Genomic DNA, 176,215 nt, shown 5'->3' with positions numbered 1-176,215 from the left:
CGGCGCCCCGTCGGTGAAATTGGGTATAGGCAGCCGCGCCCGGCACGTCAATCGAAAAATCAGGGAAAGCGCGAGGAAGGCGGCCACGAGGCCGCGGAAGGCGTCCAGCAACCGTTCGGAGACAGGGGTGCCCTGGCCGGAGCGATCAGAAACCCTTCTTCACCTGCGCCAGGGCGCGGGTCAGTCCGTCGGCCACGATGGCCCGCTCGTCGGGAGAGGCGTCGCGAGCCACAACAACGTGCTCGCGGCGCGACGTCAGTGTCAGCGTGCGCAGGCCGAACTCCTCGTCATCGACCCGGCTGAGCTTGGTCCAGAGCGGATTGAAGCGCCACTCGCGGCGGACGCCGCGCGGATCGCTACGGGCGAGGAAGACTTCGATCGGCGAAATCACCACCTCCTCGAAGGAGCGCCCGCGACGGAAACTGACCTTAAGCGCGATGTAGAGGGCCAGCATATCGAGGCCGAAGAAGCCGGCGATCGGCCAGAAGCCGGCCCGCCAGCAGGCGATCGATGTGACGAGCGAGACGAGGCAGCAGAGCCCCATCACGATCCGGAAACCGTCCTGACTCAGGGATTGGTGAGGTCGGATCACGGCCGAATAGACTGGCCGGTCCATTGTCGCGGGATCAAGTCCGTCCGGATGTGCAGGAATGTTGCCGCTCGCCATGGGCCGAATATAACGCGCCGATGTCAGCGAAAAAGCCGTCGTCCCGCTCTTCTGCCACCGCTGCGGTAAAAAGTCAGGTGGCGGAGTCCGTCAAAACAGAAGCTAAGCCGGCGAAACCGAAAGCCGAGCTGGAGCCAGTATTGACGGCGCAGGTCGAAACCTCACCGGCCCCCGTCGATGATGCGACGCTGGTCGAGATCTTCTCGCGCCTGCGTGCCGCCGACCCGGAGCCGCGCTCGGAACTCGAATACATCAATCCCTACACCCTGCTCGTCGCAGTGGTTCTCTCCGCGCAGGCCACCGACAAGAGCGTAAATCTCGCGACCGCGCCGCTCTTCGCGATCGCCGACACGCCGCAGAAGATGCTGGAACTCGGCGAGGAGCGGGTGCGCCACTTCATTCGCACCATCGGCCTGTTCAACACCAAGGCGAAGAACGTCATCGCGCTCTCACGGATCCTGGTGGAGCGGCACGGGGGAGAGGTGCCGCGCGAGGCCGACGCTCTGGAGGTGCTGCCGGGCGTCGGAACGAAGACCGCGAGCGTCGTGCTCAACGTGGCCTTCGGCGTGCCGCGGATCGCGGTCGATACCCACATCTTCCGCGTCTCGAACCGCATTCCTTTGTTTTCCGCATCCACGACCGACAAGGTGCAGGCCGGACTCGAGGCGCGAGTGCCGGAACCGTTCCGCCTCAACGCGCATCACTGGCTGATCCTGCACGGACGCTACACCTGCAAAGCCCGTCGGCCGGACTGTCCGCGCTGCGCCATCGCGGATCTCTGTCGCTATCCCTCGAAGACGACGCCGCTCACCCCCATCTCTCTCAACGATTAGCCGCAGACCCGCGCCCATGGGGACGAAGCGGTGCATCGCCAACGCGTTGTGCTGCAAACCTCGTTCCGGTAGATTGATGCTATGGCGGCCGGGATTGGCACCTGAGGGCAGGTCCCGGCCGTCCGCCCGCCAGACGGGTCGCCGCGCCGCGGATTTCGCTTCACGTGCCAGTTCCGAAGGAGCCCCGGCCCCATGGACTTCCTCAAACCACGGTACACGCCTATGAACCGCCGCCGTCGCATCTACGAGGGCAAGGCGAAGGTCCTCTACGAGGGACCGGAGCCGGGGACGCTCATCCAGCACTTCAAGGACGACGCGACCGCCTTCAATGCCAAGAAGCACGAGGTGATCGACGGCAAGGGCGTGCTGAACAACCGGATTTCCGAGTTCGTTTTCCAGCACCTCAACGACATCGGCGTGCCGACCCACTTCATTCGCCGCCTCAACATGCGTGAGCAGTTGATCCGCGAGGTCGAGATCATCCCGCTCGAAGTGGTCGTGCGCAACGTGGCGGCGGGCTCGCTTGCCCAGCGCCTCGGACTCGAGGAAGGCACCCAGCTCCCGCGCTCGATCATCGAGTTCTACTACAAGAACGACCAGCTCAACGACCCGATGGTGTCGGAGGAGCACATCACCGCGTTCGGCTGGGCAACGCCCCAGGAGATCGACGACATCATGGCGCTCGCCATCCGCGTCAACGACTTCCTGTCCGGCCTCTTCCTCGGCGTCGGCATCCGTCTCGTCGACTTCAAGATGGAGACCGGCCGCCTGTGGGAGGGCGACCTGATGCGCATCGTCGTCGCCGACGAGATTTCCCCCGATTCCTGCCGGCTGTGGGACATCAAGTCGTCGGACAAGCTCGACAAGGACCGCTTCCGCAAGGATCTCGGCGGGCTGATCGAGGCCTATACGGAAGTCGCCAAGCGTCTCGGCATCATGTCCGAGAACGAGAAGGTCCAGACCGGCGGCCCGCGCCTCGTGCAGTAGCGCCGGTGCCTTTTCGGCCGAAGTGAAGCCGGTTCGGCGTTCGAAAGCGCCGAACCTGAGAGACCTTCAGCGCGGCTCGGCCGGCTCCAGGCCGGTCCAGCCGCGGCGCAGGCGCAGATGGGTCGAGAGATCCGGATCGAAGCCCGGATGATAATGGGGGTCCTGCGCGAGCAGCGGCCCCCATCGCTTTTTGAACGCCTCGACCTCGCGTCGGTGGCGGGCGGCGGCCTCGGGCGAGGGCCGGCGGCTCGCCGATTCCCGGTGGTGAAGCACGGCACCGCCGACGTAGAGCGTACGCAGGCCCGAAGCGTTGAGGCGCAGGCAAAGATCGACGTCGTTGAAATCGATCGCGAAGGCCGATGCGTCGAAGCCGCCCGCGCGGGAAAACTTCTCCGCCTCGATGACGAGACAGGCGGCGGTCACGGCGGAGACGCTTCGGGTCGCGCGCAGGGCGCTGAAGTAGCCCGCCGCGTCGCCGGCGAAGTGACGGTGGCCGTGGGTGGCGAGACCGCCGGTCCCGAGCACGATACCGCCGTGCTGGATGCGGCCCTCGCCGTCGATCAGGCGAGCGCCGACGGCACCGACATCCGGGCGCAACGCCTCGCGGACCATGCGCTCCAGCCAATCCGGCGCCTCGGCCTCGACGTCGTTGTTGATGAAGGCCAGGAGGCTTCCACGCGCCTGCGCAGCCACGCGATTGTTGATGGCGGCGAAATTGAAGGAACCAGGACAGGCAACGACCCGCGCCGCGCCCTCCGCCTCAACGGAGCGGAAATAGGCGAGCGTCGCGGGCTCATGGCTGCCGTTGTCGCAGATCAGGATTTCCTTGCCGGGCCAATCGGTACGGTGACGCAGGCTCTCGATGCAGGGCCGGAGCAGGTCGAGCCGGTCGCGGGTCGGGACGATCAGGCTGACGAGGGGGCGCGGCTCCGGCAGGGATCTGCCGACGCGGACCACACCGTCCTCCTCGATAGCAGCCCACGTGGTCCCCTCCCCTGCCCGATCGAGGTCTCGCTCGACGGCCTTCAGCCGGGCTTGACGGCACGCCTGCAATCCCGCTCCCCCCCCTTCGAAACGTCCGACGGAGAGGATGCGCGGGAGGTGGCGCACGGCACCCGGGCCGAACCGGTCCGCGATTCCCAAGGCGAGGTCGAGAGCGGCAGCGCCGACGATGGGCGCTGCGTCAGCCGCGCTGGCGCGGCGGAGGGCGATCACGGGGCCGAGGTAATCGACGGATCGCAGATAATCCCGGTCGAAGGCCGGGCGCAGCAGCGGGAGCCAGGGGCCGCCGGGCCCTCGGCCGTACAGGGCGTCGCCGTACAAGGCGTGGAGTTCCGGATCGGCGAAGGCGGCGGAGATGGCTGCAGACGCGCCGGCCACGACCTGCTGGCCTGCGGCGGATAGCAGAACGATCGGGTGTCCCTCCGGTGCGATACGGATCGCGCCTCCTGCATCGGCCTCGATGCACTCGATCCCAGCCGCGGTAAGGGCGGCGAGCGGTTCACCGGATGGCGCGAGATCGGTGGGCCAATGCAGGTGATGGTGGGCACCAACCAGCGCGATAAAGCGCTGCGCCGCCCGCAGCCGCCGGCTCGAGAGACGGGTCAGCAGGATCGAGAGGGCCTGCCTCGGAGAGCGGAGGGCGCGTGCCATAAGCGTGAGGGGTCCCGGCACGGACTCGGCAGCGAAGCGCAGCGCATCGGGCAGCGCATCGGGCGCCCCCTGGGTGCTCATTCCAGTTCCTCGCCGAAGGTCGTGAGCGACAGGCCCGGATGGTAGAACGGATCGTGCCGGATCACGTCGCGCCAGCGCTCGGTAAAGGCGGCGGCCTCGCGCTTAAAACGCGCGCGGGCCGCGCCAACCGGCCGGCCGCGGCTCACCGATTCGAGGTGTGATAGAACGGCATGCGGTGTCCACACCGTCTTCCAGCCCCGGCCGCTGAGGCGCAGGCAGAAGTCGATGTCGTTGAAGTCGATCGGGAAGGTCTCCTCATCGAAGCCGCCGACGGCGCGATACTTCTCCCGTGCCACGGCGAGGCAGGCCGCCGTGACGCCCGAGACCTCGTGCGCCACGCGCAGGCGATCGAGGTGGCCGGGCGTGTCGGCGGGACGGCGGCGCAAGATGTGGCCGGCCTCGCCGCCGAGCCCGACCACCACGCCGGCGTGCTGGAGCCGGCCATCCTCGTAGAGGAGCTTCGCGCCGACGGCGCCGACCTCGGGGCGGGCGGCCTGAGCCACGAGGATGTCGAGCCAGTCGGGCCGCAGGACGGCCACGTCGTTGTTGAGCAGGACGAGGATCTCACCGCACGCCGCACGCGCGCCGGCATTGACCATCGCGGAGAAATTGAAGGGGTGCGGATGGGGCACGATCCGTACTCGCGGATCGCCGCGGAGCCGGTCGTACAGTGCGAGGACCGCAGGGTCCGTCGAGCCATTGTCCACGATGAGCAGCTCGATCGCGGGATAATCGGTCTTTTCGAAGATCCCCTCGGTGACCCGCGCGATGAGGTCGAGCCGGTCGCGCGAGGGAATGATCACGCTGACCAGCGGTGCCGGCTCGGGACGCGGCCAGTGCAGGTCGAGGCGGTTCTGCTGGAGCACCGCGTGCGCCGACGAATCCGTGGAGCGCAGGTGCCGGTCGAGGCGCGATGCGCGGGCGGACAGGTCGGCGGCGAACGGCTCACGGCGGCACAGGACCCGCGGGATGTGGGCGACGCGGGTTGCCGTCCCAACTGCAAGGTCGAGGGAGAGCGCGGCGTCTTCTGGTGAGCCCACCGGCTCAACCGGCACGGTGGCGAGGAAGGCATTCGAGACGAGAGCGGGCGCGCCGACATAGCCGGTGACGAGGGCGAGGTCAGGGCTCCAGTCCGGCTTAAGGCGTGGCCCGACCGCTCGGCCGCCAGTCTCTTCGTCAGCATAGACCATCTCAGCCGCCTCGGTCTCGAAGCCGCTCGCGAGGAGGCTCAGCGCCTCTGGGGCCAGGACGTCCCCGGGACGCAGCAGGCCGAGCAGGTCGGCCTCTCCGCAAAGGTCCCGGAGCGTGGCGGCCGGATTCCATTTGCCTGATGACACGCGCGGATCGGTCCCCGCAGGCTTCGCCGGCGGATTGCGGTCCATCCAGGCGATGAGAAGCGACCAGTTCTGATGGCTCTGCGCACGCAAGCTCGCCACGCTGCGTGCCACCGCATCGGCCCGTGCGAAGGAAGCATGCAGGACAATGCGGATGTTGGCACCCGATCCCGGTTCGCTCGGAGGCGACCGAAACAGGCGCGGGGCCCTCCAGGCCGGATAGCGGGCGAGAGGCGACACCGCGCACGCCCCGCGCAGGCTGTCCCGCCAGCGTCGCTCGTCGCGCGCGAGGCTCGCGCGCAACGCTGCGGCAGCCCGCAACGGACGCTTCAGCAGTGCTTCCGCGAAGACGCTCGCGCTGCTGCGCAGCCCGATCCGCTCCAGCACGAAGCCCGGCTCCGCGGCAATCTCGACGCCCTCGCAATCCCCTGGCAGGTAGCCGAGCCAGCGCGCGGCACCGAGTGCGAGCCCTGGCAGCACGAAGCTGTCGCAGCGGCCTCCCGCGCGCAGCAGGCGCAGCAAGGGTCGCTGCGGCCGGGCGCGTGCGGGCAGCGTGTAGGTCAGGACGATCCAACGGCCCTGCCGCATGGCGCGGACGGTGTCCGGCAGGACGAGGCGGCGATCGAACAGGGGATCATCGGTGGGTGCGAGCGAGAACGGCACCTCCCGGCCTCGCCACACGTCCCGCCATTTGCCCCGCCGGGAGCTCCGCCAAGCGCCCCGTGATAGATCAGGGTTGGCGATTCCGTCCTCCGGCACGTTTCGAGCCGTACGGTGAAGGCGACGCCATCATTGCTCGGCCGCGGCCTCACCCTGCGCTTCCGTCGCCGCGGGTGCGCGCTTCGGCCGGCGCGCGACCGGCTTCGCTCGAGCCGGCGCGCCGGTCAGCGTCACCTCGATATCGTAACTCATCGCCTTATCGGCGGGCACGCTCAGATCGTTCTCGATCACCGTCGCCTCGCCCTGTGCGGCGCCGGACGGCACCGTCACGGCGACACGGTGGGTCCGCGCCATGACGGGCTGCTCGTTGTACTTCACGGCGATGGTGACCGGGGCCTCGAAGCGCCCGGCGGCACCGGCCGGTCCGAGGAGCGCACGCAACTCGACGCCGACCCGCACAGCCACCGATCCATCCGGCCGCGCCTTGCACTCGCGGCTGAGCCGGCCGAACACGATCTGGTGCCGCAGACGGGTCTTGTCCCCCGCGGCTCCGGCAAAGGCCTGGATCGCGGCGCCTCCGTCCGGCACGAAGACCGGCGGGCAGTAGACATCGTCGGGATCCTGTGCGCGCGGCGCGGCGATGGACGGTGCGCTCCCCTCGCCCCCGCTGAACATGTTCTTGAAGAAGCCGCCGGGTTCGGCACGCACCGAGCCCGGAACGGCCATCACCAATCCGGCAAAAATGATCAAGGCTCTGCGCATCGTCTGACCGTCCCCTGCCCTTCCCTGGCGATCCCCTCGAACGCTCCGGAGCCGAACGATCCTATTTGAGCGAGTCGAAACCGGGGCCGAACCCCTTCATCGAGACTGGTATCCCGACCCCTTCCTCCGGCGTCTGGAAGACGATGAAGGTCGATTGCGACCCGTTGCGCAGCGATTTGATGAGGCCCTCGTCCATCACCACCTCGGCGACGCAGCCGGTCGTCAGGCAACGCACGAAGCTCGCACGGCCGATATCGGTCTGATCAATCTTGAGGCCGAGGCCTGACGGCAGGAGCACACCGAGCGGAGCCACCACGCGCAGCAGGTAGCCGCGGTTGTCCGCGGTCTTCAGCACGATGACGACGAGGTTGAGGTTCGGCCGGTCTTCCGCCGCCACGTACTGAACCAGGGCGCATTGCTCGGCCTTGGCCCCAGCCGGCGTCTCGCAGCGCAGCTGCCAGTCATCGAAGGTCTTGCGCACGGTCCCCTGGGCCTGCGCGGCACCGCCTCCGGCCAGGATCGTGGCAGCGGTCGCGGCCGCCAGCGCCAGATGACGGCTGCCCTCCGGCCGAACCGCGCGAACCAGGCCCGCAAACAAACTCATACGAACTCCGATCGATCGCTTCGTGGGACGGCGTCCGGCTCGGGCGGGCGCTCCTCGCGCTGGCGCAGTCGAGCCCTTCTGGAAGCGCCGCGCGGGCTCGGGCGTTGGGACCATGCAGGGTCCCCGGTGTCAAGCAATCGCGGCGAGGGTGTGTCGGGATTGAGGCAAAGCGGCTACCCCTCGCCGTCGCCCTGCCCTACAGTAAGGCCAAGCTCCCCTTCATCCGAGGAACCCGCCATGCGCCGCCTCGCCTGCTCCTTCGCCCTCGCCACACTCGCCATTGCGCTGGGTTCCGGAGGTGCCTCCGCTCTGTCGCTGCCCTTCGAGGAAGCGGATTACCTGCCGCCCGAAGCCACGACGACCTATATCGAGCGCTCGCTCAACCATCAGGCGCCGCTCACCATCGAGCACCCGCCGGTGGAGCGGAATCCGCGCGGGCGTCTCCGCGGCGATGCGGCGGCCATCGCGGGCTTCTGCCGGGATGGCGGTACCGTGCTGCGCCGCGACGCGTCGGGCCGCCCGACCTACCTGCGTCAGCGCGAGGTCTGCGACAACGTCGCGCCCCGCACGATGTGGCCGGGCCACGTCAATCCGCGTCCGGCTTGGCCGGCGGAGCCGACTGCGGCTCGCCGCCGGGCCGTCGTGACGAAGTACTGAGCCGACGTTTTCAACCGTAGCGGTGCAGCTCGGAGCCGTGCCGCTTCAGCCAGCGCTCCGCTTCCTCGACGTGGGGGCAGAGTTCGTTGGCGAGCGCCCAGAAGCGAGGGGAATGGTTCATTTCCCGCAGATGCGCCATCTCGTGGGCGACAAGGTAATCGAGCACCACCGGCGGCGCGAGGATCAGCCGCCAGGAGAAGTTCAGCTCGCCACGGGCCGTGCAGGAGCCCCAGCGACTGCGCGTGTCGCGCAGCGTCACCCGCGCCGGGCGCTGGCCGAGGCGGGCCGCATAGACCGCCACCGAGTGGGACAGGTCGCGTCGCGCCTCCCGCATCAGGAACTCGCGGACGCGGCGCGGCATGTGAGCCGGATCGCCCGGAACGGCGAGGGTCGCGCTCGCGGGATCGGACTCGGCGGCGCCCCGTCCCTCGCGCGGCACGATCCGATGCGGCACACCGCGCAACGGGATGACCGAGCCCGCCGCGAACGGCACCCGCTCCGGCAGCTTGGCGAGGCGGGTGGCGATCCAACCACCATGGCTCTGGGCGAATTTCTGCGCGGTGGCGAGTGACGAGCGGGTCGGCAGCGTGAGGACCACGGCGCCGGTGGCGCTGGAGACCCGCAGGGTCAGCCGGCGCGCGGCCGGGCGCCGCAGAATCGCGATGCGGAAGATCTGGCCCTCATGGGCGATCTCGATGTGATCCGGATCCGGCCGTCGCAGCAGGGCGCGCGTCATGGCGGCGAACCTAGCCGCAGGCGGGCGGCTCAGCCATCCCAGCAATCCCTCTCTCACCGGAAATTCGCCTGCCAAAAATGCACTCGCCCTGCGATCAGGCGTGTCCCTCCATCTCTCGCACGAAGCGGGCGATGCGCGGAGCGATGACGGAGCGGAAGCGGGAGCCGTTGAACACGCCGTAATGCCCCACCTTCTCCTGCAGGTGATACGCCTTGCGGGCATCGGGCAGGTTCGGCGTGAGGTCGAGAGCGGCCTTGGTCTGACCGACGCCGGAGATATCGTCGTTCTCGCCCTCGACGGCGAGGATGGCGCAGCGCCGGATCGCCGAGAGATCCACCAGCCGGCCGGCATGGCGCATCCGTCCGCGCGGCAGGGCGTGATCGACGAACACGGTCTGCACGGTCTGAAGGTAGAACTCCGCCGTCAGGTCCATCACCGCGAGATACTCGTCGTAGAAGTCGCGGTGTTTCTCCGCCGAGTCGCCGTCCCCGGTCACGAGGTGGTGGAACATGTCGGTATGGGCGGTGACGTGGCGGTCGAGGTTCATCGCCATGAAGCCCGAGAGCTGCAGGAAGCCCGGATAGACCCGGCGCATCGCCCCCGGATACAGGGGCGGGACCACCGTGATGCAGTTCTTCTCGAACCAGCCCATGCCGCGCTCCTGCGCGAGACAGTTCACGGCGGTCGGCGAGCGGCGGGTGTCGATCGGTCCGCCCATCAGGGTCATCGAGACCGGTATGTGGGCCGAATTCGCCGCCTCCATCAGCGCGACCGCGGCGAAGACCGGCACGGCGGGCTGGCAGACCGCCATGACGTGCAGGTCCGGCCCGAGATCGCGGAACATCGCCTGCAGGTAGTCGATATACGTGTCGAGGTCGAAGCGCCCGTCCAGCAGCGGCACCATCCGCGCGTCGGACCAGTCCGTGATGAAGACCCGATGATTGGGCAGCATCGCCTCGACGGTGCCGCGCAGGAGCGTCGCGTAATGACCCGACATCGGCGCCACGATCAGGAGCTTGGGCTGGGGCTCAGAAAGCCCGGCCGGGAGCGCTCGGTCGAACGCGATCACGCGAGCGAAGGGCCGTTCCCAGACGACGCGCTCCGAGACCGGAACGATCCGGCCGTCGATCACGGTCGTCGGCAGGTCGAAGGCCGGCTTGCCGTAGCGGCGGGTCAGGCGCTCGAACATCTCGAGCGCGGCGGCCGTCGAGCGGGCATAGGGGCCGTAGGCCAGGGGGTTGCCCGGATTTCCGAGACTGTGCCGCGCCGCATCCGCCACGAGGCGGGCCGGCGTCAGCATCGCGCGCGCCGTCTCGTACCAGACATACGCCAGATCCATTTCGGCACTCCCCGTTCCGGTCAGCAGCTCGACCGTCGCCGAGCCTATCGTATGTTGCGGCCGGAGAAATCCGGCAAAACCACGCGTCCGGCCGCGGCATCTGTGGACTGCCCGGTGGACGCGCCCCAGGGCAGCCCTATCGTAGCCGCACCATGATGGAAGCGGCCCACGAAACCCTCACACCGACGGGCCGCCACCTGCGGCTCGACACCTTCGTGCGCCTGCGCTGGCTCGCGCTCACCGGACAGAGCGCGGCAGTCGTCGGTGCCCAGTTCGGTCTCGGCCTCAACCTGCCCTTCGGCTGGTGCTTCCTCGTCATCGCCGCCTCGTGCTGGCTCAATCTGGCGCTGCGGATCCGTTTCCCCGCGAGTTACCGCCTGAGCGATGATTCGGCAGCGCTCCTGCTCGCCTTCGACATCGTCCAGCTCGCAGGCCTCCTGTTCCTGACCGGCGGGCTGCAGAACCCGTTCTCGCTCCTGTTCCTCGCGCCGGTGCTGATCTCGGCCACCGCCCTGCCGCCGGAGCGGACCCTGGCGCTCGGGCTGCTGGCGGTGGGGCTCGCGACCCTGCTCGCCCTCGTCCACCGCCCGCTGCCCTGGTTCGCCGACGGGCGGATCGAGCTGCCCTTCCTCTACGTGTCGGGGGTCTGGACCGCGATCCTGCTCGGCACCGCCTTCACCGGCGTCTACGCATGGCGCGTGGCGGAGGAGACGCGTCAACTCGCGCGGGCACTCGCGGCGACCGAACTGGTGCTCGCCCGCGAGCAGCACCTCTCGCAGCTCGACGGGCTCGCCGCAGCGGCGGCCCATGAACTCGGCACCCCTCTCGGCACCATCATGCTCGTCGCCAAGGAACTCGACCGGCAGCTCGGCCCCACCGCCTCGCCGGCCATCGCCGAGGATCTGAGCCTGCTGCGCGACCAGGTGGACCGCTGCCGGGGGATCCTCTCAAAGCTCACCTCCATGGGCGAGGAGACTGAGGAGGGCGAAACCTTCCTCCAGACCGTGACCTTCGGCCATCTCATCGAGGAACTGGTCGCTCCCCAGCGCGCCCTCGGCATTGCCGTCGATGTCTCGAAACAGGGCGAGGGAACGGAGCCGGTCTGCCGCCGAAACCCCGGCGTGATGTTCGGGCTCGCCAACATCCTCGACAACGCCGTCGACTTCGCCGAGTCGCGGGTTCTGATCGAGGCCCGCTGGACCGCCGAACGCGTCACGCTGACGATCCGCGACGACGGGCCGGGCTTCCCCAGCGAAGTGCTGCTGCGGGCCGGCGAACCCTACGTCACCACCCGGGGCCGCGACCGCTCGCGCAATCCCGACGAAGCGGGTGGAGGGCTCGGGCTCGGCCTGTTCATCGCCAAGACGCTGATTGAACGCTCCGGCGCTCAGCTTCTTCTTTCGAACATCACGGAACCGGGCACCCATGGCGCCCTGGTGCGTGTGACCTGGGCACGTCACGTTTTCGAGAGGGAGGCGATTGTGCCCCATCGCGTTGCGCACAATTCTCTGCGACCCCTAACAGAACGCGATGCCGCACCCATATAATGCACATAGATGACACGAACCGACGAGGAGCGCCGCATGCTGACGCAGAGCGGGACGACGGTGCCAGGCTCGGACACCGCTTTTCTTTCCGATTCCGATCCTCTCTCCGCCTTTAGCGATCGCAGCCTGCTGATTGTCGACGACGACAAGCCGTTCTCGACCAGGCTTGCCCGGGCGATGGAATCGCGCGGCTACGAAGTGCATGTGGCCGAGAGCGTCAGCGAAGGCGTCGCTGCCGTAGAGACCAAGGCGCCCGCCTTCGCCGTGATCGACATGCGGCTCGGAGACGGCAATGGGCTCGACGTGATCGCCCGCCTCAAGGAGCGTCGCCCCGAGGCCCGCGGGGTGATCCTCACCGGTTACGGCAACATCGCGACCGCCGTAACCGCAGTGAAGCTCGGTGCTTTCGACTATCTCGCCAAACCCGCCGATGCCGACGAAATCCACGGTACGCTGATGGCGCAACCGGGCGAGCGCGCCGACCCGCCGGAGAACCCGATGTCGGCCGACCGGGTGCGTTGGGAGCATATCCAGCGGGTCTATGAGCTGTGCGGGCGCAACGTCTCCGAGACGGCGCGGCGCCTGAACATGCACCGTCGCACGCTCCAGCGCATCCTCGCCAAGCGCGCGCCGCGCTGACAGAGAGCCTGACACGTTGAAGGATCGGAAGGCCGGCGGAGCACCGCCGGCCGTTTCTTTTTTCCACCTGATCGCACCACTCTTCTCTCGAACATGCGGAGGACCGCCGGTGGGAACGGTTGCGCCGGACACCGGCCTCAGGCTAGTTCGCCGCTCAATGGGTTGAACAGGCTTACGCGGGTATGCGGAACCTCATAACGATACTCGGCCTGATGGTGCTGGTCGGCACGGAAGTGTTCGCCGCCGCCATCGCCGCCGGCTGGGCGCTCGCCGGACTGCTCGATCTGGGCGACCGCGTCGGTCACGTCCTCATGGGCCTGTTCAGCCTCGTCGCCGCCTGGATCATGGTCCAGCTCTGGCGCCGTGCCACCGAGGCAGAGCCGATCGGATCGGCCAAGCGTCGGTAGTGGGATTTCCCGCGGTGACGCAGTCGCGAAATCGCGATAAAATTTCGTCCTCCGGCGAGCAGCGTGTCACCTGCGCTCGGATCGAATGTCTGAATCCGGGTTTTCCGCACGCGGTCGAACGCCGTCGCTTTCGTTCCCGGCCTCATCGCTCCCTCGCGGCGCGGCCCGCCCATCTTCCAAACGAGTGCCTGCCATGAAAGCCCGCATCGTCGTCACCTTGAAGACCGGCGTTCTCGACCCTCAGGGGAAGGCGATCGAGGCGGCCCTGAAGTCGTTCGGCATTCAAGAAGTTTCCGGGGTGCGCCAGGGCAAGGTGTTCGACCTGGAGGTCGACTCCGACAATCGCGAGCAGGCCGAGGCGACGCTGAAGGCCGCCTGCGAGAAGCTGCTCGCGAATACCGTCGTCGAGAACTACACCGTCGAGATCGCCTGATGCGCGCAGCCGTCGTCGTCTTTCCGGGCTCGAATCGCGATGGCGACGTGGCTCGGGCGCTCCGTCGCTCCGGTGCGGAAGTCGTCAGCGTCTGGCACGCCGACACGGAACTGCCCGCGGGCACCGACCTCGCGGTGGTGCCGGGCGGCTTCTCCTATGGCGATTACTTGCGCTGCGGCGCCATCGCCGGCCGCGCGGCGGCCATGGACGCGGTGCGCGCGCACGCTGCCCGCGGCGGCCTCGTGCTCGGTATCTGCAACGGTTTTCAGATCCTGTGCGAGTCGGGTCTCCTGCCGGGCGTGCTGATGCGCAACGTCAACCGCCGCTTCATCTGCCACCGGCAGTTCCTGCGCGTCGAGCGCACCGATACGCGCTTCACCTCGGCCTACACCGAGGGTCAGGTCATCGACGTCTGCGTGGCGCATGGCGAGGGTAACTACTTCGCCGATCCCGAGACGATCCAGCGGCTCGAGGGCGAGGGCCGCGTCGCCTTCCGCTACTGCGACGCCACCGGCACGCTGACGGAGGATGCGAACCGCAACGGCTCGCTCAACTCCATCGCCGGCATCTATTCCGAGCAGCGCAACGTGCTCGGCATGATGCCCCATCCGGAGAACTTCGTGGACGGCCTCGTCGGCGGCACCGACGGCAAGGGCCTGTTCGACAGCTTGGCGGCCTGAGGGTTTTCACTCGACCGTCTCCGTCATCGCAAGGCGGAGCCGAAGCGATCCAGCGGCGCGTGGGCTGCCGGATCGAGCTCCGCCGAACCGCGAGAGCTCGACACGGAGGGGTCTTCAGTGCCCCTCGAACTCCATCAGCGTGCGGACCGTGACGCCGAGGTCACGCAGGCGCTGAGCGCCGCCGATCTCCGGCAGGTCGATGACGAAACAGGCGGCGACCACCTCCGCGCCGAGCTGGCGCAGCAGGTTCACCGCCGCCGTCGCGGTGCCGCCGGTGGCGATGAGGTCGTCGACGAGGATTACCCGGTCGCCCGGCTTGATCGCATCGACGTGAATCTCGATCTCGTCGGTGCCGTATTCGAGGGCGTAAGCCGTCGAGACGGTCTTGTGGGGCAGCTTGCCCTTCTTGCGGATTGGCACGAAGCCCGAGGAGAGCTGATGCGCCACCGCCCCGCCGAGGATGAAGCCCCGCGCCTCGATGCCCGCGACCTGATCGATCCGCCCGCCCGCATAGGGGTGCACCAGCGAATCGACCGCGCGGCGGAACGAGCGCGGATCGCTGAGTAGGGTGGTGATATCGCGAAAAATGATGCCGGGCTTCGGATAATCGGGGATCGAGCGGACCGAGTCCTTCAGGGCGGAGTGGCGACGGGCTTCCATGCGGGGCGCTCGATTGACGACGATGCGTGGGGTTAGATCAGAACGAACGGCGGCCGGCCAGGGCGCCTGCAGCCCTAGGCAGCGGCCTTGCGCAACAGGCCGATCAGTTCGCGGTGCAGCACCTCGTTGCCGCAAGCCACCGAGCGGGCGGCGAGCGGCTCGGCGCCGCCATCGGCGCTGGTGACGAAGCCGCCGGCCTCGCGCACGAGGATGATCCCCGCCGCGATGTCCCAGGTCTGGAGATCGCGCTCCCAGTAGAGGTCGGTTCGGCCACAGGCGACGTAGGCGAGGTCGAGCGCCGCCGAGCCGAGCCGGCGGGTGCCGCCGGAGACCGCCATTACTGCAGCGACCTCCTTGAGCAGCCGTCCGTGGCTGCCGCGGCCGAGATAGGGCGTGCCGTAGGCGACCAGCGCGTCGGCGAAGTCCTGGCGGCCGGAGACGCGCAGGCGCCGATTGTTGAGGAAGGCACCCTTGCCGCGCTCGGCGATGAACAGCTCATCCTTGACCGGATCGTAGATCACGCCGGCGACAATCTGGCCGTCGCGCTCCAGCCCGACCGAGATCGCGAAATGCGGGATGCCGTGCAGGAAGTTCGTCGTGCCGTCGAGGGGATCGACGTGCCAAGTATGGCTCCTGTCGGTACCCTCGATGTTGCCGCTCTCCTCCATGATCAGGCCGTAGCCGGGTCGCGCCTTCATCAGCGCGTCGCGCAGCACCTCCTCCGCCTTCTTGTCGGCGGCCGAGACGAAGTTGCCGGGGCCCTTGCGGGAGACCTGAAGGTTCTCGATCTCGCCGAAGTCGCGCTTGAGCCCGCGGGCGGCCTTGCGCACGGCATCGACCATGACGGTCATAAGGGGAGAGTTGATCATGCGGTCGGCTCGAAGCCCGCGAGGGGCACCTTGCTGGAAGAAGAATCTGTCAGCGCTTCTATACGCCTCGCGCCGCAGCGCCAGGGGTGATCGGCGCAGGGCCGGTATCCGGCGGGGGTTGCCGAGCGGGATGCGCGGCCCTCACGCGAGGCTTGCGAGGAACCGGGCCGCCACTCCCCGCGGATCGGGCCCGCGCATCCCGCCGCCCATGACGGCGACGCCCGCCGCCCCGGCCGCACGACAGTCGCGGGCGTTGTCCGGATCTATCCCGCCGAGCGCGAAGACCGGCAGGCGCTGGACCGCCGCGGCACGCAGGGCGTCGAGGCCGAGCGCGGGGCCGTAGCCGGGCTTGCTCGCAGTCAAAAAAATCGGGCTGAGCGTGGCGTAGTCGGCACCCGCCGCCTCGGCTGCCGCGATCTCGGCAACCGAATGGGCCGAGAACCCGATCAGCGCCGCGGCGCCGAGGATTTTGCGCGCCGTGCGGATGCCGTCGATCCCGGCGGAGCCCGGCAGGTGCACACCCTGTGCGCCCGTTTCGGCGGCGAGATCCCCATCGCCGCCGACGACCAGATGGCCGCCGACCGGTTCGAGGATCGCGATCAGGTCGCGGGCGAGATCCCGCCGCGCCGCCCGCTCGAGATCGCGGTCACGCAGCCAGACGAAGCGGGCGCCGCCCGCGACCGCCGCCCGGACGGTTTCAGAGAGCGGCCGATCCGCGCCGTGGCGGTCGGTGACGACGAGGAGGGGCGGAAGCCTCACCCGCCCTCACGACCCGACGAGGCCGAGCTGCGGGCTCGACGGCTCGGCCCGGCCGCGGCGCGGGATGCGCCCGGCCAGATGCGCGAGCCGGCCCGCCTCGACGGCGTGGCGCATGGCGCCGGCCATCCGCACCGGATCGTCGGCTTTGGCCACCGCGGTGTTGATGAGGCAGGCCGCCGCCCCCAGCTCCATGGCGATCACCGCGTCCGAAGCGGTGCCGATGCCGGCATCGACGATCACCGGCACCTTCGCCCGACGGCAGATCAGTTCGATATTGGCCGGGTTGGCGATCCCCATGCCGGAGCCGATCAGCGAGCCCATCGGCATCACCGCGGCGCAGCCGAGATCGACCAGCCGCTCGCAGATCACGGGATCGTCGTTGCAGTAGGGCAGCACCGTGAAGCCGTCATCGACGAGGTGGCGGCAGGCTTCGAGCAGCTCGGTTACGTCCGGGTAGAGCGTCTCGCGGTCGCCGATCACCTCGACCTTGATCCAGTCGGTCCCGAGCGCCTCGCGGGCGAGCTCGGCGGTCATGATCGCGTCGCGGGCGGTCTCGCAGCCGGCGGTGTTGGGCAGGAAGCGCGCGCCCTTCAGCTTCTGGAAGGTGTCCGAGCCGTGGCCCTGGAGAGAGACCCGGCGGATCGAGGCGGTGACGACCTCGGCCCCCGAGGCGCGCACGGACTGCGCCATGATCTCCTGGCTGGGGTAGCCCGCCGTGCCGATGAACAGCCGCGAGGAGAGCCGGATGCCGGCGATCTCCAGGGCGTCGTCCCCATTGGCGGATGTCTGCGCGAGGGTGGTGTCGTGATGGTTCATGCGCTCAGCCTCCCTGCATGGCACGGACGATCTCGATGCGATCGCCCTCGTTGAGGGCCGTCTGGCCCCAAGCGGATTTCCGCACGACGCGGCCGTTGACGGCGATGGCGATGCCTTCAGAGCTCTCGATGCCCCGCTCCTCGGCCTCGGCGGCAAACAGGGCGGCGAGGTCCGGCACCTCGCGTTCGCAAGGCTCTCCGTTGACGGTCAGCCTCATGCCACAGCCCTCCCAACATTCTCGGTGGCACTGACCTTGTTCGGTGCTGCGAAGCGCGCCCGACCGAAGCCGCGGGCGAAGTCCGGCAGCGCGCCCTCGGCGACGAGAGTGGCGACTGCATCGGCGGTAGCAGGCGCGAGCAGGTAGCCGTTGCGATGATGGCCGGTTGCCACGACGAGGCCGGGTACGGCCTCCTCGATGATCGGTGCGTCGTCGTCCGAGGTTGGGCGGAAGCCGCTCCAGACCGCGTCGATCTCCATCTCCTCGATGCCCGGCAGAACGCGCCGCGCCCCTTCCAGCAGAGCGAACAATCCGCCCGCGGTGACGCCGCTGTTGAAGCCGCAATCCTCCACCGTAGCGCCGACGATCAGGTGCCCGTCGCCCTTGGGCGCCATGTGCACCGCATCGGTCCAGACCATGCGGGAGAGGGTGCCGGTGCGTTTCGTGGTGCGAAGCGCAAGCGACTGGCCCTTAAGCGGTCGTACTGGAAGAGCAAGGTCGTCGGGCAACAGCCCCGCCTCCCCGCTCCACGCGCCCGCGGCCAGGATCACTGCATCAGCCGCGAGCATGCGGCCGGCGGCCCGAAGGCCGGTGACGCGACCGCCCTGGCGCTCCAGCCCCTCCACCGCGACGCCCTCGACGATCACGACGCCCGCCGCCTCGCAGGCGCCGAGCAGCGCCTCCATCACGAGGCGGGGATCGACCTGCGCATCGAGGGGGCAGAGGATGCCGGCGGTGACGTTGGGGCGCAGCAGCGGCTCGCGGGCGCGCACCTCCGGGCCGGAGAGCCACTCGGCGGCGACACCCGAGCGCCGCTGCAGATCGTGGCGGAAGCGCAGGCGCTCCACCTCGTCGCGGCCGATGGCGATCACGAGAGTGCCGTCGTCGCGGTAATCGATCTCTTTGCCGGACGCCGCCTGGAGCGCGTCGCGGAAGCCGGGCCAGCGGCGCAGGGATTCGAGCGCCAGCGGCAGCAGCAGGTCGGAGCCGGGCTCGTGCTCGGCGGCGGGGGCGAGCATGCCGGTGGCGGCGAGGCTCGCGCCGCTGCCGACGCTCCCGCGCTCCACCACGGTGACCGTTCGGCCGGCCTGCGCCAACCGCCACGCGATCGACAGGCCGATCAGCCCGGCGCCCACAACGGTGATGTCGGTCCGCTGCGGCAGTTCGGCCGCACGCGGGCGCATCGCGAGGCTGCGGCGCTGGCCGATCGGCGAGGTCAGCAAGTCGGACATCGGAAAACGGGCCTTCCGCGGATCTGCCCGCAGGAACTGGCACCATGTGCTTCTCGAAGAAGCGGGGTCTGCTCGATCCGAGCGACCCTCAGGTCCAATCCCTACGCCGGTATGAGCCGGATCAGGTTCGAAGGATTTCCGCGCTGCCGGTGACGGCGATAGCGGTTTCTCAGCCCCTTGGCGGGGATCTCCCTGGAACATCTCGGATGTGGGCCCAGCCGGCCGCTCGGTCAATCCCTCTCGAATGGGGATCAAGCGATTCGACCTACGGAGCGCACGGCACGTCACGCGTGGCGCCGTGGCCGAAGGCGCGTTCTTGAAAGAATTATTCCGCGGCCGCGGCCTTCGCGGTCGGTCGACGTCCGGGGCGATAGACCATCATCGGCTCCTCGAATCCGTCGAGGGCATGGCTTCCGAGCGGTTCGGGATCGCCCCAGAGGAAGTCCACGAACGGCTTCGACATCAGGAGCGGCTCCTGAAGTGTGCGGTTGAGCCGCGCGAGACGGCTCGCGAGGTTCACGTCGCGGCCGATCACCGTAAAGTCGAGCCGGGTTCCGGAGCCCACATTGCCGTAGGCTGCCTCACCGTGATGCAGGGCGATGCCAGCATCGACTGCCGGCTCCCCCTCGCCAAAGCGTCCGACCGTGTTCGCCTCGGTGAGCGCCGCGAGCGCCGCCTCGGCCGCCGTGAGCGCGCTCTTGGCCGCGCCGCCGAGGTCGTCGCCCGACTCGCGGAAGATCGCGAGCAGGCCGTCGCCGAGATATTTCAGCACCTCGCCGCCCTCCCGCTCGATCGGCGGGACGAGGCAATCGAAGAACGCGTTCAGGAGATCGACCGCCCCCTCCGGCGTCCGGTTGGCGGACAGGCGCGTATAGTCGCGCATATCCGCGAAAAGGATCGCTGAGCGGATGCGGCGCACCTGCCCGCGCCGGATGTCGCCTGAAAGGATCGCCCGGTGCGGCTCGTCGCCGACATAAATGCGCAGAACCGTGTCGAGCTGCTTGTTGAGCAGCCGCATCTCCATCACGGCGGCGAGCGCGGGCATGACGAAGCGCAGAATCGCGATGTCGTCGTCACGAAAACCGCCATCGGCACGCGTGGCGAAGGTGATGCCGTTCTTGGTGCCGTTGGTGAAGATCAAGGGCGCGATGAGGTAATGCGTGTAACCCGCGGCCTTCAATTCGGGAATGATCGCGAAGGCGTCGTCGTCAGTCTCCGCGAGGTCGAGGCTCAGCCACTCGCCGGATTCGTGCACGGCGTAGAACGGGCTCGCCTGGTAGGCCTTCGCGGAGACCTCGCCGTGGGGAAACAGCCGCACCGTCGAGCCTGCACCGCGAGTCCAGACGCGGCCGACGCCCGAATACTCGGAATGAAGCGTGTCGATGGCCGTGGAGGCTCGGTCGATCGGCACGCCGATGGCGTTGAGGCGCTCGGCGAGCCCCGCGAGCAGATCGTCGGCCTTCGGCAGCCGAGCGCCCTCACCGAGCAACCAGTCGCGGATGCCAACGCAGGGTTGAAGTGCTCCGAACGGGACGTCCTCGGCTTCCGATCCGTCGGCGAGAGCCGTCGGCGTTGGTCTCGGGGCGTCCGCGTCGCGCATCGGGGGAAGGTGGGTCCTCGGATCGCCAAAGCAAGGCTTCGCGCCGAGCACCAGCCGCGCTCGGAGTCCATGATCGGAGACGGAGTCCCGGCAGGCCGAACGCTGACTAAGCGAGCTTGGCCGCATCGTGACGCGGCCGACCGAGCGATACCGACAAACATGACGGAATCGGCAGCCTGGATCAACCGATCGAACCCATCCGACAGAGGCCGTCATCAGGCGAGGCAACACGCTGGCATCTCGAGGCATCCCCCGGTGCGATGTCAGCGGGATGTCTCAATTCTGGAACCGCCCTGCCATCCAAGAGGCTCGGCCCAAGGGCCAAGAGCAAAACCTGAAAATGTTCAGAGAGCCGTCCGGTCGATTGCCGCTTGAATGACCACGCTCAACAATGCGCGAGCGAGAGGATTTCAGGAAGATACATCGCTTGCGAACGCCTGACGAGGCCCGATAAAGAGGGTGGATCAGATCGAATAAATTTTCTTTTCTTGCATCTCGTGTCAAAACAATCGTTCATCTTCACTTCCGAGGCTGACGGCTTCGAGGGCTACCAGGCGCTTTACTCGAGCGGAGCCGACGTCGTGGTGACCGACACGCCGTTTCACGCCCGGGTGGAGGCGCATCGATTCGGCCGGATGAACGTCTTCGAGCGCTCCTTGAGCGGCGTCGAGCATCGGCGCGACCGGGCCCGTGTACGCCGCGACGGCTTCGATCACTTCACGCTTCAATACCTGCGCAGCGGCACGTTCTACGGGGGTGCTCTCGACGCGGAGCGGCGCCTCGCCCCTGGCGAGATCATCCTGTTCGATCTGACCCGCCCCCAGCGTACGCGCCTCGAGTCGGCGCGTTACGTCACCGTGAGCCTAAGCCGGGAACTGGTCGAGGCGGCGGCGCCCGAGGTGAGCCGCTTTCATGGCCAAGTCCTGCCGGAAGCGGTGTCGGGGCTGCTCGGCGACCTGATGGGATCGCTCGCCCGGCGGGCCGCGGCGACCACGCCGGACACCGCGGCGAGTACCGCCCTCGCGTTGACCGAACTGCTAGCGGGCGCCCTCGGACAGGTCAGGCCCGACGGCGAGGTCTCGGGTACCCTCATCTCCGATCTGCGGCGGCGGCGTGCGGAGGCGTTCATCGACGCACGGCTGAACGACCCATCGCTCGACGTGTCGATGGTCGCACGGGGCTCTGGGTTGTCGCGGAGCGCCCTCTATCGCCTATTCGAGCCGACGGGCGGCGTCGCGCAGCACATCCTGACACGTCGGCTCGAACGGTTGAGCGCAGCGCTCCGCAGCCCGCGGGAGACCCGTTCGATCACGACCCTCACCCTCGATCACGGCTTCGTCAGCGAGAGCCATTGCAGCCGTGCCTTCCGCAGCACGTTCGGCCTGCCGCCGGGCCGCTATCGCGCCGAAATGCGCCTTCCGCGCGCGGGCGCCCTGGACGAGCCTCATCCCGGCGAGAGTGCGGCGAGTCTCTTGTCCGCGTGGTCGCGCTCCCTCGCCTGAACGCGCGATGTCAGCGACCTCCAGGAACCCGCATTCGGGTACCATGCCCGCGCGGGCCGGTCTCGCGGGATGGCCGCTCGTCGCGCTGCTGGCGGCGATCCAGTTCGCGGCTTTCAGCGACCGATTTCTCCTCACCCTGGTCGCAACCCCGCTCAAGCAGACGCTGGCGCTCAGCGATACCCAACTCGGCCTGCTCCAAGGCTCGGCCTTCGCCCTCCCCTACGCTCTCGCCCTTCCGCTGCTCGGCATCGTGGCCGATCGCGGTCACCAGCGCGGCCTTCTCCTGACAGGGCTCTCATTATGGAGTGCGGCGACGTTCGCCAGCGGTCTCGCAGGCGGGTTCGACGCGCTCGTCGCGGCGCGCCTCGCGCTGGGCCTGGGTCAGGCGGGGTTCGGCCCCGCCGCCCTCTCGCTGATGACGCTGCATCTGCGCCGAAACCGCCTCGGTCGGGGCATCGCATCGCTCACCGCCGCAGCCACGCTCGGTCGCAGCTTTGCCTTGCTGGCGGGCGGCGCCGTGCTGACATGGCTGACGGCGCGGGGCGGGCTCACCCTTCCCGGTCTGACTCCGCTCGCCCCGTGGCAGGCCCTGCTCGTCCTCGCGGCGCTGCCGAATCTTGCCCTCGCCATCCTCGTCCTGCGCATCCGGCCGACCCCGCAGGCCACCGCTTCGGCACAGGCGTCGCGCGGGCTGCCCGGACCGTCGCTTCGCAGCGCTCTGGCCTGGATCGGGCGGCGGCGGAAGGCGTATCTGCCGCACGCCGCCGCGGCCACCGCCGCGGTCCTCATGACACAGACGCTCACCGCCTGGGCGCCGACCTTCTATGTCCGGTCGTTCGGTTTCACCCCGGCGGAGAGCGGCCTGCGCCTCGGATTTCTTGTGCTGATCGCCGCGCCGCTCGGCCACGCCGCGGGCGGACTGGCGCTGGACCGGCTCCGCAGCGCCGGGCACGCGGCTGCCGCGCCGCTACTCCTGGCTCTGGGGCTGATCCTGGCAGTGCCGGTGACCGCGCTCGCGAGTTTGAGCCCCGACTTGTCCCTCTCGCTTCTCGGGTTCGCCGGACTCGTCGCGCTGCTGGGCTTCACCAGTCCACCGGGATTGGCCGGCATCCAGATCCTGACCCCGCAGAGGCTGCGCGGTCGGGTCAACGCCCTCTTTATCGCAACCGTCAACTTGGCGGGGTTCGGACTGGGGCCACTTCTGGTCGGCCTTCTCAGCGATCACCTGTTCGGGGAGGCAGGCCTCGGGCTCGCCCTCCTGGCCGTCTACGGGTCCGTCGGCGTAGCGGGGACCCTAGCCGCCTTGCTCGCCCGCCGCGCTTGGCGCCCGGCTCAACGACGCCCGGCCTGAAACGAGAACGGCCGCCCCGAGGGGCGGCCGGTTCGACGCCGGATCAGTTGTCGAGGAAGCTTCGGAGCTTCCGCGACCGGCTGGGGTGCTTCAACTTGCGCAGAGCCTTTGCCTCGATCTGGCGGATGCGCTCGCGGGTCACCGAGAACTGCTGACCGACCTCTTCGAGGGTGTGGTCGGTGTTCATGCCGATGCCGAAGCGCATGCGCAGCACGCGCTCCTCGCGCGGGGTCAGCGAGGCGAGCACACGGGTCGTGGTCTCGCGCAGGTTCGACTGGATCGCCGCGTCGATCGGAAGGACGACGTTCTTGTCCTCGATGAAGTCGCCGAGATGCGAATCCTCCTCGTCGCCGATCGGCGTTTCGAGGGAGATCGGCTCCTTGGCGATCTTCAGAACCTTGCGCACCTTCTCCAGCGGCATGGCCAGCTTCTCAGCCAGCTCCTCCGGCGTCGGCTCGCGGCCGATCTCGTGCAGCATCTGGCGCGAGGTCCGGACGATCTTGTTGATCGTCTCGATCATGTGCACCGGAATGCGGATGGTGCGGGCCTGATCGGCGATCGAGCGGGTGATCGCCTGCCGGATCCACCACGTGGCGTAGGTCGAGAACTTGTAGCCGCGGCGGTACTCGAACTTATCGACCGCCTTCATGAGGCCGATGTTGCCCTCCTGGATCAGGTCCAGGAACTGCAGGCCGCGGTTGGTGTACTTCTTGGCGATCGAGATCACGAGGCGGAGGTTGGCCTCGATCATCTCCTTCTTCGCCTGACGAGCCTCGCGCTCGCCCTTCTGCACCATCGCGACGATCTTGCGGTACTCGCCGATCTGTAGGCCGGTCTCGGAGGCGAGCGTCAGGATCTGCTCGCGTAGGTCCGCGACCTGCCGACCGCCGCGCTCGACGAAGTTCTTCCAGCCCTTGCCACCCAGCGTGGCAACGCGGTCCATCCAGTTCGGATCGAGTTCGTAGCCCTGGTAGTGGCGCAGGAACTCATCGCGGGCGACGCCGTGGTGCTCGGCCGCGCGCATCAGCCGGCCCTCATGCGAGATGAGGCGCTTGTTGATGTCGTAGAGCTGCTCGACCAGCGCCTCGATGCGGTTAGCGTTGAGCGAGAGCGACTTCACGTCGGTGACGACGATGTCCTTCAGCTCGGCCTGCTTCTTGGTCTGGGCGGTGGTGACCGTGCCGCCGCCGGCCTTCAGGTCGGTCTCCTCGTTCTGGAGCTTGCGCAGCTTGCGGTAGTTCGAGGCGATGTTGTCGAAGGTTTCGAGAACGCGCGGCTTGATCTCGGCTTCCATAGCCGCGAGCGACACGTTGTTCTCCATGTCGTCCTCGTCGTCGCCGCCTTCCGGCGGGACGGCACCTTCGCCCTCCTCGGACTCCTCGCTCTCCTCCGCTTCGCCGGCCTGCGGCGCGCCGCGGGCGTCGGGGCCGGCGTAGGTGGCCTCGAGATCGATGATGTCGCGCAGGAGCACCTTGCCGTCGACGAGCTCGTCGCGCCAGATGATGATCGCCTGGAAAGTCAGCGGGCTCTCGCAGAGACCCGCAATCATCGCCTCGCGCCCGGCCTCGATACGCTTGGCGATCGCGATCTCGCCCTCGCGCGAGAGCAGCTCGACCGAGCCCATCTCGCGCAGATACATGCGCACGGGATCATCCGTGCGGTCCGTGGGCTCACGGGTGGTGGGAGTCGCCACCGCGACGGCACGCGAGCCGGAGGTCTCGGCGACCTCGCCGCCCTCCGTGCTCTCCTCCTCCTCGGAAGCCTCGCCGTTGGCCTTGGCCTCGGTCGCGGTCTCCTCGGATTCCTCCGCCTCGACCACGCGGATTCCCATATCGTCGAGCTGCGCGAGCACGTCCTCGATCTGGTCGCCGTCGACCTGACCGTCTGGGAGAACTTCGTTGATCTCTTCGTAGGTGACGTAGCCGCGCTTCTTCGCGAGCTTGACCATCCGCTTGACGGCGGCATCCGTCAGGTCAAGGAGCGGGCCGTCCGTCGGTTGGTCCTGGGCGGCGTCCGCATCGTCCCGCTCGGTTGCCTTCGTTGCCATGCTCAGCCTATTGTTCTCGTGGCGGCGCCGCAGGCTGAGCCCGCGCGCTCCGCGAAAGACCCGTCGCAATGTCGTGGAATGGCGCGCTTGTCGAGTGCCTGCGCCGATTCTCGTTGCATCCGCTCTAACTTGCCGTGCGTTGACCGACCGTTAACCAAGTCGGCTGCCCGCCGCCGTCACCCGTCGGTCACGCCGGCACGAATTCATTCCTCCTGAGAGACCTCCGCTTCCGCCTCGGCCGCGGCGATCACTGCCAATTGCTGCTGCACGTCGCACAGCCAAGCGAAATTGGCCTCGGACCCATCCTCGGCAAGAGCTCTCTCAGCTTGGTGGAGTTCGCTATGTAGCGCTCCCGACTGCCTGTGCAAGATCACCGCTTGATGCAGCGTCTGTTCAAGGCGCAGTGGGTCGGCATTTGGATCGAGCATCCAGCGGTCGCCGGAACTGACCAGGGCGAGCAGGCGGGCATGCGCTTCTTCGAGCCCGGCCCGGCGCAGGCGCGCCTCCATCAGTTCGGCTTCCGGCGTGCCGGCCTCCGCCGCCCGGTCGAGCAGAAGTGTGCGCAATGCGCTGGCATCCGGGTTGACCAGTTCCAGGGCTGCGAGTGCCTCCTCCTCGATCCCGAGCAGTTCCGGGTGCGCGAGCAGGCTCATGACGATCATCGCCTCGCGCTTGGCCGCACGCCCGCCGGCTGCCGGCACGAGTGCCGCTGCCTTCAGGAGCGGGTTGAAGCCGGTGGTGATGCGCGGTGATGGGGGCGGGTCGCCGGGGCGCGGCCGGCGCTGAAACCCGACGCCACGCGAGCTTGTGGGACGGCCACCGGCCGCACGCTCCGACCGTCCGCCCGCATAGCCTCCACCGCCTCCCCCGGACAGCCCTCGAAGCCGCTCCTCGATATCGTCGCGATAGAAGCGGCGCACGGTCTCGTCGCGAATGCCGGCCACCGCCTCCCTCAGAGTCCGGGCAAGCCCGGCCCGGCGCTCGGGCGTGTCGAGGGTGGCTGCCTCGGCCTCGCGGGCCCACAGCATCTCGACGAGCGGTCGCGCGCCCGAGAGCACCGCCTCGATCGCCGAGGGACCTGCAGATCGCATCAGGTCGTCGGGATCCTGGCCTTGCGGCAGCATCGCGATGCGCAGGGACTTGCCGGGCTCCAGCATCGGCAGGGCCACGTCGAGCGCCCGGAAGGCGGCGCGCTGGCCTGCCCCGTCGCCGTCGAAGCACAGGATCGGCTCATCGGCGTGGCGCCAGAGCAGGGCGAGCTGATCCTCGGTGAGCGCCGTGCCGAGGGGGGCCACGGTCTCAGGATAGCCGGCAAGCGTCATGGCGATGACGTCGACATAGCCCTCAACAGCGATGATCCGGTTCCGGTCGTGCGCGCCTTTCCGTGCGGCATGAAGGTTGTAGAGCATCCGGCCCTTGTGGAAGAGCGGCGTCTCCGGCGAGTTCATGTACTTCGCTTTGGCGTCCGCCTGCATCGCCCGGCCGCCGAAGGCGGCGACCCGGCCGCGGATGTCGAGGATGGGAAACATGATCCGGTCGCGGAACTTGTCGTAGGGGACGTTCACCCCCTCGGGCGCAGTGAGCAGGCCCAGTTCCAGCATCAGGTCGCGATCGACGCCCTTGCCCGCGAGGTAGTCGCGCAGGGCGTAGCGTCCGGGCAGGGAGTATCCGAGCCGGAACGTTTTGCGCGTCGCCTCACCCAAGGCCCGCCGGTCGAGATAGGCCCGCGCCTCGCCGCCCGCCTGCCCTCGCAACTGCTCCTCGAAATAGGCGGCGGCCAGTTCCATCACTTCGAGCGCGCCCTTGCGCCGCTCCTCGGCCTGCTCGCTCTCGACCGTCATCTTCGGCAGGGCGACGCCTGCCTCGCTGGCCAATCGCTCGACGGCCTCGGGGAAGCTCAAGCCTTCCGTTTCCATGACGAACTTGAAGATGTCGCCGTGCTTGCCGGAGGAGAAGCAGTGGTAGAACTGCTTCTGGTCGTTCACGTAGAACGAGGGCGTCTTCTCCGAATTGAACGGCGACAGGCCGCGCCACTCGCGGCCGGCCTTCTTCAGCCGCACCCGCCGGCCGACCACCTCGGAGGTGGGCACACGGGCACGGATCTCTTCGAGAATGTGGGGCGGGTAGCGCACGGGGGCTCTGATCGCGCTGAGATGGGACAGGGGCGACGTCCGAGCCGTGTATCCTAGCCGAACGGGCTTAATCGAATCTCTTCTCTCCTCGCCGAGGCGGTTGGCTCCCCGGTCCGGTCACAGCTCGGATTGCTTAGGCGGCTCATCGTCAGCCTGCCTGCACACGCCGCATCACTGTCACTGATCACCGGCCTTCGCGGCAGCGGGCGCCGTCGACGACGCGGGGCAGCGCGCGTCGAAATGCCGGTTCAGGATGTCCCATATCTGCCGCAGGCGACGCACGTGCAGGTCGTCGCGGACGAAGCTGACGAAGGCCGCGAATTCATCGTCGAGGTTGAGCGACGGTTCGCTGTTCGCCACTTTCGGCTCACGCGGGTCGTGGTTCGTGGTCACGGGTCCTTGAGGCTGCTGAGCAGCGTCCTGTTCAGGCCGTTCCGCCCGAGCGGCATTTCTGCGATCGAAGTCGGGGCGTGTCTCACGCCGAGCCACGCTGGTCAAAATCGCGAGGAGCTGCCGACTGATCGCGGGATTCCGCGTCGCACGTTCGAGGTCGAACACCGTCCGGATGTTGTACTTGCGCAACTCGACCACGTTGGCCGTCCCCACGGCGAGGATCAGTTGGGCTTGCGCCACCCAATCGACCGCCTCCAGCAATCCGTAGGGAGTTTCGATCGCGATCTTGATCGGATTCGCGGTGGCGAGGTTCTGCACATCCATGATCTCATGTTCATTCAGGCGCAGCTTGATGAACGAGTCGATGCCGAGGATTGTATCGAGCGGGATATCCTCACGCAGGAGCGAGGTCTCCGGACTGACTTTCTTCAAGGCAAGCCAGGGAAACTTCGCGGCGAGCATCCCGAGAAACAGATCCGGGAACCAGCCGATGATGAAGGCGGTCAAGACAAGGAAATTGGCACCGCCACGATGGAACAGGTGAGCGTGCCAGATGGCTGCGCTGACGAAAACTGCCAGCAGAAGGTGGAGTACGGCCTGGAAGAAGGAGATCGGAGAGAGATCGTAGTTGGCCATACGTCTGATCAGGTGACTGATCGACCAGAGATAGGCTCCGAAAAACGTATAGACGAGAGATCCTAGCAAGGTTCCGTCGGGATTGACCAGCGGGCTCTGCTTGGTGCCAACGCAATCTGAAATTTGATCCGAGAACGCCGCCTCGAAGCCGATAAAACTCAGCGCCACGAATATGGAAACAGGAAAAGAATACTGTAAAGCTGAGGAAAATAACTCCTCCCACGACCACGCGGCATTGTAGCGGGAATGAATGATGTCGTAAGATGGGACGACGAAGCAGCGATTATTTTCTTTGGAAAATCCAAACAGATTACCCAGGTTTGCTATCTCCGCGGTCCTAGCGATACGAATGTTGCAGATACCGAGAAATATTCCGATTGGAAGAATCACGCTGAGAAGTATCGAGGCGATATCCGCCCACTTATTGATGCCCCCGAACCCGCGCAAGTCTGAGATCAAGCACCCCAGGCTTTGTGGGATCCAATCAGACATCGTGTAGAAGAGAGGCATTTCACGCCACCCCATAGCGGTTACCGTGCGCGCAGCATATCCAGGAGCACGACAACTCGAAAACCAGGAAATCTGATCATAATCCGAGCGGCACCGGCAACGTGTAATTCGGTATATGCCTTAATCGCCGGTCCGGTGCAGCGTTGAAATTGAGTGGCCGCCGACACGAAAACAGTTGCCGGATCATCGATTTAGTTACCCGCGCCCCGGCCGGTCGCGGCTGAAGACCGATGGTCCGATCCTTCTATCCTTCCACACGTTTTTCAACCTGAACGATCGATTTTGGTATCTCGGAAGGATGCGCGGGAGCGGGTCGAGCCGGAGCCTTCGCGGGCAAGGCGCGTTTGCGGACCGATGACCGAATCGCTTCCTGTTCTCTGCCGCGGCTTGCCCCGCCGCCCCCTCCTCGGCCTCGCCCTGCTCACCGCCTTGGCCCCGCACGTACGCGCCGCCGACCCTCTTTCGGCGGTGCTGGACCCGGCGGCTCGGGTGGAAACTCTCTACGACGAAGGGGAATGGTGCGAGGGACCGGTCTGGCTGCCCGCGCTCGGCGGCCTCGTCTTCAGCGACGTGCGGCGCAACCGGATGATGCTGATTCGCGAGGACGACCGCGCGGAGGTTTTTCGCGAGCCGTCCAACAACGCCAACGGCAACACCCTCGATGCGGAAGGCCGCCTGATCACCTGCGAGCACCGCACATCGCGGGTCGTGCGGCGAGAGACCGACGGCGCGATCACCGTGCTGGCGGAACGCTACGACGGCGGGCGGCTCAATTCTCCCAACGACGCCGTGGTGGCCCGCGACGGCGCCATCTGGTTCACCGATCCCACCTACGGCATTGATCAGGCCGAAGAAGGAATCCCGCGCCCCTCCGAGCAGAAGGGCCGCTTCGTCTTCCGTCGCGCGCCCGACGGGTCGCTCACGGTCACCACGGATCGTTTCGTGCAGCCCAACGGGCTCGCCTTCTCGCCGGACGAGCGCATTCTCTACGTCAGCGAATCGGGCACGCGCGAAGGCGCCCCGGGCCGGATCCGCGCCTTCGACGTCTCGGACGGGCAACTCTCGAACGAGCGCGTCTTCGCCACCGTATCGAAAGGCGTTCCGGACGGGTTGAAGGTCGACACCGGTGGCCGCGTCTATGCCGGCACCGGCGATGGCGTGCGAATCTGGTCGGCCGACGGCCGCCCGGTCGGACACATTCCGACCGAAGGTCCCTGCGCCAACATCGCCTTCGGTGGTCCGGACGGTCGTCGGCTGTTTCTCTGTGCCGGGAAGCGGGTGCTCGCCGTCGAGACCAAGGTCCGCGGCGCGACAACCCGCACGTGAGGAGCCGGCCACGACGATCGGGGTCGCACGCCGGATGCTGCGCGTCGGCGCCGCCTCTCTCGCCGTCGCACGGAGGATAGCGACGCGGCCGGTCCTCGCACAACCGGCGACCGAGCCGGACAGTGTCCTTGACCTCATCGTCACGGCACAGGCGCCGACGACGCCGACCGGGCTAACGCTCTCCGCCGAGGGCCGGATGTTCCTGTTCATGCCCCGCTTCGACGAGAAGACGGTGTTCACCGCGGGCGAGGTGTTTCCGATCCGGTGGGCTCATCGCCGATTCCCGCGACCGGATTTATCTCAGCCTGCAGGAGTTCTACGGCATCGGCCGCCGCGACCCGGACGGCCGGATCGAGGTCCTCGCCACTGACCCGCGCCTGATCTGGCCGGACACGTTCTGGATCACCGGCGACGGCTGGCTCCACCTGTCATCGGCCCATGCCAACCGCCGCCCGGAGCACAACGACGGCATCGACCGGCAGGAGCCGCCCTACGCGATCTTTCGGACGCGGATCGACGCAGGGCCGGCGTAGCAGTGGGGACTACTTTCCGGCGAGCGCGTCCTTCACCAGTGCGCTCGCGCGGCCGAAATCCATCCGGCCGGTATACTTGCCCTTCAGCGCACCGATCACCTTGCCCATGTCCTTCGGGCTCTCAGCGCCCGTTTCGGCGATAGCGTCTGCGATCGCGGTGCGGGTCTCGGCCTCATCCAGCTGCTGCGGCAGGAAGGTCTGGATGATCTGGGCCTCAGCGCGCTCGCTCTCGGCGAGTTCCGGCCGCCCGCCCTGCTCGTAGACGCCCGCGGCCTCCTGCCGCTGCTTGATCATCTTCTGGAGGAGCGCGAGGATCTCCTCCTCGCTCGTCTCGCCCTTGCCCTCGCCGCGGGCGGCGATGTCCCGATCCTTGAGGGCTGCCTGGATCATACGCACCGTCGAGAGCTTCTGCTTCTCGCCGGCCTTCATGGCCTCCTTCATCTCGGAGGTGATGCGCGCGCGCAGCATGATGATCGAACTCCAGTCAGATGTTTTGGCGCGGCTGCCCTGCTTGTCCAGGGCATTGCGCAGGGCTGCTCCCGCGCCCAGATTGACCCGGGCGCGGCCGGCTCGCTATGAGCCCCGCGAGAGATCGCCTTGCCCCGCGGCCCGACTATGCGGCCGCGCGAGGCGGCGGACATAAGCCGGATCGGACCCATGCTGCAAGACGAACCCGCGACCCTGCGCGCCGATCCCACGCGCACGAACCCGGAACCCTGGAATGAGCCCCTGGTGACGGCGCTGCTCGTCCTCGCCGACGGTACCGTGCTCGAAGGCTTCGGCATCGGTCAAATCGGTGTGGCCGACGGCGAGGTCTGCTTCAACACGGCGATGACGGGCTATCAGGAGATTCTGACCGATCCGTCCTATGCCGGGCAGATCGTCACCTTCACCTTTCCGCATATCGGCAATGTCGGCACCAACGACGAGGACCTGGAAAGCCTCGAGGCGGCGCCGGCCTCCGGCGTGCGAGGCGCGGTGATCGCCTCGGCGGTGACGAAGCCCTCGAACTGGCGCTCCTCCTCGCATCTCGACGGCTGGCTCAAGGCTCGCGGGATCGTGGGTATCACCGGAATCGACACGCGAGCGCTGACCGCGCTGATCCGCGACCGCGGCATGCCGAACGCCGTCATCGCCAACGACCCCGAAGGGAAGTTCGACCGCGAGGCCCTGAAGGCGCGTGCCGCCGCGCTCGCGCCGATGGAGGGCCTCGACCTCGTCCCGCCGGTGACCTCCCGCGAGACCACGGCCTGGACCGAAACCGTATGGGCGGTGAAGGGCGGCTACGGCTCGCGCGCGCCGGGCCAGGGCCTCAAGGTCGTGGCCATCGATTACGGCGTGAAGCGCAACATCCTGCGCCTCCTGACAGAGGCCGGCTGCGACGTCACCGTGGTGCCGGCCACCACAAAGGCCGAGGACATCCTGGCGCTGAAGCCGGACGGCGTGTTCCTCTCCAACGGCCCGGGCGACCCGGCCGCGACGGGCGAGTACGCGGTGCCTGTGATCCGGAAGCTCTTGGATGAGCGGGTGCCGACCTTCGGTATCTGCCTCGGCCACCAGCTCATGGGCCTCGCGCTCGGCGGGCGCACGGTGAAGATGGGCCAGGGCCACCACGGCGCGAACCATCCGGTCAAGGACCACACCACCGGCAAGGTCGAGATCGTCTCGATGAACCACGGCTTCGCGGTCGATCCCAAGAGCCTGCCGGAGACCGCGGTCGAGACTCATGTCTCGCTGTTCGACGGCTCGAATTGCGGCCTCTCGCTCACCGATCGTCCGGCCTTCTCGGTGCAGCACCACCCCGAAGCCTCGCCGGGCCCGCGGGACAGCCACTACCTGTTCGAGCGCTTCGTGAAGCTGATGCGCGAGAACCGGCCCGAGACGGTCGCGTAATCCGTCGATGGACGGCGGCCCAAGCGCCGCCGTCCCCGTGTCACAAAAAACCCCACCTTGCCCCTCATCTCCTGGTTCATGGCCGGATCGGACAAGAATCAGCGGCCGGTATCATTGGGGGCTTGCCGGATGACGCTCGACGACGCGCGCGACGACTTTTCGCGCCTGCATCGCCTGTTCACCTTCCACCTCGGCGTGGCGGTCAGCCTTGCTTGGCTGACGACGCTCTACGCCGCGGCCTCCGCGCCGTGGGTGCGCAACATCCGCGCGCTGATCGACCCGGCCGGACCGGTGCGGATCGAGAGCACGCTTTCCTATCTGTTCGTAATGCCGGCCGTGCTGACGCTCGCCTGGGCGTCGGCCTATTTCGGCCGCGAGACCATGCGCCGCTTCCAGACCCTGCCGAACCAGACCCTGGAATTCGCCGCCGCGGCGATGGTGGCCTTCGGCGTGTTCTACCTGTCGATCGACCGGGCGGTCGCCGTCATCAGCGCCGGGTTCTGAGGGGTTCGCTCAGGTTTCGAAGTCATCGCGTCCGATGTCGCGATACCCGCTGAGGACGCGTACCAGCTCAATCCCGGACTGCTTCGGGACGTAGAACAGCACGAAGCTCCCCACGGGGAAGCTTCGTAGGTTCTCGAACAATTCCGCTCGAAGGCGCCCAGCCTCGGGATTGTCGGCCAGCATCGCCAAGACAGCTTCGATCCGATCGAGGACGCCGTCGGCTGCGGTCTCATCCCTGTCGGCGATATAGTCCCAGAGGTCGAGGAGATCCTGGCGGGCAAGGGGCCGACGAACGACGTCAGCCATGCGCGGCGTCTTTGTTTCTGGCGCGTCGCCGGGCACGCGCCTCCGTCTTGATGGCATCCATGTCGAGCCCTTCGACCGAACCGCTGTCGAGGCCGTCCTGTATGTCTCGGCGCAAGGCTTCCAGCTTGCCGGCTCGAGTCTGCTCGCGCTCCTCCATCAGCCGCAGCCCGTCGCGCACGACCTCGCTGGCGGAGGCGTAGCGGCCACTCGCGACAAGTCCCTTCACGAACCGTTCGTAGTGGTCTCCCAACGTGTAGCTTGATGTCATCGCAGCACCCTCACCGGACCAGAATGTAGCACTTTATGCTATTTTAGCGGGGTTGCCGCGGCCGAACAATGCGAGCGATTCATGCCCATCGTATCGCGCTCGCTCCAACGAAGTGCCGCTGGCCTCTCACACCTCCACCAACCGCCGCACCGCATCGTCAGCGAGCAGCCGCACGAGCCGCTGCTCCGCCCCCGCATCCGCGGCGATGACGACGCCGCCGCAGACCGTGTCGCGGCCGGTGAAGGCGTAGCGCAGCACCGGAATCGGCCTCAGCCCGCCCGCTCCCGTCGCGCAGAAACCCTGCATCGCGTGCGGCCGGTCGTTGCGGCCGATGGTGGCCTCCATCCCGGCCGCTTGCCCTCTCAGCGGAACGGCGAAGAACTCCAGGCGCCGTCCCTCCTGCTGGGCCAGAGCCCGGCGGGGGCTTGCAAGGGCTGCGAGGGTGTCGGGGAGGAGATGCAGCCGCCCCTCGAAGGACAGCGTACGTCCCGGCCGCGCGAAGCGGTCGATGACCGCCATTCCACCCAGATCGTCGAGCACGAGAAAGATACGGGCATGGGCGTAATCAGGCCCGTGCACCGTGGTGGCGAGCCTCAGGGCCTCTGCGCCGTCGAGCGCCACATGCGCCGTCAGCGTTCCTGAGCCGGCTACCGTCTCGCACCCATCCGGAATGGCGACGTTGTGCGCGCGGGCCGAGAGCAGGTGATGGCGTGCCGAGCCGACCTCGACGCCGTCTGCGCCGCCACCCTCCACGATCCAGCGCCGCGAACCAGTGGCGAAGGTGAAGGATGTGCAGTCGCGATGCCCGTGCGGTGATTGAGCGGCATAGGTGAGGGCGAAATGGCCCCAGCCGCGGTCCATCGCGTCGTGGCGCATCGCGAGCATGCCGGTGGTGCGTCCCTCGGGAAGCGGTGTCGTGTCGCGTTCCGCCACGAGGTCACGATCCGACGAGGAGAGCCGTGCGATCCAGCCGCCATGGTCGAGGCCGACGGGCGCGTCGCCGAAGGGCGGCAGCCGACCGCCCCGATCGAGCAGCCCGGCCAACCCCGGCAGCGCCGCCTCGACGCGGCGGCGGATCGTCGGACCAGGCTCCGTCTCGTCGAGCGCGGCGGCGATCGCCCGCCCGTGGCTCAGGAGGTCGAGGCGCCGGACGGGTGAGGCTTCGGCGAAGGCGCCATCCTCGGGCAGGAGCGCGTCGAAGCCGTGGGTGAGACTGTCGCGGGCGAGCGTGTCCCAGTGCGGGGCGAAGGCGAAACCGGGTAGCGCCCGCGCGATAGTGAGGAGGGCGGCGGCCGCCTGGAGGCCGTGCAGGGCGCGAGCCAGGGTGTTCTGCCCGACGATCTCGGCCAGCGCGAAGCCGTGCCGCGCGGCTTCCGCCGCGATCTCGGCGCGGGCGGGACCGTCGTCGTCCGCAATCAGGCGCGCCAGCACGTCGCCGCGGGGGGCCAGAGCCGACGGGTGCAGGCTCAGCCCGTCCGACGGCTGTCCCCAGGGATTGGCCCGCGACCACGCGGCGGCGAGGCGCCGGGCGCGGACCGCGCCGCCTGGAAGCGCCGCGAGCGGCCGCAGCCAGGACAGCGACTGGTAGGCGAGGCGCCACGCGACCGAGCGCAACGGGTCCTCGCGCCAGTCGGGCACCTCGGGCAAGGTCCAGTCGGGCAGGCCCGCGAGGCTCAGGATCACGCTGTCGCCCTCGATGCGCGCACTCCGGTCCGGTCCGGCCCGCAGCTCGCGGGCCTGGGCGAGGATCGGCGCGGCAGCCGCGCCGGAGCCCGCCAGCCACGAGGCGGGCACCCCCGCGGGCAGGCCGATCCGGTTGGCGAGCCGGGCGAGGAAGGCCGGTGCATCGAGAAGGTCATCGTCGCACAGGCTCTCGAGACGGAAGTCGTCCTCGAGCGCCAGTTCGGGCAGGCCGATCAGTTCGACCTCCGGTGGATCCTCGGCATCCTCCCAGACGCCGAAACCCAGTTCGACGGACATGGCGCCCGGCGGCGGACGCAGGCTCAGGGTAAAGCGGCGGGCCTGCGGCTGGGCCGAGAGGTTGATGACGGCGCCGAGCCCCGGCACGGAAACCGCATTGGCGTAGGGCGGTGGGATCTCCGCCCCGGCCCGATCCCGGTAAACGACTCGCACCCGCGCGGCATGCTCGTCGACCCGCCCGGCGTAGATCTGGCCGCGCAGCACCAGGGCGATCTCCTCGGCAAGGGCGTAGCCGAGCCTCAGCCCCTCCCCGGCCAGGGAACGCCGACGCGGCCCCGGCCCGTGATCGGGCAAGCCGAGGCGCAGCACCGGGTCGGCCACGGTGACGACGCCCGTGTTGCGCCAGGAGCGTAACGTGACCACGACGCCGCTCGCCTGATCGGGCACGCGGAAGGCGATGCGGAACGGCTCAGCATCGAGGAGCGCCGGCCCCGGTATCCAGGCGACCTGCGGGTCGAGCAAGCTGCGAGCCAGGCCCGGCACGTGGTCGAGATCGAGGCTGGACCCGTCCGCAGCCAGGAAGTCGAAGCCGGCTGTGGCGCAATCGACGGAGAGGGCCGACTCCTCACCCTCGTCGAAAGCGATGCCGAATTGCAGGCAGGCCCAGGTGCCGGAGGAGAGATCGGAAAAACGCAATCCCACCCGCGAGAAGCGGTTGTTGGGCGCGATACGGTGCAGCCCCTCGCGTCCGCCCGGCCCGGCGCCCCCGGCGTAGCGGCAAGCGGCCGGCAGGAGAGAGCCGGCACCATCGGCGCCGCCGTCCGCGTCGGGGGCCGCCGCACCGGCCTGCTCATCGATCTGGTCCATCACCCGCAGGCGCTACCGTCAGGGCGATCCCTGTCAAGGCACGAGCCAGCCTCGTGCAAGATTGCCTACCTAAACCTCCCATCCGACGCAGGCCTCACCGTCCGAGTGAACCCGCGTTTCGCGATTCTCCACGGGCCCTTGGGATGGGGGCGTTGCCATGACAACCGGCGTCTACCTGTTCGACCTCGCCTCGCAGCACGCGCGCTATCTCGCGACGCGGCAGGCCACCATCGCCGGGAACGTCTCGAACGCGAACACGCCCGACTACAAGGCGCGGGACGTACTGCCCTTCGCTCAGGTCCTGGCCCGGACCGGGCTCGAAATGTCCTCCACCGCCAGCTCCCATCTGGAGGCGCAGGGGGCTCGCATCCCCGTGCGCGAAGCCAAGGCTTCCGAGACTTGGGAGGTGCTCCAATCGTCGAGCGCGGTCAGCCTGGAGCAGGAGATGCTCAAGGCCGGCGACGTCTCGCGCCAGCACAACCTCGACACGGCGGTGGTGAAGTCGTTCCATCGCATGCTGATGGCCGCGGTGAGGAGCGGGTCATGATTGATCCCCTTCTCTCCGCCTCGCGGCTCGCGAGCGCCGGTCTCGAAGCGCAGTCGCTGCGCATGCGGGTGGTCTCGGAGAACCTCGCCAACGCGCAGTCGACCGGCGCGACGCCGGGGGCCGACCCCTACGCCCGCAAGACCGTGACGTTCCAGGCCGCACTCGACCGGGCGGCGGGTGTCGCCTCGGTGCGCCTGCGCGAGATCGGCACCGACACCGCCCCGTTCCGCACCGAGCACGACCCGGCCAACCCGGCGGCGGACGAGAACGGCAACGTCAAGCTGCCCAACGTGAACATGCTCGTCGAGATGGCCGACATGCGCGAGGCCAACCGCTCCTACGAGGCGAACCTCCAGGTCATCAAACAGGCCCGGGCCATGGTCGCCAGCGTCATCGATCTCCTGAAGTCCTGAAGAGCCGCCCGCGATGATCGAAGCCCTCAACTCGCTCGCTGCCTTCGACAAGGTCGCTGGCACCTCCTTCGCCGGAACCGCGCCGACCCAGAAGGCCGTGTTCAGCCCGGCCGCCATCTCCGGCATCGCCGGGACCGCTCCCGCGGCGCCTACGGATTTCGGTGACGTGATGGCCCAGGTTGCGTCCAGCGCCCGCGACGCGCTGCGCACCGGCGAGGCCACGGCGATCTCCGGCATCCAAGGCAAGGCGACCGCTCAGCAGGTGGTCGAGGCAGTGATGTCCGCCGAGCAGAGCCTCCAGACCGTGGTGGCGATCCGCGACAAGGTCGTCGCCGCCTACCTCGAACTCAGCCGCATGCCGATCTGATCGGCCCGCTTAAGGATCCCTCGCCATGCGCGCGCTCGCCATCGCTGCCACGGGCATGTCCGCCCAGCAGCTCAATCTCGAAGTCATCGCCAACAACATCGCCAACCTGAACACCACAGGGTTCAAGGGCGCGCGGGCCGAATTCACCGACCTGCTCTATCAAGCCGAGCGGCAGCAGGGCGTGCCGAACCAAGCGGGCCAGGAGGCGGTGCCGGAGGGCGCGATGCTGGGCCTGGGCGTGCGTGCCGCCGCAATCCGGAACCTGCACCGGCAGGGGTCGCTCGCCAATACCGGCAACCAGCTCGATCTGGCGGTGAACGGGCGCGGCTACTTCCAGATCACCAGCCCCGCGGGCGAGATCAACTACACCCGCGCCGGCTCGTTCAACAAGAACAACGCCGGCCAGCTCGTCACTATGGAAGGTTACGCCGTCGATCCGGCGATCCTGATCCCAGCCAACACCACCCAGGTGACGATCAACGAGTCGGGTCAGGTCTTCGCCAAGATCGACGGGCAGGTGGCGCTACAGAATATCGGACAGCTGACGCTGGCCAACTTCGCCAACGATTCCGGCCTGGAGCCGCTCGGCAACGGCCTCTACCGCGAGACTCCGGCCTCCGGTGCGCCGGTCGTCGGCAATCCCGGCGACGTCAGCTACGGCCGGCTGCAGCAGGGCTACCTGGAAGGTTCGAACGTCGATCCGGTGAAAGAGATCACCAGCCTGATCACGGCCCAGCGCGCCTTCGAGATGAACTCGAAGGTGATCCAGGCCGCCGACGAGATGGCAGGTACGGTCTCCAAGGGCATCCGCTAAGGCATCATCCCGAACGGTGGCGTCCGGCTTTCGGAAAAGATGATGCGAAACAGAATGTTAGAGCCCGGCGCGTCTTCCCCTCCTCCTTCGGCGCGATGTCCCATGCCCCGCAAGACCCTCGTCCGCGGCCTCATGCTCGCCGTCCTCGCTGCCGGCTCAGTCCATACCGCACCGGCGCGCGCCGCCGAGGGCATGGCGAATGCCGAACTCATGCTGCCGGTGCCCACCGTCACGATCTATCCCGGCGACACGATCAAGGAATCGATGCTGCGGATGCAGGCCTATCCGGCAACTTACCGGGCACGCACGGCCGTCATTGATGCCTCCGCCGCGATCGCCGGCCGCACCGCGCGGCGGATGCTGCTGCCCGGCGAGCCGGTGCCGGTCAACGCCGTGGACGATCCCCGCCTCGTGAGCCGTGGGGCGCCGACGCAAATGATCTTCGAGGAGAACGGCCTCGTCATCACCGCTGTGGGCGCCCCTCTCCAGAACGGAGGGCTCGGCGAGACAATCCGCGTGCGCAACACCGACACCAACCGCGTCATCCTCGGCACGGTGATGGCCGACGGCCGCATCCGGATCGGCGCGCAATGACCCGCCGCCTGCTCCTCGCCGTCCTGCTGGGCCTGCTCACCGGCCTCGGCTTCGCCGTCATGACCGGGCCGGTCTTCGCCGGCGGTACCCGCATCAAGGACATCGCGACGCTCAAGGGCGTGCGCGACAACCAGATCTTCGGCTACGGCCTCGTCACCGGTCTCCAGGGCACGGGCGACACCCTGCGCAACGCGCAGTTCACCGAGCAATCGCTGCAATCGCTGCTCGATCGGCTCGGCATCAACGTGCGCGACGCGCGCTTGCGCACTCGCAACATCGCCGCCGTGATGGTGACCGCCGACCTGCCGCCCTATACCGGCACCGGCTCGCGCATCGACGTCACCGTCACGTCCATGGGCGACGCGACGTCGCTGCGCGGCGGTACGCTGCTGATGACACCGCTCACCGGCGGAGACGGCCTCGTCTATGCCGCGGCGCAGGGGCCGCTCGCGGTCTCCGGCTTCTCGGTACAGGGGCAGGCCGACCAGTTGACGCAAGGGGTGCCGACGGCGGGCCGCATCCCCAACGGCGCGCTGATCGAGCGCGAGGTGCCCGGCACCTTCCGCGACCTGCCCGAACTGGTGTTCGAGCTGAAGAACCCCGACTTCAAGACCGCGATCCAGATCTCGGACGCGATCAATGCGTGGTCGATGGGTGCCTTCGGCCGGCGCATCGCCAGCGCCCGCGACCAGCGCAGCGTGGTGGTGATGCGCGGGCGCGAGAGGGCCCAGACCCGGCTTGTCGCACAGATCGGCGACCTGACGATCCAGCCCGACACGCCGGCCCGCGTCGTCGTTGACCAGCGCACCGGCACCGTCGTGATCGGGCGCAACGTGACGATCTCCACCGTCGCAGTCACGCACGGCAACCTCACGGTCCGCGTCACCGAGGCGCCGGAGGTGTCGCAGCCCGAAGGTTTCTCCAACGGCCAGACCGTCGTGGTGCCGCGGACCGAGGTATCGGCGCGGGAGGAGCGCGGCAAGCTGGCCATCCTCGGCGGCTCCGACCTCCAGACGCTGGTGCGTGGGCTCAATCAAGTCGGGCTGAAGCCCACCGACATCATCGCGATCCTGCAGGCGGTGAAGACCGCTGGCGCCCTTCAGGCGGAGCTCGTGGTGCAGTGATGAAGTCGACGCTGCACATCGCATTGTGCTGGCTCGCGCTAGGCGGAGCCGCTCTCGCCGCCGGCGGCGAGCATGCCGACCCTGCCAAGGAAGCGGCGATGCGCGCGCTCGCCGCCCGCGACGCTCCGAAAGACGTATCCGCCCAGGACTTCGTCGCGAAGGAGCCGGCCAAGACCGGCTACTGCGCCAACATCGCCGATGCCGCCGCCGATGCCCGCTTCGCGTGGCAGAAGGAGCAACTCGCGGCGATGGAGCGGCAGGTCGAGGAGCGTATCAAGCTCCTCGAAGAGAAGCGGGCCGAATACGAGGCGTGGCTCAAGCGCCGCAACGAGTTCCTCGCCAAGGCCGACGAGAGCGTGGTTGCGGTCTACGCCAAGATGCGGCCGGACGCGGCGGCGCTGCAGCTCGCCAACATGCCCGACGAGGCCGCCGCCGCCCTGCTGACCAAGCTCAACGCCCGCACGGCGAGTGCCATCCTCACGGAAATGGAGGCGGCCCGCGCCGCCGGCCTTGCCCGCGCCATGACGGAATCCGGCCGCAAGGACGCGAACGCGCCCGCGGTGAAGAAGAACCAGAGGTCGTGATGCGCCTTTCCCCCCACGCGGTCGCGGCCGCGCTGGCCCTCTCGCTCGGTGCCTGCCAGAGCGACCTCGACCGCCTCGGCCGTCCCCCTGTGCTGACGCCGATCGGTACCGGGCTCAACGCACCGCGCGAGCCCCTGCCGACCACCTTCGGCGCCCTGGCCGGGCGCCACAGCTACCACTCGACGTGGAGCCCGGCGAGCGCCGCGCTCTATCAGGATCCGCGCGCCCGTGACGTCGGCGACGTCATCACGGTCAGCATCGCCATCAACGACAAGGCGCAATTCGACAACGCCACCGAACGTGAGCGCAGCCAGAAGAGCTTCCTCGGATTCGATTTCGGCTACGGCGTCTCGGGTCTCAAGGATTCCGCCACCGCCGATACCGGGATCCGCTCCGGGACCGAGACCAAGGGTCAGGGCTCGATCGACCGCAAGGAGTCGCTCAGCCTCTCGGTCGCGGCGGTCGTCACCGAGGTGCTGCCCAACGGCAACGTCGTGATCTCGGGCTCGCAGGAAGTGCGGGTCAACAACGAGGTCCGCGTGCTCAACGTCGCCGGCATCGTCCGGCCGCGCGACATTTCGCGCAAGAACACCATCGACTACGACAAGATCGCCGAGGCCCGCATCTCCTACGGCGGGCGCGGGCGCCTCACCGACGTGCAGAACCCGACACTGGGCCAGCAGGTCTTCGAGACCGTGGCACCGTTCTGACGGGGGCGAGCATGGCGGACGCGAAGGACAGCAAGAAGGGCGGCAAGGGCTGGATCGGGGCGCTCGCGCTCGTCACCCTTGTCGCCGTCGGGACCGGGGGCGGGCTCGGCGTCTACCTGCTCGGCAGCGTCGAGAAGTCGGTCGACCTCAAGAAGCGTGAGGAGGCCGACAAGGCCGTGAAGGTGCTGAACTACACCGGAGATCTGAGCTTGCGCAGCGTCGGCTCCGTGGTGGCCAACCTCGCCGAGCCGAACGATTCCTGGGTGCGCATCGAATCCTCGGTCGTGTTCAAGACCGGGGGCCTGCCGAACCCCGATGTGACGCTCGCCGAGATCCGTGCCGATGCGCTGGCCTATCTGCGCACACTCTCGATGGCGCAGATCGAGGGCGCCAACGGCCTGCAGCACCTGCGCGAGGACCTCAACGAGCGCGTCGCGATTCGCACCAAGGGAGCGGTGCGCGAGCTCATCGTCGAATCGCTGGTGGTGCAATGAGCGGGCGGATGGTTCGGCGCCTGACGCTGGCTGCGGCTTTCCTGGGTCTGTCCGCCACCGCCGCTCTGGCGCAGGGCGCGTCGCCCGGCGGCGTCACCGGCGTGCCCGGCCTCGATGCGCTGCTGCCCCCCGGCAACGGGGCGGCGTCGGGGCGCATCATCCAGCTTGTCGCGCTCCTCACCGTGCTGTCGCTGGCGCCGGGCCTGCTGGTGATGGTGACGAGCTTCACGCGCTTTGCCGTCGCCTTCTCCTTCCTCCGCTCGGGGCTCGGCCTACAGAGCACGCCGGCCAACCTGTTCCTCGTCTCGCTTGCGCTGTTCATGACCTTCTACGTCATGGCGCCGACCTTCGATCGCGCCTGGAACGAGGGCGTCAAGCCGCTGCAGGAGAACCGCATCAGCGAGGAGGAGGCGTTCGGCAAGATCGTCGAACCGTTCCGCGAGTTCATGTCCCAGCATGTGCGCCCGAAGGACCTTCAGACCTTCACGGACCTGGCGAGCCGCAACTTCCCGAAGGCGGAAGCCGGTGAAAAGGTCGACCTGCGCATCCTGATTCCGGCCTTCATGATCTCCGAGCTGCGCCGGGGTTTCGAGATCGGCTTCCTGATCGTGCTGCCCTTCCTTGTCATCGACATCATCGTCTCCACCATCGTGATGTCGATGGGCATGATGATGCTGCCGCCGACGGTGATCTCGCTGCCGTTCAAGGTGCTGTTCTTCATCCTGATCGACGGCTGGAACCTGCTGGTCAGCGGCTTGGTGCGATCGTTCTTCTGAAGCGCTGGGCAACTCTTCGATTACTCGACAGGCCGCTGGGCCGTGTGACGAAACCGCTGCACGATGATTTCCTCGCCGAGGTGATAATCGATCAGGTAAGGGTAGGACGTCAGGAAAACGCGGCGCGCCCCGCGCACCGAGGTCCTGGTACCGAGATGCGGACGTAGCCGACCGCCGCGTCGATCTGCGAATGCGCCCGTCGCTGAAAGCGAAGCGGCAGACGCGGTGGGTTGCTCACGGGACCCGGTACTTGGAGAACACGGCGCTCACCTCTTCCTGGGTCGCGAAATCGCTCCGTTCCATCTCGGCTCGGGCCTCGAGCAAGTCAGCCTCCTCGGTTGGCGTCAGCGTGAGAACCTCATCGTCTCCGCCGACATAGGCGAAGACGAGGCGCGCGATCTCGTCCTGGAGATCGGCGGAAAGGGCCTGCGCGCTCTCCATGGCCCGTTCAAGAAGCTTCGTCATGGGTGCCTCTCGCGGGATCGGCGAACCGATCCCATCCTGAACGGGCAGAACGAACCGCGTCTTTCAAGTGAATCCCGCGCCGGTCGGCGGACCGGTGCGGTCGTTTTTCCGGAGTGCGGGTCTGGGCGGTGAGCGGGCCGGATAAGACGCAGCAACCGGAAGAGTGCAGCGCCGGCCATCAGGGCGGCCGGCATGGTGATGGGTCGGCGACTCGGCCGGTCACCCGGCAAAGGACCAGAGATCGCGTCCGATGACCCGGATCAGCTGCGCGTGCAGCGCCCTCAGGCGCGCCAGCGCCGCGGCGGCCTGAGCGGCGGCCGCACCCGCATCGGCGCGGACCACGACGTCCGGCCCCTCATCCGGATCGCCCTCGGCGATGAACAGCGTCCCGTCGCGGATGAGGATGCGGATGAACCAGCCCTGGTCGATCTCGTCCCAGATCACGCCGTCGGCCCTGGTGCCGGCGAGCGCCGTCAGGATCGCGGTGGTCTGCGGCACATCGTCGGTCCAGGGGAAGGCGACGACCGGCCGGTCGGCTTCCATTAGCAGCGGCGTCACCGAGAAGTACGGGAACGGACTGGCCAGGGCCGCGGGCTTGTCGTGCTGTCGCGCTGCGGCGACCAGCCTCTCGTAATAGGCGATCAGAGCCGCTTCTCGGCCCGGCAGATCGATCGCCGCCGCGAGACGGGGCACCCGGAACGGCAGGTCCGGCGGGTCGAGGGGCACCCGCAGCCTCTCCCATTCGTCCGGACCGATGTCGTCGTCGGGACCGACATAGAGGCTGTCGGCGATGCGGAAGGCGGCATCGCACAGGAACGGGCCGAGCGGCCGGGCCCGGGCCATCCAGGCTTCGTCCGATCCATCATCGATCATCAACGGCTCACCACTGTGTCCCACACAAAGGCGCATTGCGTCGCAATCCCCGCGCAAGGCTGACCCCTCAGACAGGCTGGCGACGCGTGTCAGGTCGCCAACGGGGTCGGTCCGGGGATGTTCGGTCGCGAGCAAGCCGAGAGATTGTGGAGCAACATCGTCGATCTCGGCGCGAGGCGGCTGATCGCCCTCGGGCTGGTCGGCCTTCTGGTGTTTCTGGGCGTCGGCATCGGCGCCTACTATCTCAGTCGCCCGGCGCAGGAGACGCTCTACACGGGGCTGTCGCGCGAGGACGTGTCACGCATCGGCGGCGTGCTCAAGGACAACGGTATTCCCTTCGACGTGTCGTCCGACGGCACGGCGGTGCTCGTCTCGTTCGGCCACACCGCGCAGGCGCGAATGCTGCTCGCCGAGAAGGGCCTGCCGCAGAGCTCCAAGTCCGGCTACGAATTGTTCAACGATCTGGGTTCGCTGGGCATGACCTCCTTCATGCAGGAGGTGACCCGCGTGCGTGCGCTGGAGGGTGAGATCGCCCGCACGATCCAGGGCATGAAGGGCGTGCGCGCCGCCCGCGTCCACTTGGTGCTTCCCGACCGCGGCTCGTTCCGCCGCGACCAGCAGCCGGCCTCCGCCTCGGTGGTGGTGCGCACCGAGCCTGCCGATGACGTGTCCGGAGCCCAGGCGATCCGCCAGCTCGTCGCCTCGGCGATTCCGGGCATGAAGCCGGACCGCGTCACCGTGATCGGCTCGGAGGGCACGGTGCTGCTCGCGGGCGACGACGCCGGCACGGCGCCGACCGGCAAGATGGCGACGCTGGAGAAGTCGGTGAGCCGCGAGATGCAGGACAACATCCGCCGCACGCTCGCGCCCTATCTCGGCGTCGGAAATTTCGAGGTCAGCGTCGCGACCCAACTCAACACCGACAAGACGAGCACCAACGAGACGATCTTCAACCCCGACCAGCGTGTCGAACGCTCGGTGCGCTCCGTGCGCGAGAACGAGAACTCTCAGAACCGCAACAGCCAGCGCCCGACCAGCGCCCAGGAGAACCTGCCCGACCAGCGCACCCGCTCGGACGGCAACGACCAATCGAGCAACGAGAGTTCGAAGAAGGAAGACCTCACCAACTACGAGATCTCACAGAAGACGATCCAGACGGTGAGCGACGGCTACGCCATCCGCCGCCTCTCGGTCGCGGTGCTGGTCAACCGCTCGCGGCTGACCGCGCTCGCGGGTCCCGAGGACAAGGCCGGCCTCGACAAGCAGATCGCCGAGATCGAGGAGTTGGTGGGCTCGGCCGCCGGCTTCAGTAAGGAGCGCGGCGACACGATCAAGGTCGCGGCGGTGGGCTTCGTCAACGACGGCCAGCCGCTGGAGCCGGTGCCGCCGCTCTCGGTCACCGACGTGATGATGAAGCAGTCCGGCACGCTCATCAACGCGGCGACGATCCTCGTCGTGGCGGGCCTCCTGATCTGGTTCGGACTGCGCCCGGCCCTGCGCGCGATCCTGGCGACGCCGGAGAATGCCCAGAGCGAGGTCGCGGCGCTCGCCGGCCCCGAGGGCGCACTCGCCCTTGCCGGAGGAATCGCCGCCGACGGTACGGCGGCGCTCGCCGCACCGGGCACCGCGCTTCCCGGCGCCACCGGCGCGAGCGAGACGGCCAAGCTCCCAGCGCCCGGCGTCGCCGGTCTGCTGGAAGAGCTGGAGGATAAGATGGCCCGCTCGCCGCAGAAGCGGCTGGAGCAGCTCATCGACATCGACGAGGAGCAGGTCGCGGCCGTCCTCAAGCGCTGGCTCATGCGTGAGGAGCCGGCATGATGGACGCGGTGATCGCCCGCTACCTTCCGGATTTCTCCGCACCTCCGCCCCCCGCGGCGGCCGCCGTCGAGCCGGATTTCTCGGGTACGTGGTTCCGCACACCTGCTCTCGCACCGGATCCGGTCCGGCCCCCCGCCACAGGGGTCCCGGCCTCGCTCGAGTCCGAGTCTGAGCCCGAAATCGAACCGATCCTGCCCCGTGCCGCCGCAGTGGCGCGGCCGGTGGAGGATCGCGAGGCGCTGATCGCCGCCGCCGAGGCGCGAGGACGCGACCAAGGCCGCGCTGAGGCGCTGGCCGAAGCTGCGGCCCAAGCCATGCTCGAGCGCGAGGCACAGCAGGCCCTGTTCGAGGAGGGATTGGCGCAGGCTCGCCGTGTCTGGACCGAAGCGCAGGGCGAAACCCTCGCTGTCGGGTTCACTGCGGCGATGCAGGCGCTCGACACCGCGCTGTCGGATCGCGTCGCGCGGCTGATCGCGCCTGTTCTGGGCCAGGCGCTGCAGCGGCGGGCCCTGGACGAACTCGGCGCTACCCTCAAGCGCATCCTGGCCGAGCCGCAGCAGCCGGCCGTGCGGGTGCGCGGGCCCGAAGACCTGATCACCTCCCTGTCCGCCCGGCTCGGCGGGCTCGCGGCCGGCATCGCCTTCGAGGCGAATGACGGGCCGGAGGTAAGCGTGAGCGCGGGTGACACCGTGATCGAGACCGAACTTGCGGCCTGGAGCCGCCTGATCGCCGCGGCGGCCACGGAGGCGTGAGATGTCTGAGCACGCCCAAGAGATCATCATCATCAAGCGCCACGGCGACCACGAAGACGGCCATCACGGCGGCGCCTGGAAGATCGCGCTCGCCGACTTCATGACGGCGATGATGGCGCTGTTCCTGGTGATGTGGCTGATCAACTCCACCAGCAAGGAGCAGAAGCAGACCATCGCCGAGTACTTCAACCCGGTGAAGCTCGCCGAGGTCACCCACGACCGAAAGGGCGTGAACGACCCGCAGGATGCGCCCAACGACCCGGCCCCATCCGGCAAGGGCAAGGGTGACGGCGGCAGCGCCGACGGCAAGGGCGACGCGGCGGGCGCGCCGGGCAGCCGCGCCCGCGAATCCGCCCTGTTCCAGGACCCCTACGCCATCCTCGCCAAGCTCGCCGCGGAGACCGAGGCCGTCGGGCCGGAGGCCGCGAGTGCCGATGCGAGCGCGCTCGAAGCCGGCCAGCCGGGCGTCACAGGCGGTGAGACCGGGCGCGACCCGTTCGACCCGCTTTACTGGCAGGTGGCCGCCTTGCCGCGCCAGCGCACCGACAATCCCGGCGCCCTCGACACCGCCGCCGCCGCCCCGGCCGAGGCGCGCCTCGACGCGCGCGCCCAGACCGGCACGGCCGTCAAGGGGAAGGAACCGCAAAAGGACAATCCGCCGAAGGACACTTCGAAGGAGATCGCCCGTCAGAGCCTGCGCGACGCCATGCGGCAGGCCGGCGTGAAGCTCGCCTCCGCCGAGCCGATGCCGCTCGAGGCAGCCCTCAAACCAGCCGACACGGCGAAGCCCGTTGCGGAAGCAGTGGCGGAAGCGGCCATGCCCGAGACCAAAGCCGTGCAGATGGAGACGAAGCCGGCCCAGCTCGAGCCGACGCGCGTCGCCAAAGCGGAGGCGCCTCCGGTGAAGGAGCCGCCGACAGGGGCCGACCAAGCCGCGAAGGCGGCCGAGACCGCGGCCCTTTCCGCGCTGAAAGCCGAGATCGCCCGGGCCCTGCCGACGCTGCCGAACAGCGCGCCCGCGCCGCAGGTCGAGGTGCGCCGCACCGGCGAGGGCGTTCTCATCAGCATCACCGACGAGATCAATTTCAGCATGTTCGGGATCGGCTCGGCCGAGCCGACGCCGAAGGTGGTGAGGGCGCTGGAGCGCATCGCCAAGATCCTCAACAGCCGCCCCGGCCGCATCGTCGTGCGCGGCCATACCGACGGCCGTCCGTTCCGCTCCGAGACCTACGACAACTGGCGCCTGTCCTCGGCCCGGGCGCAGATGGCCTCCTACATGCTCGTGCGCGGCGGTCTCGACGAGGCGCGCATCGAGCGCATCGAGGGTCATGCCGACCGCCAGCCGCGCATCGCCGCCGACCCCAAAGCCGCCGAGAACCGCCGCATCGAGATCCTCCTGCGGGGCTTGCCGGAATGATGTTTTGGATGACTCCGAGGCACCTTCTCGCCCGGTTCAGCCGCGCCGCCGCCGCGAGCCGGCTCGCATCCGGACTTCGCTCCGTCGCAGCCGCCGCGCTCGCGGTGTCCCTCGCCGCCGTCCCGGCCCCGGCGGCAGAGCACGGTGACGCCCACGCGCCGCCTGCGGACAGCCATGCCGCAGACGAGCACGGCGGCCATGACGGGCACGGCGCCCCGGCGAAAGCGATCGAACCGTTGCCGGTGAAGGCGCATGGCCTGCCGGTCGAACTGACACGCACGCTCCAGCTCCTGCAGGACCGCATCGCCCGCGGCTCGACCCAGGCACATCTCGCGCAGCGCCAGCTCCTCGGCCATATCGAGCAGCGGCTGATCGCGCTCAACCCCGAGATCTGGACGGAGCCGGAGAACGTGCGCGCCGCCGTCACCTTCGCGCTCGCGGGCGGCGGGCCGGCGGCTCTGCGGGTGCTGCTCAAGTCCGATAAGGCGCCGGAGGCGGAGCAGCCCTTGGCGCTCGGTGCGCTCGCCTATCTGGAAGGTCGCGAGCGGGAGGCGCGGGCCAAGCTCGCCGGCATCGACCCGCGCACGATGCCGGCCGGACTCGCCGGTCAACTCGCGCTGACGCAATCGGCTCTGATGGTGCGCGAGGCGCCCGCGAAGTCGCTCGAACTCCTGGACCTCGCGCGGCTCCTCGCACCTGGCACCCTGGTCGAGGAGGGGGCGCTGCGTCGCCAGATCTTCGTCGTCGCACAGGGCGGAGATGCCCGGCGCTTCGAGGCGCTGGCGATCCAGTACCTGCGCCGCTTCCGCCGCTCGGTCTATGCCGGCAACTTCCGCCAGCGCTTTGCCGGGGCGCTCACCCGCCTGGACTTCGACAGCGACCGCACCCGCATCGCCAGCCTGGAGCGGATGCTCGACGAGATCGAGCCGGAAAGCCGCCGTGACCTTTACCTGCTCGTGGCGCGGGCCGGGCTAGAGCAAGGCCGCCGGGAAACCGCCTTGTTCGCGTCCGAGCGGGCAATGGGGCTCGCCGCTCCGGATTCGCGGCCGGCGGCGCAGGCACGGCTCTACCGCGGCGCTGCGCTGATCGTGGCGGACGGGCGCTTCGAGGAGGGCTACGAGGCCCTGCGCAGTCTCGACCGCACCGATTTCGTAGCCGCCGACGCGGAACTGCTCGATGCCGCCCTCTCGACCGCCCAGCAGATCCGCACGCCTTCCCCGGTCGCCGAAGCCGCCCCCGCGCCGCCGACCTCGGCAAACCGTCCGATCCCGGAATCCGGCTCGCTCCTGCGGGCGCAGGAGGCCCTGGCCCGGGCCGAACGCGCCATGGGTGCCGCCACCGGCACGCCCTGAGACATTCCCGCCCTCCAACCACCGGACGATCGACCCGTGATGCGGTCTCTCGACACCCTTTCCCCGCTGCGGCCGAAGCCCGAGTCCGGACCTGCTTCCGCGGGCGAGGATCCGCGCGCGGGCGGCGCCCCCGACTTCGAGGCGATGCTCGGCGCGCTTGAGAGTGGGACCGAGAGTGGATCGGCTCCGACCGGAGAGTCTCCGCCCAGGAAGACCGAGACCGGCGCGGATACACGACCTGCCGATCCCGCCGGCCCGCTCCTCATGGCCGGCACCGATGCCTCCGGCTCGGCACTGCAGGCGCTGATGGCCCTCGCAGGCGCGGCCGCCCCCACCGCACCCGCGGCCGGTCCGGATGCCGCCCTCGATGCAATGGTGCAGCGGGCCGTTGCGCGGGCCGGAGCCGGCGCGAGCTCCGTCCCAGCGGAACCGACAGTGCAGATTTCGATGGTCGGTCTAGAGACGCATTTCGCGCCCGTTCGGCCTCGTGGGGCAACCCCCTCGATGGAGGCGGGCAGCACGGGACCGGGCGCATCGATCGCCCTGCCAGCCTTCCCGGCGCCCGAGAGCATTGGCGGCACGCCGGCCGCAGCCCGAAGCCTCGCGCGCGCGCCCTCGCGTGCTGCGATCGCTCTTGAGGCCGGTGCAACCTCGCAGGAGCCGACGGACGCAACGAGCGGGCTCCTGCGGCCAAGCCCTGATCCGCTTCCAGCCACGCTGCCTCCGGGCGATACACACCATGCAGGCGGCGAGTCGGACCGGCCGGCTCTGGTGCAGCGCGAGTTCGCTGCGGCCTCGCGCGACCCAGTGAACGGGCCGTCTACAACCGTCGTCACACCGCGCCCGGCCTCCCCCGACCCGGCCGCGACCGCTCAGCCGCCGGCACTTGCCGCGGCAACGCAAGCCGCTGTGCCCGGAGCCCTTCGCAGCCCCACGGAGCGCGATCGCGCCGCCCTCAGCAACGATCCTGCCGAACCGGCCGGTGCGGCGGAGACGGCTCCGCTCCTGCCCGATCAAGGCGCACACGCAGACCTCACCGAACCGGCTGCTGTCACCCGATCGGGCACCGCGGGACAGGCTCAGCACGGCCCGGAACCGGCGCGGGAACGTCCGACTGGGGTCGCTCCGTCCGAAGCGGCCTCGGCGCGAGACACCGCCTTGACGCCGCGTGTGGAGGCCAGCGCCGAGCGCGGCGTGAGCGCGGGAACCGACACCGCCACGACCGAAGCCCCGCGACTGGAGCAATCGCTGGCCGAGCCCGTCCCGCAGACGGCGGCGAGTGCAGCGGCAAGTGCGGCGGCTCCGGCGCCAGCCTCTCCGCTGCGCCAGATCGTCGATGCGGTCAGCGCCCAGCTGCCCGCCGCGCCCGCGGCGCAGGCCCGCCCGCTTCCGGGCTCCGCCGAGGCCGGACCGCTGAAGATCCTGACGCTCCAGCTCCATCCGGCCGATCTAGGTTCGGTGCTGGTGCGGATGCGTCTGCAGGACGGGCGGCTGGAGATGAGCCTGCGCACCAGCCGCGAGGAAACCGCCGAGCGCCTGCGCAAGGAGGGCGACCTGCTCTCCGGCCTTCTGCGGGAGGCCGGCTACGAGCCCGATACCGTGACGATCCAGTCCGGCGGCGCCGGCCTGGGCGAATCCGGATCGCGCGGCCAGGGCTTCGCATCCTTCGCCGGATCGCAGGGCGGGCAGCATGACAGACAACCGGGCGCGGCGACGCCCGATCAGTCGGGCCGGCGCCCATCCCCCCGCGCGGACGAGGCCGCCACGCCCACCGAGGAGCAGAACCATGAGACGGATTCTCGCGGGCGCGATCACGGCAGCCTGTATCTCTAGCGCTGCCGGTACAGCCGCGGCGGCCGCACCGGGAGACACTTCCCGTGTGTGCGAGCGCCAGATGGCGCAGGCTGCCGCCAAGCACGGCGTGCCGCTCGGCATGCTCTACGCCGTCGGGCTGACGGAGAGCGGCAATCGCGGCTCGCTCCAGCCCTACGCCATGAACATCCAGGGCAAGGCCTATTTCGGCACCAGCGCCGCCGACGTGGTGCAGCGCCTGACCCAGGCGCAGCAGGAGGGCGTGCGTCTGGTCGATCTCGGCTGCATGCAGATCAACCACCATTATCACCGGGCGAAGTTCGCCTCGCTGGAGGCGATGATCGACCCGGCTCAGAACGTCGAGTACGCGACCCGTTTCCTGAAGGAATTGAAGGAGCGTGAGGGAAGCTGGACGCTGGCGGTCGCCCGCTACCATGCAGGGCCCAACAACAATCCGGCGCAGAAGGTCTATGTCTGCCGGGTCATCACCAACATGGTCGCCTCCGGCTTCGGCAACTGGACGCCGGGAGCAAAGACGTTCTGTCAGTAGCTCGCCTCAACCGACGTAGGTGTAACCCATGTACCGCTTGGCCTCGATCGGGTCGTGGCCGAGCCGCTCGGAGAGCTTCTTGCGCAGCTTGCTCACATGGCCCTCGATCACACTCTCCTCGACGCCATTGCTGTAGACGCCGTAGACTACATTGAAGACCTGGGTCTTAGTGAGCCGACGCCCGCGATTGCGCACGAGATATTCGAGGATGTGCCGCTCCCGACGAGGCAGGGACAGCGGCACGCCATCGATCTCGGGGTCGCGCCCGTCGTGGAAGACCTTGAGCCGGTCCGGCGTCTTGGCCTCGCTCGCGCTCTCACCCTCCGCCTCGCCCTGTTGAACGGCGCCATTGACCCGGCGCCAGATCGCCTCGGACCGGGCCAGGATCTCACGGACATGAACAGGCTTGGGAAGCACGTCGTCGATGCCGGCTTCCAGCAGTTCGACGGTCTGCTCCAGGGAGCGGAGGTCGGCCAGCGCGATGATCGGGGCGCGGGACTGCTTGCGGATCACGCTCGCGCATTTCGCCCGCTCCTCGAAATCACCGAGGAGGAAGCCTTGGATCGCTTCGAGATCGCTTCGCGAGGCCGCCTGGAGCCAGCCCAGGAACTCCTCGGGCATGAGCGCGAACGAGGAGATCCCCTCGCGCTCGAAGCTGGCCTTGTAACCCGCGTTCACGGAATCGCGCGGATCGACCAGGAAGTACATCGACGACCATCCCCCTGACCCAGCCGGATCGCCCCGGCCTTGCGCTGCGATCTGAGCAGGTTTTGGGCACCTTCGGGAGACATTGCCATGTCCTCCGCGAGGCGTCGAGACGCAGCGTTGATCCCGTCATGTAGCGTGGCAGCGAGGGGGTCAATCAGCGGAATGTACAATTCCATACATGGACAGAAATTTGTCCCCGGCGCGCGCTCTGCATCCCTGACGGGTGCCCGGTCGGCCTCTCGGCCGGGGCGCCTCTTCAAGGCGGTTCGCGCGTCGCCGTCAGGCGTGTCCAACCCGAGCCTGGCTGACGGCGTGGGCGAAGCCTTCGAGAGAGAGCGCCGCCATATCCTCTGCGACGATGCGCTGGATCGCGACGCCCGCAAACACCTCGTCGAGGACCAGCTTGAAGAATACGGTCATCGGCTCGGCCGCGAATTCGAGGTCGAGGACCACCTGCATCGAGCGGCCCCAATCGAGGCACACGTCGGCCGCGTCGGCGTAGGTCAGCACCGATTCCTTGAAGAACAGTTCGGCGGAGGAGGAGACGATGTCGGCGATATTGCCGTGCCGCTCGCCGCGGATCCAGCCGATCAGGACACCGCCGTCCAGCAGGCACAGTTCGCCGATGAAGTCGCGCAGCGCCTCCGCGAAGATCTGTTCGGCGGCCGCATAGGTATGCGGGACGGCGGATGGCCCTGGCGCGAAACGTTGGACCTGAGGGGTCATCGAGCTCTCGCGAAGAGGAAGAAAAGGATCTGCGCCACGGCGCGGTAAAATTCTGCCGGAATCGTCTGATCGACCTGCACAGCATCGTACAGCGACCTTGCGAGAGGCTTGTCCTCGATCACGGCAATGCCTTTTTCCTCGGCGATCGCGCGGATGCGCAGGGCGATGAGATCCTGCCCCTTGGCGAGCACGAGGGGGGCCGGGTTCTCGGAGGGCTCGTATCGCAAAGCCACGGCGAAGTGGGTAGGGTTGGCGATCACCACGGTGGCCCGATCGACGTTGGCGAGCATCCGGTTGCGGGCGCGGTCCTGGGCGAGCGAGCGCAGCCGCGCCTTGACCGACGGATCGCCCTCGGTCTGCTTGTGTTCGTCCTTGATATCCTGGCGCGACATCCTGAGCGAGCGCTGCCAGCGCAGCCGCGCCCAGACGAGGTCGCCCGCCACGATGACGATGGTGGCGATCGCCACCGCCGAGACGAGTCGGATCGAGACCGTCAGGATCAGTTCGGGCAGTTGGCTCGGATCGACGAACATGGCGTTCACGGCTCTTGTCCGCTCCGAGCGAAGGAGCAGAAGGGCGACGACACTGACCGACAGGAATTTAACGACGGATTTCAGGAACTCGACTTGACCTGAAGTTCCGAAGATTCGCGTGAAGCCCGCCATTGGCGAGACCCGCGACCATTTCGGGGTGATCCGGTCGAGGACGAGGCGCGGCAGGTTCTGGAGGAGCGAGGCCGCGAGGCTGCACACCGCCAGGATCAGCAGGATCGGCAGGAGGAAACGGCCCGCCGCCATCGCCACGCGGCTCAGGAGCAGCATCGCGTCGCCGCCTGTCTCCAGGGAGAAGCCGCGCGGGTCGTCGAGGATCGGCGCGAAATCGCCCGCGAGCTGCACCGCCTGCCCCCGCGCGAACAGAGCCAGAGCGATCAGCAGGCCCAGCGTCGAGGCGAAGACCGGTGCCTCGCGTGAGAAGGGGATGTCGCCCTTCTCGATCGCTTCGCGGACACGCCGCTCCGTGGCGGCTTCGGTCTTGCTCTCGTGGTCGGTCTCCTCCGCCACGCATCAGCCCCGCTGGCGAGCGCGAACGGGGCACCGATCAGCGGATGAGCGCGTCATCCTCGCCTCCCGGGTTGATCTCGATCTCCCCGCGCCCGGCCATGTCCATGGCCAGATCCGTGATGGAGCGGCGCGCCTCCATGACGTCGCGCTGCGCCGCCGGCTCACCGCCGTTCAGCTCGTGCTCGACCATGCGGCGCACGCGCGCCGAGAGGGCGCTGAGCACCGTGGTGCGGAACTCGACGTCCGTCCCCTTCAGGGCCAGCACCAGCCGGTCGTTGGGGACAGCGTCGAACAGGGTGGTGCGCGCGCGCGGTGCCAGTTTGACGATGTCGTCGAAGGTGAAGAGCAGACCCTTGAGGATCTCCACCGACTTCGGACGCGACTCGCCGAGGCTGGAGAGCACGTCGTCCATCTGCTGGCGCTCCATCTTGTTGATGATGTCGGCCATCTTGGCGTGCGTGTCGGCGCCGGAATTGCGCGCGCCGTTGATCATGAAGTCCTCGTGCAGCGTCTTCTCGATGCTGTGCAGCACGTCGTCGACGATCGGCTTGAAGTTCAGCATCCGCCGCATCACGGTGTTGCGTAAGGGCGCCGGCAGGTGGCCCATCACCTTGGCGGCGGTGGCGGGCTTCACCTTGGACAGGATCAGCGCCGCAGTCTGGGGATGCTCCTTGACGAGGTAACTCGCCAGCACGCTCTCCTGAACGGTGCCGAGCCGCTCCCAGACCGAGCGAGTGGCGTTGCCGCGCACATCCGCGAGAATGTCGGCGATCTGGTCGGCCGGCAGCAGGCCGCTGAGCAGCTTCTCCACCTCGTTGGCGGTGCCGATCAGGCTGTTGCCGGCGGAGAACTCGGCGGAGAAGGTCTCCACCACCGTGTCGAGCTGCTCGGGGCTGACCGCCCCGAGATTCGAGGCCGAGCGGGTGATGCGCTTGAGCTCGTCCGGCTCGAAATACTTGATGAGCCGCCCTGCCGCGGGCTTGCCCATAGCGAGCAGCAGCGCCGCGACTTGGTCGACGGGGTCGAGCCGCCGGCCCGCCACTACGCGCGTCGTGACGGCGCCCGCGGGCACGACGTCCGGGGGGACGGGGCTCGATGCAAGAGGGCTCGATGCCAGAGGACTCGATGACATGGCGGCCCGCTCTCGCCCAGGCTCAGCTGTTCTGGTCGGCGGCGGAGGGGCCGACCACCTCGGTCAGCGACACGCCGAAGCGGGAATTGTCCTCCTCGACGATCACGATCTCGCCGCGGGCGATGACACGGCCGTTGACCATCACATCCACGGGCTCGCCGACGCGGTGATCGAGTGGGACGACGGCGCCGCGCCCGAGCTTCATCAGGTCGGCCACCGGCATGGACGCCGAACCGAGCACGACCTGCATCAGCACCGGGATGCGCAGGATCGAATCGAGGTTGCGCCCGTCGCCGACGCGGGGCTCGGTGCCGGCGAGATCGGTATCGGGGAAGGGGGTGCTGCTCATCGCTCGGGCTCGTCGGGTCCGCTTGGGCGTGATGACGGTCTAGCCGGCTTGGCTGACGCGAGGCTGTCGCCGGAGATCCGAAAAAGCACGCGTGTCACGCGGTGCCAGTCCCGGCTGACATTTCGCTGACGGCGGCCGTCAGTGTCGCGGGGCCGCGCGGTGACATCAGGAGGCATCACGACACGAAAACCGGAGCGAACACCGTGAACACCCTCAAGACCGTCCTCGCCGCCGCCCTGGCCGCCACTCTGAATGCCGGCCTCGCCGCCGCGCCGGCCCGGGCCGACGCGCCCGGGAAAGACTGGATGCCGATCGACCAAGTCCTGACCAAGTTGTCCGAGGCCGGGTACGGCTCGGTGCGCAGCATCGAGGCCGATGACGGCGTGTGGAAGACCAAGGTCAGCCGCGACGGCCGGACCATCAAGGTTCAGCTCGATCCGCGGACCGGCGCCATCGTCGAGAAGGCCGGCAAGCCCAGCGACGACTGAGGCAGACGCCGCCTCAGGGCTTCTCCGAGCGTGCCGCAACGAGGGCCGCCCGCGACGCCTCCAGTTCGGCGAGCGCCGCCCGCGCCTCCTCGATCTTGAGGCTCAGCGCATCCAGCACCTCGCGGCCCTCCTCCTTGAAGGAGCGCACCGCCTCGCCGGCCTGCGTCAAGGCCACGCCGGAGGCGGCGACCGCCGCGCCGTACTCGGCCTGCGTCCGGTCGAGGCGCTTGAGCTTGAGGTACATCGGCACCACGCAGGCGCTCGTGGCCACGAGTGCGACGAGGAGTATGCCGTCAACCAAGGAGCCCATGGGCGCCCTCCTTCTCCGGACTGATCGCGTCCTCGACCCGCAGGACGTAGGTGCCCTGCGACTGCCCAGCCCGGCACCAGAACAGCGGCCGGTCGTTGCCCTCGAGCTTGACCCGAGTGGCGGGCGTGGCGTCGAGGGTGAGCACCTGCCCGACCTTGAGCCCGGCGATCTCGCCGAGTGTCAGGTGACGCTCTTCGAGAACGGCCCGCAGGCGCACGGTCGTCTTCTGCACCTCCGCGGCAATCTGCTCGGCCCAGCGCGGGTCGCGGGCCGACGACTCGCCGGTGAGCACCTTGCCGAGTGCCGGACGCAGCGGGTTCAGCACCGTCTGCGGGATGATGAGGAACATCTCGCCGCCGCGGTTGAGGGCCTGGAGCAGGAACCTGGCCTGAACCGCCTTGTTGGAGCGCCGGCCGATCACCGCGAACTCCATCCGTGTCTCGGTGCGCTCCAGGCGGAAGCTCGTCTGCGAGACGAGGCCGAAGGAGGATTCCAGCGCCTTGCCGACCTGCTCGAACACCATCTGCGCGATGCGCAACTCGATCGCGGAGAAGGTGCGCTCGTCCTCCACCGGCGGCTCGGAGCCGTCGGAGCCGAACAGCACCTCGGTCATGGTGTAGATGAAGTCGCGGTCGAGCCCGACGAGGACGTGCCCGTCCCAGCCCGGCGCGTGGAAGATGCCGACCACGGCATTGGCGTCGTAGCTGTCGAGGAACTCGCCGAAGCGTCCGCTCTCGACCCCGTTCAGCGAGTAGAAGGTCGAGGAGGCGGCCAGGTGCTTGGCCGCGTCGCTGCAGGCGGTGGCGAGGCGGTCGAACACCACGCTGAGCATCGGCAGCCGGTCGAGCGACAGGCCGCCGGCCTCCTGGATGCGGGTGCGGATGTCGGCCGCAGGCTTGGCCGCCGTCACGAAGGGCGGGAGAACCGAGGAGAACTCGGGCTCGGTCTCGGGCACAGCGTCGGAGGTCTGGGTCTCATCCATCTCAGACTGACCTTAAGCCGCGGCCGGTTCGGCGCGGGCGCCGGGCACGGTGGCGCTCTCGACCTCGTCGATCGTCGGGCGGTCGGAGCCGGCGATGCCCTTGCGGCCGTGCTCGATCGCGACCTGGGGCAGCGCGCCGTTCATGTAGGCGATCAGGCTCTGCTTCACGATGGTGTAGACGCTGCACTGCTTCTCGCGCACGCCCTTGATCTTCACGGCGAGCGGGGCAAGCATCCCATAGGAGGCGAACACGCCGATGAAGGTGCCGACGAGCGCGGCGCCGATCAGGCCGCCGAGGATCTGCGGCGACTGGTCGAGTGCGCCCATCGCCTTCACGATGCCGAGCACCGCCGCGACGATGCCGAGCGCCGGCAGCGCCTCCGCCACGGTGTTGATCGCGGCGTAGGGCTTGAGCTTGTACTTCTTATGGGTGCCGATCTCTTCCTCCATCAGCGCCTCGATCTCGTGCGAGCGGGCGTTGCCGATGAGGATCAGGCGGCAATAGTCGCAGATGAACAGAACCAGGTCCTGGTCCTTGGTCACCTCGGGATAGTTCTTGAAGATCTCGGAATTCGCCGGATCGTCGAAATGCGTCTCGACCTCGTTGCGCGGCTTGGTCTTCAGCTCGCGCATCAGGGCGTGCAGCAGACCGAGCAGCGAGAGGAAGTCCTGGCGCTTCGGCCCCTTGTTGGTGAAGGCCTCCATCGTCGCCTTGCCGGAATCCATCACGGTCTTCATCGGGTTGGCGATGACGAAGGTGCCCGCCGCCATCCCGAAGATGATGACGAACTCCCAGGGCTGCCAGATCACGATCAGATGCCCGCCCATGGCGACGAAGCCGCCGAGCATGCAGCCGATCGCGATGACGAGGCCGACGAGGATTCCCATGGGGAGGCTCCGGGGGACACCTTTGCGGGGAGGGTTGCCGACGCGCGGCGGCCCTTTGTTCGAGCCAATAGGGAGGGTGGCTTGCGCGGAGCTTTTTGGGGCGATGCGGCGCCCCGTCTTGGAGCCGGGCGTGTGAGCGCATAACTGAGGCTCATGACACGTGGCGATGCTCCCGACCGATGGTCGGGGTCATCGCGTCCGGCGGACGCCCGCCGCCTCGCATTCGCGAGGACAGCCGACGATGGGTAGCCCTCATTCTCGGCTGGCATCTCAGCTCTTTCTAAGAACCGGAGCGCCTCCTTGGCCCAGACCGACGATCGCCTGCCGCAAATGCACGCCACCACGATCCTGATGGTCCGCAAAGGGGGACGGGTGGTGATCGGCGGCGACGGCCAGGTCAGCCTTGGCCAGACCATCGTGAAGGGCAATGCCCGCAAGGTCCGGCGGCTCGCCAAGGGCAGTGTGATCGGCGGCTTCGCGGGCGCGACGGCGGATGCATTCACCCTGTTCGAGCGGCTGGAGGCCAAGCTCGAGCAGTATCCCGGCCAGCTCACCCGCGCCTGCGTCGAGCTCACCAAGGACTGGCGCACCGATCGGTATCTGCGCCGCCTGGAAGCGATGATGCTGGTGGCCGACAAGGAGGTCAGCCTGCTGCTCTCCGGCTCCGGCGACGTGCTGGAACCCGAGACCGGCGTGATGGCGATCGGGTCGGGCGGCAATTTCGCCCTTTCGGCCGCCCGCGCGCTGGAGGACGGTGGTCTCGATGCCGAGGCGATCGTGCGCAAGGCGATGAAGATCGCTGCCGAGATCTGCGTCTACACCAACGGCAACCTCGTCATCGAATCCCTCGACGCGGCCTGAAGCGCCGGCGCTCTGGAAAGCCGGGCTTTGCCCCCTTAGATCGTCCTTCGGAGGCGGCTCCGCGCGCCCCGCGCCGCGCCCCACCAAGTCCCGAAAAATCGGCCGCAGGAGCCCGATGACCACCTTCTCTCCCCGCGAGATCGTCTCCGAGCTCGATCGCTTCATCGTCGGCCAGAAGGACGCCAAGCGTGCCGTCGCCATCGCGCTGCGCAACCGCTGGCGCCGCCAGCAGCTCAAGGGGCCGCTGCGGGATGAGGTGGCGCCGAAGAACATCCTGATGATCGGGCCGACCGGCTGCGGCAAGACCGAGATCGCGCGCCGCCTCGCGCGCTTGGCCGGCGCACCCTTCCTCAAGATCGAAGCGACCAAATTCACTGAGGTCGGCTATGTCGGCCGCGACGTGGAGCAGATCGTGCGCGATCTCGTCGAGGTCGGCATCGGCCTGACGCGGGAGGAGAAGCGCAAAGCGGTCAAGGCCAAGGCGGAGGCCGCCGCCGAGTCGCGTATCCTCGACGCGCTCGTCGGCCCCACCGCAAGCCAGGCGACCCGCGAGAGCTTCCGCAAGAAGCTGCGGGCCAGCGAACTCGACGACAAGGAAGTCGAGATCGAACTTGCCCCCAGTGGCTCGCAGGGCTTGCCCATGTTCGAGATTCCCGGGATGCCGGGCGCTTCGATGGGCGCGATCAACATCTCCGACATGCTCGGCAAGGCGCTCGGCGGCCAGCGCGGCAAGCCGCGCCGCATCACGGTCGCCGACGCCTACGCGCCGCTGATCGCCGAGGAGAGCGACAAGCTCGTGGACGACGACGCGCTGATCCGCGAGGCGATCCGCGAGGTCGAGGATAACGGCATCGTCTTCCTCGACGAGATCGACAAGATCTGCGCCCGCGAGGGCCGCTCCGGCGCCGACGTATCCCGCGAGGGCGTGCAGCGCGACCTGCTGCCCCTGATCGAGGGCACGACGGTGGCGACCAAGCACGGGCCGGTGAAGACCGACCACATCCTGTTCATCGCCTCCGGCGCCTTCCACGTCTCGAAGCCGTCCGACCTCCTGCCGGAGTTGCAGGGCCGCCTTCCGATCCGCGTCGAGCTGCAGCCGCTCACCGTCGAGGACTTCAAGCAGATCCTGACCGCGACGGAGGCGAGCCTGATCAAGCAGACGGTGGCGCTGATGGAGACGGAGGGCGTCACCCTCGACTTCAGCGAGGACGCGATCGACGCGCTTGCCCGCGTCGCCGTGGAGGTGAACGGCTCGGTGGAGAATATCGGCGCCCGCCGCCTGCAAACGGTGCTGGAACGGGTGATCGACGAGATCTCCTTCACCGCCACCGACCGCTCCGGCGAGACGGTGCCGATCGACGCGGGCTACGTGCGCGAGCGGGTCGCGGATCTCGCTGCCAACACGGATCTCAGCCGTTTCATCCTCTGACCGTGCGGGCGCGGTCCGGGGCGTCCGACGTCGTCCTGCCCATCCTCGCCCTGTTGGCCGGGATGATCTCGATCCAGAGCGGCGCGGCGCTCGCCAAGAGTCTGTTTCCCATCGTGGGCGCAACGGGCGTCACGGCATTGCGCGTCGGCTTCTCGGCGTTGATCCTGCTCGCGGTCTGGCGGCCGTGGCGCCGCAGCCCGGAGCGGGGGGAGATCGGGGCGATCGTGCTTTACGGCGCGGCGCTCGGGCTGATGAACCTGCTGTTCTATCTGGCGCTGCGCACGATCCCGCTCGGGATCGCGGTCGCCATCGAGTTCACCGGACCGCTCGCCGTGGCGCTGGCAGGCTCGCGCCGCGGGCTCGACTTTGCCTGGATCGGTCTTGCCGTGCTCGGGCTCGGCCTGCTGCTGCCGCTCGGCGAGACGGCCCCCCTCGACCCGACGGGCACGGCTTTGGCTCTCGGCGCGGGCCTGTGCTGGGCCGCCTACATCGTCTTCGGCCAGCGCGCCGGCCGAGCCGGTGGTGGGCGGGCGGTGTCCCTCGGCATGACGGTCGCCGCCCTCGTGGTCACGCCGGTGGGACTCACGGAGGCCGGCGCGGACCTGTTCACGGCCACCACCCTCACCATGGGCCTCGTCATCGCCGTGCTGTCGAGCGCCCTGCCCTACTCGCTCGAAATGTTCGCCCTCACCCGTCTGCCACGTCCGGCCTTCGGCGTGCTGATGAGCCTCGAACCGGCCGTCGCCGCACTCGCAGCCCTTGCCTTCCTCGACGAACGGCTGACCGCGGTGCAGGTGGGTGCCATCGGCTGCATCGTGGCCGCTTCGGCGGGGATCACGCTGGCGAACCGCGCATCCGGCAAGAAGTCCGGCAAGAGGCCGCCGGAACGGGATGCAACCGGGTGAATGCGTCGGCGCCGATCAGACGATCGGCGGCCCCTACCCTTCCCAGATCTGACCCGGCCGCAATGCCAGGAACCGCTCCGGCGGCAGCGCGGCCGCCGTCAGCGCCTCGGCCAGTGCCTCGATGGGCCGCTCGATGCCCTCGTCGGTGAGCTTGAAGGTGCCCCAATGGTGGCCGAGCGCCTGATCGGCGCCGAGCAGGGTCAGGGCCTCCACCGCGTCGGCCGGGTTCATGTGCTGCGGCTGCATGAACCAGCGCGGCTCGTAGGCGCCGATCGGCAGGGTCGCGAGTCGTGGTGGCCCAAACCGGGCGCGGATTTCGCGGAAGATCGCGCCGTCACCGAGTCCGGTATCGCCGACATGGTAGTGAACCCCGCGCGGCGTCGTGAGGAGGAAGGCACACCACAGCGCCATGCGCCGATCGTTGAGTCCGCGGGCCGACCAGTGGTTGGCGGGCGTCAGATGGGCGGTGATGCCGGCACCGAGATCGACCGACTCGCCCCAGTCGCGGGTCTCGACATGCATGGTCTCGTCGTAGCCGCGCAGGATCGCGTCGTTGCCGAGGGGCGCCACGATCAACGGCTGGTGGTCCTGCCAGAGCCGGGCGAGTGTCGGCCCGTCGAGATGGTCGTAGTGGTTGTGAGTGATCAGCACCGCGTCGATGGGCGGCAGGTCGGCATAGGCTATTCCCGGCGGATTGACCCGCTTCGGCCCGGCGAAGCGGACCGGGCTCGCGCGCCGGGCAAAGACCGGATCGACCAGGATGTTGCGGCCCGCGACCTGGAACAGGTAGCTCGCATGGCCGATCAGCACGACGCGGAAGCCGTCCACCCGCTCCGGCGGCCTGTCCGCCGGGAACGGGCTCGGAAAGCTGGCCGGCCAGGCCTCGGGCTTGCCGGTCCGGCGCCACCGGGCGAGGTCGGAAAGCGACTTGTCCGGCGGCTGGTTCGCGGCGTGGAAGCGCAGACCGTCGAAATGGTCGCTCGTGGGACCGCGGTAATAGGGATTTCTGCCCCGGCGATGGGCGGCGTAGCCGACGCCGCCAAGGGTCATCACCGTGGCCGCGCTGACGACCGTGAGCAGGCCACGCTTCTTCATACGGCCAAGATGGCCCGCTCGGTCCGCGGTTCAAGCGCGGCGCAGAGCCTCAGGACAGGCTTGCGCCCGGTCCCACGACCGAGACGAGTGCGTCGGCGAGGTTGCGAATCTTCTCCCGAGCCTGCCGCTCCACCTCGTCGCGGGGAAGGTCTTGCGTGGCGACGATCACGGTACCGTTGATGCGGCCATGTTCGGATAACAGGGTGAAGTTGAACCGGCCGGACCGGCTCCGGCGGATGACGTAGTGCAACCTCGGCACCGGATACTCCCTCGCTCAACTCAAGCGATACGCATCGCTACGATGCTGGGACCGGAAAAGTTTCAGGCGATGGCTTCACAACCTCACGAGCGCCAGCGCAATTCCTGGTGAACGAGAGGGTTGGCGAAGGGTCTGCCCTCGCGTGCCGCCTCCAGGGCCTCGCGCTTGAGGCGGAAGTACCATTGCGAGGGCAGATCACCCTGTCCGAGCAGCACCATGGTCGGTTTGCGGTCGAGCCCGGCCTGCGCATGCTGCAGCACCTGCTGATCCTGTGTCAGGAACTGGCGCATCATCGGTCGGGCGACCGGCTTCAGGAGGTTGAGCGCCGGCATGCTCCAGTAGAGCGCGTTCGTCAGCATCGTGCGGTTGGGACTCATGGGCGTGGCGAAGGTGTAGTTCGCCACCCGCTTCGTGCCCGCCTTGATCCGCTCCAGCCGCACGCCGGGCAGGCGGAATTCGATCTCGACCTCTGGTACGCCGCCGAGCAGGCGGTAGACCGGCGAACTCGTCGTGGTCGCGTGGCTCGTCATGACGAAGCCGTGCGGCACGGGCTGGAAGGTCTTCACCTTCTCCCGCAGCTCCTTGGAGGGCCTGAACCACCACGTGTCGTGGACGAAGGCGACGTGGCCGGGATCGACGAGGCTCAGCGTCGTGAGATCGAACGAGGCCTCGACCTCAAGTTCCAGCACGAGGCAGCCCGCGGGCTCGAAGTCGAGGCTGGGCACGGCCGGCACGGCACCCGGGTCGGACGGCCCGAGATGCGGGTTCACCCAGAGGAAGCCCGCGCTCTCGACGATGGGGAAGCGCTGCACGGCGATGCGCGAGAAATCCGAGGCGTCGTGCTCGGACAGTGTCGGCACGTCGCGGCAGCGCCCGTCGGTGCCGAAGCGCCAGCCGTGGAACGGGCACATCAGCGTGTCGCCGTCGAACTTGCCCTTGGACAGGGCCATGCCGCGGTGGGGGCAGCGGTCACGCAGCGCGAACAGGGCGCCGTCCCTGGCCCGGCCGACGACGACCTGCTCGCCGTTAAGCGCGACCGCCCGCATCTTTCCGCCCGCGATCGCCGAGGCTTGGCCGACGCAGTACCACGCGTTCGGCAGCGGCTCACGCATGGCACGCGGGTCGAGGGCATCGTCGGCGGAGACGCGCGGGGCGGCGGCGGAAGACATCGTTTTTATGGGCTGACCGATGCTGACGGGCGCTCTCTTTAGGCTCCTCTCCGCCCGTCGGCCAGCGCCGCGCATGTCGCCGCGTTGTGCACCGCGGCGAGACAACGCACCGGATCAGCTGGCAGGGGCCTTTCGCGCGGCGGAAATCCTCCCTACCTTGGGCTCACCCGCAACGAACGAAAGGAGGTGATCCAGTGTCTCATTGTCATCAGCCGTCGCCGACGACCAAGGCCTGGACCGTTACCTCCGGCGTGTGCGCCTAACGCATCCGCAGGATCACGACAGGTTTCGTCGGACTGACCGGTTCGACAATGGAAGGGCCGCCCCATGGGGCGGCCCTTCGCATGTTCAGGGTATCGGAAGCGGCTCAGCGCTGCTGCATTTGGAACAGCGGCGCGGCCAGGGCCTCGCAGCGGGCACGCCAGAGATCGCGCTCGGTCCGCAGATCCTCCATCTTGCCGACTTCCTCGGCAATGTGGGCGCGCAACTCGCGGATTTCCTGAGCCAGAATAATCTGCAGCTCGTCGCGGCGCTCGGATTCCAGTCGGAGCCGGGCCTTCAGCATCATGTTCTCGGCCATGATCTCGGCGACGTCCTCGTCGGCGGCCTCGGCCGACTTCGCTGCAGCGGAGACGAGGCGGGGCGACCAGCCGTTGCCGCGCGCCTCGATCTCGGGCTCAGCGGGAGCAGCGGGCTCGGCCTGGCGCAATTCGACGGGTTGCGTCTCGGATACGGTCGCGCGCATGGTGGCAAGCCAATCCCGCAGCGGCGCGGTGCTGATCGAAGGCCGGAGACCGGACTCGGGTGATGGGGCCTGTCGAGCGGGTTCCGACATCGGGTCGTCCTCGGGCACCTCCAGCGGTGCGTTGTCGATCATCAGACCCGAACATGCTTAACGAAGGGTAAAGCTTAACCGTCCGCTTACGTCCGCTTTAGGCACAGCCGCGCACCGGTCCGCGTCCGGCCGCCTTCTTCGGCATCTATCGGGGGAACGGGCTCGGGATTGGGTAGTGTCTCAGTTTGGAATCTGAGCCTGGCCGAGTTCGCTCCGCGTTCCTGCCCCGTTCGCTCGCGCATCCCCGCCGGCTGGCGTATGTTTGGGGTCAAGCAGGAGGATGGACACGGCAGAGCAGGCTTCGAGCTTCACGCGCGACTGGCTCACATCGAATATCCAGAATGATCCCACTTGGTGGGACCGCAGTATTGAGGAGCGTGTTGTCGTCGAGATGAGGCGCTTGAAGGAGCCCGCACGCGGTGCGGGGATTGATCTCAATGATCCTGCGCTAGACGACCATCTACTCGATGACGAGATCACCGCGACTATTGAGAGCGTTCATGATCCCAAAGCTGGCGGGATCAAGGATTAGTCATACCCGCCGGACCTAAAGGCGAGAAACGCCCCGCCGACGCGATCGGCGATGCCGTCCGCGTCATGCAGATTACCACCGGCGAGAACTTCGTGCGGATCCACAAATCGCTAAGGTTCACTCCCGCGATGGCCGCGGGTATTAGCGACAGCCTGTGAAGTATGGACGAGGTTGCCGCATTGGTGGATGCTGCAGAGCCCGCTCTAGGAAAGCGGGGACTGTACAAAATACATAGACGGCGATACGCTGATGTATCGGATACCACCATGACGAACGAACAGCTTGCGAGCGAAATCACAAAACGTCGAAAGCAGGCGGACAGGGGCTGTCGAGCGTGGAGCACCGCGTTTCACTTAGCTTTCGGGATCTCGACTATCTCCGGTGTTGTGGTGGCGGCCATCGCAGGCAAAAATATATCTGTTTGCGGAATAAACCTATCGGACTACGTTCCGTTGATCGCATTGTTGGGTTCAATCCTTTCGGCGGCCGGCGTCTTTGGCGGGTTCGAACGCAAATGGAAAGCCAATAGAATTACTCGAAATGAGTTAGATATACTTAGCCTTAAGATTGCGGCAGGTGAAAATCCATCCGATAAAGTTCAAGAATATATTGACATAGTTCGCACTCACGACGCGGCAATATTGAATGATTCATTCAAATTGGAAAAGCCATTTCAGCCGGGTGAGGCAAAGCGCGAGACGCTAGTTCCCCAGACGGCTCAGGGCGTGCGCTAGGCAAATTTCAAACTGAGACACTACCCGGGATTGACTTGACGCGGCCCAGGGCCTATCCGCCCGGCTCCATTTCGACGTTCGAACGTCACGATGAGCCGCCGACCGGCCCGAGAGGCCGGAGGTCAACGTCCGACAGCGCGTGTGCGCCCTCGGGCGCCCTTGTCGTTGCCGTGCGTTCGCCGAAGCGTCAAACGAGCCCTGCCATGGCGCCCGCGAGCGACACGACCCTTCGCATCGAGGATGCGGTCAACGACTTCTGCCCCTGGTCGGGCAAACCGATCGTGCCCGAGGCGCTGACCCTTTACAACGGCGCGGTGGTCGGCTTCTGCGATGCGGAGTGCCGTGACAAGTTCGCCCGCGCGGTGGCGGCCTTCGAGGATGCGCTGCGCGCGCGTCGCGTGGCCAATGCCGGCCTCCACCAGTAAGGACCTCTGAACCCGCATGTTCGAAGGCCTTTCCGACCGCCTTTCCGGCATCCTCTCCGGGCTGACGCGCCGCGGCGCGCTGACGGAGGCCGACGTCACCGCCGCCATGCGCGAGGTGCGCCGCGCGCTCCTTGAAGCGGACGTGGCGCTGGAGGTGGTGCGCTCGTTCACCGATAAGGTGCGCGAGAAGGCCGTGGGCGCGGTCGTCCTCAAGTCGGTGACGCCCGGCCAGATGGTCGTGAAGATCGTCAACGACGAGCTCATTGCGATGCTCGGCACCGATGCCAGCGTCGTCGATCTCAACGCGCCCGCCCCCGTTGCCATCCTGATGGTCGGCCTGCAGGGCTCAGGTAAAACGACCACCACCGCCAAGATCGCCCGGCGGCTGGCGAGCCGCGAGAAGCGGCGCGTGCTGCTCGCGTCCCTCGATACCCGTCGCCCTGCGGCGATGGAGCAGCTCGCGGTGCTCGCCAAACAGGTCGAGGTCGAGAGCCTGCCGATCGTCGCCGGCCAGTCGGCGGTGCAGATCGCGAAGCGCGCCATGGAGGCTGCCCGGCTCGGCGGCTTCGACGTGGTGATGCTCGACACCGCCGGCCGCACCACGGTCGACGAAGGCCTGATGAACGAGGCCGCCGAGGTGAAGGCGGTGACCAGCCCTCACGAAGTGCTGCTGGTGGCTGACGCGCTCACCGGCCAGGACGCGGTCAACACCGCGCGTGCCTTCGATCAGCGCCTTGGCGTCACCGGCATCGTGCTGACTCGCATGGACGGCGATTCCCGCGGCGGCGCGGCGCTTTCCATGCGCGCCGTGACGGGCAAGCCGATCAAGCTCGTCGGCGTCGGCGAAAAGGTCGACGCGCTGGAAGAATTCCACCCGCAGCGGGTGGCCAACCGCATCCTCGGCATGGGCGATATCGTCTCGCTCGTCGAGAAGGCGGCCGAGACCATCGACCACGAGCAGGCCCTGCGCACCGCCGAGAAGATGCGGAAGGGCAAGTTCGATCTCGAAGACCTGTCGATGCAGCTCGCCCAGATGGAGAAGATGGGCGGCATCGGTGGCCTGATGGGGATGCTGCCCGGCATGGGGCAGATGAAGAAGCAGGTCGAAGGCGCCAACCTCGACGAGAAGATGTTCAAGCGCCAGCGCGCCATCATCTCCTCGATGACGCCGGGGGAGCGCAAGAACCCCGACATTCTCAAGAACAGCCGCAAGAAGCGCATCGCGGCAGGTGCCGGCGTCAAGGTCGAGGAGATCAACAAGCTCCTCAAGATGCACCGGACGATGGCCGACATGATGAAGGCGATGGGATCGGGCAAGCGCGGTGGCATCGGCCAGGCGCTGGGCAACATGTTCGGGCTGGGCGGGGGTATGCCGGGCGGTCTTCCCGGCGGCATGAAGCTGCCCCCGGGCATGCCCGAGCCGACGCCGGAGCAGATCGCCGAGATTGAGAAGCAGTTCGGCGGCAAGCTGCCGCCGATGCCGGCGGGCCTAGGCGGCGGAAAGATGCCGGGCCTTCCTGGGCTGGGCGGACCGAAGCTGCCGGGCCTCGGCGGCTTCCTGCCGGGTAAGAAGAAATGACGATCTTGTCCGCACAAGGGGTCGATCCCGAGCTGGCAAGCCTACGCGAGAGCATCGACAACTTCGATGCCGCGCTCATCCATCTGCTCGCCGAGCGTTTCCGCTGCACGCAGCGGGTCGGCGAGCTGAAGGCCCGCAAGGGCCTGCCTCCCTCCGATCCGGATCGGGAGGCGCGTCAGGTCAAGCGCCTGAGAAATCTCGCGGTCGAAGCCAAGCTCGACCCCGATTTCGCCGAGAAGTTCCTCGCCTTCGTGGTCAAGGAAGTCATTCGGCACCACCGGACGATCGCCGAGAACGTCGATCACAACGCCACTCAGAAACACGACACCGAAAGGAACGACTGATGTCCCTCAAGATCCGTCTCACCCGCGGCGGCGCCAAGAAGCGCCCCTACTACCGCATCGTCGTCGCCGACGCCCGCGCACCGCGTGACGGGCGCTTCATCGACAAGGTCGGCGCCTACGACCCGATGAAGGCCAAGGACGATCCGGCCCGCATCGTGCTCGACAACGAGAAGATCCAGTCCTGGCTCGCCAAGGGCGCCCAGCCGACCGACCGCGTCCTGCGCTTCCTCGACGCCGCCGGCCTCGCCAAGCGCCCGGCCCGCAACAACCCGCAGAAGGCCGAGCCCGGCGAGAAGTCCAAGGAGCGCGCCGCAAAGCGCGCCGAGAAGGCTGCCGCCCCGGCCGAAGACGCCGCGGCGTAAGCCTTCCAATTCCCTCCCCTTCGTGGGGAGGGGTCAGGGTGGGGTGCCTCCTGGATGCCCCACCCTCGCTTCCTTCCCGCCTGAGGAAGGGACAAACGCGCCGTCATCGAGGCACCCTGCATGGCCCGCCGCCCCGGATCCTCATCGCGCGGACCTGCGCGGTCCGCCGACCGCCTCGCTCCGGAGGCCGTCACCTCGGCTCGCAAGCCGCAAGGCGCCAAGCCCACTCTGCCCGCCTCCCCGGATCCGAGCCTCGTCCTGCTCGGCGAGTTCGGCCGGCCGCATGGACTGCACGGCGAGGTGCGGCTGAAATCCTATACCGGCGAGCCCCTCGCGATCGCGGGCTACGGGCCCCTGCGCGCCTCCGATGGTCGCACCCTCGAACTTGCGGACGCCCGGCTTGCTCCCGGCGGGTCGTCCGACCTGCTGGTCGTGCGGGTCAAGGGCGTGGACGACCGCAGCGGCGCGGAAGCCCTCAACCGCATCACCCTCGCCATTGCACGCGAGCGCCTGGGCGAGGCGGAGGACGAGGACGAGTTCTTCCTCACCGACCTGATCGGGCTCACCGTCGAGGACGGCACCGGCACGGTGATCGGCTCCATCGTGGCGGTGCCGAACTACGGTGGCGGCGACCTGCTCGAAATCCGCCCGGCGGCGGGCGGGCCGACAGCGCTCCTGCCTTTCACCAAGGCCTTCGTGCCGACCCTCGATATCTCCGGTGGAAAAGTCGTCGCCGATCCGCCCGAGGATCTGTTCGCGCCACCGGGGCCCAAGCCTGCCGACGATCCGGGCTAGAGCGCATTCAGACGAAGTGGGAACCGGTTCGTCGACAGAATGCGCGTGAAGACAACGACTTAGAGACGCCGATCGGATGCAATCCGGTCGGATACGGCTCTAGAGGCGAGCTGATACCCTGCGTTCCAACCATCAGAGCCGGACCTGTTCGGCTCCGTTCTCCGCTGGGCGCAGGGCGGGTTGCCTCCGTGATCGAGGGCATAGCCCCAGCCAGCCCGACGCGTCGGCATGAGCCTCAGGGCCTATGACACGTTTTGCCTGCGCGCTGCGCTATCGCGACACTCCGGCAAAAGGAAAAGGCTCCGATTCCCGATAGTATCGCGTCGCGTCACCGGCGAAGACATTGGCCTGATCTGCGCCGAGATCAAGCTTCATGACTTTTCCGGTTTCTCGTGTGAAGTCGATCTGGCCGAGATCGGTCCAGAACGTGTTCGGCGACAGTGCGGATTCGAAGAAATAGAGCCGACGCTTGTGGTCGAAGACCGTACGCCAGCGCGTGGATGCGATTTCCGGCTGGTCCGGCGTCGAAAGCCCGAGCGGCACCGAGACATTGCGTATGATGCCGTAAACACTGGCCAAAAGCTGGTCGGCCCCACCCTCTTGCGGAATCGATTTGACGTAGAAGGATGCGCGAGCGAAGCGATCGGAGGCACGGCTGGTTCCGGGCAGCATGACCGTTCCGCCGATTTGGGACCAGTATGACGCGAGAGCAAGCTGCTGCTCGTATGTCGGCGAATTGGTCATCACCTGATATTGGCGGCCGTGGTGAATGACCTGCTTTCCCTCGACATATTCGATAATTGCGCTGTCCCCGCTGGAATCCGACAGTGACAAATGGACATTTGCCATGATTTGAGTTCCAGGGATGGCGCCCGTCACGAGCGTGAACGGCGTCTTCTTGAATTCCTCAACCGCTTGCGCGACTGTTTCGAAGTGATCGAGAGCGTATTGCGGCCAAGCTGAAATCGCCAATCCGGGCGGCCCTTTGCCGTCGAAGGTCGGATACTGCGACTCTTCGAGCCAAAGCACATTCGCTGCGAGACCAGCTTCGTTCACACCGTCGGAGGTGGAGTTGTTGAATGCGGTCGCGACCAGAGACCCGTATTTCGACGTCCACTGGATCGAGTGCGGCCCAACCTCGCCGCTGCGCGTCATCCCCCGAGGAAGGATGTAGAGGTCAGTCCCAATCGGTTTTTCCCAATCCATCGACCGTGCGGTGAATATTTTTCCGTCGTTGCCGATGTAGACGAAGCGGGAACACGCGCCTGCGGGTCCAAAAGCGGCCTGGAAGCTGGCCCAAAACGCGAGTGCCGACACGGCGATTTTAAACGGAAGCGTCTGCAGCATTGGAGTATCTCCCTTGCTTTGATCAGAAACGCCCCCATAGTTTCATTTTATAAAAGTATTCACGTTCGGCCGGTCTTGCGAACAAACCCGTAAATTCAGCCTACAACAAGCCGCTATGATCCTCGCATTTTTGGCTCATCTAAGCGCATGTCATCATGGATCGGCCAGCTCTAAACGCTGTCGTCATTGAAGCATCATGTTAAACACGGGATCACAACCGTAGTTCCATACGCGGCCAGACCATAACGCTGAGGTTGCGGCGCGCGCCGAAGTCCGACGCTCCTCCGCATCCCGCCACCGGGCAGCGGGGTCGTTCGACCTGGGCAACAGCCGTGTGGTGCTGCCAGGCCGGGGACATGAGAGACTCAGCGTCCGCCCACTTCCATCGCAGCGTGGGCGAGGCGGATCGGCTCGGACGACAGCGCCAGCGGACCGTCGAAGGGGCGCTCGTGCAGAGCGACCACACCGAGCGTCGTTACCATCGCGGCGGAGAACAAAAACAGCGTCGTCGCTTGCGCGAACGGGCGTTCGCAATGGACGAGGGCGATCGCCGTCAGGGTCAGGGCGGCAAGGATGAGGAGCGTCAGCCACTTGCTCTCGTCGCTGCGGGCAGCGCTGAGCGCGAGGCGCTCGCTGCGGGCTGAACGGAGCTGCATCACCGCATCGAGCAGGGCCGCGTGAGTAGCCTCGCCCGCCTCCGCGGCATTGCGCGGGTCGGCCGCGGACTGAAGCAGGCGCCCGAGCGCTTGGCCCGCAGCGGGCGCCGAAGCGCCGGTCTCAGCCATGGAGGGCCATTCCTCCTTCACCACCGCATCGAGATAGGCGAACAGCGAGGCGCGCAGTCCGCTCATATCCGGCGCCGAGGCGATGCTGAGATCGTAGACCGCAAGCGCGTGCGAGCGTTCGGCCTGCACCACGCGGCTGGCCTGACGCTGGCGCTCCCAGGCATCGTTGGCGACGAAGCCGGTCAGCAGCGCAAGCAGCACCGCGACCACGGCGATGTAGGGCGGCACGATTCCGGTCGCGAGCAGGCGCATCCCCGCCCTCGTCCAAGGCAGGTTGGTGAACAGGCTCAAGAGCAGGCAGATCGCGAGGAAGACGCCCGCGAGAAGGGTGAACATCAACCAGACGGGTTGGTCGAGCCAGAAACCGAGGATCATTGCCGAGCGGATCGCGAGGACGGGGTCTGCCAGCGTGGCCGACCAACCCCTCCGATTCGGTAAAGGCGCGTCAGCGCTTGTCCCGCGTGGTCCCGTCCCGGCACGGGCGGATCGTCTCCGGCGCGGGCCGCGCGTCCGGTCGAGGCGCCTCGAATACGGCGAGATAGCCGACACCGCCCTTCAGCCGGGTCATCGAGACCTCGCGATATCCGACGGATGCCAACTCGCAGCGCAGGAGCTTCGGTGGCGTGCCGTGGCGCGAGGGGATCGCGTCGGCATCGACGATCCCGACCCGGCCGCCGGGCTTCATCGCGGCGGCGAGGTTCCAGAGCAGGCCGAAGGGCTGGGCAATCTCGTGATACATGTGAACCAGCACCGCCGCATCGACCGAGCCCGGCGGCAGCCGCGGGTCGTGCGCCTCGCCGCGCACCACCGTGACGTTGGACAAGCCCGCCTCGGAAACTCGGCGCTCCAGGTCGGTGAGATAGTCCGGCGTAATGTCCTGCGCGAGGATGCGCCCCTCCGGGCCGACGCGCGGGCTCAGGCGGAACACGTAGTAGCCGCTGCCCGCGCCGATATCGGCCACCGTCTCGCCGGGCGCGATCCGCATCAGGCGCGCGACCTGCCCGACCTCGTCGGCCTTGTCCCGCTGCCGCTCGTGCGCCCATTGCGGGGCGACGATCTCGGCGACGGGCCTGTCGGGCATCGGAAAGCGCTCGGCCGGCACGCCGGGCGGTGCCAGCGGTTCGGCCGCGGAGGCCGGCAGCGTCAACAGCAGGAGGATGGCGGCGAAGCGGATCATGCCCCGGATAAGTCCCGACGCGGACGAACGTGCCCATCCCGCGCGCCTCGGCCGCGCATCGAACCATCGGCAGCGCGCCCCGTTCGCAAGGGAAAGGCTCGAACCGACATCCGAAAGCGAGACGCCATGCGACGCCCGATCCTCCTCCTCGCTCTCCTCGCGGTCCCGGTCTCCCCGGTGCTGGCGCAGGGCTTCCCCGGCGCGACGGTCGGCATCCCTCTGGGAAAACCCGATCCGTTCGGCGCCATGGCGCGCCGGCCGGCGGAATCCATGGCCGACCCCTTCGCAGAACCCTCGACCGGCGGTGAAGCGACCCGGCCGGAGCGGCGCCTACGCTCCCCGTCCCGAGGGCACCTCAAGGGCCATGATCGCGCTGCACCCAAGCGGCGCCCTCCCCTGGCCCGTCGCTGACGAGCCGGGACACCGGCCTCATTGACCGGCCCGGCGCGCGCCGCCATCAAGCGGCATGAGCGAGCCCGTCCATCCCGGCACGTCGGCCCCCTGGCGGGCCACCGTCCTGACCCTCTACCCGGAGATGTTTCCGGGTCCGCTGGGTCATTCGCTGTCGGGCGATGCGCTGCAGCGCGGGACATGGAGCCTCGAGCCGCGCCAGATCCGTGAGCACGGACTCGGTCGCCACCGCAACGTGGACGACACCCCGGCCGGCGGCGGCGCGGGGATGGTTCTGCGCTGCGACGTGCTCGGCGCAGCCATCGATGCCGCGGCAGCGCCGGATGACGGCCGGCCCCGCCTCCTCATGTCCCCGCGCGGAAAGCCGCTGACACAGGCGCGGGTGCGGGCGCTCGCCGAGGGCCCCGGCGCGATCCTCGTCTGCGGCCGATTCGAGGGCGTGGATGAGCGGGTGATCGAGGCACGCAATCTCGAAGAAGTTTCGATCGGCGACTACGTGCTGTCAGGCGGCGAGATCGCGGCCCTGGTGCTGATCGACGCCTGCGTGCGCCTGCTGCCCGGCGTGATGGGCAAGCACGCCTCGGGCGTCGAGGAGAGCTTCGAGGGCGGCCTGCTCGAATACCCGCACTACACCCGTCCGCGAGAGTGGGAAGGGCGGACGATCCCTGATGTTCTGATGAGCGGTAACCACGCGGCCATCGACCGCTGGCGGTCCGAACGCAGCCGCGCGCTGACGCGGGCGCGTCGACCGGACCTGCTGGAGCGGGACGAACCTTAGATGGACCTTCTTCTCAGCTGTTCTTATGAGAACTGAAATATCGTTCTGTTGCCCGCAGCACACGCAGATCTGAATCCTTTAAAAAGCCTCTTGCATTGCGGCGCGCGATCCGTCACTCCCGGCGACGGGACACCTCCCCCCAACGGGAGGCGCTCATCTGGAAGGATGGCTGACATGACGGCTCAAATGCCCGCCGCGCGCCCGCGCGTGCCCTATTTCTCGTCCGGCCCGACGACCAAGCGTCCGGGCTGGAGCCTCGATGCCCTCTCCGGCGCGGCGCTCGGCCGTTCGCACCGCTCGGCCGCCGGCAAGGCCAAGCTCGCCGAGGCCATCGAGCTCACCCGCACGGTTCTGCGCGTTCCGGACGATTACCGCATCGGCATCGTTCCCGGCTCGGACACCGGCGCCGTCGAGATGGCGATGTGGTCGATGCTCGGCCCGAAGACCGTCGAGGTCATGGCCTGGGATTCCTTCGGCGCTGAATGGGTCACCGACGCCCTGAAGGAGCTCAAGATCGATCCGGTCGTCCGCACCACCGAGCATGGCATCCTGCCGGCGCTGGACGCGATCGACACCAAGAACCACGACGTCGTCTTCACCTGGAACGGCACCACGGCCGGCGTGAAGATCCCGCACAGCGACTGGATCGCCGACGACCGCGAGGGCGTCACCATCTGCGACGCGACCTCGGCCGCCTTCGCGATGCCGCTGCCGTGGGACAAGCTCGATGTCGTCACCTATTCCTGGCAGAAGGTGATGGGCGGCGAGGCCGCGCACGGCATGCTGATCCTGTCGCCGCGCGCCGTCGCGCGCCTCGAGAGCCACACGCCGGCCTGGCCGATCCCGAAGGTCTTCCGCCTGACCAAGGGCGGGCGGCTGATCGAGGGCATCTTCAAAGGCGACACCATCAACACGCCCTCCATGCTCGCGGTCGAGGACTACATCGACACCCTGAAATGGGCCGAGAGCATCGGCGGCCTCGACGCGCTGCACGCGCGGGCGGACGCCAATGCCCGGGTGGTCCACGACTGGGTGGCGCGTACTCCCTGGATTGGCCACCTTGCGGTGGACCCGGCGACCTACTCGAACACGGGCGTCTGCCTCGTGATCACCGACCCGGACGTGCTCGCCAAGGGCAACGACGTGGTCAAGAAGGTTGCCGCCGGCATCGTCAGCCGGCTGGAGAAGGAAGGTGTCGCCTTCGACTTCGGCGCCTACCGCGACGCACCGGCCGGCCTGCGCATCTGGTGCGGGGCCACCGTCGAGGCCTCCGACCTCGCGGCGCTCACTCCCTGGCTCGACTGGGCCTTCGCCCAGGAAAAGGCGGCGCTGGCCGCCGCGGCGGCCTGAGGGTCTGAGACGTCATGATGGCCGGTCGCGAGACCGGCCATTTGCTTATCAACGCGCTCCAGCGATCCGCCGGTGATGTCCCGCGCGACGCGGCGACCGGCCATGCCTTGCATTTGAGGCAGCGATCCTGCGCGCCCGCACGACGCGAGGTGCTTTTCATGACCAAGCCTGCCACGACCAAGCCCAAGGTCCTCATCTCCGACGCCCTGTCCGACGCCGCCGTCCAGATCTTCCGCGATCGCGGCATCGAGGTCGACTTCCAGCCCAACCTCGGCAAGGACAAGGAGGCGCTGGCCGCCGTCATCGGCAACTATGACGGCCTCGCCATCCGCTCCGCCACCAAGGTGACGGGCAAGCTGCTCGCCGAGGCGACCCGTCTCAAGGTAGTCGGCCGCGCCGGGATCGGCGTCGACAACGTCGATGTGCCGGCCGCGACCGCCAAGGGTGTGATCGTGATGAACACGCCGTTCGGCAACTCGATCACCACCGCCGAGCACGCCATCGCCCTGATGTTCGCGCTCGCCCGTCAGATCCCCGCGGCCGACGCATCGACCCAAGCCGGAAAGTGGGAGAAGAACCGCTTCATGGGCGTCGAGCTGACGGCCAAGACGCTCGGTGTGATCGGCTGCGGCAATATCGGCGCCGTAGTCGCCGACCGGGCGATCGGGCTGAAGCTGAAGGTCGTCGCCTACGATCCCTTCCTCACGCCGGAGCGCGCCGTCGAGATCGGCGTCGAGAAGGTCGAACTCGAGGAGTTGCTGGCGCGCGCCGACATCATCACCCTGCACGTGCCGCTCACCGATAAGACCCGCAACATCCTGTCGGAAGAGAACCTCGCCAAGACCAAGCGCGGTGTGCGCATCATCAACTGCGCCCGCGGCGGCCTCGTGGACGAGACGGCCCTGCGTGCCGCCCTCGATTCCGGCCATGTGGCGGGCGCGGCCTTCGACGTGTTCGTCACCGAACCGGCAACCGAGAATCCGCTGTTCGGCCACCCGAACGTGATCTGTACGCCGCATCTCGGCGCGTCGACCTCCGAGGCGCAGGAGAACGTGGCGCTCCAGGTCGCCGAGCAGATGGCCGATTACCTGCTCAGCGGCGCCATCACCAACGCGATCAACTTCCCCTCGATCTCGGCCGAGGAGGCTCCGCGCCTCAAGCCCTTCGTCGCTTTGTGTGAGAAGCTCGGCTCGTTCCTGGGCCAGCTCACGGAAGCGCCGATCAAGGGCATCCGCATCACCTACGAGGGCGCGGTGGCCGGCATGAACACCCGGGCGCTGACCTCCGCAGCGGTGACCGGCGTTCTGCGCCCGATCCTGCAGGACGTGAACATGGTCTCGGCTCCGGTGATCGCGCGGGATCGCGGCATCGTCGTCGACGAGATCAAGCGCGAGGGCGGCGCCAGCGACTACGAGTCGGTGGTGCGCATCACCGTGGACGCCGAGGACATGCCGCGCGACGCTGCCGGAACCGTCTTCCACGACGGCAAGCCGCGCGTGATCGAGATCCGCGGGATCGACATCGATGCGGCCTTCGCCCCGCACATGCTCTACGTGCGCAACCACGACAAGCCGGGCTTCGTCGGCCGCTTCGGCTCGGTGCTGGGTGAGGCGGGCGTCAACGTCGCGACCTTCGCGCTCGGCCGCGAGGCGGAGGGCGGCAACGCCATCGCCTTCGTGGCGGTGGATGGCGAGGTGTCCCCCGAGGTCCTGAGGGCGATCGAAGCGATTCCGCAGGTGAAGCGTGTGCGCCCCGTGCGGTTCTGAGGCCGACAAGGCTCCGGCGGACGATCCCGTCCGCCCCTCCGACCACGACGGCACGGCGCCGACTGCGCCGTCCTCCCTCCCCCCCGAGAATGAGGATCGCACGATGGGTTGCAAAGTCACCGTCCGCTGCGCCTGGGATGAGGCGGCCGGCGTCTTCTTCGTCCACGACTCGCCGGTGCCGGGCCTCGCCACCGAAGCGCCCACCATGCCGGCTCTGCTGTGCAAGCTGCCCGGCATGATCCGAGACCTGCTCGGCCTGGAAGACGGCGCCTATATCGACATCTACGTCGAGCGGGTCCCGCGCTGACCGACCTTTGGCAGATAGGAATCCCTGGGGCGGCTTGACCGCCCCAGGCCATTCTGGCGACACACTCGCGGGATGAGACATCGGCTGACGTCGATCCGCACGGCCACGTTCGCCGCCGGATCGCCGCTCTCACGCGCGAGCACCCCATGAAAATCGACGGACGCCCCTACCGCACCATCTTCCCCGAGACCGACGGGAACTCCGTCGCAGTCATCGATCAGACCCGGCTGCCCTTCGCGTTCGAACTCAAGCGTCTGACGAGCCTCGATGACGCGGCCGTGGCGATCCGCACCATGGTGGTGCGCGGCGCGCCGCTCATCGGGGTTACCGCCGCCTACGGGCTGGCATTGGCCATGCGGGAGGATGCCAGCGAGGCCGGCATCGAACGGGCCAGCGCAACGCTCGCCGCCACACGGCCGACCGCGATCAATCTGCGCTGGGCGCTCGACCGGATGGCCGCCGTGCTGCGACGGAGGCCGGAGGCTGAGCGAGCGGCGCTCGCCTTCGCGGAGGCCGCTGCAATCGCCGACGAGGACGTTGCGAGCTGCCGCGCCATCGGCGAGCACGGCGCCAAAATTCTGTCCGAGATTGCCGCGAAGAAAGTTGGGCCGGTCAACGTGCTGACCCATTGTAACGCCGGCTGGCTCGCCACCGTCGATTGGGGCACGGCGCTGGCGCCGATTTACGTCGCGCACGATGCCGGCGTGCCGGTCCATGTCTTCGTGGACGAGACCCGGCCGCGCAACCAGGGTGCGGCGCTCACCGCCTTCGAACTCAACGCCCACGGCGTACCGCACACCGTCATCGCCGACAATGCGGGCGGCCACCTGATGCAGCACGGACAAGTCGATGTCTGCATCGTCGGCTCGGACCGCACCACGGCGGCGGGCTATGTCTGCAATAAGATCGGCACCTATCTGAAGGCGCTGGCCGCCTCCGACAATCGCATCCCGTTCTACGCGGCGCTGCCCTTCTCCACCATCGACTGGGCCCTGCAAGACGGGGTGCGCGACATCCCGATCGAGGAGCGCGACGCCCGCGAGGTCACCCACCTCACCGGCCGGACCGACGACGGCGCCTTCGCCACCGTCGCCGTGGTCTCGCCGGGAAGTCCGGTGGCCAACCCGGCCTTCGACGTGACCCCCGCTCGCCTCGTCACCGGCATCATCACCGAGCGCGGCGTCTGCGACGCCTCGGAAGAAGGCTTGGCCGGGCTCTATCCGGAGCGGCGCAAGGCTGCCTGACGAACGGAACGTCAATCCTTCAGCGGATCGTGGCCCCAGTTCATTAGCGAGAGGCGCCAGGGCGAATCCTTCGTCTTGGTTTTGTCCTCGGGCCCGCCCTGCGTGAGGTGGCGGTGCACGTAGCCGACCACCTTCTTCATGTGGGCGTAATCGTCGTCAGTGAGGTCGGCCTTCTTCTTGTGAAGAATTTCGACGATGCGGCGGCCTTCCTTGTGGCCCGTCGCCTCGCCGCCGTCCTTCTTCTGACCGACCGACTGGCTCTCGTCGGACTCCAGGAATTTCTCCAGGGCCGAGGCGGTCATGTTCACCGCGCTCCTGAAGTCCTTCCAGATCGTTTCATGATCGTCGGTCTCGGCCATGGCGCCTGTCGTCCTCCCGCTGTCGTCGGGGCGGCAACGGGGGCCTTTCAGGCGTGGTTCCGCTTGGCTCCCGACTGCGCGCCTGAGCCGCGCGCTTGGGCCGCGCTCAGGCGCCGCCAGCGGACCACCAGAGAAACCGAGACGACGAGAAGGCCGGCACAGAAGCCCGCCCAGATGCCGCGCCCGCCCATCCCGGCTCCCCAGGCGAGCGCCGCCCCGAGCGGCACGCCGATGCCCCAGTAGCCGAACACCGCGATCAGCATCGGCACCTTGGTGTCCTGCAAACCGCGCAAGGCCCCAAGTGCCACCGATTGCACGCCGTCCGAGATCGCGAACAGGGCCGAGAAGATCAGGAAGCCGGCAGCCACGGGAAACACACTCGCGGCCCCCGGCGCCTCGGCATCGAGGAACAGGCCGATCAGGATGCGCGGGGCAAGAAGTTGCACCAGGGCGCAGGCCACCATGAAGCCGAAGCCGAGCCAGAGCGCGACGGCCCCCGCGCGGCGCAGAGCTGCCCGGTCGGCGGCCCCGTAGGCACGGCCGACCCGCACCGTGGCCGCCTGCCCGATGCCATTGGGCACCATGAAGCAGGTCGCCGCGATCTGGAGCGTGACCGCGTGCGCGGCGAGCGGCACGGTGCCGAAGGTGCCCATCGCGACGGTAGCCGCCTCGAACAGGCCGGCCTCGGCGATCCCCGCCACGCCCATCGGCAGGCCGACCCGCACCACCCGGGTGAGGCGCTCGATGTCGAGGCGCCAGAGATTGGCGAACATCCGGTGGCGGTGGAGACCTCGGTCGAACCGGATCACCAGGACCAGGGCACCGAGCGCCAGGAACTCGGTGAGCACGGTGCCGAGCGCCACGCCGACGATGCCGAGATCCGGCGGCCCAAAGGCGAAGAAGGCGCCGAACGCGAGATTGAGCGGCAGAGCGACCAGACTTACCCCGAGCGGCGGACCCGGCCGCTGGAGCGCGGCGAGCGCCCCCTTCAGCACCATGAAGGCGAGCGCCGGGAACATCCACCATTGCAGCACCCGCATATAGCTGCCGGCATCGCGGGCGACCGCGGGCTCTTGGTGAAGCAGCCCCAACAGCTCTTCCGTGAACCAGAGCACCGGCATCAGCGCGAGGGTCACGAGGAAGCCGACCCACAAACCCGCCCGCACCGTGCGCCGCACCTCACCGGCCTTTTCCGCGCCCGCGGACCGGCCGACCGATTCCGCGACGAGCGGGGCCACCGAGGAGGTGAGGCCGATGCCGCCGATGAACAGCAGCAGGTAGAGGCTGGTGGCGAGTGCGCCCGCGGCGATGGGCTCGGCGCCGAGCCGGCCGAGCAGCACCGCGTTGGACGCCACCAGTCCGTGCTGGGCGAGGTTGATGAGGACGAGGGGCGCCGACAGCTTCAGCGTCGCGCGCAGTTCGTCCCACCAGGGCGAGGCCGGCGGTCGCTCGAAACCCGTCGCCGCGAGGCTCGGTGTGGACGTCACAAGGCTCATCGCGTCTGCTCAGGAGGCCGGAGCCGGCGCTCGATCCCCGAGGAAGCCGCCGGACTGGCGCCGCCAGAGGTCGGCGTAGAGCCCGCCCCGGCGGATCAGTTCGGCGTGGGTGCCCTCCTCCACGATCCGGCCGCTGTCGATCACGATGAGTCGGTCGAGCGCCGCGATGGTCGAGAGCCGGTGGGCGATGGCGAGCACGGTCTTGTCGCCCATCAGCGTGTCGAGCGCCTCTTGGATCGCCGCCTCGACCTGGCTGTCGAGGGCGCTCGTCGCCTCGTCGAGGATGAGGATCGGCGCGTCTTTGAGAATGACACGGGCGATCGCAATGCGCTGGCGCTGTCCGCCGGAGAGCTTCACCCCGCGCTCGCCGACATGGGCGTCGTAGCCGCGCCGGCCCTTGTGATCGACGAGATCGAGGATGAAGTCGTGGGCATGCGCCAGCCGTGCCGCTTGCTCGATCTCGGCGTCGGTTGCGTCCGGACGACCGTAGCCGATGTTGTCGCGGATCGAGCGGTGCAGCAGCGATGTGTCCTGGCTGACCATGGCGATGGCTTCGCGCAGGGAGTCCTGTGTCACCCCGACGATGTCCTGCCCGTCGATCAGGATGCGCCCGCCCTCGACATCATGCAGGCGCAGCAGCAGCGCGGTGATGGTGCTCTTGCCGGCGCCGCTGACACCGACAAGCCCCACCTTCTCGCCGGGGCGGATACGGAAGGACAAGTCCTCGATGATGCTGGCATCGCCCCGTCCGTAGTGGAAATCCACGTTCTCGAAGCGGATGTCGCCACCGGTGACGGTGAGCGTCTTCGCATCCGGCGCATCGGTGAGACCGTGCGGACGGGCGATGGTCTGCATGCTCTCCTGGATCACGCCGACATTCTCGAACACGCCGCGCACGGTCTGCATCACCCAGCCCGACATCGCCATCAGCCGCAGGATCAGCGCGAGGCCGGCCGAGGCTTCGCCGGTCGTCATCGCGCCGCGTTGCCAGAGAGCGAAGCAAACGGAAGCGGTGGCGAACAGGAGCAGGCTATTGAGCCCCGCCAGCAGGCTCGTCGTCAGCGTGGTGAGACGGAACTGGTGGAGATAGGCCCTGGTGTGGGTATCGACGGCGTCGCGCACGGCGGCGCGCTCCTCACGGTCGCGGGCGAACAGCTTCACGGTAAGGATGTTGGTGTAGCTGTCGACTACCCGTCCGATCAGTGTCGAGCGGGTCTCGGCGGTCAGGTGTGAGCGCGTGCGAGCGCGCGGCACGAACCACGCCGTCAGCCCGGCATAGGCCGCGACCCAGACCACGACCGGCAAGGCCAGCCAGGCGGAGATCGAGGAGAACAGCCCGATCGCCGTCACCGCGTAGATCGCCACGTAGAGCAGCGTGTCGATGAAGACGACGGCGAGCTCGCGCACCGCCGGCCCGACCTGCACCGTGCGGTTGGCCAAACGCCCGGCGAAATCGGCCTGGAAGTACGACAGCGAGTGGCCGAGGGTGTAGAGGTGGGTGCGCCAGCGGATCTGGTTGGTCGATTGCGGCACGATGAGCTGGTTCGAGGCCAGTTCGTGCAGGAAGGCCGCCAGCGGGCGCACCACGAGGAGCAGCAGCGCGGCGAGCGTCAGCGGCACGGCGTTGTCGCTGATCACGGTGGTGCGATCGGCCACGTTCATCAGGTCGATGAACCAGCGCATCAGCAGGTAGAGCGAGGCCTCGATGCCGCCGGCCACCACCGCGATGACGAACAGCACCACCAGCGCGGAGCGGATCGGCCGCAGGTAGAAGCCCGCGAAGCCCAGCACGGTCTTCGGCGGCATGCGCCGGTCGTCGAAGGGCGCGAACGGATCGATGCGGCGCTCGAGCCAATCGAGGAACATGATGTTGAGGGACCGACTGAGGAACGAGAGGCTCAGGTAAGCCTCCTTGACGCCGGGCCAACCCTGCGCCCATGCCGCAGGCAGGACCCTGCCCCGCCCCTCCCCTGCTTCTCACGCCGCCGATGCTTCGCCTCGCCCTCTATCAGCCGGACATCCCGCAGAACACGGGCACCATGCTGCGCATGGCCGCCTGCCTCGGGGTCGCGGTGGAGATCATCGAGCCGGCGGGCTTCGACCTGTCCGACCGGAACCTGCGCCGCTCGGGGCTGGACTATCTCGACCACGTCGCGATCACGCGGCACCGCTCCTGGGACGCTTTCCAGGCGTGGCGGCGTGAGGCACGCATCCGCCTCGTGCTCGCCACCACCGCCGGCTCGGCGCCCTATACGCAGCACGCCTTTCGCGACAACGACTGTGTGATGATGGGGCGTGAATCGTCCGGCGTGCCTGTGGCGGTCCACGTCGCCGCCGATGCCCGCGTGGTGGTGCCGATCCGGCCGGGCCTGCGCTCGCTCAACGTCGCGGTCTGCGCCGCGATGATCTTGGGCGAGGCGATCCGGCAGGTGGGGTGAGGCTCGGTCGATCACTGGACCGCGTGAGAAGCTCGAAGGATTGCCCGCCGTCGCGTCTTGTTGTCCCGTGAACCGATCAAAAGGCTCAGTTCGAGTGCGTGGTTTGCTCGGTCTGCTGCGTTCTTTGCCGCTGCTGACGATGCGCGACGTCGAGACCGGGCACGGACAGCGCCGCCTGGTTCAGGGTAACCTTGACGTCGATCGTGAACAGGACGGCGTTGCTCGTGTTGCTCGCCATGAGCTGCCACGTCTCATCGAAGCCGACACTGGAGCCTGCCTCTCTCAAGAGTTCCCCAGCATAGCGGATGGCGGCACGGCGAGCTGCGTCGAGATCCGGCAGCTCTGTTCCCTCTTCATCCCATAATTCCAGGTCATCATTGGTATTGAAGAAGAACCTAGGCATCTCTGGCTCCTGAGAAACCATCACTCCAGCGAGCAATCGAAGCACTGCAAGCAGCGGGATCGCCGAACCCGCGCGCTCAGATTTCACGTCGATGGAATCCACTATTCGGTAGTTAATATGCCTGTCAATCGATTAAAACCGCGTAAATTTCGTGTATTCGCAAAAATAATACTGTTTCGCATTCATGATATCCAGCCATTCTACTTAGCGTAGCATATCACGCCGCGTCTCACTCGGAGTGCACCCGAAACGACGCCGGTAGCGTTGCGCGAAGTCACTCATGTGAGCGAAGCCCCACCGGCGGCTCAGTTCGGCGATGGATGTGTCCCTATGCGTCTCGCTGCAGAGATCGCGATGAACGTGCTGCAGACGACGCTCGATGATGAATTCAATCGGCGTCATGCCGAGTTCGCGCTTGAACGACATCTGCAGCATCCGAACACTTACACCTGCAACGGCCGCGACATCTGCCAATCGAAAGGGCATGGCCAGATGCGCCTCAATGTAATCGACCGCGCGACGAACATGGGCAGCGGTGAGGCTGCCGGTCGCAGGCAACTCAGCAACCGGCGCCCGCGGCCAGGCGCTCAACAACTGATATGAAACGATTTCCTCAAGAAGCGGGAAAAACAAGTCATCTGCTGTCCGAACATCACGCAAGCGAATCTGCATCTGCTCCAGCGACAGTAAAAGCGCGCGCATTCCCAAGTTGTCTATCGACGTCAGCGGCTCCAAGACGGGAAGCGGGCGATCCAGCTTCCGCTCCAGAGCGTGGTAGCTCGCCAGAAGAGACGCTCGGGCGATCGTGCTGCTGATGGCGGAGAAACCCGAAGAGGCTTCCCCGCTTCGCACATCTTCCAATGCGCTGAACGTCGCGTAGCCCTGAGTCACGACCTGCTCGCCGCGCCAGTTTCGACGGATCATCTGACCGTTGGTGACGAAGCGGATCGTGAACAGGTCGGCTTCCAGCGTGGGAACGGTCAGGAAGCCTGTGTCCGACTGCGTGAGCCAGAGACTCATGCTCCGGCTCTGTCCGCCTTCCACCCGAACCTGGGGAGACACCCGGGAGACGGGATAGAAGTTGACGGCGAGACCGCCGCCGTCGTTCAGGCGCTCGAACTCCCGCACGGATTGCAGTTTGTGCGCGAAGAACCGTTGCGGACGCCAGACCGATTCCGAGCCGTGGGCCTTGAGTAGCCGGCTGTTGGTGTCAGACATTCAAATCTAACGCGATGAGCGGATGATTGCTTCAGTGCCAGCCACTGACATTCAGTGTTGAATGTAAACAAAAGATCGCTGTGTAGATCTTTCGAGCCGATACCAGTTCGCACCGGACAAATCCATGACAACGATCGCGGATTCTTGCCACAGATACGGAAAGGTGGGATCGGCCGGTCTTCGACCATCCTCTGCGTGCTGTCGACACCGTGGAAGTTGCCGAGCGACGATCGTGCGAAGCTCTAGTTTGGTCCGCTTGTCGCCGGGCGCTCCTTTGGTCGAATGAAAACGCTGCGCACGCACACCGGATCCGGGTTGGTGAGTGCGATGATCATAGCCGAGACGGGCATGCCAAGGCGGCCGAGTGACCGAAAAGAAACAGCAGGACACGAAAATGCACGAGCATTCCCAGGCATGATCTCTCGGAGGTCTGGCTTTGGCCCCTGAGGTTGAACACGGATCACCTTCAAGAATTGAATCGTTCTACTTCCAGAAACATAACCTGTGTTGCGAAGCTCAACACCTCGTTCTAGCTGCCTCTTCAGCGAACAACGAAGTTGGGTTCCTCGATGTCGTCTGCGTTGCGTGATCAACTGCGTCTCGGCCTAGCCGCTCTTCTCGCGGGCGCGCCCGCCCTCGTCCCGTCCAGCGAGGCTTGGGCGCAGGAAGCCGTGACGCTGGAGACGCTCAGCGTCGAGGGTTCGGGCCGGGACATCGGCGTCGGTGGCGCCGGTACCGAGAGCGCCTTCGGGCCCGTGCCCGGCTACGTCGCCAAGCGCAGTGCCACCGGAACCAAGACGGACACCCCGCTCGCCGAGACCCCGCAATCGATCAGCGTCGTCGGCGAGCAGCAAGTCCGCGAGCAGGCGGCGACCAGCGTGCAGGAGGCGCTGCGCTACACCGCCGGCGTCGCGGCGGAAGCCTACGGCCCGAGCACCCGCGGCGACTATCCGCGCATCCGCGGCTCGGACGCGGCGATCTTCCTCGACGGCCTGCGCCTGAAGGACGCGGACGTCTTCAACGAGCCGCGGCCCGACCCCTACACTCTCTCGCGCTTCGAGGTGCTGCGCGGCCCTGCCTCGACCCTCTACGGGTCGAGCCCCGTCGGCGGCCTGATCAACCTCGTCTCGAAGCGTCCCCTCGACGTGCCCTACACCGAGGCCGGCGTTCGCTTCGGCAATTACGGCTGGAAGGAAGCCTTCACCGACTCGACCGGGCGCCTGACCGAGGACGGGCAGTTCCTCTACCGTTTCGTCGGCATCGGCCGGCTTGCCGACGCGCAGACCGACTTCGTGGCTAACGATCGCTACGTCATCAACCCATCGGTCACGTGGCGCCCCTCCGCCGACACGAGCTGGACGCTGATCGGCCTGCACCAGAAGGACGCGTTCGGCGCCTCCGACGCCTTCCTGCCGCGCGAGGGCTCGCTCTATGCCGGCCCGAACGGCTTCATCCCCTTGAGCCGCTTCACGGGCGACCCGAACTTCAACCGCTACGAGACCGAGACGAGTTCGATCACCAGCCTGTTCGAGCACCGCTTCGACGACAGCCTCATCCTGCGGCAGAACCTGCGCTACAGCCACATCGACGGCACATACCAATCCGCCTACGGCAACGTGTATACGCTGACGCCGAGCGCGGATCTGCCGAACGCACCCTTCCTCGATCCAGCCCGCCGGACGGTCGATCGCTTCACCTACCGAGTCAGCTCGATCAAGGACCGGATTACCACCGACACCAATCTTCAGGGGCGCTTCGACACCGGGCCGGTCTCCCACACGGTGCTGGGCGGTGTCGATTTCCGCCAGCAATGGGACAGCACCCGCACCGGCTTCGGCACCGATCCGCGCCCGTTCGACCTCTACGCACCGGTCTATGTCGGCGTGACGCCGCCGACGCTCGGTACGCCAACCGTGCTCTCACAGAATCAGACTGGCCTCTACCTGCAGGACCAGGCCAAATTCGGTCGATGGATCGTACTCGCCACGGTGCGGCACGATTGGGTGAACAGCGCGACGCGCGGCGCGGAGAGCGTCGCGAGCGAGGCCACCACGGGTCGCATCGGCCTGATGTACGCCTTCGAGAACGGCCTGACCCCTTACGTCTCCTACGCGACCTCCTTCACCCCGATCTTCGGGGCCAATGTCTGCGCGGGTGGGGCCTGCCGGCCGATCGAGGGCGAGCAGGTCGAGGGCGGCTTCAAGTACAACCCGACGCCGTGGTTCGCGGTCAACGCGGCGATCTACGACACGGTCGAGCGCAACCGTCTCACCCCCGATCCGAGCGGCCTGCCGATCTCGATCCAAACCGGCAAGGTCAAGATCCAGGGCGGCGACATCGAGGCCATCGCGACGATCAACGGCGACACCAACATCATCGCGAGCTACGCCTACACCGATGCCCGCTACGCCGCGGGCGACAATGCTGGGGCGCGGGTCGAGACCATGCCGCTGCATCTCGCCTCGCTCTGGGTGACGCACCGCTTCTCCCTGGCCGACATGCCCGGAACGTTCCTTGTCGGCGGCGGCGTACGCTACATCGGCGAGTCCTTCGATGGCTCGCGCGACAGCTTCAACACGCCGGCCGTGACGCTGGCCGACGCGCTGATCGGCTGGGAGGATGCGCATTGGCGCGCACAGCTCAACGTCTCGAACATCGCCGACACGAAGTACCTCTCCAGCTGCCTCGCTCGAGGCGACTGCTTCGTCGGCACGCGGCGCACGATCCTCGGCAGCCTGACCTACAAGTTCTGAGCCCGAATTGACGGATCGCCCCTCGGGTGGGAAAGCCTCCGCATGAGCGACGCGACGGCTTCTCCTCTCCCCTCACCCGACGATCTCGCCGCGCTGAAGAGCGAGGCGGGGGCATGGTTCTCCACCCTGCGCGACCGGATCGTGGCCGCGCTGGAAACCCTGGAGGACGAGGCCCAGGGTCCGTTCCATCCGGACGCGCCGGAGGAGGCCGGCAAGTTCGAGAAGACGCCGTGGCAGCGCACGGACCACAGCGGCGCTCCGGGCGGCGGCGGCGTCATGGCGATGCTGAAGGGCCGGGTGTTCGAGAAGGCCGGTGTTCACGTCTCCACCGTGCACGGCGAGTTCGCGCCGGAATTCCGCACGCAGATGCCGGGCGCGGCCGAGGATCCGCGCTTCTTCGCCACCGGCATCTCGCTGATCGTCCATCCGTGGAACCCGAACGTGCCGACGGTGCACATGAACACCCGCTTCGTCGTGACGACGAAGGCGTGGTTCGGCGGCGGTGCCGACCTCACGCCCGTGCTCGACCGGCGCCGCACGCAAGAGGACCCCGACACGCAGCTCTTCCACGCCTGCCTGCGAGAGGCGTGCGAGCGTCACGCGCCTGCCGCCGATTACGAGAAGTATAAGGCCTGGTGCGACGAGTACTTCCACCTCAAGCACCGCAACGAGCCCCGCGGCATCGGCGGCATCTTCTACGACTATCATTGGACCGGCGAGCCGCAGGCCGACCTCGCCTATACCCGCGACGTCGGCGAGGCCTTCCTGAAGGCCTATCCCGAGATCGTCCGGCGCAACGTCACGCAAGCCTGGACCGAGGCCGACCGGCTGGAGCAGCAGGTGCGGCGCGGGCGCTACGTGGAGTTCAATCTGCTCTACGACCGCGGCACTATCTTCGGCCTGAAGACCGGCGGCAACGTCGCCTCGATCCTGTCCTCGCTGCCGCCGACCGTGCGCTGGCCGTAAACCCTTCGCCCGCGAGACCGATGGCCGAGTCCGTTCCCACCCAGTTCGCCCCGCAACAGGACGCGGCGCTGAAAGCCATCGCCCGCTGGCGCAAGGACGGTGGCTCCCAGGTCTTCCGCCTGTTCGGCTATGCCGGCACCGGCAAGACCACGCTCGCCCGCCGCATCGCCGACGACATCGACGGCCCGGTCGTCTACGGCGCCTTCACCGGCAAGGCGGCCTCCGTCATGCGCCAGAAGGGCTGCCACGACGCGGCGACGATCCACTCGCTGATCTACCGTACCAAGGAAGGCGACGAGGGCGGCCCGACCTTCAGCCTCAACCGCTCCGGCCCGGCGGCCAAGGCCGACCTCATCGTCATCGACGAGTGCTCGATGGTCGATTCCGACCTCGGCCACGACCTCTTGTCGTTCGACAAGCCGGTGCTGGTGCTAGGCGATCCGGCGCAGTTGCCACCTGTGCGTGGCGGCGGCTTCTTCACGGAGGCCGAGCCCGACGTGATGCTCACCGACGTCCACCGGCAGGCCGCCGACGATCCGATCGTGCGCATGGCGATGACGATCCGCGAGGGTGGCCGGCTCGAAGTCGGCGAGTACGGTCAGAGCCGGGTGGTGCGCCGCCGCGACATCGACCCGGCCCAGGTGCTCGACTGCGATCAGGTCTTGGTCGGCCTCAACCGGACGCGGCGCCTCTACAACAACCGACTGCGGGAACTTGCCGGCCACACCGACCCGATGCCCTCGGTCGGTGAGAAGCTGGTCTGTCTCAGGAACGACCGCACCAAGGGCCTGCTCAACGGCTCGACCTGGACGGTGCAGGCCCTGCGCGCGCCCCCTCGCCCCGACACGATCCGCCTCGACGTGGTGCCGGAGGACGATCCGGCCGTACGCCGCCGCGCCGTGGACATCAAGGTGCTGCGGCAGGTGATCGAGGGCTCGGAGGAAGAGATCCCGCTGTTCCTGCGCCGCGAAACCGACGAGTTCACCTACGGCTACGCGCTCACCGTCCACAAGGCGCAGGGCTCGCAATGGGACAAGGTGGTCCTATTCGACGAATCCTACGCCTTCCGCGAGCACCGCGCCCGCTGGCTCTACACGGGCCTGACGCGCGCAGCGCAGGCGATCACGGTGGTGGTGTAAGAGCCGTACCGTACGGCACGGACGTGCGGCCAGGCGGCAACCGAAGGTGACGGGGCGGTCCAGGACGAGCCTCACTCCGGATAGCCCCCCTCATCCTCGCTCCGACTGCGCCTGGGCGGAGATTGCAGCCGCTCTTCTCCGCATATCTTGCGAAGAACGCGGGGTTTTCACCCCGCCGCCCGCGCCTCCACCGCCGCCAGCAACGTGCAAAGCGCCACCGCCTCCGCCGCCTTGCGCACGGCGTCGAGCTTCGGGAAGGTCGGCGCGATGCGCAGCGTGCGGTCGTACGGATCCTGACCGTAAGGGTGCGTCGCGCCGGCAGGGGTAAGCGCGATGCCCGCCTCGCCCGCGAGCCGGACGACCTGCGAGGCGGTTCCGTCGGCAACATCGAGCGTGATGAAGTAGCCGCCGAGCGGCCGGCTCCAGCGCGCGACCTCCCAACCGTCGAGGCGAGCGGCGAAGGCTTCCTCCACCGCGGCGAATTTCGGAGCGATCAAGGCGCGGTGTCGGTCCATATGCGCCGCGATCCCGGCGGCGTCGCGCAGGAAGCGGACGTGGCGGAGTTGGTTGAGCTTGTCCGGCCCGATGCTGCGGCGCCCGGCCTGGGCGAGATACCACTTCACGTTCGCGGGCGAGGCGGCCAGCATCGCGAGGCCGGCGCCGGCCAGCGTGACCTTCGAGGTCGAGGCGAACACGATCGGCCGGTTGGAGTTCCCGGCCTCGGCGCACACTTCGAGAATGTTGGCGAGCGCGGGCCGCGCCTCGGTGAGGTGATGCACCGCGTAGGCATTGTCCCACAGAATGCGGAAATCGGGCGCCGCCGCCCTCAGCGAAGCGAGCCGCCGCACGGTCTCGTCGGAATAAGTCTCGCCACTCGGATTCGAGTATTGCGGCACGCACCAGATGCCCTTCACCGACGGGTCGGCGACTTCGCGCTCGACGGCCTCCATGTCGGGCCCCTCCCCCGTCATCGGGATCGGGATCATGCGGATGCCGAAGCCCTCGCACAGGGCGAAGTGGCGGTCGTAACCCGGAACGGGGCAGAGGATCGCGATCGGCTCCTGCTTCGACCAGGGCCCTTCGCCGCCGGGCACGCCCTTCAGCAGGGCGTAGACGAGCACGTCGTGCATCAGCGCGAGGCTTGAATTGTTGGCGACGACGATCTGCTCAGGTGGAGCGCCGAGCACAGCTGCGAACAGCACGCGAGTCTCGTGCAAGCCCTGGAGATTACCGTAGTTGCGCGCGTCGGTACCGTCCTCGGCGGTGGTGTCGCGGTTGCCGGGCAGCACCAGCATCTCAGCGGCGAGATCGAGCTGATCGGAGGCGGGTTTGCCGCGGGTCATGTCGAGCTTGAGGCCCTGCGCTTTGAGCGCCTCGAACTCGCCGCGCAGGCCGGAGCGCAGCTCCGCCAGGGCCTCGGGCGACAGGGTGGACAGCGACGGCATGGGGTTCCTCTTGGCGGTACCGAGTCTTGGCGGTGCCGAGCGAGCGTTCGAACCCGCGGCGCCGCCTCGGTCAAGGCTGTTCGGGCGGAAAGGAGTGGGCCATGTCGGGACCGTCCGGTCACACTGTGGCACATCCGCCACGAGCGGACATGCGCCGTGACCAAACTCCTAACGTTTCGTCACCCGCAAGCTTGGCCTTAACACGCCGTTAACCATTCTCACCAAAAAGCTGAGACCGTCAAATGTTGGAGGAAACGGCACACAGGACGCGTTGAGCAACAGCCGACACGCCCTTCAGGCCACCAACCGACGGCATTCGACAACCCTTTCACAATTCAGTCGGCCATGGCGGCGCGCGGAGGATATCCGTGCCGGACGCAATGACCTCGCACATCTTCGAGAACTGACGATGTACATCGTTGTCGACGAGCGGCAGAGCGTCACCGACCAATACGTCGCCGGCTTTGGCGCCGAGGGCGTGAAAGCGCAGGGGCTGGCTGTCGGATCCATGAAGGGCTGGCTCGACGCCGCCCCCCGGATCGACGTCGAAGCGATCGACGGCTTCCTGATCGGCGATTGCGCCGACCGCGCCTCCTGCACCGTGGCGATCCGCTCGCTCAGCCGGGCGCCGATCATCGCCCTCAACGAGACCCGCTCGCTGGAGCAAACCCTGGCCCTGTTCACCGCCGGCATCGACGACGTGGTGCGCAAGCCCGTCCATGTCCGCGAGATCATCGCCCGGGCGAGTGCGATCCGGCGCCGGACTGGCCGTGGCGCCGAGCCGGCCCCCGCTCCCGACCGGGCCGGCCGCCTCAAGGTCTACACCGACGGCCGCGACCCGGAGATCGACGGCGCCTGCCTGATCCTCCCCCGGCGCGAGCGGCACATCCTCGAATATCTCTCGAAGAACCGCGGCCGTCAGGTGACGAAGGGCCAGATCTTCACGGCTGTCTATGGCGACCTCGACACCAGCGTCGAGGAGAGCGTGGTGGAGGGCCATATCAGCAAGCTGCGCAAGAAGCTGCGGATGCGGCTGGGCTACGACCCGATCGAGGCCAAGCGGATGGCCGGCTACACCTTCGTCGGCTGAAGAACCCTCACCAGACCCTGAATGAAGGAAAGGCCGCGCTCGGTCCGAGCGCGGCCTTTTCGTGTGTCGGAAGCGTCCCGGCCGCGCGAGCGACCGGGACGGCGCGACTTAGCGGAACAGCGACAGGACGTTCTGGCTGCCGGAATTGGCGATCGAGAGCGCCTGGACGGCCAGCTGCTGCTGCGTCTGCAGCGCCTTCAGCTTGGTCGACTCCTCCTCGATGTCGGCGTCGACGAGGGTTCCGATGGTGCGGTTGTTGGCCTTCATCAGAGTGTCGACGAAGCTCGACTGACCGTCGATCTGCGTCTTGCTCGCGCCGAGCTTCGTGCCGGCATCCGTGACCTTGGCGATCGCCTTGTCCACGGCGGTGATGATGGCGGACAGGTCGCTGTCGCCGTTCGTACCGACCAGCTTGGAGATGTCGAAGTCGGCGATGGAATAGGAGCCGCCGCCGAACGCAGCGTTGTACGAGCCGGCCTGGCTGTCGAGGATGCCGCGACCCGAGGTGGTCGTCGCATCCGCGCCCTTGGCGAGCACACCGGTCTTGGCAGCCGAACCGAAACCGATATCGACCGTGTTGGTGGCGACGCTGTCGACCTGAATGGTATTGGTCGAACCGGTATCGACCCGCGTGAAGATCAGCCGGCCCGTGGTGTCGAGGGAGGCGGTCACCTCACCCTTGAGCGACGTGCTCGCGATCTGGTTGTTGAGGGCATCGAGCAGTTCGCTCGTGGTCACCTTTGAGGTGTCCTTCACGGCGGCGGTCAGGGCCGCCTTGTTCAGCGTGATCGCGACGCCGGCCGTAGCAGTCTCGGTCTTGATCAGCAGATCGACCGTCTGGGCGCCTGAGAAGTCCGCCGTACCCTTGACGGCGGCGGCGCCGCCGGGACGGAATGCGGTCATGGAGGTCAGCGACTGGCTCGCGAACACTTCCGCGGAGGTCGCCGGCACGTCGACGCTGGTGCTGCTGTTGGCGTCGTAGAGCTTGATGCTCGAAACGTTGACGGTCACGTAGGAGAAGTTGACCGTCCCGCTGGTGTCGCGGGAGAAGCCGGCCACGACGTTGCGGTCCTTGAGGTAGCTCGCATCCGCCGAGTCCACCGAGAGCCAGTTCTGGCCGCTCGACACGGACGAGGCGGCGGTGGAGGACATCTTGTTCTGGATCGCGTCGATCTCGGTCTGGACCTTGGCGCGATCGACACCGGGCTGCATCGCGGTCTGCAGCTTGGCGCGCATGTTCTGGAGATCGGTCAGGATCGAGTTGAGGCCGTTATAGGCCGTATCGACGGCCGAGGAGCCGAGACCGAGCGAGTCCTTCACGGCCGAGAGCGAGGCGTTGTCGGTGCGCACCGCCGTGGCGATGGACCAGTAGGCGGCGTTGTCGGACGCGCCGGAGACGCGCTGGCCGGTCGAGACACGGTTGCTGGTCGCGTCAAGCTGACTGTTGATGCCCTTGAGCGTCGTCAGCGCCGTCATGGCGGCGGTGTTGGTGAGCAGGCTGGTCACGGATCTGTCTTCCGGGAATGATGAAGGACGGGGGCGGTTTTTAGGACCGGGCTCGCACCGGTGCGGCCGCACGGCCCCATGAGGGCCGCGGCGAGCCCGTCAGGGCCCGTGGCGCCGCGCATCACACCTCCGGACTCGCACCGGATCAACGGACCGACATCATGTCTATGAACCCGTCTGAAGGTTCACCCGCTGGCCTGTTCTCGAAGACCTCCGCATGGTTGCTGGAGGCGCCTGTCGATGTCGCGAGAATGGCCGGGGCCTATTACGAACCGATTAAGCGGACCGGGGCGCCACCGTCCCATCTCACACCCTCCACAGGCCGGGAGCGGTTCTGTGGACAAGCGGCTCGCGCATCGTCCCTCTCCGAAAGCCGGCAGCCACCTTCCGGCACGATCCCCTAAGCGGCCGGCTCGTCCTCGAAGGCGACGCCCGCGAGGTCGCCCCGCCGCCAGCGCAGCCGGACGGTCACCGTGCGCAGGTCGTGCGCGGCGATCACGAGGGGAAATGTCTCCGGTAGAACCTGTTCGGACGCGACGCGGATCTTTGCGCCGCGGGGGGAGAGATCGTGCACCGTGCAGGCGATCAACTGCTCGGGGCCCAGGACGATACGCCCCTGCTGGACGACGCGGTGCCGCTTACCCGCTCGCGCGACCGGCACGGCCGGGTTCGGCAAATCAGCTTCTCGCGCATCGGCCATGCTCGCCCCCGGCGGCTGTCTCATCCTTCGGCTTAACAACCGTTCGTAGGGCTGTCGATGAGACGCGATGAGACGGTGCGGCCCCTTCGCGCCGCGTCGTTAACCCGGCGTCAAGCATAACAGTTCACGGATCATGAACCTTGACGCTTTCGCCCCCGGCGAGCGCGACGCGAAGCCCTACCGTCCTCCGCGCCCCGGGACCGATCCACCGAGATCCGCATGACGCCCGATCCTGCAAGGCGATCCTCCTCCGGCGGTGCCACACGCGCTCCGAGACTTCCGTCTCGGCCGCTGGCCGGAAGCGTCGCCGCCCGCCGTGCCAGGGAAGCGGCAGGCGAGCGCACCGTGCTCGCCGGTCTCGTCCTGCTCGCCCTGACCGTGAGTGGATTTGCCGGCTACGCCATCTCGACCGGCACCCACGCCTATGACGTGCAGGCGGTGCTGCCGGCCGGCACGGCGCCTTTCGCTTGGAAGAAGACGGTGGCGCAGGGCCGCCTGGCCGATCCGGACTTCGATCCCGTCACCACCGGCTCGCTGCCCGACCGTCCCGTGGCCGCCACCGTCCCTCAGGCTCCGACCGGGCAGCCGGTCCCACCAATCGCCGCCATCTCCTCGGGCACCTACGCTCTGCGCGGCGTCGTCGATGGCGTCGCCACCCTGGAAAGCCACGAGGGACGACTCACGGTCTCGCTCGGCAGCGTCCTGCCCGGCGCGGGCCGCGTCCTGTCGATCCGCCGAACCGGCGCGGGCTGGGTCGTGATCACGACCGAGACGATCATCGGGCCCGCGTCGTGACGCGGGGCCGCATCCCAGCCGGGCGCCCGCGCGTCGAAGGGCAAGCCTGGAGCAAGCGTACAGGCCTAGAGGCAGCCTCGGATGCTGCCCTCACCGTCGAGCCGAAGGCCGGCCTCCTCCCGCGCTCCCGTTCAGGCGCCCGCCCTTGACCGACACCCTCACCAGCTACCGGCTGATCGCCAAGGATCTCACCGCCTCCCTCCAGCGGAAAGCGGCGGAGCCATCCGTTGCCCGGGAGACCGCCTATTACGAGGCCAATATCGGCCGCGTGAAATCGGTCGACGACCTGCTCGGCGACCAACGCCTCTACGCTTATGCCATGAAGGCCTACGGCCTTGAGGAGATGACCTACGCCAAGGCGTTCATGCGCAAGGTACTGGAGGAAGGTGCTGCGAGTTCGGCGAGCTTCGCCAACCGGCTGGCGGATGACCGCTACACCGCCTTCGCCAAGGCGTTCAGCTTCGGCCAAGGCGTCTCCGCCACGGGCGCCGACCCCGCGAGTTTCGGCATGCCCGCCAGGGCCGCGTCGCTCAGCGCGCCGAAACGCCTGGCCGACGCCTACGACTTCAGCGGCCGGGCCGAGACGAGCTTCCTCGTGGAATCCCGGCTCGACACCACGACCACGCAGTCGGTCACGATCCGACTCAATGCGCAGACGCTGGCCGGGCGGGTGGCGAACCTCTCGAAGGTGACGCCCTCCGAGATCGCGGCGGCGGTGGCGGCGCAGATCGCCGCCTCCGACCTCAAGGGCAAGGTCCAGGCTGGGCTTGCCTCCGACGGGAGCCTGTTCTTCGAGACCACGGCGCTGACTGATTTCGGCGCCGACGGCGCTTACGGCGGCACGGGCCGCGACGCCGACATGCTGGTAAGCGCGGGCGGGGCGAAGCGCAGCCTGACGATCCGCAACGCGCCGCTGTCGGCTGCCGACAGGGTTGCCGCGGATGTCGGCTTCGGCACGGATCTGGGACCGGATGCGCTGGCACAGACCGTCAGCCAGGCCTACCTGCGCCAGTCGCTGGAGAGCGAGGCAGGCGACGCCGATACGGGCGTGCGCCTCGCCCTCTACTTCGCCCGCAAGGCGCCGACGCTCACCAGCGCCTACGACATTCTCGGCGACGCGGCGCTGAGCCAGGTGGCCAACACAGTGATCGGCCTGCCGGCGACGAGCGGAGCGGCGACGAGCGAGGCCCTGGCCAAGCGCGCCGATCTGATCGCCAAGAAGATCGATCTCGCGAGCCTGCGGGATCCGGCCAAGCTCGACGCCTTCGTGCGACGCTTCGCGGCGATCTGGGACGCGCAGAACAACACTGCCAGCGCGCCCGTGCTGGCCCTGTTCACCGATGCGGGCGGCATCGACGCCGAGACGCTCCAGAGCCTGCAGACGACGCGGATCGGAGCTTAAGGCCATGCAGAGCAGCCTCTACGTCGCCCTGTCGAGTCAGATTGCGCTCGAGAAGCGTCTGACCACGACCGCCAACAACGTCGCCAACATGGCGACGGTGGGTTTCCGGGCGGAGGAAGTGACCTTCTCGGAACTGCTCGCTCGCTCGAACCGGGGCGAGGTCGCCTTCGTCGGCCCCGGCAAGAATACGATCTCGCGGGTAGCCGGCCAGACGACGAAGACCGACTCCGCCCTCGACGTCGCCGTCCAGGGCGATGCGTGGCTCGGAGTCAAGGGACCGAAGGGCGACACGCTCTATACCCGCGACGGCCGTCTGACGATGGATGCCAATGGGCAGGTGCGCACCGTCGGCGGCCTGCCGGTGGTCGATCCAGGCGGCGGCCCCCTGCTGCTCGATCCCCAGGCCGGGCCGCCGGTGATCGGCCGCGACGGCAGCATCCATCAGGGCGTCAACCAAGTCGGCGCACTCGGCCTGTTCAGCATCGACCCGAAGGCCACCCTGACGCGATCGGGCGAGAACGCGGTCGCCGCGAGCATGCCCGGCCGGCCGGTGCAGGATTTCACCCGGACGGGCCTCGTGCAGGGCTACGTCGAGGGCGCGAACGTCAACCCGATCATGGAGATGACCAAGCTCATCGCGATCCAGCGCGCCTTCGAGAGCGCGGCGACGATGACCTCGGAGGCCGACACCACCCTGACCGGCGCCGTCAAGACGCTGGGTCCGCAGGGCTAGCCGAGCGATGACCACGAACGCCATCGAGCGCCTCGAGAGGGCGATGGAGGCCGGGCGCCGCGACCTGCCGCTGGTGCGGGTCAGTGGTCCCGTGCGCGAGGTGACCGCCAGCGCCGCGCGGGTCGCGGGTGTCTCCGCCTTCGTGCGGCTCGGCGACCGAATGGGTTTTTCCGCGGACGGTCGGGTGCAGATCGGAGAGGTCGTGCGCATCGATGCGGCCGGCGCGACCGTGAAGCCGTTCGAGAGCCGGATCGAGGCCGGCATCGGCAGCCTCGCACACCGCATCGGGCCGGCGCAGCTGCGCCCGGATCCGCGCTGGAAGGGCCGCGTGATCGACGCGCTCGGCCGCCCCGTCGATGGGCTCGGTCCCCTGGCTGAGGGCCCCGACAGCGCTCCGCTGGACGCCGACCCGCCCGCCGCGATGACCCGCGCGCGGGTGAAGACGCCGCTGCCCACGGGGGTGAGGGCGATCGACCTGTTCACGCCGCTCTGCGCCGGCCAGCGCATCGGCATCTTCGCCGGCTCGGGCGTCGGTAAGTCGACCCTGCTGGCGATGCTGGCCGGCGCTCAAGGTTTCGACAGCGTCGTGGTGGCGCTGGTGGGCGAGCGCGGGCGCGAGGTGCGCGAATTCCTCGAAGGACCCATCGCCGCCGCGCGCGAGCGCGCCGTGATCGTGGTCTCGACCGGTGACGAGAGCCCGATGATGCGCCGGCAAGCGCCGAAGGTGGCGTTGGCAGTGGCCGAATCCTTCCGCGATCGTGGCGAGTCGGTGCTGCTCATCGTCGATTCAGTGACCCGCTACGCCCACGCCGCCCGCGATGTGGCGCTCGCGGCGGGCGAGCCGGCAGTGGCCCGCGGCTACCCGCCCAGCGTCTTTTCGGATTTGCCGCGACTGCTCGAACGTGCCGGACCCGGCGCCGAGGGCACCGGCACGATCACCGGCATCTTCTCGGTGCTTGTCGATGGCGACGACCACAACGACCCGGTCGCCGACTCGATCCGCGGCACGCTCGACGGCCACGTGGTGCTCGACCGCGCCATCGCCGAGCAGGGCCGCTATCCGGCCATCGACCTGCTCGGCTCGATCTCACGGCTCTCGGGCGAGGTCTGGACCGGGGACCAGCGCGAGCTGGTGCGCAAGCTCAAGAGCATGATGGCCCGCTTCGAGGAGACACGGGACCTGCGCCTGATGGGGGGCTACCGCGCCGGCAGCGACCCCGATCTCGACCAGGCCGTGAGCCTCGTGCCGCGGATCTACGAGGCTTTGCGCCAGGAGCCGGGCCAGCCCCTAAGCCGCGACGCCTTCCTCGAACTCGCCCAGTCTCTGCGGGGATGAGCGTGCCCCACAATACCTTCAGCCCCGCGCAAGCGACGCCGTGTCCAGTGCGCAAGAATTCGAAAGTCAACGAGGTGTCAGCATGAGTCTTATCGGCGTGCTCCGCACCGGCGTCTCCGGGATGAACGCTCAGTCGAACCGCATCTCGACGGTGGCCGAGAACATCCAGAACGCCAGTACCACCGGCTACAAGCGAACCTCGGCCGAGTTCTCCTCGCTGCTGCTCGATACCGGCGATGTCGGCAACTACAACTCGGGCGCGGTCGAAACCACCTTGCGCCGATCGGTGAGCGAGGGCGGTCCCATTGCCTCGACCAATTCCGATAAGGATCTCGCGATCCAGGGCAACGGCTTCTTCGTAGTGAGCGACGCGGCCGGCGCACCCTTCATGACGCGGGCCGGCAACTTCGTGGTCGACGGCAAGAGCGGCAACCTCGTCAACGCTGGCGGCTTCACCCTGATGGGCTACAGCCTCGCCAACGGCACGCCGAACCCTGTCCTCAACGGTGTGGCCGACCTCAAGCCGGTCAATGTCAGCGTGATGGGACAGGAGGCACGCCCCTCCACCAGCGCCAAGATCGCCGGCAACCTCTCCTTCGAGACGCCGGTCTACGATCCCACGGCGACAGGCGCCATCGGCTACTCGAAGAAGAACTCGCTCAAGGTCTACGACAATGTCGGCCAGCCGATGACGCTCGACGTTGAGATGACCAAGACCGCCGCCAATACGTGGTCGGTCCGCTTCTTCGACCCGGCGGGTTCGGCCAGTCCGATCGGATCGACCTCGGTGACCTTCGACGGCAACGGCAAGGTCAGCGGCGGCGGTACAGCCGCGGTGGACGTGCCGAACGGCCGCCGCATCACGGTCGATCTGGGCGGTCTGACGCAGTTGTCGGGCGACCACGCCCTGTCTGGCACCGCCGACGGCTCGTCGCCGACCGCCGTGACAGGCACGGCCTTCGGCGAGGACGGCACCGTCTATGCGGTCTACTCCGACGGCACCCGCAAGGCCGCCTTCAAGGTGCCGCTCGCGGACGTGGCGAGCCCCGACAACCTCACGCCGCGGGCCGGCAACGTCTTCACCACGAGCGCAGAGTCCGGCGACATCCAGATCGGCTTCGCCGGCCAGGGGGGGCGCGGCATCATGAAGGCCGGGGCGCTCGAACAATCCAACGTCGACGTCAGCACCGAGCTGACCACAATGATCGAGTCGCAAACGGTCTACACCGCCAATTCGAAGGTGTTCATGACCGGCAACGAGCTGCTCGAAACCCTGATGAACCTGAAGCGCTGACGCGCGCCGCCGCATCCGGGGGCGCCGGCCCGACACCGGCGCCCCCGTCTCGTACCGCGTCCCAGGAACCGACCGATGGGTCTTACCCTCGCGCTCAACACCGCGCGCGCCTCGCTGCTCGCGACCTCGAACCAGATGGCCGTGTCCGCGCGCAACGTCGCGGGCGCGAACGATCCCGGCTATTCGCGCAAGATCGCGACGCTGGTTGCCGGCAGCGCGGGCGGCGCCACGGTGACGATCACCCGCGCGGGTGATCCGGCCCTCTATGCCCGCACGCTCACCGCCTCGTCCGATGCCGCGCGCGGCGACGCGCTGCTGACCGGTTTGACGAAGCTCGCCCAGACCGTCGGCGACACCGACGATCCGACCGCACCGGCCGCACGGCTCTCGGCCTTCCAGGCCGCGCTCCAGGCCGCCGCCAACCAGCCCGACAACACGCAGCTCGCCCGAGACGCGGTCGAGGCGGCCAAGGCACTCGCCGGCAGCCTCAACGCGGCGGCCGATACCGTCCACGCCGCGCGGACGGAGGCCGATGCCGGCATCGCCGACTCGGTGACCCGCATCAACGACCTCCTCGGCCGGTTCGATACCGCCAACCGCGCCGTCGTCAGGATCACGGCCCTCGGCAGCGATGCCACCGACGCGCTCGACGACCGCGATCGCATCCTGACCGCGCTCTCCCAGGAGATCGGCGTGACCGCCGTGAACCGCGACGGCGGTGACATGGCGCTGTACACCGATGGCGGTGTCACCTTGTTCGAGCGCGGCCCGCGCACGGTTGCGTTCTCCCCCACCTCCACCTTCGCGGCCGGCACCGTGGGCGGCACCGTGACGATCGACGGCGTGCCGGTCACCGGGGCCGCTTCGCCGATGCCGCTCACCTCCGGGCGGATCGCGGGGCTCGCAAGCCTCCGCGACGGCGCGGCGCTGACCTACGAGGCGCAGCTCGACGCCCTCGCTGGCGGCCTGATCGGCGCCTTCGCCGAGACCGATGCGGTCGCGCCCGACTTCGGTCCGCGAGCTGGCCTGTTCACCGCGGGCGGCAGTGCGATCCTGCCCGCCACCACAGCCACCGGGCGCACCGGCCTCGCGGCAACGATTGCGATCAACGCGGCGGTCGATCCCGCCCAGGGCGGCACGGTCGCCCTGCTGCGCAGCGGCGGCATGAACGGCAGCGACTACGCCGACCCCGCAGCGGACGGCGATGCGGCATACGCGGGCCGCCTGCGCGGTCTCCTCACGACGCTCACCGCATCACAGCCCGTCGATCCGGCGCTCGGCCTCGGCACGGCCTCCACCCTGCCGGACTTGGCCGCGGCCTCCGCGGGATGGCTCGAGGCGCAGCGCAAGGATGCCTCGACCAGCGCCTCCTACCAGAAGACCCTGCTGAGCCGCGCCAACGAGGCGCTCTCGAACACAGCGGGCGTGAACGGCGACGACGAGACCGCGCTCGCGCTGCAGCTTGAGCGCTCTTACAGCGCCTCGGCCAAGCTCATCGCGGTCGTCAACGACCTCCTCAAGACCCTCCTCGACGCGGTGCGGTGATACGGCGATGATGACGATAGGCTTCATCTCGAGCCTCAACCTCTGGAACGCGCCGCGCACCGGCGTTTCGCGTCTCCAGACCGATCTCGCAATCGCGACCAAGGAGATCAGCACCGGTCGGTTCGCCGATATCGGGGCGACGCTCGGCGGCGGGGTCGCCGGGGCCTTCGGCCTTCGAGGGCAGAACGCCGTGCTCGCCTCGCTGACCCAGAGCAACAGCGCGGCCTCGCTCCGGCTCGAGGCCACGCAAACCGCGCTTCAGGAGATCCAATCCGCCGCCGAGGCGACGCTCAACGAACTCACGGCACTGCCCGCGGACCAGCGTGCGAAGATGGCCACGGAATCGGCGCGCGGCCGCCTCGCCGCGCTGGCGGGCGCTCTCAACACCAGCGCGGGCGGACAGTTCGTATTCGGCGGCACGAACAGCGGGACGGCCCCACTGACGCCCTACGAGGGCAGCCCGACTTCGGCAGCGAAGGCGGCGGTGGATGATGCCTTCACGCGCTTCTTCGGTTTCGCCCCCGGCAGTCCGGCGGCATCCGGCATCACGCCGAGCGAGATCAAGGGCTTCATCGACGGGATGCTCACCGGACGGTTCACGGAGTTGAACTGGAACCGGACGTGGTCGGCGGCGTCGAGCCGGACGATCGACAGTCAGATCTCGCTCACCGAGACGGTCACCACCTCGGTGAGCGCAAACGCCGAACCGTTCCGCAAGCTCGGCATGGCCTACGTCATCGCCTCTGGGCTCAGCCTGTCCGGCCTCTCGCAGGAGGCGCAAGAGGTGGCGACCGGCAAGGTCATGGACCTGCTGGGCGAAGTCACCCAAAGCCTCACGACGATGCGGGCCGATCTCGGCCGCGCGCAGAGCCAGATCACGGAGGCGAATGCGCGCATCGCCAAGCAGACCGCGCTGCTGACCGGGCAGATCCGGGATCTGGAGAGCGTCGATCCGGCGGAAGCCAAGTCCCGGGTCGATGCCATCACGACCCAGATGCAGATGTCCTACGGGCTGACCGCGCAGCTGCGCAGCCTCAGCCTGATCAACTTCATCTCCTGAACGCCCGCATTTTCCAGCAACCGAGTACGGAGCGTAGGCCCCGATGTACCGTCTATCCTATGCCGAGATCATGGAGGACGCGCCCGACCTCGGCCGCGAGCGCGAGCGCGAGGCGTTCGACCGGGCGCTCGGCCTGCTGCGCTCGGCCGAGGCGCAGGGCTCCAGGGCCGGTCCGGAGCGGAACGCCGCGGTCGGATCGATCCAGAACCTCTGGAACGTGCTGATCGCTGACCTACTCGATCCCGAGAACGGATTGCCTGAGGGCCTTCGCGCCGACCTCGTCGCCATCGGTCTGTGGAACATGCGCGAGGCCGGGGAGGTGCTGAGCGCACCCGAGCGCAGCCTCGCGGCGCTGATCGAGGTCAACACCTCGATCCGCGACGGATTGCAGTAGGGGGACGGGTCATGACGCGCGAGACCGACCGGGCCGCAGCCCGCACCATGCACCTGAGCCTGAAAGCGGGCGAGCGCGTCTACATCAACGGTGCGGTGGTGCGCGTCGACCGCAAGGTCGCGCTCGAACTGATGAACGACGCGACCTTCCTGCTGGAGGGCCACGTCCTCCAGGCGGAGGAGGCGACGACGCCTCTGCGCCAGCTCTATTTCGCGGCGCAGACCGTGCTGATCGCCCCGGCCCAGGCCGGCCCGGCCCGGGCGCTCTATGCTCAGATCGAGGATGGCATCCTCGCCGCCACGACCGATCCGGTCATGCGCGACGGGTTGGCGGCGGCGCACGCCCTGGTCGAGGCGGGCCGCGCCTTCGAGGCGCTGAAGATCATCCGCGGCCTGTACACGACGGAAGCCGATCTGCTCGGTGCGGCAGGGCCCATCCCTAAGGTGCCACCCGCCGCCCTCGTTCCGCCCACTCGGTCCGGCCACCGTCGCCGGTCCGCGATGCGAGCCCGGCTGGCTCCCTCCTCCGACAAGGCCTGAACCATGGACGTCTCCAGCACCACGAACGGCACCGCCGGCACGACCACGGCCGCGGCGGCGAAGGCGGCGACCTCGGTCGCCTCCAAGATGAACGCCGACACGTTCTTGCAGCTGCTGATGGCCCAGCTTCAGAATCAGGACCCGACGAAGCCGATGGACTCGACGGAATATGTCGGTCAGCTCGCATCGTTCTCGCAGGTGGAACAGGCCACCAAGACAAACCAGAAGCTCGACTCGCTGCTGGCCTCCAGCTTCCTGAACCAGGCCGACGCGATCATCGGTCGGACCCTCACCTCGGCGGACGGCCTGATGACCGGGACGGTGCAATCGGTGCGGGTCACCGGCGACGGCGTGATGGCCAAGCTCACCGACGGCCGTGAGATGCTGCTCGCCTCCGGCATCTCGATCAGCTAGCGCATCGTCCCGAAAGGTGGTCCCGGCTTTCGCAAGCAAGACGATGTACCGTCTAAAGACCGACTCATGAATGAGGTCGACGCCCTCGAACTCGTCCGCTCGGCGATCTGGACGGTGCTCGTCGCCGCCGGTCCCTCCGTCGGCGCGGCGATGCTGGTCGGCGTCGCGGTCGCCCTGCTGCAGGCGCTGACGCAGATCCAGGAGGTGACCCTCACCTTCGTCCCGAAGATCGTCGCGATCCTGCTGGTGATGCTGGTGACGGGCACCTTCGTCGGTTCGCAGATCTACGCGTTTGCCGAGATGACCTACGGGCGGATCGCGACAGGGTTCTGAAGCCCGCCGGATCGGAACGGCCTCCCGTCCGAGGGCGCTTGCCGTGACGACAGAATGGTGAAGGCTGCGGGATCGGGAGCGGCGCAACCGAGGCGGCAACAACACCGTGCAGCCGTTCGCGGAGCATCAGGAGAAAAGGCGGGACCGGGCGGAGGCAGCTATCGAGACTTGACCGCCCGGTCCCACGCGAGAGCCTCGACCTGGGGAAGGACAAAAGGTTCTGCGATGGGATCTTAGCATCGGTGTTGCCCTTTGGCAGCACGCGATGCGATGGCCTGCCATGCATCGTTTAACAGTGAACAGGCCGCTGTCAGCGATTGAATATGACAGCGAGATCGATCGGGCTCGGTACGGCGAGGCCGTACCGAGCCCGCTGGTTTTCGGACTCTCTTCACGCGGAGGGGGATCGGGCTGCGCGGACGGTGGACAGGAAGCGGCTGACCTCGCTGGTGAGATGCTCCGATTCACGCGACAGCTCGGACGCCGCGGCGAGCACTTGGCTCGCCGCCGCTCCGGCCTCGTCCGACGCCTGCGCCAGTCCCACGACGTTGCGCGTCACCTCGGTCGTTCCGGTGGAGGCTTGCGACACGTTGCGCACGATCTCCTGAGTCGCCGCGCCCTGCTGCTCGACCGCGGCGGCGATGGTCGCGGCGACGGAGTTGATCTCGCCGATGCGTCCGGTGATCGAACCGATGGCCGTGACGGCCCGTTCGGTGACGCCCTGGATCTCGCCGATCTGGCCGGCGATCTCCTCCGTCGCCCGGGCGGTCTGGCTGGCGAGTTCCTTCACCTCCGTCGCCACGACGGCGAAGCCGCGTCCCGCCTCGCCCGCACGCGCCGCCTCGATCGTCGCGTTGAGCGCGAGCAGGTTCGTCTGCGAGGCGATGTTGGAGATCATGCTGACCATGTCGCCGATACGGGCGGAAGTGCGGCTGAGTTCGCGCACGAGCTGGCCGGTCTGATCCGCCTCCGCAACGGCCTTCTCCGCGAGCCCGGCGGATCCCTGAACCTGCCGTCCGATCTCCTGAACGGACGCGCCGAGTTCCTCCGCCGCAGCCGCCACGGTACCGACGTTGCTCGCTGCCTCTTCCGCCGCAGCGGCGACGGTGCTCGACTGATTCGCCGCCTCGTTGGCGGTCGAGGACATCTGCTGCGCGGTCGCCTGAAGCTCGGTTGCCGAAGAGGACACCCGGCCGACGATGCCGCCGACCGCCCGCTCGAAGCCGTCGGCAAGTTCGATCATGGTGCGGCGCCGCTCGGCGGCGGCTTCGTCGGCGATGCGGCGCATCTCAGCCTGCTCCGCCGCCTTCTGCGCGACCATGGCCTTGATCCCCTCGACCGCGCGGCCGACCGCACCGATCTCGTCGCCGCGCGAGGCCTCGCGGATCGTCGCATCGACTTCACCCTGGGCCATGCGCTGGAGAACGGAGACGAGGCTGGCCAGCGGCCGGGTCACGCCGGCCACGGTGATGACGGCGGCGGCCCCGAGGGCGACCATGAAACCGAGCGCCGATGCGATGAGGAGGATCATGCTCGACCGGCTCGCGGCATGACTCGCCTCGTCCCGGGCCGCTGCGAGCTCCTCGCTCAGCCGCTTGACCCGCGCGTCGACGCCGTCGCGCAGCTTTCCACGGAAGACCACGGCTTCTGTCAGCAGAAGTTTGGCGGCCGCTTCGTTCTCGTTCCTGAGCCCCAGTTGGATGACCCGCTCGTTGACGGAGAACAGAGCCGCCGCGGCATCCCGCATCTCTTCATTGGCCTGGCGCCGCTCGGGACCGTCGGCGAGCGCGTTCAGTTGGTCGATGCTCTTGTATGTCGCAGCAACAGCAGCATCGTAGCGCTTTCTGTAATCGTCCATCTCTTGCTGGCGCACTTCGATGATGACGTTGCGAGCCATAATAGCGGTCTCATTAGCGTAATTTCTCAGGGAAAGGACATTTTCGAGCCGCTTCGATTGAATATCTACGATATATTTCGTCTGCCCGGCTATGTCCGACACTACTCCGTGGGCATAGAAGATCATCCCGGCGGACACGAAAACGATCATTAGGATAGGCAAAAACGACTTCACGATCATTTTTGCATTGTCGAGAATTCGCATCTGCCGCTCCAAGGTTTTCAGGTTGATCGCGTCAATCGTCACCCCACCACCGTTGCTTGAAGAAAATTATCAAACGATAAAATCCTGGTGACCTTCTTCAATTCTGCGCGACGAGCCCATCTCCCGGAAAAACCAGACGTCTTTCCAACGGGGTACGCCGTAGCCGACGATGCCGACCTCGCTCGATCAGGCAAGCGGCCACCCGCTCTCCGGCGAAACCGACGTCTTGGTTGTATGTCGCGCTCCCGCCCACACATCCGCTCCTCCATCCCCGCGCAAGCTTGCCGCGCCACAACCGTCCCATTCTGAGGGAACCGGTTCACGTCATGGCGGTGAGCGAAGCGCTCGTCCTGGAAAAGCGATCGCGGCGGGATTTCGGCTTCGCGGCCGGCATCGTCGCGATCCTGGCAGTGCTGTTCCTGCCGGTGCCGGCAGTGCTGATCGATGTCGGGCTCGCCTTCTCGATCGCCCTCTCGGTGCTGATCCTGATGGTGGCGCTCTGGATCCAAAAGCCGCTCGAATTCTCGGCCTTCCCCACCGTGCTGCTGATCGCGACGCTCCTGCGGCTCGCGCTCGGCATCGCCACGACGCGCCTCATCCTCGCTAACGGCCAGAAGGGCGTGGACGCCGCCGGCCACGTCATTCAGGGCTTCTCGCAATTCGTGATGAGCGGCGATTTCGTGATCGGAATCGTCGTCTTCATGATCCTGATCACGGTCAACTTTCTCGTCATCACCAAGGGCGCGACCCGCATCGCGGAAGTCGGCGCCCGCTTCACCCTCGACGCCATCCCCGGCAAGCAGATGGCGATCGACGCCGATCTCAATGCCGGGCTGATCGACGACAAGGAGGCGCAGCGCCGCCGCCGGGAGTTGGAGGAGGAGAGCGCGTTCTTCGGCTCGATGGACGGCGCCTCGAAGTTCGTGCGCGGCGAGGCAGTGGCCTCGCTCATCGTCATCGCCGTCAACGTCTTCGGCGGCGTCATCATCGGCACGACGCGCCATGGCATGCCGCTGAGCCAAGCCGCGGACGTCTTCGTCAAGCTCTCCGTCGGCGACGGCCTCGTGTCGCAGATCCCGGCGCTGATCGTCTCGCTCGCGGCTGGCCTCCTCGTCTCCAAGGGCGGCACCCGCGGCGCGGCGGAAGAAGCTGTTCTCGGCCAGCTCAGCGCCTATCCGCGCGCGCTCCTCGTCGCCGCCGCCCTGATGCTGATGTTCGCGATCGTTCCGGGCCTGCCCTTCCTGCCCTTCGTCGCGCTGTCGGGCCTGATGGGCTTCGTCGCGATCACCATTCCGAAGCGCCGCGCAGCCCAAGCCGCCATGGCCGCCGCGAAGGTCAAACGCGAGGAGGAGGTCAAGCAGGCCGAGGTCAAGGATTCGGTCAAGGAGCAGCTGCGCACGCCCGAGATCGAGCTTTGCCTCGGCCGTCAGGTCGCCGCGCAGATCCAGGGGAGCCACGCCGAGCTGCACCATCGCGTCGCCAAGATGCGCCGCAAGTTCGCGCGCCAGTACGGCTTCGTCGTGCCCGACATCAAGCTCACCGACAGCCTCAACCTCCCGCCGAAGACCTACCAGATCCGCATCCACGGCACGGTGGCCGCGACGCAGGAGATGCGGCCGGGCGAGTTGCTGGTCGTGGTCGGCGACGGGCCGCGTCCCGACGTGCCGTCGGAGGAGGTCCGCGAGCCCGCCTTCGGCATGAAGGCGCTTTGGGTGGTCGACTCCTATGCCGGCGAGATCCGCCGCTCCGGCTTCGAGGCGATCGACGGCGCCTCGGTGCTGCTCACCCATCTCTCCGAGGTGATCCGCAACAACCTGCCCCAGTTCCTGTCCTACAAGGACATGCGGGCGCTGCTCGACCGCCTCGATCCCGAGTACAAACGGCTGATCGACGAGATCTGCCCCTCGCAGATCTCGCATTCCGGCCTCCAGGCGGTCCTGAAGCTCCTGCTCTCCGAGCGGGTCTCGATCCGCAACTTGCACCTGATCCTGGAGGCAGTGGCCGAGATCACGCCGCATGCCCGCCGGGCCGAGCAGATCGCCGAGCACGTTCGGATGCGCGTCGCCCAGCAGATCTGCGGTGATCTCGCCGAGGACGGCGTGCTGCACGTGCTGCGGCTCGGCGCCAACTGGGACCTCACCTTCCACCAGAGCCTGAAGCGTGACGCCAAGGGTGAAGTCATCGAGTTCGATATCGACCCGCGCCTCGTGGAGCAGTTCGGCACCGAAGCCGGCGAGGCGATCCGCGAGCGGATGCGGCAGGTCCACGGCTTCGCTCTCGTGACCGCTCCCGACGCCCGCCCCTACGTGCGGATGATCATCGAGCGCATCTTCCCGACGCTCCCCGTCCTCTCGCATCTGGAGATTGCCCGCGGCGTCGAGATCAAGTCCCTGGGCGCCATCTCGTGATTCCGGGCTTCGGCAGCCTGTTCGGCGGCGACGCCTTTCTCGCCACCTTCTTGATCTTCTGCCGGATCGGCGGCTGCCTCCTGATCGTGCCCGGCTTCTCCAGCCCGCGCGTACCGGCGCAGGTGCGGCTCCTCATCGCCGGTGGTGTCTCGCTCGCCCTCACCCCGCTGCTGCTGCCGGTGTTCCAGGGCCGGCTTCCAGAACAGGTGCCGACGGAGTCGTTGACCTGGATCGCCAGCGAAACCGTCACGGGGCTGCTCATCGGCCTGCTCGGGCGCATCTTCATTTTCGTGCTGGAGACGGTGATGAACGCCACGTCGACCATGGTCGGCTTCGGCTCGATGCCGGGCACGCCGGTCGAGGGCACCGACGCGATTCCCGCGGTCGAGTCGCTCATCGTCTTCAGCGCGGTCGCGCTGATGTTCGCCGCCGACCTGCACTGGGAGCTGTTCCGTGGCCTCATCGATTCCTACGCCCGCATCCCGCCGGGCGAGGGCTTCGGCACGCAGACCGCGCTGGTGCGGATCGCCGACCAGATCGGCGAGGCCTTCACCCTGGCGCTGCGGATCGCCGCTCCCTTCATCATCTACGCCGTGGCGGTGAACCTCGCGGCCGGCTTCGTGAACAAGCTGACGCCGACGATCCCCGTCTACTTCATCGCCACGCCCTTCGTGATGTTCGGCGCGCTGATCCTGCTCTACTACCTCTCCAGCGAGTTCATGACGCAGTTCCTGGCGGGCTATCTCGCTTGGCTGCGCAGGGGCTGAGCGCGATATGTCCGCCGCCGACATCGCCAAGCGCCTCAAGCGCGCCGAGCGGCTCACCGCCGTGCAGGAGCAGATGCGCCGCGCTGCCGAGTGGCAGCTCGCCCAGACCCGACGCGACGCCGACGCCGTCGAGGCGGATCGCGCGGCGCTGCTGGCGGCCGTCGGCGGCTCCGCCCACGGCCACCTGTTTCTGGAGGCCGCCAACCGCCGCCTGCGCGGGCTTGCCGCCCGGGCGACCGAACTCGAACGGATCGCCGAGGCTCAGGCCGACGAGGTGCGCGAGCAGGGCCTCGCGCTCAAGCGCGCGGAACTGAGTGCCGAGCGGATCGAGACGCTGCTCGGCCGCGAGCGCGAGCGGGTCGAGGCAATGGAGCGGCTCGACGGCCTGGCCCAGCGCCGCGACGCAAGCCTCCCGTAAGCCAGCGGGTCTAGGGTTCCGGTGATTGTCAGCGGCGCCCCGGTTCGCGCCGCGTCAGGTTCGATGGCGCGATGAGCATCACCCCTCCCTCCGATATCGTCATGGACGTGGCCCGCGCCGCCGATCCGGCCCGCTACCAGGAAGCGGCATCCAAGCTGTCGCAGCCCGGCGACCCGGCGGCCTTCGCCAGCGCCGCCGACGAGGCCGCACGCGAGGTAGGCCTCAGCACGCACCTGCCGCTCGACGTCCACGGGACGCTCACCAGCATGAAGAACGACACCGCCCGGACCGGCGCCGCCGACCCCTACCGGAAGTTCGAGGGGCAGGTGATCCAGCAATTCGTCGAGGCGATGTTGCCCAAGGCCGAGACCGTGTTCGGCAAGGGCAATGCCGGCGGGATCTGGAAGTCGATGCTCTCCGAGCAGATCGGCCAGCAGATCGCCAAGACCGGTGGGATCGGCATCGCCCGCATGCTGAATGCCTCACATCCCACCGGCCCGACGGCGGCCCCCACGGCCACGGGCGTGGCGAGCAAGGTCTGACCGCCGATGCTGCTCGAATCCCTCAAGCGGCTCGAAGCCACCGTCGAGGCCGAGACCGAGGCGCTCGCCGCCAACGCCGGACTCGATCTCGAGGCGGTCAACCGGGCCAAGAGCCGGAGCCTCCTGGAACTCACCCGCCTCGCCCGCGTGGTCGATGTCGCGGCTCTCGACGCCGAGACCGGCATCGTGCTGGCCCGCCTGCGCGACAAGCTGATTCGCAATCAGGAGGCGGTCGCCCTGCATCTGCGGGCGGTGGAGGAGGTCGGCGAGACGCTCCAGGCCAGCCTCCAGGCCGCCGAGTCCGACGGCACCTATTCCGCGCGCCTGGGTCGCGACTGAGCGATGCGCATTCTCCTCTCGGGCCTGTGGATCTGCACCGTCACCATCGCCTCCTGCTACGCGGCAGTGACCTACGGCGGCGGCTTTTTCTCAAAATCGACCGAGCCCTACCTCGAAGGACTTCAGTATCAGAAGCTCGCCCCCATCAACATCCCGATGGTCGCCGAGGGTAAGGTGCAGGGCTATGTCATCGCCGTGCTGGTCTTCACGGCGGATGCCAAGCTGATGCACACGCTCCCCGTCCCACCAAATGCCTTCGTGGTCGACGAGGCCTTCCGCCAGATCTACGGCGACACCACGATCGATTTCCGCAAGCTCGCCCGCTACGACATCAACGGCCGCCTCGCCCAGATCCGCGCCAAGGTCAACGAGCGCCTCGGCTCCGACGTGGTGAAGGACGTGCTGGTGGACGAGTTGAACTTCGTCGCCAAGCGCGAAGTGCGCTCGTAGTCGTATCCCGTCATCGCGAGGCGGAGCCGAAGTGATCCCGTGCACCGCCCTTTCCGGAACCGTCGCGCCGCTATCAGTGACGATGCGGCGCCGGATGCCACCGGAAGTGCTTGGTCCGCGTTGACCGCACTCGGGCGCCTGCCCATCGTGCCGCGGCCATGACCTGCTTCACCGGCTTGTCCGCCTTCCCGATCACCCCCGCTTCGCCCGACGGCCGTGTCGACACAGTGGCGTTGCGCGCCCTGATCGCCCCGCTCGTAACCGCGGGCGTGGATTCGATCGGACTGCTCGGCAGCACCGGCACCTACGCCTACCTGTCCCGCGCGGAGCGCCGCCGCGCCCTCGACGCCACCCTCGAGGAGGCCAATGGCCGGGCGCCGGTCATCGTCGGCATCGGGGCTCTGCGCACGGACGAGGCGGTCGCACTGGCGCAGGACGCGCGGGCGGCCGGCGCCGCGGCGGGACTTCTGGCCGCCGTCTCATACACGCCGCTGACCGACGAGGAGGTGTTCGAGCACTTCTCCGCCGTTGCGACAGGGAGCGGGCTGCCGATCTGCATCTACGACAATCCCGGCACCACGCATTTCCGGTTCACGCCTTCCCTCGTCGGGCGGCTGGCGCAGGTGCCCGGCATCCGTGGGCTCAAGAGCCCGGCGCCGGATCCGGATACGGTAGCCGGCCATCTCGACGCCCTGCGCCGGGCGGTGCCCGCCGAGTTCCGCCTCGGCACCAGCGGCGACTGGAACGCAGCGGAGGCGCTGCTGGCCGGCGGCGAGGCCTGGTACAGTGTCGCGGCCGGGCTGTTTCCGGAAGCCTGCCTCGCGATCCTGCGGGCAGCACAGGCCGGCGAAACGGCGCGGACGCGGGCGCTCAACGCGCGGATGCAGCCGCTCTGGGACCTGTTCAAGGAGTTCACCAGCCTGCGGGTCATGTATGCGGCGGCCGGCCATCTCGGTTTGTGCCGGGCCGATCCACCCCGCCCGATCCTGCCGCTTCCCGAACCCGCCCGGATTCGGGTGGCGGATGTCGTGGACCGTCTCGGCCTCGCCTGATGCGGCCGCCGCGGGACAGTCGCCGACCGGCGGTCTTAAAGGTCGATTCACGCAGAACTGTTTGACTCACCGTCAGAGTAAGTTCTGCGTAAACGAGTGCCATGTCCTCATCGGTCGCCGGCGCGCCGGACCTGTCCGGCCTCATCGAGCTCTCGCGCGATCCCGCGCTGGACCTGAAACCCGTGATCCTGCGGGTGCAGACCGACCTGTTCCTGACCGCTCCTGTCCATGACAGGGCAATTCTTCAAGCCTTCGAGTCCCTGTCGGCGGGTCTGATTCCGACGGTGGACGAGGACACTTTGCGCATCGTCGCCGAGAAGCTCGACGGGTGTCCCGACGTGCCGGCCGGCGTGCGCGCCGCGCTCGAAGCCCGGGGCTTCTCCATCGCACCGCCCCGCGAGCCGGAGACGGAGGCGGAAGCCGATCGGGCGATCGCGGAAAACCCCGGCGCGCTGATCGGCACCCGGGTACTGGAACGCCTCCTGGCCCGCGCCCGCACCGATGCGGACCTCGCCCGCACCCTGCTCGGCCGGCCCGACATCCCGCCCGCCGACCTCGCGCCTCTCTGGCTCTTCGCCGAGCCGGAGCAGCGCCGCGCGATTACCGAGGCCGTCGAGGCCACCGCGGCCCTGCGCCCCTGTCCGCCCGCACCCCGGGCGCTGGCGACGAGCCTCGTCGAGCATTCCCATGCCCGTGACGTTCAGGCCTTCGTCACCGCGCTTGGCAACGGGCTCGCCCTGCCGCCGAACTATCTCAGCGCCGCCGTCGATCCGGCCTCGCGCTACGATCTGCTGACGCTCGCCCTGCGGGCCGCGGATCTGCGCGAGGGTGAGGCGGTCTTCGTCTTCCTCACGCTCAACGACAGCGTGGCGCGCTCGGTCGATCGGGTGTTCTCTCTCGTCACGCTGTTCCGCGAGACGAGCCGGGCCACCGCCCGCGACCTGCTCTGCGCGATCCTCGGCGTGCCGGTGATGGAGCGCACGGGCGGCGAGCACCAGCCGCTGCATGGCCCCGAGGCCAAGCGCGGCGCGTCGGCGGGGGCTGAGCGGGGAGGCTTCCGCGCTATTCTCCCCACGCGCCTGCGCCGCACGAGCTGACGCTCTTCCCTGAGAAAATTATTCCGCGAGCGGCAGGCCGTGCCGGCCCTCGCGATCGTCGATCTCGACGATCCAGAGATCGGAATCGAATCGGATCTCGCGGGCGAGGCGCTCCTCGATATCCGGCGACGGGGCGGCGGTGAGGATCGCCGTGAAGAGGCGCTCGCCCGCATCATCCGCCTCGATCAGCGCCTGGGGCGCCGGGCCGTAGAGGTCGGCGGTGCCGCCGAGCCGGTCGACCTTGACGAAGATCGCTCCCGCCTCCGCCGCGCCGCGGCGGCGCTGTACCGCCGGGATGTTTTCCCCGTTGAGGCGGCGCAGCTGCGCGGAAACCCAGAAATCCGAGCGAAGGCGTGGCATGGCCGGTTCATAGGCGCCCCCGCTCCCCGCGTCGATGGCGAGGGCGGCGGGCCATCCTCAAGGCCGGCGGGTGTTACCCGCTCGCCTTGGCCGTCATCTCGCGGGTCAGGGCGCGCAGGGTCGGCCCGGCGGCCTCGCCCTTCACCGGCAGCTTGCGATCGCGCTCGAACTTCTCGATCGCCGCCTTCGTGCCCGGTCCCATCAGGCCGTCATCCTTGAGCGGACCGTAGCCGAGCTTGGACAGGGCGCGCTGAACGCGGATCACGTTCGGGTCTGGCTTCAAGGCCTCAGGTTTGCCCGCCTCCGTCTTCGCCGTCTCGGCCCTCGGCTCCTTCGCGGCAGTCTTCGGCTCGGGCTTGCGTTCCGCCCTGGGCGTGACCGAGGCGGTCGTCTCGCCGGAGCGGATCATGTCAGCGATCGTGTCGCGGGGCGCAGCCGCCTCCCGAACCGGAGCGGGCTTCGGTGCCTCCACCGCGCGGATCTCCCGAACCGGCTGCGGCGCCGGTTTCGCCGCCACCGGCTTCGGCTCGGCGGTCGGCAGGATCGGCGCCGGATGCGGGCCGGCCTGAAGGCCGATGGCGTTGACGCAGACATAGATCGCGGCGCCGGCACCGAGGACGGTTCCGAAGACGCCGCCCGGATAACGCAGGCAGAACCGCCCGGCCCCCGTCGCCGCGGATAGGGCAGCGGCCTGCCAGCCGGCCGCAGCGGGCCCACGCGGGACGGGCTGGCGGCGCGGGGACTTGGCCGGGCTGCGGGCGACGCGCAAATCGCCGGGGACGACGATCTCGCGCTGGTCCCGGCGGGCGGGCGGCTCGCGCATCACTTCGCTCCTTCCGAGCATCGTCCCGAAAGGTAGCTTCCGGCCTTCGGAAAAAGACGATGCAAAAATAGGGGTCTAGAGCAGGGTCCTGGATCGGATATCCAGGACCCTGCTCTGGGTGTCTGCCGCACTTCGTTCGATCGGCTCATCCGGCGCGGCGCATCGGAGCGTTCGTGGGAAGCGGGGCTGGATCGAACAGGCCGACCGGCAGCCGGATCGGTTCGGGCGCCGGCTCCGAGGCCACCGCGCCCCGAACCGATGTCCGGATCGGCGCCGGCTGGATCTGCGCCGGAGCGATTTTCGCGCTGCCGGCCCCTGCCTTGCCGGCGCTCGCGGCGGCCTTGGCGCGGCTGCAATCGAGCGGCAGCGTCACGGTAACGGCCGTACCTTTGCCCGGAGCACTCTCGACCGAGACGGCGCCGCCGTGCAGCCCGGCGAGGCCGCGCACCACCGAGAGTCCGAGCCCGGTGCCCTCGTGCGTCCGCCCGTATCCGCCGCCGACTTGGAAGAACGGATCACCGAGCCGCGGCAGGTCGGCCTCGGTGATGCCGATGCCGTTGTCGCTGACCACGATGTCGAGATAGGCGCCGCCCCGACGCACCATCACCTCCACCCGGCCGCCGCGGGGCGTGAACTTCACGGCGTTGGAGATCAGGTTGATGAGCATCTGACGGCAGGCGCGGGCATCGGCCACGAGGGCGCAGCCGGCAGGCACGGGCGCGCTCACCAGGGTGATGCCCGAGGCATCGGCCTTGAGCCGCATCAGGTCGCAGCAGCCGCGGAGCAGCGCCTCGACATCCACCGGCTCGGGCTGGAAGTCGAAATGGCCGCCGCGTATGCGCGAGATATCGAGCAGCGTGTTGACCACATCGAGCAGGTGGCGCCCGGACTGCGCGATGATGCCGGCATATTCGCGGGAGCGCTCCGGCGAGAGGCTCAGCGCGCCCTCCCCGACCAGAACGTCGGAGAACCCGATGATGGCGTTGAGCGGTGTGCGCAACTCGTGGCTGACGGTCGCGAGGAAGTGGGTCTTCACCTCGTCGGCGCGCTCGGCCTCGGCGCGGGCGCGGTCGAGTTCCTGCGCGTGGCGGCGGTGCTCGGATACGTCGCGGGTCACAGCGACAACGGTCGAGCCGTTGGCGCCGGCCAGCCCCGCCTCGATCCGGTGAGCGCGCATCTCGGCGAAGATCGTGCGGCTGCCGTCGCCGCGCGGCGTATCGACGTGCAGGCGGAACGGCACCGTGGCCGGCGTGCCGTGGGCCGCAACGTCGCTGATCGCCTGGAGCAGCGCCGGACGATCGCCGATATGCACCCGGTCGAGCAGACCGTGGCCGCGCAGGCGACTCGCCTCCGCGCCGACGAAACGGGCGGCCGAGCCGCTCGCCTCCAGCACGCGGCCGTTGGCATCGTGCCACGTCACGAGGTCGTCGATGACCGAGAGCAGCAAGCGGTCGCGCGCTTCGTTATCCTGCATGCGCGCCCGCCACTCGCCCTCGCGGCGCATGTGCTCCATCGCCTGCGCCGCAATGTGGCCGATGGCGGTCACGGCGAAGACCGGCATGACGACGGCGTTGGGCCAGTCGAGCGCGAGACTGCCGACGGGCAGGTAGCCGCTGAGGGCGATCGCGAAGGCGCCGGCGACGGCGATCACGGACGCCGCGATCGTCGCCCGGCGTGAGCCGGAGATCATCGCCTCCAGCGGCACCGCCACCAGCCAGATCGCTGCGGCCGAACTCGCGCCGCCGGTGAGGGCCGCGAGGCAGACGACGACACCGGTCAAACCCAGCGAGGACAGGGCGTGCGCGACCCAGAGTGAGCCGGTGCGCGACAGGACGACGGCGGCGAGCAGCGGCAGGAACAGGCTCGCGATGGCGATCGCCTCGATGCCGCTCGGGACGCCGCGCCAGACGAGGTAGGGCGGCAGGCCCGCCATCATAGCGGCGCCGGTGGCGAGCCGCGAGATCAGGAACCGCTCGTGGCGGAAGCGCACGCCCGGCTCGGCCACCGCAGAGGCGTGGACCAGCCCGGCGAGGCGGGCATCGAACAGGGAGGCAAGGGCACCGTCTTTACGCAACACCACCACGCACAGCGCAAGCTTTGACCCGGAAAACGGGTGTCTCGCGCCCCTCGACTGCTCGTTACGATCTTCGAGGAAACCGTCGCAGAGGCGGTTTAAGCGAGGATGAAAAGGGTCGCTCACTTGCCGCCGACCGCGATGCTTGCCGGCGCCTGCTGGCTCCGGCTGAGGCGCAAATCCCCGTTCTTCACAGCACCCGGAGGTGGCCGGAGCGGCGCTCCACAGAGGGTAAACCGGCCGCCGAGAGGGCGGGCTTCCCGGAAAAAAGGCTTCGTTCACCACGTCGGCGTTTTGAGCCGACGCGCTTCATCCGGCGGTGCCGTGACGATGGCAGGATCGGACCATCGACCTCCGCCGGCCGCGCCGGCGAAGCAGTGCCCTCTGGAACCGGATCGATGTCGTTTCTCCTGCGCGCCGCCCTCGTGATCGGCGCCCTCTCCTACCTCGCGCTTCAGCGCCAGGACGGGCCATCTTCGGCCACACCCCGCGCCGCCACGACGGGGATCGCGACGGGCGACGCGATGGATCACCTGACCACGGGTGGCATTGGCGCGCTGGTGAACGCCGTGAACGCGCTTCCGCCGGAGACCCGCGAAGAAATGGTACGGATCGGGGCGGATGCCGTCGCCCGGCACGTCACGGGACAGATCGCCGGACAGGCTTCATCGCCGCGTCCTTCCGCCGATACGCTCTCGGCCACCGACCGCCAGCCATCATGGCGGGGACCCGCATCGCGTTGAGCGCGGTTCTGGCCTGAAGAGGCGGTGCTCCTATAACGGACGGGTGCCACTTGCCGGGAAGGTGCGACGATGTTCGGCTTCGGGAACGAGTACGAGGGCTTGGCCTTCTGGCTGCCGCTGGTCTGGGCGGGCCTGCTGGCGCTCGCGGTGGCGATGTACGTCGTCATCGACGGGTTCGACCTTGGGGTCGGCATCCTCTTCACCGCCGCGCGCCCCGGCAACTGGCGCGACCGGATGATGCTCTCGGTGGCGCCCATCTGGGACGGCAATGAGACCTGGCTCGTGCTCGGCGGCGGAGGGCTGTTCGCGGTCTTCTCAGTCGCCTACGCGATCCTGCTGCCGGCGCTCTATCTGCCGATCATCCTGATGCTGATCGCGCTGATCTTCCGCGGCGTCGCCTTCGAATTCCGCTTCAAGGCCGAGCGCTCACAGGTGGTTTGGGACAATGCGTTCCACTACGGCTCGCTGATCGCCACCTTCGCGCAGGGCATGGTGCTCGGTGCCTTCGTCCAGGGCTTCCAGACCGAGGGCCGGGGCTTCTCCGGCGGCACCCTCGACTGGCTCACCCCCTTCAGCGTCATGACCGGCATCGGCCTCGTCTGCGGCTACGGCCTGCTCGGCGCGACGTGGTGCGTGATGAAGACCTCGGGCGAGCTGGAGATCTGGTCGCGGATCAAGGCCAAGCAGTTCCTGATCGGCACCGTCGTCTCGATGGCCATCGTCAGCGCCTGGGTGCCGTTCCTCGGACTGCATATCCAGTGGCGCTGGTTCTCCTGGCCGAACGTGCTGTTCGTCGCGCCCGTGCCGCTGCTGACAGCCTTCGTCTGCTGGCGGATCTGGAAGGCGATCGAGAACGGGCGCGAGGTCGCGCCCTTCCTCCTCTCGATCGCCCTGTTCCTGCTGGGCTTTCTCGGGCTCGCGATCAGCCTGTTCCCCTACATCGTGCCGCCGAAGCTCACGATCTGGCAGGCCGCCAACGCGATCTCGGCCCTGCAATTCGCCCTCGTCGGCTACTCGGTAGTGATGCCGCTGACGCTCGCCTACACGGCCTATGCCTATTGGGTCTTCCGGGGCAAGATCGAGGAGAATCCCAACGCGGCGAGCTACCATTGAGCGCCCGGCGCTTCCTCTGGTTCGCCGCGCTCTACGGACTGAGCCTCATCGCCTTCACGGCGCTCGTCTACTTCATCCGCGCCATCGCGCGGTGAGGCGGACACCGGCTCAGAGGCAGAGGAGAAAGCTAGCGCGAAGCCAGAGCGTCACGCCCTCCTGGGCCCACAGGAGTGCCCCGGCGAGAGTCAGCGCGCCGAGAAGGGCGAGGACGACGAGCTCGTCCCGCCCGCTCATGCCGGCCTCGCCTGCGCGTCACGGCGCGCCAGCGGAACGTCGCGGATCGGCAAGTTGAGGAGGCCGGCCAAGAGGGCGATGCCGATCGAGAGGGTCCAGGCCGCGTCGTAGGAGCCGGTGCGAGCGAAAATGGCACCCGCGCCCCACGCGCCTAAGAAGGCACCCACCTGATGGCTCATGAAGACGATGCCGAATAGGGTCGAGAGATAGCGCACGCCGAAGATCTGTCCGACGAGGCCGCTCGTCAGCGGGACGGTGCCGAGCCAGAGGAAGCCGATGGCGCAGGCAAACAGCGTCGCGGAGAGCGGACTGAGCGGGAAGACGAGAAATAGCGCCATCACGGCGGCGCGGGCGAAGTAGATCCACGACAGAACGTACTTCTTGCGCAACCGGTCGGCGGCGATTCCGAAGGCGTAGGAGCCGAGGATGTTGAACAGACCGATCAGGGCCAGCGCGCGGGCGCCGATCCCCGGATCGAGGCCGGCATCGGTCAGGACGGCCGGCAGGTGGGTCGAGACGAAGGCGATATGGAAGCCGCAGACGAAGAAGCCTGCATTCAGAAGCCAATAGCCGCGATGGCCGGCCGCCTCCCTCAGGGCGGCACCGAACGAGATCTCGTCCGATGTCGCAGTCGTCCGCGCCGCGCCGGAGGCGGCTTTCCGGGCGATGCCGAGGGCGAGCGGCACCATCAGGACGGCGAGCCCTGCGCCGGTGAGCAGCGCCCCGCGCCAGCCGAGTCCGTCCACGGCGATCTGCGTGGCCGGGACCAGCAGGAACTGCCCGACTGAGCCACCCGCCGTGACGATGCCTGCGGCCGCGCCCCGGCGCCCGGGCGGCATCAGCGGCACGACCGCCCCGAGCACGACGACGAAGGTGACGCCGGTCATGGCCAGCCCGACCAGGAAACCGAGCGTGACGGTGAGGCCGAGCGCCGAGGACACGACGGCCGCCAGCGCGAGGCCGACGGCGTAGAGGAGGCCGCCGGCGGCGGCGACGCGTCCGGGTCCGTACCGGTCCGCCATTGCCCCGATGAAGGGCTGAGCCAGCCCGAAGATCAGGTTCTGCACGGCCATGGCGAGGCCGAAGCTCTCGCGTCCGACGCCGAGATCCAGCTCGACCGGCCGCATGAACAGACCGAAGCCCTGGCGGATTCCCATGGCAATCGTCACGATCACCGCGCCGCAGGCGAGCGCGATCCAAGGAGAGGGCCGGCGAAGAAGCGGAGAGCGGGTCAAGGTCGCGTGTCCAGGAAAACCGGCCGGGATCATATTCCTTATCCTGGCCTCGGCAGATTCGGCACCTGACGCACACCGGATTCCGCGATGGAAGCGCGGGCGACGGGAACGGTGCCCAAGCGTGTCGCCGAGGTCACCCGTCCGCCCCGTTCGCCGTCCTCCCCCTTCGCGCGCGTAGCCTTGCCGGCCCCCGCTCCGCTAAGGTCCGCCCCATGATGCTTGATTTCCGGCGGGCGGCGAACGGTTCGCGATGACAGCGCAAGGACCGGACAGGCCGGGCGAGGACGGAACCGAGACGCGGGTCGCGGCACGCGAAGCGGCGCGGGCGGCAGCCCTGCTCACACGCCAGCTCGGCCGTCTCGCCGGTAGCGCGGGGCGCAGCGCCTGGCGCAGCGGAGCCGCCGTCGCCAAGGGAGCGGTCAAGGGGACGGCCCCGATCTTCGCCCGAACTGCGAACCGCTTCCGCTCGACCGGGCAGCGCGCCGCGCCGGCAGCCGCCGTCGCGGATCCGGTGCCGGTCGACTGGCAGGACGCCCAAGATCGCCCCTTCAACCGTCCCTTCGACCATCGCCCGGCCCACCCTCTCCGCCGCCCTCCCCGCCGCCGTCGCCCTTGGCTCATCGGAGGGGCCGTTCTCGTCGGCCTGCCGCTGGTGATCCTGGCAGGCTACGTCTTCGCTGCCTTCGCCACGCTGCCGCCGCTCGGCGGGGTGGCACCGGAAGCTGCCCAGCGCGCCCTCGTGGTCGAGGCCGAGGACGGCCGCTCGTTTGCCACCCGCGGCGCGTTCCAGGGCGAGAAGCTGACCGAGAAGACGCTGCCGCCCCGGCTCGCCCAGGCCATCATCGCGATCGAAGACCGCCGCTTCTACAGCCACTGGGGCATCGACCTGCGCGGCATGGCCCGCGCCGTGTGGCGCAACGCGACCGGCGGCGGCGTGCGCGAGGGCGGCTCGACCATCACCCAGCAATATGCTCGCCTCACCTCCCTCACCCAGGAGAAGACGCTCAAGCGCAAGATCCAAGAAGCCTTCCTGGCGCTTCGCCTGGAGAGCACCCTGACGAAGCCCGAGATCCTCGTCGGCTACCTCAACACCGCCTATTTCGGCGCGGGCGCCTACGGGGCGGATGCGGCGTCACGGCGCTACTTCGGGCATGGGGCCGAGAAGCTGACCCTGCCGGAGGCAGCGATGCTGGCGGGGCTCGTGCGGGCGCCTTCGCAGCTCGCCCCGACGCGCAATTTCGGCGGCGCCAAGGAGCGAGCCGACCTCGTGCTCCAGGCCATGGTCGAGATCGGCGCGATCAGCCAAGCCGAGGCCGACAAGGCCCGGGCGGAGCGGCTGACCCTGCACACGCCGCCCGAGACGCCGCCGGGCACCAACTACTTCCTCGACGCGGTCCAGGGCGACGTGAAGCGGCTGACGCAGGAGCCGGGCGACGTTACCGTGCGCTCGACCCTCAATCTCGACCTCCAGAGCCTCGCCGAGGGCGTGCTCGCCCGCCGCCTCGACGGCGAGGGTGGGAAGAAGAAGGTCGGCCAGGGCGCGCTGGTGGCGATGGCCCCCGACGGGGCGATCCTCGCCATGGTAGGTGGGCGCGACTACGAGGACAGCCAGTTCAACCGCGCGACCCAGGCCAAGCGGCAGGCCGGCTCGCTGTTCAAGCTGTTCGTCTATCTCGCTGCCTATGGCCGGGGCTACTTCCCCGACAGCGTGCTCGTGGACCGCCCGACCCAGATCGGCGAGTGGGAGCCGCAGAACTCCAACAACCGCTTCCGCGGCGCGCTGCCGCTGCGCTCGGCCTTCGCGCTTTCGGTCAACACCATCGCCGCCCAGCTCGGCGAGGAGGTCGGGATTCCCGCCATCGTCGCCGAGGCGCGCCGGCTCGGCGTGCAGTCGGACCTGCCGGAGGTGCCGAGCCTCGCGCTCGGCACGGCGGACGTCACGCTTCTTGAGATGACCCGCGCCTATGCCGGCGTGCTCGGACCTGGCATTCCGGTGGAGCCATATCTCGTCCGCGCCGTCCGCGGGAACACGCCGCAGCCGCTCTACCAGCGCCCGACGCCGAAGCCCGGCGCGGCGATGGACGCGCAGGTCCAGTCGATGATGCTCGACTCGCTCCAGGCAGTGGTGGATTCCGGCACCGGAAAGGCGGCGCGGATCAACGGACTCGCGGTCGGCGGCAAGACCGGCACCAGCCAGGACTACCGCGACGCATGGTTCGTCGGGCTTTCCCCGGACATGATCGTCGGCGTCTGGGTCGGCAATGACGACAACGCGCCGATGAACAAGGTCACCGGCGGCGACATCCCGGCCCGCGTCTTCCACGATTTCGTGGAGCGGGCGCAGAAGGTGCTGAAGGGCCGCAAGCGCCCGGCACCCTCCGCAGCCCGGGCCGAGCCGACCCCGGCGGTGGCCGTGGCCCCCTCCTCCGCCCCCACGCCCGCTGCGGGCGAGGTGCGCGGCGTGCCTGAGGTGGTCGATACCGGTACGCTGACGGTCCGCGGCCGCAAGGTGCATCTGCTCGGCGTCGTCGGCGAAGGCGGCGCGCTAGCCCGACAGCTCGCGCGCTACCTGCGCCGCCGCGAGGTCGTGTGCTCCGGCGATCCGGCCTCCGCGCGCTGCCGATTGGACGGCGACGATCTCGCTTCGCTCATCGTGACGGCTGGCGGCGCGCGGGCGAGCGAGGATGCACCGAGCGACCTGATCGAGGCCGAGGATCAGGCCCGTGCCGAGCGCGCCGGGCTGTGGCAGCGGGAGCGATGAGAGGCAAGAGCATGGCAGCAGCCATGGTTCGCCGAGAGGCCGGTTCGCGGCGGTGACGGGTGCGGGCCGCTGAGAGCCCGGCGAAGCGTACGGCCGGCTTCTTGCCTAGATCCGGTTCAGGAATCGGGCAGCTCCCATCCGGCCTTCAGCGTCTCGAATCGGTGCTCCACGGTCCTGCGGTCGTCACCTCTTCGCCCTCGCGGCCGAGGCGCTTGCCGGTGACCCGCCATCCGCGACCGCCATTGTCCATCTGCCATCTGTAGGCTTGACCTTTCCGTAGAGAGCCGAACAGCGATTTTAACATGTGATCTATGTACAACCTGCAGGATACAGGCTAGCATTCCCACAAGTCACCCTATTCGCTCGCCGGGTGTACTGATCATGCGCCCTGTCATTTGGGGGCAGATCGCTGCACATAGCGCCTCTATGACAGGAATGCGCAATCATAGCGTGACGCCTGCGAAATCTAATCGCGGATAGTAATTCTACACGTCTGCCTTACGCGCCCATTCGGCAAGCCCGGACCGGAGAAACGCTTGTGGCAACACTGGTTACTTCGCCAAGCGGCGCAGCCGAAAAAGCCGATCAGGTTCTCTGGACAAGTACCGCAGCCTTCACGGCCAGCTTCGCGGTCTGGACGATCTTTGCCATCATTGGCATCGGGATCAAGGATGAGCTGAGCCTGTCCGAGAGCCAATTCGGTCTTCTCGTCGGCACCCCGATCTTATCCGGCTCGGTTTCGCGGCTGTTTCTCGGCATGTGGTCCGACCGCTACGGCGGCCGCAAGATCTTCGCAGCGCTCATGTTCGTCTCTGCGGCCGCGACCTACGCGCTGATCTGGGCCGATAGTTACTTGGAGATGCTTATCGCCGGCCTCGTCGTCGGGCTGGCCGGGGGCACCTTCTCCGTGGGCGTGCCCTACGTTTCGCGCTTCTTCTCGCCGGAACGACAGGGTACCGCGCTCGGCATCTTCGGAGCCGGCAACGTCGGCGCGGCCGTCACCAAGTTCCTCGCGCCCTTCGTGATGGTCGCCATGGGCTGGCGCGGTGTCGCCGAGGTCTGGGCGGCCGGTCTCGCCATCACCGCCATTCTCTTCCTGCTCTTCACCAAGGACGAGCCGCGCAGCGCCGCCGACGGTGAGACGGCGCGCGAGCCATTCCAGGCCCAGTTCAAGGTGCTCGTCCACGCGCAGGTCTGGCGCTTCTCACTTTATTACTTCTTCGTCTTCGGCGGCTTCGTCGCGCTGGCTCTGTGGCTACCGCACTATCTCGTTGCTACCTACGGACTGTCCCTGTCCTCGGCCGGCATGCTGGCAGCCTTCTACTCGGTGCCGGCCAGCCTGTTCCGCATCTATGGCGGCGTGCTGTCCGACCGCTACGGCGCCCGGGCGGTGCTCTACTGGACCTTCGGCGTGGGCATCGTGTCCACCTTCATGCTGTCCTATCCGCCGACGACCTACATCATCGAGGGGATCCGGGAGCCGATCCGATTCTCGACGAGCCTGGGGCTCACCCCGTTCCTCGTGATCATGTTCGTGCTCGGCTTCTTCATGAGCCTCGGCAAGGCCGCCGTGTTCAAGCATGTGCCGGTCTATTACCCGCAGGACGTCGGTGCGGTCAGCGGTCTCGTCGGGATGATCGGTGGCCTCGGCGGCTTCCTCCTGCCGGTCGCCTTCGGCATCCTGGAGGATCTGACCGGCGTCCGGACCGCCTGCTTCGCGTTGTTGTTCCTCGTCGTCACGGCGTCCCTCGTCTGGATGCACGTGTCGATCCAGAAGCTGGATCATGCGGCGGCACTGCCGCGAGCGCCGATCGGTGTCTCCGCAACCCCGGTCGGCGCACCGCGGGAAGGGCTGGCGCCGGACGAGCGCCGTCGGCCGGAGCAGAGGGCGCAGGACGCGCATCTCCTGACGGACTGGCGTCCGGAAGATCCAGTCTTCTGGGAGAACACGGGGCGCGCCATCGCCCGGCGAAACCTCTGGATCTCGACCTATTGCCTCGCGCTCGCCTTCGCGGTCTGGCAGCTCTGGAGCATCGTCGTGGCCTGGTTGCCGGCGGCGGGCTTTAAATTCACCTCAAATCAGCTCTTCTGGCTGGCGGCGGCGCCGGGGATTTCCGGGGCGACCCTGCGCATCTTCTACTCGTTCCTCGTGCCCGTCTTCGGCGGACGATTGTGGACGGCGCTCTCGACCGGCACGCTTCTCATCCCCGCCTTCGGCCTCGGTTACGCCGTCCAGAACCCGCAGACACCGTACCTGATCTTCCTGGCGCTGGCGCTTCTGTGCGGCTTCGGCGGTGGCAACTTCGCCTCTTCGGTCGCCAACATCTCCTTCTTCTTCCCGAAGAGCGAGAAGGGCCGCGCCCTCGCGATCAATTCGGGCATCGGCAATCTCGGCGTCAGCGTGATGCAGCTCGCCGTTCCGATCGTCGTCTCGATGGGACTCTTCGGCTATCTCTCCGGGGCGCCGCAGACGACACCCGACGGCGCCTCGATCTGGCTGCAGAATGCCGGCTTCTTCTGGGTGCCGCTGATCGGGGCCGGCGTCATCGCCGCCTGGCTCGGCATGAACGACATCGCCTCGGCCAAGGCGTCCTTCACCGAACAACTGGTGATCTTCCGGCACCTGCATACCTGGGTGATGTGCTGGCTCTATACCGGCACCTTCGGCACCTTCATCGGGATGTCCGCCGCGTTCCCGCTCCTGACGCGGCTCGTCTTTCCCGAGGTCGACGTACTCCACTACGCCTTCATCGGGCCTCTGGTCGGCGCCCTGTCACGCGCCTTCTCGGGTGGGCTGTCGGACCGGCTCGGCGGCGAGCGCGTGACCCTCTGGGTCTTCGTCTCGATGATCGTGTTCGCATGTCTCCTCATCTGGGCGCTCGACATCCGGAGCTTCCCGCTCTTCTTCGCCATGACGCTGCTGCTCTTCTTCTCGAGCGGTATCGGCAACGCGTCGACCTTCCAGATGGTGCCCGGGATCATGGCGCGGGTCATCGACGCGCAGGAGCCGCAGGCGAGCACCGAGGAGCGGCGGCGTAGGGCGGAAGGGGAAAGCGCAGCCATCACCGGCTTCATCTCGGCCATCGCGGCCTATGGCGGCTTCTTCATCCCCAAGGCGTTCGGAACCTCGATCGACATCTCCGGAAGTGCCGACGCGGCGCTCTACGGCTTCGCTGCCTTCTTCATCACCTGCGCCCTGGCCACGTGGTTTTTCTACACCGGTCCGCGCGGGCTCTTCAGGACGACGGAGCGACGCACATGAGTCACTTTCTCGACCGCCTGACCTTCTTCCGACAGCGCCGCGAAACCTTCTCCGACGGCTGGGGCGTCGCCACGGACGAGCCACGCGCCTGGGAGAACACCTATCGAAAGCGCTGGGCGTCGGACAAGATCGTCCGCTCCACCCACGGCGTGAACTGCACCGGCTCCTGCTCCTGGAAGATCTACGTCAAGGGCGGGATCGTAACCTGGGAGACGCAGCAGACCGACTACCCCCGCACCCGTCCGGACCTGCCCAACCATGAACCGCGCGGCTGCCCGCGAGGCGCGAGCTTCAGTTGGTATCTCTATTCGGGAACGCGCATCAAATACCCGCTCGTGCGGGCACGAATGCTGAAGGCGTGGCGGGAGGCCCGCGCCTCGCTCGGCCCGGTCGATGCGTGGCGCAGGATCGTCACGGATGGCGAGACGCGGGCCGGCTGGGTGACGCGCCGCGGACGCGGCGGCTTCGTGCGCGCGACCTGGGAAGAGGTCGCCGACATCATCGCGGCGGCCAACATCTACACGATCAAGGAATACGGGCCCGACCGGATCACCGGCTTCTCGCCGATTCCCGCCATGTCGATGGTCTCCTACGCGGCGGGCACGCGCTACCTGTCCCTGATCGGCGCCGGTTGCTTGAGCTTCTACGACTGGTACTGCGACCTGCCGCCGTCCTCCCCGCAGACTTGGGGCGAACAGACGGACGTTCCGGAAAGCGCCGACTGGTACAATGCGGGATTCCTGCTGGTCTGGGGCTCGAACATCCCGCAGACGCGCTCGCCGGATGCCCACTTCTACACGGAGGCTCGCTACAAGGGCACCAAGAGCGTCGTCATCTCGCCCGATTACAGCGAGGCCTGCAAGTTCGCCGACTTGTGGCTGCATCCTAAACAGGGCACCGACGCTGCGCTGGCGCTCGCGCTCGGCCACATCGTCCTGAAGGAATTCTACATCGACCGGCAGGTGCCGTACTTCCAGGACTACGCGCGCCGCTACAGCGACATGCCGTTCCTGGTGAAGCTGGTCGAGCGGGACGGGCGATTGTTGCCGGACCGCTTCCTGCGGGCCGCCGATTTCGCGGGCGGCCTCGGCGAGGGGAAGAATCCGGACTGGAAGACCGTCGCCCTGGATCAGGAGGGACGCATTGTCTGTCCGCGCGGCTCGGCCGGTTTCCGCTGGGGTGATCCGGGCAAGTGGAACCTGGAGGAGAAGGACGGCGCCGGCACACCAGCCTCCTTGCGCCTGTCGCTCGCCGGCATCGAGGACCGACTGGCGCAGGTCTCGTTCCCGTATTTCGGCGGCATCGCGCCGGGAGGCTTCGTTGCCACCGATCACCCCGAGGTGCTGAGCCGCCTCGTGCCGCTGCGCCGCGTCGCACTGAAGGATGGAGAGGCACTCTGCGCCACCGTCTTCGATCTGCTCTGCGCCAATTACAGTGTCGACCGCGGGTTCGGCGGGACTGACATCGCCTCGACCTACGACGACGACGTGCCGTTCAGCCCGGCCTGGGCGGAGCGCATCTGCGGCGTGCCGCGGCAGGCGATCCTGCAGACCGCGCGCGAGTTCGCGGAGACCGCCGAGAAGACCGATGGCCGCGCCATGGCCATCGTCGGCGCCGGGATCAACCATTGGTACCACATGGACATGAGCTATCGCGGCATCATCGCGCTGCTCATCCTCTGCGGCTGCGTCGGGAAATCGGGCGGCGGCTGGGCGCACTATGTCGGGCAGGAGAAGCTGCGTCCGCAGACCGGCTGGTTGCCGCTCGCCTTCGCCCTCGATTGGGTGCGCCCCCCGCGTCAAGTGAACGGGACTTCGTTCTTCTACGCGCATTCCGACCAGTGGCGCTACGAGACGCTCGACGTCTCCGACATCCTCTCGCCGACGGCGCCCCCTGGCGATTGGTCGGGCTCCATGCTCGACTACAATCTGCGCGCGGTGCGCATGGGCTGGCTACCCTCCGCTCCGCAGCTCGACACCAACCCGCTCGCGCTGGCGCGGAGCCTGGAGGCCCGGGGCGAGGACCCCGCCGCAGCCCTGCCGCACCTGCTGAAATCGGGCGAGGTCAAATTCGCCATGGCGGACCCGGACGCGCCGCAGAACTGGCCGCGCAACATGTTCTTCTGGCGCTCCAACGTGCTGGGCGCCAGCGGCAAGGGGCACGAATACTTCCTCAAGCATCTCGTCGGTTCCTCGCACGGCGTCGTGGGGACCGAAGACGGAATCCGGCCGAACGAGGTCGTGTGGCGGGAGGAGGCGCCCAAGGGCAAGCTCGACTTGATGGTCAACATCGACTTCCGCATGTCGACGACGAGCCTCTACTCCGACATCGTCCTGCCGACGGCGACTTGGTACGAGAAGCACGACCTCAATACCTCGGACATGCATCCCTTCATCCACCCGCTGGCGGCCGCGGTGGATCCGGTCTGGGAGGCGCGCAGCGACTGGGACATTTTCCGCACCATCGCGCAGACCTTTTCCCGCCTCTGCGAGGGCGAACTGGGTGTGGAGAAGGACATCGTCCTCAACCCGATCCAGCACGACAGCGCGGCCGAACTCGCCCAGCCCTACGCCCCGCTCGACTGGGGGCGCGGCGAGACCGAACCGGTGCCTGGCCGGACCATGGCGAACATCGCCGTGGTGGAGCGCGACTATCCCGCGACCTACGAGCGGTTCACGGCCATCGGCCCCAAGCTCGATACGCTCGGCAACGGCGGCAAGGGCCTAGAGTGGGACACCAAGCACGAGGTCGCTCTGCTCGCCGCGCTGAACGGCCGGGTCGAGACAGGGCCGGCTGCCGGAAGGCCGAAGGTCCTGACCGACATCGATGCCTGCGAAACGATCCTGATGCTTGCACCGGAGACGAACGGGCAGGTCGCGGTCAAGGCGTGGGAGGCCCTGAGCCGGGCGACCGGGCGCGATCACAGCCATCTCGCGGCCGGCAAGGAGGAGGAGAAGATCCGCTTCCGCGACGTCGTGGCCCAGCCCCGCAAGATCATCTCCTCACCGATCTGGTCGGGACTCGAGAGTGAGAAGGTCTGCTACAGCGCCGGCTATACCAATGTTCACGAGCTCATCCCTTGGCGCACCCTGACGGGGCGACAGCAGCTCTTCCTCGACCACCCTTGGATGCTGGCCTTCGGCGAGGGCTTCGTGACGTGGCGTCCACCCATCGACACCAGGACCGTGGCGCAGGTGGCCGGCAAGCTGCCCAACGGCCACCCCGAAATCCAGCTCAACATCCTCACGCCGCACCAGAAATGGGGGATCCACTCGAGCTATACCGAGAACCTCTTGCTACTCAGCCTCAACCGCGGCGGACCGGCGATCTGGATCAGCGAGGCCGATGCCCGGAAGGCCGGCATCGAGGACAACGATTGGATCGAGGCCTTCAACGTCAACGGTGCCGTGACGGCGCGCGCGATCGTCTCCCAGCGCATCATGGAAGGCTCGGCCATCATGTATCACGCGCAGGAAAAGCTCGTGAATACGGTCGGATCCGAGATCACCAACCAGCGCGGCGGCGTGCACAACTCCATCACGCGCATCAACATGAAGCCGACCCACATGATCGGCGGCTACGTCCAGTTCGCCTATGGCTTCAACTATTACGGAACCGTCGGCGCCAATCGCGATGAGTTCGTCATCATTCGCAAGATGAACGACGTCAACTGGTTCGACAAAGCCGTCGACGACACGTTCAACACCGAGGCCACCGCCGACTGGGGCGGACACAGCGTCAGTTCGAGCGACATGTCGAGTACCAAGTCGAAGGAGACGGTGGCATGAGGATCCGCGCGCAGATCGGCATGGTGCTCAATCTCGACAAGTGTATTGGCTGTCACACCTGCTCAATCACCTGCAAGAATGTCTGGACCAATCGTGAAGGCGTCGAATACGCTTGGTTCAACAATGTCGAGTCGAAGCCCGGGATCGGTTATCCGAAGGACTGGGAGAACCAGCACCGCTGGAAGGGCGGTTGGGCGCGCAAGTCGAACGGCCGCATCGAGCCGAAGATCGGCGCCAAATGGAGGGTCCTCTCGAAGATCTTTGCCAATCCCGACCTGCCCGAGATCGACGATTTCTACGAGCCCTACACCTTCGAATACGGCTGGCTGCAGCAGGCCCCCGAACTTCAGGCCCAGCCTTCCGCCAAGCCACGCTCACTCATCACCGGCGAGGTGATGAACAAGATCGAGTGGTCGGGCAATTGGGAGGACGATCTCGGCGGCGAATTCTCCCGCCGCTCGCAGGACTACAATTTCGATGGCATTGAGAAGGAAATCTACGGCCAGTTCGAGAAAACCTTCCTGATGTATCTGCCGCGCCTGTGCGAGCATTGCCTCAACCCGACCTGTGTCGCCTCATGCCCCTCAGGCGCGATCTATAAACGGGAAGAGGACGGGATCGTCCTGATCGATCAGGAGAAGTGCCGCGGCTGGCGCATGTGCGTCTCCGGATGCCCCTACAAGAAGATCTACTATAATTGGTCGTCGGGAAAATCGGAGAAGTGCATCTTCTGCTTTCCGCGCATCGAAGCCGGACAGCCGACCGTCTGTTCGGAGACCTGCGTCGGGCGGATCCGCTATCTCGGCGTCATGCTCTACGACGCCGACCGCATCGAGGAAGCGGCCTCCGTCGAGGACCCGAAGTCGCTCTACGAGTCGCAGCTCTCGATCTTCCTCGATCCGAATGACCCGGCTGTCCGCAGGCAGGCGCTCCTCGACGGCGTGCCGGAGGAGTGGCTCGACGCCGCCATCCTGTCCCCCGTCTACAAAATGGCGATGGAGTGGAAGGTCGCCTTCCCGCTCCACCCCGAGTACCGCACCCTGCCGATGGTCTGGTACGTGCCGCCGCTCTCGCCGATCCAGTCGGCGGCCGAGGCCGGCAAGATCTCGGCCAAGAACGGGATGCCGGATGTCGAGAGCCTGCGCATTCCGATGCGCTACCTCGCGAACATGCTCACCGCGGGTGAGGAGACACCGATCGTCTCCGCGCTCCGGCGGATGCTGGCCATGCGCGCCTTCATGCGTGCCAAGACGGTCGACGGGCGCCTCGACGAGGGGATCGCGGATGAGGTCGGGCTGACCGCGCATCAAATCGAGGAGATGTACCGCTACATGGCGCTCGCGGCCTACGAGGACCGCTACGTGATCCCGACCAGCCATCGCGAGGTGGACGAGAACGCCTATCACCTGCGCGGCTCGACCGGCTTCTCCTTCGACGAGCCCACCAACGGGGCCACGAAGACGAACCTGTTCGGCGGCGCGAAGCGCACGCCGCGCAAGCCCTACATGGACGTGCCGCTATGAAGTACACGCTGCGCGCCCTCTCGGCCCTGATGGCCTATCCGAGCGAGGAGCTGCAAGCCCATATCGGCGCGGTCCGCGAGGCCCTGCACGGGGAGGCGGAACTGCCGCCCGACGCTCTCGCCCGCCTCGAACCGCTCTTCGACGCCTTCGCGAGCCAGGATCTGTTCGATTTGCAGGCGCATTACTGCGAGTTGTTCGACAGTTCGCGCGCGCTCTCGCTGCATCTCTTCGAGCATGTCCACGGTGACGGCCGCCAGCGCGGACAGGCGATGATCGATCTCGGGCAGGCCTATCTCGCCCGCGGCTTCATGATGCGGGAGGCCGAACTTCCCGATTACCTGCCGATGTTCCTGGAGTTCCTATCGATCCTGCCGCAGGAGGAGGCGGAAGAATGGCTCTCCCAGCCGGCCCACGTGCTGGAAGCCCTGGAACAGCGGCTCACCGAGAGGAAGACCGACTACGCGGGCGTGCTGCACGCCCTGCTGCACTTATCGAAGCGCAGGCCCTCCACGGGAAACGTGCAGGACCTGCCCGACTACCGCGATCCGGCGACACCCGATGAGATCGACCGTGCCTGGGAGGATGCTCCCATCAACTTCAACGCTCCCCTCGGGGAAACGACCGAGCCATCCACGCTGATGACGCGCCTGCGCGCCGCCCAGCGCGACGCGAGAGACCACGCAAAAGGAGGCTAACATGTGGGAGGCGGTCAATTATCTTCTCTTCGGCTGGTATCCCTATCTGGCCGTGACGGTTCTGGTGTTCGGAAGCATCCTGCGCTTCGATCGGGCGCAGTATTCCTGGCGCTCCGAATCCTCGCAGTTCCTCCGCCGCAAGCAGATGCTGGTCGGATCGAACCTGTTCCACCTCGGCATCCTGGTCATTCTGGTCGGCCATTTCGTCGGCCTGCTCACGCCGATCGCGCTGTTCGAGCGGTTCGGCATCAGCCACACGGCCAAACAGTTGATGGCCATCACGGTCGGCGGCATCGCCGGCATCGCGGCTCTGATCGGCTGCTCCCTTCTGCTTCATCGCCGCCTGTTCGATGCCCGCATCCGGCGCAGTTCGTCCATCGGCGATATCCTCGTGCTCGTCCTGATCTGGCTGCAGCTGATCGTCGGCGTCGGCAGCTTCTACTGGACGTTCCAGGCGCTCGACGGGCACGAGATGGTGCGCTTCATGGGGTGGGCTCAAGGCCTTCTCACCTTCCAGCCCGGTGCGGCGGACCTCTTGCTGGAAACGGCCCTCGTCTATCGCCTGCACATCGTCATCGGCCTGACGATCTTCCTGATCACCCCCTTCACCCGGCTCGTGCACGTCTTCAGCGCTCCGGTCTGGTACCTGTTCAGGCCGGGTTATCAGGTCGTGCGGTCGCGGCGCGGGCCGTCGCAAGCCGTTCATGATCCATTCGCGGGCGCGATCAGTGGGGCGGCCTCGATCGGACGGGCCCAGGCGGAGAGCGCGCAATGAGTGCCACGCTGGTCATCGACCGCCGCCCGGACCCGGCGATGCCGACCGGCTGCGGCAGCGGCTGCAGCTGTGCCTCGGCATCGAAGCCGCCCGTCCCGCCGCCGAGCGACGGCACCGTTTCCGTCAACGGCGTGGAGATCGCAGCCGAGGCCATCGCCCGCGAGATCCAGCATCATCCCGCGGGCGATGGCGCCACCGCCTGGAGGGCGGCCGCGCAGGCCCTCGTCGTGCGCGAATTGCTGCTCCAGGCCGCCCGGACGGCGGGCTTCGCGCCGAGCCCGGAACGGGACGATGCCGGGCGATGGGAATTGGCCGAGGAAGCGCTGATCCGCGCCGCTCTCGATCTCGCTCCCGAGCCACAGAGAGCGGGCGAGGCGGAATGCCGGCGCTACTACGAGGCGAACGTCCATCGCTTCCGCATGCCGGACCTGTTCGAGGCATCTCACATGCTGTTCGAGCCGACCTCCGACGATGCAGCGGGCTGGCAGGAGGCAGAGCGGGAGGCGCGTGTGCTGGCCGCCGAACTCGGCGACGATCCCGGTGACTTCGCCGAGGCTGCGCGCGCCTTCTCGGCCTGTCCGACGGCGCGTCAGGATGGATCGCTCGGCCAACTGCGCCGGGGCGAACTGGTGCCGGAGATCCAGGCGGCGCTGGAGAGCCTGGCCGAGGGCACCACGGGGCGCGTCCCCGTCCGATCCCGCTTCGGCTGGCATGTGCTGCGCCTGCAGCGCAGGATCCCCGGCAAGACCCTGTCCTTCGAGATGGTGGCCGGGAAGATTGCCGAGATGCTGGACGCCCGCGCCTGGACGATGAGCGCCGCCGCCTTCGTCCTGCACTTGGCGAAGGACGCGACGATCGAGGGCGTCGTCCTCGACGCCGATGTCCTGTCAAGCTTGCCCTCGTCCGGCCGTGCCCTGCCGTGACGTTCCATCGCGTCAGGTCCAGCAGGTGAAACATGTCCAGCACGTGAGAGAAGGCGTCCTATCGTGAACGATCAGCAGCGCCTCGACGGCCCGCCTCTCAACCCGACCCTGCGGAAGGTCACGGACGGCACGCACGACACGAGCCGTACGGCCGCGCCTCTCGAGAGCATCTCGATCCGCAAGCCGCATGGCGGCCACTGGGCCTGGATCTGCCTGGCGGTGTTCGTGGTCTGCGTCCTCGTCTCGCTGGTCCTCATCTTCGGATGACCCGCCGGGCGGCCGCCGTCCCGGAGGCGGCCGTTCCGGAAGCTAGGCGGATGGGACCCTATCGGAACGGTGGCTCGTCGAAACTCCTGAGCTTGCGCGAATGCAGGCCGGCCCGGTCGGCGCGCAGCGCGTCGAGCGTCGCGAGGCCGATCTTGAGATGCTCGGCCACCGCCCGCTCGTAGAAGGCATTGGCCGCACCCGGCAGCTTGATCTCGCCGTGCAGCGGCTTGTCGGAGACGCAGAGCAAGGTCCCATAAGGCACCCGCAGGCGAAAACCCTGGGCGGCGATGGTGCCGCTCTCCATGTCCACCGCGATCGCCCGCGAGAGATTGATCCGCCGCCGCTCCTGGCTGAAGCGGAGCTCCCAATTGCGGTCGTCGTAGGTTACGACCGTGCCGGTGCGCAGGCGGCGCTTGAGCGCGTCGGCCCGTTCGCCGGTCACGGCGGCAGCCGCCGATTGCAGGGCGATCTGCACCTCGGCGAGCGCCGGCACCGGGATTTCCGGCGGCACCAGATCGTCGAGGATGCGGTCGCGGCGCAGATATCCGTGGGCGAGCACGTAGTCGCCGATGGTCTGCGACTGGCGCAAACCGCCGCAATGGCCGACCATCAGCCAGCAATGCGGGCGCAGCACCGCGAGATGGTCGGTGATGGTCTTGGCGTTGGAGGGGCCGACGCCGATATTGACGAGCGTCGTGCCCTGCGGCGCCCCATCCGTGCCCCGCCCCACGAGGTGGTAGGCCGGCATCTGGTACTTGTGCCAGGGCGAGGCGGCGATCAGCGCCGCCGGGTCGGCGGAGGCCGCGTCGGCCTGCGCGACCACGATCCCGCCAGGCAGCACCAGCCGTTCCCCCTCTCCGGCGGCCAGACGCTCCAGCCCGTGGCGGACGAAGCCGTCGACGTAGCGGTGATAGTTGGTGAGCAGGATCCAGGGCTGGATCTCGCGCCAGTCCGAGCCGGTGTAGTGCACGAGCCGGCGCAGCGAGTAGTCGGTGCGCACGCCGTCGAACAGCGCGAGCGGGCGCGGATCGCCCGGGTTCTCCAGCCACAGCCCATCGGCCACCTCGTCGCCGACGACGGAGAGCAGCGGCACCGGGAACAGGGTGGCGAGGTCGCTGGCGCTGACGCCGCTGCCGCCGAGATCGGTGCCGGGCTCGACGATGTAGGGGTAGGGAATTTCCTGGCCCGAGAGGCCGACCTCGATGCCGGCGCCGTAATCGCGCACGAGCGGCCGCAACTGCTCCAGGAGATAGGCGCGGAAATAGCCGGGCTGCGTCACCGTGGTGGCATAGAGCCCCGGCGCCTGGAACTTGGCGGTGGCCCGGTTGAGCCGCGGCAGCGGCCCCGTGGGCTGGTAGGTCAGGCGCAGTTCGGGATAGCGGAACTGAAGCCGTTCGGTCGCGTCCGGCGCAATCCGGTGTTCGAGGTAGCGCGCCAGCGCCACTTGGAGCGCCTGCGTCGCCCCCGCGTGGAGCTTTTCGAGCCGATCAACGGCCGTCTCCGCATCGGGGACAGCCTCCATCGGCCGCAACTCGTCGATGACCATGTCCTCTCCCCGCTTACCCCACAGTGTCTACACCGACCCGGGCAGCGAGACGAGCAAGCGGCTTGCACGGGACGTGCCCACCTTGCGGTCGCATCGCGCTGGAGGGACAAGGCGAGCCGGCACAGAGGAGGGGAGCGAGGGCGGATGAACGAGGATGTCGAGCGGCGTCCCGGCGAGGAGGCGATCCCACTGCCCGCCGAATACGATGCCGGCCTCTACTTCATCGGCCGGGTGCGCACGCCCTGGAAAGCCCGGGCCGAGTGCCCGAAGAACGGCACGCAGACGGATGCGGTCTGCACGCTCGAGGTCGATGCGCTCTATCGGCCGGCACTCCAGAACCTGGAGGGCGCCACCCACCTGATCGTTCTGTACTGGATGGACCGGGCGGCGCGCGACCTCGTGCGCCAGCAGCCCCGCCACGCATCCGGCAGCCGCGGGACCTTCTCGCTCCGCTCACCGGCGCGGCCGAACCCCATTGCCCTGGCCGTCGTCGAGCGGCTCGCCATCGCCAACGGCACCGTGAGCGTCCGCGGGCTCGACTGCGTCGACGGCACGCCGCTGCTCGACATCAAGCCCTACTACGCCTCGACCGACAGCCGGCCGGAGGCCCAGGTCGATCGCGCCGGCACGGAGGCACGGGCGACGTCCTGATCGATCCGGATCGGGACGCCGCTACGACTCCGTCCCTCCCTGCCGCGTCGCCGCGGCCCCCGCCTTCGCCGTCCACCGGGCCAGGACGCGCAGGTAGACCGGTTTGACGTGGGTCTTGTAGGTCCGCCGGGCCAAGCCCCGCCCCTGCCGGAAGAACCTCTCGGCGAGAGCCGTCAGCCGGCCACGCACGGAGCCGCCCGGGGTGACGTCGATCAGGAGATCGGCGATCTCGCGGCGCTCCGGCCAGATCAGAGCCAGGGCTGCCGACGTGTCCCGGTTGCAGGAGTCGATGGTGTCGATGTCCCCATTCGCGAACACCGTCTCGGGCATCGCCTCCATCAGCAGCGATCCCGGCCCGCATTTCGCGTAACCCTCGTCATACGCCATCTTCCAACCGAACGCCGTGCGGCCGGATCGCAGCCAGATGCTCATCGCAATGGCCCGATCGTCCAAGCGCAGGGCCTCGATGCCGGCGCAGCCGTCCCGCGCCAGCCCCACGATCATCGTCTGCGCGAAGGCGCGAAGCGGCGGCGCGTTGCGGATCGCCCGCCCGCGCCGGCTTTTCCGGCCCTTCCAGCCGGCGGCCTCCAGGTCGAGGAACTCTTGGAATGCCGTGCTGACCTCCTCCGGCTTGCGATAGCTGACGTGGCGCAGCTCACCGCGCTCCGCGAGCCGCTTGCGATGCCGCCGCAAATCGGCACGCCGTTTCGACGAGACCGCGTGGGCTGGTGCCGCCTGTCCCGCAGCCGGCGCATCGAGCTTGGCGCGTTGCCGGCGCTCGATGGCGACGATGCTTCCCCCCTGCCGGCCGGCCGCGGCAACGAGCGCTGAGAAGACCGGCCCGTCCGCCGCGATCTGATTGGCGCAGATCAACTTCGGCAGGGTGGGATCGCGGGCGACGGCCTCCAGCATCGCCGCCAGGGCCTCGACCGCGCGCTCGCGATCGAGCACGGGCGAGCCGAGGAAGGTCAGTGAGTTGCACGGGGCTTCCAGCGTCCGGATCGGCAGGCGCGAGGAGGGACGGGCGATCACGAGGAGCCACACGCCGATCAGGTCAGCCCCTCCATCGGCGCGACGAGACCAGGCGAGGAGAACGTGCAGCGGCGTCTCGGTCACCGTGTACATCGCACCGGCGACGGCGGGCTCCATGAACACGTTCGGCTCGGCGCAGCGTTGAACCAAGCGGCGCCACTCCGAGGCGAGTGCGCGGAATCGCGGCGGCGCAGCGACCTCGACGCAGACCGGCGGCCGGAATGGAGTTGCGTCGTCCGTCGCCGGGGCGGAGACAGACTCAGCCGCATGCAGGCTCTTGAAGTCGCCGCTCGAATCCATGGACGGCCCTCCCCGGCATCGCTGCCTCAGCGACGTCATCTCGGTCCCGTTCGAGAACGACGACAAAGCCGCGCTCGAAGCACGCGTTCTTCAGGGGTACATCCGGATGAGCGGACCGGACGCGGCACCGTCCTGGCAGACGGCGGTCGCCCCGTTGCCTCACAGGAGTTGTCCGCCGGCGAGACGATAGCGGCCTATCGCGCTCTGAAATCCGGCCCAGGCCGAGATGGCCGGATCGCGGATGATGTAGCGGAGATAGGCCCGCTCGGCCCGGTTCAGGCGCCAGGGCGTGAGCAGATTTCCGCACAGGCGGCGCGGCGATCGGATCTTGAGCGTCTCGGAGTCCGACGGACCTCTCTCTCCGTCGCGCAGACGGCAGCCGAGGGTGACGAAGTTCAGGCCCGCCAGCATCGCCACCTCCATATGATACCAGAAGCGTGGGTTGCACTCGATGAAGGCGATCCGGCCGTCCGGGCTCCGGCGGATGTCGAACCCGATCACACCCCGATAGTGGAAGTGCTCGATCAACCTGCGGGCATGCTCATCGATGACGGGAACCCTGATCTCCTCCAATTTGGTGAGCGTCCGGCGGTAGGAAAACGAAGCCACGATCCGCCCGGCGTCGCACAGGTAAAAACTGCTCAGCTCTTCGCCGGGAATGTACTCCTGGCAGATGATCGGCAAGTAGTTGAGATGCTCGGGAAGCGCCTCGGCTGAATCGATCCTCCGCACGCCGTAGCCGCCCGACATCGCGGCCGGCTTCAAAATCAGAGGGAAACCGAGACGGTCGTATTCGGGGTCGCGGCGCAGATCCGCCATCGTGTCGAAACGCCGCGTCACGGGGACGGGAAGACCGAGGTCGGCGCAGACACCGGCGAAGCGCCACTTGTCGTCGAGTGCGTCGAACGTGTCCTGAGCCGGCACCGGATAGAACGGTGCTCCGATCTGAGCACCGTGAATGGACAGGAGGCGCGTCGTCCGGCTGCAACTCGGCAGCACCAAATCGATGTCGTGGACTGCACAGAGCCGACGAATCTCGGCTAAGTCGGGTGGCTGAAGATTGGAGAAATCGCCCGTGAATGCGATGAAGCGTTCGCAGAACCGGGATCGTTTTAGAAGATGCGCGTCGTCCGCACCCAGCACGTAGACTTCATCGAAACATTCGCTCGCGCATCGCAAGACTCGGTACTGGATGCGCGAGCCACTGGCCAGAACAAGCGCGCGCTTCATCGCAAAGCCTCATGTCCGACCAATCCCTGAGCAACCAGAGAACGGACTCATCATTGTGTTTTATGATCGTCGGTTTCGGGCCATCTATGGTTAAGTGAAAAATAACGTCAACGACCCTGCATCAACAGGGTCGGATTTTGTATCAGTTCTATACTGATGCGCGTGCGGGAGATATTGAGCTAGAACCCAATTGCCGCTTTCCGGCCCTATCGAAAAAGAAGGCCGGGCCGGGCATGGACTCGGATCATCGCTGTGACAGCTTCTCCAAGGTCAGCGGGTCGGGCTGGCCATCGAAGAACGTCGCGAGCGCGCGGGCGAAGTCCGGCGCTTTCGGATCGGCCCGTGCGAACAGCGTCATCGAGGAGCGGAACTTCACGTCGTCGGGTGCGCCGAACAGGGCATGGGCTGAGCGGTCCTCGCAGGCGTTCGCGGCCCGAGTGCAGATCCGCAACCTTTCACCGAGCAGCGGGTGGGCGAGATAGGCCTGCGCTTCGGCCAGGGAGCCGATCGCGTAGCGCCGGGCCATGGCGCTCGAACCGAGCCCGGCGAGCTGAGGGAAGATGAACCACATCCAGTGGCTCCGCTTGCGCCCGCTCCGCAATTCCGCGAGTGCGCTCTCGTAGACGCTGTCCTGTGCCTCCACGAAGCGGTTCAGGCCGAACGCGTCCTCCATCATGATTCCCTCACTCTCTCGGGCTCAGTCGAGTGGCGATCGGCTCGCCGAGGCGCACGATGGTCTCCATGCCCTGCGGCGTGTGCGCCAGGATGTCGTCGCTCGGGCGCCACCGCGGCTTGGTCTCGTAGGTGGTCTGGTGATCGGGCATCCATTCCTCGACCGCCTGTCCGCGGTCACGGTCCCACAGCATCATCGGCTTCGGATCGGCCGGCATCGTCTCTCCCTGTCCTGTCCCGCGTGAGGCAGGGCAACTGGCAGAAACGGGCTGCGTTCCTCAGGCCAAAGCCGCCATCGCCTCGAAGACGAGGGCGTGGCGCGCCGCCAAGGCGTCCACGTCGCCGCCGTATCCGCCGCCGATCACCGCGCAGAGCGGGACGTTCTGAGCCTGCGCGAGGCCGACCACGTACCGGTCGCGGGCGCGCAGGCCGTCGTCGGTCAGGCAGAGGCGGCCGAGCCGGTCGTCGCGGTGCGGATCGACACCGGCATTGTAGAAGATCAGATCCGGCGCGAAGCTCTGGACGAGGCCGGGCAGGCGCGCCACCAGCATAGCGAGGTACTCGGCGTCGCCGAGCCCGTCGGGCAGGCCGATATCGAGGTCGCCCGGCACTTTGTCGTGCGGATAGTTGCGTTCGCAGTGGATCGAGAGCGTGAACAGGTCCGGCTCGCGGCCGAGGCAGTCGGCGGTGCCATCGCCTTGGTGCACGTCGAGATCGATGATGAGCGCCCTCCTGATGGCCCCCTCCTGCCTCAGGGCGAGGGCAGCGACCGCCACGTCGTTGAATACGCAGAAGCAGGCCCCACCGGCTCGTCGCGCGTGGTGGCTGCCGCCGGCCGTGCTGCCGGCGAGCCCGTGGCTGAGCGCAAGGCGCGCGGCGTGCAGCGTCCCCCCGGCCGAAGCGCGGGCGCGGGCGGCGACGCCCTCCGTCACCGGCAGGCCGATCGCGCGCTCGATCGCGCGCGGCACCTGAAGGGCGAGCACGGCCTCGACGTAGCCCGGATCGTGCGCGCCCGACAGCAGGGCCGCGTCGGCGGGCTCCGGCGTGACGAAGCCGTCCGGCGCGAGACCGCGGGCGCGCAGGATCTCGGCGAGGCGCCCGTATTTGCGCATCGGAAAGCGGTGGCCCGCCGGCAATTCGGCCTCGTAGGCCGGATGGAACACGATCGGGATCAAGGAGACGGCCTGGGACGGCGTTTGCAGTGTCACACGCCTGATAAGGCGGCGCTGCTAGGGGCGTGATGGGACGCGCCGTCGCGCCCGGACAAACGATCGACGGGAGACGCCGCGCAATGATCGCCCTGCCGGAGAGCGTCGCGTCCGCCGCCCTCGCGCTCTGCGCGGCCCTCGTTGCCGTCAACCTCGCCAGCCTCGCGGTGGCGGCCCTGCGCATCGGGCGCAAGGGGAAACCTTCCGCTTCCCCAGCGGGCGCCCCCGTCTCGGTGGTGCGGCCCCTGCGCGGCCTGGAGGCGTTCAGCGAGGAGACTCTGCTGGCGAGCTTCCGGCTCGACTATCCAGCCTACGAGCTGATCTTCTGCGTAGCGGATGCGGGCGATCCCGTGCTGCCGCTCTTAGAGCGGATGCGGGTGGCACACCCGCAGATACCCTCGCGCCTGATCCTGGGTGACGAGCGCATCGGCGGCAATCCGAAGCTCAACAACTGCGTGCGCGGCTGGGACGCCGCCCGGTACGACTGGGTGATCCTCGCCGATTCCAACATCCTGATGCCGCCCGACTACATCCAGCAGATGCAGGCGGCGTGGCGCAGCGACAGCGGCCTCGTCTGCTCGACGCCGATCGGATCGCGGCCGGAAAACTTCTTCGCCGAGGTGGAGTGCGCCTTCCTCAACACCCTGCAGGCCCGCTGGCAATACGCCGGCGAGGCGCTCGGACTCGGCTTCGCCCAGGGCAAGAGCATGCTCTGGAACAAGCCGTTCCTGGAAGCGCAGGGCGGCATCCGCGCGCTGAACGCCGAAATCGCCGAGGATGCCGCCGCGACCAAGCTCGTGCGCGCGGCAGGCAAGCGCGTCCATCTCGTCGCGGCGCCCTTCCGGCAGCCGCTCGGGCACCGCGACCTGGCGGAGGTCTGGTCGCGTCAGGTGCGATGGGCGCGGTTGCGGCGGGTCACGTTCCCGCTGTTCTTCGCGCCCGAGATCGGCATCGGCGCCCTGCTGCCGCTGGTGCTGACGGGTGTCTTGGCGGGAACCGCCGAGGCCGCCCTCTGGCTCGTTGCGGCTGGCGCACTGTGGTACGGGGCCGAAGCGGCGCTGGCGGTCCGCGCAGGCTGGCACCGCTCGCCGCGGATGCTCGCCGCCTTCCTCGTCCGCGACGCTCTGCTTCCGGCAATCTGGGCGAGTGCCTGGGCCCGCACCGCCATTGTCTGGCGCGGCAACGCCATGGACATCCGCACCCGCGATGCTGCCCCGTTGGAGACGGGACCGAGCGCGGCCTGACCGTGCCCGCTCCCCTGTACGCGCGACCGGGAGCGGTCTCAGCCCCGACGTGAGGCGGTTTCCGCGCGATCAAGGGGTATCGGTGAGCCATCAGAGGCAGCGGACATCGTTCGCGCGGGCCTTCCCGTCGGAGCAGCATCAGCCGGCATCGCGAGCCCCCATACCGGCCCCGGTCGGCCGCCGCGCCCTCGCAACCACCAGCTCGATAGTCCGCCCTGATTGGATCCAAGCTTAGTAGAAATACAAATCTGTTATCGGAGGCATTCCATCATCAGAGCCAGAACGCAAAGATCGCCAAGACATTTCCGACCATAAGCATAAGATATGAAATGATTGAATAACTTTCCAAAATAATCAAAAATATGGCCAAGCTTTCGTCCAAAAGAAGCCTGTTGCCAACGAAACAGACGACTCGCCTTAGGCAGCGGATCTGTTAAAAATGCTTTAAGCACCGCGCGTTCGCCGTGTTGTCAGGGGGGATTACACCGCGATGGCTTGGATGCCGTTCCGAAACGTGCTGCCGACGTCATCCGCCCCACGCGACCGGGATGCGCAGCAACGGCCTGTGGATTCCGAGCCGTCCCCCGCGCCGCGGATGCCGAAGGCCGCCGTCCCCGAACTGATGGAGGGCGGTCGACGCCCTCGCCCCGCGCCGGAGCCGGCTGCGCCGACGCTCGATGCCATCGGTCAGCGTGACGAGGTCGTCCGGCAGCGCATCGATGCGATGGTCAGCCGGTTGGAGGACCTGCGCAGCCTTCAGGATGATTTCACGCTGATCCTGCAGCCGCTGGCGAGCATCAGCAGCGAGCTTTCCAAAGCCAGCGTGCGGATCGCCGAACTTGAGAGCACGCTGTCCCAGGAAGTCAGCGCCAACGGCAGCCTGCGCGACGAGGTCGCGGACCTGTCCGCGAAGCTGTCACGCCTGACCAGCGAGCTCGTGGATTCGCAGGCGCAAGCGAAGCGAACGCTTGAAAACTTGCGCGAACGCGACGCGGCGGTCGAAGCGTATCAGATCGATCAGCGCGACAAGCTGTCGGCCATCGAGAACCTGGAGCGCCAGCTCTTCTCCGAGGTCGAGCAGAACAAGGCCCTGGCGAGCGAAAGCCGGGCGCTGCGGCAGGAAGCGCAAGCCGCCGATAGCGCCCTGGCACGGTCCGAGCACGAGCTGAATAATATCCGCGAGAAGAACAGTCTGCTGGAGACGGATGGGCGCCGGCTCCAGCTTCTCAGCGAAGAGCAGGCGACACAGCTCGCGGATCTCGATGCCCGCCATCGTGACCTGACGGCCACCGCCGAGGCGGACCGGCAGCGCTTGCGTCTCATCGAGACGCAGCTCGCGACGGAAATCTCCGTGCGGGAGCGGAACGAGGTCCAGCACGAAACAGAATTGGCCGCGCTCCGGAACGATCGCGCCAGTCTCGCGATGAAACTCGAAGCCGCCTTGAACCGCGCGGCTTCGACGGAGCAGTTGCTGGTGCAGGCGCGTAATCAGTTGCGGGACAAGGACGAGGAGTTCCGCGCCGTCGATCGCAACTTCAAGGAAGCGACGATCGCGCGCAGCACGCTGGAACGGCGCCTCGAAGCTCTCCAGGCCGACCTCTCCCGCCAGACCGAACGTTTCCTGGAAATCCAGAGAGTTCGCGGCGAACTCGACAGCCGCTGCGACATGCTCAACAAGGCACTGGCCGCCAAAGATGCCGCGATCGAGCAGACGATGAACCGCAACGCGGTTCTGAACGATCGCATCGAGCACCTCACTCACCGGCACGAAGCCGCCCGCGCCGATCTCGAGGCCTCCAATCGGAGACTGATGGAGGAATTGCAGAACGAGCGTTCGGAGCGTGCCCTGCTGCAGGGAGCTCTCGATATCGCACGCGAAAGCCGCGCGACGCTTCAAAAGCAGCACGATGCCTTGAAACGCTCAGGTCGCCCCTGGCGGGAGCAGATGAACGACGACGCCGAGGTAGAGACGGCGCAGGCCTCGGCCGAAGAGGTGAGCAACGTTCGCCCGTTTACCTCCACCGGCAAGTCGGCCTCATCCGACGCCTCTCGCTGAAGCAGAATTGAAAGGATCGTTGAATGTCGGAGCAAGCTGTGAAGGATACCCCCTCCTCCGGCAACTCGATTCTCATGAGAGCTTGGCAGGCCAACGTGACGCGACCGGGAGACAAGGTCATTAATTTCTCGCCCGCAACGTCCGAGAGCGCGTCGTCCTCCGAGGGAGGCGCGTCCGTGCTGCCACCGCGTGACTGGGTCTCGGCGATCGATCTGGTGCAGGAGGCGGCGGAAGCCATCCGGATCAGTGAAGAGCGCGCCGTCGATCTCGAGAATCAGCTGAGGAACGTCATCAGCCAAGCTGAGGACGAGGTGCGGCAACTTCAGAAGACGATCGCATCGAACCAGCTCCTGTTGGCTCAGGCGGAAGACCGCGCCCGCCGCGCCGAGACGCGCGCGAAGGAGGCGGAGACCTGGCTGGTGCGGATCCACGACGCCGTGTTCACGGCTTTCGGCTCCAAGACCAAGACCAGCACCGCGGAACCGGGGGATAGCGGACAAGACATGCCCTGAGGCGAGATCTCGGTCTGATGCAAGATCTCGGTCTGATGAACGTCGAGCGCCCCTATCCGACGACATGTCCGCCGGACGGCGAGCCTCGTCTGCCGGCTCAGGCCGCCGAGCGGACCATGTTCGATATCGAGGTTGGGTTGTACGATGCGCTCGGCCTGGTGAAGCAGGCCGCGGACACGATCCATGATCTGCAGCGATGGAAAGCCACGATCGAGCCGCAGACATTGAGCCTGATCCAGAGCGTCCAGCAGGAGCGCGCCCAGTGGCAGTTGGAGCGAACGGCTCTGCTTGAAGAAATCCGTGAATGCCGGCTGACGACCAGCGCCACAAAGATGGCCCTGCAAACGGCTCTTGCGGAGAAGGAGATGCTGTTGCGGCGCTATCACGACGCGAAGGCGGCTGCAGCGGCTTCCGAGGAGCGCGCCGGGGCGGCGGAGGATTTGCTCGCCTTCATCTATCAGACCTTCCATGTCGAGCTCGGCGGTGCCTCCGGAGCCGGCAAAACCCGCCTTCCGTCTCATGCGGCCGGTGAACGGGTCTCTCCCGAGTAGACAACCCCTTCATGGCGATGGCTCTCGGAGTGCCGCGTTGCCGGGGCCGGGAGGGCGACCGCCGGCATACCATTCAGGTTCTGGGGAACCCGTTCGGTCACGGACGCGCGTGACACGGCGCGCCCGACGACATGGAAACGGCAACGCTCTTGCTTGGCATCAGCCCCATGGCCCTGCCTCATGCCCCATGCCCTCCGGCGGATGCCGTACCGGAGGCTGCGCTTCGGGTCGGGAATGCGGAGATGCACGATGCCGACGCCTTCGACCGCGCTCGATAAGAGCCTCAACGCCTTCCATCTCTGGGGTATCGCCGTCGGGCTCGTGATCTCGGGCGAGTATTTCGGGTGGAGCTACGGCTGGGCACAAGCCGGCACTCTCGGCTTCCTTGTCACGACGCTGTGCGTGGCCGCGATGTACGTGGCGTTCATCTTCAGCTTCACCGAACTCACCACCGCGATTCCGCAGGCCGGCGGCCCCTTCGCCTATTCCCTGCGCGCGTTCGGTCCCACCGGCGCAGCGGTCGCTGGCTACGCCACCCTGATCGAGTTCGTGTTCGCCCCACCCGCGATCGCGCTCGCCATTGGTGCCTATCTCAACGTCCAGTTTCCGAGCCTCGATCCGAAGCACGCGGCGCTCGGTGCCTACCTGCTGTTCATGGGGCTCAACATCGTCGGCGTGCGCATCGCCGCCACCTTCGAGCTGTTCGTCACCGTGCTGGCGGTCGGCGAACTCTTGGTCTTCATGGGCGTCGTCGCCCCGGCCTTCAGCCTCGCGAACTTCGCTGCCGGCGGCTGGGCCGGACAGGACGCGTTCGGCCCAGCCGCGATCGGCGGCATCTTCGCGGCGATCCCGTTCGCGATCTGGTTCTTCCTGGCCATCGAGGGCGTCGCCATGGCCGCGGAAGAGGCGAAGGATCCCAAGCGCACCATCCCCATCGCCTACATCACCGGCGTGCTGACGCTGACCGTGCTCGCCTTCGGGGTGATGCTGTTTGCCGGCGCCGCCGGGGACTGGAAGAGCCTCTCCGATCTCAACGATCCCCTGCCCCAGGCGATGAAGCGGGTGGTGGGTGAGTCGAGCGGCTGGCTGCACATGCTGGTCTGGCTCGGCCTGTTCGGGCTCGTCGCCTCTTTTCACGGCATCATCATGGGCTATGCCCGCCAGATCTTCGCGCTGGCCCGCGCCGGTTTCCTGCCGGCGGTGTTCGCGCAGGTACATCCGCGCTTCCAGACTCCGCACGTGGCGACGCTGGCCGGTGGCATCATCGGTATCGCGGCGATCTACAGCGACAACCTGATCAGCGTCGCCGGTCAGTCGCTCACCGCCAGTATCGTGACGATGGCGGTGTTCGGCGCCCTCACCATGTACGTCATGAGCATGGCCGCCCTGCTCCGCCTGCGTCGGGCCGAGCCGGACCTCGCCCGGCCCTACCGGGCACCGCTCTATCCCTACGCGCCGGCCTTCGCGCTGGTCGTGGCCGTCATCTGCCTCGTGGCGCTCGTGGTATATAACCCGCTGATCTTCGCGATCTTCGCGGCAGTGATGGGTGTGGCCGTGCTGCTGGTCAGGCTTGTAGCGAAGCCCGCGGCTCCGGCGACGGTTTCCGCCTTCGATCCGGCGATCTAGAGCATCGTCCTGGATACCGGATCCCGGACGATGCTCTAGGCTCTTGCTTCTGCATCGTCTTTTTCCAAAAGCCGGTGACCACCTCTCGGGACGATGCTCTAAATCCTGCCCCATGAAGATCGCCATCCTCGAGACCGGCCACCCGCCCGAGCGGCTGGGCGGGCGTTTTCCCTCCTACGGCGCGATGGTCGAGGCGCTGATCGGGGACGGTCACGTCTTTTCGTGCTTCGACGTCACGGCGGGCCATTGGCCAGAGGCGCCGGCGGAATTCGACGCCCTCGTCATCACCGGCTCACCCGCCTCAGTCTACGACCCGATCCCATGGGTCGAAGACCTGCTCAACTTCCTGCGCGGCCTCGACCCATCGAAAAAACTCGTCGGCCTCTGCTTCGGGCATCAGGCCCTGGCGCAGGCCTTCGGCGGTCGAGTGGAGCGGTCGCAGCGCGGCTGGGGCCTGGGACTGCACGCCTACAAGGTGGTGGACCGCGCGCCCTTCATGGACGATGCGAATACCATCGCAATCCCTGTGAGCCATCAGGATCAGGTCGTGTCCCTGCCGCCCGGCGCGCGTGTGCTCGCGGGCAGCGCCTTCACGCCCTACGGCGTCTTGGCCTGGAACGACCGCCCTGCACTCTCCTTTCAGTGCCATCCTGAGTTTGCGCCGGATTATGCCCGCGCGCTCACCGACGGCCACCGGGCCGGCGCGACCGACGCGGCCCTGGTGCCGGCGGCTTTGGCCTCGCTGGAAGCGCCGCACGACAGCGCCCGCGTCGGCGGCTGGATCCGGCGCTTCCTGCGCGAATAGGTCAGGCGCGGTAGGCGCCCTGCCGCTCCAGCATCCAGCCGGGATATTCCGACGGCAACTGGGTGGCCGCGTCGAGCCGCGCGAGGTCGTCGGCGTCGAGCCGCACCCGTGTCGCGCCGATATTGTCCTGAAGCTGCCCGACGCGCTTGGCCCCGACGATGACGCTGGTGACCACCTCGCGGTGCAGGAGCCACGCGAGCGCCACCTGGGCCACGCTGCAGCCCCTCGCTTCGGCGATTGCCCGCATCGCGTCGAGCGTGCCGGCGCCGCGGGCCCGGTCGATTGGCGGGAAATCGAAGGTGGTGCGCCGCCCGTCCGACGCCGCGCCCTCGCCGTCATACTTGCCCGAGAGATAACCGCCGGCGAGGGGGCTCCACACCATCAGCCCCACGCCCTCGGCGGTCAACATCGGCGCGATCTCGCGCTCGAGATCGCGCCCGACGAGGGTATAGTAGGCCTGAAGCGAGACGATGGGCGCGAGCCGGCGCATCTCGGCGATCCCCACCGCCTTCATCACCTGCCACGCCGCCCAGTTCGACAGGCCGAGGTAGCGGACATGGCCGTGGCGCACGAGGGTGTCGAGCGCCTCCAGGGTCTCGGCGATCGGTGTCGCCGGATCGAAGCCGTGGATCTGGTAGAGGTCGATATGATCGAGGCCGAGCCGGGCGAGGCTCGCCTTGCACTGGCTGAGGATGTGCCCGCGCGAGGCGCCGCGGGCGTTCGGGCCCTCGCCCATCGGACCCAGCACTTTGGTGGCGATCACCACGTCGTCGCGGGCGATGCCGAGATTTTTGAGCGACTGGCCGAGGATGCGCTCGCTCATCCCGGCCGCGTAGACGTTGGCGGTGTCGATGAAGTTGATGCCGGCATCGAATGCGGTCCTCACGAGGGTGTCGGCCTCGTCCTGGCCGAGCCGGCCGATCTGACCCCAAAATCCTTCGCTTCCGCCGAAGGTCATGGTGCCGAGGCAGAGTTCGGACACGAACAGGCCGCTCCGGCCGAGGGGGCGCATACGCATGGAGAGGGTCTCCGTCTGGAAGGGACGGCCTCTGTTACGGCTTTCAAGCCATTCCGCGCGCGACCGATCCTCTCAAGCTCTTGCCCGATTCTCTCAAAACGGCCTTCCGCCCCTGCGCGGACGCAGCGCGTGCACTAAGATCCTGACCGATGACGACGGACCTCTCCGGCCTCGCAGCTCTGATCGAACGGCAATGGCATCGCTTCGGCCGGGAAACGCCGCTCGACGGACTGCTCCTCAACCGGGCCGAGACGCCGAGCGGGCCGATCCGCTCGGTCTACCGACCTTCCTTCTGCGTCGTCGTGCAGGGCGCCAAGGCGACGCTGCTCGGGGAAACCGCCTATCGCTACGCCGCGGGTCAGGCGCTGCTGGCCTCCCTCGATCTCGCCGTGACGGCCCGGATCACCGAGGCGAGCCCGGCCCGTCCCTACCTCGCGCTCAACCTCGCGATCGATCTCGACGCCCTGGGCGACCTGCTCAGCGGCCAGGCGGAGACCCTCGCCGAAGCGACGGCGCTCGCCCCGGCTTTCGCGCCCTTGCGCACCGTCGTGCTCGATCCCGACCTGTGCGATCCTCTCGCGCGCCTCCTGACCCTGCTCGATCACCCCCGCGACCGTCCGGTGCTGGCGCCGCTGATCGGGCGGGAAATCGTCTGGCGCCTCCTCGGCGGTCCGCTCGGCCCGGCCCTGCGGCAGATCGGCCTGCCCGAGAGCCACGCCGCGCGGATCAGCCGGGCGACGGCGTGGATCCGCGACCACTACGCGCAAACCCTGCGCGTAGCCGACTTGGCAGCGCTCGCGCGGATGAGCCAAGCGAGCTTCCATCGCCACTTCAAGGCCGTGACGACGATGACGCCGGTCCAGTTTCAGAAGCAGGTCCGGCTCCACGAGGCGCGGCGCCTGCTGCTCGCGGCCAACGACGTGGCAGGCGTGGGCTACGCCATCGGTTACGAGAGTCCGTCGCAATTCAGTCGCGACTATCGCCGCCTGTTCGGCGCCCCACCCGGACGGGATGGCGCCGCGATCCGCGCGCGCCTCACGGCCGAGCCGACGCTGCCGTGATCGATCTCGATGTGGGGGTGTTTGGTGCGGGTAGAGGGAATCGAACCCCCACGCCTTTCGGCTGGCGATTTTGAGTCGCCCGCGTCTACCAGTTCCGCCATACCCGCGACGCTTCCGCCTCTTGGCACAAGCCGGGGCGCCGGACCAGAGCGAATCTTTTCCGTCCCTGGCCCGACCCTCGCCTCCGGGCCGCATCTGTGCTGAAAGGGCACCGCTTCCCGGACCCCAACGAGGCCCCATGATCCGCCGGCTCTACGAGTGGATACTCGCGCTCGCCGCCAAGCCCTCCGCGCCTTGGGCGCTCGGGGCGGTGGCCTTCGCGGAGAGTTCGTTCTTCCCCGTCCCGCCGGACGCGATGCTGGTGCCGATGGCGGTGAGCCGGCCGGATCGGGTCTGGCTGTACGCGACCATCGCCACCGTCGCCTCGGTGCTTGGCGGACTGCTCGGCTACGCCATCGGCGCGCTGCTGTTCGACTCGGTCGGGCAGTGGCTGTTCAACCTCTACGGGCTGGCAGACAAGGCAGAGACCTTCCAGGCCTCCTACGCCACCTACGGGCATTGGGTGATCCTGCTGAAAGGCCTCACCCCGATCCCCTACAAGCTCGTCACCATCACCTCAGGCTTCGCCCACTACTCGCTGTTCTGGTTCACGCTGCTCTCGGTCGTCACCCGCGGCGCGCGGTTCTTCCTGCTGGCGTGGCTGCTCGGGCGCTACGGCATCGGCATCCGCGCGGTGCTCGACCGGCACCTCAACGTGGTGGCGGGACTGTTCGCCGCCGTGGTGATCCTCGGCTTCGTCGCCTTCAAGGTGATGCTGTGAGCCGCGTCAGCCTGCGCGCCGCCGCGCTCGCCGTGGCGCTCGGCGCCGCGCTCACCGTCGGCGCTGCCCTCGTGTTCGAGCATGGCCTCGGCTATGTGCCGTGCAAGCTTTGCCTGACGGAGCGGGTGCCCTACTACCTCACCGCGCCGCTCGCTCTGGTCGCCGCCCTGCTCCCACCGCGGCCCGCGCGCTTCCTCCTCGGCCTGGTAGCCCTGGTCCTGGTCTACGGGGCCGGTCTCGGCGTCTATCATGCGGGCGCGGAGTGGGGGTTCTGGCCGGGTCCCAACGATTGCGGCGGCGGGTCCGGAGCCGGGCCAGCGGACGTGGCCGACTTCCTGAAGAACCTGGAAACCGTACGGCCGGTCGATTGCACGGCCGCCGCATGGCGCTTCCTCGGACTCTCGCTCGCCGGCTGGAACGCCCTGATCGCGGCCGCCCTCGGCCTCTTCGCCGCGGCGGTCGCAGGCCTCGCTCAGTCTTCCACTCAACCTTCTCAGCCGTCGAGAGGTCCGCACCAGCCGGGGAGGTAGCCGGCATCCGGTGCTTTCGCGAGGCGCAGCGCGTTCTCCATCGCCTCGGTGAAGTCGCGCTCGACCGCCTTCCGCTTCAGGTTGCGTCGGAGGTAGTCCGCCCACAGGAACTCGCTGAACGGCGTCGTGTCCTTGGCAAACCCGCCGGCCCGGCGCAACTCGCCGGCAAGGCTGCGGAACGGGTCGTCGGCGAGATCCGCGATCGCCTTGGGGATATCGTCGAAGCCGACCCGCACGCCGGAGGCATCGTAGGGGTGGACCCAGGACTTGTGGTCCGCCACCGTCCAGAAGGCGTCCTTGTCGAGCTTGTGCAGGTCGGCGACGATGGTCACCAGCACATTCTTCTCCCCCTCTTCCTGCAGGGCGCGGGCGAGGTGGTGGTGATCGATCACGTAGTGCTTCTTCTTGGGCCCGAGCAGCACCGGGATCATGTGCGAGCCGAGGAACTCCGCCTTCTTCTCGGGATCGTGTTCCCGCCAGCGACGACGCTTCTCACTCACCTCGCGGTAGCCCACCGTCATCTGCGTTGGGCGCAGCTCCGCGATCGGCACGGAGATGAGCAGGGGTTCACGTGGCGCCATCGATGTCTCCAATCCTGTTCGAGCCTTGCCCGTGAAGCGCCATGTCGCCGGCTCGGCCCCACACCCGATCCGGGCACCGTGGAGGCGGGCTTCCGGAGGCGTACGGGGGCGGAACGCCGCCATTCTACCGCGAACGTGCGGCCACGCCTCACAGTTGCGCGAGAACTAGGGGCGTATTTTCAGTGTCAAGGTCCGGGAGAGAGCCGGAAAAGGCGAGATATCGGTATTTTAATCCTGTTGTCTCGAGAGGGATCTTGTCGGAAGACAAGTCATACCCGTGTTCACGTGACCGGATGACGGCCCGGCGGCGTTTCTGCGATTGGAAGACAGGCATGGCATCCGACTCGACCGGGAGTGAGCCAGCGGCGGCCGCGCGCTCGCACGCGCCGCGTCCTCTGGTCGGTCTCGATCTGCTCCGCTTCGGCGCGGCCTGCCTCGTCATGCTGTACCACCTCGCCTGCACGGCCTGGATGGTCCCTTCGAGCGAGGCGGCCGCTCTCGTCGGGTCGCCGATCCCGTTTCCGACCTTGCTGCCCGTCAGCGAGCAGGGCTGGGTCGGCGTGCAGATGTTCTTCGTGATCTCGGGCTACGTCATCGCCTACTCCGCCTCGCAGGCGAGCGCGTCGCGCTTTCTCACCGGGCGCATCCTGCGCCTGATGCCGGGCATCTGGTTCTGCGCCACCGTCTCGTTCGGGCTCGCGCTGCTGTTCTTCCCGGAAACCGTGTGGGTTCTGTTCGAGCGCTATGTCCGCACGCTCATCCTGTTCCCGGTTCCGCGCTGGATCGACGGCGTCTACTGGACGCTCGGGATCGAGATCGTGTTCTACGGGCTGGTCTATGTCCTGTTGTGCCTGAACCGGTTCGAACGGCTGGAGCCGGTGGTCCTGGCGGTCGGCGTCATCAGCGCGCTGGCATGGTTGCTGGCAACGGCGCCGGTCTGGCCGGACCTCGACCGGATCATCAGCACACGGATCGCGAAGCTCCTCCTTCTCACCCATGGCTGCCACTTCGCCCTTGGCGTGTTGCTGTGGAGCGCAGTGCGGCGGGGTTTGACGGGGTACCGTGTGGCCGGGCTCGCCGTCTGCCTGACGGGAGCCTTCCTGCAGATCCGCTACGATGCCGGATTCGTGGGCGCCTCGCTCGGCCTCGACCGAAGCCCAGAGATGCCCTGGTTCCTCTACGCCGTCTTCATGCTCCTGTTCTGCCTGTCGATTCGCGTGAACACCGCGCTGACCGACGCCTTCCCCGGCCTCGGGCGGCGAATCCGCGATCTCGGTCTCGCGACCTATCCGCTCTACCTGCTGCACACCTTCGTCGGCGCCCTGACGATGCGGTTCCTAGCGGCCTACGGCCTGCCACCCGCTGAAGCTCTCACAGGCGGTATCCTGGTGGCCGTCGCCGCGTCCCTGCTCGTCTCACGGCGGATCGAGCCGCTCCTGCGGGCGGGGCTCGGTTGGAGCATCGGCGCGGCGGGCGCGCGGCTGCGCAGCCGGAGCCTGATGCCCGGAGCGCTCACCCGCTGAGACGCGGCCGGAACGGCCGACCCTCCGTCGCTCAGCGCTCGACGTAGCCCCCCATGGCGCAGACCTTGGCCCATTCCACCTCCGTCACCGGCTGGACCGAGAGCCGCGAGTTGGTGACGAGGGCCATATCCTTGAGCGCAGCCTCCGCCTTGATCGCGTCGAGGGTCACCGGGCGCGGCATCGGCGCCACCGCCCTCACATCGACCATGCCGAAGCGTCCGCTCTCATCGGTATGGTCGGGATAATAGGGCTTGATGACCTCGACGATGCCGACGACGGCCTTGCCCTCGTTGGAATGGTAGAACAAGCCGCGCTCGCCGACTTGCATCGCCTGCATCTGCTTCTTGGCAAGATGGTTGCGCACCCCATTCCAGAAGGTGCCGCCCTCCCCCGCCTCGACCTGCTGGTCCCATGACCAGGTCGAGGGTTCGGACTTGAACAGCCAGTAGGCCATGGCGCGGGACAGCTCCGTCGGGAAAGGCGCCCTCGCTTATCGAAAATCTGGCCGCGCTTGAAGGGCGCGGCGCTTCGCTTTCAGCCCGTCGGCGGGTCGCTCACGCCGTCTCCGCCTTGAGCGGCCGCGACAGGAGGCGGGTCATCGCCGCATCGACCGTCAGCGCTCCGGCCACCACTGCGGCGACGGCCTCGGCCACGGGCATCTCGACCTCCCGCAACCGGGCGAGGTCGACCAGCGCCTGCGCGGTGAAGGCACCTTCCACGAGCTTGCCGCCCGCAGCCTCCTCAGGCGAAGTACCTTTCCCCAGGCGCTCGCCGAAGGCGAAGTTGCGCGATTGCGGCGAGGAGGCCGTGAGCACGAGATCGCCCAGGCCCGACAGCCCCATCAACGTCTCCGCCCGACCGCCATAGGCGCGGGCGAAGCGCATCAATTCGGCAAAGGCACGGGCGATCAGCGCGGCGCGGGCGCTCTCACCGAGACCACGCCCGGCGACGATGCCGGCGGCGATCGCAAGCACGTTCTTGCCCGCTCCCCCCACCTCGACGCCGCGCACGTCGTCGGTATGGTAGAGCCGGAAGGCCGGTCCCGAGAGGAGGCCGGCGAGTCGCGCCGCCATCGCCCCGTCCGCCGCGGCGAGCGTCACGGCCGTGGGCAGGCCACGGGCGACGTCCGAGGCGAAACTCGGACCCGACAGCACCGCGACCGGCGCAGCATCCGGCAAAACCTCCGCCGCCACCGCGCTCATGAAGGCGTCGCTGCCCCGCTCGATCCCCTTGGCGCAGAGTACCAAAGCGGCGCCGGGCGCCAGCGAGGGCGCAAGCGCCGCGAGCACGCCGCGCAGGGTCTGAGCCGGCACGACGAGCAGCACCGTGCCGGCCTGCGCCAGCGCGGCGGCCTCGGCGGTGGGCCGCACGCCCGGATGCAGGGCGACACCGGGCAGATAGCGCTCGTTGGCGCGGGCCCGCTCCATCCGCGCGGCGGCCTCGGGATTGCGCATCCAAAGCGTGACCGGGCGACCCGCCGCGGCGGCGGCGTTGGCCAAAGCCGTGCCCCAGGATCCGCCTCCGACCACGGCGACGACGTCGTCCCGCTGCTGCGTGCCTGACTTCATGTCCGCCTCCATCAGGATCTTACGGCTCCCGCCCGGTTACAGCCACGGTGCCGACCCGGTGCCGGATCGTCGGGCTCGCGATAACGACCTGTCGGCGGAAGAGCGAGCGCCGATCTGCAATCATCCGAAAATGGACGCTCGCACCCGGCGCACCGCGCTCGATCGGCGGCCTTGGAGCGATGTTCTGCGGACCGGGGTGGAGACAGCATCGACTTGCCACGGCTTGTGTTGATACGGACCAAGGCGCAAAAGTCTTCTGGGTACAACCTCGGACTAAAGAGGGAATTTTCTCGCACTTTCCGCGTGAATACAACTTTCGTGGGTAAGATTCATACAGTCCATGGTCTGTTCTGCATTTTCGATAATTTCCGCGCCGCTTATATTCTTTGAATTAAATGCTGGAGACGAACCGACCTTTTAATACGGCCGGATTGTCACTCGTCGGCGAAAATTAATACGTTGCATACTGATCAAATGGTACAAAATTAACGGCAGATTAGGGATCACATATGTAAAAATCCTTGCCCGACGACGTAATGCCTGGAGCCTTCAGCCGTGGCGATTTTCCATTCCGAGCAAGATTTCATCCTTGCTGCCGTCGACCGTGCTCAAGGACGCATCGAGTTTACGATGGATGGCACGATTACGGACGCGAACGCCAACTTCCTCAAACTGGTCGGCTACACCCTCGACGAGGTGCGCGGTCGCAGGCACGCGATGTTCATGCCGCCGGAACAGCGCGAGACCCCTGAATACAAGGCATTCTGGGACTCGCTGCGCCGCGGCGAATTTCAAGTCCGCGAGTTTCGCCGCATCGGCAAGGATGGCCGGTCGATCTGGATCCAGGGCTCCTACAACCCGATCCTCGACCGACGCGGGCAGCCTTTCAAGGTGGTGAAGTTCGCCAGCGACGTCACGGCCCAGACCGAGCGCAACACGGGCTACGAGGGGCAGATCGCGGCGATCAACCGTTCCCAGGCAGTGATCCATTTCGGCCTCGACGGCACGATCACGGATGCCAACGAGAACTTCCTCAACACGATGGGTTACCGGCTCGACGAGATTCGCGGGCGGCATCATAGCCTGTTCGTCGATCCCGAAGAGGCGAAGAGCACCGCCTATGCCGACTTCTGGAAGTCGCTCGCGAGCGGCACCTATCAAGCCGGCGAGTTTCAACGGGTCGCCAAGGGCGGACGGACCGTCTGGATCTACGGCAGCTACAATCCGGTCCTCGACAGCGAGGGGCGCCCCTGCGCGGTGGTGAAGTTCGCCAGCGACGTGACCCAGGCCGTGGCCGATCGTCTTCGGCGCGCCAACGGTCAGCGCGCCATTGAGGTTGATCTCGGCTCCATCACCGGCGCGATGTCGAATGTCAGCCGTCAAGCCAACGAGACGGCGGCCGCGGTGGCCGTCACCTCCAACAACGTCCAGTCTGTCGCTGCGGGCGCCGAGGAATTTGCGGCCTCGATCTCGGAGCTGAGCCGCCACGCCTCGCAGGCCAAGATCGCCGCCGACGCGGCGGTGACCCGCGCCGAGGAGGCGGGCGGCATCGTCAGCGGCCTGACCGCCACTGCCGAGCGCATCGGCGAGGTGGTCTCCGTGATCCGCTCGATCGCTGACCAGACCAACCTGCTCGCCCTCAACGCGACCATCGAGGCGGCCCGCGCCGGTGCGGCCGGACGCGGCTTCGCGGTGGTCGCCGCCGAGGTCAAGGCGCTGGCGAGCCAATCCTCGCGCGCCACCGAGGATATCGGCCAGCAGATCGCCGCTGTGCAGGATTCCTCGGCGCGGGCGGTCGAGGCGATCCGCGCCATCGTCTCGACCATTACGGATCTCAGCGAGATCTCGATGAGCGTCTCCTCCGCCGTCACCGAGCAGGCTGCCGTCACGCAGGAGATCGCGACCAACATGCAGACGGCCGCCCGCAGCGTGGATGCCGTCCGTCGCAATGCCGATGGTATCGCCCATGCCGCGAACGAGGTCGATCTCTCCGTGCAGAAGGTGACTGCCTCGGCCCGCGCGTTGGCCTGATTTCAGGCAGCCGGTGCGGCCTCGGCGAAGGGCCATCGGGCGCGGGCCGGCACAGTCAGGTCGTCGACGAGGCCGAGACGCAGGCGCTCCAGCCCGGCCCAGGCGATCATCGCCCCGTTGTCGCCGCACAGCGGCAGCGGCGGTGCGACGAAGCTCAGGCCCACCTCCCCCGCCTGCGCGGCCAGAGCCCGGCGGATGGCTCCGTTCGCCGCCACGCCGCCCGCGGCGACCAAAGCCGTGGGGTGCCCGGCGACGCCCGCGAAGGCGCGCAGGGCCACGCGCACGCGGTCCACCACCACGTCCACCACCGCAGCCTGGAAGCTCGCGCAAAGATCCGCCACGTCCTGCGAGGCGAGCGGTTCGAGCCGCTCGGCCTCGATGCGCAGAGCCGTCTTGAGACCCGACAGCGAGAAATCCGCCTGCCGCCGCCCGATCATCGGCCGGGGCAGTGCGAACCGCTCCGGGTTGCCGCTCTGCGCCTGCCGCTCCACCTCGGGGCCGCCGGGATAACCGAGCCCGAGGAGCTTGGCGACCTTGTCGAAAGCCTCGCCGATGGCGTCGTCGATGGTGGTACCGAGCCGGACATAATCGCCCACCCCCTTCACCGCGACGAGCTGCGTGTGCCCACCGGAGGCGAGCAGCAGGAGATAGGGGAAGGCGAGCCCATCGGTCAGCCGCGGCGTCAGCGCATGCGCCTCCAAGTGGTTCACCGCGAGAAGCGGCTTGCGTGCCACGAGGGCGAGGGTCTTGGCCGTGACGAGGCCGATCAGCACGCCACCGATCAGGCCGGGCCCGGCGGCAACCGCGATCCCGTCGATCTCCTTCAGCGTCGTCCCCGCCCGCTGGAGCGCCCGGGCGATCAGCCGGTCGAGCACCTCGACATGGGCGCGGGCGGCAATCTCGGGCACGACGCCGCCATAGGCCGCGTGCTCGGCAATCTGGCTCAGCACCTCGTTGGCGAGGATCTGTCCGCGCTCGTCCTCACCGAGAGTGACGACGGCGGCGGCAGTCTCGTCGCAGGTGGTCTCGATGCCGAGGATCTTCATGAGGGTCACACTGACGTCCACGCATCGTTGCGCGCCGGGGGCCGGCCCGCCTACTCCATGTCTCGCGAAAGCGGGATCAGGCCGCTCGCGAAGACGCTTCTACGAAGACACGTCTACGACGAAACCGTCGATGGATACAGGTGAGGCTCGCGGCCGACGGACGCTGTGGATGGCGAGAGGAGGAGACGAGCGCATGCGGATCTGGGTGTCGCGGCCCGAGCCGGGCGCGGGACGCACGGCGCGGCGGCTAGCCGAGCTCGGCCATATGCCGCTCGTGGCACCCGTGCTGCGGATCGGGCCGGGCGACGGACCGCCGCCCTCCGGCCGGTTCGACGGCCTGATCCTCACGAGCGCCAACGCCGCCGCGCCGCTCGCCTGGGCAGGCCTCCCCACTGCGCCGGTCTTCGCCGTCGGCCGCCGCACCGCCGAGCGGGCCGAGCGGGCGGGCCTGCAACCCGTTCTCTGCGCCGATGGGGACGCCACCGTCCTGGCCCGACTGGTCACGGCGCATGTGAGGCCGGGCGGTGCCCTCCTCCACGCCGCGGGCGAAGACCGCAAGGGCGAGCCCGGAGCGAGCCTCACGGCCTACGGCTACCGCGTCACGACCTGGACCGCCTATGCGGCTCTGGCCGAGGCAGCGCTGCCCGAGCCGGCGCAGCGGGCGCTCGCGGGCCGGGACGGCGCCCCTCCCCTTGTGTCCGCCCTGCACTTCTCGCGGCGCAGCGCAGAAACCGCCGAACGATTGTGCCGCGAGGCGGGTCTGAGCGGAGCGTTTCGGGCGCTGGCGCATTACTGCCTGTCCCCGGACGTGGCCGCGGGGCTGGTCGAGCTCGGCGTTGCGGCCCATTTTGTGGCGGCGCGCCCGAGCGAGGAGGCTCTCCTTGCCGGTCTCGCGGCTTCGGACTGAGCGCCCTCGTCGCGCCCCGCGGGACGACGCGGACGTTAGAGTGTACCGGAGCGTCGAAGAAGGGGCCCGGAAGCGGCTCCGATGGATGACGGCGCGGTTTCGCTCTTTTATGGGAGCAGACTGCGCCGGTGCGGCGGCTGAATGGAGCGAACGCCCGTGACTTCACCCAAGGATGGCCCCAGGGACGGCGCCAAGTCTCCGGAGCAAGGCAAGTCTTCCGAACAGGCCAAGTCTCCGGAAGCGGCCAAGGACGCGATCAAGGATCAGGCTTTGTCCCGGCCCGTCGATCCCAAGGTGACGGGCAAGCCCGCCGAGCCGTCCGCGACCGCCTCCTCCGTGAAGCCCGACGCGACCAAGGCGGGGCTGACCGCGTCCGAACCGGCCAAGCCCGGACCGACCGGAAGCAGCGTGCTCTCCGGCAGCGGCCCGACCGGTTCCGCCGGCCGTCCGCAGGACGCGAAGACGGACGCGCCCGCCAAGCCGGGCGCGACGGGCAGCAGCGCCGTTCCTCCTTCCGGTTCGGGCACCGCCACCGGGCCGATGTCGGCCAAACCCGCCGAGCCGGGAAAGCCGTCCACCGGGTCCGCATCGCCCGCCGCCTCCGGCGCTGCGAACTCCGGTCCTACGGGGCCCAGCGCGCCGTTGAAGCCGGGCACGACCGGCAGCAGCGCCGTGCCGCCGATCGCGGCCGGCACCAAGCCCGCCGATGCGAAACCGGAGGCACCCTTCAAAGCCGGGGCCACCGGCAGCAGTGCGGTAAAGCCGGAAAATCCGGCCTCCGGAAATGCCAAGCCGAATGCGAGCCAGGACACCAAGCCACAAGACATCAAGCCAGATGCGAAGCCCGGAACGGCGCAGGGAGCCACTCGGGTAACGGAGACGGCCTCGCTGACCGACGGTCCGATCCTCGACCTGAAGGCCAAGCGCCTCTCCGACCCGGCGGACTCGGCCCAGCCGGGCGCTAAGCCTGCTTCCGGCAAGGAGGGACCGGGTGCCTCCGCCCCGCCCAAAGCCCCGTCCGGTGATGCGCCCAAGACGACCGCGCAGCCGGCGCCGGCCCGCAGCGGCCCGGGCTTCGGTTCGGTCGCTGCCTCTGGTCTGCTCGGCGGTCTCATCGGCGCCGGGCTGCTCTACGGGGTCACCACCTACCAGAGGGGCGCCGATCCGCGCCTCGCCGCCCTCGACAAGTCGGTCGCTGGCCTTGCCACCAAGGATGCCGTGGCCGGCCTCGACAAGCGGCTCGCTGCCAACGAGCAGGCGCTCAAGCCCTTGCCCGACGCGATTGCCCGGGCGGAAGCGGCTGCGAAGGCCGCGACGGACCGCGCCAACGAAGCGCTGCAGAAGGCGGGTGCCGCTCCGGCCGCCGACGGCTCGGCCCCGGCGCTGGCCGTCCCCGCGGATCTAACGGCCCGTCTCGATGCTCTCGACCAGCGCGTCTCGGCGCTGCAGGAGGAGCCCGGCCGTGACGGCACCGCGGAGGTGAAGACCGCGCCGGCCGCCGATCCGGCGGCCCTTGCGGCCCTCGATGATCGGATCAAGGCGCTCGAAGCGAACGGCTCGAAGACCGCGTCGTCCGATCTCGCCGACAAGATCGCAGCGTTGCAAGGCGAGGTCGCGTCCCGCACCAAGGCCGACGAGGCGGCCGAGGCCGCTCTCGGCAAGCGCGTGGACGAGGTGCAGAAGGCGCTGGAGAGCCGGATCGCCGCGGCGAGCCAGGCCGCACAGGAGGCGACGCAGGCGGGCAAGCAGGCCGCCGACGCCGCCCGGACCCGTGCCGACGAGGCCGTGCAGGGCCTGGAGCGCAAGCTGCAGGACAAGCTCCAGGAGCAATCGGACCGGATCGCTAGCCTCGACAAAGCGGTCGACCAGAGCGCCAAGCAGACTACCGTGCAGTCGGCCCTGCGCATCGTCGCGGCCGACCGGATCGCCTCGGCACTGGAGGCGGGACAGCCATATCCGGACGCGCTCGCCAGCCTGCGCAACCTCGAACCGGCGGATTCCAAGCGCCTCGAGGCACTCGGCCCCTTCGCAGACAAGGGCGCGCCGACCGCGGCCAGCCTCGCGGCGGAGTTCCGCCGGATCTCGGAGAGGATCGCCGAGGCCAAGCGCGCGGCCCAGGCGAAGGCGGCGGCCGAGACCGGCAACGTCAGCGACCGACTGATGAGCATGGCGAGCTCCCTCGTGCAGGTGAAGCGGGTCGAAGGGCCGACCTCGGGCGGCGCGACGTCGGCTTCGGGCAGCGAGACCTCCACCGGGCAGGTCCAGGCTGCCCTCGACCGCGGCGACCTCGCCGAGGCGGCCAAGGCCTACGCTGCCTTGCCCGAGGACGCGCGGGCGCAGGGTGGCGATTTCGGCGACCGGCTCTCGGCGCGAGCCGAGGCAGGCCGCGCGGCGCAAACGCTGCTGGCCGACGCCTTCACCGGCCTGCCGCCCGCGCGCTGACGGGCGGGAGCCTCAACCGATGACGATGAACCAGCCGCGCCCCGCGCGGCGTTCCACCCTTCCACTCTGCCCGGGCCGCGTGCGCCCGCTCCCCGTGCTCCCAAGGAGGCCCTGACCCATGTGGCGCGCCCTCGTCTTCCTGGCCCTCCTGGCCGTCGCCGCCTACGGCGCGGTGTGGATCGCTGACCATCCGGGCACCGTGACCGTCGTCTGGAACGGCTACGAGATCGGCATGAGCCTCGCCATCGCGCTGACCGGCGTTCTGGTGGCGGCGATCATCATCGGTCTGATCTGGGCGATCGTGACCGGCGTGATCGGCCTTCCCGCGAGTATCAGCCGCTCGACCCGCGAGCGCCGCCGTAACAAGGGCTTGGCCTCCCTGTCGCGCGGCATGATCGCCGTCGGCTCCGGTGATCCGCTCGCCGCGCGCCGCCACGCGGGCGACGCCGAGCGCCTGCTCGGCAGCCAGCCGCTTACGCTCCTCCTCAAGGCACAGGCGGCGCAAATCTCCGGCGACCGGGACGCGGCCGAACAGGCGTTCAAGCGCATGGCGGATGATCCGGAAACCCGGGTGCTGGGCCTGCGCGGCCTGTTCGTGGAGGCCCGCCGCCGCGAGGACGAAGGGGCCGCCCGCGCCTACGCCGCCGAGGCTGCCCGGCTCGCGCCGAGCGTCACCTGGGCGAACGAGGCGGTTCTGGAAGCGCAGTGCGCCGACGGCGAGTGGTCCGCCGCGACCGAGACCGTAGAGCGCCGCGCTGCTCTCGGCCTTATGGACAAGCATGCCGCCCGCCGTCAGCAGGCTGTCCTGCTCACGGCGGCGGCACAGCGCCACGAGGCCGGCGAGCCCGACACCGCAATCGAACAGGCGCTCAAGGCGGTCAAGCTCGCCCCGGACCTCGTGCCCGCGGCCGTCATCGCCGGCCGGTTGCTCGCCCGGCGCAACGACCTGCGCAAGGCCGCCAAGATCGTCGAGGCGGCCTGGAAGGCGACCCCGCATCCGGAACTCGCGAAGGTCTATCTCAACCTGCGCCCCGGTGACTCCGCCCGTGACCGTTTGGCCCGCGCCGAGAACCTGGCCAAGCTTTCGTCCTGGGATCCGGAATCGCGCCTCGTGATCGCCCAAGCGGCAACCGAGGCCAAGGATTTCGTGCGCGCCCGCGAGGCGCTGGCACCCCTGGCCGATGATCGGCCGACCGCACGCGTCTGCCGGATGATGGCGCGGATCGAGGCCGCCGAGCACGGGGCTGAGAGCGGGCGCTCCCGCGAGTGGCTCGCCCGCGCCGCTCGCGCGCCGCGTGACGCGGCCTGGGTCGCCGACGGTGTCATCTCCGAGCGCTGGGCGCCGGTCTCGCCGGTCAGCGGCCGCCTCGACGCCTTCGTGTGGAAGACCCCGCCCGAGATCCTGGCCGGTCCCGACGAGGATGACGCTCCGGCCCCGACGGAGCCGGTGGGGCCGACCGAGATCCCGGCGGTGCCCACGCCGGCTCCGGTCACGACCGGCAGCCCGGCCCCCGCGACACCCGGCTTCCTCCAGACCGGTGCTGGTGCACCGTCGGCGCTGTCGACGCCCGCGCCCGTCAACACCTCCGCCAGTCCCTCGCCGGCCCCGCAAGCCGCCGCGGACCGTTCCCGCCGCATCGCGTGACGCCCTGCGCCGCCCGGTCAAGCACCGGGCGGCGGCTTGGCGGCGCACGAGACGTGCATTCTGTGGCATTCTCCGCCTTGCCAGATGTCGGCGCCCCGGCTACAGACCCGCCACCTGCCGCAAGAGACCACCGCCCGCGCCGAGCGCGCGTCGGTCCCCGGTCGGTTCCGGAGGGGTGGCCGAGTGGTTGAAGGCGCACGCCTGGAAAGTGTGTATACCGGAAACGGTATCGCGGGTTCGAATCCCGCTCCCTCCGCCACCTGAAAAATCATATACCTCAGCAATAACAACAACTTAGTGGTCGTTTCTTGACAAAGCGTGCCCCATCAGGGCACGAAATCGTCCAACGTTTCGTCCAACATAGGCCGATTCCGTGGGCGACAGCACCCGGCGACCCCCCTCCCCCGATTTTCTCACAGCGCGACAGGGCATCTGGCACTACGCCCGGCGCGTGCCGGCCGCGTTCGCCGAGGTCGATCCGCGCGGCGTCATCCGGCAGTCCACCAAGATCCGTGTCGTCGACGACCCGCGAAAGGTCCGCGCCCGCCGGGCCGCGCAGAAAATCAACGACGAGCTTGAGACATTCTGGCGTGCCAGTCTCGGCGGGCAGAAGGCCGATGCGCAGGCCCGCTACGATCAGGCGCGGATCATGGCCCGCCGCATGGGCTTCGAGTACCTGGGCGCGGCCGAGGTGGCGCGCCTGCCGATGGATGAGATCCTAGGGCGCATCGAGGCGCTGGCCGAGCCCGGCAAAGCCGACGATCGCGTGGCGGAGGCCGCGGTCCTGGGCGGTATCGCGCCGCCGAAGCTGATGGTGTCCGACCTATTCGGCGAGTTCGAGCGGCTGAGCGCCGCCGAGTTGCGCGACCTGTCGCCAGATCAAAAACGGAAGTGGGCCAACCCGAAGAAGCGGGCGGTAGCGAACTTCATCGCGCAGGTCGGCGACATGGAGCTGACCCGCGTGACCCGGAACAAGGCCCTGGATTTTCGCGACTGGTGGCAGGGCCGCGTCCTCGACGAGGAGATGGATCCGGACACGGCTAACAAGGACTTTGGGCATCTCGCGACCATGTTCCGCACGATCGAGCGCGCCCGCCGGCTCGGGCTCGAATCGGTATTCTCGGAAATGCGCATTAAGGGCGGGAAGAACGGCCAGCGCGTCGCCTTCGACGCTGCCTTCGTCCAGGCGAAGTATCTGGCTGACGGCGCGCTCAATGGCTTGAACGACGAGGCCCGCATGGTGGTCTACCTGCTCGTCGAGACCGGCCTGCGGCTCTCGGAAGCCTGCAACCTCACGGCCGAGACGATTCGGCTCGACGCGGAGGTGCCGCACGTCATGGTGCGCCCGGACGGCCGGCGGATGAAGACCGATCAATCGGAGCGCGAGATCCCGCTTGTCGGCGTATCGCTGATGGCGGCCCAGGCAAGCCCCGGCGGCTTCCCTCGCTACCGCGACAAGGCGGCGTCACTCTCGGCGAACGTGAACAAGCTGCTGCGTGGGCGCGGACTATTCCCCGTGGAGGGGCAGACGCTCTACTCGTTCCGCCATACCTTCGAGGACCGGCTCACCGCAGTGGAGGCGCCGGACAAGGTTGCTGCGGCGCTGATGGGCCATAAGTACCACCGCCCGCGCTACGGCGTCGGCCCGAGCCTGAAGCAGAAGCTCGAATGGCTTCAGCGGATCGCTTTCACTCCGCCGCTGGCAATCTAGCTGTCTACCGCTCGCGCATTTTGCCCGCAACGTCTGCATGGGATAGCTTGAAGTCGTTGAATGTAGTCTGGCAGATATAATGATGCCATTTTTGAGCAGCGCCTCGGCGTCTGAGCATTCGCATGAAGTGATTTCAGCCAGCGAGTGTGCTATTTTATACCCGCCTCAAGAATCAAACTGAGGTCATGACAAAATATCTTTGGAGGCAACAATGGCGTCAGTGAGAGCAGCATTTTTGGCCGCCATGCTCTGCGGCACAACCAATGTCCTGGCCGCCGAAAAATACGAGATCGTTATAGTAAATCGAGCATTTGCTCCTACACCCAATCACGACACGCAAAATTATATGTCTTATATTATTGACAGACAAGAAGATAAAATTTTCAAATGTTCAGCCCACTTTAAATTGGGCCCGCATGATGATCCTTACCCACCGTCAATTGATTGCAGATATATACCTCTGAAATCGGGCATACCCGCATCAGATAAAATTCAAGTTGTTGGAGTTCCAGCCGAAGGGAGATACGTACAGAACTACGTTTCGGCCTTCTGGCAGCTCAATCAAAACGATGGAACACTGGAATTCTGCCAGGCATTTTTCTCATTTCAAATGGGAGTCGAGTCCAGATCCTGCGGCGCAAAGTTTGAACTTGGCAAGAGCCTCCCCAACAATCCACAATGACTTCATAATTTAGGATAAGTCCCGCCTGGTAATTGAAATCCGCAAGAGGCGACGGTTGTGGAACTAAACCGCCCCTCATAGATTGCGTAGCAAAACGTCATCTGCAATCATCGGAACAACAATCACTAGCGCGCCAGAGCCCGTCTAGTCTCCGAAGTGAAGGCTGAAAGAAGCTTCCGCGCCCGATCCCGCGGACGCTCGCGGCGGTGATACTCAGCAAGCTCCTCCTCCAGTCGGTCGAGGATCGGCAGGTAAACCTCTCCCTCGTCGTCCCGCGCGACGAGGTAGGCCACGAGGCGAAGGGCGCGCTCGATGCGCTCAGGCGTGACTGGCTCGCCGCCGCGTCTCACGCCGCATTTCCCTCCCCGCTCGCCGGCCGCGCCCCAGGGTTCTCGCACCACATCGGGTTCTCCCCGGGGGCACCGAAGAGATCCGGCAGCGCGGCCTCTACGACCTGCGTCAGGGCCGTCAGCAGTTCGTCCTCGGCGTACTTCGCGTTGCCCCGAACGTCCTCGTCGAGCACGGCCAGATCCTCGGGCTGGCCGCCGACAATGTAGGCCTCGCCCGAGATGAAGCCCTGCAGCACCATGTCGACGACCATGTTGCCGATAAGGTCGCGCTTCGCGGGCGGGAGACCGTGCCAAGCCGCGACGACGTCGGAGATCGAAGGGATCGTCATGACGGCCCTCCGACCGGATTCGGAATCGCTCTGACAAGCTCCTGCCGAAACTCGCAAAATTGCCTTTCAACGGGCCGAAAAGGGCATGTCGATTCACATGCTAGCACTCGGGCGATGTGGCGTAGGTAGCTGCCCCCTACAGACCAGCGTTCGGTCTCCTCGGCCTCGACGGCATAGCGTTCGACCAGTGCCCGCAGGCCGGCCTGCGTCGTCGGCATGACCTGCGTCAGTTGCTCGAATGCCTTCGTCTCCGCATCGGCCGCAGCATTGGCTCGGCGCATCTGCGCGTCGCTGTCCTCATCCAGGCCGTCGAGGGCGGCGAGGTGTTCGCGCTGAGCCTCATCCGCCGCGGCTATCGCGGCGAAGACCGGGTCCGGCTCGGTGTTCATGGCCGGCCTCCGAGGTGGTCCCACTGTTTCGAGCGCAGGCAGAGCAGGAACAGCAGGGCGATGCCAGGCTTTGAGCGCCCCTCCCGTTTTGCCCAAGCCTTGAAGGACCGCTGACCGAACCGCCCAGGTGCTGGATAGAGGATGGCTCTCGCGGCTTGGACGACGCGTTGCACCTCTGGATCAGCCAGGAGCCGGTCCAAAGCGTCGTGCGACCAGACGCGGCCGAGCGAGTCTACGGTGCCGGCCATGACGCTTTCCCGTCCGCACCGGCGAATGCGGAAGGCTCTCGCTCAGCGGCGCGCGTCCACACCTCCGTGAAGACCTCGGGCGGCAGCACCTCTTCGGCCGCGTCGACGAAGGCCTTTCGCTTGGCATCCTTGTGCGAGGTGACGGGTTCGGGCTGCGTCGCTCACTTCTCGGCTCGCCGAAGGTCGCCGATACGCCGCTGCAAGCCCGGACGCTGCCTGCGCTTCTTCTTAAGGGCTGTCTCGGCTCGCTTGCGCCAGAGCGGACCGTTGCGGCCGTCGTCGAAGGCGAGCTGGTCCTCGATGCCGAGGATCGCGCCGTCGAGGTCGTCGAGGATCGTTTGGCCCTCGGCGGCCGTGGTGACGTCGTCGATATGAACCTCCCTCCCATCGGAGAGGATGACGACGTTGACGCCGCGGATCGGGCGCTCAGTGAGTACGGCCATCATACCGGCTGCCCCTCACGCTTCAGCTTCCGCACCTTGGCAGCGGCGATCTCCTCGCCCTCGGCCGCCGCGATGTTGCAGAACTGCTCGACGAGTTCGTCAGGAACCCACGCAGGCACGTCAACGAGACCGGTAGCGGGCATCTTCGCAGGCTCCTCAGCGCGGGGCATCGCGCGGCGCCCGAGCTTGCGTGCGGCCTTGAACCAGACAGCAGCCAGCCCACGCCACACCGGCACACGGTGCACGGCCGCGTGTTCTTTCGCCTCTTGTTCCGCGAGCTTGCCCGGCGCGAGCTGGATCGCCCGAACCAAGGCATCCCGATCGACCTCGGCGAACTCCTCCGCAGTGACCAGATGTTGAAGCGCCCGGATGTGCGCGGCCGTGACCGGCGCAAGGTTCGCATCGGCGAGGGACCGTAGGATCCACGTAGCGTTGGCTTCCTCTTCCGCCGCCACGAGCGCGCGAACCGCCGCCACGGCGATCGTCGTGCGGAGCTTGTAGACCCCCCCGGCCGGCGGGATCCGCAGGACCGTCACATCGGCGGCCTCACAGATCCGGGCCACGCGCAGGGCGTCCTCGTCACCGGCCGCGACCGCAGCTGCGTGCATCTGCACCGCAGTGATGCCGAGACGATCGCGGTTGTGGCCGATGAAGGCTTGGGCTCGGTCGACCTGCTCCTCGGCCTGGACGACCACGACCGGGATCTCCCCGATACAGCCATGGGTCTGCGCAGCGATGGCCGTATGCTGGCCGTCAATGACCTCCAGCCCCTGCTCGGTCCGTGCCGTCACCGGCGGCTTGAACCGCCGCCAGTCCCATCCCTCGACGATCCGGCGGATCAATCGGATCGACTGCTCCGACAGGTCGCGCTGGTAGGTCGCATCGATCAGCAGTTCGCCCGGTTTCACCCAGACGATCTCCGGCTTGGCGGTTGGAGGCAGCCCAGGCGAGACGCCGGGCAGATCAAGAGCAACGACGGCGCGCTTCATCACAGCATCTCCGACATGGATTGGGATTCGTCTGCGAGCCAGAAGCAGTCGTCGATCGACTTCGCATAGCGAAGACGACTGCCATCCCGGCGGACATTCTTGGATGCCTCGGCAACCGCTACCTTTATCTCCGAGCCTTCCAAGACCATCAGAGCGGTTTCGCTGATGATCTCCATCCGCAGGGCATGGGGCATGTTGGAGGGCACGGCGGCGTAGATCCGCGAAAACAGTTCGTAGCCGTCACTGCGCGGCGAGGCGGTGGCGAGCACCGATCCGGTCGGCAGAGGTTCCACAGGCCTCTGTGAAGCCCTCGCCGCCTTGATCCGGGAATAGCGTCGCTGGTCTTTGTCGCGGAGAAAGGCGCGACCCTCCGGCGTGGCCATGAGCCTTGCGTAGCGGTCGCGGGATTTCTTTGCCGAGGCAGCCTTTCGTGCAGGGTCTTCCCTATCCCTGCGGGCCTTCTCTGCTTCAACGCAGGGATTCCGGGGCCCTGACCGCGGGCAGTAGCGTTGAGGCCTTCCATACCAAAACCGCGTTGGCTTCCCACACGTGATGCAGGTGGGGAGTTCGGCGGGTTGCCATGAGGAAGTATCCTCGGACCTGAACCGGTGTGAGGCCGGCTCGCGGCGCGCCTCCGTTGCGAGGCCGATCACGCCAACGACGAACTGCGGGTTCTCGACGGCGAAGCGAGCCGCGGCACGTTTCGCCAGCGCGTGCGCAGCGCGCTCCGTCTCGAAGGGGCCGCAACGCTCGACCGAAGGGCCATCATCGACGTGCACGTGGCCGATCAGCGAGCGCGTGTATTCGAAGCCAAGGCCAGCGAGCACGACGCGGAAGATCGCCTTCGGCCTAAGGATCACCAAGGCCGGGCTGCAGGGTTGGTCCGCGGGCGCCAGCATTCGGTTGATGGCCCGTTCGAAGCGGACGTTGTCGCTGCGACGCTCGAACTCGGGGGCTCTCCTCGCCGGTGACGTGATCATGACCGGATGCCCCCTGGAGCGCATTCCACCGGTTGCGCGCTAGGCATGGGGGTGCGATTGCGGGACTGGTCCTGCAGCATGGCATTCATCCGATGTGTGAGGTGGGGCTACAGGCCTCCGCTGGTGGTCCAGACCGGCGGGGGCCACTTCGTGTCGCTTTTTATCGCGACGACGATGTTCCCCCAAAAGGGGCATTCGCGTCAACCCCTATCGGGGAAATATTATGCAGGACGGCCTCGCACCTGTCCACAGGAGACGGGCCGCCAACGGGCTCGTCACGCCCCTTGAGCATCCGACCGCGTGGTAGCGCCGGCTTCGGTGGCGAGGCGTGCGACGGCGCCCCAATCCTCGCAACCCGCATACCAAGCACCGAGCAGCTTGAAGCGGATCGCTCGGTCGAGGCTGTCGTCTGGCCGGCGCTGCTCGATCTCGGCGATGACCGCTTCCTGGCCGCGATAATGATGGTCGGCGATCTCATCTAGGAGGTTCGACGACAATGCGTCGGACCCGGCGCACGGCGCGTTGGCCTTGTGCGTGAAGGCGAGCGAGGCGGCTTCGTGCGCCTGGAACAGACTGTGAAGGCCGCCGATGCTGAGCGCGCTCAGGTCCTGCCGGGTGGCATCGCCGTCCGTCAGCATACGCTCGATCGTGTCGTCGTAGCTCTTCCCCCGGACCGCAGCGATGGCGCGGGTGACGGGGCCTCCTGCAGAAGGCATACGGGTGCAATCGCTGGCGGAAGCCATCGGGATCGGTCCTTCGATCTTGGGGGCTCAAACCGGCGTGATACGCGCCGGACTGCTCTCTTGTACGTTCGGCTGCCGGTGCAATCTCATCCGGAAAAGGTTCAATCTCACCCGAGATGACAGGCAGTCTCATCACCGGGCTCGGGGTCGTGCCAGTCTCCTCCAACGGCGAATCGGACCGCGCGGAAGCTGCTAAGTTCTTGGCGTTACCGTCGGGATGATGCCCTGTTCGCCTGCGACAGTCTGGGTAAATCGCCCCCAAGTTTGGGGTAATTTTCACCCAGACTGTCGCAAAGGAATCTGCTAGCCGGCCCTCCGCAGCGAGGCTGCTCAGATCAGCACTGGACGAGAGCAGCAGACTGCTTATCGGACGCTCGGTGCAGTGGCTGGTTCAGAACCTCGGCGAGTTTCACCAGCCCCTTTGCCGTGACAAGCACCCGCGTGGCGACGCGCTCCCGGCCCTCGTTGTCGGTGTAGAGGTGGTCGTCGTGCTCCAAGTAGCCGGAGCGGCGCTTGTCGTCGTAGGCGAGCCAGTTCTTGTTGCCGGCCCGCTTGAAGATCCAGCGTCCGGCCTGCATCCGGGCGAAGAGGGCGTCTCGGCCGGAGCCGAGGGTCTTGGCGGCGTCCGTGATGCACATGGAGCCCTTGGCGCCCTCCAGGCGCTCCAGCTTCTTCACCTGCACGCCCTGCGTGGCGATGATCTCGTCCTTCTCCGCGACCTGCTTCTGGAGATGGTCGAAGACCGCGAGCATCACCTTCGGGTCGGATGGGTCGAGGACGAACCGGGGCTGAGTCTCGCGCGCCTCCAACTCCTGCCAGCGGTCGATGATCGCGGCGCGAAGCTCGACGCTGTAGCCCGAGACGAGGACCAGGCACTCGCGCTTGGGAAGGTCGAAGCAGGGTCGGCTCTCACCGTTGCCTGCTCGGTAGACCGACGCAAAACTGCGCTCGTCTACCCCAAGCTGTTCCAGCATATTGCGAATGTCTCTCATTACATCCGCATGCCGCTTACGAGTGCGGTCCGCAATCTCCCGGCTCGACATCATCAGCGGCATCGCGCTGAGAGTCGCAGGAGAATGGTGGAGTGTGATACGTTCTTGCATCTGCGGCTCCTCATTAGCCGTGGATTTTGAGGCCGTCCGGCAAAGGCGGCCTCGTTCAAGTGGCGGCGGGGCATCTCACTTGGCGGTTTGGGCCCCGCCGCCGGCGAATAATCAAAGGGTTCTCGCCAAGGCTTTTCTATCGATCCCCTATCGTTTCTGGACCTGCCCTCAGTTGATGTGGTCCGATCTCACAGGGCATTCTCTCCACTAGCTGCAAGTCTGCGTATCAGCGCTGAGGCGGGCAAGCCGTTCGCGGCGCTTGTGCACGTTTGCGACCATGAGGATCGGGCGCATACCTCTGATGATGAGCTACCTTGGTGTGACGGAAAACGGCGGCGTCGGCAGCGTGCCGTTAGATCGCTCTTCGAAGACACTCTATCGCAGCAACTTTCGTGGTGCCTGTTGGTCAACTTGTGCCACTTGGGCATCAGGCACACAATGCATTGACGCTGTCAAGCCGTCTTGTGCCGGTTGTGCCAGATAGGTATGGTCCAGCTATGTCTGATGAACTCAAAGACCAGCGCATACCTATAATGATGGCTCCGTCCGAGGTCCGGGCAGTCGACGAATGGATGTTTGCCAGCCGCCTTAAGTCACGAGCTGAAGCGATACGGCAGTTAATACAAAAGGGGTTATTGTATGATGCTTCATACGCAGTTTCATTGGCTGCGAACGAACTAATCCTGGCTTTTTCAGAAGGAGAAGTGCCAACAGAAAAATTTGAAAATTGGAAAAAAGCTGTTGAAGAAGAATCAAAAGCTTATCATGCCCAGTCGGAGCGGCTTAAGACTAATATCGCACACTATGCGACTATTATACAAAACATCTTGGACAATCCAGATGCGGCAGACGAAGTGAAGAATAAACTTCGTGCGGCGTTGCGGGATGAGGACCACAAACAACGATAGATGGCGGAGCTAGGGGCAATGTTTCGTAATATATAGGTCGTTCAATCTGGTCGGGAGGCAGCACAAATGGAAAAGAGTATGCCGGCAATAGCTGGGTATGTCCGCTCCGGTCCTACTCACATCGGTGCCAATTGGAAATTTGAAGTTATAAGCGAAGAAGTGCGTGTTGGACTTGTCGAAATAGAAACGGCTGATGGGCCTGTCTTTGTCGGACTGAACCGTACAGACTCCGAGCGTCTTCTAAGGTAAATAGAGCTATTTTTGACTGACTTCACGTCGGAACAAGCCCCTTCATGAGAGACGGTCATTCCAAGCGCGACGTCGGTGACCGACGCTGCGAGGCTCGATTGTCCCCACTGTGACGGCGCAGGCTCCGTGCTGTCATAGTTCCATGCATGCACTCTAGACCCACTGGCCTATGATTTAGTAGAAAGTGGGCAGATATTTTCGCAGTTTTTGCTGCTTTAAAGCAGTATGCGGGGCTGCCTTTCCTATTGCGGGGGTGATGATTTTGGCGGCGAGTTTTTTTCAGCCTGCTCTTTGACAACAGACGAAACAACATCTCGTACTGACATACCACGGCCGAAAATTGCATCCCCGTATGTAACTATCGCCATCAGCAGAGCCGCTAACGCAATGGCAGTCGAAAATACAGTAACAATTATTGTTGTTCTAGTTGATCGATAGTCTTGGCGAACTTCATCTCGTAGGGCTCGCGCCTCTTCCCGGGCTGTTGAAAGACTATTAGCCGTAGCGCTGAGACTATCTATAATTCTGTCAAGTTTGCCATTTAATTCGATGAAACGAGCCTCCCCGCGCGCCTCCGCAGCCTCGAGCTTTAGGTCAGTGTATTCCCTATCCGTAGCCATGCGACTGTCGGCCTTCGCAGTTTCAACTTCTAAGATGTGCTTGCCCCGGCGAACATGATCACGCAAGGTAGCAAATTCGAGCGATCTGTCCACTACGGTTTCATCGATCATTATTCTTCACCTTGTCGGCAATGCTGTATATAAATTCGTTCGATGCCCGTATTGATACGTCTATATACTTGTGGGCGACGGTTACGTGCTTTAGTAGATGCTCCTGATCGCCATGTGCCATTGCTGCATTCACGGCTGCCATAATGGACGTTTGTGCGTTGTATATAGATCTTGCTAAAAGCAGAACGTCCTTAACTGTTAACGTGACTTCGAGCTCTTCCATCTTGGATAGTTCTTCGACGGTCAAGTTGTATCTTGAATCTTGGGATGCTCTATTTTGGTTGTCATCTTCGCTCATAATCGTCAGATACCTATAAGTTCAGGCCATGGTATAATTCGATGCACCCGGACAACATTATTCTCGTTGATCGGATCTAGTTGCTTCGGCGGGCTGTGTTGCTCCAGCCGGAGCTGGCCGCCGCCACGGCTGACAAGGCGCTTCACGAAGGCCGGTCCCGGCTCGCCGTCACGCTCGCCCCGTAGCTCGACCACGACGTAATCGCGCGGCGCCGGCCGGCGGTGAGGGTCAACGTAGATCGGGCTGCCATCCTCGTAGGCTGGCGCGACGCTGTCTCCGACGAGATAGACGACGTAGACGTCCTTGCGGTTGGCAATGCCGGGTGGCCGCGGCACATGGTCGATGACTTGGCCGTTGAAGCTGAAGTCGCCGCCGTCGCCGCCCGAGCCGGTGCCGTAGACCGGAACATCCGGCGGCCCCCTGAAGACGCTCGGGTTTACCGCTTCAGCCTGATCGGGGATGGCCACGTTCGGCTGCGGAAGCGGCGAGGCAGGTGTTTGCCTCTCACGGTCAGTGCTGGCCCCCTCGCCGATGACACGGCTGGGCAACACCGCGAACGCCCTGGCAGCCAACGCGATGGTTCGCTCGGTCAGGCCGCGCTCGCCACGCTCAAGCTTGATGAACTGCCCGCGCGACACACCCATTGCGGCGGCCGCCTCCTCGTGCGTCCAGCCGCGCTCAAGCCTGAGTTCTCGAAGGGCGTTCCCCATGAGGGGAGAGATGCCCCGGATCGAGCCCGCTTGTCCTGTCCCTTTCTGGGGTTGACTATGTTTCCCTTTAGGGGAAAGATGGCGACCTATGAAGCTCATCGATTACATGCGCGCCGAGCGGCTGGACGACGTGACCATGGCACTGCGCGTCGGTGGGATCGCCCAGCACTGCATCCGCAAGCTCAAATACGGCGAGCGCGGCCCCTCGATCGAGACGGCCATCCGCATCCACGAAGTCACCTCCGGCTCCGTAGGGCTGAGCGATTGGGCGAGGAAGCGTGTGCCCTGCGCTTCTACGGTCTCCGAGCCTCGGAGCGCTGCATGAGCGCTTCATCTTCCATGACGCGCCGCAGGGTGCCGGCTTCCTCCTCGCCGCTAGCGGAAGGGGTGTCATTCGAACCCACGGAGAGGTTCCTCCGGTCCTCTTTGGCGGAGAGGGGGAGCGTCGAACCTCCGAGGGCTCGCGCTGGTGGTACGGTTCCCCTCAGCTCCACCGAACCCAGGCCAGCCTTCCGTAGGGATGCGGGTTCGCCGCACGTCCCGCGCTGCCCGGATGTCTGTCAGCCTTCGCTTGCCGCTGCTCCGATTCGGTGGCGCACGCTGTCTGCGATACGCACCATCTCTGCACCTACCTTCTGCGTCAGTTCGAGGTTGCTTGAGGCTCGCAGCCTTGTCGAGAGCAGCAAAATCCGTTCTGCAACCTCAGCTTTTGGGATTTTATTGAATTCATCAAGAGCTTCGACGAGCGTTACAACTACGATTTCCAAGGCAAGTACCTGCGACGTCAAAGTCTCCTCGTCACGCATGGTCGCTTCCAATACCCTGAGTGAAACTCATGGTAGCAAGAGCGCCTTTGGAGTCGAGAATGTTCCCCGCTTCCATCCCTCCGATTACGGAGATTTGACCGCAGGTTCACGCGGCAGGCGTGCTCCCACCCCAGCCCGCGCTCTGCTCAGCCAGTGCAGCGAATGCCCGACGCATCTCCGCCATCGCGCGCGGCACGACCTCCAGCGTCGTCACATCCTTCACGTCGAAGGTGACGTGCACCTCCAGGGAGCAGTTCGGCCGGGCGCAGTTGAAGCGCACCTCGAAGGTCTCGATCGCGCCGTTGCCGTCGACCTCCAACTCGCGGTCGACGCTCTCCAGTTCGACCACGAACATCTCGTCATTCTCCGACATCTCGCCCACCCCTCAAGCGCCCAGGCGGATCAAGGCCCGGCCGACCGTGCCGAGCAGCATCGCCGCCTCGGTCCCGCCCGGCGTGCGTCCGTGCTCGTCGAGGCGGTTCGCCAGCCGTTCCAGCACCGCGTCGCGGTCCAGGCCCGGCATCACGCCCACCAGATCCACCATCATGATCGCCAGCGCTTCGCCGAGCGGCTTCAGCCCCGGCGCCGCGCCGTCGGGCGGAGGTGACGCCGCCATGTGGCTCAAGGACTGGATGACTCGCGAGGGCCTGTCGGACGCCGAGATGGCCGGGCGCATCGGCGAGATCTCGGCCGAGGGCGTGCGCAAGCTCCGGTTCCGGACGCGTGGGCCGTCCATCCGTGTCGCGGCTCGGATCGAGGCGGTGACGGCTGGTGCCGTGCGTGCCGTCGATCTGGAGCCGGTGAAGCGTCCTGTCCGTGCGGAAGAGGTTTCGGCATGACCGGCACGTCCGCCCTGTTCCCTCCGGCCTATGCTGGTGTCCCCATCGGTGAACCGACGACCGCCCGTTCCTGCCAGAGCATCGCGGCCGTCGGCTCCCGTTTCCTCGTGACCACCCGTTTCGTGCCTCACCTGCTGGTCTCCCGTCGTCGTGGTCGATCTGTTTCGACCATGGGAGGCTTTGCGTGTCTGGCAAAAATCTCTTGCAGCGGATGACGATCGTGAATGCCGCCCTGAGCAATCGAGCTGTCCTAGCCCGCGATCTCGCGCAATGGCTGGAGGATCGGGAGGCCTCCTCGGGCGCCTCCCGCACCATCGCCCGTGCGGCTCTGGAGCGGCGGCACGGCATTCCCCGCGGGGTATTCTGGTCTGCTCGTCACCGTGTCCGGGAGAGCCTGGGCCGGTGGCTGGACCATCTGATTGAGGCACGCGTCCAAGCCGTTCGGAGTGAAGTGCATGAGCTTGAGACGACGCTGGCGGCTGCTCGGGCTCTTGGTCGATCTGATCTCGAATCTGAGATCGCGGCGGCGGAGGCTGATCTCGCGCATGCGCGGGAACGCCTCTACGCGCCCTCGCACCCCGATCTGGCCGGCGTCCGCACCGTGGCCGGCGACTACCACGAGGGCGACCTCAGCAAGGCGATGAACAAGCCCGAACTGGTGGCCGACGTGGTGACGACGTGGCGCCAGCAGGGGGAGAACCGCCCGACCTTCGTATTCGCCGTCGATCGTGCTCACGCCAAGCGCTTGCAGACCGAGTTCGAGGGCGCCGGCATCTCCTGCGGCTACATCGACGCCTACACGAAGCCTGATGAGCGCGAGACCCTGTTCCGGCGTTTCACGGCCGGCGAGGTGCGGGTCATTGCCAGCGTCGGCTGCCTGACGACCGGTGTGGATCTGGACGTGCGCTGCATCGTTCTGGCTCGGCCCACGCAATCCGAAATGCTGTTCGTGCAGATCATCGGGCGGGGCCTACGGATGCCGGAGCCGCACCCGATCTTCGGTCCGAAATCCGATTGCAAGATTCTCGATCACAGCGAC

The 176,215-nt window shown here is 67.6% G+C and carries 178 protein-coding genes, 2 tRNA genes and 1 riboswitch; of the genes, 102 read left to right on the top strand and 78 right to left on the bottom strand.

Annotated features, from left to right (window positions below; translation table 11 throughout):
• Positions 1-145: 145 nt before the first annotated feature.
• The gene (locus tag FHU13_RS21075; protein ID WP_183437794.1) at positions 146-667 is read right to left on the bottom strand and encodes a DUF2244 domain-containing protein; all 522 of its coding nucleotides are present in this window, start codon (positions 665-667) and stop codon (positions 146-148) included.
• A 20-nt stretch (positions 668-687) separates the two neighbouring features.
• Here FHU13_RS21075 and nth point away from each other — a divergent pair, with 20 nt between their 5' ends.
• On the top strand, positions 688-1,500 hold the full coding sequence (gene nth, locus FHU13_RS21070) for an endonuclease III (protein ID WP_246714776.1): 813 nt from the start codon (positions 688-690) through the stop codon (positions 1,498-1,500).
• Between the two features lie 192 nt (positions 1,501-1,692).
• Positions 1,693-2,487 carry a phosphoribosylaminoimidazolesuccinocarboxamide synthase gene (purC, locus tag FHU13_RS21065; RefSeq protein WP_017487305.1) on the top strand — a complete coding sequence of 265 codons (795 nt, stop codon included), beginning with the start codon at positions 1,693-1,695 and terminating at the stop codon, positions 2,485-2,487.
• Between the two features lie 66 nt (positions 2,488-2,553).
• Here purC and FHU13_RS21060 read toward each other — a convergent pair whose 3' ends face one another.
• The 4 genes from FHU13_RS21060 to FHU13_RS21045 all read right to left on the bottom strand — a co-directional run bounded on the left by FHU13_RS21060 (position 2,554) and on the right by FHU13_RS21045 (position 7,581).
• Entirely contained in the window at positions 2,554-4,221 is a 1,668-nt protein-coding gene (locus tag FHU13_RS21060; protein ID WP_183437792.1) for a glycosyltransferase, read from the bottom strand.
• Complete coding sequence (locus FHU13_RS21055; protein ID WP_312889627.1) at positions 4,218-6,035, bottom strand: glycosyltransferase family 2 protein; 1,818 nt, start codon at positions 6,033-6,035, stop codon at positions 4,218-4,220. Before FHU13_RS21055 ends, FHU13_RS21060 begins: the two co-directional genes overlap by 4 nt.
• A gap of 309 nt (positions 6,036-6,344) precedes the next feature.
• On the bottom strand, positions 6,345-6,977 hold the full coding sequence (locus FHU13_RS21050; protein ID WP_183437790.1) for a hypothetical protein: 633 nt from the start codon (positions 6,975-6,977) through the stop codon (positions 6,345-6,347).
• A 61-nt stretch (positions 6,978-7,038) separates the two neighbouring features.
• Positions 7,039-7,581 carry an invasion associated locus B family protein gene (locus FHU13_RS21045; protein WP_183437789.1) on the bottom strand — a complete coding sequence of 181 codons (543 nt, stop codon included), beginning with the start codon at positions 7,579-7,581 and terminating at the stop codon, positions 7,039-7,041.
• 237 nt (positions 7,582-7,818) lie between these two features.
• Here FHU13_RS21045 and FHU13_RS21040 point away from each other — a divergent pair, with 237 nt between their 5' ends.
• Positions 7,819-8,238 (top strand): hypothetical protein, encoded by a 420-nt coding sequence (locus FHU13_RS21040; RefSeq protein WP_183437788.1) that lies wholly within the window; start codon positions 7,819-7,821, stop codon positions 8,236-8,238.
• 10 nt (positions 8,239-8,248) lie between these two features.
• Here the strand turns inward: FHU13_RS21040 and FHU13_RS21035 are convergent, their stop codons facing one another.
• Together FHU13_RS21035 and FHU13_RS21030 are read right to left on the bottom strand one after the other, a co-directional pair.
• Positions 8,249-8,974 (bottom strand): M48 family metallopeptidase, encoded by a 726-nt coding sequence (locus tag FHU13_RS21035; RefSeq protein WP_183437787.1) that lies wholly within the window; start codon positions 8,972-8,974, stop codon positions 8,249-8,251.
• 94 nt (positions 8,975-9,068) lie between these two features.
• Complete coding sequence (locus FHU13_RS21030; protein ID WP_183437786.1) at positions 9,069-10,313, bottom strand: polyhydroxyalkanoate depolymerase; 1,245 nt, start codon at positions 10,311-10,313, stop codon at positions 9,069-9,071.
• A 152-nt stretch (positions 10,314-10,465) separates the two neighbouring features.
• On the opposite strand from FHU13_RS21030, the gene FHU13_RS21025 reads away from it, so the two are divergent.
• The 5 genes from FHU13_RS21025 to purQ all read left to right on the top strand — a co-directional run bounded on the left by FHU13_RS21025 (position 10,466) and on the right by purQ (position 14,019).
• Positions 10,466-11,860 (top strand): ActS/PrrB/RegB family redox-sensitive histidine kinase, encoded by a 1,395-nt coding sequence (locus FHU13_RS21025; protein WP_183437785.1) that lies wholly within the window; start codon positions 10,466-10,468, stop codon positions 11,858-11,860.
• A 36-nt stretch (positions 11,861-11,896) separates the two neighbouring features.
• Complete coding sequence (locus FHU13_RS21020) at positions 11,897-12,499, top strand: ActR/PrrA/RegA family redox response regulator transcription factor (RefSeq protein WP_238254330.1); 603 nt, start codon at positions 11,897-11,899, stop codon at positions 12,497-12,499.
• A gap of 182 nt (positions 12,500-12,681) precedes the next feature.
• Positions 12,682-12,906 (top strand): hypothetical protein, encoded by a 225-nt coding sequence (locus FHU13_RS21015; RefSeq protein WP_183437784.1) that lies wholly within the window; start codon positions 12,682-12,684, stop codon positions 12,904-12,906.
• Between the two features lie 193 nt (positions 12,907-13,099).
• Entirely contained in the window at positions 13,100-13,339 is a 240-nt protein-coding gene (gene purS, locus FHU13_RS21010) for a phosphoribosylformylglycinamidine synthase subunit PurS (RefSeq protein ID WP_183437783.1), read from the top strand.
• Positions 13,339-14,019, top strand: a complete 681-nt coding sequence (gene purQ / locus FHU13_RS21005; protein WP_183437782.1) for a phosphoribosylformylglycinamidine synthase subunit PurQ — start codon at positions 13,339-13,341, stop codon at positions 14,017-14,019. The genes purS and purQ overlap by 1 nt, the downstream gene beginning before the upstream one ends.
• Before the next feature lie 114 nt (positions 14,020-14,133).
• Here the strand turns inward: purQ and FHU13_RS21000 are convergent, their stop codons facing one another.
• The 7 genes from FHU13_RS21000 to FHU13_RS20970 form a co-directional block, all read right to left on the bottom strand.
• A complete protein-coding gene (locus tag FHU13_RS21000) occupies positions 14,134-14,679 on the bottom strand; it encodes an adenine phosphoribosyltransferase (RefSeq protein WP_003604529.1) in 546 nt (181 codons plus the stop codon).
• A 74-nt stretch (positions 14,680-14,753) separates the two neighbouring features.
• The gene (locus FHU13_RS20995; protein ID WP_183437781.1) at positions 14,754-15,548 is read right to left on the bottom strand and encodes an inositol monophosphatase family protein; all 795 of its coding nucleotides are present in this window, start codon (positions 15,546-15,548) and stop codon (positions 14,754-14,756) included.
• 141 nt (positions 15,549-15,689) lie between these two features.
• Positions 15,690-16,307, bottom strand: a complete 618-nt coding sequence (locus FHU13_RS20990) for a thiamine phosphate synthase (protein ID WP_183437780.1) — start codon at positions 16,305-16,307, stop codon at positions 15,690-15,692.
• 6 nt (positions 16,308-16,313) lie between these two features.
• The gene (locus FHU13_RS20985; RefSeq protein ID WP_183437779.1) at positions 16,314-17,123 is read right to left on the bottom strand and encodes a thiazole synthase; all 810 of its coding nucleotides are present in this window, start codon (positions 17,121-17,123) and stop codon (positions 16,314-16,316) included.
• Positions 17,124-17,127: 4 nt separating this feature from the next.
• A complete protein-coding gene (gene thiS, locus FHU13_RS20980; RefSeq protein ID WP_183437778.1) occupies positions 17,128-17,340 on the bottom strand; it encodes a sulfur carrier protein ThiS in 213 nt (70 codons plus the stop codon).
• Positions 17,337-18,572: a glycine oxidase ThiO gene (gene thiO / locus FHU13_RS20975; protein ID WP_183437777.1), complete on the bottom strand. Its 1,236-nt coding sequence runs from the start codon at positions 18,570-18,572 to the stop codon at positions 17,337-17,339. Before thiO ends, thiS begins: the two co-directional genes overlap by 4 nt.
• 80 nt (positions 18,573-18,652) lie before the next feature.
• Positions 18,653-18,775, bottom strand: a riboswitch (TPP riboswitch).
• 122 nt (positions 18,776-18,897) lie between these two features.
• Positions 18,898-20,172, bottom strand: coding sequence for an adenylate/guanylate cyclase domain-containing protein (locus FHU13_RS20970; protein WP_183437776.1), 1,275 nt, complete (start codon positions 20,170-20,172; stop codon positions 18,898-18,900).
• A 581-nt stretch (positions 20,173-20,753) separates the two neighbouring features.
• Between FHU13_RS20970 and FHU13_RS20965 the strand changes: the two genes are divergently transcribed.
• Both FHU13_RS20965 and FHU13_RS20960 read left to right on the top strand, forming a co-directional pair.
• Entirely contained in the window at positions 20,754-21,674 is a 921-nt protein-coding gene (locus tag FHU13_RS20965; RefSeq protein ID WP_312889626.1) for a helix-turn-helix domain-containing protein, read from the top strand.
• Positions 21,675-21,681: 7 nt separating this feature from the next.
• Positions 21,682-23,025 carry an MFS transporter gene (locus FHU13_RS20960; protein WP_183437774.1) on the top strand — a complete coding sequence of 448 codons (1,344 nt, stop codon included), beginning with the start codon at positions 21,682-21,684 and terminating at the stop codon, positions 23,023-23,025.
• A 43-nt stretch (positions 23,026-23,068) separates the two neighbouring features.
• Here FHU13_RS20960 and rpoD read toward each other — a convergent pair whose 3' ends face one another.
• From rpoD to FHU13_RS20945, 3 genes are all read right to left on the bottom strand, one after another.
• Positions 23,069-25,072: an RNA polymerase sigma factor RpoD gene (gene rpoD, locus FHU13_RS20955; RefSeq protein ID WP_183437773.1), complete on the bottom strand. Its 2,004-nt coding sequence runs from the start codon at positions 25,070-25,072 to the stop codon at positions 23,069-23,071.
• 203 nt (positions 25,073-25,275) lie between these two features.
• Complete coding sequence (gene dnaG / locus FHU13_RS20950) at positions 25,276-27,204, bottom strand: DNA primase (RefSeq protein WP_183437772.1); 1,929 nt, start codon at positions 27,202-27,204, stop codon at positions 25,276-25,278.
• Positions 27,205-27,381: 177 nt separating this feature from the next.
• Positions 27,382-28,743 (bottom strand): hypothetical protein, encoded by a 1,362-nt coding sequence (locus tag FHU13_RS20945; RefSeq protein WP_183437771.1) that lies wholly within the window; start codon positions 28,741-28,743, stop codon positions 27,382-27,384.
• Positions 28,744-29,097: 354 nt separating this feature from the next.
• Here FHU13_RS20945 and FHU13_RS20940 point away from each other — a divergent pair, with 354 nt between their 5' ends.
• Positions 29,098-30,069 (top strand): SMP-30/gluconolactonase/LRE family protein, encoded by a 972-nt coding sequence (locus FHU13_RS20940; protein WP_183437770.1) that lies wholly within the window; start codon positions 29,098-29,100, stop codon positions 30,067-30,069.
• A gap of 542 nt (positions 30,070-30,611) precedes the next feature.
• Here FHU13_RS20940 and FHU13_RS20935 read toward each other — a convergent pair.
• A complete protein-coding gene (locus tag FHU13_RS20935) occupies positions 30,612-31,070 on the bottom strand; it encodes a GatB/YqeY domain-containing protein (RefSeq protein WP_183437769.1) in 459 nt (152 codons plus the stop codon).
• A 189-nt stretch (positions 31,071-31,259) separates the two neighbouring features.
• Here FHU13_RS20935 and carA point away from each other — a divergent pair, with 189 nt between their 5' ends.
• Complete coding sequence (gene carA / locus FHU13_RS20930; RefSeq protein ID WP_183437768.1) at positions 31,260-32,495, top strand: glutamine-hydrolyzing carbamoyl-phosphate synthase small subunit; 1,236 nt, start codon at positions 31,260-31,262, stop codon at positions 32,493-32,495.
• Between the two features lie 129 nt (positions 32,496-32,624).
• The gene (locus FHU13_RS20925; protein WP_183437767.1) at positions 32,625-32,999 is read left to right on the top strand and encodes a hypothetical protein; all 375 of its coding nucleotides are present in this window, start codon (positions 32,625-32,627) and stop codon (positions 32,997-32,999) included.
• Between the two features lie 9 nt (positions 33,000-33,008).
• On the opposite strand, the gene FHU13_RS20920 is transcribed toward FHU13_RS20925, so the two are convergent.
• The 3 genes from FHU13_RS20920 to FHU13_RS20910 form a co-directional block, all read right to left on the bottom strand.
• Positions 33,009-33,305, bottom strand: coding sequence for a type II toxin-antitoxin system RelE/ParE family toxin (locus FHU13_RS20920; protein WP_183437766.1), 297 nt, complete (start codon positions 33,303-33,305; stop codon positions 33,009-33,011).
• Positions 33,298-33,573: a type II toxin-antitoxin system ParD family antitoxin gene (locus tag FHU13_RS20915; RefSeq protein WP_183437765.1), complete on the bottom strand. Its 276-nt coding sequence runs from the start codon at positions 33,571-33,573 to the stop codon at positions 33,298-33,300. The genes FHU13_RS20920 and FHU13_RS20915 overlap by 8 nt, the downstream gene beginning before the upstream one ends.
• A gap of 126 nt (positions 33,574-33,699) precedes the next feature.
• The gene (locus FHU13_RS20910; protein WP_183437764.1) at positions 33,700-36,360 is read right to left on the bottom strand and encodes a heparinase II/III family protein; all 2,661 of its coding nucleotides are present in this window, start codon (positions 36,358-36,360) and stop codon (positions 33,700-33,702) included.
• Positions 36,361-36,517: 157 nt separating this feature from the next.
• Between FHU13_RS20910 and flgB the strand changes: the two genes are divergently transcribed.
• The 10 genes from flgB to fliP all read left to right on the top strand — a co-directional run bounded on the left by flgB (position 36,518) and on the right by fliP (position 42,783).
• On the top strand, positions 36,518-36,907 hold the full coding sequence (gene flgB, locus FHU13_RS20905) for a flagellar basal body rod protein FlgB (RefSeq protein ID WP_183437763.1): 390 nt from the start codon (positions 36,518-36,520) through the stop codon (positions 36,905-36,907).
• Positions 36,904-37,320: a flagellar basal body rod protein FlgC gene (gene flgC / locus FHU13_RS20900; RefSeq protein ID WP_183437762.1), complete on the top strand. Its 417-nt coding sequence runs from the start codon at positions 36,904-36,906 to the stop codon at positions 37,318-37,320. Before flgB ends, flgC begins: the two co-directional genes overlap by 4 nt.
• Before the next feature lie 13 nt (positions 37,321-37,333).
• A complete protein-coding gene (locus FHU13_RS20895; protein ID WP_183437761.1) occupies positions 37,334-37,687 on the top strand; it encodes a flagellar hook-basal body complex protein FliE in 354 nt (117 codons plus the stop codon).
• Between the two features lie 25 nt (positions 37,688-37,712).
• Positions 37,713-38,501 (top strand): flagellar basal-body rod protein FlgG, encoded by a 789-nt coding sequence (gene flgG, locus FHU13_RS20890; RefSeq protein ID WP_183437760.1) that lies wholly within the window; start codon positions 37,713-37,715, stop codon positions 38,499-38,501.
• Positions 38,502-38,603: 102 nt separating this feature from the next.
• Positions 38,604-39,095, top strand: a complete 492-nt coding sequence (flgA, locus tag FHU13_RS20885) for a flagellar basal body P-ring formation chaperone FlgA (protein WP_183437759.1) — start codon at positions 38,604-38,606, stop codon at positions 39,093-39,095.
• Positions 39,092-40,219 (top strand): flagellar basal body P-ring protein FlgI, encoded by a 1,128-nt coding sequence (gene flgI, locus FHU13_RS20880; RefSeq protein ID WP_183437758.1) that lies wholly within the window; start codon positions 39,092-39,094, stop codon positions 40,217-40,219. The genes flgA and flgI overlap by 4 nt, the downstream gene beginning before the upstream one ends.
• Positions 40,219-40,803, top strand: coding sequence for a MotE family protein (locus FHU13_RS20875; RefSeq protein WP_183437757.1), 585 nt, complete (start codon positions 40,219-40,221; stop codon positions 40,801-40,803). The genes flgI and FHU13_RS20875 overlap by 1 nt, the downstream gene beginning before the upstream one ends.
• Positions 40,803-41,513 (top strand): flagellar basal body L-ring protein FlgH, encoded by a 711-nt coding sequence (flgH, locus tag FHU13_RS20870; protein ID WP_183437756.1) that lies wholly within the window; start codon positions 40,803-40,805, stop codon positions 41,511-41,513. Before FHU13_RS20875 ends, flgH begins: the two co-directional genes overlap by 1 nt.
• Before the next feature lie 11 nt (positions 41,514-41,524).
• Positions 41,525-42,007: a flagellar basal body-associated FliL family protein gene (locus FHU13_RS20865; RefSeq protein ID WP_183437755.1), complete on the top strand. Its 483-nt coding sequence runs from the start codon at positions 41,525-41,527 to the stop codon at positions 42,005-42,007.
• A gap of 8 nt (positions 42,008-42,015) precedes the next feature.
• Positions 42,016-42,783, top strand: a complete 768-nt coding sequence (fliP, locus tag FHU13_RS20860; protein ID WP_183437754.1) for a flagellar type III secretion system pore protein FliP — start codon at positions 42,016-42,018, stop codon at positions 42,781-42,783.
• A gap of 234 nt (positions 42,784-43,017) precedes the next feature.
• Here fliP and FHU13_RS20855 read toward each other — a convergent pair whose 3' ends face one another.
• Positions 43,018-43,248: a hypothetical protein gene (locus tag FHU13_RS20855; protein WP_183437753.1), complete on the bottom strand. Its 231-nt coding sequence runs from the start codon at positions 43,246-43,248 to the stop codon at positions 43,018-43,020.
• Positions 43,249-43,467: 219 nt separating this feature from the next.
• Positions 43,468-44,121 (bottom strand): hypothetical protein, encoded by a 654-nt coding sequence (locus FHU13_RS20850; RefSeq protein ID WP_183437806.1) that lies wholly within the window; start codon positions 44,119-44,121, stop codon positions 43,468-43,470.
• A gap of 117 nt (positions 44,122-44,238) precedes the next feature.
• Here FHU13_RS20850 and fliF point away from each other — a divergent pair, with 117 nt between their 5' ends.
• From fliF to FHU13_RS20820, 6 genes are read left to right on the top strand one after another with little or no spacing between them, the layout of a single operon-like run.
• Positions 44,239-45,939 carry a flagellar basal-body MS-ring/collar protein FliF gene (gene fliF, locus FHU13_RS20845; RefSeq protein WP_183437752.1) on the top strand — a complete coding sequence of 567 codons (1,701 nt, stop codon included), beginning with the start codon at positions 44,239-44,241 and terminating at the stop codon, positions 45,937-45,939.
• Positions 45,936-46,691 carry a hypothetical protein gene (locus FHU13_RS20840; RefSeq protein WP_246714775.1) on the top strand — a complete coding sequence of 252 codons (756 nt, stop codon included), beginning with the start codon at positions 45,936-45,938 and terminating at the stop codon, positions 46,689-46,691. The genes fliF and FHU13_RS20840 overlap by 4 nt, the downstream gene beginning before the upstream one ends.
• Before the next feature lies 1 nt (position 46,692).
• Positions 46,693-48,108, top strand: coding sequence for a MotB family protein (locus FHU13_RS20835; RefSeq protein WP_183437751.1), 1,416 nt, complete (start codon positions 46,693-46,695; stop codon positions 48,106-48,108).
• Between the two features lie 8 nt (positions 48,109-48,116).
• Complete coding sequence (locus tag FHU13_RS20830; RefSeq protein ID WP_409518517.1) at positions 48,117-49,460, top strand: chemotaxis protein; 1,344 nt, start codon at positions 48,117-48,119, stop codon at positions 49,458-49,460.
• A gap of 39 nt (positions 49,461-49,499) precedes the next feature.
• Entirely contained in the window at positions 49,500-51,293 is a 1,794-nt protein-coding gene (locus FHU13_RS20825; protein WP_183437749.1) for a flagellar hook-length control protein FliK, read from the top strand.
• Positions 51,247-51,822 (top strand): transglycosylase SLT domain-containing protein, encoded by a 576-nt coding sequence (locus FHU13_RS20820; RefSeq protein ID WP_183437748.1) that lies wholly within the window; start codon positions 51,247-51,249, stop codon positions 51,820-51,822. Before FHU13_RS20825 ends, FHU13_RS20820 begins: the two co-directional genes overlap by 47 nt.
• A gap of 6 nt (positions 51,823-51,828) precedes the next feature.
• Here FHU13_RS20820 and FHU13_RS20815 read toward each other — a convergent pair whose 3' ends face one another.
• The 5 genes from FHU13_RS20815 to fliN form a co-directional block, all read right to left on the bottom strand.
• Positions 51,829-52,530, bottom strand: coding sequence for a response regulator transcription factor (locus FHU13_RS20815; RefSeq protein ID WP_183437747.1), 702 nt, complete (start codon positions 52,528-52,530; stop codon positions 51,829-51,831).
• Positions 52,531-52,809: 279 nt separating this feature from the next.
• Complete coding sequence (locus tag FHU13_RS20810; protein WP_183437746.1) at positions 52,810-53,256, bottom strand: hypothetical protein; 447 nt, start codon at positions 53,254-53,256, stop codon at positions 52,810-52,812.
• Positions 53,253-54,317, bottom strand: a complete 1,065-nt coding sequence (flhB, locus tag FHU13_RS20805) for a flagellar biosynthesis protein FlhB (protein WP_183437745.1) — start codon at positions 54,315-54,317, stop codon at positions 53,253-53,255. Before flhB ends, FHU13_RS20810 begins: the two co-directional genes overlap by 4 nt.
• Before the next feature lie 37 nt (positions 54,318-54,354).
• The gene (locus FHU13_RS20800) at positions 54,355-55,434 is read right to left on the bottom strand and encodes a flagellar motor switch protein FliG (protein ID WP_183437802.1); all 1,080 of its coding nucleotides are present in this window, start codon (positions 55,432-55,434) and stop codon (positions 54,355-54,357) included.
• Between the two features lie 37 nt (positions 55,435-55,471).
• Positions 55,472-55,798, bottom strand: coding sequence for a flagellar motor switch protein FliN (fliN, locus tag FHU13_RS20795; RefSeq protein WP_183437744.1), 327 nt, complete (start codon positions 55,796-55,798; stop codon positions 55,472-55,474).
• 203 nt (positions 55,799-56,001) lie between these two features.
• Between fliN and FHU13_RS20790 the strand changes: the two genes are divergently transcribed.
• A complete protein-coding gene (locus FHU13_RS20790) occupies positions 56,002-56,286 on the top strand; it encodes a PepSY domain-containing protein (RefSeq protein ID WP_183437743.1) in 285 nt (94 codons plus the stop codon).
• A 13-nt stretch (positions 56,287-56,299) separates the two neighbouring features.
• Here FHU13_RS20790 and FHU13_RS20785 read toward each other — a convergent pair whose 3' ends face one another.
• From FHU13_RS20785 to motA, 3 genes are read right to left on the bottom strand one after another with little or no spacing between them, the layout of a single operon-like run.
• Positions 56,300-56,596, bottom strand: a complete 297-nt coding sequence (locus FHU13_RS20785) for a hypothetical protein (protein WP_183437742.1) — start codon at positions 56,594-56,596, stop codon at positions 56,300-56,302.
• Positions 56,580-57,578, bottom strand: a complete 999-nt coding sequence (locus FHU13_RS20780) for a flagellar motor switch protein FliM (protein WP_183437741.1) — start codon at positions 57,576-57,578, stop codon at positions 56,580-56,582. The genes FHU13_RS20785 and FHU13_RS20780 overlap by 17 nt, the downstream gene beginning before the upstream one ends.
• A 12-nt stretch (positions 57,579-57,590) precedes the next feature.
• Entirely contained in the window at positions 57,591-58,466 is an 876-nt protein-coding gene (gene motA / locus FHU13_RS20775) for a flagellar motor stator protein MotA (RefSeq protein ID WP_108938689.1), read from the bottom strand.
• A gap of 300 nt (positions 58,467-58,766) precedes the next feature.
• On the opposite strand from motA, the gene hslV reads away from it, so the two are divergent.
• The 3 genes from hslV to FHU13_RS20760 all read left to right on the top strand — a co-directional run bounded on the left by hslV (position 58,767) and on the right by FHU13_RS20760 (position 61,661).
• A complete protein-coding gene (hslV, locus tag FHU13_RS20770; protein ID WP_183437740.1) occupies positions 58,767-59,327 on the top strand; it encodes an ATP-dependent protease subunit HslV in 561 nt (186 codons plus the stop codon).
• Positions 59,328-59,442: 115 nt separating this feature from the next.
• Entirely contained in the window at positions 59,443-60,756 is a 1,314-nt protein-coding gene (gene hslU / locus FHU13_RS20765) for an ATP-dependent protease ATPase subunit HslU (RefSeq protein WP_183437739.1), read from the top strand.
• Positions 60,757-60,758: 2 nt separating this feature from the next.
• On the top strand, positions 60,759-61,661 hold the full coding sequence (locus FHU13_RS20760) for an EamA family transporter (RefSeq protein WP_183437738.1): 903 nt from the start codon (positions 60,759-60,761) through the stop codon (positions 61,659-61,661).
• 33 nt (positions 61,662-61,694) lie between these two features.
• Here the strand turns inward: FHU13_RS20760 and FHU13_RS20755 are convergent, their stop codons facing one another.
• From FHU13_RS20755 to FHU13_RS20740, 4 genes are all read right to left on the bottom strand, one after another.
• The gene (locus FHU13_RS20755; RefSeq protein ID WP_183437737.1) at positions 61,695-62,756 is read right to left on the bottom strand and encodes an MBL fold metallo-hydrolase; all 1,062 of its coding nucleotides are present in this window, start codon (positions 62,754-62,756) and stop codon (positions 61,695-61,697) included.
• A gap of 49 nt (positions 62,757-62,805) precedes the next feature.
• Positions 62,806-63,015: a hypothetical protein gene (locus FHU13_RS20750; RefSeq protein ID WP_312889624.1), complete on the bottom strand. Its 210-nt coding sequence runs from the start codon at positions 63,013-63,015 to the stop codon at positions 62,806-62,808.
• Between the two features lie 83 nt (positions 63,016-63,098).
• Entirely contained in the window at positions 63,099-64,184 is a 1,086-nt protein-coding gene (locus FHU13_RS20745; RefSeq protein WP_183437736.1) for an aromatic ring-hydroxylating dioxygenase subunit alpha, read from the bottom strand.
• Between the two features lie 367 nt (positions 64,185-64,551).
• Positions 64,552-65,061, bottom strand: a complete 510-nt coding sequence (locus FHU13_RS20740) for a hypothetical protein (protein ID WP_183437735.1) — start codon at positions 65,059-65,061, stop codon at positions 64,552-64,554.
• 238 nt (positions 65,062-65,299) lie between these two features.
• Between FHU13_RS20740 and FHU13_RS20735 the strand changes: the two genes are divergently transcribed.
• The 7 genes from FHU13_RS20735 (at position 65,300) to rimM (ending at position 69,790) form a co-directional block, all read left to right on the top strand.
• Positions 65,300-65,551, top strand: coding sequence for a hypothetical protein (locus FHU13_RS20735; protein ID WP_183437734.1), 252 nt, complete (start codon positions 65,300-65,302; stop codon positions 65,549-65,551).
• A 266-nt stretch (positions 65,552-65,817) separates the two neighbouring features.
• On the top strand, positions 65,818-66,285 hold the full coding sequence (locus tag FHU13_RS20730) for a hypothetical protein (protein WP_183437733.1): 468 nt from the start codon (positions 65,818-65,820) through the stop codon (positions 66,283-66,285).
• A 203-nt stretch (positions 66,286-66,488) separates the two neighbouring features.
• The gene (locus FHU13_RS20725) at positions 66,489-66,710 is read left to right on the top strand and encodes a glutathione S-transferase (protein ID WP_183437732.1); all 222 of its coding nucleotides are present in this window, start codon (positions 66,489-66,491) and stop codon (positions 66,708-66,710) included.
• A 16-nt stretch (positions 66,711-66,726) separates the two neighbouring features.
• Positions 66,727-68,289 (top strand): signal recognition particle protein, encoded by a 1,563-nt coding sequence (ffh, locus tag FHU13_RS20720; RefSeq protein WP_183437731.1) that lies wholly within the window; start codon positions 66,727-66,729, stop codon positions 68,287-68,289.
• The gene (locus FHU13_RS20715) at positions 68,286-68,633 is read left to right on the top strand and encodes a chorismate mutase (protein ID WP_183437730.1); all 348 of its coding nucleotides are present in this window, start codon (positions 68,286-68,288) and stop codon (positions 68,631-68,633) included. The genes ffh and FHU13_RS20715 overlap by 4 nt, the downstream gene beginning before the upstream one ends.
• Positions 68,633-68,995, top strand: coding sequence for a 30S ribosomal protein S16 (rpsP, locus tag FHU13_RS20710; RefSeq protein ID WP_012452566.1), 363 nt, complete (start codon positions 68,633-68,635; stop codon positions 68,993-68,995). Before FHU13_RS20715 ends, rpsP begins: the two co-directional genes overlap by 1 nt.
• A gap of 120 nt (positions 68,996-69,115) precedes the next feature.
• On the top strand, positions 69,116-69,790 hold the full coding sequence (gene rimM, locus FHU13_RS20705) for a ribosome maturation factor RimM (protein WP_183437729.1): 675 nt from the start codon (positions 69,116-69,118) through the stop codon (positions 69,788-69,790).
• Between the two features lie 270 nt (positions 69,791-70,060).
• Here rimM and FHU13_RS20700 read toward each other — a convergent pair whose 3' ends face one another.
• From FHU13_RS20700 to FHU13_RS20690, 3 genes are all read right to left on the bottom strand, one after another.
• The gene (locus tag FHU13_RS20700) at positions 70,061-71,137 is read right to left on the bottom strand and encodes a linear amide C-N hydrolase (protein WP_183437728.1); all 1,077 of its coding nucleotides are present in this window, start codon (positions 71,135-71,137) and stop codon (positions 70,061-70,063) included.
• Between the two features lie 365 nt (positions 71,138-71,502).
• Positions 71,503-72,297, bottom strand: a complete 795-nt coding sequence (locus tag FHU13_RS20695; RefSeq protein WP_183437727.1) for a DUF4239 domain-containing protein — start codon at positions 72,295-72,297, stop codon at positions 71,503-71,505.
• Between the two features lie 70 nt (positions 72,298-72,367).
• Positions 72,368-73,099 (bottom strand): class I SAM-dependent methyltransferase, encoded by a 732-nt coding sequence (locus FHU13_RS20690; protein ID WP_183437726.1) that lies wholly within the window; start codon positions 73,097-73,099, stop codon positions 72,368-72,370.
• 126 nt (positions 73,100-73,225) lie between these two features.
• On the opposite strand from FHU13_RS20690, the gene FHU13_RS20685 reads away from it, so the two are divergent.
• From FHU13_RS20685 to mtnA, 6 genes are all read left to right on the top strand, one after another.
• On the top strand, positions 73,226-73,510 hold the full coding sequence (locus tag FHU13_RS20685) for a hypothetical protein (protein WP_183437725.1): 285 nt from the start codon (positions 73,226-73,228) through the stop codon (positions 73,508-73,510).
• A gap of 55 nt (positions 73,511-73,565) precedes the next feature.
• On the top strand, positions 73,566-74,288 hold the full coding sequence (trmD, locus tag FHU13_RS20680) for a tRNA (guanosine(37)-N1)-methyltransferase TrmD (protein ID WP_183437724.1): 723 nt from the start codon (positions 73,566-73,568) through the stop codon (positions 74,286-74,288).
• Positions 74,289-74,462: 174 nt separating this feature from the next.
• Complete coding sequence (locus tag FHU13_RS20675; protein ID WP_183437723.1) at positions 74,463-75,638, top strand: phosphoserine transaminase; 1,176 nt, start codon at positions 74,463-74,465, stop codon at positions 75,636-75,638.
• Between the two features lie 158 nt (positions 75,639-75,796).
• On the top strand, positions 75,797-77,404 hold the full coding sequence (gene serA, locus FHU13_RS20670; protein WP_183437722.1) for a phosphoglycerate dehydrogenase: 1,608 nt from the start codon (positions 75,797-75,799) through the stop codon (positions 77,402-77,404).
• 103 nt (positions 77,405-77,507) lie between these two features.
• Positions 77,508-77,711 carry a DUF1902 domain-containing protein gene (locus FHU13_RS20665; RefSeq protein ID WP_183437721.1) on the top strand — a complete coding sequence of 68 codons (204 nt, stop codon included), beginning with the start codon at positions 77,508-77,510 and terminating at the stop codon, positions 77,709-77,711.
• Positions 77,712-77,857: 146 nt separating this feature from the next.
• Positions 77,858-78,955 (top strand): S-methyl-5-thioribose-1-phosphate isomerase, encoded by a 1,098-nt coding sequence (mtnA, locus tag FHU13_RS20660; protein WP_183437720.1) that lies wholly within the window; start codon positions 77,858-77,860, stop codon positions 78,953-78,955.
• 11 nt (positions 78,956-78,966) lie between these two features.
• Here mtnA and FHU13_RS20655 read toward each other — a convergent pair whose 3' ends face one another.
• Genes FHU13_RS20655 through FHU13_RS20645 form a run of 3 tightly spaced genes read right to left on the bottom strand, consistent with a single transcriptional unit; the run spans position 78,967 to position 82,676 of the window.
• Complete coding sequence (locus tag FHU13_RS20655) at positions 78,967-79,314, bottom strand: DUF3140 domain-containing protein (protein ID WP_183437719.1); 348 nt, start codon at positions 79,312-79,314, stop codon at positions 78,967-78,969.
• Positions 79,315-79,361: 47 nt separating this feature from the next.
• Entirely contained in the window at positions 79,362-80,801 is a 1,440-nt protein-coding gene (locus FHU13_RS20650) for an MATE family efflux transporter (protein ID WP_183437800.1), read from the bottom strand.
• Between the two features lie 18 nt (positions 80,802-80,819).
• Positions 80,820-82,676 carry an ABC transporter ATP-binding protein gene (locus FHU13_RS20645; RefSeq protein ID WP_183437718.1) on the bottom strand — a complete coding sequence of 619 codons (1,857 nt, stop codon included), beginning with the start codon at positions 82,674-82,676 and terminating at the stop codon, positions 80,820-80,822.
• Between the two features lie 122 nt (positions 82,677-82,798).
• Between FHU13_RS20645 and FHU13_RS20640 the strand changes: the two genes are divergently transcribed.
• Positions 82,799-83,248, top strand: coding sequence for a tRNA (cytidine(34)-2'-O)-methyltransferase (locus FHU13_RS20640; protein ID WP_183437799.1), 450 nt, complete (start codon positions 82,799-82,801; stop codon positions 83,246-83,248).
• Between the two features lie 85 nt (positions 83,249-83,333).
• Here the strand turns inward: FHU13_RS20640 and FHU13_RS20635 are convergent, their stop codons facing one another.
• Both FHU13_RS20635 and FHU13_RS20630 read right to left on the bottom strand, forming a co-directional pair.
• The gene (locus tag FHU13_RS20635) at positions 83,334-83,753 is read right to left on the bottom strand and encodes a DUF6894 family protein (protein ID WP_210287757.1); all 420 of its coding nucleotides are present in this window, start codon (positions 83,751-83,753) and stop codon (positions 83,334-83,336) included.
• Between the two features lie 102 nt (positions 83,754-83,855).
• Positions 83,856-84,869, bottom strand: coding sequence for a helix-turn-helix transcriptional regulator (locus tag FHU13_RS20630; RefSeq protein ID WP_183437716.1), 1,014 nt, complete (start codon positions 84,867-84,869; stop codon positions 83,856-83,858).
• Positions 84,870-85,438: 569 nt separating this feature from the next.
• Between FHU13_RS20630 and FHU13_RS20625 the strand changes: the two genes are divergently transcribed.
• From FHU13_RS20625 to FHU13_RS20615, 3 genes are read left to right on the top strand one after another with little or no spacing between them, the layout of a single operon-like run.
• Positions 85,439-87,622, top strand: coding sequence for a TonB-dependent siderophore receptor (locus FHU13_RS20625; RefSeq protein ID WP_183437715.1), 2,184 nt, complete (start codon positions 85,439-85,441; stop codon positions 87,620-87,622).
• Between the two features lie 42 nt (positions 87,623-87,664).
• On the top strand, positions 87,665-88,588 hold the full coding sequence (gene hemF / locus FHU13_RS20620) for an oxygen-dependent coproporphyrinogen oxidase (protein WP_183437714.1): 924 nt from the start codon (positions 87,665-87,667) through the stop codon (positions 88,586-88,588).
• A 20-nt stretch (positions 88,589-88,608) separates the two neighbouring features.
• Positions 88,609-89,727, top strand: coding sequence for an ATP-dependent RecD-like DNA helicase (locus FHU13_RS20615; RefSeq protein WP_183437713.1), 1,119 nt, complete (start codon positions 88,609-88,611; stop codon positions 89,725-89,727).
• A 167-nt stretch (positions 89,728-89,894) separates the two neighbouring features.
• Here the strand turns inward: FHU13_RS20615 and FHU13_RS20610 are convergent, their stop codons facing one another.
• On the bottom strand, positions 89,895-91,172 hold the full coding sequence (locus FHU13_RS20610; protein ID WP_183437712.1) for an aminotransferase class I/II-fold pyridoxal phosphate-dependent enzyme: 1,278 nt from the start codon (positions 91,170-91,172) through the stop codon (positions 89,895-89,897).
• Between the two features lie 409 nt (positions 91,173-91,581).
• Here FHU13_RS20610 and FHU13_RS20605 point away from each other — a divergent pair, with 409 nt between their 5' ends.
• Positions 91,582-92,262 (top strand): response regulator transcription factor, encoded by a 681-nt coding sequence (locus FHU13_RS20605; protein ID WP_183437711.1) that lies wholly within the window; start codon positions 91,582-91,584, stop codon positions 92,260-92,262.
• A gap of 108 nt (positions 92,263-92,370) precedes the next feature.
• Here FHU13_RS20605 and FHU13_RS20600 read toward each other — a convergent pair whose 3' ends face one another.
• Positions 92,371-93,768, bottom strand: a complete 1,398-nt coding sequence (locus tag FHU13_RS20600; protein ID WP_183437710.1) for a flagellin — start codon at positions 93,766-93,768, stop codon at positions 92,371-92,373.
• Positions 93,769-94,168: 400 nt separating this feature from the next.
• The gene (locus FHU13_RS20595; protein WP_246714773.1) at positions 94,169-94,492 is read right to left on the bottom strand and encodes a PilZ domain-containing protein; all 324 of its coding nucleotides are present in this window, start codon (positions 94,490-94,492) and stop codon (positions 94,169-94,171) included.
• 195 nt (positions 94,493-94,687) lie between these two features.
• Between FHU13_RS20595 and FHU13_RS20590 the strand changes: the two genes are divergently transcribed.
• The 11 genes from FHU13_RS20590 (at position 94,688) to fliQ (ending at position 104,313) form a co-directional block, all read left to right on the top strand.
• Entirely contained in the window at positions 94,688-95,263 is a 576-nt protein-coding gene (locus tag FHU13_RS20590; protein ID WP_183437709.1) for a hypothetical protein, read from the top strand.
• Positions 95,264-95,408: 145 nt separating this feature from the next.
• Entirely contained in the window at positions 95,409-96,665 is a 1,257-nt protein-coding gene (locus FHU13_RS20585) for a DUF1217 domain-containing protein (protein WP_183437708.1), read from the top strand.
• Between the two features lie 4 nt (positions 96,666-96,669).
• The gene (gene flgF / locus FHU13_RS20580; RefSeq protein ID WP_183437707.1) at positions 96,670-97,398 is read left to right on the top strand and encodes a flagellar basal-body rod protein FlgF; all 729 of its coding nucleotides are present in this window, start codon (positions 96,670-96,672) and stop codon (positions 97,396-97,398) included.
• Between the two features lie 7 nt (positions 97,399-97,405).
• A complete protein-coding gene (gene fliI / locus FHU13_RS20575) occupies positions 97,406-98,734 on the top strand; it encodes a flagellar protein export ATPase FliI (RefSeq protein WP_183437706.1) in 1,329 nt (442 codons plus the stop codon).
• 82 nt (positions 98,735-98,816) lie between these two features.
• On the top strand, positions 98,817-100,028 hold the full coding sequence (locus FHU13_RS20570; RefSeq protein ID WP_183437705.1) for a flagellar hook protein FlgE: 1,212 nt from the start codon (positions 98,817-98,819) through the stop codon (positions 100,026-100,028).
• Positions 100,029-100,103: 75 nt separating this feature from the next.
• Positions 100,104-101,573 (top strand): flagellar hook-associated protein FlgK, encoded by a 1,470-nt coding sequence (gene flgK / locus FHU13_RS20565; RefSeq protein ID WP_183437704.1) that lies wholly within the window; start codon positions 100,104-100,106, stop codon positions 101,571-101,573.
• Between the two features lie 7 nt (positions 101,574-101,580).
• Complete coding sequence (locus FHU13_RS20560; protein WP_183437703.1) at positions 101,581-102,633, top strand: flagellar hook-associated family protein; 1,053 nt, start codon at positions 101,581-101,583, stop codon at positions 102,631-102,633.
• A 43-nt stretch (positions 102,634-102,676) separates the two neighbouring features.
• A complete protein-coding gene (gene flaF, locus FHU13_RS20555) occupies positions 102,677-103,027 on the top strand; it encodes a flagellar biosynthesis regulator FlaF (RefSeq protein WP_183437702.1) in 351 nt (116 codons plus the stop codon).
• Between the two features lie 11 nt (positions 103,028-103,038).
• Positions 103,039-103,566 (top strand): flagellar biosynthesis repressor FlbT, encoded by a 528-nt coding sequence (gene flbT / locus FHU13_RS20550; protein ID WP_183437701.1) that lies wholly within the window; start codon positions 103,039-103,041, stop codon positions 103,564-103,566.
• Between the two features lie 3 nt (positions 103,567-103,569).
• Positions 103,570-103,980, top strand: coding sequence for a flagellar hook assembly protein FlgD (flgD, locus tag FHU13_RS20545; protein ID WP_183437700.1), 411 nt, complete (start codon positions 103,570-103,572; stop codon positions 103,978-103,980).
• Between the two features lie 66 nt (positions 103,981-104,046).
• Positions 104,047-104,313 (top strand): flagellar biosynthesis protein FliQ, encoded by a 267-nt coding sequence (fliQ, locus tag FHU13_RS20540; protein WP_183437699.1) that lies wholly within the window; start codon positions 104,047-104,049, stop codon positions 104,311-104,313.
• A gap of 391 nt (positions 104,314-104,704) precedes the next feature.
• Here the strand turns inward: fliQ and FHU13_RS20535 are convergent, their stop codons facing one another.
• A complete protein-coding gene (locus FHU13_RS20535; protein ID WP_183437698.1) occupies positions 104,705-106,414 on the bottom strand; it encodes a methyl-accepting chemotaxis protein in 1,710 nt (569 codons plus the stop codon).
• 326 nt (positions 106,415-106,740) lie between these two features.
• On the opposite strand from FHU13_RS20535, the gene flhA reads away from it, so the two are divergent.
• From flhA to FHU13_RS20495, 8 genes are all read left to right on the top strand, one after another.
• A complete protein-coding gene (flhA, locus tag FHU13_RS20530) occupies positions 106,741-108,822 on the top strand; it encodes a flagellar biosynthesis protein FlhA (RefSeq protein WP_183437697.1) in 2,082 nt (693 codons plus the stop codon).
• The gene (gene fliR / locus FHU13_RS20525; RefSeq protein ID WP_183437696.1) at positions 108,819-109,589 is read left to right on the top strand and encodes a flagellar biosynthesis protein FliR; all 771 of its coding nucleotides are present in this window, start codon (positions 108,819-108,821) and stop codon (positions 109,587-109,589) included. Before flhA ends, fliR begins: the two co-directional genes overlap by 4 nt.
• A gap of 7 nt (positions 109,590-109,596) precedes the next feature.
• Positions 109,597-110,007 (top strand): hypothetical protein, encoded by a 411-nt coding sequence (locus FHU13_RS20520; RefSeq protein WP_183437695.1) that lies wholly within the window; start codon positions 109,597-109,599, stop codon positions 110,005-110,007.
• A 71-nt stretch (positions 110,008-110,078) separates the two neighbouring features.
• A complete protein-coding gene (locus tag FHU13_RS20515) occupies positions 110,079-110,549 on the top strand; it encodes a rod-binding protein (RefSeq protein ID WP_183437694.1) in 471 nt (156 codons plus the stop codon).
• Between the two features lie 6 nt (positions 110,550-110,555).
• A complete protein-coding gene (locus tag FHU13_RS20510; protein ID WP_183437693.1) occupies positions 110,556-110,888 on the top strand; it encodes a flagellar protein FlgN in 333 nt (110 codons plus the stop codon).
• 3 nt (positions 110,889-110,891) lie between these two features.
• Positions 110,892-111,338 carry a hypothetical protein gene (locus FHU13_RS20505; protein ID WP_183437692.1) on the top strand — a complete coding sequence of 149 codons (447 nt, stop codon included), beginning with the start codon at positions 110,892-110,894 and terminating at the stop codon, positions 111,336-111,338.
• A gap of 158 nt (positions 111,339-111,496) precedes the next feature.
• On the top strand, positions 111,497-112,390 hold the full coding sequence (locus tag FHU13_RS20500) for a dihydrodipicolinate synthase family protein (protein WP_183437691.1): 894 nt from the start codon (positions 111,497-111,499) through the stop codon (positions 112,388-112,390).
• A 101-nt stretch (positions 112,391-112,491) separates the two neighbouring features.
• Positions 112,492-113,487, top strand: a complete 996-nt coding sequence (locus tag FHU13_RS20495; protein WP_183437690.1) for a hypothetical protein — start codon at positions 112,492-112,494, stop codon at positions 113,485-113,487.
• Between the two features lie 18 nt (positions 113,488-113,505).
• Here FHU13_RS20495 and FHU13_RS20490 read toward each other — a convergent pair whose 3' ends face one another.
• The 3 genes from FHU13_RS20490 to FHU13_RS20480 form a co-directional block, all read right to left on the bottom strand.
• A complete protein-coding gene (locus FHU13_RS20490) occupies positions 113,506-113,847 on the bottom strand; it encodes a DUF1491 family protein (protein ID WP_183437689.1) in 342 nt (113 codons plus the stop codon).
• A 73-nt stretch (positions 113,848-113,920) separates the two neighbouring features.
• Positions 113,921-114,670, bottom strand: a complete 750-nt coding sequence (locus FHU13_RS20485) for a peptidoglycan-binding protein (protein ID WP_183437688.1) — start codon at positions 114,668-114,670, stop codon at positions 113,921-113,923.
• 145 nt (positions 114,671-114,815) lie between these two features.
• Positions 114,816-116,753 (bottom strand): PAS domain-containing sensor histidine kinase, encoded by a 1,938-nt coding sequence (locus FHU13_RS20480; protein WP_183437687.1) that lies wholly within the window; start codon positions 116,751-116,753, stop codon positions 114,816-114,818.
• Between the two features lie 389 nt (positions 116,754-117,142).
• Between FHU13_RS20480 and FHU13_RS20475 the strand changes: the two genes are divergently transcribed.
• Positions 117,143-117,487, top strand: coding sequence for a hypothetical protein (locus tag FHU13_RS20475; RefSeq protein WP_183437686.1), 345 nt, complete (start codon positions 117,143-117,145; stop codon positions 117,485-117,487).
• Between the two features lie 69 nt (positions 117,488-117,556).
• On the top strand, positions 117,557-118,600 hold the full coding sequence (gene cydB, locus FHU13_RS20470) for a cytochrome d ubiquinol oxidase subunit II (RefSeq protein ID WP_183437685.1): 1,044 nt from the start codon (positions 117,557-117,559) through the stop codon (positions 118,598-118,600).
• A gap of 108 nt (positions 118,601-118,708) precedes the next feature.
• Here cydB and FHU13_RS28275 read toward each other — a convergent pair whose 3' ends face one another.
• A complete protein-coding gene (locus tag FHU13_RS28275; protein ID WP_281411638.1) occupies positions 118,709-118,834 on the bottom strand; it encodes a hypothetical protein in 126 nt (41 codons plus the stop codon).
• Positions 118,831-120,069 carry an MFS transporter gene (locus tag FHU13_RS20465; RefSeq protein ID WP_183437684.1) on the bottom strand — a complete coding sequence of 413 codons (1,239 nt, stop codon included), beginning with the start codon at positions 120,067-120,069 and terminating at the stop codon, positions 118,831-118,833. The genes FHU13_RS28275 and FHU13_RS20465 overlap by 4 nt, the downstream gene beginning before the upstream one ends.
• Before the next feature lie 250 nt (positions 120,070-120,319).
• Here FHU13_RS20465 and FHU13_RS20460 point away from each other — a divergent pair, with 250 nt between their 5' ends.
• The 8 genes from FHU13_RS20460 (at position 120,320) to FHU13_RS20425 (ending at position 134,063) form a co-directional block, all read left to right on the top strand.
• A complete protein-coding gene (locus FHU13_RS20460; protein WP_183437683.1) occupies positions 120,320-122,830 on the top strand; it encodes a PBP1A family penicillin-binding protein in 2,511 nt (836 codons plus the stop codon).
• 547 nt (positions 122,831-123,377) lie between these two features.
• Complete coding sequence (locus FHU13_RS20455; protein ID WP_183437797.1) at positions 123,378-126,092, top strand: nitrate/nitrite transporter; 2,715 nt, start codon at positions 123,378-123,380, stop codon at positions 126,090-126,092.
• Positions 126,089-129,880, top strand: coding sequence for a nitrate reductase subunit alpha (locus FHU13_RS20450; protein WP_183437682.1), 3,792 nt, complete (start codon positions 126,089-126,091; stop codon positions 129,878-129,880). Before FHU13_RS20455 ends, FHU13_RS20450 begins: the two co-directional genes overlap by 4 nt.
• Positions 129,877-131,403 carry a nitrate reductase subunit beta gene (gene narH, locus FHU13_RS20445; RefSeq protein WP_183437681.1) on the top strand — a complete coding sequence of 509 codons (1,527 nt, stop codon included), beginning with the start codon at positions 129,877-129,879 and terminating at the stop codon, positions 131,401-131,403. Before FHU13_RS20450 ends, narH begins: the two co-directional genes overlap by 4 nt.
• Positions 131,400-132,098 (top strand): nitrate reductase molybdenum cofactor assembly chaperone, encoded by a 699-nt coding sequence (gene narJ, locus FHU13_RS20440; protein ID WP_183437680.1) that lies wholly within the window; start codon positions 131,400-131,402, stop codon positions 132,096-132,098. Before narH ends, narJ begins: the two co-directional genes overlap by 4 nt.
• A 1-nt stretch (position 132,099) precedes the next feature.
• On the top strand, positions 132,100-132,873 hold the full coding sequence (gene narI / locus FHU13_RS20435) for a respiratory nitrate reductase subunit gamma (protein ID WP_183437679.1): 774 nt from the start codon (positions 132,100-132,102) through the stop codon (positions 132,871-132,873).
• Positions 132,870-133,796 (top strand): peptidylprolyl isomerase, encoded by a 927-nt coding sequence (locus FHU13_RS20430; RefSeq protein WP_183437678.1) that lies wholly within the window; start codon positions 132,870-132,872, stop codon positions 133,794-133,796. Before narI ends, FHU13_RS20430 begins: the two co-directional genes overlap by 4 nt.
• Positions 133,797-133,859: 63 nt before the next feature.
• The gene (locus tag FHU13_RS20425) at positions 133,860-134,063 is read left to right on the top strand and encodes a hypothetical protein (RefSeq protein WP_183437677.1); all 204 of its coding nucleotides are present in this window, start codon (positions 133,860-133,862) and stop codon (positions 134,061-134,063) included.
• A gap of 58 nt (positions 134,064-134,121) precedes the next feature.
• On the opposite strand, the gene FHU13_RS20420 is transcribed toward FHU13_RS20425, so the two are convergent.
• The gene (locus FHU13_RS20420) at positions 134,122-135,609 is read right to left on the bottom strand and encodes an AMP nucleosidase (protein ID WP_183437676.1); all 1,488 of its coding nucleotides are present in this window, start codon (positions 135,607-135,609) and stop codon (positions 134,122-134,124) included.
• Positions 135,610-135,753: 144 nt separating this feature from the next.
• On the opposite strand from FHU13_RS20420, the gene tsaA reads away from it, so the two are divergent.
• On the top strand, positions 135,754-136,260 hold the full coding sequence (tsaA, locus tag FHU13_RS20415; protein ID WP_183437675.1) for a tRNA (N6-threonylcarbamoyladenosine(37)-N6)-methyltransferase TrmO: 507 nt from the start codon (positions 135,754-135,756) through the stop codon (positions 136,258-136,260).
• Positions 136,261-136,281: 21 nt separating this feature from the next.
• On the opposite strand, the gene FHU13_RS20410 is transcribed toward tsaA, so the two are convergent.
• From FHU13_RS20410 to FHU13_RS20390, 5 genes are all read right to left on the bottom strand, one after another.
• On the bottom strand, positions 136,282-137,592 hold the full coding sequence (locus tag FHU13_RS20410; protein WP_183437674.1) for a GNAT family N-acetyltransferase: 1,311 nt from the start codon (positions 137,590-137,592) through the stop codon (positions 136,282-136,284).
• A gap of 159 nt (positions 137,593-137,751) precedes the next feature.
• A complete protein-coding gene (locus FHU13_RS20405; RefSeq protein ID WP_183437673.1) occupies positions 137,752-138,822 on the bottom strand; it encodes an ATP-grasp domain-containing protein in 1,071 nt (356 codons plus the stop codon).
• A gap of 244 nt (positions 138,823-139,066) precedes the next feature.
• A complete protein-coding gene (locus FHU13_RS20400) occupies positions 139,067-139,498 on the bottom strand; it encodes a DUF1810 domain-containing protein (RefSeq protein ID WP_183437672.1) in 432 nt (143 codons plus the stop codon).
• A 7-nt stretch (positions 139,499-139,505) separates the two neighbouring features.
• Positions 139,506-139,712 carry a hypothetical protein gene (locus FHU13_RS20395; protein WP_183437671.1) on the bottom strand — a complete coding sequence of 69 codons (207 nt, stop codon included), beginning with the start codon at positions 139,710-139,712 and terminating at the stop codon, positions 139,506-139,508.
• Between the two features lie 60 nt (positions 139,713-139,772).
• On the bottom strand, positions 139,773-140,669 hold the full coding sequence (locus tag FHU13_RS20390; RefSeq protein ID WP_183437670.1) for a histone deacetylase: 897 nt from the start codon (positions 140,667-140,669) through the stop codon (positions 139,773-139,775).
• A 116-nt stretch (positions 140,670-140,785) separates the two neighbouring features.
• On the opposite strand from FHU13_RS20390, the gene FHU13_RS20385 reads away from it, so the two are divergent.
• The 6 genes from FHU13_RS20385 (at position 140,786) to FHU13_RS20360 (ending at position 147,496) form a co-directional block, all read left to right on the top strand.
• Positions 140,786-141,946: a ceramide glucosyltransferase gene (locus FHU13_RS20385; protein ID WP_183437669.1), complete on the top strand. Its 1,161-nt coding sequence runs from the start codon at positions 140,786-140,788 to the stop codon at positions 141,944-141,946.
• Between the two features lie 490 nt (positions 141,947-142,436).
• On the top strand, positions 142,437-144,002 hold the full coding sequence (locus FHU13_RS20380; RefSeq protein WP_183437668.1) for a chromosome partitioning protein ParA: 1,566 nt from the start codon (positions 142,437-142,439) through the stop codon (positions 144,000-144,002).
• A gap of 23 nt (positions 144,003-144,025) precedes the next feature.
• Complete coding sequence (locus tag FHU13_RS20375; RefSeq protein ID WP_183437667.1) at positions 144,026-144,514, top strand: TolC family protein; 489 nt, start codon at positions 144,026-144,028, stop codon at positions 144,512-144,514.
• Positions 144,515-144,549: 35 nt separating this feature from the next.
• Positions 144,550-145,065, top strand: coding sequence for a hypothetical protein (locus FHU13_RS20370; RefSeq protein ID WP_183437666.1), 516 nt, complete (start codon positions 144,550-144,552; stop codon positions 145,063-145,065).
• A 249-nt stretch (positions 145,066-145,314) separates the two neighbouring features.
• Positions 145,315-146,691, top strand: a complete 1,377-nt coding sequence (eat, locus tag FHU13_RS20365; RefSeq protein ID WP_183437665.1) for an ethanolamine permease — start codon at positions 145,315-145,317, stop codon at positions 146,689-146,691.
• A 112-nt stretch (positions 146,692-146,803) separates the two neighbouring features.
• Positions 146,804-147,496: a glutamine amidotransferase-related protein gene (locus tag FHU13_RS20360; RefSeq protein WP_183437664.1), complete on the top strand. Its 693-nt coding sequence runs from the start codon at positions 146,804-146,806 to the stop codon at positions 147,494-147,496.
• 1 nt (position 147,497) lies between these two features.
• Here the strand turns inward: FHU13_RS20360 and FHU13_RS20355 are convergent, their stop codons facing one another.
• Complete coding sequence (locus FHU13_RS20355) at positions 147,498-148,514, bottom strand: aldo/keto reductase (RefSeq protein WP_183437663.1); 1,017 nt, start codon at positions 148,512-148,514, stop codon at positions 147,498-147,500.
• A 149-nt stretch (positions 148,515-148,663) separates the two neighbouring features.
• Here FHU13_RS20355 and FHU13_RS20350 point away from each other — a divergent pair, with 149 nt between their 5' ends.
• Positions 148,664-149,575, top strand: coding sequence for an AraC family transcriptional regulator (locus FHU13_RS20350; protein ID WP_183437662.1), 912 nt, complete (start codon positions 148,664-148,666; stop codon positions 149,573-149,575).
• Between the two features lie 22 nt (positions 149,576-149,597).
• Here the strand turns inward: FHU13_RS20350 and FHU13_RS20345 are convergent.
• Positions 149,598-149,682 (bottom strand) — tRNA-Leu (locus tag FHU13_RS20345).
• 131 nt (positions 149,683-149,813) lie between these two features.
• Between FHU13_RS20345 and FHU13_RS20340 the strand changes: the two genes are divergently transcribed.
• The gene (locus tag FHU13_RS20340; protein WP_183437661.1) at positions 149,814-150,395 is read left to right on the top strand and encodes a YqaA family protein; all 582 of its coding nucleotides are present in this window, start codon (positions 149,814-149,816) and stop codon (positions 150,393-150,395) included.
• Positions 150,392-150,925 (top strand): disulfide bond formation protein B, encoded by a 534-nt coding sequence (locus FHU13_RS20335; RefSeq protein WP_183437660.1) that lies wholly within the window; start codon positions 150,392-150,394, stop codon positions 150,923-150,925. The genes FHU13_RS20340 and FHU13_RS20335 overlap by 4 nt, the downstream gene beginning before the upstream one ends.
• On the opposite strand, the gene FHU13_RS20330 is transcribed toward FHU13_RS20335, so the two are convergent.
• Complete coding sequence (locus FHU13_RS20330; protein WP_183437659.1) at positions 150,889-151,506, bottom strand: ParB-like protein; 618 nt, start codon at positions 151,504-151,506, stop codon at positions 150,889-150,891. The two genes, FHU13_RS20335 and FHU13_RS20330, sit on opposite strands and share 37 nt — an antisense overlap.
• 332 nt (positions 151,507-151,838) lie before the next feature.
• Here FHU13_RS20330 and FHU13_RS20325 point away from each other — a divergent pair, with 332 nt between their 5' ends.
• Complete coding sequence (locus FHU13_RS20325; RefSeq protein ID WP_183437658.1) at positions 151,839-153,029, top strand: acyltransferase family protein; 1,191 nt, start codon at positions 151,839-151,841, stop codon at positions 153,027-153,029.
• Positions 153,030-153,060: 31 nt separating this feature from the next.
• Here the strand turns inward: FHU13_RS20325 and FHU13_RS20320 are convergent, their stop codons facing one another.
• Positions 153,061-153,483 carry an EVE domain-containing protein gene (locus FHU13_RS20320; RefSeq protein ID WP_183437657.1) on the bottom strand — a complete coding sequence of 141 codons (423 nt, stop codon included), beginning with the start codon at positions 153,481-153,483 and terminating at the stop codon, positions 153,061-153,063.
• A gap of 100 nt (positions 153,484-153,583) precedes the next feature.
• Positions 153,584-154,609: an NAD(P)H-dependent glycerol-3-phosphate dehydrogenase gene (locus tag FHU13_RS20315; protein ID WP_183437656.1), complete on the bottom strand. Its 1,026-nt coding sequence runs from the start codon at positions 154,607-154,609 to the stop codon at positions 153,584-153,586.
• 543 nt (positions 154,610-155,152) lie between these two features.
• Between FHU13_RS20315 and FHU13_RS20310 the strand changes: the two genes are divergently transcribed.
• Entirely contained in the window at positions 155,153-156,628 is a 1,476-nt protein-coding gene (locus FHU13_RS20310; RefSeq protein WP_183437655.1) for a PAS domain-containing methyl-accepting chemotaxis protein, read from the top strand.
• A 2-nt stretch (positions 156,629-156,630) separates the two neighbouring features.
• Here FHU13_RS20310 and tsaD read toward each other — a convergent pair whose 3' ends face one another.
• Positions 156,631-157,674 carry a tRNA (adenosine(37)-N6)-threonylcarbamoyltransferase complex transferase subunit TsaD gene (gene tsaD / locus FHU13_RS20305; RefSeq protein WP_183437796.1) on the bottom strand — a complete coding sequence of 348 codons (1,044 nt, stop codon included), beginning with the start codon at positions 157,672-157,674 and terminating at the stop codon, positions 156,631-156,633.
• Positions 157,675-157,867: 193 nt separating this feature from the next.
• Here tsaD and FHU13_RS20300 point away from each other — a divergent pair, with 193 nt between their 5' ends.
• From FHU13_RS20300 to FHU13_RS20275, 6 genes are all read left to right on the top strand, one after another.
• Positions 157,868-158,581 carry a uroporphyrinogen-III synthase gene (locus tag FHU13_RS20300; RefSeq protein ID WP_183437654.1) on the top strand — a complete coding sequence of 238 codons (714 nt, stop codon included), beginning with the start codon at positions 157,868-157,870 and terminating at the stop codon, positions 158,579-158,581.
• A gap of 156 nt (positions 158,582-158,737) precedes the next feature.
• Complete coding sequence (locus tag FHU13_RS20295) at positions 158,738-161,023, top strand: COG4223 family protein (protein ID WP_183437653.1); 2,286 nt, start codon at positions 158,738-158,740, stop codon at positions 161,021-161,023.
• A gap of 118 nt (positions 161,024-161,141) precedes the next feature.
• Entirely contained in the window at positions 161,142-162,668 is a 1,527-nt protein-coding gene (locus FHU13_RS20290) for a heme biosynthesis protein HemY (RefSeq protein WP_183437652.1), read from the top strand.
• A 169-nt stretch (positions 162,669-162,837) separates the two neighbouring features.
• Positions 162,838-162,927 (top strand) — tRNA-Ser (locus tag FHU13_RS20285).
• A 114-nt stretch (positions 162,928-163,041) separates the two neighbouring features.
• Positions 163,042-164,379, top strand: a complete 1,338-nt coding sequence (locus FHU13_RS20280; RefSeq protein WP_183437651.1) for a tyrosine-type recombinase/integrase — start codon at positions 163,042-163,044, stop codon at positions 164,377-164,379.
• Positions 164,380-164,590: 211 nt separating this feature from the next.
• Positions 164,591-165,061, top strand: coding sequence for a hypothetical protein (locus tag FHU13_RS20275; protein WP_183437650.1), 471 nt, complete (start codon positions 164,591-164,593; stop codon positions 165,059-165,061).
• A 125-nt stretch (positions 165,062-165,186) separates the two neighbouring features.
• Here FHU13_RS20275 and FHU13_RS20270 read toward each other — a convergent pair whose 3' ends face one another.
• The 8 genes from FHU13_RS20270 to FHU13_RS20235 form a co-directional block, all read right to left on the bottom strand.
• Positions 165,187-165,411, bottom strand: a complete 225-nt coding sequence (locus tag FHU13_RS20270; protein WP_183437649.1) for a hypothetical protein — start codon at positions 165,409-165,411, stop codon at positions 165,187-165,189.
• Positions 165,408-165,740 carry a hypothetical protein gene (locus tag FHU13_RS20265; RefSeq protein WP_183437648.1) on the bottom strand — a complete coding sequence of 111 codons (333 nt, stop codon included), beginning with the start codon at positions 165,738-165,740 and terminating at the stop codon, positions 165,408-165,410. Before FHU13_RS20265 ends, FHU13_RS20270 begins: the two co-directional genes overlap by 4 nt.
• Positions 165,737-166,129, bottom strand: a complete 393-nt coding sequence (locus FHU13_RS20260) for a hypothetical protein (protein ID WP_183437647.1) — start codon at positions 166,127-166,129, stop codon at positions 165,737-165,739. The genes FHU13_RS20265 and FHU13_RS20260 overlap by 4 nt, the downstream gene beginning before the upstream one ends.
• A 409-nt stretch (positions 166,130-166,538) precedes the next feature.
• On the bottom strand, positions 166,539-166,820 hold the full coding sequence (locus tag FHU13_RS27910; RefSeq protein WP_246714771.1) for a hypothetical protein: 282 nt from the start codon (positions 166,818-166,820) through the stop codon (positions 166,539-166,541).
• Positions 166,820-167,809 (bottom strand): DUF6551 family protein, encoded by a 990-nt coding sequence (locus FHU13_RS20250; protein ID WP_183437646.1) that lies wholly within the window; start codon positions 167,807-167,809, stop codon positions 166,820-166,822. The genes FHU13_RS27910 and FHU13_RS20250 overlap by 1 nt, the downstream gene beginning before the upstream one ends.
• Positions 167,809-168,789 (bottom strand): hypothetical protein, encoded by a 981-nt coding sequence (locus tag FHU13_RS20245; protein ID WP_183437645.1) that lies wholly within the window; start codon positions 168,787-168,789, stop codon positions 167,809-167,811. Before FHU13_RS20245 ends, FHU13_RS20250 begins: the two co-directional genes overlap by 1 nt.
• Before the next feature lie 275 nt (positions 168,790-169,064).
• Entirely contained in the window at positions 169,065-169,505 is a 441-nt protein-coding gene (locus FHU13_RS20240) for a hypothetical protein (protein WP_183437644.1), read from the bottom strand.
• Positions 169,506-169,867: 362 nt separating this feature from the next.
• On the bottom strand, positions 169,868-170,575 hold the full coding sequence (locus FHU13_RS20235; protein WP_281411644.1) for a phage regulatory protein/antirepressor Ant: 708 nt from the start codon (positions 170,573-170,575) through the stop codon (positions 169,868-169,870).
• Positions 170,576-171,132: 557 nt separating this feature from the next.
• On the opposite strand from FHU13_RS20235, the gene FHU13_RS20230 reads away from it, so the two are divergent.
• Complete coding sequence (locus tag FHU13_RS20230) at positions 171,133-171,543, top strand: hypothetical protein (RefSeq protein WP_183437642.1); 411 nt, start codon at positions 171,133-171,135, stop codon at positions 171,541-171,543.
• Positions 171,544-172,034: 491 nt separating this feature from the next.
• On the opposite strand, the gene FHU13_RS20225 is transcribed toward FHU13_RS20230, so the two are convergent.
• Genes FHU13_RS20225 through FHU13_RS20215 form a run of 3 tightly spaced genes read right to left on the bottom strand, consistent with a single transcriptional unit; the run spans position 172,035 to position 173,531 of the window.
• Positions 172,035-172,523, bottom strand: coding sequence for a hypothetical protein (locus FHU13_RS20225; protein WP_183437641.1), 489 nt, complete (start codon positions 172,521-172,523; stop codon positions 172,035-172,037).
• On the bottom strand, positions 172,513-172,821 hold the full coding sequence (locus tag FHU13_RS20220) for a hypothetical protein (protein ID WP_183437640.1): 309 nt from the start codon (positions 172,819-172,821) through the stop codon (positions 172,513-172,515). Before FHU13_RS20220 ends, FHU13_RS20225 begins: the two co-directional genes overlap by 11 nt.
• A 5-nt stretch (positions 172,822-172,826) precedes the next feature.
• A complete protein-coding gene (locus FHU13_RS20215) occupies positions 172,827-173,531 on the bottom strand; it encodes a LexA family transcriptional regulator (protein ID WP_246714769.1) in 705 nt (234 codons plus the stop codon).
• An 88-nt stretch (positions 173,532-173,619) separates the two neighbouring features.
• On the opposite strand from FHU13_RS20215, the gene FHU13_RS20210 reads away from it, so the two are divergent.
• On the top strand, positions 173,620-173,856 hold the full coding sequence (locus tag FHU13_RS20210; RefSeq protein WP_183437639.1) for a hypothetical protein: 237 nt from the start codon (positions 173,620-173,622) through the stop codon (positions 173,854-173,856).
• Between the two features lie 235 nt (positions 173,857-174,091).
• Here the strand turns inward: FHU13_RS20210 and FHU13_RS20205 are convergent, their stop codons facing one another.
• From FHU13_RS20205 to FHU13_RS20195, 3 genes are all read right to left on the bottom strand, one after another.
• On the bottom strand, positions 174,092-174,337 hold the full coding sequence (locus tag FHU13_RS20205; RefSeq protein ID WP_183437638.1) for a hypothetical protein: 246 nt from the start codon (positions 174,335-174,337) through the stop codon (positions 174,092-174,094).
• Positions 174,338-174,443: 106 nt separating this feature from the next.
• Complete coding sequence (locus FHU13_RS20200; protein ID WP_183437637.1) at positions 174,444-174,710, bottom strand: hypothetical protein; 267 nt, start codon at positions 174,708-174,710, stop codon at positions 174,444-174,446.
• A 12-nt stretch (positions 174,711-174,722) separates the two neighbouring features.
• Complete coding sequence (locus FHU13_RS20195; protein ID WP_183437805.1) at positions 174,723-174,953, bottom strand: hypothetical protein; 231 nt, start codon at positions 174,951-174,953, stop codon at positions 174,723-174,725.
• Here FHU13_RS20195 and FHU13_RS20190 point away from each other — a divergent pair.
• Positions 174,952-175,176 carry a hypothetical protein gene (locus tag FHU13_RS20190; protein WP_015857488.1) on the top strand — a complete coding sequence of 75 codons (225 nt, stop codon included), beginning with the start codon at positions 174,952-174,954 and terminating at the stop codon, positions 175,174-175,176. The two genes, FHU13_RS20195 and FHU13_RS20190, sit on opposite strands and share 2 nt — an antisense overlap.
• A gap of 184 nt (positions 175,177-175,360) precedes the next feature.
• Positions 175,361-176,215 (top strand): helicase-related protein (locus FHU13_RS28425; protein ID WP_183437636.1); only part of this gene is annotated, 855 nt, incomplete at its 3' end.

The sequence above is a fragment of the Methylobacterium sp. R2-1 genome (assembly GCF_014191355.1).
GTDB lineage: Bacteria > Pseudomonadota > Alphaproteobacteria > Rhizobiales > Beijerinckiaceae > Methylobacterium.
This window is presented reverse-complemented; position numbering and strand designations above follow the sequence as displayed.

What these genes read in the sequence shown, in the direction of transcription:
- FHU13_RS21075 (WP_183437794.1), bottom strand. Translation starts at nt 667, where the DNA reads ATGGCGAGCGGCAACATTCCTGCACATCCGGACGGACTTGATCCCGCG.
- nth (WP_246714776.1), top strand. Translation starts at nt 688, where the DNA reads ATGTCAGCGAAAAAGCCGTCGTCCCGCTCTTCTGCCACCGCTGCGGTA.
- purC (WP_017487305.1), top strand. Translation starts at nt 1,693, where the DNA reads ATGGACTTCCTCAAACCACGGTACACGCCTATGAACCGCCGCCGTCGC.
- FHU13_RS21060 (WP_183437792.1), bottom strand. Translation starts at nt 4,221, where the DNA reads ATGAGCACCCAGGGGGCGCCCGATGCGCTGCCCGATGCGCTGCGCTTC.
- FHU13_RS21050 (WP_183437790.1), bottom strand. Translation starts at nt 6,977, where the DNA reads ATGCGCAGAGCCTTGATCATTTTTGCCGGATTGGTGATGGCCGTTCCG.
- FHU13_RS21045 (WP_183437789.1), bottom strand. Translation starts at nt 7,581, where the DNA reads ATGAGTTTGTTTGCGGGCCTGGTTCGCGCGGTTCGGCCGGAGGGCAGC.
- FHU13_RS21040 (WP_183437788.1), top strand. Translation starts at nt 7,819, where the DNA reads ATGCGCCGCCTCGCCTGCTCCTTCGCCCTCGCCACACTCGCCATTGCG.
- FHU13_RS21035 (WP_183437787.1), bottom strand. Translation starts at nt 8,974, where the DNA reads ATGACGCGCGCCCTGCTGCGACGGCCGGATCCGGATCACATCGAGATC.
- FHU13_RS21030 (WP_183437786.1), bottom strand. Translation starts at nt 10,313, where the DNA reads ATGGATCTGGCGTATGTCTGGTACGAGACGGCGCGCGCGATGCTGACG.
- FHU13_RS21025 (WP_183437785.1), top strand. Translation starts at nt 10,466, where the DNA reads ATGATGGAAGCGGCCCACGAAACCCTCACACCGACGGGCCGCCACCTG.
- FHU13_RS21020 (WP_238254330.1), top strand. Translation starts at nt 11,897, where the DNA reads ATGCTGACGCAGAGCGGGACGACGGTGCCAGGCTCGGACACCGCTTTT.
- FHU13_RS21015 (WP_183437784.1), top strand. Translation starts at nt 12,682, where the DNA reads ATGCGGAACCTCATAACGATACTCGGCCTGATGGTGCTGGTCGGCACG.
- purS (WP_183437783.1), top strand. Translation starts at nt 13,100, where the DNA reads ATGAAAGCCCGCATCGTCGTCACCTTGAAGACCGGCGTTCTCGACCCT.
- purQ (WP_183437782.1), top strand. Translation starts at nt 13,339, where the DNA reads ATGCGCGCAGCCGTCGTCGTCTTTCCGGGCTCGAATCGCGATGGCGAC.
- FHU13_RS21000 (WP_003604529.1), bottom strand. Translation starts at nt 14,679, where the DNA reads ATGGAAGCCCGTCGCCACTCCGCCCTGAAGGACTCGGTCCGCTCGATC.
- FHU13_RS20995 (WP_183437781.1), bottom strand. Translation starts at nt 15,548, where the DNA reads ATGATCAACTCTCCCCTTATGACCGTCATGGTCGATGCCGTGCGCAAG.
- FHU13_RS20985 (WP_183437779.1), bottom strand. Translation starts at nt 17,123, where the DNA reads ATGAACCATCACGACACCACCCTCGCGCAGACATCCGCCAATGGGGAC.
- thiS (WP_183437778.1), bottom strand. Translation starts at nt 17,340, where the DNA reads ATGAGGCTGACCGTCAACGGAGAGCCTTGCGAACGCGAGGTGCCGGAC.
- thiO (WP_183437777.1), bottom strand. Translation starts at nt 18,572, where the DNA reads ATGTCCGACTTGCTGACCTCGCCGATCGGCCAGCGCCGCAGCCTCGCG.
- FHU13_RS20970 (WP_183437776.1), bottom strand. Translation starts at nt 20,172, where the DNA reads ATGCGCGACGCGGACGCCCCGAGACCAACGCCGACGGCTCTCGCCGAC.
- FHU13_RS20960 (WP_183437774.1), top strand. Translation starts at nt 21,682, where the DNA reads ATGTCAGCGACCTCCAGGAACCCGCATTCGGGTACCATGCCCGCGCGG.
- rpoD (WP_183437773.1), bottom strand. Translation starts at nt 25,072, where the DNA reads ATGGCAACGAAGGCAACCGAGCGGGACGATGCGGACGCCGCCCAGGAC.
- FHU13_RS20945 (WP_183437771.1), bottom strand. Translation starts at nt 28,743, where the DNA reads ATGCCTCTCTTCTACACGATGTCTGATTGGATCCCACAAAGCCTGGGG.
- FHU13_RS20940 (WP_183437770.1), top strand. Translation starts at nt 29,098, where the DNA reads ATGACCGAATCGCTTCCTGTTCTCTGCCGCGGCTTGCCCCGCCGCCCC.
- FHU13_RS20935 (WP_183437769.1), bottom strand. Translation starts at nt 31,070, where the DNA reads ATGCTGCGCGCGCGCATCACCTCCGAGATGAAGGAGGCCATGAAGGCC.
- carA (WP_183437768.1), top strand. Translation starts at nt 31,260, where the DNA reads ATGCTGCAAGACGAACCCGCGACCCTGCGCGCCGATCCCACGCGCACG.
- FHU13_RS20925 (WP_183437767.1), top strand. Translation starts at nt 32,625, where the DNA reads ATGACGCTCGACGACGCGCGCGACGACTTTTCGCGCCTGCATCGCCTG.
- FHU13_RS20920 (WP_183437766.1), bottom strand. Translation starts at nt 33,305, where the DNA reads ATGGCTGACGTCGTTCGTCGGCCCCTTGCCCGCCAGGATCTCCTCGAC.
- FHU13_RS20915 (WP_183437765.1), bottom strand. Translation starts at nt 33,573, where the DNA reads ATGACATCAAGCTACACGTTGGGAGACCACTACGAACGGTTCGTGAAG.
- FHU13_RS20910 (WP_183437764.1), bottom strand. Translation starts at nt 36,360, where the DNA reads ATGGACCAGATCGATGAGCAGGCCGGTGCGGCGGCCCCCGACGCGGAC.
- flgB (WP_183437763.1), top strand. Translation starts at nt 36,518, where the DNA reads ATGACAACCGGCGTCTACCTGTTCGACCTCGCCTCGCAGCACGCGCGC.
- flgC (WP_183437762.1), top strand. Translation starts at nt 36,904, where the DNA reads ATGATTGATCCCCTTCTCTCCGCCTCGCGGCTCGCGAGCGCCGGTCTC.
- FHU13_RS20895 (WP_183437761.1), top strand. Translation starts at nt 37,334, where the DNA reads ATGATCGAAGCCCTCAACTCGCTCGCTGCCTTCGACAAGGTCGCTGGC.
- flgG (WP_183437760.1), top strand. Translation starts at nt 37,713, where the DNA reads ATGCGCGCGCTCGCCATCGCTGCCACGGGCATGTCCGCCCAGCAGCTC.
- flgA (WP_183437759.1), top strand. Translation starts at nt 38,604, where the DNA reads ATGCCCCGCAAGACCCTCGTCCGCGGCCTCATGCTCGCCGTCCTCGCT.
- flgI (WP_183437758.1), top strand. Translation starts at nt 39,092, where the DNA reads ATGACCCGCCGCCTGCTCCTCGCCGTCCTGCTGGGCCTGCTCACCGGC.
- FHU13_RS20875 (WP_183437757.1), top strand. Translation starts at nt 40,219, where the DNA reads ATGAAGTCGACGCTGCACATCGCATTGTGCTGGCTCGCGCTAGGCGGA.
- flgH (WP_183437756.1), top strand. Translation starts at nt 40,803, where the DNA reads ATGCGCCTTTCCCCCCACGCGGTCGCGGCCGCGCTGGCCCTCTCGCTC.
- FHU13_RS20865 (WP_183437755.1), top strand. Translation starts at nt 41,525, where the DNA reads ATGGCGGACGCGAAGGACAGCAAGAAGGGCGGCAAGGGCTGGATCGGG.
- fliP (WP_183437754.1), top strand. Translation starts at nt 42,016, where the DNA reads ATGGTTCGGCGCCTGACGCTGGCTGCGGCTTTCCTGGGTCTGTCCGCC.
- FHU13_RS20855 (WP_183437753.1), bottom strand. Translation starts at nt 43,248, where the DNA reads ATGACGAAGCTTCTTGAACGGGCCATGGAGAGCGCGCAGGCCCTTTCC.
- FHU13_RS20850 (WP_183437806.1), bottom strand. Translation starts at nt 44,121, where the DNA reads ATGATCGATGATGGATCGGACGAAGCCTGGATGGCCCGGGCCCGGCCG.
- fliF (WP_183437752.1), top strand. Translation starts at nt 44,239, where the DNA reads ATGTTCGGTCGCGAGCAAGCCGAGAGATTGTGGAGCAACATCGTCGAT.
- FHU13_RS20840 (WP_246714775.1), top strand. Translation starts at nt 45,936, where the DNA reads ATGATGGACGCGGTGATCGCCCGCTACCTTCCGGATTTCTCCGCACCT.
- FHU13_RS20835 (WP_183437751.1), top strand. Translation starts at nt 46,693, where the DNA reads ATGTCTGAGCACGCCCAAGAGATCATCATCATCAAGCGCCACGGCGAC.
- FHU13_RS20830 (WP_409518517.1), top strand. Translation starts at nt 48,117, where the DNA reads ATGACTCCGAGGCACCTTCTCGCCCGGTTCAGCCGCGCCGCCGCCGCG.
- FHU13_RS20825 (WP_183437749.1), top strand. Translation starts at nt 49,500, where the DNA reads ATGCGGTCTCTCGACACCCTTTCCCCGCTGCGGCCGAAGCCCGAGTCC.
- FHU13_RS20820 (WP_183437748.1), top strand. Translation starts at nt 51,247, where the DNA reads ATGAGACGGATTCTCGCGGGCGCGATCACGGCAGCCTGTATCTCTAGC.
- FHU13_RS20815 (WP_183437747.1), bottom strand. Translation starts at nt 52,530, where the DNA reads ATGTACTTCCTGGTCGATCCGCGCGATTCCGTGAACGCGGGTTACAAG.
- FHU13_RS20810 (WP_183437746.1), bottom strand. Translation starts at nt 53,256, where the DNA reads ATGACCCCTCAGGTCCAACGTTTCGCGCCAGGGCCATCCGCCGTCCCG.
- fliN (WP_183437744.1), bottom strand. Translation starts at nt 55,798, where the DNA reads ATGAGCAGCACCCCCTTCCCCGATACCGATCTCGCCGGCACCGAGCCC.
- FHU13_RS20785 (WP_183437742.1), bottom strand. Translation starts at nt 56,596, where the DNA reads ATGGGCTCCTTGGTTGACGGCATACTCCTCGTCGCACTCGTGGCCACG.
- FHU13_RS20780 (WP_183437741.1), bottom strand. Translation starts at nt 57,578, where the DNA reads ATGGATGAGACCCAGACCTCCGACGCTGTGCCCGAGACCGAGCCCGAG.
- motA (WP_108938689.1), bottom strand. Translation starts at nt 58,466, where the DNA reads ATGGGAATCCTCGTCGGCCTCGTCATCGCGATCGGCTGCATGCTCGGC.
- hslU (WP_183437739.1), top strand. Translation starts at nt 59,443, where the DNA reads ATGACCACCTTCTCTCCCCGCGAGATCGTCTCCGAGCTCGATCGCTTC.
- FHU13_RS20755 (WP_183437737.1), bottom strand. Translation starts at nt 62,756, where the DNA reads ATGAAGAAGCGTGGCCTGCTCACGGTCGTCAGCGCGGCCACGGTGATG.
- FHU13_RS20745 (WP_183437736.1), bottom strand. Translation starts at nt 64,184, where the DNA reads ATGTCTTCCGCCGCCGCCCCGCGCGTCTCCGCCGACGATGCCCTCGAC.
- FHU13_RS20740 (WP_183437735.1), bottom strand. Translation starts at nt 65,061, where the DNA reads ATGATCGACAACGCACCGCTGGAGGTGCCCGAGGACGACCCGATGTCG.
- FHU13_RS20735 (WP_183437734.1), top strand. Translation starts at nt 65,300, where the DNA reads ATGGACACGGCAGAGCAGGCTTCGAGCTTCACGCGCGACTGGCTCACA.
- FHU13_RS20730 (WP_183437733.1), top strand. Translation starts at nt 65,818, where the DNA reads ATGACGAACGAACAGCTTGCGAGCGAAATCACAAAACGTCGAAAGCAG.
- FHU13_RS20725 (WP_183437732.1), top strand. Translation starts at nt 66,489, where the DNA reads ATGGCGCCCGCGAGCGACACGACCCTTCGCATCGAGGATGCGGTCAAC.
- ffh (WP_183437731.1), top strand. Translation starts at nt 66,727, where the DNA reads ATGTTCGAAGGCCTTTCCGACCGCCTTTCCGGCATCCTCTCCGGGCTG.
- FHU13_RS20715 (WP_183437730.1), top strand. Translation starts at nt 68,286, where the DNA reads ATGACGATCTTGTCCGCACAAGGGGTCGATCCCGAGCTGGCAAGCCTA.
- rpsP (WP_012452566.1), top strand. Translation starts at nt 68,633, where the DNA reads ATGTCCCTCAAGATCCGTCTCACCCGCGGCGGCGCCAAGAAGCGCCCC.
- rimM (WP_183437729.1), top strand. Translation starts at nt 69,116, where the DNA reads ATGGCCCGCCGCCCCGGATCCTCATCGCGCGGACCTGCGCGGTCCGCC.
- FHU13_RS20700 (WP_183437728.1), bottom strand. Translation starts at nt 71,137, where the DNA reads ATGCTGCAGACGCTTCCGTTTAAAATCGCCGTGTCGGCACTCGCGTTT.
- FHU13_RS20695 (WP_183437727.1), bottom strand. Translation starts at nt 72,297, where the DNA reads ATGATCCTCGGTTTCTGGCTCGACCAACCCGTCTGGTTGATGTTCACC.
- FHU13_RS20690 (WP_183437726.1), bottom strand. Translation starts at nt 73,099, where the DNA reads ATGATCCGCTTCGCCGCCATCCTCCTGCTGTTGACGCTGCCGGCCTCC.
- FHU13_RS20685 (WP_183437725.1), top strand. Translation starts at nt 73,226, where the DNA reads ATGCGACGCCCGATCCTCCTCCTCGCTCTCCTCGCGGTCCCGGTCTCC.
- trmD (WP_183437724.1), top strand. Translation starts at nt 73,566, where the DNA reads ATGAGCGAGCCCGTCCATCCCGGCACGTCGGCCCCCTGGCGGGCCACC.
- FHU13_RS20675 (WP_183437723.1), top strand. Translation starts at nt 74,463, where the DNA reads ATGACGGCTCAAATGCCCGCCGCGCGCCCGCGCGTGCCCTATTTCTCG.
- serA (WP_183437722.1), top strand. Translation starts at nt 75,797, where the DNA reads ATGACCAAGCCTGCCACGACCAAGCCCAAGGTCCTCATCTCCGACGCC.
- FHU13_RS20665 (WP_183437721.1), top strand. Translation starts at nt 77,508, where the DNA reads ATGGGTTGCAAAGTCACCGTCCGCTGCGCCTGGGATGAGGCGGCCGGC.
- mtnA (WP_183437720.1), top strand. Translation starts at nt 77,858, where the DNA reads ATGAAAATCGACGGACGCCCCTACCGCACCATCTTCCCCGAGACCGAC.
- FHU13_RS20655 (WP_183437719.1), bottom strand. Translation starts at nt 79,314, where the DNA reads ATGGCCGAGACCGACGATCATGAAACGATCTGGAAGGACTTCAGGAGC.
- FHU13_RS20645 (WP_183437718.1), bottom strand. Translation starts at nt 82,676, where the DNA reads ATGTTCCTCGATTGGCTCGAGCGCCGCATCGATCCGTTCGCGCCCTTC.
- FHU13_RS20640 (WP_183437799.1), top strand. Translation starts at nt 82,799, where the DNA reads ATGCTTCGCCTCGCCCTCTATCAGCCGGACATCCCGCAGAACACGGGC.
- FHU13_RS20630 (WP_183437716.1), bottom strand. Translation starts at nt 84,869, where the DNA reads ATGTCTGACACCAACAGCCGGCTACTCAAGGCCCACGGCTCGGAATCG.
- FHU13_RS20625 (WP_183437715.1), top strand. Translation starts at nt 85,439, where the DNA reads ATGTCGTCTGCGTTGCGTGATCAACTGCGTCTCGGCCTAGCCGCTCTT.
- hemF (WP_183437714.1), top strand. Translation starts at nt 87,665, where the DNA reads ATGAGCGACGCGACGGCTTCTCCTCTCCCCTCACCCGACGATCTCGCC.
- FHU13_RS20615 (WP_183437713.1), top strand. Translation starts at nt 88,609, where the DNA reads ATGGCCGAGTCCGTTCCCACCCAGTTCGCCCCGCAACAGGACGCGGCG.
- FHU13_RS20610 (WP_183437712.1), bottom strand. Translation starts at nt 91,172, where the DNA reads ATGCCGTCGCTGTCCACCCTGTCGCCCGAGGCCCTGGCGGAGCTGCGC.
- FHU13_RS20605 (WP_183437711.1), top strand. Translation starts at nt 91,582, where the DNA reads ATGTACATCGTTGTCGACGAGCGGCAGAGCGTCACCGACCAATACGTC.
- FHU13_RS20595 (WP_246714773.1), bottom strand. Translation starts at nt 94,492, where the DNA reads ATGAGACAGCCGCCGGGGGCGAGCATGGCCGATGCGCGAGAAGCTGAT.
- FHU13_RS20590 (WP_183437709.1), top strand. Translation starts at nt 94,688, where the DNA reads ATGACGCCCGATCCTGCAAGGCGATCCTCCTCCGGCGGTGCCACACGC.
- flgF (WP_183437707.1), top strand. Translation starts at nt 96,670, where the DNA reads ATGCAGAGCAGCCTCTACGTCGCCCTGTCGAGTCAGATTGCGCTCGAG.
- fliI (WP_183437706.1), top strand. Translation starts at nt 97,406, where the DNA reads ATGACCACGAACGCCATCGAGCGCCTCGAGAGGGCGATGGAGGCCGGG.
- FHU13_RS20570 (WP_183437705.1), top strand. Translation starts at nt 98,817, where the DNA reads ATGAGTCTTATCGGCGTGCTCCGCACCGGCGTCTCCGGGATGAACGCT.
- flgK (WP_183437704.1), top strand. Translation starts at nt 100,104, where the DNA reads ATGGGTCTTACCCTCGCGCTCAACACCGCGCGCGCCTCGCTGCTCGCG.
- FHU13_RS20560 (WP_183437703.1), top strand. Translation starts at nt 101,581, where the DNA reads ATGATGACGATAGGCTTCATCTCGAGCCTCAACCTCTGGAACGCGCCG.
- flaF (WP_183437702.1), top strand. Translation starts at nt 102,677, where the DNA reads ATGTACCGTCTATCCTATGCCGAGATCATGGAGGACGCGCCCGACCTC.
- flbT (WP_183437701.1), top strand. Translation starts at nt 103,039, where the DNA reads ATGACGCGCGAGACCGACCGGGCCGCAGCCCGCACCATGCACCTGAGC.
- flgD (WP_183437700.1), top strand. Translation starts at nt 103,570, where the DNA reads ATGGACGTCTCCAGCACCACGAACGGCACCGCCGGCACGACCACGGCC.
- fliQ (WP_183437699.1), top strand. Translation starts at nt 104,047, where the DNA reads ATGAATGAGGTCGACGCCCTCGAACTCGTCCGCTCGGCGATCTGGACG.
- FHU13_RS20535 (WP_183437698.1), bottom strand. Translation starts at nt 106,414, where the DNA reads ATGCGAATTCTCGACAATGCAAAAATGATCGTGAAGTCGTTTTTGCCT.
- flhA (WP_183437697.1), top strand. Translation starts at nt 106,741, where the DNA reads ATGGCGGTGAGCGAAGCGCTCGTCCTGGAAAAGCGATCGCGGCGGGAT.
- FHU13_RS20520 (WP_183437695.1), top strand. Translation starts at nt 109,597, where the DNA reads ATGTCCGCCGCCGACATCGCCAAGCGCCTCAAGCGCGCCGAGCGGCTC.
- FHU13_RS20515 (WP_183437694.1), top strand. Translation starts at nt 110,079, where the DNA reads ATGAGCATCACCCCTCCCTCCGATATCGTCATGGACGTGGCCCGCGCC.
- FHU13_RS20510 (WP_183437693.1), top strand. Translation starts at nt 110,556, where the DNA reads ATGCTGCTCGAATCCCTCAAGCGGCTCGAAGCCACCGTCGAGGCCGAG.
- FHU13_RS20505 (WP_183437692.1), top strand. Translation starts at nt 110,892, where the DNA reads ATGCGCATTCTCCTCTCGGGCCTGTGGATCTGCACCGTCACCATCGCC.
- FHU13_RS20500 (WP_183437691.1), top strand. Translation starts at nt 111,497, where the DNA reads ATGACCTGCTTCACCGGCTTGTCCGCCTTCCCGATCACCCCCGCTTCG.
- FHU13_RS20495 (WP_183437690.1), top strand. Translation starts at nt 112,492, where the DNA reads ATGTCCTCATCGGTCGCCGGCGCGCCGGACCTGTCCGGCCTCATCGAG.
- FHU13_RS20490 (WP_183437689.1), bottom strand. Translation starts at nt 113,847, where the DNA reads ATGCCACGCCTTCGCTCGGATTTCTGGGTTTCCGCGCAGCTGCGCCGC.
- FHU13_RS20485 (WP_183437688.1), bottom strand. Translation starts at nt 114,670, where the DNA reads ATGCGCGAGCCGCCCGCCCGCCGGGACCAGCGCGAGATCGTCGTCCCC.
- FHU13_RS20475 (WP_183437686.1), top strand. Translation starts at nt 117,143, where the DNA reads ATGTCGTTTCTCCTGCGCGCCGCCCTCGTGATCGGCGCCCTCTCCTAC.
- cydB (WP_183437685.1), top strand. Translation starts at nt 117,557, where the DNA reads ATGTTCGGCTTCGGGAACGAGTACGAGGGCTTGGCCTTCTGGCTGCCG.
- FHU13_RS28275 (WP_281411638.1), bottom strand. Translation starts at nt 118,834, where the DNA reads ATGAGCGGGCGGGACGAGCTCGTCGTCCTCGCCCTTCTCGGCGCGCTG.
- FHU13_RS20460 (WP_183437683.1), top strand. Translation starts at nt 120,320, where the DNA reads ATGACAGCGCAAGGACCGGACAGGCCGGGCGAGGACGGAACCGAGACG.
- FHU13_RS20450 (WP_183437682.1), top strand. Translation starts at nt 126,089, where the DNA reads ATGAGTCACTTTCTCGACCGCCTGACCTTCTTCCGACAGCGCCGCGAA.
- narH (WP_183437681.1), top strand. Translation starts at nt 129,877, where the DNA reads ATGAGGATCCGCGCGCAGATCGGCATGGTGCTCAATCTCGACAAGTGT.
- narJ (WP_183437680.1), top strand. Translation starts at nt 131,400, where the DNA reads ATGAAGTACACGCTGCGCGCCCTCTCGGCCCTGATGGCCTATCCGAGC.
- narI (WP_183437679.1), top strand. Translation starts at nt 132,100, where the DNA reads ATGTGGGAGGCGGTCAATTATCTTCTCTTCGGCTGGTATCCCTATCTG.
- FHU13_RS20430 (WP_183437678.1), top strand. Translation starts at nt 132,870, where the DNA reads ATGAGTGCCACGCTGGTCATCGACCGCCGCCCGGACCCGGCGATGCCG.
- FHU13_RS20420 (WP_183437676.1), bottom strand. Translation starts at nt 135,609, where the DNA reads ATGGTCATCGACGAGTTGCGGCCGATGGAGGCTGTCCCCGATGCGGAG.
- tsaA (WP_183437675.1), top strand. Translation starts at nt 135,754, where the DNA reads ATGAACGAGGATGTCGAGCGGCGTCCCGGCGAGGAGGCGATCCCACTG.
- FHU13_RS20410 (WP_183437674.1), bottom strand. Translation starts at nt 137,592, where the DNA reads ATGGATTCGAGCGGCGACTTCAAGAGCCTGCATGCGGCTGAGTCTGTC.
- FHU13_RS20405 (WP_183437673.1), bottom strand. Translation starts at nt 138,822, where the DNA reads ATGAAGCGCGCGCTTGTTCTGGCCAGTGGCTCGCGCATCCAGTACCGA.
- FHU13_RS20400 (WP_183437672.1), bottom strand. Translation starts at nt 139,498, where the DNA reads ATGATGGAGGACGCGTTCGGCCTGAACCGCTTCGTGGAGGCACAGGAC.
- FHU13_RS20395 (WP_183437671.1), bottom strand. Translation starts at nt 139,712, where the DNA reads ATGCCGGCCGATCCGAAGCCGATGATGCTGTGGGACCGTGACCGCGGA.
- FHU13_RS20385 (WP_183437669.1), top strand. Translation starts at nt 140,786, where the DNA reads ATGATCGCCCTGCCGGAGAGCGTCGCGTCCGCCGCCCTCGCGCTCTGC.
- FHU13_RS20380 (WP_183437668.1), top strand. Translation starts at nt 142,437, where the DNA reads ATGGCTTGGATGCCGTTCCGAAACGTGCTGCCGACGTCATCCGCCCCA.
- FHU13_RS20375 (WP_183437667.1), top strand. Translation starts at nt 144,026, where the DNA reads ATGTCGGAGCAAGCTGTGAAGGATACCCCCTCCTCCGGCAACTCGATT.
- FHU13_RS20370 (WP_183437666.1), top strand. Translation starts at nt 144,550, where the DNA reads ATGAACGTCGAGCGCCCCTATCCGACGACATGTCCGCCGGACGGCGAG.
- eat (WP_183437665.1), top strand. Translation starts at nt 145,315, where the DNA reads ATGCCGACGCCTTCGACCGCGCTCGATAAGAGCCTCAACGCCTTCCAT.
- FHU13_RS20360 (WP_183437664.1), top strand. Translation starts at nt 146,804, where the DNA reads ATGAAGATCGCCATCCTCGAGACCGGCCACCCGCCCGAGCGGCTGGGC.
- FHU13_RS20355 (WP_183437663.1), bottom strand. Translation starts at nt 148,514, where the DNA reads ATGCGTATGCGCCCCCTCGGCCGGAGCGGCCTGTTCGTGTCCGAACTC.
- FHU13_RS20350 (WP_183437662.1), top strand. Translation starts at nt 148,664, where the DNA reads ATGACGACGGACCTCTCCGGCCTCGCAGCTCTGATCGAACGGCAATGG.
- FHU13_RS20340 (WP_183437661.1), top strand. Translation starts at nt 149,814, where the DNA reads ATGATCCGCCGGCTCTACGAGTGGATACTCGCGCTCGCCGCCAAGCCC.
- FHU13_RS20330 (WP_183437659.1), bottom strand. Translation starts at nt 151,506, where the DNA reads ATGGCGCCACGTGAACCCCTGCTCATCTCCGTGCCGATCGCGGAGCTG.
- FHU13_RS20325 (WP_183437658.1), top strand. Translation starts at nt 151,839, where the DNA reads ATGGCATCCGACTCGACCGGGAGTGAGCCAGCGGCGGCCGCGCGCTCG.
- FHU13_RS20320 (WP_183437657.1), bottom strand. Translation starts at nt 153,483, where the DNA reads ATGGCCTACTGGCTGTTCAAGTCCGAACCCTCGACCTGGTCATGGGAC.
- FHU13_RS20315 (WP_183437656.1), bottom strand. Translation starts at nt 154,609, where the DNA reads ATGGAGGCGGACATGAAGTCAGGCACGCAGCAGCGGGACGACGTCGTC.
- tsaD (WP_183437796.1), bottom strand. Translation starts at nt 157,674, where the DNA reads ATGAAGATCCTCGGCATCGAGACCACCTGCGACGAGACTGCCGCCGCC.
- FHU13_RS20300 (WP_183437654.1), top strand. Translation starts at nt 157,868, where the DNA reads ATGCGGATCTGGGTGTCGCGGCCCGAGCCGGGCGCGGGACGCACGGCG.
- FHU13_RS20290 (WP_183437652.1), top strand. Translation starts at nt 161,142, where the DNA reads ATGTGGCGCGCCCTCGTCTTCCTGGCCCTCCTGGCCGTCGCCGCCTAC.
- FHU13_RS20275 (WP_183437650.1), top strand. Translation starts at nt 164,591, where the DNA reads ATGGCGTCAGTGAGAGCAGCATTTTTGGCCGCCATGCTCTGCGGCACA.
- FHU13_RS20265 (WP_183437648.1), bottom strand. Translation starts at nt 165,740, where the DNA reads ATGACGATCCCTTCGATCTCCGACGTCGTCGCGGCTTGGCACGGTCTC.
- FHU13_RS20260 (WP_183437647.1), bottom strand. Translation starts at nt 166,129, where the DNA reads ATGAACACCGAGCCGGACCCGGTCTTCGCCGCGATAGCCGCGGCGGAT.
- FHU13_RS27910 (WP_246714771.1), bottom strand. Translation starts at nt 166,820, where the DNA reads ATGGCCGTACTCACTGAGCGCCCGATCCGCGGCGTCAACGTCGTCATC.
- FHU13_RS20250 (WP_183437646.1), bottom strand. Translation starts at nt 167,809, where the DNA reads ATGAAGCGCGCCGTCGTTGCTCTTGATCTGCCCGGCGTCTCGCCTGGG.
- FHU13_RS20245 (WP_183437645.1), bottom strand. Translation starts at nt 168,789, where the DNA reads ATGATCACGTCACCGGCGAGGAGAGCCCCCGAGTTCGAGCGTCGCAGC.
- FHU13_RS20240 (WP_183437644.1), bottom strand. Translation starts at nt 169,505, where the DNA reads ATGCCTTCTGCAGGAGGCCCCGTCACCCGCGCCATCGCTGCGGTCCGG.
- FHU13_RS20235 (WP_281411644.1), bottom strand. Translation starts at nt 170,575, where the DNA reads ATGTCGAGCCGGGAGATTGCGGACCGCACTCGTAAGCGGCATGCGGAT.
- FHU13_RS20230 (WP_183437642.1), top strand. Translation starts at nt 171,133, where the DNA reads ATGTCTGATGAACTCAAAGACCAGCGCATACCTATAATGATGGCTCCG.
- FHU13_RS20225 (WP_183437641.1), bottom strand. Translation starts at nt 172,523, where the DNA reads ATGATCGATGAAACCGTAGTGGACAGATCGCTCGAATTTGCTACCTTG.
- FHU13_RS20220 (WP_183437640.1), bottom strand. Translation starts at nt 172,821, where the DNA reads ATGAGCGAAGATGACAACCAAAATAGAGCATCCCAAGATTCAAGATAC.
- FHU13_RS20215 (WP_246714769.1), bottom strand. Translation starts at nt 173,531, where the DNA reads ATGGGGAACGCCCTTCGAGAACTCAGGCTTGAGCGCGGCTGGACGCAC.
- FHU13_RS20210 (WP_183437639.1), top strand. Translation starts at nt 173,620, where the DNA reads ATGAAGCTCATCGATTACATGCGCGCCGAGCGGCTGGACGACGTGACC.
- FHU13_RS20205 (WP_183437638.1), bottom strand. Translation starts at nt 174,337, where the DNA reads ATGCGTGACGAGGAGACTTTGACGTCGCAGGTACTTGCCTTGGAAATC.
- FHU13_RS20200 (WP_183437637.1), bottom strand. Translation starts at nt 174,710, where the DNA reads ATGTCGGAGAATGACGAGATGTTCGTGGTCGAACTGGAGAGCGTCGAC.
- FHU13_RS20190 (WP_015857488.1), top strand. Translation starts at nt 174,952, where the DNA reads ATGTGGCTCAAGGACTGGATGACTCGCGAGGGCCTGTCGGACGCCGAG.
- FHU13_RS20195 (WP_183437805.1), bottom strand. Translation starts at nt 174,953, where the DNA reads ATGGCGGCGTCACCTCCGCCCGACGGCGCGGCGCCGGGGCTGAAGCCG.